Source organism: Duganella paludis (assembly GCF_054461335.1).
The window spans coordinates 5393079-5617905 of record NZ_CM136922.1 but is presented as its reverse complement, the minus strand read 5'-3'; the positions used below and the strand labels follow the sequence as shown (position 1 = coordinate 5617905).

218 protein-coding genes, 8 tRNA genes and 2 pseudogenes (2 of these 228 only partly in view) are annotated in these 224827 nt (G+C 61.3%); 100 read left to right on the top strand and 128 right to left on the bottom strand.

The genetic code is table 11. The annotated features are described in order from the left end of the window. The 5 genes from ACXZ1M_RS24880 to ACXZ1M_RS24860 all read right to left on the bottom strand — a co-directional run. Positions 1–417: the 5' end (the start) of a glycosyltransferase family 39 protein gene (locus tag ACXZ1M_RS24880; RefSeq protein WP_459050273.1), read on the bottom strand. The gene continues 1248 nt to the left of window position 1, outside the view; only the first 417 of its 1665 coding nucleotides appear in the window; its start codon is at positions 415–417; the stop codon falls past the left edge of the window. A gap of 77 nt (positions 418–494) precedes the next feature. Next, positions 495–2102, bottom strand: coding sequence for a glycosyltransferase family 39 protein (locus ACXZ1M_RS24875; protein WP_459050272.1), 1608 nt, complete (start codon positions 2100–2102; stop codon positions 495–497). A gap of 44 nt (positions 2103–2146) precedes the next feature. After that, positions 2147–3451 (bottom strand): ATP-binding protein, encoded by a 1305-nt coding sequence (locus tag ACXZ1M_RS24870; RefSeq protein WP_459050271.1) that lies wholly within the window; start codon positions 3449–3451, stop codon positions 2147–2149. Then, entirely contained in the window at positions 3448–4107 is a 660-nt protein-coding gene (locus ACXZ1M_RS24865; protein ID WP_459050270.1) for a response regulator transcription factor, read from the bottom strand. Before ACXZ1M_RS24865 ends, ACXZ1M_RS24870 begins: the two co-directional genes overlap by 4 nt. Before the next feature lie 96 nt (positions 4108–4203). Continuing rightward, positions 4204–4863, bottom strand: a complete 660-nt coding sequence (locus tag ACXZ1M_RS24860) for a response regulator (protein WP_459050269.1) — start codon at positions 4861–4863, stop codon at positions 4204–4206. A gap of 153 nt (positions 4864–5016) precedes the next feature. Between ACXZ1M_RS24860 and ACXZ1M_RS24855 the strand changes: the two genes are divergently transcribed. Continuing rightward, entirely contained in the window at positions 5017–5493 is a 477-nt protein-coding gene (locus ACXZ1M_RS24855; RefSeq protein ID WP_459050268.1) for a pyridoxamine 5'-phosphate oxidase family protein, read from the top strand. 21 nt (positions 5494–5514) lie between these two features. On the opposite strand, the gene ACXZ1M_RS24850 is transcribed toward ACXZ1M_RS24855, so the two are convergent. The 17 genes from ACXZ1M_RS24850 to cysS all read right to left on the bottom strand — a co-directional run bounded on the left by ACXZ1M_RS24850 (position 5515) and on the right by cysS (position 23426). Continuing rightward, positions 5515–6837, bottom strand: a complete 1323-nt coding sequence (locus ACXZ1M_RS24850; RefSeq protein ID WP_459050267.1) for an NRAMP family divalent metal transporter — start codon at positions 6835–6837, stop codon at positions 5515–5517. A gap of 107 nt (positions 6838–6944) precedes the next feature. Beyond that, the gene (locus tag ACXZ1M_RS24845) at positions 6945–8102 is read right to left on the bottom strand and encodes a Gfo/Idh/MocA family protein (RefSeq protein WP_459050266.1); all 1158 of its coding nucleotides are present in this window, start codon (positions 8100–8102) and stop codon (positions 6945–6947) included. A 1-nt stretch (position 8103) separates the two neighbouring features. After that, the gene (locus tag ACXZ1M_RS24840; protein WP_459050265.1) at positions 8104–9159 is read right to left on the bottom strand and encodes a sugar phosphate isomerase/epimerase family protein; all 1056 of its coding nucleotides are present in this window, start codon (positions 9157–9159) and stop codon (positions 8104–8106) included. Positions 9160–9172: 13 nt separating this feature from the next. Then, entirely contained in the window at positions 9173–10123 is a 951-nt protein-coding gene (locus ACXZ1M_RS24835) for a substrate-binding domain-containing protein (protein ID WP_459050264.1), read from the bottom strand. Positions 10124–10148: 25 nt separating this feature from the next. Continuing rightward, on the bottom strand, positions 10149–11150 hold the full coding sequence (locus tag ACXZ1M_RS24830) for an ABC transporter permease (protein ID WP_459050263.1): 1002 nt from the start codon (positions 11148–11150) through the stop codon (positions 10149–10151). Then, positions 11128–12618, bottom strand: a complete 1491-nt coding sequence (locus ACXZ1M_RS24825; protein ID WP_459050262.1) for a sugar ABC transporter ATP-binding protein — start codon at positions 12616–12618, stop codon at positions 11128–11130. The genes ACXZ1M_RS24830 and ACXZ1M_RS24825 overlap by 23 nt, the downstream gene beginning before the upstream one ends. A gap of 8 nt (positions 12619–12626) precedes the next feature. Further along, complete coding sequence (locus ACXZ1M_RS24820) at positions 12627–13475, bottom strand: sugar phosphate isomerase/epimerase family protein (RefSeq protein WP_459050261.1); 849 nt, start codon at positions 13473–13475, stop codon at positions 12627–12629. A gap of 9 nt (positions 13476–13484) precedes the next feature. Continuing rightward, positions 13485–15215: a GMC oxidoreductase gene (locus tag ACXZ1M_RS24815; RefSeq protein ID WP_459050260.1), complete on the bottom strand. Its 1731-nt coding sequence runs from the start codon at positions 15213–15215 to the stop codon at positions 13485–13487. Position 15216: 1 nt separating this feature from the next. Next, on the bottom strand, positions 15217–15792 hold the full coding sequence (locus tag ACXZ1M_RS24810; protein ID WP_459050259.1) for a gluconate 2-dehydrogenase subunit 3 family protein: 576 nt from the start codon (positions 15790–15792) through the stop codon (positions 15217–15219). Positions 15793–15813: 21 nt separating this feature from the next. Beyond that, entirely contained in the window at positions 15814–16671 is an 858-nt protein-coding gene (locus ACXZ1M_RS24805) for a PAS domain-containing protein (RefSeq protein ID WP_459050258.1), read from the bottom strand. A gap of 210 nt (positions 16672–16881) precedes the next feature. Next, positions 16882–16974 (bottom strand) — tRNA-Ser (locus ACXZ1M_RS24800). 179 nt (positions 16975–17153) lie between these two features. Then, a tRNA-Ser gene (locus tag ACXZ1M_RS24795) sits at positions 17154–17246 on the bottom strand. A 112-nt stretch (positions 17247–17358) separates the two neighbouring features. Beyond that, the gene (locus tag ACXZ1M_RS24790) at positions 17359–18606 is read right to left on the bottom strand and encodes an aspartate kinase (RefSeq protein ID WP_459050257.1); all 1248 of its coding nucleotides are present in this window, start codon (positions 18604–18606) and stop codon (positions 17359–17361) included. A 143-nt stretch (positions 18607–18749) separates the two neighbouring features. Further along, complete coding sequence (gene tilS, locus ACXZ1M_RS24785; RefSeq protein WP_459050256.1) at positions 18750–20165, bottom strand: tRNA lysidine(34) synthetase TilS; 1416 nt, start codon at positions 20163–20165, stop codon at positions 18750–18752. A 151-nt stretch (positions 20166–20316) separates the two neighbouring features. Further along, positions 20317–21291, bottom strand: a complete 975-nt coding sequence (locus ACXZ1M_RS24780) for an acetyl-CoA carboxylase carboxyltransferase subunit alpha (protein ID WP_459050255.1) — start codon at positions 21289–21291, stop codon at positions 20317–20319. 84 nt (positions 21292–21375) lie between these two features. Next, positions 21376–22035: a DNA-3-methyladenine glycosylase family protein gene (locus ACXZ1M_RS24775; RefSeq protein WP_459050254.1), complete on the bottom strand. Its 660-nt coding sequence runs from the start codon at positions 22033–22035 to the stop codon at positions 21376–21378. 2 nt (positions 22036–22037) lie between these two features. Then, positions 22038–23426 carry a cysteine--tRNA ligase gene (gene cysS, locus ACXZ1M_RS24770; protein ID WP_459050253.1) on the bottom strand — a complete coding sequence of 463 codons (1389 nt, stop codon included), beginning with the start codon at positions 23424–23426 and terminating at the stop codon, positions 22038–22040. 222 nt (positions 23427–23648) lie between these two features. On the opposite strand from cysS, the gene ACXZ1M_RS24765 reads away from it, so the two are divergent. The 4 genes from ACXZ1M_RS24765 to ACXZ1M_RS24750 are packed head-to-tail and all read left to right on the top strand — an operon-like array spanning position 23649 to position 26330. After that, complete coding sequence (locus ACXZ1M_RS24765; protein ID WP_459050252.1) at positions 23649–24254, top strand: peptidylprolyl isomerase; 606 nt, start codon at positions 23649–23651, stop codon at positions 24252–24254. Between the two features lie 43 nt (positions 24255–24297). Continuing rightward, positions 24298–24789 (top strand): peptidylprolyl isomerase, encoded by a 492-nt coding sequence (locus ACXZ1M_RS24760; RefSeq protein ID WP_459050251.1) that lies wholly within the window; start codon positions 24298–24300, stop codon positions 24787–24789. Positions 24790–24792: 3 nt separating this feature from the next. Then, positions 24793–25545, top strand: a complete 753-nt coding sequence (locus ACXZ1M_RS24755; protein WP_459050250.1) for a UDP-2,3-diacylglucosamine diphosphatase — start codon at positions 24793–24795, stop codon at positions 25543–25545. Then, the gene (locus tag ACXZ1M_RS24750) at positions 25542–26330 is read left to right on the top strand and encodes a substrate-binding periplasmic protein (RefSeq protein ID WP_459050249.1); all 789 of its coding nucleotides are present in this window, start codon (positions 25542–25544) and stop codon (positions 26328–26330) included. The genes ACXZ1M_RS24755 and ACXZ1M_RS24750 overlap by 4 nt, the downstream gene beginning before the upstream one ends. A gap of 16 nt (positions 26331–26346) precedes the next feature. Here the strand turns inward: ACXZ1M_RS24750 and ACXZ1M_RS24745 are convergent, their stop codons facing one another. From ACXZ1M_RS24745 to ACXZ1M_RS24735, 3 genes are all read right to left on the bottom strand, one after another. Then, on the bottom strand, positions 26347–27096 hold the full coding sequence (locus tag ACXZ1M_RS24745; RefSeq protein WP_459050248.1) for a tetratricopeptide repeat protein: 750 nt from the start codon (positions 27094–27096) through the stop codon (positions 26347–26349). Between the two features lie 53 nt (positions 27097–27149). Then, positions 27150–27659 carry a DUF6622 family protein gene (locus ACXZ1M_RS24740; RefSeq protein WP_459050247.1) on the bottom strand — a complete coding sequence of 170 codons (510 nt, stop codon included), beginning with the start codon at positions 27657–27659 and terminating at the stop codon, positions 27150–27152. A gap of 129 nt (positions 27660–27788) precedes the next feature. Next, positions 27789–28358 carry a DUF1439 domain-containing protein gene (locus ACXZ1M_RS24735; RefSeq protein ID WP_459050246.1) on the bottom strand — a complete coding sequence of 190 codons (570 nt, stop codon included), beginning with the start codon at positions 28356–28358 and terminating at the stop codon, positions 27789–27791. Between the two features lie 36 nt (positions 28359–28394). On the opposite strand from ACXZ1M_RS24735, the gene ACXZ1M_RS24730 reads away from it, so the two are divergent. After that, positions 28395–29108, top strand: a complete 714-nt coding sequence (locus ACXZ1M_RS24730; RefSeq protein WP_459050245.1) for a DUF72 domain-containing protein — start codon at positions 28395–28397, stop codon at positions 29106–29108. On the opposite strand, the gene ACXZ1M_RS24725 is transcribed toward ACXZ1M_RS24730, so the two are convergent. The 6 genes from ACXZ1M_RS24725 to ACXZ1M_RS24700 are packed head-to-tail and all read right to left on the bottom strand — an operon-like array spanning position 29105 to position 35023. Beyond that, positions 29105–30985 carry a hybrid sensor histidine kinase/response regulator gene (locus tag ACXZ1M_RS24725; protein ID WP_459050244.1) on the bottom strand — a complete coding sequence of 627 codons (1881 nt, stop codon included), beginning with the start codon at positions 30983–30985 and terminating at the stop codon, positions 29105–29107. The two genes, ACXZ1M_RS24730 and ACXZ1M_RS24725, sit on opposite strands and share 4 nt — an antisense overlap. Positions 30986–30999: 14 nt before the next feature. Beyond that, positions 31000–32328 (bottom strand): ATP-binding protein, encoded by a 1329-nt coding sequence (locus tag ACXZ1M_RS24720; protein ID WP_459050243.1) that lies wholly within the window; start codon positions 32326–32328, stop codon positions 31000–31002. Beyond that, on the bottom strand, positions 32325–33353 hold the full coding sequence (locus ACXZ1M_RS24715) for an ATP-binding SpoIIE family protein phosphatase (RefSeq protein WP_459050242.1): 1029 nt from the start codon (positions 33351–33353) through the stop codon (positions 32325–32327). Before ACXZ1M_RS24715 ends, ACXZ1M_RS24720 begins: the two co-directional genes overlap by 4 nt. Then, a complete protein-coding gene (locus ACXZ1M_RS24710; protein WP_459050241.1) occupies positions 33341–33808 on the bottom strand; it encodes an anti-sigma regulatory factor in 468 nt (155 codons plus the stop codon). The genes ACXZ1M_RS24715 and ACXZ1M_RS24710 overlap by 13 nt, the downstream gene beginning before the upstream one ends. Beyond that, positions 33808–34164 (bottom strand): STAS domain-containing protein, encoded by a 357-nt coding sequence (locus ACXZ1M_RS24705; protein ID WP_459050240.1) that lies wholly within the window; start codon positions 34162–34164, stop codon positions 33808–33810. Before ACXZ1M_RS24705 ends, ACXZ1M_RS24710 begins: the two co-directional genes overlap by 1 nt. 7 nt (positions 34165–34171) lie before the next feature. Further along, positions 34172–35023, bottom strand: a complete 852-nt coding sequence (locus tag ACXZ1M_RS24700) for an STAS domain-containing protein (protein WP_459050239.1) — start codon at positions 35021–35023, stop codon at positions 34172–34174. 180 nt (positions 35024–35203) lie between these two features. On the opposite strand from ACXZ1M_RS24700, the gene ACXZ1M_RS24695 reads away from it, so the two are divergent. From ACXZ1M_RS24695 to ACXZ1M_RS24685, 3 genes are read left to right on the top strand one after another with little or no spacing between them, the layout of a single operon-like run. Then, positions 35204–35560, top strand: a complete 357-nt coding sequence (locus tag ACXZ1M_RS24695; protein ID WP_176647201.1) for a GntR family transcriptional regulator — start codon at positions 35204–35206, stop codon at positions 35558–35560. Beyond that, on the top strand, positions 35557–36414 hold the full coding sequence (locus ACXZ1M_RS24690) for an ABC transporter ATP-binding protein (RefSeq protein ID WP_459050238.1): 858 nt from the start codon (positions 35557–35559) through the stop codon (positions 36412–36414). The genes ACXZ1M_RS24695 and ACXZ1M_RS24690 overlap by 4 nt, the downstream gene beginning before the upstream one ends. After that, positions 36411–37358, top strand: coding sequence for a hypothetical protein (locus tag ACXZ1M_RS24685; RefSeq protein ID WP_459050237.1), 948 nt, complete (start codon positions 36411–36413; stop codon positions 37356–37358). The genes ACXZ1M_RS24690 and ACXZ1M_RS24685 overlap by 4 nt, the downstream gene beginning before the upstream one ends. Before the next feature lie 95 nt (positions 37359–37453). Here ACXZ1M_RS24685 and ACXZ1M_RS24680 read toward each other — a convergent pair whose 3' ends face one another. The 4 genes from ACXZ1M_RS24680 to rnr form a co-directional block, all read right to left on the bottom strand. Further along, positions 37454–38122 carry a YceH family protein gene (locus ACXZ1M_RS24680; protein WP_459050236.1) on the bottom strand — a complete coding sequence of 223 codons (669 nt, stop codon included), beginning with the start codon at positions 38120–38122 and terminating at the stop codon, positions 37454–37456. A 12-nt stretch (positions 38123–38134) separates the two neighbouring features. Next, positions 38135–38872 carry a serine O-acetyltransferase gene (gene cysE, locus ACXZ1M_RS24675; RefSeq protein WP_459050235.1) on the bottom strand — a complete coding sequence of 246 codons (738 nt, stop codon included), beginning with the start codon at positions 38870–38872 and terminating at the stop codon, positions 38135–38137. 130 nt (positions 38873–39002) lie between these two features. Further along, entirely contained in the window at positions 39003–39749 is a 747-nt protein-coding gene (gene rlmB, locus ACXZ1M_RS24670) for a 23S rRNA (guanosine(2251)-2'-O)-methyltransferase RlmB (RefSeq protein ID WP_459050234.1), read from the bottom strand. Next, positions 39750–42209 carry a ribonuclease R gene (gene rnr, locus ACXZ1M_RS24665; protein ID WP_459050233.1) on the bottom strand — a complete coding sequence of 820 codons (2460 nt, stop codon included), beginning with the start codon at positions 42207–42209 and terminating at the stop codon, positions 39750–39752. A gap of 317 nt (positions 42210–42526) precedes the next feature. Here rnr and ACXZ1M_RS24660 point away from each other — a divergent pair. Beyond that, positions 42527–42611, top strand: a tRNA-Leu gene (locus ACXZ1M_RS24660). A gap of 38 nt (positions 42612–42649) precedes the next feature. Here the strand turns inward: ACXZ1M_RS24660 and ACXZ1M_RS24655 are convergent. Then, positions 42650–44239: an ATP-binding protein gene (locus ACXZ1M_RS24655; RefSeq protein WP_459050232.1), complete on the bottom strand. Its 1590-nt coding sequence runs from the start codon at positions 44237–44239 to the stop codon at positions 42650–42652. Between the two features lie 155 nt (positions 44240–44394). On the opposite strand from ACXZ1M_RS24655, the gene ACXZ1M_RS24650 reads away from it, so the two are divergent. The 4 genes from ACXZ1M_RS24650 (at position 44395) to ACXZ1M_RS24635 (ending at position 45388) form a co-directional block, all read left to right on the top strand. Continuing rightward, positions 44395–44479: transfer RNA gene (locus tag ACXZ1M_RS24650), tRNA-Leu, on the top strand. A gap of 192 nt (positions 44480–44671) precedes the next feature. Continuing rightward, a tRNA-Leu gene (locus ACXZ1M_RS24645) sits at positions 44672–44756 on the top strand. Between the two features lie 28 nt (positions 44757–44784). Further along, a tRNA-Leu gene (locus ACXZ1M_RS24640) sits at positions 44785–44869 on the top strand. Positions 44870–44935: 66 nt separating this feature from the next. Continuing rightward, positions 44936–45388, top strand: coding sequence for a GNAT family N-acetyltransferase (locus ACXZ1M_RS24635; RefSeq protein ID WP_459050231.1), 453 nt, complete (start codon positions 44936–44938; stop codon positions 45386–45388). Positions 45389–45472: 84 nt separating this feature from the next. On the opposite strand, the gene secF is transcribed toward ACXZ1M_RS24635, so the two are convergent. Then, entirely contained in the window at positions 45473–46495 is a 1023-nt protein-coding gene (gene secF, locus ACXZ1M_RS24630; RefSeq protein WP_459050230.1) for a protein translocase subunit SecF, read from the bottom strand. A 25-nt stretch (positions 46496–46520) separates the two neighbouring features. Continuing rightward, positions 46521–48389 carry a protein translocase subunit SecD gene (gene secD / locus ACXZ1M_RS24625; protein WP_459050229.1) on the bottom strand — a complete coding sequence of 623 codons (1869 nt, stop codon included), beginning with the start codon at positions 48387–48389 and terminating at the stop codon, positions 46521–46523. 187 nt (positions 48390–48576) lie between these two features. Here secD and ACXZ1M_RS24620 point away from each other — a divergent pair, with 187 nt between their 5' ends. Further along, positions 48577–50181, top strand: coding sequence for an alkaline phosphatase D family protein (locus ACXZ1M_RS24620; RefSeq protein WP_459050228.1), 1605 nt, complete (start codon positions 48577–48579; stop codon positions 50179–50181). Here the strand turns inward: ACXZ1M_RS24620 and ACXZ1M_RS24615 are convergent. Next, positions 50176–51024, bottom strand: coding sequence for an NAD(P)H-binding protein (locus tag ACXZ1M_RS24615; protein ID WP_459050227.1), 849 nt, complete (start codon positions 51022–51024; stop codon positions 50176–50178). The two genes, ACXZ1M_RS24620 and ACXZ1M_RS24615, sit on opposite strands and share 6 nt — an antisense overlap. Before the next feature lie 94 nt (positions 51025–51118). Between ACXZ1M_RS24615 and ACXZ1M_RS24610 the strand changes: the two genes are divergently transcribed. The 7 genes from ACXZ1M_RS24610 (at position 51119) to ACXZ1M_RS24580 (ending at position 59917) form a co-directional block, all read left to right on the top strand. Beyond that, complete coding sequence (locus ACXZ1M_RS24610; protein WP_459050226.1) at positions 51119–51529, top strand: winged helix-turn-helix transcriptional regulator; 411 nt, start codon at positions 51119–51121, stop codon at positions 51527–51529. 73 nt (positions 51530–51602) lie between these two features. Then, entirely contained in the window at positions 51603–53816 is a 2214-nt protein-coding gene (locus ACXZ1M_RS24605) for an ATP-binding protein (protein ID WP_459050225.1), read from the top strand. A gap of 84 nt (positions 53817–53900) precedes the next feature. Then, positions 53901–55058, top strand: a complete 1158-nt coding sequence (locus ACXZ1M_RS24600; RefSeq protein WP_459050224.1) for a GGDEF domain-containing protein — start codon at positions 53901–53903, stop codon at positions 55056–55058. Between the two features lie 3 nt (positions 55059–55061). Then, the gene (locus tag ACXZ1M_RS24595) at positions 55062–55271 is read left to right on the top strand and encodes a hypothetical protein (RefSeq protein WP_459050223.1); all 210 of its coding nucleotides are present in this window, start codon (positions 55062–55064) and stop codon (positions 55269–55271) included. A gap of 72 nt (positions 55272–55343) precedes the next feature. Further along, entirely contained in the window at positions 55344–55877 is a 534-nt protein-coding gene (locus ACXZ1M_RS24590) for a phasin family protein (protein ID WP_459050222.1), read from the top strand. 90 nt (positions 55878–55967) lie between these two features. Next, positions 55968–57608 carry a VRR-NUC domain-containing protein gene (locus ACXZ1M_RS24585; RefSeq protein WP_459050221.1) on the top strand — a complete coding sequence of 547 codons (1641 nt, stop codon included), beginning with the start codon at positions 55968–55970 and terminating at the stop codon, positions 57606–57608. Then, the gene (locus ACXZ1M_RS24580; protein WP_459050220.1) at positions 57605–59917 is read left to right on the top strand and encodes an ATP-dependent DNA helicase; all 2313 of its coding nucleotides are present in this window, start codon (positions 57605–57607) and stop codon (positions 59915–59917) included. Before ACXZ1M_RS24585 ends, ACXZ1M_RS24580 begins: the two co-directional genes overlap by 4 nt. 24 nt (positions 59918–59941) lie before the next feature. Here the strand turns inward: ACXZ1M_RS24580 and ACXZ1M_RS24575 are convergent, their stop codons facing one another. The 9 genes from ACXZ1M_RS24575 to trhA all read right to left on the bottom strand — a co-directional run bounded on the left by ACXZ1M_RS24575 (position 59942) and on the right by trhA (position 66858). Beyond that, positions 59942–61195, bottom strand: coding sequence for an FAD-dependent monooxygenase (locus ACXZ1M_RS24575; protein ID WP_459050219.1), 1254 nt, complete (start codon positions 61193–61195; stop codon positions 59942–59944). A 16-nt stretch (positions 61196–61211) separates the two neighbouring features. Continuing rightward, positions 61212–62033, bottom strand: a complete 822-nt coding sequence (locus ACXZ1M_RS24570) for an AraC family transcriptional regulator (RefSeq protein WP_459050218.1) — start codon at positions 62031–62033, stop codon at positions 61212–61214. Continuing rightward, positions 62033–62764, bottom strand: a complete 732-nt coding sequence (locus ACXZ1M_RS24565) for a LytR/AlgR family response regulator transcription factor (protein WP_459050217.1) — start codon at positions 62762–62764, stop codon at positions 62033–62035. Before ACXZ1M_RS24565 ends, ACXZ1M_RS24570 begins: the two co-directional genes overlap by 1 nt. A 1-nt stretch (position 62765) precedes the next feature. Beyond that, positions 62766–63845 (bottom strand): sensor histidine kinase, encoded by a 1080-nt coding sequence (locus tag ACXZ1M_RS24560; RefSeq protein WP_459050216.1) that lies wholly within the window; start codon positions 63843–63845, stop codon positions 62766–62768. After that, positions 63845–64561 carry a LiaI-LiaF-like domain-containing protein gene (locus ACXZ1M_RS24555; RefSeq protein ID WP_459050215.1) on the bottom strand — a complete coding sequence of 239 codons (717 nt, stop codon included), beginning with the start codon at positions 64559–64561 and terminating at the stop codon, positions 63845–63847. Before ACXZ1M_RS24555 ends, ACXZ1M_RS24560 begins: the two co-directional genes overlap by 1 nt. Continuing rightward, a complete protein-coding gene (locus ACXZ1M_RS24550; RefSeq protein WP_459050214.1) occupies positions 64558–64935 on the bottom strand; it encodes a LiaF transmembrane domain-containing protein in 378 nt (125 codons plus the stop codon). Before ACXZ1M_RS24550 ends, ACXZ1M_RS24555 begins: the two co-directional genes overlap by 4 nt. Positions 64936–65092: 157 nt before the next feature. Continuing rightward, positions 65093–65251 (bottom strand): hypothetical protein, encoded by a 159-nt coding sequence (locus ACXZ1M_RS24545; protein ID WP_459050213.1) that lies wholly within the window; start codon positions 65249–65251, stop codon positions 65093–65095. 94 nt (positions 65252–65345) lie between these two features. After that, a complete protein-coding gene (locus tag ACXZ1M_RS24540; RefSeq protein ID WP_459050212.1) occupies positions 65346–66227 on the bottom strand; it encodes a LysR substrate-binding domain-containing protein in 882 nt (293 codons plus the stop codon). A gap of 13 nt (positions 66228–66240) precedes the next feature. Further along, the gene (trhA, locus tag ACXZ1M_RS24535) at positions 66241–66858 is read right to left on the bottom strand and encodes a PAQR family membrane homeostasis protein TrhA (RefSeq protein WP_459050211.1); all 618 of its coding nucleotides are present in this window, start codon (positions 66856–66858) and stop codon (positions 66241–66243) included. 240 nt (positions 66859–67098) lie between these two features. On the opposite strand from trhA, the gene ACXZ1M_RS24530 reads away from it, so the two are divergent. The 5 genes from ACXZ1M_RS24530 to ACXZ1M_RS24510 all read left to right on the top strand — a co-directional run bounded on the left by ACXZ1M_RS24530 (position 67099) and on the right by ACXZ1M_RS24510 (position 73406). Then, positions 67099–67479 (top strand): BlaI/MecI/CopY family transcriptional regulator, encoded by a 381-nt coding sequence (locus ACXZ1M_RS24530; RefSeq protein ID WP_459050210.1) that lies wholly within the window; start codon positions 67099–67101, stop codon positions 67477–67479. Then, positions 67458–69077 carry a M56 family metallopeptidase gene (locus tag ACXZ1M_RS24525; protein ID WP_459050209.1) on the top strand — a complete coding sequence of 540 codons (1620 nt, stop codon included), beginning with the start codon at positions 67458–67460 and terminating at the stop codon, positions 69075–69077. Before ACXZ1M_RS24530 ends, ACXZ1M_RS24525 begins: the two co-directional genes overlap by 22 nt. 3 nt (positions 69078–69080) lie before the next feature. Next, on the top strand, positions 69081–71213 hold the full coding sequence (locus tag ACXZ1M_RS24520; protein WP_459050208.1) for a TonB-dependent receptor plug domain-containing protein: 2133 nt from the start codon (positions 69081–69083) through the stop codon (positions 71211–71213). Positions 71214–71232: 19 nt separating this feature from the next. After that, a complete protein-coding gene (locus ACXZ1M_RS24515; RefSeq protein WP_459050207.1) occupies positions 71233–72339 on the top strand; it encodes a patatin-like phospholipase family protein in 1107 nt (368 codons plus the stop codon). Between the two features lie 122 nt (positions 72340–72461). Next, positions 72462–73406, top strand: a complete 945-nt coding sequence (locus ACXZ1M_RS24510) for a collagen-binding domain-containing protein (protein WP_459050206.1) — start codon at positions 72462–72464, stop codon at positions 73404–73406. A 48-nt stretch (positions 73407–73454) separates the two neighbouring features. Here ACXZ1M_RS24510 and ACXZ1M_RS24505 read toward each other — a convergent pair whose 3' ends face one another. Then, a complete protein-coding gene (locus ACXZ1M_RS24505) occupies positions 73455–73784 on the bottom strand; it encodes a hypothetical protein (protein WP_373991631.1) in 330 nt (109 codons plus the stop codon). Between the two features lie 118 nt (positions 73785–73902). Between ACXZ1M_RS24505 and ACXZ1M_RS24500 the strand changes: the two genes are divergently transcribed. Continuing rightward, positions 73903–74979: a type II asparaginase gene (locus ACXZ1M_RS24500; RefSeq protein WP_459050205.1), complete on the top strand. Its 1077-nt coding sequence runs from the start codon at positions 73903–73905 to the stop codon at positions 74977–74979. Positions 74980–74990: 11 nt separating this feature from the next. Here ACXZ1M_RS24500 and ACXZ1M_RS24495 read toward each other — a convergent pair whose 3' ends face one another. Further along, entirely contained in the window at positions 74991–75614 is a 624-nt protein-coding gene (locus ACXZ1M_RS24495; protein ID WP_459050204.1) for a flavin reductase family protein, read from the bottom strand. A gap of 87 nt (positions 75615–75701) precedes the next feature. Between ACXZ1M_RS24495 and ACXZ1M_RS24490 the strand changes: the two genes are divergently transcribed. After that, on the top strand, positions 75702–76151 hold the full coding sequence (locus tag ACXZ1M_RS24490) for a GNAT family N-acetyltransferase (RefSeq protein WP_459050203.1): 450 nt from the start codon (positions 75702–75704) through the stop codon (positions 76149–76151). A gap of 12 nt (positions 76152–76163) precedes the next feature. Here ACXZ1M_RS24490 and ACXZ1M_RS24485 read toward each other — a convergent pair whose 3' ends face one another. Continuing rightward, positions 76164–77006 (bottom strand): type 1 glutamine amidotransferase domain-containing protein, encoded by an 843-nt coding sequence (locus ACXZ1M_RS24485; RefSeq protein WP_459050202.1) that lies wholly within the window; start codon positions 77004–77006, stop codon positions 76164–76166. Between the two features lie 97 nt (positions 77007–77103). Between ACXZ1M_RS24485 and ACXZ1M_RS24480 the strand changes: the two genes are divergently transcribed. Further along, a complete protein-coding gene (locus tag ACXZ1M_RS24480; RefSeq protein WP_459050201.1) occupies positions 77104–78003 on the top strand; it encodes a LysR family transcriptional regulator in 900 nt (299 codons plus the stop codon). A 101-nt stretch (positions 78004–78104) separates the two neighbouring features. Here the strand turns inward: ACXZ1M_RS24480 and ACXZ1M_RS24475 are convergent, their stop codons facing one another. The 3 genes from ACXZ1M_RS24475 to ACXZ1M_RS24465 are packed head-to-tail and all read right to left on the bottom strand — an operon-like array spanning position 78105 to position 81173. Then, a complete protein-coding gene (locus ACXZ1M_RS24475) occupies positions 78105–78518 on the bottom strand; it encodes a DUF6691 family protein (protein WP_459054072.1) in 414 nt (137 codons plus the stop codon). After that, positions 78518–78943 (bottom strand): YeeE/YedE family protein, encoded by a 426-nt coding sequence (locus tag ACXZ1M_RS24470; protein WP_459050200.1) that lies wholly within the window; start codon positions 78941–78943, stop codon positions 78518–78520. Before ACXZ1M_RS24470 ends, ACXZ1M_RS24475 begins: the two co-directional genes overlap by 1 nt. Positions 78944–78983: 40 nt before the next feature. Continuing rightward, entirely contained in the window at positions 78984–81173 is a 2190-nt protein-coding gene (locus ACXZ1M_RS24465; protein ID WP_459050199.1) for a putative bifunctional diguanylate cyclase/phosphodiesterase, read from the bottom strand. A gap of 110 nt (positions 81174–81283) precedes the next feature. Here ACXZ1M_RS24465 and ACXZ1M_RS24460 point away from each other — a divergent pair, with 110 nt between their 5' ends. Beyond that, the gene (locus ACXZ1M_RS24460) at positions 81284–81607 is read left to right on the top strand and encodes a hypothetical protein (RefSeq protein WP_459050198.1); all 324 of its coding nucleotides are present in this window, start codon (positions 81284–81286) and stop codon (positions 81605–81607) included. Positions 81608–81929: 322 nt separating this feature from the next. Here ACXZ1M_RS24460 and ACXZ1M_RS24455 read toward each other — a convergent pair whose 3' ends face one another. The 3 genes from ACXZ1M_RS24455 to ACXZ1M_RS24445 all read right to left on the bottom strand — a co-directional run bounded on the left by ACXZ1M_RS24455 (position 81930) and on the right by ACXZ1M_RS24445 (position 82703). After that, entirely contained in the window at positions 81930–82175 is a 246-nt protein-coding gene (locus ACXZ1M_RS24455; protein WP_459050197.1) for a hypothetical protein, read from the bottom strand. A 5-nt stretch (positions 82176–82180) separates the two neighbouring features. Further along, positions 82181–82420, bottom strand: a complete 240-nt coding sequence (locus ACXZ1M_RS24450) for a hypothetical protein (RefSeq protein WP_459050196.1) — start codon at positions 82418–82420, stop codon at positions 82181–82183. 76 nt (positions 82421–82496) lie between these two features. Then, complete coding sequence (locus tag ACXZ1M_RS24445; RefSeq protein WP_459050195.1) at positions 82497–82703, bottom strand: hypothetical protein; 207 nt, start codon at positions 82701–82703, stop codon at positions 82497–82499. A gap of 663 nt (positions 82704–83366) precedes the next feature. Here ACXZ1M_RS24445 and ACXZ1M_RS24440 point away from each other — a divergent pair. After that, positions 83367–83937: pseudogene (locus tag ACXZ1M_RS24440) on the top strand (recombinase family protein). A 6-nt stretch (positions 83938–83943) separates the two neighbouring features. Here the strand turns inward: ACXZ1M_RS24440 and ACXZ1M_RS24435 are convergent. Then, on the bottom strand, positions 83944–84450 hold the full coding sequence (locus ACXZ1M_RS24435) for a hypothetical protein (protein WP_459050194.1): 507 nt from the start codon (positions 84448–84450) through the stop codon (positions 83944–83946). A gap of 282 nt (positions 84451–84732) precedes the next feature. Between ACXZ1M_RS24435 and ACXZ1M_RS24430 the strand changes: the two genes are divergently transcribed. Further along, positions 84733–85812 carry a site-specific integrase gene (locus tag ACXZ1M_RS24430; protein WP_459050193.1) on the top strand — a complete coding sequence of 360 codons (1080 nt, stop codon included), beginning with the start codon at positions 84733–84735 and terminating at the stop codon, positions 85810–85812. Between the two features lie 4 nt (positions 85813–85816). On the opposite strand, the gene ACXZ1M_RS24425 is transcribed toward ACXZ1M_RS24430, so the two are convergent. From ACXZ1M_RS24425 to ACXZ1M_RS24405, 5 genes are all read right to left on the bottom strand, one after another. Next, on the bottom strand, positions 85817–86740 hold the full coding sequence (locus ACXZ1M_RS24425; protein ID WP_459050192.1) for a hypothetical protein: 924 nt from the start codon (positions 86738–86740) through the stop codon (positions 85817–85819). Then, complete coding sequence (locus ACXZ1M_RS24420; protein WP_459050191.1) at positions 86737–87381, bottom strand: GIY-YIG nuclease family protein; 645 nt, start codon at positions 87379–87381, stop codon at positions 86737–86739. Before ACXZ1M_RS24420 ends, ACXZ1M_RS24425 begins: the two co-directional genes overlap by 4 nt. 24 nt (positions 87382–87405) lie before the next feature. Beyond that, positions 87406–87990 (bottom strand): hypothetical protein, encoded by a 585-nt coding sequence (locus tag ACXZ1M_RS24415; RefSeq protein WP_459050190.1) that lies wholly within the window; start codon positions 87988–87990, stop codon positions 87406–87408. 159 nt (positions 87991–88149) lie between these two features. Continuing rightward, positions 88150–88482, bottom strand: coding sequence for a hypothetical protein (locus tag ACXZ1M_RS24410; RefSeq protein ID WP_459050189.1), 333 nt, complete (start codon positions 88480–88482; stop codon positions 88150–88152). Further along, entirely contained in the window at positions 88476–89177 is a 702-nt protein-coding gene (locus tag ACXZ1M_RS24405; RefSeq protein WP_459050188.1) for a PEP-CTERM sorting domain-containing protein, read from the bottom strand. Before ACXZ1M_RS24405 ends, ACXZ1M_RS24410 begins: the two co-directional genes overlap by 7 nt. Positions 89178–89371: 194 nt before the next feature. Here ACXZ1M_RS24405 and ACXZ1M_RS24400 point away from each other — a divergent pair, with 194 nt between their 5' ends. The 15 genes from ACXZ1M_RS24400 (at position 89372) to ACXZ1M_RS24330 (ending at position 100031) form a co-directional block, all read left to right on the top strand. Further along, positions 89372–89686, top strand: coding sequence for a DUF4124 domain-containing protein (locus ACXZ1M_RS24400; protein WP_459050187.1), 315 nt, complete (start codon positions 89372–89374; stop codon positions 89684–89686). Between the two features lie 94 nt (positions 89687–89780). Further along, a complete protein-coding gene (locus ACXZ1M_RS24395; protein ID WP_459050186.1) occupies positions 89781–90497 on the top strand; it encodes a hypothetical protein in 717 nt (238 codons plus the stop codon). A 410-nt stretch (positions 90498–90907) separates the two neighbouring features. After that, complete coding sequence (locus tag ACXZ1M_RS24390; protein ID WP_459050185.1) at positions 90908–92461, top strand: hypothetical protein; 1554 nt, start codon at positions 90908–90910, stop codon at positions 92459–92461. 110 nt (positions 92462–92571) lie between these two features. Next, entirely contained in the window at positions 92572–92886 is a 315-nt protein-coding gene (locus tag ACXZ1M_RS24385) for a hypothetical protein (RefSeq protein ID WP_459050184.1), read from the top strand. A gap of 63 nt (positions 92887–92949) precedes the next feature. After that, positions 92950–93117, top strand: coding sequence for a hypothetical protein (locus tag ACXZ1M_RS24380; RefSeq protein ID WP_459050183.1), 168 nt, complete (start codon positions 92950–92952; stop codon positions 93115–93117). Continuing rightward, the gene (locus ACXZ1M_RS24375) at positions 93114–93449 is read left to right on the top strand and encodes a DUF4124 domain-containing protein (RefSeq protein ID WP_459050182.1); all 336 of its coding nucleotides are present in this window, start codon (positions 93114–93116) and stop codon (positions 93447–93449) included. Before ACXZ1M_RS24380 ends, ACXZ1M_RS24375 begins: the two co-directional genes overlap by 4 nt. 15 nt (positions 93450–93464) lie before the next feature. Then, entirely contained in the window at positions 93465–93947 is a 483-nt protein-coding gene (locus tag ACXZ1M_RS24370; RefSeq protein WP_459050181.1) for a hypothetical protein, read from the top strand. A 467-nt stretch (positions 93948–94414) separates the two neighbouring features. Then, positions 94415–95128: a hypothetical protein gene (locus ACXZ1M_RS24365; protein WP_459050180.1), complete on the top strand. Its 714-nt coding sequence runs from the start codon at positions 94415–94417 to the stop codon at positions 95126–95128. Continuing rightward, positions 95125–95499 carry a hypothetical protein gene (locus ACXZ1M_RS24360; protein WP_459050179.1) on the top strand — a complete coding sequence of 125 codons (375 nt, stop codon included), beginning with the start codon at positions 95125–95127 and terminating at the stop codon, positions 95497–95499. Before ACXZ1M_RS24365 ends, ACXZ1M_RS24360 begins: the two co-directional genes overlap by 4 nt. Next, positions 95496–96104, top strand: a complete 609-nt coding sequence (locus ACXZ1M_RS24355) for a hypothetical protein (protein WP_459050178.1) — start codon at positions 95496–95498, stop codon at positions 96102–96104. The genes ACXZ1M_RS24360 and ACXZ1M_RS24355 overlap by 4 nt, the downstream gene beginning before the upstream one ends. Further along, the gene (locus ACXZ1M_RS24350) at positions 96101–96550 is read left to right on the top strand and encodes a hypothetical protein (RefSeq protein ID WP_459050177.1); all 450 of its coding nucleotides are present in this window, start codon (positions 96101–96103) and stop codon (positions 96548–96550) included. The genes ACXZ1M_RS24355 and ACXZ1M_RS24350 overlap by 4 nt, the downstream gene beginning before the upstream one ends. A 118-nt stretch (positions 96551–96668) precedes the next feature. Continuing rightward, a complete protein-coding gene (locus ACXZ1M_RS24345) occupies positions 96669–97055 on the top strand; it encodes a hypothetical protein (protein ID WP_459050176.1) in 387 nt (128 codons plus the stop codon). A 30-nt stretch (positions 97056–97085) separates the two neighbouring features. Beyond that, entirely contained in the window at positions 97086–97232 is a 147-nt protein-coding gene (locus tag ACXZ1M_RS24340; protein WP_459050175.1) for a hypothetical protein, read from the top strand. Positions 97233–97261: 29 nt separating this feature from the next. Further along, positions 97262–97603, top strand: coding sequence for a hypothetical protein (locus ACXZ1M_RS24335; RefSeq protein WP_459050174.1), 342 nt, complete (start codon positions 97262–97264; stop codon positions 97601–97603). A gap of 178 nt (positions 97604–97781) precedes the next feature. Further along, a complete protein-coding gene (locus tag ACXZ1M_RS24330) occupies positions 97782–100031 on the top strand; it encodes a DotA/TraY family protein (protein WP_459050173.1) in 2250 nt (749 codons plus the stop codon). A gap of 58 nt (positions 100032–100089) precedes the next feature. Here ACXZ1M_RS24330 and ACXZ1M_RS24325 read toward each other — a convergent pair whose 3' ends face one another. The 4 genes from ACXZ1M_RS24325 to ACXZ1M_RS24310 form a co-directional block, all read right to left on the bottom strand. Beyond that, positions 100090–100419, bottom strand: a complete 330-nt coding sequence (locus ACXZ1M_RS24325; protein ID WP_459050172.1) for a hypothetical protein — start codon at positions 100417–100419, stop codon at positions 100090–100092. Positions 100420–100509: 90 nt separating this feature from the next. Further along, a complete protein-coding gene (locus tag ACXZ1M_RS24320; RefSeq protein ID WP_459050171.1) occupies positions 100510–101532 on the bottom strand; it encodes a hypothetical protein in 1023 nt (340 codons plus the stop codon). Positions 101533–101713: 181 nt separating this feature from the next. Then, positions 101714–102082: a hypothetical protein gene (locus ACXZ1M_RS24315; RefSeq protein ID WP_459050170.1), complete on the bottom strand. Its 369-nt coding sequence runs from the start codon at positions 102080–102082 to the stop codon at positions 101714–101716. Positions 102083–102162: 80 nt separating this feature from the next. Beyond that, entirely contained in the window at positions 102163–102609 is a 447-nt protein-coding gene (locus ACXZ1M_RS24310; RefSeq protein ID WP_459050169.1) for a pilin, read from the bottom strand. 977 nt (positions 102610–103586) lie between these two features. On the opposite strand from ACXZ1M_RS24310, the gene ACXZ1M_RS24305 reads away from it, so the two are divergent. The 7 genes from ACXZ1M_RS24305 to ACXZ1M_RS24275 all read left to right on the top strand — a co-directional run bounded on the left by ACXZ1M_RS24305 (position 103587) and on the right by ACXZ1M_RS24275 (position 110497). Beyond that, on the top strand, positions 103587–104099 hold the full coding sequence (locus ACXZ1M_RS24305; protein WP_459050168.1) for a hypothetical protein: 513 nt from the start codon (positions 103587–103589) through the stop codon (positions 104097–104099). Continuing rightward, on the top strand, positions 104096–104332 hold the full coding sequence (locus tag ACXZ1M_RS24300; protein ID WP_459050167.1) for a hypothetical protein: 237 nt from the start codon (positions 104096–104098) through the stop codon (positions 104330–104332). The genes ACXZ1M_RS24305 and ACXZ1M_RS24300 overlap by 4 nt, the downstream gene beginning before the upstream one ends. Positions 104333–104632: 300 nt before the next feature. Next, positions 104633–104851: a hypothetical protein gene (locus tag ACXZ1M_RS24295; RefSeq protein ID WP_459050166.1), complete on the top strand. Its 219-nt coding sequence runs from the start codon at positions 104633–104635 to the stop codon at positions 104849–104851. Further along, complete coding sequence (locus ACXZ1M_RS24290; protein ID WP_459050165.1) at positions 104848–105330, top strand: hypothetical protein; 483 nt, start codon at positions 104848–104850, stop codon at positions 105328–105330. The genes ACXZ1M_RS24295 and ACXZ1M_RS24290 overlap by 4 nt, the downstream gene beginning before the upstream one ends. Before the next feature lie 167 nt (positions 105331–105497). After that, positions 105498–108296 carry a MobF family relaxase gene (gene mobF / locus ACXZ1M_RS24285; RefSeq protein ID WP_459050164.1) on the top strand — a complete coding sequence of 933 codons (2799 nt, stop codon included), beginning with the start codon at positions 105498–105500 and terminating at the stop codon, positions 108294–108296. A 105-nt stretch (positions 108297–108401) separates the two neighbouring features. Beyond that, the gene (locus tag ACXZ1M_RS24280; RefSeq protein ID WP_459050163.1) at positions 108402–109760 is read left to right on the top strand and encodes a hypothetical protein; all 1359 of its coding nucleotides are present in this window, start codon (positions 108402–108404) and stop codon (positions 109758–109760) included. Then, positions 109757–110497 carry a toll/interleukin-1 receptor domain-containing protein gene (locus ACXZ1M_RS24275; protein ID WP_459050162.1) on the top strand — a complete coding sequence of 247 codons (741 nt, stop codon included), beginning with the start codon at positions 109757–109759 and terminating at the stop codon, positions 110495–110497. Before ACXZ1M_RS24280 ends, ACXZ1M_RS24275 begins: the two co-directional genes overlap by 4 nt. Here ACXZ1M_RS24275 and ACXZ1M_RS24270 read toward each other — a convergent pair. From ACXZ1M_RS24270 to ACXZ1M_RS24235, 8 genes are all read right to left on the bottom strand, one after another. Continuing rightward, positions 110494–110943, bottom strand: a complete 450-nt coding sequence (locus tag ACXZ1M_RS24270; RefSeq protein ID WP_459050161.1) for a hypothetical protein — start codon at positions 110941–110943, stop codon at positions 110494–110496. The two genes, ACXZ1M_RS24275 and ACXZ1M_RS24270, sit on opposite strands and share 4 nt — an antisense overlap. A gap of 65 nt (positions 110944–111008) precedes the next feature. Further along, positions 111009–111446, bottom strand: coding sequence for a hypothetical protein (locus ACXZ1M_RS24265; RefSeq protein WP_459050160.1), 438 nt, complete (start codon positions 111444–111446; stop codon positions 111009–111011). Positions 111447–111466: 20 nt separating this feature from the next. After that, positions 111467–111543: transfer RNA gene (locus ACXZ1M_RS24260), tRNA-Arg, on the bottom strand. 301 nt (positions 111544–111844) lie between these two features. Then, a tRNA-Pro gene (locus ACXZ1M_RS24255) sits at positions 111845–111921 on the bottom strand. A 73-nt stretch (positions 111922–111994) separates the two neighbouring features. Continuing rightward, positions 111995–113344, bottom strand: a complete 1350-nt coding sequence (gene glmM / locus ACXZ1M_RS24250; RefSeq protein WP_459050159.1) for a phosphoglucosamine mutase — start codon at positions 113342–113344, stop codon at positions 111995–111997. A gap of 25 nt (positions 113345–113369) precedes the next feature. Further along, a complete protein-coding gene (gene folP, locus ACXZ1M_RS24245) occupies positions 113370–114209 on the bottom strand; it encodes a dihydropteroate synthase (protein ID WP_459050158.1) in 840 nt (279 codons plus the stop codon). A 74-nt stretch (positions 114210–114283) separates the two neighbouring features. Continuing rightward, positions 114284–116167 carry an ATP-dependent zinc metalloprotease FtsH gene (gene ftsH / locus ACXZ1M_RS24240; protein WP_459050157.1) on the bottom strand — a complete coding sequence of 628 codons (1884 nt, stop codon included), beginning with the start codon at positions 116165–116167 and terminating at the stop codon, positions 114284–114286. A 196-nt stretch (positions 116168–116363) separates the two neighbouring features. Further along, positions 116364–117056, bottom strand: coding sequence for an RlmE family RNA methyltransferase (locus ACXZ1M_RS24235; protein ID WP_459050156.1), 693 nt, complete (start codon positions 117054–117056; stop codon positions 116364–116366). 43 nt (positions 117057–117099) lie between these two features. Between ACXZ1M_RS24235 and ACXZ1M_RS24230 the strand changes: the two genes are divergently transcribed. Beyond that, positions 117100–117570 (top strand): YhbY family RNA-binding protein, encoded by a 471-nt coding sequence (locus tag ACXZ1M_RS24230; RefSeq protein WP_459050155.1) that lies wholly within the window; start codon positions 117100–117102, stop codon positions 117568–117570. Between the two features lie 79 nt (positions 117571–117649). Here the strand turns inward: ACXZ1M_RS24230 and ACXZ1M_RS24225 are convergent, their stop codons facing one another. From ACXZ1M_RS24225 to ACXZ1M_RS24185, 9 genes are all read right to left on the bottom strand, one after another. After that, a complete protein-coding gene (locus tag ACXZ1M_RS24225) occupies positions 117650–118129 on the bottom strand; it encodes a DUF4149 domain-containing protein (RefSeq protein WP_459050154.1) in 480 nt (159 codons plus the stop codon). Then, positions 118129–118605, bottom strand: a complete 477-nt coding sequence (gene greA, locus ACXZ1M_RS24220) for a transcription elongation factor GreA (protein WP_459050153.1) — start codon at positions 118603–118605, stop codon at positions 118129–118131. Before greA ends, ACXZ1M_RS24225 begins: the two co-directional genes overlap by 1 nt. Positions 118606–118705: 100 nt before the next feature. Continuing rightward, positions 118706–121924, bottom strand: a complete 3219-nt coding sequence (gene carB / locus ACXZ1M_RS24215) for a carbamoyl-phosphate synthase large subunit (protein ID WP_459050152.1) — start codon at positions 121922–121924, stop codon at positions 118706–118708. Next, positions 121925–123088: a glutamine-hydrolyzing carbamoyl-phosphate synthase small subunit gene (gene carA, locus ACXZ1M_RS24210; protein WP_459050151.1), complete on the bottom strand. Its 1164-nt coding sequence runs from the start codon at positions 123086–123088 to the stop codon at positions 121925–121927. It abuts the gene before it with no gap. A 211-nt stretch (positions 123089–123299) separates the two neighbouring features. Beyond that, positions 123300–123710: a GlcG/HbpS family heme-binding protein gene (locus ACXZ1M_RS24205; protein ID WP_459050150.1), complete on the bottom strand. Its 411-nt coding sequence runs from the start codon at positions 123708–123710 to the stop codon at positions 123300–123302. Positions 123711–123720: 10 nt separating this feature from the next. After that, positions 123721–124638: a patatin-like phospholipase family protein gene (locus tag ACXZ1M_RS24200; RefSeq protein ID WP_459050149.1), complete on the bottom strand. Its 918-nt coding sequence runs from the start codon at positions 124636–124638 to the stop codon at positions 123721–123723. A 59-nt stretch (positions 124639–124697) separates the two neighbouring features. Next, positions 124698–126059: a Gfo/Idh/MocA family protein gene (locus ACXZ1M_RS24195; protein WP_459050148.1), complete on the bottom strand. Its 1362-nt coding sequence runs from the start codon at positions 126057–126059 to the stop codon at positions 124698–124700. A 39-nt stretch (positions 126060–126098) separates the two neighbouring features. Continuing rightward, positions 126099–129053, bottom strand: a complete 2955-nt coding sequence (locus ACXZ1M_RS24190) for a TonB-dependent receptor plug domain-containing protein (protein WP_459050147.1) — start codon at positions 129051–129053, stop codon at positions 126099–126101. Positions 129054–129156: 103 nt separating this feature from the next. Continuing rightward, positions 129157–132471, bottom strand: a complete 3315-nt coding sequence (locus ACXZ1M_RS24185; RefSeq protein WP_459050146.1) for a TIM-barrel domain-containing protein — start codon at positions 132469–132471, stop codon at positions 129157–129159. A 273-nt stretch (positions 132472–132744) separates the two neighbouring features. Here ACXZ1M_RS24185 and ACXZ1M_RS24180 point away from each other — a divergent pair, with 273 nt between their 5' ends. The 6 genes from ACXZ1M_RS24180 to ACXZ1M_RS24155 are packed head-to-tail and all read left to right on the top strand — an operon-like array spanning position 132745 to position 139913. Further along, the gene (locus ACXZ1M_RS24180) at positions 132745–133881 is read left to right on the top strand and encodes an SIS domain-containing protein (protein ID WP_459050145.1); all 1137 of its coding nucleotides are present in this window, start codon (positions 132745–132747) and stop codon (positions 133879–133881) included. Next, positions 133868–134818, top strand: coding sequence for an ROK family protein (locus tag ACXZ1M_RS24175; RefSeq protein WP_459050144.1), 951 nt, complete (start codon positions 133868–133870; stop codon positions 134816–134818). Before ACXZ1M_RS24180 ends, ACXZ1M_RS24175 begins: the two co-directional genes overlap by 14 nt. After that, on the top strand, positions 134815–136158 hold the full coding sequence (locus ACXZ1M_RS24170; RefSeq protein WP_459050143.1) for a D-tagatose-bisphosphate aldolase, class II, non-catalytic subunit: 1344 nt from the start codon (positions 134815–134817) through the stop codon (positions 136156–136158). Before ACXZ1M_RS24175 ends, ACXZ1M_RS24170 begins: the two co-directional genes overlap by 4 nt. Positions 136159–136190: 32 nt before the next feature. Beyond that, complete coding sequence (locus ACXZ1M_RS24165) at positions 136191–136958, top strand: DeoR family transcriptional regulator (RefSeq protein ID WP_459050142.1); 768 nt, start codon at positions 136191–136193, stop codon at positions 136956–136958. A gap of 4 nt (positions 136959–136962) precedes the next feature. Further along, complete coding sequence (locus ACXZ1M_RS24160; protein ID WP_459050141.1) at positions 136963–138069, top strand: N-acetylglucosamine-6-phosphate deacetylase; 1107 nt, start codon at positions 136963–136965, stop codon at positions 138067–138069. A 53-nt stretch (positions 138070–138122) separates the two neighbouring features. Next, on the top strand, positions 138123–139913 hold the full coding sequence (locus ACXZ1M_RS24155) for an MFS transporter (protein ID WP_459050140.1): 1791 nt from the start codon (positions 138123–138125) through the stop codon (positions 139911–139913). Here the strand turns inward: ACXZ1M_RS24155 and ACXZ1M_RS24150 are convergent, their stop codons facing one another. Then, positions 139914–140702: an alpha/beta hydrolase gene (locus tag ACXZ1M_RS24150; protein ID WP_459050139.1), complete on the bottom strand. Its 789-nt coding sequence runs from the start codon at positions 140700–140702 to the stop codon at positions 139914–139916. 78 nt (positions 140703–140780) lie between these two features. Here ACXZ1M_RS24150 and ACXZ1M_RS24145 point away from each other — a divergent pair, with 78 nt between their 5' ends. Together ACXZ1M_RS24145 and ACXZ1M_RS24140 are read left to right on the top strand one after the other, a co-directional pair. Beyond that, on the top strand, positions 140781–142091 hold the full coding sequence (locus tag ACXZ1M_RS24145) for a M24 family metallopeptidase (protein WP_459050138.1): 1311 nt from the start codon (positions 140781–140783) through the stop codon (positions 142089–142091). A gap of 134 nt (positions 142092–142225) precedes the next feature. Continuing rightward, on the top strand, positions 142226–142714 hold the full coding sequence (locus tag ACXZ1M_RS24140) for a phasin family protein (protein WP_459050137.1): 489 nt from the start codon (positions 142226–142228) through the stop codon (positions 142712–142714). 106 nt (positions 142715–142820) lie between these two features. On the opposite strand, the gene ACXZ1M_RS24135 is transcribed toward ACXZ1M_RS24140, so the two are convergent. Further along, positions 142821–143483, bottom strand: a complete 663-nt coding sequence (locus ACXZ1M_RS24135; RefSeq protein WP_459050136.1) for a glutathione S-transferase family protein — start codon at positions 143481–143483, stop codon at positions 142821–142823. A 152-nt stretch (positions 143484–143635) separates the two neighbouring features. Here ACXZ1M_RS24135 and ACXZ1M_RS24130 point away from each other — a divergent pair, with 152 nt between their 5' ends. The 3 genes from ACXZ1M_RS24130 to ACXZ1M_RS24120 are packed head-to-tail and all read left to right on the top strand — an operon-like array spanning position 143636 to position 147192. Then, a complete protein-coding gene (locus ACXZ1M_RS24130) occupies positions 143636–144421 on the top strand; it encodes a MipA/OmpV family protein (protein ID WP_459050135.1) in 786 nt (261 codons plus the stop codon). Positions 144422–144464: 43 nt separating this feature from the next. Further along, positions 144465–145334 carry a CPBP family intramembrane glutamic endopeptidase gene (locus tag ACXZ1M_RS24125; protein WP_459050134.1) on the top strand — a complete coding sequence of 290 codons (870 nt, stop codon included), beginning with the start codon at positions 144465–144467 and terminating at the stop codon, positions 145332–145334. Then, positions 145327–147192: an AI-2E family transporter gene (locus ACXZ1M_RS24120; protein ID WP_459050133.1), complete on the top strand. Its 1866-nt coding sequence runs from the start codon at positions 145327–145329 to the stop codon at positions 147190–147192. The genes ACXZ1M_RS24125 and ACXZ1M_RS24120 overlap by 8 nt, the downstream gene beginning before the upstream one ends. A gap of 3 nt (positions 147193–147195) precedes the next feature. Here ACXZ1M_RS24120 and ACXZ1M_RS24115 read toward each other — a convergent pair. Next, positions 147196–147774 (bottom strand): annotated as a pseudogene (locus ACXZ1M_RS24115) (DUF1349 domain-containing protein). 115 nt (positions 147775–147889) lie between these two features. On the opposite strand from ACXZ1M_RS24115, the gene ACXZ1M_RS24110 reads away from it, so the two are divergent. Further along, complete coding sequence (locus ACXZ1M_RS24110; RefSeq protein ID WP_459050132.1) at positions 147890–148192, top strand: hypothetical protein; 303 nt, start codon at positions 147890–147892, stop codon at positions 148190–148192. A 10-nt stretch (positions 148193–148202) separates the two neighbouring features. Next, on the top strand, positions 148203–148607 hold the full coding sequence (locus ACXZ1M_RS24105; RefSeq protein WP_459050131.1) for a DUF3597 domain-containing protein: 405 nt from the start codon (positions 148203–148205) through the stop codon (positions 148605–148607). Here the strand turns inward: ACXZ1M_RS24105 and phoR are convergent. The 7 genes from phoR to pstS form a co-directional block, all read right to left on the bottom strand. Next, positions 148604–149917 carry a phosphate regulon sensor histidine kinase PhoR gene (phoR, locus tag ACXZ1M_RS24100; RefSeq protein WP_459050130.1) on the bottom strand — a complete coding sequence of 438 codons (1314 nt, stop codon included), beginning with the start codon at positions 149915–149917 and terminating at the stop codon, positions 148604–148606. The genes ACXZ1M_RS24105 and phoR overlap by 4 nt on opposite strands. Before the next feature lie 7 nt (positions 149918–149924). Then, positions 149925–150617, bottom strand: coding sequence for a response regulator (locus tag ACXZ1M_RS24095; RefSeq protein ID WP_373991579.1), 693 nt, complete (start codon positions 150615–150617; stop codon positions 149925–149927). A gap of 10 nt (positions 150618–150627) precedes the next feature. Further along, on the bottom strand, positions 150628–151338 hold the full coding sequence (gene phoU / locus ACXZ1M_RS24090; protein WP_459050129.1) for a phosphate signaling complex protein PhoU: 711 nt from the start codon (positions 151336–151338) through the stop codon (positions 150628–150630). A 37-nt stretch (positions 151339–151375) separates the two neighbouring features. Beyond that, positions 151376–152140: a phosphate ABC transporter ATP-binding protein PstB gene (gene pstB, locus ACXZ1M_RS24085; protein WP_459050128.1), complete on the bottom strand. Its 765-nt coding sequence runs from the start codon at positions 152138–152140 to the stop codon at positions 151376–151378. 57 nt (positions 152141–152197) lie between these two features. Continuing rightward, complete coding sequence (gene pstA / locus ACXZ1M_RS24080) at positions 152198–153070, bottom strand: phosphate ABC transporter permease PstA (RefSeq protein WP_459050127.1); 873 nt, start codon at positions 153068–153070, stop codon at positions 152198–152200. Next, positions 153070–154062 carry a phosphate ABC transporter permease subunit PstC gene (gene pstC / locus ACXZ1M_RS24075; RefSeq protein ID WP_459054071.1) on the bottom strand — a complete coding sequence of 331 codons (993 nt, stop codon included), beginning with the start codon at positions 154060–154062 and terminating at the stop codon, positions 153070–153072. Before pstC ends, pstA begins: the two co-directional genes overlap by 1 nt. Positions 154063–154218: 156 nt before the next feature. Next, the gene (pstS, locus tag ACXZ1M_RS24070) at positions 154219–155265 is read right to left on the bottom strand and encodes a phosphate ABC transporter substrate-binding protein PstS (protein WP_459050126.1); all 1047 of its coding nucleotides are present in this window, start codon (positions 155263–155265) and stop codon (positions 154219–154221) included. 258 nt (positions 155266–155523) lie between these two features. On the opposite strand from pstS, the gene ppk1 reads away from it, so the two are divergent. Beyond that, positions 155524–157620 carry a polyphosphate kinase 1 gene (gene ppk1 / locus ACXZ1M_RS24065; protein ID WP_459050125.1) on the top strand — a complete coding sequence of 699 codons (2097 nt, stop codon included), beginning with the start codon at positions 155524–155526 and terminating at the stop codon, positions 157618–157620. 2 nt (positions 157621–157622) lie between these two features. Then, positions 157623–158090, top strand: a complete 468-nt coding sequence (gene sixA / locus ACXZ1M_RS24060; protein ID WP_459050124.1) for a phosphohistidine phosphatase SixA — start codon at positions 157623–157625, stop codon at positions 158088–158090. A gap of 267 nt (positions 158091–158357) precedes the next feature. Here the strand turns inward: sixA and ACXZ1M_RS24055 are convergent, their stop codons facing one another. The 3 genes from ACXZ1M_RS24055 to ACXZ1M_RS24045 form a co-directional block, all read right to left on the bottom strand. Then, positions 158358–159455, bottom strand: coding sequence for a polyamine ABC transporter substrate-binding protein (locus tag ACXZ1M_RS24055; RefSeq protein WP_459050123.1), 1098 nt, complete (start codon positions 159453–159455; stop codon positions 158358–158360). Between the two features lie 91 nt (positions 159456–159546). Further along, the gene (gene fliD, locus ACXZ1M_RS24050) at positions 159547–160941 is read right to left on the bottom strand and encodes a flagellar filament capping protein FliD (protein ID WP_459050122.1); all 1395 of its coding nucleotides are present in this window, start codon (positions 160939–160941) and stop codon (positions 159547–159549) included. An 80-nt stretch (positions 160942–161021) separates the two neighbouring features. Continuing rightward, positions 161022–162416 (bottom strand): CoA transferase, encoded by a 1395-nt coding sequence (locus ACXZ1M_RS24045; RefSeq protein WP_459050121.1) that lies wholly within the window; start codon positions 162414–162416, stop codon positions 161022–161024. 102 nt (positions 162417–162518) lie between these two features. Here ACXZ1M_RS24045 and ACXZ1M_RS24040 point away from each other — a divergent pair, with 102 nt between their 5' ends. Further along, positions 162519–163733: a citrate synthase gene (locus tag ACXZ1M_RS24040; protein ID WP_459050120.1), complete on the top strand. Its 1215-nt coding sequence runs from the start codon at positions 162519–162521 to the stop codon at positions 163731–163733. Here the strand turns inward: ACXZ1M_RS24040 and ACXZ1M_RS24035 are convergent. The 3 genes from ACXZ1M_RS24035 to alr form a co-directional block, all read right to left on the bottom strand. After that, positions 163714–164034 (bottom strand): PilZ domain-containing protein, encoded by a 321-nt coding sequence (locus tag ACXZ1M_RS24035; RefSeq protein WP_459050119.1) that lies wholly within the window; start codon positions 164032–164034, stop codon positions 163714–163716. The genes ACXZ1M_RS24040 and ACXZ1M_RS24035 overlap by 20 nt on opposite strands. Before the next feature lie 63 nt (positions 164035–164097). Continuing rightward, positions 164098–165474: a DNA repair protein RadA gene (gene radA, locus ACXZ1M_RS24030; protein WP_459050118.1), complete on the bottom strand. Its 1377-nt coding sequence runs from the start codon at positions 165472–165474 to the stop codon at positions 164098–164100. Positions 165475–165478: 4 nt separating this feature from the next. Further along, the gene (alr, locus tag ACXZ1M_RS24025) at positions 165479–166573 is read right to left on the bottom strand and encodes an alanine racemase (RefSeq protein ID WP_459050117.1); all 1095 of its coding nucleotides are present in this window, start codon (positions 166571–166573) and stop codon (positions 165479–165481) included. Positions 166574–166703: 130 nt separating this feature from the next. Here alr and lplT point away from each other — a divergent pair, with 130 nt between their 5' ends. Beyond that, the gene (gene lplT / locus ACXZ1M_RS24020) at positions 166704–167966 is read left to right on the top strand and encodes a lysophospholipid transporter LplT (RefSeq protein WP_459050116.1); all 1263 of its coding nucleotides are present in this window, start codon (positions 166704–166706) and stop codon (positions 167964–167966) included. A gap of 94 nt (positions 167967–168060) precedes the next feature. Here the strand turns inward: lplT and ACXZ1M_RS24015 are convergent, their stop codons facing one another. From ACXZ1M_RS24015 to tsaB, 4 genes are read right to left on the bottom strand one after another with little or no spacing between them, the layout of a single operon-like run. Next, a complete protein-coding gene (locus ACXZ1M_RS24015; RefSeq protein ID WP_459054070.1) occupies positions 168061–169011 on the bottom strand; it encodes a DUF1853 family protein in 951 nt (316 codons plus the stop codon). A 55-nt stretch (positions 169012–169066) separates the two neighbouring features. After that, entirely contained in the window at positions 169067–170248 is a 1182-nt protein-coding gene (locus ACXZ1M_RS24010) for a uracil-DNA glycosylase (protein WP_459050115.1), read from the bottom strand. Further along, positions 170245–170715 (bottom strand): ribosomal protein S18-alanine N-acetyltransferase, encoded by a 471-nt coding sequence (gene rimI / locus ACXZ1M_RS24005; protein ID WP_459054069.1) that lies wholly within the window; start codon positions 170713–170715, stop codon positions 170245–170247. Before rimI ends, ACXZ1M_RS24010 begins: the two co-directional genes overlap by 4 nt. Continuing rightward, positions 170715–171407, bottom strand: coding sequence for a tRNA (adenosine(37)-N6)-threonylcarbamoyltransferase complex dimerization subunit type 1 TsaB (gene tsaB, locus ACXZ1M_RS24000; protein WP_459050114.1), 693 nt, complete (start codon positions 171405–171407; stop codon positions 170715–170717). The genes rimI and tsaB overlap by 1 nt, the downstream gene beginning before the upstream one ends. Before the next feature lie 95 nt (positions 171408–171502). Between tsaB and ACXZ1M_RS23995 the strand changes: the two genes are divergently transcribed. After that, the gene (locus ACXZ1M_RS23995; RefSeq protein WP_459050113.1) at positions 171503–171928 is read left to right on the top strand and encodes a thioredoxin family protein; all 426 of its coding nucleotides are present in this window, start codon (positions 171503–171505) and stop codon (positions 171926–171928) included. Here the strand turns inward: ACXZ1M_RS23995 and ACXZ1M_RS23990 are convergent. Genes ACXZ1M_RS23990 through ACXZ1M_RS23980 form a run of 3 tightly spaced genes read right to left on the bottom strand, consistent with a single transcriptional unit; the run spans position 171925 to position 178229 of the window. Then, a complete protein-coding gene (locus ACXZ1M_RS23990) occupies positions 171925–172767 on the bottom strand; it encodes a hypothetical protein (protein ID WP_459050112.1) in 843 nt (280 codons plus the stop codon). The genes ACXZ1M_RS23995 and ACXZ1M_RS23990 overlap by 4 nt on opposite strands. A 43-nt stretch (positions 172768–172810) precedes the next feature. Next, positions 172811–175084, bottom strand: a complete 2274-nt coding sequence (locus tag ACXZ1M_RS23985) for a xanthine dehydrogenase family protein molybdopterin-binding subunit (RefSeq protein WP_459050111.1) — start codon at positions 175082–175084, stop codon at positions 172811–172813. Positions 175085–175109: 25 nt separating this feature from the next. Beyond that, entirely contained in the window at positions 175110–178229 is a 3120-nt protein-coding gene (locus tag ACXZ1M_RS23980) for a bifunctional diguanylate cyclase/phosphodiesterase (RefSeq protein ID WP_459050110.1), read from the bottom strand. A 157-nt stretch (positions 178230–178386) separates the two neighbouring features. Between ACXZ1M_RS23980 and ACXZ1M_RS23975 the strand changes: the two genes are divergently transcribed. Further along, entirely contained in the window at positions 178387–178896 is a 510-nt protein-coding gene (locus ACXZ1M_RS23975) for a DUF1993 domain-containing protein (RefSeq protein ID WP_459050109.1), read from the top strand. Between the two features lie 105 nt (positions 178897–179001). On the opposite strand, the gene ACXZ1M_RS23970 is transcribed toward ACXZ1M_RS23975, so the two are convergent. After that, entirely contained in the window at positions 179002–179190 is a 189-nt protein-coding gene (locus ACXZ1M_RS23970; protein ID WP_353402639.1) for a DUF1289 domain-containing protein, read from the bottom strand. Then, positions 179187–179744 carry a DUF1415 domain-containing protein gene (locus ACXZ1M_RS23965; protein WP_459050108.1) on the bottom strand — a complete coding sequence of 186 codons (558 nt, stop codon included), beginning with the start codon at positions 179742–179744 and terminating at the stop codon, positions 179187–179189. Before ACXZ1M_RS23965 ends, ACXZ1M_RS23970 begins: the two co-directional genes overlap by 4 nt. A 228-nt stretch (positions 179745–179972) precedes the next feature. On the opposite strand from ACXZ1M_RS23965, the gene ACXZ1M_RS23960 reads away from it, so the two are divergent. From ACXZ1M_RS23960 to ACXZ1M_RS23925, 8 genes are all read left to right on the top strand, one after another. Further along, on the top strand, positions 179973–181361 hold the full coding sequence (locus tag ACXZ1M_RS23960; protein ID WP_459050107.1) for a transglycosylase SLT domain-containing protein: 1389 nt from the start codon (positions 179973–179975) through the stop codon (positions 181359–181361). Positions 181362–181507: 146 nt separating this feature from the next. Continuing rightward, positions 181508–182299: an enoyl-ACP reductase FabI gene (gene fabI, locus ACXZ1M_RS23955; RefSeq protein ID WP_459050106.1), complete on the top strand. Its 792-nt coding sequence runs from the start codon at positions 181508–181510 to the stop codon at positions 182297–182299. Between the two features lie 73 nt (positions 182300–182372). Beyond that, positions 182373–182942 carry a cyclic nucleotide-binding domain-containing protein gene (locus tag ACXZ1M_RS23950; RefSeq protein WP_459050105.1) on the top strand — a complete coding sequence of 190 codons (570 nt, stop codon included), beginning with the start codon at positions 182373–182375 and terminating at the stop codon, positions 182940–182942. Positions 182943–182958: 16 nt separating this feature from the next. Then, on the top strand, positions 182959–184212 hold the full coding sequence (locus ACXZ1M_RS23945) for an NHLP bacteriocin system secretion protein (protein WP_459050104.1): 1254 nt from the start codon (positions 182959–182961) through the stop codon (positions 184210–184212). A gap of 1 nt (position 184213) precedes the next feature. Continuing rightward, positions 184214–186358: a cysteine peptidase family C39 domain-containing protein gene (locus tag ACXZ1M_RS23940; RefSeq protein WP_459050103.1), complete on the top strand. Its 2145-nt coding sequence runs from the start codon at positions 184214–184216 to the stop codon at positions 186356–186358. After that, positions 186355–189417 carry an NHLP bacteriocin export ABC transporter permease/ATPase subunit gene (locus ACXZ1M_RS23935; RefSeq protein ID WP_459050102.1) on the top strand — a complete coding sequence of 1021 codons (3063 nt, stop codon included), beginning with the start codon at positions 186355–186357 and terminating at the stop codon, positions 189415–189417. Before ACXZ1M_RS23940 ends, ACXZ1M_RS23935 begins: the two co-directional genes overlap by 4 nt. Positions 189418–189438: 21 nt before the next feature. Then, complete coding sequence (locus ACXZ1M_RS23930) at positions 189439–189966, top strand: cyclic nucleotide-binding domain-containing protein (RefSeq protein ID WP_373991548.1); 528 nt, start codon at positions 189439–189441, stop codon at positions 189964–189966. Between the two features lies 1 nt (position 189967). Next, on the top strand, positions 189968–191602 hold the full coding sequence (locus ACXZ1M_RS23925; RefSeq protein ID WP_459050101.1) for a TolC family protein: 1635 nt from the start codon (positions 189968–189970) through the stop codon (positions 191600–191602). Between the two features lie 33 nt (positions 191603–191635). On the opposite strand, the gene ACXZ1M_RS23920 is transcribed toward ACXZ1M_RS23925, so the two are convergent. Further along, the gene (locus ACXZ1M_RS23920) at positions 191636–192910 is read right to left on the bottom strand and encodes an NHLP bacteriocin system secretion protein (RefSeq protein ID WP_459050100.1); all 1275 of its coding nucleotides are present in this window, start codon (positions 192908–192910) and stop codon (positions 191636–191638) included. Between the two features lie 303 nt (positions 192911–193213). Between ACXZ1M_RS23920 and ACXZ1M_RS23915 the strand changes: the two genes are divergently transcribed. Further along, positions 193214–194644 carry a DEAD/DEAH box helicase gene (locus ACXZ1M_RS23915; protein ID WP_459050099.1) on the top strand — a complete coding sequence of 477 codons (1431 nt, stop codon included), beginning with the start codon at positions 193214–193216 and terminating at the stop codon, positions 194642–194644. A 150-nt stretch (positions 194645–194794) separates the two neighbouring features. Here the strand turns inward: ACXZ1M_RS23915 and ACXZ1M_RS23910 are convergent, their stop codons facing one another. The 3 genes from ACXZ1M_RS23910 to ACXZ1M_RS23900 all read right to left on the bottom strand — a co-directional run bounded on the left by ACXZ1M_RS23910 (position 194795) and on the right by ACXZ1M_RS23900 (position 198302). Then, the gene (locus ACXZ1M_RS23910; protein WP_459050098.1) at positions 194795–195736 is read right to left on the bottom strand and encodes a helix-turn-helix transcriptional regulator; all 942 of its coding nucleotides are present in this window, start codon (positions 195734–195736) and stop codon (positions 194795–194797) included. A 142-nt stretch (positions 195737–195878) separates the two neighbouring features. Beyond that, the gene (locus tag ACXZ1M_RS23905; RefSeq protein WP_459050097.1) at positions 195879–196922 is read right to left on the bottom strand and encodes a S41 family peptidase; all 1044 of its coding nucleotides are present in this window, start codon (positions 196920–196922) and stop codon (positions 195879–195881) included. A 57-nt stretch (positions 196923–196979) separates the two neighbouring features. Then, positions 196980–198302 carry a sensor histidine kinase gene (locus tag ACXZ1M_RS23900; protein ID WP_459050096.1) on the bottom strand — a complete coding sequence of 441 codons (1323 nt, stop codon included), beginning with the start codon at positions 198300–198302 and terminating at the stop codon, positions 196980–196982. 311 nt (positions 198303–198613) lie between these two features. On the opposite strand from ACXZ1M_RS23900, the gene ACXZ1M_RS23895 reads away from it, so the two are divergent. The 5 genes from ACXZ1M_RS23895 to udk all read left to right on the top strand — a co-directional run bounded on the left by ACXZ1M_RS23895 (position 198614) and on the right by udk (position 202422). Next, positions 198614–199387: a hypothetical protein gene (locus ACXZ1M_RS23895; protein ID WP_459050095.1), complete on the top strand. Its 774-nt coding sequence runs from the start codon at positions 198614–198616 to the stop codon at positions 199385–199387. Positions 199388–199541: 154 nt separating this feature from the next. Beyond that, positions 199542–199877, top strand: coding sequence for a hypothetical protein (locus ACXZ1M_RS23890; protein WP_116991045.1), 336 nt, complete (start codon positions 199542–199544; stop codon positions 199875–199877). A gap of 87 nt (positions 199878–199964) precedes the next feature. After that, entirely contained in the window at positions 199965–200540 is a 576-nt protein-coding gene (locus ACXZ1M_RS23885) for a hypothetical protein (RefSeq protein WP_459050094.1), read from the top strand. Positions 200541–200771: 231 nt separating this feature from the next. Next, positions 200772–201605 (top strand): hypothetical protein, encoded by an 834-nt coding sequence (locus ACXZ1M_RS23880; RefSeq protein WP_459050093.1) that lies wholly within the window; start codon positions 200772–200774, stop codon positions 201603–201605. Between the two features lie 175 nt (positions 201606–201780). Next, positions 201781–202422 carry a uridine kinase gene (udk, locus tag ACXZ1M_RS23875; protein ID WP_459050092.1) on the top strand — a complete coding sequence of 214 codons (642 nt, stop codon included), beginning with the start codon at positions 201781–201783 and terminating at the stop codon, positions 202420–202422. 27 nt (positions 202423–202449) lie between these two features. Here the strand turns inward: udk and ACXZ1M_RS23870 are convergent, their stop codons facing one another. Both ACXZ1M_RS23870 and ACXZ1M_RS23865 read right to left on the bottom strand, forming a co-directional pair. After that, positions 202450–202704 carry a DUF2442 domain-containing protein gene (locus ACXZ1M_RS23870; RefSeq protein WP_459050091.1) on the bottom strand — a complete coding sequence of 85 codons (255 nt, stop codon included), beginning with the start codon at positions 202702–202704 and terminating at the stop codon, positions 202450–202452. A 4-nt stretch (positions 202705–202708) separates the two neighbouring features. Continuing rightward, positions 202709–202969: a DUF4160 domain-containing protein gene (locus tag ACXZ1M_RS23865; protein WP_459050090.1), complete on the bottom strand. Its 261-nt coding sequence runs from the start codon at positions 202967–202969 to the stop codon at positions 202709–202711. 193 nt (positions 202970–203162) lie between these two features. On the opposite strand from ACXZ1M_RS23865, the gene ACXZ1M_RS23860 reads away from it, so the two are divergent. The 3 genes from ACXZ1M_RS23860 to ACXZ1M_RS23850 are packed head-to-tail and all read left to right on the top strand — an operon-like array spanning position 203163 to position 205364. Beyond that, a complete protein-coding gene (locus ACXZ1M_RS23860) occupies positions 203163–203720 on the top strand; it encodes an RNA polymerase sigma factor (RefSeq protein ID WP_459050089.1) in 558 nt (185 codons plus the stop codon). Between the two features lie 15 nt (positions 203721–203735). Beyond that, on the top strand, positions 203736–204113 hold the full coding sequence (locus ACXZ1M_RS23855) for a hypothetical protein (protein ID WP_459050088.1): 378 nt from the start codon (positions 203736–203738) through the stop codon (positions 204111–204113). Positions 204114–204116: 3 nt separating this feature from the next. Beyond that, positions 204117–205364: an MFS transporter gene (locus ACXZ1M_RS23850; RefSeq protein WP_459050087.1), complete on the top strand. Its 1248-nt coding sequence runs from the start codon at positions 204117–204119 to the stop codon at positions 205362–205364. On the opposite strand, the gene ACXZ1M_RS23845 is transcribed toward ACXZ1M_RS23850, so the two are convergent. Then, the gene (locus tag ACXZ1M_RS23845; RefSeq protein ID WP_459050086.1) at positions 205357–206100 is read right to left on the bottom strand and encodes a substrate-binding periplasmic protein; all 744 of its coding nucleotides are present in this window, start codon (positions 206098–206100) and stop codon (positions 205357–205359) included. The two genes, ACXZ1M_RS23850 and ACXZ1M_RS23845, sit on opposite strands and share 8 nt — an antisense overlap. 122 nt (positions 206101–206222) lie before the next feature. Here ACXZ1M_RS23845 and ACXZ1M_RS23840 point away from each other — a divergent pair, with 122 nt between their 5' ends. Next, the gene (locus ACXZ1M_RS23840; protein WP_459050085.1) at positions 206223–206411 is read left to right on the top strand and encodes a hypothetical protein; all 189 of its coding nucleotides are present in this window, start codon (positions 206223–206225) and stop codon (positions 206409–206411) included. A gap of 53 nt (positions 206412–206464) precedes the next feature. Here ACXZ1M_RS23840 and ACXZ1M_RS23835 read toward each other — a convergent pair whose 3' ends face one another. Next, entirely contained in the window at positions 206465–206713 is a 249-nt protein-coding gene (locus ACXZ1M_RS23835; RefSeq protein WP_459050084.1) for a DUF3297 family protein, read from the bottom strand. Between the two features lie 12 nt (positions 206714–206725). Continuing rightward, positions 206726–207931: a cation:proton antiporter gene (locus tag ACXZ1M_RS23830; RefSeq protein ID WP_459050083.1), complete on the bottom strand. Its 1206-nt coding sequence runs from the start codon at positions 207929–207931 to the stop codon at positions 206726–206728. Positions 207932–208095: 164 nt separating this feature from the next. On the opposite strand from ACXZ1M_RS23830, the gene ACXZ1M_RS23825 reads away from it, so the two are divergent. From ACXZ1M_RS23825 to ACXZ1M_RS23805, 5 genes are all read left to right on the top strand, one after another. Then, positions 208096–208554: a MarR family winged helix-turn-helix transcriptional regulator gene (locus ACXZ1M_RS23825; protein WP_459050082.1), complete on the top strand. Its 459-nt coding sequence runs from the start codon at positions 208096–208098 to the stop codon at positions 208552–208554. Next, entirely contained in the window at positions 208551–209891 is a 1341-nt protein-coding gene (locus ACXZ1M_RS23820) for an MFS transporter (RefSeq protein WP_459050081.1), read from the top strand. The genes ACXZ1M_RS23825 and ACXZ1M_RS23820 overlap by 4 nt, the downstream gene beginning before the upstream one ends. Positions 209892–209907: 16 nt before the next feature. After that, entirely contained in the window at positions 209908–210870 is a 963-nt protein-coding gene (locus ACXZ1M_RS23815; protein ID WP_459050080.1) for a LysR substrate-binding domain-containing protein, read from the top strand. A 130-nt stretch (positions 210871–211000) separates the two neighbouring features. After that, complete coding sequence (locus tag ACXZ1M_RS23810; RefSeq protein WP_459050079.1) at positions 211001–212296, top strand: Glu/Leu/Phe/Val family dehydrogenase; 1296 nt, start codon at positions 211001–211003, stop codon at positions 212294–212296. Positions 212297–212373: 77 nt separating this feature from the next. Then, entirely contained in the window at positions 212374–213606 is a 1233-nt protein-coding gene (locus ACXZ1M_RS23805) for a malic enzyme-like NAD(P)-binding protein (RefSeq protein WP_459050078.1), read from the top strand. Positions 213607–213717: 111 nt separating this feature from the next. On the opposite strand, the gene ACXZ1M_RS23800 is transcribed toward ACXZ1M_RS23805, so the two are convergent. From ACXZ1M_RS23800 to senA, 10 genes are all read right to left on the bottom strand, one after another. Beyond that, entirely contained in the window at positions 213718–214854 is a 1137-nt protein-coding gene (locus ACXZ1M_RS23800) for a hypothetical protein (RefSeq protein ID WP_459050077.1), read from the bottom strand. Positions 214855–214930: 76 nt separating this feature from the next. After that, the gene (locus ACXZ1M_RS23795) at positions 214931–215263 is read right to left on the bottom strand and encodes a low molecular weight protein tyrosine phosphatase family protein (protein ID WP_459050076.1); all 333 of its coding nucleotides are present in this window, start codon (positions 215261–215263) and stop codon (positions 214931–214933) included. A 1-nt stretch (position 215264) separates the two neighbouring features. Beyond that, entirely contained in the window at positions 215265–215597 is a 333-nt protein-coding gene (locus tag ACXZ1M_RS23790; protein ID WP_459050075.1) for a YnfA family protein, read from the bottom strand. A 474-nt stretch (positions 215598–216071) separates the two neighbouring features. After that, positions 216072–216410 (bottom strand): hypothetical protein, encoded by a 339-nt coding sequence (locus ACXZ1M_RS23785; RefSeq protein WP_459050074.1) that lies wholly within the window; start codon positions 216408–216410, stop codon positions 216072–216074. Then, complete coding sequence (locus ACXZ1M_RS23780) at positions 216407–216613, bottom strand: DUF6434 domain-containing protein (protein ID WP_459050073.1); 207 nt, start codon at positions 216611–216613, stop codon at positions 216407–216409. The genes ACXZ1M_RS23785 and ACXZ1M_RS23780 overlap by 4 nt, the downstream gene beginning before the upstream one ends. Positions 216614–216615: 2 nt before the next feature. After that, entirely contained in the window at positions 216616–217182 is a 567-nt protein-coding gene (locus ACXZ1M_RS23775; protein ID WP_459050072.1) for a cysteine hydrolase family protein, read from the bottom strand. Next, complete coding sequence (locus ACXZ1M_RS23770) at positions 217179–218441, bottom strand: glycosyltransferase (protein ID WP_459050071.1); 1263 nt, start codon at positions 218439–218441, stop codon at positions 217179–217181. Before ACXZ1M_RS23770 ends, ACXZ1M_RS23775 begins: the two co-directional genes overlap by 4 nt. Further along, the gene (locus ACXZ1M_RS23765) at positions 218438–220258 is read right to left on the bottom strand and encodes a DUF885 domain-containing protein (protein WP_459050070.1); all 1821 of its coding nucleotides are present in this window, start codon (positions 220256–220258) and stop codon (positions 218438–218440) included. Before ACXZ1M_RS23765 ends, ACXZ1M_RS23770 begins: the two co-directional genes overlap by 4 nt. Positions 220259–220337: 79 nt before the next feature. Then, a complete protein-coding gene (locus ACXZ1M_RS23760) occupies positions 220338–221618 on the bottom strand; it encodes a Xaa-Pro dipeptidase (protein WP_459050069.1) in 1281 nt (426 codons plus the stop codon). Between the two features lie 63 nt (positions 221619–221681). Then, positions 221682–222884 (bottom strand): selenoneine synthase SenA, encoded by a 1203-nt coding sequence (senA, locus tag ACXZ1M_RS23755; RefSeq protein ID WP_459050068.1) that lies wholly within the window; start codon positions 222882–222884, stop codon positions 221682–221684. Positions 222885–222918: 34 nt separating this feature from the next. On the opposite strand from senA, the gene senB reads away from it, so the two are divergent. Both senB and selD read left to right on the top strand, forming a co-directional pair. Continuing rightward, positions 222919–223893, top strand: a complete 975-nt coding sequence (gene senB, locus ACXZ1M_RS23750; RefSeq protein ID WP_459050067.1) for a selenoneine biosynthesis selenosugar synthase SenB — start codon at positions 222919–222921, stop codon at positions 223891–223893. A 15-nt stretch (positions 223894–223908) separates the two neighbouring features. Beyond that, positions 223909–224827: the 5' portion of a selenide, water dikinase SelD gene (gene selD, locus ACXZ1M_RS23745; RefSeq protein WP_459050066.1), read on the top strand. Its footprint extends 128 nt past the window's final position; the window shows 919 of its 1047 coding nt (coding positions 1–919); it begins with the start codon at positions 223909–223911; its stop codon lies beyond the right edge, outside the window.

Sequence of the window (224827 nt, the reverse complement as noted above, 5' to 3'; positions counted from 1 at the left end):
CATATCCAGCGAATTGAATTGCGAGGTCGCGCCCCAGTACAGGGTCGAAGCGAGCACCAGCGCAGCGTAATAGCCGGCGCGGCCGCCGAATACCCGGTGTCCGGTGTAGCCGACCAGGAACACCGTCAACACGCCGCACAAGCCGTTCCACAGGCGCGCCTGCCATTCACCGATGCCGAACAGCGCGAACGCAATGGCGCTCATCCAGGTGTGCAGCGGCGGCTTCTCGAAATACTTGATGCCGTTCAGCCGGGTGGTGATCCAATCCCCGCTGAGCAGCATCTCGCGCGCCATTTCGGCATAGCGCCCCTCATCGGGCTGAATCAGGGTGCGCACATCGAGCACCAGTAGGGACAACACAGCGAAGCCGGCGGCCAGCAGATACAACGCAAACCTGGAACGCAAAAAATCGGGCATGGGCAACCTGGATCGAGACTAAAGAGGGAGGTATTTTAGCGTTATTCTAAGATTAACAAAATGTTAGATTTTGCCCTTCACGGCGCGGACACGATCACCACCCGGTCATTGCGCACCCGCTCGCGCATCGGCAAGCCGTGGTCCAGCAGTTGCTGATAGACGTTGAGGCGCACGATCGCGAACTGCGGCTCACCGCGCGCCACGCCCGCGTTCCAGCGCCGGTAGAATTCCTCCAGCTCGGGAATGCCGCGCTCCGGCTGCTGCCGCAGTCCAAATGCCAGTTCATCGGTGTAGTCGACCACCACCACCTGATGCTGCAAGTAGAACACCAGCGATTGCTCGTAGGCGCCAACCGAATATACCGGGGTTGCCGCCGTCAGTTCCGGCCGGATCGCCAGCGCCAGATCCATGCCGGATTGACGCCGGCCGAATGGTTCATACGCCGCCATGCTCAATTGCAGCAGCAGCCAGGCGCCAACGGCCACCACCACCACCATCGCCGTACGCCGGCCGCGCCACTCGGCGTAACACCCTGCCGCCCCGCCGGCGCCGGCGGCGATGAAGCCCGCCAACAGACAATAGCGTTGCTTGCCCAACAGCGCTACCATTTCCGGCGACAGGCCGGCCATGCCGGCCAGCGTAAACCAGGCCAGGCCGGCCAGGCCCAGCACCATCAGCAGCAGCGGCGGCGCCAAAGCCAGCCGCCGCGACGCCTGGTCCAGCGTGCGGCCGGCCAGCATCGCCAGCGCGGGAAATATCGGCAGCACATACCCTGGCAGCTTGGAATTCGAATAGCTGAAAAAGAACAGGATCAGCACCACCCAGATCAGCAGCATGCGGGTCGCCTGGAAACCGCCGGGCAACCGCTGCCGCGCACGCAGCAGCGCGGCCGGCAACAGCGGCAGCCACGGCATGGTCGCCGGCACCAGCAGCGCCAGGAAGTAGTACCATGGCCCGCCACGGTTGTGCGTCTTCAGGAAAAACCGGTCCCAGTGCTCGTGGATAAAGAAGAAGTGCGGCTGCTCGGGATTCTTCAGCGCGATCAACACGAACCACGGCAAGGCCAGCGCCAGAAACAGCGCGCCGCCGGCCCATGGATGCAACCGTTTCCAGATGCCCCGGTCTGCCGCCAGCAGGGTGTAGACGATCAGCACGCCGCCCGGCAGCACCAGCCCGATCAAGCCCTTGGCCAGCAGCGACAACGCCATCCCGCCCCAGCACACCAGCATCCATTGACGCCGCGCAGTGCTGCCGGTGCCGTCCTGCTGCGCGATCAACAGCGCGCACAGCGAGATCGTCATGGTGGCGGCAACGCCGATATCGAGGGTATTGAACTGCGACGCGCCAGCCCAGAGCAGCATCGACGCCAGGATCGAGGCACCATACAGCCCGGCGCGGCCGCCGAAAATTCGCGCGCCGGTATAGCCGACCAGCAGCACGCCCAGCATGCCGCAGACCGCATTCCACAAGCGCGCCTGCCATTCGCCGATGCCGAACAGGGCAAACGACAGCGCGCTCATCCAGTTGTGCAGCGGCGGCTTCTCAAAATACTTCAGGCCGTTCAGGCGGGTGGTGATCCAATCGCCGCTCAGCAGCATCTCGCGCGCCATATCGGCGTACCGCCCCTCATCCGGCGAGACCAGCGTGCGGATGCCCAGCACCAGCAGTGAAGCGAAAATAAACACGCCGATCCATAGTTGGCGTGCGGCTTTAAAACGTTGGGAGTCAGTCATAATGAAGAAGGAAACGTCACGGTTACCACCAGCCCGGAGTCGCCATTGGCGCGCAGTGCCAGCGTGGCCTGATGCGCATCGGCGACGCTTTTGACAATCGACAAGCCGAGGCCGCAGCCCCACACCTCATTGCCATCGGGCCGGTAAAAGCGGTCGAACAGGCGGTCGCGGCTCGCCGCCGGCACGCCAGGGCCATTGTCGGCCACTTCCAGATACGGCTGGCCTTGCGTCAGTCCGACCGACACCTGCACCTGCCCGCCGACCTGCGTGTAGCGCAAGGCATTGTCGACCAGGTTGCCGAGCATGACGGCCAGCCCTTCCGAGTGGGCGTGCAGGCACACCGTCTCGGCGCCGGCGGTCAAGCCGAGCGCGATCTGCCGGCTCTCCGCATACACCGCATGATCGGCCACCACCCTGCGCGCCATTTTCAGCAGATCGCAGTGCACATGGGCCGGCACCACCACCACCTGCTCCTGGCGCGCCAGCGTCATCAGTTGTTGCACCAGGTGCGAGGCCCGATCCAGCCTTTCGTGGAGCTTGCGGAATGCGCTTTTCCGGGCGGCGTCGTCGGGCGCGCGCTCGGCCAGTTGCAGCTGCAGCTTCAATGCGGTCAGCGGCGAGCGCAACTCGTGCGCAGCGTCCGCCACGAAATTGCGCTGGGCCGCGATCGCCTGCTCCACCTTGGCCAGCAAGGCGTTCAGCGCCAGCACGATGGGCTGCAACTCCGGCGGCAGGCCGCCCGCTTCCAGCGGTTGCAGCGCGGTGGGCGTGCGCCCCCGCACAGCCTGGGTCAATCGTTCCAGCGGCTGCATGGCGCGCCCGACCACCACCCAGATCAGGATCGCCATGGCCGGCAACAGCAATAGCAGCGGCGGCACGATGCGCAGCGCCATGTGCGCCGCCGCGCGCTGGCGGATCTTGATCGGTTGCGACACCTGGACGTGATAGTTCGACACCAGATCGGTGTACACCCGCCAGCGGTCGCCGTGAAATTTCACCACGGCATAGCCGGTCGGCTGCGTCAGCGGCAACACCGGCGCCGACGCCGTGATATGCACCGGCCGCCCGGCGCTATCCCAGGCCTGCACGTCGAAGCGCTCGTCGGGGTCGATCTCGTGCGGCAAGCGCCACGCCACCGGCGATTGCAGCGGCAGCGACCATGCCAGCTGGCGTAGCCGCTGATCGGACTGCTCATCGGCCTCGTGATCGGCCAGCGCATACAGCAGCATGGCCGCCGCCAGCACGCAGCCCAGCGCGCCGCAGATCAGTCCGAGCAACAAGTGGGTGCGTATAGTCCTCATGCGGCGGCCAGCTTGTAGCCCACGCCGCGCACATTCTGGATGAAGTCGTTGCCGAGTTTTTTACGCAGGTGGTGAATATAGACGTCGATCGCATTGCTTTCGATTTCCTCGCCCCAGCCGTAGACCTTGTCCTCCAGCTGCGCCTTGGAGATGACCCGGCCCGGCACGTCCAGCAAGGCCCGCAGCACGGCAAATTCGCGCGCCGGCAAATGCAGCGGCTCGCCATTCAGGCTGGCGACGTGGCACGCCATATCAACCTGCAAGCCACGATGGCGCACCAACGCCTGGGTCGGCGCCTTGCCCCGGCGCAGCAGTGCACGCACGCGCGCCAGCAACTCGTCCACCTCAAACGGCTTGACCAGGTAGTCATCGGCGCCGCTGTCGAGGCCCTCGACCCGCGAGGAGGTGGCGTCGCGCGCGGTGACGATCAGCACCGGCGCGGCGCCGCCCAGCACGCGGTAGCGCTCCAGCACCTGGATGCCCGGCTTGCTCGGCAAACCGAGGTCCAGCAGCACCAGGTCGTAGATATCCTGCCGCAGGGCCAGCAGCGCGTTGTCGCCGTCGCGCACCCAGTCGACGGCGTAGTTTTCACGGCGTAGCACTTCCTCCATGCTCTCGCCGATCATCGGATCATCCTCTATTAAAAGCAGCCGCATTACTGCACCCCGGTTGATTATTTCCAACCGAGTGTACGGGGCGCTTCATTAACGGCGTATTAATGCAACGGCGTCGAACGCTTTAAAAACAGGTTTTCAGAGCGCCGAGACTTTATAACCGACGCCCCGCACGTTGCGAATGAAGTCGGCGCCGAATTTTTTGCGCAGGCGGTGCACATAGACATCCACCGTATTGCTTTCGACTTCAGCATTCCAGCCGTACAGCTTGTCCTCCAGCTGGCTCTTGGACACCACGCTGCCCGGATTGTCGAGCAAAACGCGCAACACGGCGAATTCACGTGCCGACAGCTTGACCGGTTCGCCGTCGAACTGCGCCTCATGGCTGGCCAGGTCCAGCGTCAGGCCGCCATGGACCACCACCGAACGGGTACGGGCCACCCGGCGCCGCAGCAAGGCGCGGATGCGCGCCAGCAGCTCGTCCAGGTCGAACGGCTTGACCAGGTAGTCGTCCGCCCCGCCGTCCAATCCTTCGACGCGCGCTGGCGTGCCGTCGCGGGCGGTGATGATCAGGACCGGCAAATCTTGTCCGCGCGCGCGCAGGGAGCGCAGGACGTCCATGCCTTGCTTGCGTGGCAAGCCCAGGTCCAGCAACAGCAAGTCATAGCTGATCGTGGTCAACGCCAGCTCGGCCGCCTGGCCGTCCCGCACCCAGTCGACCGCGTAGCTCTCGCCATGCAAGCCATCTTCGATACTTTCACCGATCATAGGATCGTCTTCCACCAGCAGGAGGCGCACCGCTCTTCCCCAATTAGCCACAATACCGCTATCTTACCGTGGCGCTGCCGGTTCAGACAGCATCAAAACGCCCTGCCTGATCGAACCAACGGCGCCGGCCCGCCTCTAAGATCTGAAGGGCGCCGCCGCGCGCCGCCATGCCAAGGAACCATCATGCAGACACTGGACCGTCCCCAACATCAATTCATCCTCGACATCCTGAGCGCCACGCACGACATGACGCTGGCCACGGTGCGGCCGGACGGCTATCCGCAAGCGACCGTGGTCAGCTTCGTCCACGACGGCCTGACGCTGTACGCCGGCATCGGCCTCGATAGCCAGAAGGCGCACAATATCCGCAGCAACGAGAAAGTGTCGGCGACCATCACGCCGCCCTATGCCGACTGGAAGCACATCCGCGGCCTGTCGCTGGCGGGCAAGGCCGCCATGGTGGCCGATGAAGAGGAAAACGCCCACATCGCCGACCTGATGCTGTTCCGCTTTCCGCAGTTGCGCCAGCTGATGCAGGCCGGTCACAGCATGTGGCCGGGCTCGGTATTCGTGCGCGTCACGCCGACGGTGGTCTCGCTGCTGGACTACGAGCGCGGCTTCGGCCACACCGAGCTGTATCGGGCGGTGCCGGGGACGTGAGCGCGGCGCCGGCCATTGAGGTCACGTACCCGAAGTCGCCAGCATGGCAGCCACGCCAACCGCCATCACTGCGGTGCATGCCCATCCGAGGCAACGCAATCGCGTTGAAATCACCAGCGTTCCCATGACGGCGGGTTTGGCGGCGAGCAGCATCAGCACCACCATCACCGGCACCGCCACCACGCCGTTGATCACCGCGCTCCAGAACAAGGCACGCATCGGGTCGATATGGGTGAAGCAAAACAGCGTGCCGATCGCGGTCGCGGCGATGATGATCCAATAGAATTTGCGCGCGCCGGCGTAGGACAGCTCCAGGCTGTTTTTCCAGCGCATGGTGCCGGCGATGGCGTAGGCCGCCGAGCCGGCCAGCACCGGCACCGCCAGCAGCCCCGTACCGATGATGCCAGCCGCGAACAAGGCGAACGCGAAGTCGCCGGCAATCGGCCGCAACGCCGAGGCCGCCTGCGCAGACGAGGTGATTTCCTTGATGCCGTGTGCGCCCAGTGTCGCGGCGGTGGTCAACATGATGAACAACGCGACCAGGTTGGAGAACCCCATGCCGACGACGGTGTCGACCTTCATGCGGGTAAGGTTGGCGGCGGTCTGCTCGGCGTCGCCATGTTTCAGCGCGTGCGCTTCGGGATCGGCGTGTAAATCCTCGACCTCCTGCGACGCCTGCCAGAAAAACAGATACGGGCTGATGGTCGTGCCGAAGATCGCCACCACGGTCGTGATGTAGGCGGTATCCCAGCTCAGCTTGGGCAAGGCCATGGATTGCAAGACCGTCAGCCAGGGCAGGTTCACCATCAAGGCCGTGGCGACATACGCCAGCAATGCCAGCGTCAGCCATTTCAACACTTTCACGTAACGCCGGTAGGGTATGGTCACCTGCAATACCACGGACAGCAGGCCGGCGCCTGCGGCATACCAGTGCGCCGATCCGCCGACCAGCAGTTGCACGGCGTCGCCCATGGCCGCCACGTCGGCGGCGATGTTGATCACGTTGGCGATCAGCAGCAGCGAGACGACCAGGTAGAGCAGCGGCGCCGGAAAATGCCGTCGGATATTGGTCGCCAGACCGTGGCCGCTGACGCGGCCGATGCGGGCGCTGATCAGCTGTATGCCCACCATCAAGGGAAAGGTCAGGATCATGGTCCAGGTCATGCCGAAACCGAACTGTGCGCCAGCCTGGGAATACGTGGCGATGCCGCTGGGGTCGTCATCGGCGGCGCCGGTCACCAACCCGGGTCCCAACTTGGCGAGCCAACTGGTGTTTGCGGGCGCGGTCGCACTAGGTTGATCTTCCGCTGGCGGCGGCGCGGTTGGCGCTGAAATGTCCGGCATGTCTTCTCCTTGGAAGCTGATGGTTGCCAAGTGACAATGCACCGCGCGGACCAACCTGTCTGTTATCGCGCACACCATCGCGGCCCGTTTCGGTCAAGGGCGCTACTCTACTCCGACAGCCGGACCCAACAGCAGCCTTGCCGGTTGCTTTCCATGGCCGCCGCCATGAACTTCAGGCCGGCGACGCCGTCGCTGACATCCGGCATGCCCAGCGTCAGTTCGGGCACGGCCTGCCCGGCGTCGATGGCGTGGATCTGCCCGGCGGCGTCGCGGTACAGTTGGGCGAACGCTTCCAGATACCCTTCCGGATGGCCTGACGGCACGCGGGTCGCCGCTTCCGCCGCCGCGCTGCGCACACGTCCGCGCGTCAGGCGCTGGGCGCAGCCGCCCTGCGGCGTTACCCACAGTTCATTCGGGTTTTCTTGTTCGAAGCTCAGGCTGGCCTTGGTGCCGTAGACGCGCAGGCGCAGGCCGTTCTCGCAGCCGGTTGCCATCTGGCTGCTCCACAGCAGGCCGCGCGCGCCATTGGCGTAGCGCAGCATGACCTGCACGTGATCGTCCAGTACCCGGTCCGGCGTGAAGGCATGCAGTTCGGCCAGGATCTCGTTCGGCAGCATGCCGCTGACGTAGCCCGCCAGATGGTAAGCGTGGCTGCCGATATCGCCGAGACAGCCGTTGGGGCCGGCGCGCAGCGGATCGTTGTGCCAGTTGTTGCGCTGGAAGTCCGGACTCTGGTTGGCCGGCTCCGCCAGCCAGTCCTGCGGATACTCCACCTGCACCAGCCTCACTTCGCCGATCTCGCCCGCCGCCACCATGGCGCGCGCGTGGCGGACCATCGGATAGCCGGTGTACACGTGGGTCAGCGCGAATACCTTGTTCTGCTTGCGCGCCAGCGCCGCAAGCGCTTCCCCTTCGGCCAGCGAGATCGCCAGCGGCTTGTCGCAGATGACGTGGATGCCGGCCTCCAGAAACGCCGTCGCCATCGGCGCGTGCAGATAGTTCGGCGTGACGATGGCGACCGCGTCTATGCCGTCCGCCCTGGCGGCTTCAGCGCGCGCCATGTCCTCATAGCCGGCATAGCTGCGCGCCGGGTCCAGCCGCAGCCCGGCGGCGCTGGCGGCCGCCCGCTCGGCGTTGCTGGACAGGTTGGCCGCCACCAGTGCGTAACAGTCGTCCAGCCGTCCGGCGATGCGGTGCACCGCGCCGATAAAGGCGCCGTCGCCGCCACCTACCATGCCCAATCGAAGTCGTCGTGCTACCGCCATCTTAGTTCTCCAGCCCCATCAGCACGCGGACCTGGTGCAGGTCGGCGCCGCTGCCGGCAAAATCGTCAAATGCCCGCTCGCCCACGCGGATGATGTGCCGGCGGATGAAGTCCGCGCCTTCGCGCGCGCCGTCCTCGGGATGCTTGAGTGCGCATTCCCATTCCAGCACCGCCCAGCCAGGAAAGTCGTACTGCGCCATCTTGGAGAAGATGGCCTTGAAGTCGATCTGCCCGTCGCCTAGCGAACGGAAGCGGCCGGCCCGCTGCTGCCAGCCCTGGTAGCCGCCATACACGCCTTGCCGCCCATCCGGACGGAACTCGGCGTCCTTGACGTGGAAGGCCTTGATGCGTTTGTGATAAATGTCGATGAAGGCCAGGTAGTCCAGCTGTTGCAGCACGAAGTGGCTGGGGTCATACAAGATATTGGCGCGCGGGTGCCCGCCCACCGCGTCGAGAAAGCGGTCGAAGGTCACGCCGTCGTGCAGGTCTTCGCCGGGATGCAGTTCGTAGCAGAGATCCACGCCGGCATCCTCGAAAGCGTTGAGGATCGGCAGCCAGCGACGTCCCAGTTCGGCAAACGCTTCTTCGACCAGTCCGGCCGGACGCTGCGGCCACGGATAGATATACGGCCAGGCCAGCGCGCCGGAAAAGCTGACGTGGGCCGTCAACCCCAGCCGCCGGGAAGCGCGCGCGGCGCGCATCAGTTGATCGCTGGCCCAGGCCTGGCGCGCCGCAGGATTGCCACGCACGTGCGGCGCGGCAAAGCCGTCGAACAAGGCGTCATAGGCCGGATGCACGGCCACCAATTGGCCCTGCAAGTGCGTCGACAGCTCGGAAACCTGCAGGCCATGCGAGGCCAGCATGCCGCTGATATCGTCACAGTAGGCTTGGCTGTCGGCCGCCTGCTCCAGGTCGAACAGGCGCGGATCACATGGCAGCTGGATGGCTTTGTAGCCGAGTTCGGAGGCCCAGCCGGCCAGGTTTTCCAGATTATCGAATGGGACATCGTCGCCCATGAACTGCGCCAGGAAAATCGCCGGCCCCTTGATGGTTTTCATGCTCGGCTCCTGCTCAGTACGGCGAATCGGCGAAGTAGAACTGCTTGGCGTTGTCACGCGTAATCAGTACCGACGGAATGATGGTCTTGGCCGGCAAGGCTTCGCCTTTCAGGCGGGCGGTGGCGGTCATCTTGATGGCGTCGTAGATGAACTTGGGCGAATACGAGACGTCGGCCTGCACCAGTTTGTCGCCGTCGATGATCTTCTTCACGGCCGTTTTGGCACCGGCGCCGCCGAACACTTCCTTGATATCGGTGCGCTTGGCCTGTTCGATGGCTTTCACTACGCCGATCGCCATGTCGTCGTCGGCCGCCCACACCGCATCGATCTGCTTGAAGCGGGTCAGATAGTCCTGCATGACCTTGAAGGCGTCGTCGCGGTTCCAGTTGCCGTACTTGGTGTCCAGCACCTTGATGCCGGGATAGTCGCGCAGCTCGGCATTGAAGGCTTCCACCCGCTCGTTGTCCAGCGTGCTCGGCATGCCGCGCAGCACCACGATATTGCCTTTGCCGCCCAGCTTCTTGCCCAGGTACTCCGCCGGCAACTTGCCGAAGGCGGTGTTGTCGCCGGCCACGTAGGCGTTCTGCGCCGCCGGATTGGTCAACCCGCGATCCACCACAGTGACATAGACGCCCTTGTTTTTTACCTGCATCACCGGCTGCGTCAGCGACGCCGATTCCAGCGGGAAGATCACCAGCGCATTGATCTTGTTCACCACCAGCATGTCCTGCAGCTGGTTAGCCTGCTCCGGCGTGCTGGCCGCGGTCTTGATGATGATCTTCAACGTTGGATTGGCTGCTTCCAGCTCCTTCTTGGCCTGGTTGGCCCACCAGACGATGCCGCCGGTGAAGCCGTGGGTCGCGGTCGGGATCGCCACGCCCAGCGTGACTTTTTCGGCCGACACGGCGGCGCCGGCGGCCAGCGCCAACAGGCAGGCGCCGGCGATGCGTTTCATTGAGATCATATGGATTCCTTTTGACTTGAAAAAATTAGCGGCGGCCGCGCTGCATATAGGCCACGGCGATAATCACCACGCCCTGCACGGCGGCGTTGAGGTGGACGCTGATAATGCTGGTCAGGTTGACGATGTTGCCGATCACCGACAGCAGAATGGCGCCGATGACTGTGCCGACAATGCGTCCCGAACCGCCCTTGAGCGAAGTGCCGCCCACCACCACGGCGGCGATCGCTTCCAGCTCCCACAGGATGCCGGTGGTCGGCGTGGCCGAGCCCAGGCGCGGCACATACAGGATGGTGGCGATCGCCACGCAGATGCCCAGCAGCAGATACGTCAGCAGCTTGACCTTGTCGACCCGGATCGCGGCGTAGCGCGCCACCTGCTCGCTCGAACCGATGGCCTGCACGTGCTGGCCGAAGGCGGTACGGTTCAGGATCACGACGCCGCCCGCCGCCACCAGCAGGAACACCCACACCGGCACCGGCACGCCAAGCAGGCTCTGGTAGTAGACCGGGCTGTAGGCATCGGCCACGGTGCTGTCCAGCGTCAGCGCGCCGCCGTCGGACAGCCAGGTCAGCGTGGCGCGGAAGATGCCCAGCGTGCCCAGCGTGGCGATAAAGGGTTCGATCCGGCCGCGCGTGACCAGCACGCCGTGGGCGCTGCCCAGCACGCCGCCGAGCAGCAGCGCCAGCGCGATCCCCAGCAACACGGTGGCCAGCGGACTCAGCGGCTGCGCCGCCCCGGCCAGCGCATTCATCAGCATGATCATGGCGCCGGCGATCAGCGCGGCCATCGAACCGACCGACAGGTCGATACCGCCGGAAACGATCACAAACGTCATGCCGACCGCGATGATGCCGATGAAGGCGGTGCGGGTCAGCACGTTCATCATGTTGTCGAGCGTGGCGAAGTCCGGATTCAGCAGGCCGCCGGCGATGCACAGCAGGATCAGCGCCGCGACCGGGCCGTAGCCACGCAAGCGCTGCAACGACGGCAAGGCCATCGGTAGTTTAGTGGTGGGTGTCGGTTGCATGGGAGATCAATTCTTCTTCGGTAAGATGGTCGTGGTCCAGCATGGCTTGCAGCTTGCCGCCATGCAGGATGGCGACGCGGTGGCACAGGCCGATCAGTTCGATCAGTTCGGACGAGATGACGATCACCGCCCTGCCCTCGGCCGCCAGGCGGTGGATCAGCTGGTAAATATCGCGCTTGGCGCCGACGTCGACGCCGCGCGTCGGCTCGTCCAGCACCACCACGCGCGGATCGCTGTGCAAGTACTTGGCCAGCGCCAGTTTCTGCTGATTGCCGCCGGACAGCTCGCCGGCCTTGCAGTGGATGTCGCGCAGGCGGATGCCGAAATCGGCGACCGCCCGCTCCAGCGCGGCGCGGCCGCGCTTCAGATCCAGCCACGGCCTGGCGTCGCGCTCCAGCGTCATCATGGTGAGGTTTTCGCGCAGGCCCAGGTGCACGTGCAGGCCCTTGCCCTTGCGGTCCTCGCTCAGGTAGGTCAGGCCGTGCAGCATGGCCTGGCGCGGGTTGCGGATGTCGACCGGCTGGCCGCCGATTTCGATCCGCGCAGACGTGCGCGGACGCAGGCCGAGCAAGGCCTCGAAGGCTTCGGTACGGCCGGCGCCGACCAGTCCGCCGAAGCCGAGGATCTCGCCGGCGCGCACCTCGAAGCCGAGGTCGCGCACCCAGCCGGGCACGTTCAGGTTGGCGACCTTGAGCAGCACTGGCGCGTCGGCCGGCGGCAACTGCTTGGCCGCGAACATATCCGACACGTCACGCCCCACCATCAGGTTTGCCATCTGGTGGCGGTCAATGTCGGCGGTCACGGCGCGGCTGACGAAACGGCCGTCGCGCATCACCACCACTTCATCGGTATTGGCTTCCATCTCGTCCAGCTTGTGCGAGATGTAGACGATGGTCACGCCTTCCGACTTCAGCCGTGCCATCAGCGCGAACAGCTTGCGCGTTTCGCCGGAGGACAGGCTGGCGGTCGGCTCGTCCATGATGAGCAGGCGCGCCTTGCGGCTGAGCGCCTTGGCGATTTCCACCAACTGCTTTTCGGCGACGATCAGGTCGGCCACCTTGGCGTCGGGACTGATGTCCAGTCCCACCTGCTCCAGGCAGGCAGCGGCGCCGGCACGCATGGCCTTGACGTCCAGCAGCCAGCCAGCGCGTGGCTCATGGCCGAGGAAAATGTTCTGCGCCACCGTCAGATGTTCGGCCAGATTGAATTCCTGGTGGATCAGCGCGATGCCCAGCGCCTCGGCCTGGCGCGCGTCGGCAAAGCGCTGGTCGACGCCATCGATCAGCAACTGGCCGCTGGTAGGCGCCTCGTAGCCGGCCAGGATCTTCATCAGGGTCGACTTGCCGGCGCCGTTCTCGCCCAGCAGGCCGTAGACACGGCCCGGTTCCAGCGCGAAGTCGACCCCGTGCAGCACGCGCACCGGGCCGAACTCCTTGACGATGTGTTGAAAACGTACGGACAAACTCATGGAAGCCCTTACTGCGCCGGCATCTTGGCCAATACGCCTTGCAGGCCGCGCAGCGATGCCGCCACGGTTTCCAACTGGCCCATGCCGTTCGGATACTCTTCCTGCTCGATGATGATCCACTCGGTGCCGCCGACGCTGCGCACCGCCTTGGTCAGGCCGCTCCAGTCGGTGCGGTCCTGGCCAATGATCGGCGTGCCGGTGGCGCCCTTGAAGAACTTGGCCTTGTAGTGCGTGGTCACGGTACGGCCCGGATATTTTTTCACGTAGTCGACCGGATCCTTGCCGGCATAGGTGGTCCAGCCCACGTCCTGTTGCAGGATGAAGTCCTTGGGCGTGTTTTTGGCCAGCAGATCCCAGTTGGTCTGGTCCTTATCACCCAACATTTCCTGCTCGTGATTGTGATAGCCGAGCTTCATGCCCTGCCCGCCCAGCTTGACCGACAACGTGCTCAGCTCCTTGGCCAGCTCGGCCGAGCCTTCCTTGCTGGCGGCGCGCTGGTCCATCGAAATGATCAGGCGGTTGCAGCCCACAGCCTTGTAGAAATCGGTGGTGGCCTTGAAGTTGGCGGCGTTGAGTTTGTCCACGTGCATGTGGGCGCCAGCGCATTGCAGGCCGGTCTTTTTCAGGAATGCGCTCAGCCCGGCCGGATCGGCCTGGTACTTGCCGAACTCGCCTGCAAACTCCACACCCTGGAAGCCCAGCTTGGACAGCTTGTCCAGCGTGCCCTCGAAGTCCTGCTTGATCTCGTCCTTGACCGACCACAGCTGCACGGCCAGGCGTGGACTGGTGGCGGCATGGGCAGCGGCTGCGCACAGCATCAGGCACAGCGTCAGGGCATTGCGTTTGATTGCGTTCATCTTTATTCCTTAGAGTTTGCCAAGCTTGATTTGATCGACTGCGTAGGCGCAGGCGCGGGCCGTGATGGCCATGAAAGTCAGGGACGGGTTTTGCCAGGCGCCGGAACACATGCTGGCGCCGTCGGTCACGAACAGATTGGGCACGTCGTGCGACTGGTTATAGCCGTTCAACATCGACGTCTTGGCGTCGCGTCCCATGCGCGCCGTGCCCATCTCGTGGATGGACAGGCCCGGCGCCCATTCGTCCACACCCTTGTTGGATTTCTGGACATCCTTGACGCCCAGCGACTCCAGGATGTTGGCGGCGGTATCGGCCATGTCCTCGCGCATCTTGATGTCGTTGGCCGAGTAGGTGCAGTCGATGTGCAACTGCGGCATGCCCCATTTGTCTTTCTTGGTCGGATGCAGGCTGACCATGTTTTCAAAGCGAGGCAACATCTCGCCCTGGCCGAACAGGCTGAAGTGCCAGTCGCCGGGCTTGCGCAGCATGGCCTTGTAGTCCTTGCCGAAACCGGGCTTGTAGCCACGTTGCCACCCTTCACGCGCGGCACCGCCCGACAGCGCATAGCCGCGCAGAAAATCGGGATGCTGGTCCTGCACATTGCGGAAGCGCGGAATATAGGGCGCGGTCGGACGGCGGCCGGCGTAGTAGTCGTTTTCGTAGCCCTCGATGCGGCCGGATGCGCCGGCGCCGAACAGATGGTCCATCAGGTAGTGGCCCAGCACGCCGGAGGAATTGCCGAGGCCGGTCGGGAAGGCGTCGGATGTCGAGTTCAGCAAGACCTGCGTGCTGCCCAGCGTCGAGGCGCACAGGAACACCACCTTGGCGTGGAACTCGCGCACCTCCATGGTTTCAGCATCGATCACGCGCACGCCGGTGGCGCGGTTGGTCTTGGCGTCGTACAGCACGCTATGGACGATGGCGTTGGTGGCGATGCTCAGGCGGCCAGTGGCGGCGGCAGCCGGCAGGGTCGAACTCTGGGTCGAGAAATACGCGCCGAAGGAGCAGCCGCGTGCGCACATGCTGCGCGCCTGGCAGCTGCCGCGTCCCATTTCCAGCTGCTTGTCGGTCGGCTGGGTCAGGTGCGCGCAGCGGCCCATGATCATGCGGGCCGGCGCGAAGGCGGCGTCAAACTTCTTCTTCAGCGCGGCCTCGACTGTATTGAATTCGAAGGCCGGCAGGAATTCGCTGTCCGGCAGCACCGACATGTTTTCGCGCGCGCCGCTGATGCCGACATGACGTTCGACATGGCTATACCACGGTGCCAGGTCGGCATAGCGGATCGGCCAGTCGGTGCCGTGGCCATCCTTGGCGTTGGCGCCGAAGTCGAGGTCGCTCCAGCGGTAGGACTGGCGCGCCCACATCAGCGACTTGCCGCCCAGCTGGTTGCCGCGTATCCAGCTGAACGGACGGCCTTCCGGCGTACTGTACGGCATGTTGCGGTCGTTGTTGAAGAAGTGCTTGGTGTGGTCGTCGAAGGCGTAGCATTTGCGCTGTTCGAAGAACTGCTCCTGCGCCAGTTTTTCCTCGACCTGGCCACGGTTCGGCAGCTTCCACTCGTCGACGCCTTCGCCGATATAGTCGCTGCGGTGCTCGACCGGACGGCCGCGCTCGACCATCAGCGTGCGCAGGCCGCGCTCGCACAGTTCCTTGGCGGCCCAGCCGCCGGTGATGCCCGAGCCGACCACGATGGCGTCGAATGTTTCGGCGCTTTGCTTGATGTAGAAAGATGGGCCCATGTCAGATGGCCCAGGTGCGAGTGGTCTTGCGGACCGGGACATTGCCCTTGAAACCGCCGGGCACCGGCAGATAGGCCAGCTCGCGGGTCGAACCGGCTTCCGAGGTGTAGTAGGCAAACAGCGTGTATGACTTCAATCGGCGGAAGAAATGCTGGTCCGGCACGGTGAACGGCGCCTTGCCGTCGTCCAGCGCGTGCAGCAGCGCCACCCGGCGCGTGGACGGCAGTGCGCCGAAACGCTTACCGGTTTCGGCCTGCGCAACCGCGTCGATGCGCGCCAGCCCGGCGACGAATCCCTGCTGCTCGGCAAGCGAGGCGCACGCTTGCAGCATGTGGTCGATGGTGCGGTGCGCGCCGACCGCCAATGCGCCCGGCGTGTCGGTCGCAGGAATGATGTGCTCGGCCAGCATGCCGGTCAGCGCCAGCGCGTCGGCCGACAGCAAGCCAGTTGCGGCCGGCGTCTTGCCGCCCGCCGCCAGCGCCGCCAGGGCGTCGCCGGACCATGCCAGGCCACACAGGCCGGCTAGTTTGATGAGAGCGGATCTGCGTCCGTCGATCTCTCGTTCAGTGTGCAACATGTCTCCTCCAGGATTGCTAGTTCAACTGCTCCTTCGGACCGTCCCTGCCCGCCCGCTGGCAAGCAAAGACAGCTGATACTGTTTGGGCGTGATGCCAACCACGCTGCGGAAAATCTTGGTGAAATAACTCTGCCCGCCGAAGCCGGTCTCGACCGCCACGCGTGCGATGCTGTGCGATTGCGGCAGCAGGCGGCAGGCTTCGTGGATCTTCATGCGCAGGATGTATTGCTTGGGCGTCAGCGAGAAATGCTGCTTGAACTTGCGTTCGAAGGTCGACAGCGACATGCACGACAGGCTGGCCAGGTGCTCGATGCCGATGTCCTCGGTCAGGTGCGCTTGCAGGTATTCGATACAGCTCTTGAACACGTGGAATGGCGCGATGGTTTCCTGCGAGCGCTGGGCGTCGCGGCTGAAGCCCTCCACGCCGACGATCTCGCCATAGCGGTCGCGCAGCGGCGCCTTGGTGGTGAACAGCCAGCTCAGCGCGCCGTTGTTGCCATCGAGGACTTCCAGCTTGTTTTTGACGGGCGCGCCGCTTTCCATCACCTGCAAATCATCGGCGCGAATGCGGTCGGCGATATCGTGGCGAAAGAAATCATGGTCGGACTTGCCGATGATGTCCTTGACGCTGGAAAGGGAATGTTGTTCCTGCAGCAGCCGGTTGCCCCAGACGAACTGGCCGGCGCGGTTCTTGGCGAAATAGTAGGTGTCCTGCAAATCATCGAACAGGACGCTTGGCGTGGAGATGCCATTGCGGGTGAAAAACTCGGCGCACTCGGAAGCGGAAACCAGCTGCTCCGCGCCGTTTGGGGCGCGGTTTTTTTGGTGGTTTTCCACTTTGGGATCGGCGGTCGCAACCACCATTCCCATCCTGATCATCCTCGTGCTCATCGCTATCCGCCATTCGCTAGTATGGAAAGGATGGTAGCATCGACAACACTGCCGAAGTATTAAAAAATCGGAAAAATTTATAACAAAATCGGCAAGCGGACCAAGTGCTTTGCGGCGAACGTATTAAAACAAAAAACCGCTGCCCCGAGCGGGAACAGCGGTTTTTGTTATGCCCATCCATCATACTGGACAGTGTTCTGGCGGAGACGGTGGGATTCGAACCCACGATACAGGTATAAGCCGTATGCATCCTTAGCAGGGATGTGCCTTCGGCCACTCGGCCACGTCTCCATGTCTACTCTGCAATGTTGCTGTGGAGTTGACGAGCGTTATAGTATAGATTGAGATTCGTTTGGTCAAGGGAGCCGATTCGAAGAGGCCTTGCGCTGCAAGCGCGAGGCCTTCGAATCCCACCGTTCCGTCCAGACAAACAAAAAAGCCTCCCGCAGGGGAGGCTTTTTTGTTTGTTCTGGCGGAGACGGTGGGATTCGAACCCACGATACAGGTATAAGCCGTATGCATCCTTAGCAGGGATGTGCCTTCGGCCACTCGGCCACGTCTCCTAGTCGATCACTCAACTATGTCTTTTCCAGCAAACTGCGCTGCAGCAGACGACCGTCATAGTATAGACCACGACCATTTTGGTCAAGGCAACTTGACGGTTTTTTGAAAAATTTATGCCTTTTCCAATTCGAACGCTTTGTGCAGCGCGCGCACGGCCAGTTCCATGTATTTTTCGTCGATCAGCACCGAGATCTTGATCTCCGAGGTCGAGATCATCATGATGTTGATGCCCTCTTCCGACAGGGTGCGGAACATCTGCGAGGCCACGCCCACGTGCGAACGCATGCCCACGCCCACCACCGAGATCTTCGACACTTTGGCGTCGCCGGTCACGCTGGCCGCGCCCAGGTCTTCCTTGGTGCCGTTCAGCACGTCCACGGCGCGCTGGTAGTCGTTGCGCGAGACGGTGAAGGTGAAGTCGGTTTTGCCGTCGACCGACTGGTTCTGGATGATCATGTCGACTTCGATGTTGGCATCGGCCACCGGGCCCAGGATGTGGTAGGCCACGCCCGGACGGTCTGGCACGCCCAGCACGGTGATTTTGGCTTCATCGCGGTTGAACGCGATACCGGAGATGACTGCTTGTTCCATGTGTGTGTCTTCCTCAAACGAAATCAGGGTGCCGGAGTTGGCTTCTTCTTCGATGTCCAGCATCGGGTCGGTCAGCGACGACAGTACGCGGGTCGGCACGCGGTAGTTGCCGGCGAATTCCACCGAACGCGTCTGCAGCACTTTCGAGCCCAGCGACGCCAGTTCCAGCATTTCTTCAAACGTGATCGCCTTCAGGCGGCGCGCTTCCGATACCACGCGCGGATCGGTCGTATACACGCCGTCAACGTCGGTGAAGATCAGGCATTCGTCGGCCTTCATCGCGGCGGCGATCGCCACGGCCGAGGTGTCCGAACCGCCACGGCCCAGGGTGGTGATGTTGCCGATATCGTCCACACCCTGGAAACCGGTGATGATAACGATCTTGCCGTCGTCCAGGTCGCGGTTGACCTTGTCGTTGTCGATCGACTGGATACGGGCTTTGGTGTAAGCGGAATCGGTTTTAATCGCGACTTGCCAGCCGGCGTAGGAGACAGCCTTCTTGCCAATTGCTTGCAGCGCCATCGACAGCAGGCCGACCGACACTTGCTCGCCGGTCGAGGCGATCATGTCCAGCTCGCGCGGATCCGGCTGCGCTTGCACTTCCTTGGCGAGGCCGATCAGGCGGTTGGTTTCGCCCGACATTGCCGATGGCACGACGACGATGCGGTGCCCGGCGTCATGCCATTTGGCGACGCGCCGCGCGACGTTCTTGATACGATCCGTCGAACCCATCGACGTACCGCCATATTTGTGCACGATTAAAGCCATAACAGAGAGTTTTCCGCTCAAATAAAGGTAAATGGAACCCTAAACTCTACCTGCCGTAGTGCAAAATAACAAGTCATAAAACTCATAATCTCATACTCAATAGGCATATCTACATACAAAATTCGGCAGATAGGGGGCAATGTCTATACAGCTTGCCAACGCAGGCGCAAGCGTCCGGCGCCCTCGTCCACATGATGGCAGTCCATGCCGATGCCGGCGGCGAACAGCAATTCCTTGCCGCTTTTGACCACCGGCAGGCGGCCACGCTCCCAGGCCGGGATGTTCAGCGACTGGTAGTGGTATTTCACCGGCCGCGTCGGACGGTTGGCCGCCAGCTTGAGTTTTTCGCCGCCGCGGCGGAATTCGATCAGCAGTTTCTGGCTGCGCAGCCAGTCGGCGTCAAAGCCCTCTTCCGCCGGCTCGATATACAGCACGCCGCCGTAGGCCGGGAAGGCCAGCTCGGCTTCGCCGTTCCAGCGGAATTCCGTGCCCGGCTTGTCGTCGAACTGGTCTTCGCGCGTGCCTTCCAGATCGTCCAGCTTGGGCGTCAGGTGCAGGCGGTCGCGGTAGCGGCGCACGTGGCAGTCCGGGTGCGTCACCAGCAGTTGGGCGTCGTGCTTGGCTTCCAGCAGCTGGGTCAGCATTTCGGCCAGCCAGGCGGTACTTGGCATGTTGTAGCCGCGCGTGGCGAACCAATGGCGCAGCAGGTTGTAGCTGCGGTCCTGGCTCAGGCTGCGCAGCTTGGCGATGTCGATGTGCTCGCCGTCCAGCGCGGCGGCCAGGTCCTGCTCGGCCAGTTCGGTCAGCAGGCGGGTGGCCGATTGCGCGTGCTGGGCGCTGCGGGCGAAGCGTTCCTGGAAGCCTGGGAAATGCTGCTCCAGCGCCGGCATCACGGTGTGGCGCAGCGCGTTGCGGGCGTAGCGCGGGTCGTCGTTGGATTCGTCGTGGATGTGGCTGATGCCGTGCTGCTGCACGTACGCTTCCAGCTGCTTGCGCGAGGCCGGCAGCAGCGGGCGGACCATGACCAGCGTGGCGTTGTTGAGCAGGCTGGGCGCGGCGTTGGCGGCGTCCATGCCGGACAGGCCGGCGGGGCCGGAGCCGCGCAGCAGTTGCAGCAGCACGGTTTCGGCCTGGTCGTCCTGGTGGTGGGCGGTGAGTAGCAGCGGCACGCCGTGTTCAGCGCACAGTGCGCCCAGCGCGGCGTAGCGGGCTTTGCGGGCGGCGGCTTCGGTGCCGGTTTTGTTTTGGTCTTGCAGCTGGATGCGGCGCGCTTCGAAGGTCACGCCCAGGGAGGCGCAGGCTTGCTCGCAGTGGGCCAGCCAGGCGTCAGCGTTCGGACTGAGGCCGTGGTGCACGTGGAAAGCGTATAAGACCACGCCGTTGGCCTGGGCGTAGGCGTGGGCCAGGTGCAGCAGGGCCGACGAGTCCAGGCCGCCGCTGAGGGCGACGGCGATGCGCGCGGCGCTCGCGCCCTCGCCTGCGCCTGCGCCGGCTTGCGCGCGGGCGGCGGTGACCGCTTGTTCAAAGGTGGACGTGAGGGTGGGCTTTTGCTGCTTCAATCGTGACTCCAAATGCAAACCGGGAGCAGCGCGTGCGCGGCCCCCGGTTGATGTGTATGGGCTCCCGCGTGCGCGACGGTCCGCCGATGCGGAGCGACGGCCTAAGCCGTCCTCCCGCATCGGCGGACCGCCGCGCACGCGGGGATCCAATTTACTCTTGCGGCGTGGTTTCCTTGAACTTACCGTAGCTCATCAGCTTTTCGTGACGGGCTTCCAGCAGGTCCTTGGTTTTCATGCCGTGGAACTGGCGCAGCGAGTCGGCCAGCGCGCGTTTCAGCAGCGTTGCCATCTGCTTCGGATCGCGGTGCGCGCCGCCCAGCGGTTCGCTGACGATCTTGTCGATCAGGCCGATGGCCTTCAGGCGGTGCGCGGTCAGGCCCAGCGCTTCGGCCGCATCGGCCGCGCGTTCCGAGGTCTTCCACAGGATCGAGGCGCAGCCTTCCGGCGAGATCACCGAGTAGGTCGCGTATTGCAGCATGATGACCTGGTCGGCCACGGCGATCGCCAGCGCGCCGCCGGAGCCGCCTTCGCCGATGATGGTGGCGATCAGCGGCACTTTCAGTTCCGCCATCACATACAGGTTGTGGCCGATCGCTTCCGACTGGCCGCGCTCTTCCGCGTCGATGCCCGGGAAGGCGCCCGGCGTGTCGACGAAGGTGAACACTGGAATGCCGAATTTCTCAGCCAGCTTCATCAGGCGCATGGCCTTACGGTAGCCTTCCGGCTTCGGCATGCCGAAGTTGCGCAGCGCGCGTTCTTTGGTGTCGCGGCCCTTCTGGTGGCCGATGACCATGCAGGACTGGCCGTTGAAGCGCGCCAGGCCGCCCACCACCGACAGATCGTCCGCATAGGTGCGGTCGCCGTGCAGTTCGTGGAAGTCGGTGAAGATTTCGTTGACGTAGTCCATGGTGTATGGACGTTGCGGGTGACGCGCGATCTGCGAGACCTGCCATGGCGTCAGCTTGGCGTAGATGTCTTTGGTCAGCTGCTGGCTTTTCTTCGCCAGGCGGTCGATCTCCTCAGAGATGTCGACAGCGGAATCATCTTGGACGAAGCGTAGTTCTTCGATTTTGCCGTCGAGTTCAGCAATAGGTTGCTCAAAATTGAGGAAAGTCGTTTTGGTCATTGTACCTCCGTGTTTATTCTCAGCTGTGGCTCAGGTGCCGGCTCGTGACGGGCACAAAAAGGCCTCGCACAGCGATTAGAGTATCTATTCTACAGCAACCGGATCGAGATTACGCCATAAATACCAGGTCGCTACCGTGCGGTAAGGTTCCCAGTTGGCCGAAACCTCGCGCGCATCGCTGCGCGACACCGGCTCGCCCGAGAAGTAATTCTGGCTGATGCCCTGGATCAGACCGGGGTCGTCCAGCGGCAGCACGTTCGGGCGCAGCAGGTTGAAGATCAGGAACATTTCAGCCGTCCAGCGGCCAATGCCGCGAATCTGCACCAGCTCGGCGATCACGGCTTCGTCGTCCATCTGGTCCCATTGGGCCGTGTGGACGCGCTTGTTCTTGAAGTGGTCGGCCAGGTCGAGGATGTACTCGGTCTTGCGCTTGGACAGGCCGCAGGCCGACAGCTCCTCGGCGCCGGCCTTGATGATCTGGCTCGGCGTGCATTTCGGGCTGATGACCAGCAGCTTTTTCCAGGCGGCGTCGGCCACCTTGGACGTGACCTGCTGGCCGACGATGGAACGCGCCAGGGTGGTGAACGGGTCGTGGTGGCCGACCAGGTGCAGGTCGCCGAACTGCGGAATCAGCTTGTTCATGATGCGGTCACGCTTCATGAGCTCGATCTTGGCCTGTTCCCAGTACGGCGGCACGGCCGATACCGGGCTGCCTGCGCCCTCGTTGTCCTTGGCGGTGACCATAGTTATGCGCGGCGCCAGTTGGTGGTGCCGTCAGGCTTGTCTTCGAGGATCACGCCGGCCGCCAGCAGTTCCGCGCGGATCTTGTCCGATTCGGCGAAGTTGCGGGCTTTCTTGGCTTCCGCGCGGCGCGCGATGGCGTCCGCGATGCCGGCATCGTCGCCGCCCTCGCCGCCCACCGCCGCCTGCAGGAATTGCTGCGGCGTGCGTTCCAGCAGGCCGATCACGGCCGCCAGCGCTTTCAGCTGACGCGCCATTGCCGGCGATTTCGACTTGTTCAGCTCGGTCACCAGGTCGAACAGCGCGGCCACGGCCAGCGGCGTGTTGAAGTCGTCGTCCATCGCCTCGGCGAAGCGGGCCGCATGCGGCTCTTGCCAGTCGAGCGGCTGGCCGTCGCCTTCCACGCCGTCCAGCGCGGTGTACAGGCGGGTCAGTGCGCCACGGGCGTCGTCCAGGTGGGCGTCCGAATAGTTCAGCGGGCTGCGGTAGTGGGCGCGCAGGATGAAGAAGCGCACCACTTCGGCGTCGTACTTCTTCAGCACGTCGCGGATGGTGAAGAAGTTGCCCAGCGATTTGGACATCTTCTCGTTATCCACGCGCACGAAGCCGTTGTGCACCCAGTAGTTCACCATCTGGTGGCCAAACGCGCCTTCCGACTGCGCGATTTCGTTCTCGTGGTGCGGGAACTGCAAGTCCGCGCCGCCGCCGTGGATGTCGAAGTGTTCGCCGAGCAGCGCCGAGCACATGGCCGAGCACTCGATGTGCCAGCCCGGACGGCCCTTGCCCCACTTGGAATCCCACTTCACTTCTTCCGGCTCCGATTCTTTCGACGCCTTCCACAGCACGAAGTCCAGCGGGTCGCGCTTGCCGGTGTTGACGTCCACGCGCTCGCCGGCGCGCAGGTCGTCCAGCGACTTGCCCGACAGGCGGCCGTATTGCGGGAAATTGCGCACCGCGTAGTTGACGTCGCCGTCCTCGCCCTGATACGCCAGTTCCTTGGCTTCCAGCTGCTCGATCAGCGCCAGCATCTGCGGCACGTATTCGGTGGCGCGCGGCACCAGCGTCGGCGGCAGGATGCCCAGCGCCGTGGTGTCTTCGTCCATATACTTGGTGAAGCGGCCGGTCAGCTGCGAGATGGTCTCACCGTTTTCCACGGCGCGCTTGATGATCTTGTCGTCGATGTCGGTGATGTTGCGGGCATAGGTGACCTCGTAGCCGGAGGCCAGCAGCCAGCGGTACATGACGTCGAACGCCATCATCATGCGGGCGTGGCCGATGTGGCAGTAATCGTAAATGGTCATGCCGCACACATACATGCGGACTTTGCCCGGTTCGATCGGTACGAATGCCTGCTTGTCACGCGCCAGCGTGTTGTAAATCTTTAAATTGCTCATCGGACTCTTGCGTTTTGCTGGGTCCACAGACAATACGATGGCCTGGCGCGTCATGTGAACCTGCACGCACCCGTCGTCATCGTGAGCCTGGGGGAACCTTGGGAATGTTCTTGTTTCTACCTTCTAAGGGGTAGAATGGAATAAGTATAGCATTGATAAAAACAGCATAGGCCCCATCCTTAACGGGATTTTGCCTGTCTAACATTTACCAGAGGAAGCTCGATGTATCAAAAACTGATGACCGCCCTCGCCGGCCTGACCCTGTCCGCCGCCGCGCTGGCGGCGCCAACCGCCGCCGCACCGTCGGCCACCCCGCAGGTGGAACTGAAGACCACCATGGGCGACATCGTCCTGGAGTTGGACCGCGAAAAAGCGCCGAAATCGGTCGACAATTTCCTGGCCTACGTGAAATCGGGCTTTTACAAGAACACCATTTTCCACCGCGTGATCGACGGCTTCATGATCCAGGGTGGCGGCTACGATGAAAAACTCAAGGGCAAGCCGGTCAACAAGCCGGTGCCGATCGAGTCCAACAACGGCCTGAGCAATGTGAAGTATTCGCTGGCCATGGCGCGCATGGGCGATCCGAACTCGGCCACTTCGCAGTGGTTCATCAACGTCGAAGACAATGCCCCGCTCAATTACCCGGGCCCGGACGGCTCCGGCGGCTACACCGTGTTCGGCAAAGTCATCAAGGGTTTCGAGACCGTGGACAAGATCAAGGGCGTGCTGGTGGACGACAAAGGCATCTTCCAGAATATCCCGGTCATCCCCGTCACCGTCAAATCCGCGACGATTTTGAAGACACCGATCCAGCCAAAACAGTAAAATAGCGGCCTTGCTCCACTTTTTAACCATTCAGGATAACAAAATGACCAAAGTAATCATCAAGACCAACCTCGGCTCCATGACCGCAGAACTGGATGCAGAAAAAGCACCGAAATCGGTTGCCAACTTCCTGGCCTACATGGAAGCCGGCCACTACAACAACACCATTTTCCACCGCGTCATCGACGGTTTCATGATCCAGGGCGGCGGTTTCGAGCCAGGCATGAAGCAAAAGCCAGCCGACACCACCGTGGAAAACGAAGCCAAGAACGGCCTGAAAAACGAGCCATACACCCTGGCCATGGCCCGCACCTCGGCGCCGCACTCGGCATCGGCCCAGTTCTTCGTCAACGTGAAGAACAACTCCTTCCTGGACTACCCAGGCCAGGACGGCTGGGGCTACGCCGTGTTCGGCAAAGTGGTTGAAGGCACCGAAGTTGTGGATGCCATCAAGAAAGTCAAAACCACCCGCAGCGGCATGTTCGCCGACGTGCCGGCGGAAGACGTCATCATCGAAAGCGTCGTTCTGGCGTAATCTATGAGCGAAGTCTGCGCGCTGTTCATTTCTGACCTGCATCTGCAGCCGGCGTATCCTGCCACCAGCAAGGCGTTCTTCGACTTCCTGGAGCAGCATGCGCGGCACGCGCAGCAACTGTATCTGCTTGGCGACCTGTTCGAGTATTGGGCCGGCGACGACGACATCGCCGATCCCTTCCACCAACAGGTCGTGGCGGCGCTGCGCGCCGTCAGCGAAGCCGGGGTGGTGATCTACTGGATCGCCGGCAACCGCGACTTCCTGGTCGGCGCCCGCTTTGCCGAAATCACCAACGCCATCTTGCTGCCCGAAACCTGGGTGGCCGAGATCGGCGGACGCAAGGTCGTCGTGCTGCACGGCGACGCCCAATGCACGCAAGACACCAAGTACATGGAATTCCGCGCCATGGTGCGCCAACCGGCCTGGCAGGCGCAATTCACCGCCATGCCGCTGGCCCAGCGCAAGGCCATCATCGCCGGCCTGCGCGCCGACAGCCGCAAGGAACAAAGCGGCAAATCCTACGAGATCATGGACGTCACGCCCCAGGCGATCGCCGACGTGTTCGCCGAGACCGGCGCCGAAGTGATGATCCACGGCCACACGCACCGCCCTGCCCTGCACAAAATCGACGACAAACTCCGCTACGTGCTGCCGGACTGGGAGCTGGAGGCCACGCCGCCGCGCGGCGGCTGGATCGCCATCGACGATGATGGCGCGATCACGCGCCACGACCTCCACGGCGCGGTCATCACGTGACCCCGCGCACGCTGCTTGCCGGGCTGTGCGCTGGCGCCGCCCTGCTCGGTGGCGACGCAGCCATCGGCGCGCAGCCGCAAACACCGCCGCAACTGACCGTCGCCTGGCGCGACAAGCCGCCCTACCACTACATGGAAAACAGCATCCCCAAGGGCTTCCTGCTGGCGCCGGCGCGCACCGTGTTCGACAGCGCCGGCCTGAGTGTGCGCTTCGTCAACGAGCCGCAAAAACGCATCTGGGCCAATTTCCAGCACGGCGCCGACAATTACTGCTCCATCAGCTGGTATCGCCTGCCCGAGCGCGAAGCGGTGGCGCAATACAGCCAGCCCTTCCATGAAGACCTGCCGCACACCATCCTGATCGCCGCCGACATGGTCGAGCGCGTCAAGACGCACACCTCGCTGGCATCGCTGCTGGCCGATCCCGAACTGACGCTGGGCGTGATTGAAGGCGTGTCCTACGGCCCGGTGCTTGATCCCATGATCCGCGCCAGCAAGAATAAAATCATGAGCCGCACGGTGGAAACCACGCAAATGATGCGCATGCTGGGCGTGGGCCGCGCATCATATATGTTTGTCGACCGCGAGGACTGGGACTATTTCCGGCAGCAGAACCAGCCGGGACAGTCCATCGTGCGCCACGACCTGGCTGACATGCCGCCCGGCGTGCGGCGCCACATCGTCTGCAGCCGCGACGTGCCGCAAGAGACCATGAACAAGATCAACCAGGCCATCGCCGCCACCGGCGGCATGCGCAATCCGGGCTACAGCAAGCCGGCCAAATAACTCAGCGCAGCGAAATTCAGCGCAGTGAAGCCATCGCCGTGTTCAGGCGGCGCACCAGTTGCTGGTTCAGGTCGCGCGTGTGGCGCGCCCAGCGTTCCATGGTGCGCTGCAGTTCCGCGTGCAATTGACGGGCTCGGTCGGCATCGCCGACGCCGGCCGCCCAGATCGCAAACTCCGCCTGTACCGTAAAGCTGTTGTAGCGGCCCAGCGCGTGCTCGAACTCCGCGCGCGCCTCGTCCTGACGTCCGGCCGCCGCCAGCGCCTGCGCTAGCAGCAGCGACACTTGCTCGGCGCGGAACTTGTCGTCGCTGGCGCGGATGGTTTGCAGGTGGGCCACCGCTGCAGCTGCACGTCCGCAAGCGAGGGTGGCTTGCGCCGCGCCGAAGCGGATATCGAGGTCGCCGGAGAACGGGCCTTGCAGGCAGGCCTCGTAGGTGGCGGCCGCCTCCTCCGCGTCGCCGGCCGCAAGCAAGGCGGTGGCCAGGCGCATCTGGTTCTGGGCAGTGGGTGTGAAATCGTAGGCGTCGCGCGCTTCGCGCAGTTCGCGGCCCGGATCAAGGGTCTTGGCGGCCACGCTGACGGCCTTGCGGGCGCCATGCTGAATCTTTGAATTCGGCAGATAGATGGCAAAGAAGTAGACGATGCTGCCCAAGCCGGGGAACAGGAACAGAATAACCACCCAGTACAACTGCTGACCGCTGCGGATGGCGTGGATGGCGAAGAAAATCGCCACCAGTACGTGCAATCCGATCCCAAAAATTTCCATGACCTGCCTCTACAATCAAAATGAACCCAGATTGTAGAAGCTATGGCCGCGCATCACAAGGCGGCCACGGCCGCTGGCTGACGCAGGTACGCTGCGGCGTTGCGGGCCAAGCGGCCGATGAACACGCCGTTGAACAGGCCGTACAAGGCTGTCACACCCAACGAGAAGCCGGCGCCGTGCACGACTTCGGGATGCATGGCCGACAACACGCCGACGAAGTATTTGGTCACGAAGATGGCCATCATCAGCATCAGCGGCGCCCAGCTGCCGCGCTGGAAGATCGTGCCGTTGGCGCGGTTGACCACGATTTCGCTTTTGCTCAAGGCCAGAATCAGCGCCACGGCGACCGCCGCACCAGCGGCCCAGGCGGCCCACACGGCTTCGCCCAGCGCGCCATGGGTGTTGATGCTGGTCAGCGCCAGCACCAGCATCACGGCCGGAATCACCGCCATTTTTTGCAGCGAGACTTCGCGGTCCTGGCTGGCGAGGTAGCCGCGATACACCAGGAAGGCCAGCAAGGCCCAGACGTAGATAGGGGTGTGCGAGAGGATTTGACCGATCATGATGAGCTCCTTGAGGTGGCGTTATTAAGTTGCGATGTAGCCACTATGCCCGCCAAAGAGTCAGTCCGGATCGCCATGCGACGAAACGCGCCGGAGCGGCGCGAAATGCCGCCAAACGGCGCGAAAAGTTTATTGCGCCGGCTGCAGTTTCGCCACCAGCCCACCCGGACGGGTATCGATGCCGGTCAGCACGAACTGCACGCCGGCGTAACGCAGCTCCTCCGGGCGGAAGGTATGCACCGGCAAATCGCGGATCACCTTGTCGCTGAGCAGGTTGGCCACGCTGGCAAGCTGGTTCTGCTTGCCTTCGTCGATGTTGTCGAGAATGAAGCGGTCGACATGGGCGTCGGCGATGTAGACCGCGTTGTTCACGCTATCGATCCGCAGCCGGCCGGACACCAGCATGCTGCCGTGCCAGGACTGGCGCGCCAGCAGAGGTGTGACGGCCAGGTCGACCGCCAGCGACACACGGTCGCTTTCCGGCAGGATGGCAAGGCGCGGGTGGCTCAGCTCCACTTCGAACACGCCCAAGGCGCGTTGGTGCAGTGGGAACTTGCGGTCCAGGCTGGTCTGCAGCCGCTCCTGGGGCAACTCCACCTGGCGCGGCCCGATCAGCCCGGCGCAAGCGCTCAGCAGGCCGGCGATCAGCGCGGCAAACATCAGCGGCGCGGCGGATTTCAAGTAACGTTTAAGATTCATCGGAACATCCTTCAAACTAACGGAACACCGCATTATATGACTGCGACAAAAATAGGCTGCGCCGGTTGGACCATCAGCCGCGAGGCGGCGCAGCACTTCACCGGAGACGGCAGCCATCTGGAGCGCTACGCCGCCGTGTTCAAGGCGGTGGAAATCAATTCCTCGTTCTACCGTCCGCACCAACCCGAGACCTACGCGCGCTGGGCCGACAGCGTGCCGGACGACTTCCGTTTCGCGGTCAAGCTGCCGCGCAGCATCACGCACGACCAGCGCCTGCACGATGCCGAAAGCGCGCTGGACCAGTTCGCCGCTCAGGTCGGCGCGTTGGGGGAAAAGCTCGGCTGCGTGCTGATTCAGCTGCCGCCCAGCCTGAAGCTAGACCCGGATGTGGCGGAACGCGTGTTCCGCCAACTGCGCGAGCGCCACACTTGCATGCTGGCCTGCGAAGCGCGCAACGGCAGTTGGTTTGGCGAGGAAGCCACCGCCCTGCTTCAAGCCTGCGACGTCACGCGCGTGATCGCCGATCCGCCGGCCGGCGTGCCGGGGCCGTATGTGGCCACCACCGGCAGCGCCTACGTGCGCCTGCACGGCAGCCCGCGCATGTACTACTCGTCCTACGAAGAAACGTATCTGCGCGACGTGGCGGAATGGCTGGCGCCGCGCGGCGGCTGGTGCGTCTTCGACAACACAGCCTCCGGCGCGGCCATCATGAACGCGCTGACGCTGCGCCGCCTGCTCAATCAAGCCTAAGGACGCAGCGCGCGCTCCAGGTCGTCGAACTTAGCCGGTTTGACCAGGTGGAAATCGAAGCCGGCCTCGCGGCTGCGTTCACGGTCCTGGTCCGAGCCGTAGCCGGTGTGGGCGATCAGGCGGGTGGTGGCGAAGGCCGGCTCAGCGCGCAGCATGCGCGCCAGCGCGTAGCCGTCCGTGCCCGGCAGGCCCAAGTCCAGCACGATGGTGGCCGGCAACTGCGCGCGCGCCAGCTGCAAGGCATCCTCCGCGTTGTTGGCGGTGTACACCTCGTGGCCCATCAGCGACAGCAGTTCCGCCATCACGCTCACGGAATCGATATTGTCATCCACCAGCAGCAGGCGCTGGTGGGCCAGCGGCGGCGGCTCCTCCGCCACCGGCGGCACTACCGACGTTGGCTGCTGCAGCGGGAATTCAACCACGAAGGTGCTGCCCTTGCCGATGCCCTCGCTGGTCACTTCCACCGTGCCGCCGTGCATTTCCACCAGCCGCGACACCAGCGACAGGCCGATGCCCAGGCCGTCGTGCACGCGATCGCGGGTGGAAGCGCCCTGTGCGAACATGTCGAAGATGCGCGCCAGGTTGTACGAGGTGATGCCGATGCCGTCGTCGCTGACGGCGATGCGGATGCGGTTGGGTTGCGGCACCGTGACGGTGACGCCGATGCGGCCGCCGGGATCGGTGAACTTGGCGGCGTTGTGCAGCAGGTTGCCGATGATCTGCGACAGCCGCACCGGATCGCCGTGCAGCCACACCGGCGCCGGCGGCAAGTCCAGCACCAGCGTGTGGTGACGCGCTTCGATCAGCGCCTTGACCGTTTCCACGGCCGGCTCGACCACCGCGTGCAGTTCGATGTCCTGGCGGCGCAGCGTCAGCTTGCCCTGCGAAATGCGGGCCACGTCCAGCAGGTCGTCCACCAGGTGGGTCAGATGACCAACCTGGCGCAGGATCACGTCGCGCGCGCGCTGGTGCACCTCGGTCTGGGTCGGCGACACGCTGTTCATCAACGTGACGGCGCTGCGGATCGGGCTCAGCGGATTGCGCAGCTCGTGCGCCAGGGTCGCCAGGAAATCGTTCTTGTGCTCGTCCGCCGTGCGCAGCAGGCCCTCCATGCTCTTGCGCTCGCTGATATCGCTGGTGATGCGGGCGATGCGGTACGGCTGCTGCTGGTCGTCGCGCACCAGGAAGGCGCGGTCGCGCACCCAGCGCACGTCGTCGTCCTGACCGAGGCGGAATTCCTGGTCGTAGTGGCCACTGTGGAGGAATTCGCGCCAGTCGGCCTGCACCAGGACACGGTCCTCGGGGTGTACCGCGACCAGCCAGTCGTCCGGGCTTTGCTGCAGTTGCGCCAGCGGGCGGGCGAACAGCCGTTCGTACGCCGGGCTGGCGTACAGCAGCCGCTGGTCGGCGATGCCGAACATCCAGAACACGTCCTCGATGTTTTCGGCCAGTTGGCGGAAGCGCTCGTCGCTGTTGCGCAGTTCGGCCTGGGTGCGCTGCAGGCGCAGCAGCGCGTTGACGTTGGCGATCAGCTCGTCGGCTTCGATCGGCGCCGCCAGGTAGTTGTCGGCGCCGCCGTCGAGGCCGCGAATCTTGTCGTCGCGGCCGATCAGCGCGGCCGAGGTCTGCAGCACCAGCACGGTGGCGGTGGAGACGTCGCTCTTGATGCGGCGGCACACCTCGATACCGCTGATGTCGGGCAGCTTGACGTCCAGCAGCACCAGGGCTGGCCGGCGCTGTCGCGCCATCTCCAGGGCGTCGGTGCCGTTTTCCGCTTCGATCACCTGAAAGCCGGCGCTCTGCAGGATGCGGGTCTTGACGTAACGCGCACCGTCGTTATCGTCCACATTCAGGATCAGGATAGAGCTATTGTCCATGACGGTGTCCTTGTTCATGAGGAGACAGCTGGAAGCCGCAGGTAGAACGTCGACCCCTGCCCCTCGGCGCTGCTGACTTCAACCGTGCCGCCCAACAGCGTGGCCAGCTTGCGGCACAGCGGCAGGCCCAGCCCCGTGCCTTTGGCGCGGCGCTGCAACGGGTGTTCGATCTGGCTGAACTCCTCGAAAATCAATTGTTGATTGTCGGGACTGATGCCGATCCCGCTATCGGTGACGGTGAGGGTCACGGTGCCCTCGGACTCGTCCAGCAGCTCGACCACCACCTGTCCGTGCTCGGTGAACTTGAGCGCGTTGGAGATAAAGTTGCGCAACACCTGCGTGACCTTGCCTTCGTCCGAGACCAGCTCGGTCGCGCGCGGCTCGACAAACACCAGCTCCACCGTGGAGTGGCGCGTCAGCGGCCGCAGCATGCCTTTCAAGGCGCTGAACATTTCGCCGATATTGATCGGCGCCCGGTTCACCTCGACCTTGCCCGCTTCGATCTTGGCCAGGTCCAGCAGATCGTTGACCAGCTCCGACAAATCGCCGGCGGCGCTGGAAATGAACTGCACCTGGCGTTCCTGCTCCTCGGTCAGCGGGCCGTCCATACGGTCGAGCAGCAGCGTGGTCAGCGCGCGGATCGAACTGAGCGGCGTGCGCAGTTCGTGGCTGGTGTTGGACAGGAAGCGTGACTTCATTTCGTCGGCCTTGCGCAGGCGCTCGGCCTTTTCCTCGATTTCGGCGTACAGCGCCACCACGCCGCGGTTGGTGTCCTCCAGCTCACGCGTCAGCTCCAGCAGGTCGTCCTGGCGTTCGCGCAGCTCGGCCAGGGCCTGCGCCAGCTCGCGGTTCTGGCGCTCGATTTCGGAATACGTGCTCTGCACCGGCATGGCGGCCAGCTTGGCGCCGATCTGCGCCAGCTCGCGCGACTCCGGGTTCAGCTGCGCCGGCAGCGTCTTGTTCATCACCACGTTGAGCGACACCTCGGTGGCGCGAACGATGTGGCACTCGTCCATCAGGCGCTGCGCCGTCAGCAGCGCCACGTCCAGTTGCGGCGTGCCCTCGGCCACGTCGCCGGCGAGCGGGCGGCGGGCGGCGCCGTCGGCGCTGATGGTCACGCACAGCTGCTGCGGTTTTTCCAGCAAATTGACGGCGAAGGTGGCCCGCCCGCCGGTCAGCCGGCCGTAGGCGCAGCGCGCCACTTCCGACACGGCGGTGGCGATGCGCACTTGGTCCTGCACGCCGAAATTGAGCATGCCGGCGATCTGGCGCGCGCGCTGACGCACCGCCACCACATCGGGCGCGCTGTCGATGCCGACCTGGAGCAGGCGGGTCAAGCTCATTCCTCGCTCCCCGGCATGAGCGCCACCAGCACGCTGGCGTCGTCGCGGCCACGGCTGTGGTCGCGCAGCAGCACGGCCGCAATGATGGCCGGCGCGCGCGCCGCCAGGCCCGGATACTGGTTCAGGTCCCACTGGGTGGTGATGCCGTCACTGGCCAACAACACCAGGGCGCCGGCCGGACAAGGAAACTGCAGTTCCTGGATGGTGCGCATATTGTGGCCGACGATGCCGTTGTGCGACATCAACTGGCGCCGCACGCCATCGGTGTAAATACTGGCGCTGATATTGCCGACCCCGGCAAAACTGAGCTGCTGCGCCGCCGGATCGAGGCTGGCGACCGCCAGCGCCGCGCCGCGCGTCGGCCGCAGGGCCTCGTGGCAGCTGGCGGCCAGCGTCTGCGGCGCCTGGTGGGGCACATCGGACAGCGTCCGCAGCGCGGCGGCGGCGGCCTTGGCGGCCTCGGGTCCGTGGCCCAGGCCATCGACCATCATCAGCGTGGTGCGGTGGCCCGGATGCGCCACCGCCCAGGCGTCGCCGCTTTCGGTTTCGCCGGCCAGCGGCAGGCACACGCCGCCGTAATCGCGCACCTGGGCGCGGGTCGGCGCGTTGCGCCACAGCCGGGCAAACAACACCGTGCCCTTGCCGGGCGGCGCGTACAGGTCGAACTGGTCGGCCAGGCGGTGCATGGCGCCCAGCCCGGTGCCGGCGGTGCCGGCGCTGGAGACGCCGTCGATCATGGCCTGCTGCAGGTTGGCGATGCCGGGACCATCGTCGATGGCCAGCATTTCAATGCAGCGCTCGCCCGCGTGCCTGGCGATCGACAGCAGCAGCCGTCCCTCGCCCGCATGCTTGAGGATATTCGTGGCCGCTTCGGAGATGATGATGGCCAACTGGCCGCTGCGCGTCTCGCTCATCTCGAGCTCGGTCGCCAGCAGTTGCCCGCTGCGCCGCGCCGCGCCCACATCGCTGGCGTGGCTGATGCTGATCCATGCGGCCGGGTCCAGCGAACTACTTAAATTTTCCATTTGATGATCGCTACCGCAGTCCCCTCGCCGGGGCGAGAATCGATGTTAAATTCGTCGACCAGGCGCTTGGTGCCGCCCAGTCCCAATCCAAGGCCGCCGCCGCTGGTGTAGCCGTCGCGCAGCGCCAGATCGATGTCCTCGATGCCGGGTCCCATATCGGCGAACACCAGGCGCAGGCCGTGGCTCAGGCCGTCGCGCAAGCGCTCCAGCACCACCACGCCGCCGCCGCCGTACTTGATGGTGTTGCGCGCCAGCTCGCTGGCGGCCGTCACCAGCTTGGTCTGGTCGACCAGGCTCAGCTTCATGTCGAGAGCTTGTTCGCGCACCGACTTGCGCACCGCCACCACGTGTTCATCGGTCTCCAGCGGCAACACCTGGTGCAGCTGGGCCTTGTTCTCATAACTGGTCAGCAACGGCGAACGATAGCGGCTGACGTCCAAGGTCGCAGGGCTCATCACTCGTAGTTCTTCCCTAGCAGCTTCATGCCTTTCTCGACATTCAGCGCGGTTTTCACGCCGGGCAGGGTCAAGCCCAGCTCCACCAGCGTGATGGCCACGGCCGGCTGCATGCCGACCAGCACCGTCTGGGCGTCGAGCACGCGCGCCATGGCGGCGGTGTTGCTGATCATGCGGCCGATGAACGAGTCCACCAGATCCAGCGCGGAAATGTCGATCAGCACGCCCTTGGCGCGGTCGCGCACGATGCGCTCGGTCAAATCGTCCTGCAAGGTCATGGCCAGGCGGTCGTGCATGTCCACCTGGATGGTCACCAGCAGCAGGTCGCCGATGCGCAGAATAGGTATGCGTTCCATCGTTCGATTAACCCTTGCGGCTGATGGTGGCGCCCACGCGATCCAGCGCCACCACGAAGGCATCGGCCAGGGTGGCTTTGGTGACCACGTCTTCCAGGTTCACGCCGAGGTGGACGATGGTCTGGGCGATCTGCGGGCGGATGCCGCTGATGATGCAGTCGGCGCCCATCAGGCGGGCGGCGGCGATGGTCTTCATCAAGTGCTGGGCCACCAGGGTGTCGACGGTCGGCACGCCGGTGATGTCGATGATGGCGATGGCGGCGCCGGTCTCCACCACTTTCTCCAGCAGGCTTTCCATCACCACCTGGCTGCGCGCGCTGTCCAGGGTGCCGATCAACGGCAGCGCCAGGATGTCGTGCCACAGTTTCACGACCGGGGTCGACAGCTCCATCAACTCATGCTGTTGGCGCACGATGATCTGGTCGCGGCTCTTCTGGAACACCTCCACGGTGTACAGGCCCAGCTGGTCGAGCACGGTGCTGACCGCCCACGAGGCTTCCGCCAGCAGCGTCGGGTCCTGCTCCAGCTCGCCGCGCAGCATGCCGAACAGCGACTGCTTGAGGGCGAACACGAAGGTCGCCGTTTCATTCGGCGTCGAACCCTGCTTGGCGCGCTGGCTGGAAATTTCGTTGAGCAGGTTGCGGACTTCATCCCAGTTGCGGTGGTTGATGTCTTCGGTGCCGCCGGTGGCGATCGCGGCTGGCAGCAGCGCCAGGAACTGGCGGGTATGGCGTTGCACCGATGCTTCATCGCTGCGGAAAGTCTTGCTGGCCAGCTCCGCCGTCCAGGCGGACAACAGGCTCGCTTCGTGCTGGGTGATCAATGCGCTCAGGCGTTGTGCGACGATGTTATTACTCATTAAAGCCCCTAGAGTTTGGATGTTGGACGCGAATCTTGTGACAATCGGTTGACTATAGCATTCCGTCAATAGTTTGGGATTCAATTGTGCGCATCTAGCAAAATTACTTGATCTTTTGATTTGTAGTGTTATAGTTCACTACAACACCACTTCATCAACACACGTAAGGGGTAAATATGTATGTGGAATGACAACGCGCCGATCTATCGGCAGCTCAAGGACAAGGTCGTGGGAATGATGCTCGACGGCCTGCTCAAGCCGGGCGACGCCCTGCCCTCGGTGCGGCAGATCGCCGCCGATTATCAACTCAACCCGATCACGGTGTCGCGCGCCTACCAGGAACTGGTGGACGAGACCCTGGTCGAAAAACGGAGGGGACTAGGTATGTATGTGACAGATGGCGCCCGCGACAAATTGCTGGCCACCGAACGCGAACGCTTCCTGCGCGAAGACTGGCCGGCCCTGCTCGAACGCATCCGCCGCCTCGGCCTGGACCTCGAAACGCTGCTCAAGGCGGCGCCGGGAGGTGCGGCATGAGCGCCATCATCACCGCCGCCAACCTCACTAAGCGCTACGGCAAGCAAGCCGCGCTGGACGGCACCAGTTTTCAAGTCGAAGCAGGCCGCATCGTCGGCCTGATCGGCCCCAACGGCTCCGGCAAGACCACCACCCTCAAGGCCATCCTCGGCCTGACGCAGTTCGAGGGCGAGTTGTCGGTGCTGGGCATGGACCCGCGCACCGAGCGCGAAGCGCTGATGAACGATGTGTGCTTCATCGCCGACGTCGCGATTTTGCCGCGCTGGCTCAAGGTCAAGGACGCAATCGACTTCGTCGAAGGCGTGCACCCGCGTTTCGACCGCAGCAAGGCCGAGAAATACATCGCCAACACCAAGCTGACGCCGGACATGAAGGTCAAAGCCATGTCCAAGGGCATGGTGGTGCAGCTGCACCTGGCGCTGGTGATGGCGATCGACGCCAAGTTGCTGGTGCTGGACGAGCCGACCCTGGGCCTGGACATCCTGTACCGCAAGCAGTTCTACCAGAACCTGCTGGAAGACTACTTCGACGAGAACAAGACCATCCTTATCACCACGCACCAAATCGAAGAGGTCGAGCACATCCTCACCGACCTGATGTTCATCGAAAACGGCAAGATCTCGCTGGCCGCGACCATGGACGAAGTGGGCGAGCGCTTCACGGAAGTGATGGTCGAGCCGCAATTCGTCGCCGCCGCCAACGCCCTGCAGCCGCTGAGCCAGCGCACCGTGTTCGGCAAGGCCGTGATGTTGTTTGACGGCGTGGGCCGTCACCAGTTGTCGAACTTCGGCGAACTGCGCACGCCCAGCGTCGCGGACCTGTTTGTCGCCACCATGAAAGGGAGCTACGCATGAAAACCATGAAATGGCTGATCAAGCGCGAGATGTGGGAAAACAAAGGCATGCTGGTGTGGACGCCGGTGGTGATCGCGGTGGCGGTGGCGCTGCTGGCGATCAGCGGCCTGTTCTTCGGCAAGGTCCAGGGCATGGAAATGGAAGGCCAGACCATCGGCAGCATCACCATCGAAGGCGCGGTGCGCACGCGCATCGCCGACACGCTGGCGCAGGCCTACATCGGCGCCGGCATGCCGGTGCTCATGGTGCTCAGCCTGCTGGTATTCTTCTACTGCCTGGGCGCGCTGCACGACGAGCGCCGCGACCGCAGCCTGCTGTTCTGGAAATCGCTGCCGGTATCGGACTTCACCACGGTGATGTCCAAGCTGCTGCTGGCGGTGGTGGTGGCGCCGCTGATCACGATGGGCATCGCCATCGTGCTGGGGCTGGTGATCTTGCTGGCCACCTGCGTCATGCTGCTCACGCACGGCACCAACCTGTTCGGCGCGGTGTTCTCGTCGCCGGACCTGTACCTGACGCCGCTGCGCCTGGTGGGCCTGCTGCCGGTGTACATCCTGTGGGCCTTGCCGACGGTGGGCTGGCTGCTGATGGTATCGAGCATGGCGCGCTCCAAGGTATTCCTGTGGGCGGTCGGCACGCCGATCATCTTCTCGATGCTGATGCTGTGGGCCGAGAAGGCGCTGCAGTTCGGCATCGACACGGGCTGGTTCTTCAGCCACATCACCAACCGCATTTTGCTGGGCGTGGTGCCGGGCTCGTGGCTGGCGTTCAGCAAAGACACCATCGCCATCGCGCATGAAGAGCACAAGATAGCTTTACCGGACGCGATCTTCAACGCCTCATGGTCGACGCTGGGTGGGATGAGCGTGTGGATCGGCGCGGCAGCCGGCGTAGCGATGATCGCCACCGCCATCTACATGCGCCGCCGCCGCGAAGAGGTCTAAAAAAACCGGGGTCAGTTCCGACATTCGGACACGAGCACAGCCGTAGCGGCCGCTACGGCTGTGCTCGTGTCCGAATGTCGGAACTGACCCCGAATTTACTCGAACTGCTTGCGGAATTCGGCGAACTGCGCGGTGAGGTCTTCCACTTGCTGCCGCAGTTGCTGGACTTCCTGCTCCAGCGCGCCGAGGCGCGTGCCCTGCCCCGCGCCGCTGACCGTTCCGCCCAGGCTGGCCGCCGTTTCTTCGCGCGCCAGCGCTTCTTCCCCGCCCAGCAACTGGCCGTAACGCGGCTCTTTGGTGCCCGGCGCCAGCGCCAGGCGCGACACCAGCGGCGGGTATTTGTCGATCAGGAATTGCAGCGCCAGCTCGACGTCGCCCACCGATTTGAATTCGTGCAGGCGGCCGCTGCGGGTGCGGATTTCGCCGGCCGTTTGCAGGCCGCGCAACATCAGGATCGTCAGCACCGCCAGCTTGTCCTGCTCCAGCGACCATTTGATGCGCATCCGGTGTTCGTACTTGGTCACCCGCGCGCCCGCCTGCGTGATGCCGTTGACGTACTTGCGCTGCATCAGCCGCTGCAAGACCTCGGCCACCGTGTCTTCCGACAGCGCCATCACCGGATCGCGGCTCGACAGCTGGTTGCAGCCGTTGACCAGCGCATTCAGCGACAGCGGATAGTTATCCGGCGTCAGCGCTTCCTTTTCGGCCAGCACGGCCAACACGCGAATTTCAAACGGGTCCAGTACTTCTGCGCCTTCTTCCATGTCTTGCTTTCCTTATTCGACGAGCTTGTTCAATTGGGCGGAATTCAATTTATCACAGTCCGGTACGCTCTGACACTCCAGCCCCGCCGCCTTCATGGTGGCGACCAGCTGTTCGATGCGCAGTTCCTGCTTGACGGCGTTTTCGATCAGCCCGCGTAGCGCTTTCGACAACGGGTCGTCGCCGTTGGGCGTGACGCCGTAAGCGGCGAACGGATTGCTGGCCGCGCTCATGGCGTCCTTCTGCACGATGTGGGCCGGATTGCCGACCGCCGTCGCGCCCGGCGGCACGGGTTTCAGCAGCACGGCGTTGGAGCCGACCTTGGCATACTCGCCCACCGTGAAGCCGCCTAACACCTTGGCGCCGGCGCCGACGATCACGCCGCGCCCCAGCGTCGGATGGCGCTTGGCGCCGGTGTGCAGCGAGGTGCCGCCCAGCGTAACGCCTTGGTAGATGGTGCAGTCGTCCCCGACCTCGGCGGTCTCGCCAATGACCACGCCGAAGCCGTGATCGATGAAGACGCGGCGGCCGATGGTGGCGCCCGGATGGATTTCAATGCCGGTGACGATGCGCGCCAGGTAGGAGATGAAGCGGCCCAGCCATTTCATCCGGCGCGTCCAGCACCAGTGCGCCCAGCGGTGCATGACGATGGCTTGCAGGCCGGGATAGCAGGTCAATACCTCCCAGGCGTTGCGGGCGGCGGGGTCGCGTTCGATGATGCTGTTGATGTCTTGGCGTAGACGATGAAACATGGCGTATCCAGATCGACAACCGGTACGTTAATGTTAGCGTATCCGGCAGGGAATTGCTGAACAGCGGCAGACTTCTGAGGGAGGAGAACCAGCGGCCCCCGAAGCAGGCCGCCGGGTGATGCGTATCGCTTTAAGCTTCCTTGGCGATACGCTGGCGGCGGGCTTCGTACAGACAAACGCCCGATGCAACCGATACGTTCAAACTCTCGACCGAGCCGAACATCGGAATGCTGACCAGCATGTCGCAGGTCTCGCGCGTCAGGCGGCGCATGCCCTCGCCTTCCGAACCCATGACCAGTGCGGTCGGGCCGGTGAAGTCGGCTTCGTACAAACCTTTTTCGCCGTCGTCGGAGGTGCCGATCAGCCAGATGTCGCGGTCCTTCAGGTCACGCAGGGTGCGCGCCAGATTGGTCACGGTGATGTAAGGCACGGTCTCGGCGGCGCCGGAAGCGACCTTGGCGGCCGTGGCGTTCAAGCCCACCGCGCGGTCCTTGGGCACGATCACCGCGTGTGCGCCGACACCGTCGGCCACGCGCAGGCAGGCGCCCAGGTTGTGCGGGTCGGTGATGCCGTCCAACACCAGTAGCAGCGGCGGACCGTCGATGGCGTCCAGCAGCTCGTCCAGGTTGCGCGCCAGCGCCAGCTGCGAGGCAAACGCGATCACGCCCTGGTGACGGCGAGTGCCGACGATCTTGTCCAGACGCGCCGAATCCACCGGCATCACGCGCACGCCGGCCGCCTTGGCGTTAGCCACCAGGTCTTTCATGCGGCGGTCGTCACGCGTGGCGTCGACAAAAATTTCTTCCACCGATGCGGCCTCGTGACGCAGGCGCGAGGTCACCGCGTGGAAACCGAAAATCATTTTATTCTTACTCATTTATCGCTTCTTCTTACTTTTTGAGGCAGGGTTGGCTGCCCGGGGTGCTGCCGCAGTGGGTGCTGCGGCCTTGGTCTTGCGGGAGGCCGCTTTCGGCTTGGCTGCTGCGGGTTGCGCAGCGGCGCCGTTGCGGGCCGGCTTGCCTGGCTTGGCCGACGGGGTGCTCGGGCCAGGCTTGATGTTGGTCTTGCGGTCCTTCGACGGTGCATCCGGACGCGGTGCCACCGCGTCGACGCCGGCCAGGCGCAGGTCGATCTTGCGCGACTCCAGGTCCACCCGCACCACTTGCACGGAAACGCGGTCGGTCAGCTGGAACTTCTTGCCGCTGCGCTCGCCCTTCAGTTCGTGACGAGCGTCGTCGTACTGGAAGTAATCCTGGCCCAGGTCGGTGATGTGCACCATGCCTTCAACGAACAGCTGGTCCAGCTGCACGAAGATGCCGAAGGTGGTCACGCCGGTGATGATGCCGGTGTATTCCTCGCCCAGCTTGTCCTGCATGAAGTAGCACTTGAGCCAGTTCTCGACGTCGCGCGAGGCTTCGTCGGCGCGGCGCTCGTTGGCCGAGCAGTGCACGCCCAGGGCGTCCCACACGGTCAGGTCGCCGGCGGCCTTCGGCTGCTTGCCTTCGGCCTTGTCCTTGGCCTGCTGCTTGCGGGTGGCGTTCGAGACGTTGGTGTTCAGCACGCTGGTGCTGGCGAGCTTCGGCTCGTACTTCTTGCCCAGCAGGATGGCCTTGATGGCGCGGTGCGTCAGCAAGTCCGGATAGCGGCGGATCGGGCTGGTGAAGTGGGCATAGGCCTCATACGCCAGGCCGAAGTGGCCGATATTGTCCGGTGAGTACACCGCCTGCTGCATCGAACGCAGCAGCATGGTTTGCAGCAGCGAGGCGTCCGGACGCTCCTTGATCTGGCGCATCAGCGCGGCGTAGTCGGCCGCAGCCGGCTTGTCGCCACCGTTCAGGCTCAGGTTCACCTGCTTGAGGAAGGTGCGTACCTGCTTGAGCTTTTCAGCGGTCGGCGTAGCGTGGATGCGGTAGGTGCCCGGATGCTTGTGGCGGATCAGCAGGTCGGCCGCGCAGACGTTGGCGGTCAGCATGCACTCTTCGATCAGGCGGTGCGCATCGTTGCGGGTGCGCGGGATGATCTTTTCGATCTTGCCGCTCGGGTTGCAGACGATATAGGTTTCGGTGGTCTCGAAATCGATGGCGCCGCGTTCGGCGCGCGCTTTCAGCAGCGCTTGGAACACGTCGTACAGATTGGTCAGGTGCGGCACCAGGCCCGGGCGGCGTGCCGCTTCCGGTCCCTTGGTGTTGCCCAGGATGTCGGCCACTTCGGTGTAGGTCAGGCGCGCGGCCGAGTGGATCACGGCTGGATAGAACTGGTAGGCCTTGATCTCGCCCTTGGCGGTGACCACGGCGTCGCATACCAGCGTCAAACGGTCGACCGCCGGGTTCAGCGAGCACAGGCCATTGGACAGTTTTTCCGGCAGCATGGGAATCACGCGGCGCGGGAAGTAGACCGAGGTACTGCGTTCGAGCGCGTCGGCGTCGAGCGCGTCGTTCGGTTTGACGTAGCTGCTGACGTCGGCAATCGCGACGATCAGGCGGAAGCCGTTGGCGCGGCCGATCTTGACCGGTTCGCAGTAGACCGCATCGTCGAAGTCGCGCGCGTCTTCGCCGTCGATGGTCACCAGCGGCACGTCGCGCAGGTCGACGCGGTCGCCCCAGTCGCTTTCGCGCACGTGGTCCGGCAGCTTGTTGGCCTGGCGCAGCGCGGCGTCCGAGAAGATGTGCGGCACGCCGAACTTGCGCACGGCGATTTCGATTTCCATGCCGGGATCGTCCAGCGAGCCCAGCACTTCAGAAATCTTGCCGACCGGCTGCTTGAAGCGCATCGGCTGCTCGGTCAGCTCGACGCTGACCACCTGGCCCGACTTGGCCTTGCCGACGGCGCCTTCGATCAGCACGTCCTGCGCAATGCGCTGGTCTTCCGGCGCCACGATCCAGGCGCCGTTGTCGTTCTTCAGCAGGCGGCCGATGATGTGGGTGTTGGCGCGCTGGGTCACCTCGACGATGGTGCCTTCCGGGCGGCCGCGACGATCGACGCCGACCACCTTGGCCAGCACGCGGTCGCCGTGCAGCACTTTCTGCATTTCCTTTTCAGGCAGGAACAGGTCTTCTCCCGGCTCATCCGGGATGACGAAGCCGAAACCGTCGCGGTGGCTGCTGACGCGGCCGGCTATGAAGCCGGTCTGCGTCGCCAGCGAATAGTGGCCGCTGTCGTCCACGATGATCTGGCCGTCGCGCTGCATGGCGTTCAGGCGGCGCGACAGGATAGCCTGTGCATCGGTGCCGACCTTCAGCGTTTTCGACAGGGCGCGCAGGTCCAATGAGCCTTGGGCGCTGCGGAAGATGCCGAGAATTTCCTCCCGGCTGGGAATGGTGTGTGTAGATTGGTTCAAAAGTTTCTTATTTTTTGCAATGTTATTGACAGTAATCAGAGAAATCCGGCCTGGCAAAACGTCAGGTGCATATATATGGCTTGACGACAGGCGTAGTGTACTTGGAAACGTCTTGAATGACTAATTCAGCGGTTTCTGTTGAAAAATGTTGGGCGGGCATTTGACATCGCCCTGAATTCCTCTATAATCTTGGTCTCTCGCAGCGAAAGCCGCGAGAACTGCTAGACAGGGTGGATGTGCAGTAAGGAATGTAAAAGTTCATCTGGCGCAAAACTCTCCCCGTCGATATAATAGCAGAGTTGTTGAGAAGCATCAGTGCCCACGTGGCGGAATTGGTAGACGCGCATGGTTCAGGTCCATGTGCCGCAAGGTGTGGGGGTTCGAGTCCCTCCGTGGGCACCACAGAATTCCGCAAAAAAGCCTCCTTCGGGAGGCTTTTTTCATTCTGTCCATTCCAATTTGAGATGCGCGCCGATTTCGCGCAGCAGGTCATGCTCATTGACCGGCTTGGACAGGAAAGCATCCGCCCCCATCTCCAGCGCACGCTCCGCCTCCTCCGGCGTTGAGCTGGCCGAAATAATCAGCACCGGCGCCTCGGCCGTGCGCGCATCGGCACGCAGGCGGCGCATGGTTTCCACGCCGTCCATGCCGGGCATCACCATATCCAGCAACACCATGTCCGGCCGCACGGTCTGCGCTTGCATCAGCGCCAGCATGCCGCTTTCGGCCTCCACCGTATGAAAACCGAGCGAACCGAGTAAATCGCGCAGCAGCGCACGGTTGGTCGCCACATCATCCACCACCAGGATAGTCTTGCGCGGGCCGGCATAACCGCTGGCGATATGATCGCCGCCCACCTTGACGCCGGGCGCCGCCACCACTGTCAGCGGCACATCGAACCAGAAACGGCTGCCCCTGCCCGACGTGCTTTCCACTTGCAGCACACCGCCCATCAACTGCACCAGCTGGCGACTGATCGCCAGGCCCAGGCCGGTGCCGCCGGCACGGCGCGAAGTATCGCCGACCTGTTCGAACGGCCGGAAGATGGCTTCGTGCTGGTCGGCGGCGATGCCGATGCCATCGTCGATGACTTCAAAGCGCAGCAGCGCCGCATTGACCGCCTGTCCGGGCAGCGCCGGCAAAGGCGACACGCGCAGGATCACTGTGCCGCGATCGGTGAATTTCACCGCATTGCCCAACAGGTTGAGCAGCACTTGCCGCAAGCGCGTTTCATCAACGCTGACCGCCTGCGGCAAATCCTGCGCCATCGCCAGTTCGAAATGCAGGTGCTTTTGCTCGGCGCGCACGCGCATGATGTCGGCCACCACCATCAGCAGTTCGGCCAGGCGCGCCGGCTTGGGATGGAACTCCATCTTGCCGGCATCCACGCGCGACAGGTCGAGCACGTCGTTGATCAGCGCCAGCAGATGCTGGCCGCCCTGCTGGATGGTGCTGATGCCGGTTTGCTGCGGCGCCGTCAGGCTTTTGTCGCGTTTGAGGATCTGGGTGTAGCCGAGCACCGCGTTGAGCGGCGTGCGCAATTCGTGGCTCATCGAAGCCAGGAAGTCGCTCTTGGCGCGGTTGGCCACTTCGGCCCGCTCCATGGCGGCGCGCAGCTCGTCGTTGGTGCGCTGCAGCTCGGCGTTGACGGCGGCCAGTTGCGCCGGACTCGGAATGCGCAGCGCGATCGGGATCAGGCGCAGCATGGCGACGGCCGTGACCACCGAGGCCACGGCGGTGATCGCCTTCAGGCTCACCGACAGCACATAGTCGGGATACCACACCACCCAGATATCGGCCACGTGAGTGGCGCCGCAGGCCAGGATGAAGACGCCGAAGGCGATGAACATCCAGTCGAACGGCATGTCGCGGCGCTTGCGGATGAAGTAGATCAGGCTGACAGGAATGGACAGGTAAGCCAACGCGATCAAGGCGTCGGAAATCACACTGGTCCAGAGGATGGAGGGTATCCATAGAAAACAATGGCCGTGGGGCATAAAGGCCTGGCTGTCGAACCAGCTGTTGATCATTTCCGTTCCCTTCTCCAGCATTGTTGAAATGACAGTATTAAGCTTACGAAACTCCATAACAAGATGCAAGCACAAAAATACTTGCGGAAAACAACTGACTCCCTTAAGATACTGGCCTCTGGCGCAGGCAACTGCAACAGAGCAGCAGTAAAAATGCCCACGTGGCGGAATTGGTAGACGCGCATGGTTCAGGTCCATGTGCCGCAAGGTGTGGGGGTTCGAGTCCCTCCGTGGGCACCAAGAATTCCGTTGTTAAAAGCCTCCTTCGGGAGGCTTTTTTCATTTCCGCGCGGGCTACGACGGTGTTTTGAAATAATTTCAGAAAAGCAGCAAATTGCCGCAAATTGCTATTGACGAGTGCCGGTCCGCCCCGTAAGATGCGTGCCTTCTGATGCAGAACACGCAGCAGAAAGTAGCGAAGACAGTATCAGCGCCCACGTGGCGGAATTGGTAGACGCGCATGGTTCAGGTCCATGTGCCGCAAGGTGTGGGGGTTCGAGTCCCTCCGTGGGCACCAAGCGCTGATGACTGTTGATGTTACAAATGCCCACGTGGCGGAATTGGTAGACGCGCATGGTTCAGGTCCATGTGCCGCAAGGTGTGGGGGTTCGAGTCCCTCCGTGGGCACCAAAAATTCCGCAAAAAAGCCTCCCTCAGCGTAAAGCGCCGAGGGAGGCTTTTTTCATTAGGATCGATATGACATCAGCTCGCCCCGCCACTTTTCGTCAAGCCGCTCTTCACGACATACCCGCGATGTCCGCGATTCGGCTTGCGGTGCGTGAGAATGCGCTGTCCAACCCAGATCGCATCACCCGGCAAATGTACGAGGACTATCTCGAAGTGCTTGGCCGTGGCTGGGTGGCAGAGATAGATGGCGAGGTCGCCGGGTTTTCATATGCGGACAAAACAAACGCATCGATCTGGGCACTGTTCATCTCACCCGACCATGAAGGCAAAGGGCTGGCAAAACAATTGCTCAACATGGCAACCGGCTGGCTGTTTGAGCAAGGCCACAGCAGCATCCGATTGAGTACAGGGGTAGACACCCGCGCAGACCATTTTTACATGCTGCAGGGATGGACCAGAGAGCGGGTTGAAGGAAAAGAGGCTTTCTACTTGTTGACCGCCACGCTCGAACCAGTCGCGTGAGCATTCACGTATTTTCCAGCTTGGCGACATGCTATCCTTTGCAGCATCAGTCCAGCTCTAGCAACCAGCGACTAGTACAATAGCTCAAACGACGGCGCCGTCGGTTTCGTCTTTTTCCTTGATCGGCTTGATCAGGTCTTCGCGCTTCACGCCCAGCCACATGGCGACTGCGGCGGCCACGAACACCGAGGAGTAGATACCGAAGCAAATACCGATGGTCAGCGCCATGGCGAAGTAGTGCAGCGTTGGACCGCCCAGGAACAGCATCGACAGCACCATCATCTGCGTACAGCCGTGGGTGATGATGGTACGCGAGATGGTCGAGGTGATCGCGTTGTCGATCACTTCGTGCACCGAAGCCTTGCGCTGCTTGCGGAAGTTTTCGCGGATACGGTCGAAGATAACCACCGATTCATTCACCGAATAACCCAGCACCGCCAGCACGCCGGCCAGCACCGTCAGCGAGAACTCCCACTGGAAGAACGCGAAGAAGCCCAGGATGATAATCACGTCGTGCAGGTTGGCGATAATCGCCGCCACTGCGAACTTCCACTCGAAGCGAACCGCCAGGTAGATCATCACGCCGATGATCACCATCACCAGCGCGTTCAGGCCGTTCTGCGTCAGCTCGTCGCCCACCTGCGGACCGACGAACTCCACCTTCTGCATGGCCACCAGCTCGGCGCCGGCAGGGTTGGCGCAGGATTGCTTGACCACGTGCTCGCCCTTGGCGGTCACGGTGTCGATCTGCCTCATGGCGCCGGTTTCGGCCTTGCACAGCGCTTCGAACACTTGCGCCGAGGCGGCGTTGGGCGTGATGCCCTTCACCACCGGCAGGCGCAGCATGACGTCGTGCGCGGTGCCGAAGCCGGCCGCTTCAGGATGCTCGTAACCGATGCTTTGCAGCGTCGAGCGGATCCGTTCCAGGTTGGCCGGCTGCTGGTACTTCAGCTCCATCACGGTGCCGCCGGTGAACTCCACCGAGAAATGCAGGCCCTTGTGGAACAGGAAGAACACGGCTGCGACGAAGGTCAACGCCGAAACGACGTTGAACACCAGCGCATGGCGCATGAACGGTATGTCTTTTTTGATGCGGAAAAATTCCATGTTTCGTGCCCCGAGTTATATCCGACTATTTCTGACCTGGTACCCAGACGGTACCGATGGCGATCGATTGCAGCTTTTTCTTGCGGCCGTACCAGAGGTTGACCACGCCACGCGACACAAACACGGCGGAGAACATCGAGGTCAGGATACCCAGCGTGTGCACCACGGCGAAGCCGCGAATCGGGCCGGAACCGAACACCCACAGCGCCACGCCCACGATCAGGGTGGTCACGTTGGAGTCGATGATGGTGGCCCATGCACGATCGAAGCCGGCGGCGATGGCCTGCTGCGGCGACGCGCCCGCACGCAGTTCCTCGCGCACGCGCTCGTTGATCAGCACGTTGGAGTCAATCGCCATACCCAGCGCCAGCGCGATAGCGGCCATGCCCGGCAGGGTCAGGGTCACTTGCATCAGCGACAGGATCGCCAGCAGGAACAACAGGTTGCAGGCCAGCGCCAGCACGCTAAAGAAGCCGAACATCATGTAGTATGCAATCATGAAGATCGCAATCGCGGCAAAGCCGTACAGCGTCGAGTGCATGCCCTTGTTGATGTTCTCGGCGCCCAGTGCAGGACCGATGGTGCGTTCTTCGATCACTTCCATTGGTGCGGCCAGCGCGCCGGAGCGCAGCAGCAGTGCCAGCTCTGCGGCACTGTCGGACGTGCCCATGCCGGTGATATTGAATCCGCTGCCATTGAGTTCCTGCTGAATCATAGGGATGGATAGAACTTCTGGCTTGCCGACTTTTTCATACAATACTATTGCCATCCGCTTGCCGACTTTGCCGGTGGTGGCTTCACTGATGCGGCGGCGGCCTTCGTTATTTAGTTCCACATTCACGGCGGGACGCTGGTTCTGGTCGAAGGCAGCGACGGCGCTAGTGATGTAGTCACCAGTCAGTACCACGTCCTTGTACACGACCACTGGCGCATCCTTGCCGGCAGTGAGCAGTTCGTCGCTGAACGGAATCGATGCGGACAATTCGCTGCCGGGCGTGATCGCATCATCGACCATGCGTATTTCCAAACTGGCTGTACGGCCAATTACCGAACGTGCGCGCGCCACGTCTTGCATTCCTGGCAGTTGAACCACAATACGGTCGATGCCTTGCTGCTGAATCACTGGCTCCGCGACACCCAGCTGGTTCACGCGCTTGGCTAGCGTGTTGATGTTTTGCTGCACGCCATCGGCGACGATTTGCTTCAGTGCTTCCGGCTTTAAACGAATAGTGATTTTCAGGTCGTTGCCTTTGCCGGCCTCGGTAAATGCCAATCCACTGAGTTGTCCAGCCAATACCTCTTTCGCTCGCTGCCGGCTAGCGTCGTCACGAAATTTGATGTCGATCGTATCGCCTTCGCGCGCAATGCCGGCGTGGCGCACGTCCTTGTCGCGCAAGATGGTGCGAGTGGACGCTTGTATCCCCTGTATGCGCTTGTTGAGCACGGCCTTGGTGTCGACTTGCATGAGAAAGTGAACGCCCCCCCGCAAGTCGAGGCCCAAATACATCGGCACTGCGTGTAACGCTTGCAACCACTTGGGCGTATCAGCCCGCAGGTTCAGGGCAACTATATAGGTCGGATCACTCAGGTCGGAATTCAGGCCTTGGTCTAGCGCAGATTTTGCGCGGAACTGGATATCTGGGCTAGCGAAGCTGGCGCTGACGAAGGGGGAGGCGCCGGTGTTGTCATAGCTAAGCTCTTTGTAATCGATACCCCCTTTCGCTAGTACGTCGGCGACTCGGGTGCGAATCTCAGGTGTAATCTTGACGTTGGATTTTCCGTTGGTCACCTGTACTGCGGGCACTTCGCCAAAGTAATTCGGCGCGGCGTATAGCGCACCTAGCAAAATGGCGACGGCAATCAGGATGTACTTCCAGATTGGGTATCGGTTCATGTCTCTCTCTCTGATTTGTCGAGTACGCATGAGTTGAGGTTGTTATTTCGACAAACAAGAGAGGATCAAGAGAATATTTTTGACTCTGATAAATTACGTAGCGCGGCCCTCCCGCTCCGTTGACGATTTCATCGTGATGTCATATTAAAAAACTAAGCTTGTCCGTTCTTAAATGATCGGAGCAAGCATGACTTCATCGATTTCGCGTCGCAGTTTCCTGGCCCAAGGTGGGGCTTTCGTGGGTAGCTCGGCACTGGGAGGCTCCCTGCTGCTTGGAGGTTGCGGCAGCAACAGCCCTACGGCGATCGGTGTCAGTGAGAACGAACGGCCCAAGATGCCGTCGGGGATACAGTTTGGCGACATCACTGATAATCGGGCGATCATCTGGAGCCGGAGCGACCGCAACGCGCAGATGATAGTCGAATACGATACCAGCGACCGTTTCAACAATGCCAGCCGCATCGTTGGCCCCACTGCCAGCGACGCCACCGATTTCACGACCCGTGTCGACCTGAGCGGCTTGCCTCCCGGCCAAACGGTCTTCGTGCGCGTGCGCTATGTGGATCCCAGCAATTCAAAAATCGAAAGCGAAACCATCTTGGGTCAATTCAGGACCACGCCGACTGCCGATGCTACCCGGCCAGTGCGTTTTCACTGGAGCGGCGACCAGTGCGGCCAGGGCTGGGGCATCAACACCGATTTTGGCGGCATGAAAATTTATGAAGCGATGCGTTTGCGCGATCCGGACTTTTTCGTCCACAACGGCGACACGATTTATGCCGACGGCCCGATCCTGGCCCAGGTAACGGCGGAAAACGGCCAGGTCTGGCGCAATCTGGTCACGGAAGAAGTCAGCAAGGTCGCGGAAACGCTGAAGGAGTACCGTGGCCGCCATGCCTACAATATGATGGACGCGAACTTCCGCAAGTTCGCCGCTCAAGTGCCGCAGGTCTGGCAATGGGACGATCACGAAGTGACGAATAACTATAGCGCTTCCAAGGATTTATCGGCCGATGCGCGTTACACCGAAAAAAACATTGCGACCCTCACTACCCGTGGCCGTCGCGCCTTCCTTGAATACGCGCCGATGCGCTATTACAAGCAAAGCGAGCCGCAGCGCCTGTATCGCACCATCTCCCACGGCCCGCTGCTGGACTTGTTCGTGGTGGACATGCGCAGCTACCGTGGCCCGAACAGCACCAATCTGCAAACGGCGGAAGACGCCACGTCTGCATTCCTGGGTAGTGCGCAGGTGGAATGGCTGATCGCCGGGCTGAAAGCCTCGACCGCAACCTGGAAAGTCATCTCCGCCGACATGCCCATCGGCCTCAACGTCGGCGACGGCAAGAACGCGCAGGGTGAAGCCTTATGGGAGGCCCTCGCCAACGGGAACGACGGCCTTCCACTCGGCCGCGAACTCGAAATGGCCCGCCTACTCAGCAGTATTAAGGCAGTTCCCAACGTGGTCTGGATCACCACCGACGTCCACTACTGCGCCGCCCACTACTACGATCCCGCCCAAGCCAAGTTCACGAACTTTTCCCCATTCTGGGAATTCGTCGCCGGCCCGATGAACGCCGGCACCTTTGGCCCGGGCGTGCTCGACAAAACCTTCGGCCCGACCGCTGTCTTCTCGAAAAGTCCGCTGATCCAGAACTCATCGCCATTCGCCGGTTACCAGTTCTTTGGTGAAGTCAATATCGACCCACGGACGAAGGCGATGAAGGTCGAGCTTTTCAACCTCGACGGCGTCTCGCAGTTTGCGCAGACGCTGCCGGCGGTGGGTTTATAGCGCGGCTTTGACGGCTGCGGCCAAGGAGATGGTCGGATGCCCGATCAGCTTGCTCAGGGTGCGGCTGTCGTCGAACAGTGCGCCTTGGGCGGCTTGAGCGTCGGAGTCGGCGATCAGGTCGGCCAGCGGGGCTGGCAGGCCGAGGCCGATCAGCATCTCGTGGTAGTCCGCTTGCGGCAGGTTGTGGAACGGGATGTCCTTGCCGGTCTGGCGCGACACTTCAGCAGCCAGTTCCGCCAGCGTAAAGCCGGTGTCGCCCGCCAGTTCATACACCTGCTCCACCGGGCCAGTGCTGGCCAACACCGCTGCCGCCGCTTCGGCATAGTCCGCACGCGCCGCCGCCGAGATGCGGCCCTCGCCCGCCGATCCTGCCAGTGCACCATGCGCCACCGCGCCGCCCAGCCCGCCGGTGTGGTTTTCCACGTACCAGCCATTGCGCAACAAACTAAAAGGCAGGCCCGAGGCAAGTACCGCTGCTTCGGTCTCGCGATGCTCCCCTGCCAGACCCAACGTCGAACGATCGGCGTGCAGCACGCTGGTATAGGCCAGCAGACCAACCTTGGCGCGCGCAGCCGCCTCGATCACATTGCGGTGCTGCGCGACACGGTTGCCCAGCGCGTTCGACGAAATCAGCAGCACCTTGGTGGCGCCAACGAAGGCCGCGTCCAGCGAGGCCGGATCGCTGTAATCGGCGCGGCGCACCTGCACGCCTTGGGCGGCGAGGTCGTCCGCCTTGGCTGGGTCGCGCACGGCGGCGACGATCTGCGCAGCAGGCGTGGTTTTCAACAGGCTGGCAATCACCAGGCGGCCCAGTTGGCCGGTAGCAGCGGTAACGATGATCATGAACTTCTCCTTTAAAAGTGGATGAGTCCATCATATAGGCTATACTTACGAATTGTAAGTACGCACATTTTAGTAAGTACCCATGGAGCCCATCATGAGCAATCGTTCGCTGCGCAATACCATCCAGGAAATGAACCAGGGCCCGCGCCAGGCGCAGGTGATGGCGGCGGACTGTCCTTCGCGCGCCGTGCTCGGCCACATCACCAGCCGCTGGGGCGTGCTGGTAATGGTGATGCTGCTCGAACGCACCCACCGCTTCAGCGAGCTGCGCCGGGCGGTCGGCGGCGTCAGCGAAAAGATGCTGGCGCAAACGCTGGACGCCCTCGCCCACGACGGCCTGGTGCTGCGCGTGGCGCACCAGGTGGTGCCGCCGCACGTGGAATACAGCCTGACGCCGCTGGGGCGCGAGGCGGCCGAGCGGCTGGAGGTGCTGGTGGACTGGATCGAAACCAAATTCCCGCTCATCCTGGAAGCCCAGCAGGACTACGCACGCAAGGCGGCATAACATTGTCCACACATGCCAAACTTGTAATACACTAGGTCTACGCCGCCCTGCGGAACCGCACCACTGAGACACGATGCCGCCGTTCTCTGCCGACCAGCCGCAAACCATCCTGATAGTCGCCAGCACGGCGTATGACGCCGCCGCGCTGCGTCGGATGCTGCGCCGTCACCATTTCGAGGTGCGTGTCGTCAACCGTGGCGACGAAGCGCTGGCCGCCGCCCGCAACGGCAAGCTCGCCCTGGTGTTGCTGGACGTGGCGCTGGCCGGCAGCGCCAGCCTGGAACTTTGCCCAAGACTGCAACAAGCAAGCCAGCAGCCACTGCCCGTTTTCCTGCTGTCGAGCCATCCCGGCGAGGAAGAACGCATCCGTGCCCACGAGGCCGGCGCTGCCGCTTACCTGCCGATGAGCCTGCCCATCGACGAGATGGCCGAGAAAATCCTGCTCTACCTGCAAGCGATCTCGCCAGCGCCGGTGCTGGCCGGCATGCCGACCATGGCCACGCTGGAAGTCAACTACCACACCATGCTGGCCGGCTCGCCGGACGCAATCCTGCTGCTGCAGCGCGGCAGCAACCGTATCCTCGACGTCAACCGCCGCACCCGGCAACTGTTCGGCATGACCGAGACCGAACTGCTGCAAACCGATTTGCTGTCGCTGTGCCCGCCCCTGCAACCGGACGGCCAGCCGAGCACGCACGTCTTCGCCACCGACCTGGAGCAGGTGATGTCCGGTGCGGTGCAGGTGTTCGAGCTGGAGATGCTGCACAGTTCCGGCCGTCCCCTCACCTGCGAGCTGCGCATGGTGCCGCTGACCACGCAGGAACACCGCCTGATGCATGTGCGCATCGTCGATGTCACGCCGCGCAAGCTGGCGGCCGAACTGCGCGACGGCAAGAACGCGCTGCTGGAAATGATCGCGCGCGGCGCGCCGCTGCTGGAAACGCTGGACCGCCTGGTGCGCCTGATCGAGGCCCAGATCGACGACGGCCACTGCACCGTCATGCTGCTCAATCCGGATGGTGCGACCGTGCAAAGCGCGGCCGGACCCAGCATGCCGGCCGAATACATGAGCGCGCTCAACGGCCTGCCGATCGGGCCGGCGGCCGGCTCCTGCGGCACCGCCATGTACCGCAAGGAAACGGTGATCGTCAGCGACATCCTCAACGATCCGCTGTGGACGCCCTACCGCAATACCGCCGCCCACTTCGGCTTGCGGGCCTGCTGGTCGACGCCCATCCTGCTCGACAAGGACACCGTGCTGGGCTCGTTTGCCATGTACTACAACGAGGAGCGCGCGCCCGACGAGGAAGACCGCCGCCTGATCCACACCGCCACCCACCTGGCCGGCATCGCCATCGCCCGTGCGCGGCGCGAGGAAGAGCTCGAGCGCCACCGCGACCACCTGGAAGAACTGGTCTCGGCACGTACCGCCGAGCTGCAACAGGCCAAGCAGGAAGCCGAACTGGCCAACGAAGAACTGAGCACCGTGCTCGACAACCTGAGCATGACGCAGCAGGAACTGGTGCGGCGCGACAAGCTGGCCGCCCTGGGCGCGCTGGTGGCCGGCGTGGCGCACGAGCTCAACACGCCGATCGGCAACAGCCTGACCATGGCCGGCAGCATGAGCGAGCGCACCGCCGCGCTGCGCGAGGAGCTGAAAACCGGGCTGCGGCGCTCGGCGCTGGAAAGCTATCTGGAGCAGGCAGCAGCGGCCGACGAAGTGGTGCTGCGCAACCTGAACCGCGCCGCCGCGCTGGTGGCCGGCTTCAAGCACATCGCGCTCGACAGCGACGACAGCCAGCGCAGCCGCTTCGTACTGGGCGACGTGGTGGCGGCTTTGCTGCAAGCGGTCCAGGGCGAGGTCGCCAGGCAGGGGCTGGAGCTGATCGAGGATGTCGACCACTGGCTGGAAATGGACAGCTATCCGGGGGCGTTGACGCGGGCGCTGCGCCACCTGATCGACAACAGCCTGGTGCACGGCTTCAGCGAGCGCGGCGGCCGCAGCGGCGACGCCCACGGCAACATCACCCTGTCCGCGCACGAGAGCGCCAACGGCGAGATCGCCCTCACCCTGAGCGACACCGGCGTCGGCATCGCGCCGGAAAACCTGCCGCGCATCTACGATCCCTTCTTCACCACGCGGCTGGGCGCCGGCGGCTCCGGGCTCGGTTTGTATATAACACACAACATCGTCACCGGCGTGTTGGGCGGCCGCATCGACGCCGCCAGCACGCCCGGCGGAGGCGCCAGCTTCATGTTGCGTCTGCCGAAAGTCGCGCCACGGTGATTTTTTCCGCTCCGCAACTGTTGCAGACGTATAATTGCCGTAGCAGACCGGCAAGCAGCCGGCGCACAGCGGAGAGTAGCGGCCATGCAACCCCATCCGGTTCCGTCCAGGACAATCAAAGTCGCGGCATTGCGCTGCGAGTTCTGCGACAGCACCACTGAAACCGCCTTCCTGCGGCATCAACTGGCGATGACGCAGGGACAATTGCGCGTCACGTTTCTATTTTGCGCCCTGTTCTACCTGTGCTTCGCGCTGAGCGACCTGCTGTGGGTCGGCTACCAGATGAAAACCTGGCTGCTGGTCGGCGCGCGGCTCGCGGTGGCGGGCACGGTGCTGGCCTGCCTGGCGCTGCTCAAGCGGCGGCCGGACTCGATTCCGGCAACGCGGCTGGCCGCCAACATCGTCGAGGTGACGGGCGCGGCCGGCTTCCTGCTGATCGCCGCCTTGCGGCCGAACGAATTCTCGCTGCACGCGATCTCGATGTCCATAGTCGTCATCGTGCTGTACATCTACATTCCCAACCGCCTGGTCTACGCGGCCACCATCGCGGCGCTGGCCACCGCCCTGTTCATGGCCCTGGCATGGTGGCTGAGTGGTTTGCCGAGCATCGAACTGGCCACGATCGCGGCGCTGCTGGCGCTGACCAACCTGTTCGGCTACGTGGCGGCGCGGCGTTACCAGATCCTTTGGCGCGAAGAATACAGCGCGCAGATGGTGCTCAAGAACCTGTCGGTGCGCGATCCGCTGACCGGCTGCTACAACCGCCGCCACCTACATGAACAGCTGCTGGAAACGGAAATCTCGCGGGCCCAGCGCTATCGGCTCAGCCTGACGGTCATCATGTGCGACCTCGACCACTTCAAGGCCGTCAACGACACCTACGGCCACTACGGCGGCGACGCCGTGCTGCAACGCTTCGCCGCGCTGCTGCAATCGATGACGCGCGACAGCATCGACAGCGTGGTGCGCTACGGCGGCGAGGAATTCCTGCTGATCCTGCCGGAAACTGACCTGGGCGGCGGCACATTGCTGGCCGAACGCTTGCGCCAGGGGCTCGCCGCCGCGCCGGTCGAGCACGACGGCCGGCGCATCGCGATCACGGCCAGTTTCGGCGTCGCCAGTGTGGATTTCGCCACCTCCACGCACGACGCGCACGTCAACATGATCGCGGCCGCCGACAATTTGCTGTACGCTGCGAAAAACAGCGGCCGCAATCGCGTCTGCGCGCAACAACTGGTGTGAACCATGCAAGCCTTTAATTCGAGAATTATCGCGGTGCTGATGCTGGCCCTGCACTGCGGCGCACTGAATGCCGAACCGGCGCCATGGTGGAAATGGCGCAGCAAGATCGACGGTGCCTTGTTCTGCTCGCAGACACCGCTGGGACCGGGCTGGGAAAAGGCCTACGGGCCGTTTCGCGATGCCCGTTGCGTAAAGTTAATTGTTACTAGATAATCAAATCACAAAAACACGGTAAAACCGGAATCGCTGCAAGCTGCATCCCACATTCACTATGGAGGAGACTGTATGTTTACGAATCCCGAACAATTTGCCAACATCACCAAATCGTTATTCGAGTTTCAGCTGGAGACCTTCAACATGCTCACCAGCAAGACGGTGCAGGGTGTAGAGCAAGTCATCGCCCTCAATATCTCCACCGCCAAATCCAATATTGAAGACGGCCTGGCCGCCGGCAAGGAAATCAGCAAGGCGCAAGATCCCAAAGCGGCGATGAAGCTGGCCGCCGAGCAGATCCAGCCGGGCGTGGCCGGCGCGGCGGCTTACCAGCAGCAGCTGGGCGACATCATCGCCGACATCCGCGAAGAATTCACGCGCGCCGCCGACGCCCACGTGGTGGAAGCGAAAAACAACCTGAGCGCGCTGATCCACGACGTCACCAAGAACGTGCGTCCGGGCTCGGAAAACGCGGTGCAGATCGTCAAAACCGCGATCGACAACGCCTTTGCTGGCTACGAGCAGGTCACCAAGGCCACCAAGCAGGCGGTGGAAGCGGTGGAAGCGGAAATCGCCAAAGCCAACGCCCTGGTCACCAAAAAATAAACTTCGGCTTTTTTACTTTGCAAGCGGAGGGGGACGCGGTACACTGTACATAAATACAGTTAATCGCCGTCCGCCCTTCTTCTTGCCGCAATGATCAAAGTTCTGGAAAATCCGTTCTACTATCTGGAGAATTTTCACCAGGTATTGGCATGGATCGGCGAACGCTACGACGATCTGCTAACCGCCGAAGAACGCCATTTCCTCGCCACCTTCCCCACCCTGCCGCAATCGTCACGCGCGCTGTTCGTGCGCATGGTCATGCGCAAGGGAACGGTATTCCGCGCCAGCAAGCTGGTCTACGCGGAAATCGGCAGCACGCACGAGGCGGCCCGTCCGCTGGCCGAACTGGGCCTGATCGAGGACGATCCGCAATTGGGCCTGGAGGCGCTGTTCGAGCTGCTGCAAAAGCCCGAGATCGTCAAAGTCTTCCAGCTGGCGCCGCACGTCCGCCATCTGCGCAAGGCCGACCAGCTGGAAGCGCTGCGCGAGCAGTACGACGCCGAGCACCGCTTCTCCGGCTGGTACACCAATTCCGGCGACCACGTCTACCGCAATCTGATGCAGGAGCTGTGCGACCGCCTGCGGCTTATCTTCTTCGGCAACTACCATCAGGACTGGACCGAGTTCGTGCTGTCCGACCTCGGCATCTACCAGTACGAAAAAGTACCGTTCTCGCCGGCCGCGCGCGGCTTCCGCTGCCGCCGCGACATCGACGACTTCCTCGCCCTGCACCAGTGCCACGAACGCTTTGCCGACGGCGAAGCGCCGGCCGACGTGATCCGCGACCTGCCGCCCTGCGCGCCCGACAACGAATGGCTGCGCAGCCGCCGCAACAAACTGATGTTCGCCATCGCGCAGCACGTGGAGAAGCTGGCCGACTGGCCGCTGGCCCACGCCATCTACGCCGATTGCGATTATCCCGGCGCCCGCGCGCGCGCCATCCGCGTGCTGGAAAAAAACGAGCAGCCGCGCGAAGCCTTCGATCTGCTGCAAACGGCCATGCAGGCGCCGGAAAGCGAAGCCGAACGCCAGCAATTGCTGCGCATGGCGCCGCGCCTGGCGCGCAAGCTTGGTCACGCCAAGCCGCCGCCGGTGTCGCTGGCGCAAGCGCAGCGCATCGACCTGAGCCTGCCACCGCCGGAGGAAGCCGCCTATGTGGAGTTCGTGGTGCGCGACCACCTGAGCCGCGAGGACGCGCCGGTCTACTATGTCGAGAACTCGCTGATGAATTCCCTGTTCGGCCTGCTGTGCTGGGATGCCGTGTTCTCGCCGATACCGGGCGCGTTCTTCCATCCCTACCATCGCGGCCCGGCCGACCTGCACAGCGCCGACTTCCAACGCCGCCGCGCGCTGCAGTTCGGCGAGGCGCTGGCTCAGCTCGACGGCGACCACTACCGCGCCACCATCCGCGCCAACTACGCCGCCAAGCAAGGCATCCAGTCGCCCTTCATGTACTGGGAAGCCATCGATGAAGACCTGCTCGACCTGGCGCTGGACTGCATTCCGCCACTGCACCTGAAGCGCGCTTTCGAGCGCATCCTGCAGGACATCAAATCCAACCGCAGCGGCTTCCCCGACCTGATCCAGTTCTGGCCCGCCGAGCGCCGCTACAACATGATCGAAGTAAAAGGCCCCGGCGACCGCTTGCAGGACAACCAGCTGCGCTGGATCGAATACTGCGCGCGCCACCAGATGCCGATTTCGGTCTGCTACCTGCAGTGGGCGGCATGACGCAGGCCCGCTATACCGTGGCGGTGCGCGCGCTGTGCGAGTTCACCGCCAAGACCGGCGACCTCGATCTGCGCTTCACGCCCTCGCCCACCGCGCAGGAAGGCATCGCCGGCCACGGCGTGGTGACCTCGCGCCGCGACGACGACTACCAGACCGAGATTTCGCTGTCCGGCGATTTCGGCCCGCTGCACGTGCGCGGCCGCGCCGACGGCTACGACATCCGCGCCAACCGCCTGGAAGAAATCAAAACCTATCGCGGCGACTTGAAGAAGATGCCGGACAACCAGCGCGCGCTGCACTGGGCGCAGGTCAAGGTCTACGGTCACCTGTTATGCCAGGATCAGGGCCTGGAAAAAATTCGCCTGGCGCTGGTGTACTTCGACATCGGCAGCCAGAAGGAAACCGTGCTGCACGAGGATCACACGGCGGCCGGCCTGCAAGACTACTTCGCGCAGCAGTGCGGCCTGTTTCTGCAATGGGCGCAGCAGGAGATGGCGCATCGCGCAGAACGTGACCTGCAGCTGAAGGCCATGCGCTTCCCCTACGGGGACTTCCGTCCCGGCCAGCGCCAGCTGGCCGAAGCCATGTACCGCGCCAGCAATCGCCAGGTATGCCTGCTGGCGCAAGCGCCCACCGGCATCGGCAAAACGGTCGGCAGCCTGTTCCCGATGCTGAAGGCCAGCGCCGAACATGGCGTCGACAAGATCTTCTTCCTCGCCGCGAAAACCTCGGGCCGCCAGATGGCGCTGGACGCGGTGGACCTGATCCGCGAAGGCGCACCGCTGCTGCCGCTGCGCACCCTGGAGCTGGCGGCCAAGAGCACCGCCTGCGTCAACCCGGACAAAGCCTGCCACGGCGAATCCTGCCCGCTGGCCAAGGGCTTCTACGACCGCCTGCCAGCCGCGCGTGTATCGGCGTTGGCCATCATGGCGCCGTCCGGAGGCGCCGGCCACGCCAGTGCCCCGCCGGCGCTGGACCGCGACACCTTGCGCGCCATCGCCCTCGCCCACAACGTCTGCCCGTATTACCTGAGCAGCGAATTGGCGCGCTGGTGCGACATCGTCATCGGCGACTACAACTACTACTTCGACAGCAGCGCCATGCTGCACAGCCTCACGCAGCTCAACGACTGGAAGGTCAACGTGCTGGTGGACGAGGCGCACAACATGGTCTCCCGCGCGCGCAAGATGTATTCGGCCGACATGGAGCACGACAGCCTGCGCCTGCTGCGCAAGATCGTTCCCGAGGAATTGAAAAAGCCGCTGGACCGCGTGCACAAGCAGTGGAACCAGCTGGAGAAAGACCAGACGGCCGAGTACCAGTCCTACTCCGAGCTGCCGGAAAAATTCATGGGCGCCTTGCAGACCGCATCCACCGCCATCTCCGATTACATGGCCGACCATCCCGGCTACGTGGAGCCGGACCTGCAAAGCTTCTACTTCAACGCGCTGATGTTCGCGCGGCTGGCGGAAAGCTTTGGCGACCACGCGCTGTTCGACATCGAAAAATCTCCAGGTGCGCGCGCCAGCAACAGCAACTCGGTACTCTGCATCCGCAACATCGTGCCGGCCCCGTACCTGAAGCCGCGCTTTGAAAGCACGCACACCACGGCCCTGTTCTCGGCCACGCTCAGTCCATGGAACTACTTCGGCGACATGCTCGGCATGCCGGAGTCCACGGCATGGGTGGATGTGGAATCACCGTTCGTGGCGGAGCAGTTGTCGGTGCAGGTGGCGAAGCACATCTCCACGCGCTACCAGCATCGCCAGCAATCGCTGCGCCCCATCGCCGATTTGATGGGCAAGCAGTATGCGAACCAGCGCGGCAACTACCTGGCCTTCTTCAGCAGCTTCGATTACATGGAGAAGGCCGCCACGCAGTTCAGCGAACTGCATCCGGACGTGCCGGTGTGGCGCCAGTCGCGCCGCATGGACGAAGCGGAGCGGGCGCAGTTCCTGGAACGCTTTACGCTCGACAGCGAAGGCATCGGCTTCGCCGTGCTGGGCGGCTCCTTCGGCGAAGGCGTGGACTTGCCGGGCGCACGCTTGATCGGCGCGTTTGTCGCCACGCTGGGCCTACCGCAAATCAATCCGGTCAACGAGCAGATACGCGCGCGGATGGAAACCATCTTCGGCGCCGGCTATGACTACACCTACACCTATCCCGGCATGCAGAAAGTGGTGCAGGCCGCCGGCCGCGTGATCCGCACGCAGTCCGACCGTGGCACGGTGTATCTGATCGACGACCGTTTCAGCCGGCCGGAAATTCAGGAGTTGATGCCCAGTTGGTGGCGCATCGAGACGGCCTGAATCAGGCCCTAACTCACTCGGCACTCAGCACGCATTGTGCACGCCCCATATGCGGCCCGCAGCGTACGTCGCACCATCCCGCGTGTTAAGCAGATCACGGAAGATGGCGTTCAGCGCGCGGCCTTCCGGCGTCGGCCGCATGATGGCGACTTGCGCGCGCGACCAGTCCAACACGCGCGCGCCGATGGGATGGCGCTCGGCGTGGTAGCTGTCCAGCAGTCCTGGCGGCGCCGTGCCGTGGATGGTGGCGGCGAGTTTCGCGCCGAGGTTCACGGCGTCGCCGATTCCAAGATTGAGGCCCTGGCCGCCCAGCGGTGAGTGGATGTGGGCGGCGTCGCCGGCCAGCAGCACGCGACCGTTGCGGTAGTTGGTCGCCTGCCGCGCGCGGTCGGTCCAGGTGGTGGCGATGTGCAGCGCGTTGATGGTGACGTCGGTATCGGAGATGCGGCGAAATACCGCTTGCAGATGTTCGAGCGTGATCGGCAGGCCTGTCTGGTGAAAGGCGCCGCCGTCGAAGTCCTGCAGGTTCAGGTAGCCCGGCTGCGACTGGAAGTACATGCCGCGCTCCGTCACCATGCGGCCGGCGCCGAGCTTCTCGGGATCGGCGATATCGACCTTGGCCGAGTAGCCGGTAAATTCCGGCTCGGTACCGGCGAATTCGAAACCGCCCTCCTTGCGCACAACGCTGCGCGCGCCATCGCAGCCGACCAGCCATTCAGCGGCAAACGACAGCTCACCCGCCTGCACGGTGACGCCGGAGCCGCCCCCGCCATCGCCACTTACGCTCCGGCCGTCCGCGCCATCAACATGCGGGCTGTCGACGTTCTGCTGAACGCCGGTGATCGCAATCCCACGCCGGATCTCCACGCCCAGCGCAAGCGCGCGGCGCGTCAGCACGCTCTCCAGCTCCGCCATCTCCGACAACATGCTGAGCGCCGGCGCATCGGGCGCCAGCTGCTGCAAGCGCGCCATGTCAATCTTGTCGATGTCGAGCGGGATGCCTGCAAAGTGGCCGGCCTGCTTGCTCGGCGCGGTGGTGAATGGATTCTTGAGCCGCTTGGGCACTTCCATCTCGTCCAGCAGGCCGCGCCGGTGCAGCGCGGCGATCGATGGCGCATTCAACCCGCGTATGCCGAACGGCAGCTGCTTCAATGGCGAGTGTGGATCGGCGGCCTTTTCCAGGATGAGGACCGAGCATTCGGCCAGGGCCAGTTCGCAGGCCAGCAGCAGCCCCACGGGACCGGCGCCTGCAATGATGACGTGATAAGGTGTTTTCATGCCCGCAGTGTAGGGCTCAGTCCTCGCGCGGCGCTTGTACAAACGCGACAAAATCATCGCCCACGGCCTGCCGGCCCTGCTGCGCCTTGCGCGCGAAGGCGGCCGGCGTGGCGCCGCTGTAGCGCTTGAATTCACGGCTCAGGTGCGATTGATCGGTGTAGCCCAACTCGCACGCCAGGTCCGCCAGATTGACGCCCGACGCGTTCCACAACCGATTGCGTACCTGTTCGAAGCGCATCAGGCCCGAGACATCCTTCACCGTGTGGCCGGATGACTGCTTGAACTTGCGCTCCAGCGTGCGCAACGTGGCATGGGCTGCCGCCGCCACTTCGCTCACCGGCATGGCGCCGCCGGCGTTACGCAGCGCGGCGCCGGCCTTGGACAAGGTGCCGTCCACCGCAAGCCGAACCTGCGCCGGCGCATGCAAGAAATAGCGCTGAACCTCGGCCACCGCCGCCGCGATATCGCCGGCAGCAACATGCCCTGCCAGCACCGGCTGAAGCGCCGCGATCGAATGCTCGAAGGCCTGCACGCCCTGCTTCCCCGGCGGCATTCCAAGCAGATCGAATACGGTCCAAGGATAGCAGCGCACGCCGATGATCTCCAGCCTTCCCGCCGCCTCGAACACCACCGGCTGGTTCAGCAATCCCATCATGAACGGCGACGACAGCACAACACCATCGCGCGCCACGCTGCCGAAACAAAAAATGATCTCGGCATAACCGTCGGGCAGCACCTCGAAGCTGGACGGCTGCGCGCCGAAGTCCCAGCGGTTATGCCAGAAGCACTTGATGGCGTCGCGCAGCCCTTCCGGCGCGTCAAACTCTTCGTGGAACATTACTGCACCACGGCGCGTATCTTCTGGTAGCCGCTGCGGCTGATCGGCACGCGGCTTCCGTCCTTCAGGATGGCGACGTGGCTATCCTTGGTGGCCTGCTCGATGCGGTCCACGAACGCGATGTTGACGATATAGGAGCGATGAATGCGCAGGAACTGCTCCGCATCCAATTGCTCCTCCAGCTCCGCCATGCGCTGGTTCTTCAGGTAGGACTTGCCCTCCGAGCGGATCTGCACATAGTCGTCCTGCGCTTCCACATGCTCGATCTTGTCGGCATTGATGACGTGGACCTTGGCGCCGTCGCGTATCAGCACGCGGCCCAGCGGCTTGTGACGGCCGGTCGCCTCGCGCACCATCCTCTCCACCGCCTCGCCGCCGGCGCCCAGGTTGGCGCGCGCATGCGCCAGCGCCTGATCGAAGCGCTGCTGGCTGAAAGGTTTCAACAGATAATCGAGCGCGTGGAATTCGAACGCCTTGATCGCATACTGGTCGAAGGCCGTGGCGAAGATGTAGCGCGTCTTCGCCCCCGCCAGTTCCGCCACCTCGAAGCCATCCAGCTTGGGCATCTGGATGTCGAGGAACACCAGGTCCGGCGACAGCTCGATGATCGCCTTCACCGCCTCGAAGCCATTGCCGCATTCGGCCACGATCTCCACGTCCGCATGTTCGGACAAATACTCGCGCACCACACCGCGCGCCAGCATTTCATCGTCCACGATGATGATACGCATGCTAATCCCCTTGTTCGCTCGTTTGCGCGGGCATCGTGATGTCCACGCCAAAGCTGTTGTCCTGCCGGCCCCACTGGATGCCGGCTTCGTGTTTATAGGCGCCCGACAAGCGCTGGCGCACATTGCTCAAGCCTATGCCATGGCCTTCGCTGCGGATCGACGCCATGTCCGCATCCACCGGATTGGCCACGCCGATATGCAGTATCGACCCCGCCCGCCGCGCCGTGATGCGCACCATGCCACCTTCCGGCATATTGCAGATGCCATGCTTGACCGCGTTTTCCACCAACGGCTGAATGATCATCGGCGGCACCAGGCATTGCGCCGCACCCTCGCCGATATCCTCCTCCACCTGCAGACGCTCGCCGAAGCGTACCTGCTCGATCGCCAGGAAGTGCCGTATCAGAACCATCTCCTCGCCCAGCGTCACCTTCTTATGCGCCTCCATGCCCAGGCTCTGACGGAAGAAGCTCGCTAGCTCCAGCGTCATGCGGCGCGCCGCCTTGGGGTCCTGCGAAGTCAGCGCGCTGATGGAATTGAGGCTGTTGAACAGGAAGTGCGGATCGATCTGCGTGCGCAGCATGCGCAGTTCCGCTTCCTGCGCCATCAACAGCGATTCCAGCTCGCGCTGCTCGGCGTTCTTGGCGCGCACAAATTCGATCACCAGGTAATGCAGCGCCGCCGCAAAGCCGTACAGCAGCACGCCCAGCACCACGATCAGCACCGACAGCTGCGGCGTGATCTCGATGCCGCTCCATCCCGCGCCCAGCAACTGGCACAAGGCATTCCACAGGTTGCCGATGATGAGCCACAAAAAACCCAGCACCAGCGCCGTCACCGTCAAACCCAGCGCCGTCTGCGCCGCGCTGCGCACACCCAGCGGGTAGGCGCGGCACAGGTAATACGCAGAATAACCCGCCGCAAAGGCGTACCACAGGTTCATGGGAATCGCGAACAGCATGGCGTTGGCCACCGGCGTATCGCTGGCGAGCGAAATCACCCCGCCCAAAGCGCAACCGAGGAACAGCCATACCAGCAGGTAGATGACTGTTCCTCGCCGTGTTGCAGAAATCTCCCGCATCAGTTGCGCACTTCCATGCCGCCCATGATGACGTAGCCGCGCACGATCAGGCGTTTGCCGGAACCGGGACCGGTAGGCGGCACGGTTTTTTCGTCGAACGCACCCATGATCGGCGTGCCATCGAACACCACGGTCCAGTCGATCGGCACCTTGAGGGTGATGCCGCCGCACATGACGAACACGTTCAGCACGGCGTCGCCGACGATCGAGGACTGGCGCAGGTCGAGGTCGCAGCCGCCCATGATGGCGGTGATTTCGCCGCCACGGAAATCCTGCGTGGTGATGCGGTGCTTGAAGCCGCCCATGATGGCCGTGTAGTTGACGGCCGACTCGGGATCGGATTTGGCCAGCGGATCGAGCACCTGCTGCTCCAGCACCTTGCGGTTGGTGGTCGACTTGACCACCACCGCCACACCGGCAGCGATCATCAGCAGCGGCCACAGTGTGCGCCAGCCGATATCGATGAAGCCCATTTCCTTGAGCATGATCAGGGAGCCGGCCGCGATCATCACGCCGCCGATCACAATGCCTGACTGGGTGCGGGTCTGCATCACCTTCAGGATGCCGGCGCCGATCAGCACCGTCGGGATCAGGTGGATGCGCAGGTCCAGGTCCATCCAGCCCAGGTTATCGAGCAAAAACAGCATGCCCAGGCCGATGACGAACAGCCCGATGATCATCTGCGTGGCGGGATTGCGTTCGCGGCGGGTTTTCATGCTTGCTCCTTGGTCGATGCGAAGATATTGTCCAGCAAGGGGCGCAGCAGCAGGCCGACACCTGCGGCCACCACCAGCGCCGGCCAGGTCTCACCGAAGCCCCAGCCCCAGATGCGGTTGAAGGAAACGTACCACCAGCCGGCGAAAAAGATCTCCCACATGCCGTTGAGCAGATAGCGCGGCGTGGTCGGCGGGATCAGTTTGACGATGCCGCTGATGACCAGCAGCCAAGGCCAGTAGCGCCAGATCTGTATCCAGTTGATGTCCAGCTCCAGCATGTCCAGGCGCTCGAGCAGTACGGCCGAGCCGATCGCGATCAGCGCGATGCCCCAGACCAGTTGCTGGCGCCAGCGATATGCAGTGTCTACGTTCATGATGGTTCCCCCTGTTCGGTATGGATATAACAATACCGGGGAACGGAGGAAGGGGAAACCGCTATTCGGCGAATGGCGGAAAAGTGCCGGTGAACGGCGAAAAAAAACTCACAGCGTCATTGGCGTGAGTTTTTCTCAGGGACGGTTTCAGTTGCTTTCAGTTGCGGCCGTTGCCGAGCTTTTGTTCAAAGCCCATCAGGCCCCAGCCGAGCTGGCGGCGGATTTCTTCGGGGGTTGGCGGCGGCTTCACTTCGTGCGTGCGACGCTCAAGATAAGCGCGGACCAGGTGCTTTGAAGGGTGCGTAGTGTTCGTCATGATGACCTCCGGTGGGCGGAAACATCGTTATTCGGTAAGTACAGTGTAGGCCTGCCCCCCGAACGATTCTGTACGGCTCCGCACACTGGACAGATCAGAGTTTTTGCTGCAAAAACTCCAGAAAGCAGCTGATCCGCTGGGCCAGCTGGGTATTGCGGTAATAGACCGCGTGGATCTGCTGGCGATAGCCGGTGTAGTCCGCTTCCAGCACCTTGACCAGGCGGCCCGCCTCGATGTCGGCACGGGTCATGAAGTCGGCCAGGCAGACGATGCCCTGGCCGGCCAGCGCCAGCTGGCGCAGGGTCTCGCCGCTGGAGGCGGAAATCGACGGCGTGACCGGCAGGCTGTTGCCGGCCGCATGGCGCAGCGGCCACTGGTTGCCCAGCTCGTACTGGACGAAGCCCAGCACCGAGTGCTGCGCCAGGTCCTCCGGCTTGGTCGGCGTGCCATGGCGTGCCAGATAGTCCGGGCTGGCCAGCACGTACAGCGGGCTGGAGGTGAGCGCGCGCGCGTGCAGGGTCGAGTCGTTCAGCGTGCCGATGCGGATGGCGATGTCGGTGCGGTGCTCGATCAGGTCGGCGATCTGGTCGTTGCTGCTCAATTCCAGGCGGATGTCCGGATACATGGCGCGGAATTCGGCCACATGCGGCACCACGCAATGGAGCATGAAGGGCGAGGCGGCGTCCACGCACAAGCGGCCGGCCGGTTTCTGGCGGCGGATGCGGATGGTTTCCTCGGCTTCCTCCATGGCGCCCAGGATGGCGCGCGCTTTTTCGAGGAACAGCTGGCCTTCCTCGGTCAGCTCCATGCGGCGCGTGGTACGCGTCAGCAGCGAGGTGGAGAGCTTGTCCTCCAGCCGCGACAGCGCGCGGCTGACGCCGGACGTGGTCTGCCCCAGGTGCACCGACGCGGCGCTCAGGGTGCCGCTATCGATCACGGTAATGAAGGTCTTTAAATCGTCCGAATTGATATCCACGGGTGTTCTATCCTTACGCCACGTACAGCAGCACCGCGCCGAAATGGCATGCGCTGCCGCCCAGTACAAACAAATGCCAGACGCCGTGACCGTAACGCCATTTGTGGTCGGTGACGAAGAAGGCGATGCCCAGTGTATAAACCAGGCCGCCGACCGCCAGCCACATAAAGCCGTTCCAGCCCAACGCGTCGATCAGCGGGCTGGCGCCGATCACGCCGACCCAACCCATCGCCACGTAAATCAGCAATGACAACACGCGCGCGCCCTTGGCGAACATGAGTTCCTGCACGATGCCGATCAGCGCCAGTCCCCACACCACGCCGAACAGGCTCCAGCCCCACGGTCCGCGCAGGCTGACCAGCGTGAACGGGGTGTAGCTGCCGGCGATCAGCAGGTAGATGGCGCAATAGTCCATCTTGCGCAGCACGTCCTTGGCCCGGCCGCGCACGCTGTGATACAGGGTGGAGGTCAGGTACAGGGCCAGCAGCGTGACGGCATAGATGCTGAAGCTGACGATTTTCCAGACATCGCCGGTGCGCGAGGCCTGGATGATCAGCAGCGTGCCGCCGATCGCGGCCAGCGCAGCGCCTACCGTGTGGGTGATGCTGTTGAAGCGCTCTCCGTGATACATATTGCTTCCAATGCTTAGACGGCTGCGGCTGGGATAGCTGCGGCCACAGGCATTGTATAGCGCCTCGCTTGCTCACGCCGCTGGTTTCATGCAATCGTGTCATCTTGCTAATTAGCAGAAAGTTCATCCTAGCATATCTGCAATTTATCTGAAGCAATGTTACAAAATGACATATATTCGCTTGACGGGATTGCGACAGGTGTCGCACAATGATCCCATTAGTCGCATAGAGGATCAATTATGTCGGGTGTTATTCCTTCGGTCACCGAGCTGACCTTGCTGAAAGTGCTGTGGAAGCAGCAGCCGCTGAGTGCGCGCGAGATCCACGATGCCGCCGCCGACGAGCTGGCGTGGTCGTTTTCGTCGACCCGCAAGACGCTGGACCGGATGCTGGAGAAGCAGATGGTGGCCGTGCAGGTGCTGCACGGCGTGAACGTGTATAGCGCGCGGCTGGAAAAGGTTGGCACGCTGGCGGCCTTCGCCCATGACTTCGGCCGGCGCGTGATGGAGATCGACGCGCCGCTGCCGGTCACCATGTTCACCGGCAGCAAGCTGGTCGATCAGCAGGAGCTGGCGCAGCTGGAGCAGATGCTGCAGGATTGGCCGACGGACGAAGCGTGATGGCTGCCGTGACGCTGTTTTGCTTTCAATGGCTGCTTGCCAGCGCCAGCTCCTTGGTGGCCGGCCTGCTGGCGTGGCTGGTGCTCGACGCCGCAGCGCGCCGCTGGCCGGCGCTGCGCACACGGCGCGCGGTGTGGCTGGCGGCGCAAGCCGTCATCGCCGCCGCCGCACTGCTGCCTTTCCTGCCGCACAGCGCGCAGATCGGCGCCACGCCATCGATCACGCTGACCGCCGACGATGCGGCCTCGCTAACCGCGCTGGCCCCGGAGGCCGCGCTGCCCGCATCCACGCCAGCGACCGTGCTCGCCATGCCTGACACCGAACCGCCGCTGCCGGCGTCCGCGACCGTCGCGCCTCAAACCGGCACGCCGACAACGCTCATGCGCGCCCTCCCGTTCCTGGCGGCGCTTTGGCTATTCATCTACGCCGCCGGCCTGGCGCGATCCATCGTCAAACTGCTGCAAGCGCGTCGCGTGTGGCGCTCCCTACTGGACAGCGCCCGCCGCCTGTCGGCGCAAGAACTACACGCACACGGCGCCTTCACCACCAGCCAGCTGCAAGAAATCACCCGACACAAGCTGACCGTGCTGCGCACCGACGCCGCCATCTCGCCGATGCTGATCGGCGTCCGCCGTCCGCGCCTGCTGCTGCCCTCCCATCTGGACGCCCTCACCCGCGAGCAGCAGCAAATGATCGTCGCCCACGAACTCCATCACTGGCGCGCACGCGATCCGCTGTGCCTCGCCATCGCCGCATGCCTCCAGCTGATCTTCTGGTTCAATCCCGCACTGCGCTGGATGTCGACACAAATGGCATGGGCGCTGGAACTGAACTGCGACCAGCACGTGCTGGCCGGCCGCCCGCAACAGCAACGCAAGCAGTACGCCGCCGCCCTGCTCCAGCAATGGACCACGGCCGCACCGGCCGGCGCTGTGGCCTTCGGCGGCACCACCATCGCCGCCCGCCTGCGCTACATGCAGCTGGACAGCCTGCCCACGCTGAACGCCACCATCGCATGGATGATCGCAGCAGCACTGGCAGCCGTCCTCGCACTGACCGCGATGCTGCAGCCAGCGCTGGCATTCACCGCCCCCTCCCCGATGAATCCCGATGCGGCGCCACCCGCCGCCGCAGTGGCCGCGCCACCAGAACACTGGCGCGCGCCGCTGGACAAGGTCCGCGTGACCAGCTTCTTCGGCGTGATCCGCAGCGTGCTGCCGACGCCGCATAAGGGCATCGACTTCGCCGCAGTCAAAGGCACGCCGGTCCACGCCACCGCCGCCGGCACGGTCATCGCAGCCGGACCGATCGCCGAAAACGGCGGCCGCTACGGCAACACCGTCATCATCGACCACGGCGGCGAACAATCGCTGTACGCTCACCTTGACAGCATCGCCGTCGTCCCCGGTCAGCGCCTGACGGCCGGCCAACGCATCGGCACTGTCGGCGCAAGCGGCTTCGCCACCGGCCCGCACCTGCACCTTGAGATGCGCCGCGACGGCAAGATCGTCGACCCGGCCTCCAGGTTCGCCAACCTCGACACCAACGCCACCGCGCACGCGCTCAACGTCCGCCGCCAGCAAACACCTAAGGGATAAGCCATGTCAGCACCACGCATCACCGGCAGCCTGCTGCTGGCGGTCTCCGCTTGCGCCTGCGCGTCCGAAACGCCGCAAGCGTATCAAGAGCAGCAGGTCCAAGTCACCGCCGTCCGCGCCGACCAGCGCCAGCGCGAGACAACCGCCAGCATCGTCATCAACCACGCCGACATCATCCGCCAGGGCGACCAGAGCCTGGCCGATGTACTCAAGCGCCTGCCCGGCGTCAGCATCTCCGGCACGCCCGGCCAGGGCGGTGCCATCCAGATGCGAGGCCTGGGCAACGGCTACACCCAGATCCTGCTGAACGGCGACCCGGTCGCCGCCGGATTCTCTCTGGACAGCATCGCGCCGGAAACCATCGAACGCATCGAAATCCTGCGCAGCGCCACGGCGGAACTGAGCAACCAGGCCGTCGCCGGCGCCATCAACATCATCCTGAAAAAGGCCATCACGCGCGGCCAGCGCTCGGTCAGCGCCAGCCTCGCGCGGCAAGGCAACGCCAGCACGCCGGCGCTGAGTGCCCAGCTGTCGGACCAAAACGACGGTTACTCCTACAGCCTGGCCGCCACGCTCACTCGCAAGCACAACGAAAAACCGTTCACCGACTGGCAGGAACAGCGCGACACCAACGGCACGCTCACCCTGCTGCGCCGCACGCCGCAAACCGAATCCGGCCGCACCGACGCCCTCACCCTGACGCCACGCCTGAACTGGAAGCTGGCCGACGGCGACACCCTGAGCTGGCAAAGCTTCGCCTACCTGCGCCGCATGGACAACAACGCCCGCGCCGACGAAACAGCGCTGATCGGCGCGCACAGCGAATACCCGCACAACGACGCCGACTTCGTCGCCAACTTCGTCATGTTGCGCAGCGATCTGAATTGGACGCACCTGCTGGCCGGCGGCGCCAAACTGGAAATGAAACTCGGCGCCAGCACCAACCGCCGCACGGGGGTGTTCGATTTCCACGGCCGGGACGCGGACGGCAAGCCGCTGAGCCGCCACCACGTTGATTCGGGGCCGGTGGAGAACACCATCACCAGCACCGGCACGTATCGCCACCCGGTGGGCGAACAGCACGCCATCGCGCTGGGCTGGGACGCCAGCCACGCGGTGCGCAGCGAAGACCGCAACGAGATCCTGTTCGACGCCGCCGGCAAGCAAACGGGCGCCAACAACGCCGACTACCGCGCCAACGTCAACCGCCTGGCGCTGTTCGCGCAGGACGAATGGCAGGTGACGAAACAGTATTCGCTCTACCTCGGCCTGCGCCACGAACGCCTGGACACCGCCAGCCGCGCCATCGCCGCCAACGCGCCGGATGCCCTCGACGCCAGCTCCTCGGTATGGAGCCCGTCGCTGCAATCGCGCTGGCAGCTGGCCAACAAGGACGTGCTGCGGCTGGCGCTCAGCCGCACCTACAAGGCGCCGCCGCTGGTCAAGCTGGTGCCGCGCCGCTACACCAGCGACAATAACAACAACCCCACCAATCCCGATGAACAGGGCAATCCAAACCTGCGGCCGGAACTCGCATGGGGCCTGGACGCGGCCTACGAACAGTATCTCGGCGACGGCGCGCTGCTCAGCGCCAGCACCTATATGCGACGCATCCGCGACGTCACGCAAAGCCGCTTGTTCCAGCAGGACGGCGCATGGGTGGAGGCGCCGTTCAACGACGGCAATGCGCGCACCCATGGCGTGGAGCTGGAAGCCAAGCTGCGGCTGACCAAGGCGCTGGACGTGCGCGCCAACCTGTCGCGCAACTGGTCGCGCGTCGACAACGTGCCCGGCCCGGACAACCGTCTCGAAGGACAGACCCCGGCCACCGCCAACCTGAGCGCCGACTACCGCTGGACGCAATGGACCATCGGCGGCGGCATCAACTACCAGGCGGCGGGGCCGTCGCGCCAGTCCGCCCTGGTGCTGACCAGCGCCAGCCCGAAACGCGAACTCGATCTCTACGCGCTGTGGAAGATGAACGCCAAAACCCAGCTGCGCTTCTCCGCCAACAACCTGCTGCGCCAGCAGGCCAGCGAAACCTACGTCTACACCGGCGCCGACGGCGTCACGCAGCGCATCCGCCTGACGCCCACCCGGGCCACCCTGCGCCTCATGCTGGAGCACCAACTGTAATGTGATATGGTGGCGGGCTATGACGCAAGAATCGACTCCCCCATATAAACGCTGCATGGTGATGGGAGGCGGCGGCTTCCGCTTCGGCATCTACATCGGCATGTACGCCGCGCTGCGGCAAGCCGGCAAGGCGCCGGATGTGCTGCTGGCCAGCTGCGGCGGCGCCATCGCCGCCGCCATCATCCACAACCTGCCCGATCCCGACGCCCAGCGCGACTGGCTCTCGTCCGAACAGATGTACAACTTCTGGTGCGGGCTGCGCTCGACCGAAAACGCCGTGCTGCTCGGCACCCTGCTGCGCGCGGCCAAGCGCAAGCTGGGCAAGCACAACGCGCCGGTGATACCGGACCTGTTCAGCGACTACCTGTTCGAGATTCCGCCGCAACTGCCCTTCCCGCCCGCCAGCGGCACGCCGCAAGTGGACGTCGCCATCATCGGCGGCAAGCTGCTGTTCGACCGCTCGGACGTCGGCCAGCCGCGCGGCCAGCGCAAGCTGTACGCGGAGACGGTGTTCTGCGGCGCGCGCGCGGCGGCCGCGCTGCAGGGCATGGACTCGCCGCTGAACGCGCCGCGCTGGGGCGACCACGCGGTGGCGCGCGAGCTGCTGACCGACAGCGGCGTGGACGTCACCGAAGCGGCCCGCATCTCCATCGCCGACATGATCTACTTCCGCTGCGCCCACCATCGCGGCGACGAGTACATCGGCGGCGTGCTCGACCTGTTCCCGGTCGAAATCGCGCGCCGGCTGGGCACGGAAGTGGTGATGGAGTTCAAGGAAGCGTTCGACCAGGTGTTCTCGATTCCGGCCTGGCGCGCGGTGCTGGGCGTGGACGGCAACGCGCGCCTGCGCTACGCCAACACCCACCTGGCCGACATGCGCATCGATTCGTCGGATGTGTCGGTGGTGCTGGAAAAGCAGCAGATGCAGCAAAAGCTGGACTGGCTGCGCAACCGCATCGAGCTGCGCATGCCGCCGCATTACGAAACCTTCGTCCAGCACATGAACGACCAGTGGCAGTACGGCTACGAGCGTGCCCAGGAAGCGCTGGCGCGGCCGCTGCGCCAGCAGCCGCCGATCCGCCGCGCCAACCGCCACAGCAAGCCGCTGAGCAGCATCGAGCCTTGAAAACTATTCACGTAATGAAACTAGTCATGCAATAAAAATATTTTACATTCTAAATTGATAATTTTCGTTGCTTTTCAGTTAGAATTGCGCTTGGCACTTTTTTCACTCACCGACTGACGACCATGCGCATACTGAAAACCCTAGCAATCGGCACCCTGGCGGCCTTCGCCGCCGTTTCAGCTCAGGCCGCTCCCCTGACTGCCAGCCAGATCCTTTCGCAGTTCAACGGCGTATTCACCAACGATTTCTCGTCCGCCAGCGACGTTGAAGGCCGCCTGGTCGCCAACAACATCAGCCGCGGCGCCACCTTCAACAAGGACCCGAACGGCGTGGCCTCGAACTTTGCGGCCGTGAACGCGATCACCATCGGCGTGAATGGCGGCGGCAATGTGCTGCACGGCGGCAGCGTCAACTATGTCACCAGCAACCTCGGTTCGTTCGGCGTGACCAACGGCGGCACCGTCAGCAAAGGCGCGCCCGTGTTCGCCATGTCGGACTTTTCCACGCCGCTGAACGCGCTGGAAGCGCAACTGGCCGGCATGGCCAGCGCCAACGGCAACCTGTACGTGCCCGATCAGAACGGCTTCACCTTCCAGCTGACCGGCGGCGCCAGCGCCACCTCGGTATTCAATATCACCACCAGCCAACTGGCCTATGCCGCCAATATCGCCTTCACCGGCACGGCGGACACGGTCATCATCAACGTCCGCTATGACGGCGCGGGCGGCGTCAACGATCCGAAAGTGCTGAACATCAACGGCAACTTCAACGACAACTCCCACCTGGGTTCGCGCATCATCTGGAATTTTGTCGACACCACGCAAATCAATATGCGCGGCTGGTATGGCACCATCCTGGCGGGCACCTCGGACATCAGCGCCGGCTCGGCCCTGAATGGCTTTGTCTACGCCGAAAGCTATCTGAGCAGCGGCAACGGCGAACTGCACGACCGCGCCTTCCTCGGTACCCTGCCGACCGCGCCGGTGCCGGAACCAAGCACCTGGGCCATGATGGGCGTGGGCCTGGCCGGCCTGGCGCTGGTGCGCCGCCGTCAGAAGCAGGCCTAAATCCCGGCCATGTAACGCAAAACGGAGCCAGCTGGCTCCGTTTTTACTTCAGCGGCACAGTTGCTGCCATTGCGCCTCGAATTCGGCCGGCGCCACATCCTGCGCCAGCAAGGTCAAATCGCGCGCCACCGAAATATAGCGCTGGTAGCCGATGTAACTGCCAAACGCATCCTTGGCGTTGACCTCGCCGCACGGCGCCCCGCCCTTGCCGATGAACTGGTTGCGGAACTGCGCCTGCGTCGGCTCCAGCACTTTCTCGCGCACGTATTTCTCACCCAGCGTGGTGAGCGTCAGCGCTTCTTCGCGCTGCTTTTGCTCGGCACTTTTACCGCAAGCGGCCAAGGCCAGCAACGCCGCCATCGTGATCGCCAGTCTCATATCTCTTCTCTTTTGTATTATTTCCAACAATCGCTGGTTAACGCGTCAACACCCCGCGTTGTTGACACGCGATGGTTTTGTTAATATCCCAAGCTTTACCGCCTGTTCAGGAGACTTCATGCCCTACCAAAATACCGCCCGCTGGCGCCACGCCCTGCTGGCCTGTGCAATCTTGCTCAGTTCCTATGCCGGGGCAGCAGAAAAACTGGCCCAGGTCACCATCCTGGCCACCGGCGGCACCATCGCCGGCAGCGGCGCCACCAGCACCACCACGGTCGGCTACACCGCCGCCACCGTGGGCGTGGAGCGCCTGATCGCGGCCGTCCCGGAACTGGCCAAGGTCGCCAACGTCAAGGGCGAACAGGTATTCCAGATCGCCAGCGAGAACATGAGCAACGACCACTGGCTCAAGCTGGCCAAGCGCGTCAACACCCTGCTGGCGCAGCCCGACGTGGACGGCATCGTCATCACCCACGGTACCGACACGCTGGAAGAAACCGCCTACTTCCTCGACCTCACCGTCAAGAGCAAGAAGCCGGTGGTGCTGGTGGGCGCCATGCGTCCGGGCACCGCACTGTCGGCCGACGGCCCGATCAACCTGTACAACGCCGTGCTGCTGGCCGCCAGCCAGGAAGCGGTCGGCAAAGGCGTGCTGGTGGCGATGAACGACCAGATCCACGCCGCGCGCGACGTCACCAAGACCAACACCTCCACCCCGGACAGCTTCAAGACCCCGGAACTGGGCATGCTGGGCTACATCCAGGGCAACAAGCCCTACTTCTATCACGTGTCGGCGCGCAAGAACACGGTGGACACCGAGTTCGACATCAGCAAGCTGGACGCGCTGCCGCAGGTCGACATCGTCTACGGCTACGCCAATGTTAATCCAGTGGCGCTGAACGCGCTGGTGGCCGCTGGCGCCAAAGGCATCATCCACGCCGGCGTGGGCGACGGCAGCCTGGCGGCATCGGTCAAGACCGGCCTGGTGGCGGCCCGCAAGCAGGGCGTGCTGATCGTGCGTTCCAGCCGCGTGGGCCAGGGCATCGTCGCGCGCAACGGCGAAGCCAACGATGATGAACTCGATTTCGTGGCGTCCGACACGCTCAATCCACAGAAAGCCCGCATCCTGCTGATGCTGGCGCTGACCAAGAGCGCCGACACCAAGCAGATCCAGCGCATGTTCTACACCTATTGATAGGATAGCGCTCAGGGATAGCTGGGCCGCCGCATGCGGAACAAGCTATCCGGCGTGATTTCAAAGTAATCGGCCGGGCCGCCGCCACGCAAAATGGGCTGCGCACCGGCCGTGTCGTAAATGCCGTCGCGCAGCAGGCCACGCGCGATGTGCACGCCCACCACCTCCCCCAGGATCAGCCAGGTATCGGTTTCCACGCCGGACGCGCCTTGCAGGCGAAGGATCTGGCTGCACTTGCACTCGAACGCGACCGGGCTTTCCGCCACGCGCGACACCGCCACCACGGTTGACGCGGCGGGCGTGAGGCCCGCCAACTGGAATTCATCGACCTCGGGCGGCGCCGGGGCGCAGCTGGCGTTCATGGCTTCGGCCAGCGGGCGGGTCGCCAGGTTCCAGACGAATTCTCCGGTTTCCTCGATATTGCGCAGCGTGTCCTTGCGGCCGATGCTGGCAAAGCCGATGATGGGCGGCGTGTAGTTGAAGGCGTTGAAGAAGCTGTACGGCGCCAGGTTCAGCGTGCCGCCGCCCGATCGGCTGGAAATCCAGCCGATCGGGCGCGGGCCGACGATGGCGTTGAAAGGGTCGTGCGGCAGGCCGTGGCCTTGCGCCGGTTCATAGAAATATTGATCATCCATGCTCCGATTGTCGCATAGGAAGGAAAAACCTTGCGCAGCTGGCCACGGCAACGCAATATAGGTGGATCGCTTACTTGAGACGCGCACATGGATCTAGACCTGCAATTCCGCTTGCTGAAAGCGCCACCCGCCGCCAAAGTCCTGCTGGCGTTCCGCAAAGACGCCGACGCCGGCAACGTGATGCCGCGCGCCACGGCCTCCGATCCGCGCGGCAAGGTGCAATGGGTGGCGGTGGAACTGAAGAACAAGCAGATCGGCATCGCCCGCCTGGAACTGGCGCCGCCGGAATTCTGCTTCGTCTCGGAGCTGATGATCCTGAGTCCGCATCGCGGCCAAGGCATCGGTCGCTGGATGCTGAAGCGCATCGAGCAATATGCGCTGAGCCTGAAAATTCGCCGCCTGCTGCTGGTGGCGGCGGAAGGCACGGACAGTTTCTACAAATCGCAGGCCTTCATCTCCGACCCGCTGCTGCCGCGCATGCTGCGCAAGGACATCAATCCCTTCCAGCCGAAGATCTTCGCGCCGTCGCTGCGCTGACTTAGCGCTAAGTCAGCGCTTCAGCCGCGCCAGCAGTGCATCGGCCACACCGTTGGCCGATGCCGGATTCTGGCCGGTAATCAGCTCCCGATCCTCCACCACTTTCGGCTGCCAGTTGGCGGTGCTGCTGTAGACGGCGCCAGCGCGCTGCAACGCGGTCTGCGGCGTGAACTTCATGGCGCCGCCGTTGAGCGCGGCCTTGGCCGCTTCTTCCTCGTCATTGCTAATGACCGTCATTTGGTAGCCTGCGTAGATCCAGGCCGGAGCCTTGCCGGCTGACGACTTGCCTTCCAGCGGCTTGGTGAACGCCTGCGGCTGAGCCAGCGCCGACAGCAGCGCGATCGGGCCGTGACAGACCAGCGCGGTAGGCTTGCCCTGCTGGTGAAAAGCCGTCAACAGACGCCCCAGCGGCGCGCTGTGCAGCAAGTCCTGCATCGGCGCGTGGCCACCTGGGATGTAGACGGCATCGTAGCGGTCGTAGCCGCCCTGCTCCACGCGCGCCAGACTGATCACCGGCGAACTGGTCACCGAGGTAATCTGCAACTTGTCGAGCAGCGCCACATGCTCCTGCATGCTGGCCTCGGTGCCGAAGTACATCTTGTCGAGCGAGCTGCGGTCCACAGAGGGCGCCTTGCCCAGCGGCGTGGCGAAGGTCACGGTGTGGCCGGCATCCAGCAGCTTTTTCACCGGTTGCATCAATTCGTTGGCGTAAAAACCGGTGTCGAACGTGCGGTTGTCGCGCAGGGCCAACTGCGATTCGTCCGAAAGCACCACCAGGACGTTGGCGGCATTGGCGCCGAGGGCGGCGACGCCGAGCACGGCGCCGGCAATGGTTTTACGGAAAGTGTTGGTCATGACTTTGCTCCCTTGTTTTCAATGCCCCCAGTGTATTGATGCCTGGATTATGCTTAAATACCTGAAAACTCAAATCATTTGTTCTTGAAAGACATGAATGGCACGGCAATTCGATCACATGGCGGACGTGGAAGCTTTTATCACCATCGTCGACCAGGGCACCATCAGCGCGGCGGCGGTGGCGCTGGGCACCACGCCTTCGGTGCTGAGCCGGGCCGTGGCGCGGCTGGAAGCACGGTTGGGCGTGCAATTGATGCGCCGGACCACGCGCCGGCTCAGCGTCACCGACGCCGGCAATCTGTATCTGGAACAGGCGCGCAGCGCGTTCGGGCTGATCGCGGACGCCGAACGGGCCATCCAGGGCCAGGGCGGCGCACTATCCGGCAAGGTGCGGATCAGCGTGCCCACCACCTACGGCCACTACCGCCTGCCGGCGCTGCTACGGCCGTTCATGGACCGGCATCCACAGGTGAGCATCGAACTCAGCATCAGCAATCGCAATGTCGACCTGGTGGCGGAAGGCTACGACATGGCGATCCGCCTGGGCGAGCTGGCCGACAGCGGACTGGCTGCCAAGCGGTTGGCGGATGAGGCGGTATGTCTGGTGGCGTCCCCGGACTACCTGCGCCGCGCGGGAACGCCGGTGGAACTGGCGCAGTTGGCCGGGCACGCCTGCCTGCCCTTCATCATGCCCAGCAGCGGACGGCAAGCGCCGTGGTTGCTGCGGGAGAATGGCAAGGATATCGACTGGCTGGCGCCGGCGCGCATGCAGGTGACGGACGATGTGCTGGGTGTGGTGTCGCTGGCGCAACAGGGGCTGGGCATTTGCCAGACATATTTCTTCGTCGCGGAAGAGCGGCTGCGCAACGGCCAGCTGGTGGAGGTTCTGCCCTCGCTGCGTGGCCGCAGCCGGCCGTTTTCGCTGATTTATCCACCGCACCGGCGCATGTCCGCCGCCAGCCGGGCGCTGATCGACAGCCTGCCATCAGGTTGTTAACAAATTCTGTGGATAAGGCTGTTAACAATGCGCAAGGCAATCAGCCAAGCCTTTGTTTTACAAGGATAAAGCCGCACTGCGCGTTTTTTCCGCAGCCTGAGTTATCCACCGCGCCAGCGTTCGATCACCTCGTACAGCACCATGCCGCCGAGCATGGCGACGACGAACAGCGCCGCTTTCGGCAAGCCCATGCCGAGGCCCACCAACGCCGGCCCAGGGCAGAATCCGGCGATACCCCAGCCTATGCCGAATAATGCCGAACCGATTATCAGGCGGGGGTCTATTTTAGTTGTGGCAGGTAATTTCATTTCTGTGCCAAGCAACGTCGTTGTTCGCGCTTTAGCCCAAAGAAATCCAAAGAACGCGATGCCGATCGCGCCGCACATCACGAATATCAGGGACGGATCCCATTCTCCAGCCAGATCGAGAAACGCCAGTACCTTGGCTGGATTCGACATGCCGGAAATAATCAGCCCCAAGCCAAAAATCAGGCCCACTAAAAAAGGAATGAACATCATAAGTGGCGTACCAAAAATACCGTGATAAAACCGGTCAGCATAAAAATCAATGTCGCAACCACCGAGCGCATGGACAGGCGCGATATTCCGCATACTCCATGGCCGCTGGTACAGCCGGAACCGACACGCGTTCCCAAGCCGACAATCAGGCCAGCCAGAATCAACATGCCGGAGTCCGCAGCGATCCGCACTTCCGGTACATCAAAGAATATGGCATAGATAATCGGTGCGACGACAATGCCGCCAATAAACGAGATACGCCAGGCGATATCGGCACGACGAGGCTTTATCAGTCCGCCGACTATTCCGCTAATTCCGGCGATGCGGCCATTCAGCAGCACAAATAATGCGGCGGCAAGCCCGATCAACAGACCGCCGGCCAGGCTGGCCCCAGGGGTGAAGCTGTTCCAATCTATCGTCATCAGTCTCTCCTCAATGGCGCAGTATGCCAGAAATCGGCTTCTACACGCCAATTTCTGGCATGGCTAGCGGCAGGAACTGCTGGAATCGGGCGGCCGGCATAGGCCTCCCGAAGAGATACCCTTGATAGCGGTGGCATCCCATTTCCGCCAGCAGCGCTCGCTGTTCCGAGGTCTCAACGCCTTCGGCGATCACGTCTAGTTGCAAACTGTGCGCCATCGCGATAATGGTCGAAACTATAGCCTGATCGTTATTATCGGTAACCAATTCGCGCACGAACGATTGATCGATCTTTAATTGGCTCAAGGGCAAACGCTTTAAATACTGCAGCGAAGAATAGCCCGTACCAAAATCATCCAGCGAAAACCGTATCCCCAAATCCTTTAGTTTCTGCATCTTGGAAATGGTTTCTTCGATATTTTGCAGAAGTATCCCTTCGGTCAACTCCAATTTCAGACGACAAGGATCGATTTTATACTGAAGAATATGCTGCATAACCTGCTCACAAAAATCCTCCTGATGCAATTGCGCCGCGCTGATGTTAATCGCCAATATCAGATGAGCTGTGGCTGGATGTGATTGCCATCGCTGCAGTTGCGCGCAAGCGGTTTCCAACAGCCATACGCCGATGGGCAATATCAATCCAGATTCTTCCGCCAATGGAATAAAACTAGCCGGCGAAATAAAACTGCCATCCGTTTGCATCCAACGGATTAAGGCTTCCGCGCCTGTGGGCCGTCCTTCCTGATCGACCTGCACTTGATAATAAAGTTCAAACTTGCGCTGCGCGACTGCCTTGCGCAGCGCCTCCTCCAAGCGCACGTGGGCGTTGATGCTGTCTTGCATCTGCTGATCGAAAAAGCGCATGGCATTCCGCCCGGCCTGCTTAGCCTGGTACATGGCGATATCGGCCTGCATCAGCACTTCGTCGGGATGGGCTGGATGTCCACGATGGAATAGCGTGGCGCCCAGGCTCGGGGTGCTATGGTAGGGATGGCTGCCCAGCAGATAGGGGCGATTCAACTCCGCCAGGATCTTGGCGCCCAGCGCCTCGGTCTGGGCGCAGGCTTCGAGCGGATCGGTACTCATGCGCTCAAGCAAGACGACGAACTCATCGCCGCCGATGCGGGCCACCGTATCGCCCTGCCGCATGCAGGTTTGCAGGCGAGCGCCGACTTGCTGAAGTAGCAAATCGCCCACGTTGTGGCCAAGCGTATCATTCAGCGTCTTAAAGTTGTCGAGATCGATGAAGACCAACGCGCCGTAGCAATCGTGCAACTTGCTCGCCGCCAGCACCTGGCGCAGCCGCTCCAGCAGCATGCGGCGGTTCGGCAGACGCGTCAGCGGATCGTAGAAAGCCAGGTTGCGGATCTCGTCGCTGGCCGCCTTGCTCAGGGTAATGTCGGTCAAAGCCGCGACATAATTGCATATCTCGCCCAGTTCATCGCGGACGGCGGCAATGCTGAGGTGTTCCGGATAAACCTCGCCATTCTTGCGGCGGTTCCAGATTTCCCCCTCCCAGCTATCTTTTTCCCTGATGGTCTGCCACATCGCCCTGTAAAAAGCCGGATCATGACGGCCGGAACTCAGCAGCGACGGCTTATGTCCCACCGCCTCGTCCGCCGCGTAGCCCGTAATGTGAGTGAACGCCCGGTTGACCTTGAGAATTACCCCCTGACTATCGGTCACCATCATGCCCTCGGACGATTCGAACGCCTTGGCGGCGATGCGCAGGCGGGCATCGGCCTCGTGGCGCTCGGTGATGTCCACATGCACAACAACCGCGCCCTGCCAGCCGTGCGCCAACGGCGACACCGTCATGCTGAACCAGCGCTTCCTGTCGGGCGCATGACAGGGATATTCCAACTGAAAATGCGAACGGCGGCCCGCCAGCACCTCGCCTATGCCCTCTTCCGCAGCGGCTGCGCCTTCCGCGCCCATTTCGCTGGCCTGGCGACAAACGTTCAGATAGTTAATGCCAATGCCGCTGGCGTAGTCCAAACCGCCTCTGGCGTGCTCGATACCGCACTTGCGCCAAGCGCCGTTGACGGCCACGATCATCCCGTCCGCCGCCAGCACGGCGATCTGTTCCGGCAGTGCATCGAGCACCGCGCAGGAAAAACTGCGGCAATTGTCCGACTGGGCCGCCATCAGCGCCATTGCAGAAAACTGCGGCTCATTACCAAATTCACAACCGCGCGTCGCCGCATCGACCCGCACCAGCTTAGTCATAGAAACATTCCAACAAAAATATTTCCGTAAGAATACTGATATAAATCAAAAGAAAATTTGATATAAATCAATCTTCAGAAAATTACTGTTTATTTCGATAGAGTGCAGGCATGTCAAAAACTCCCAAATTCCCCGGCCCCCTGACCGCGCGCGGCGCCGTTCTCGCGGTGCTGTTATCGGATGCCGACCAGACGGGCGCCGAGCCGCTGCAAGGCCGAACCTCGCTCGCCGCCATCGTCAAGACGTTGAAGCGCAAATACCATTGGCCCATTGAATCCACCAGCTTCCCCTCGAACGCCGGCGACGGCCGCGCCACTTGGGCGACGGTGTACAGCCTGCCGCCGGCAGCGCTGGCCAAAGCCTTGGACAATGGTGGGCGCGAGTGGCTGGAGCGCCGCGCAGGTGCCAAGCCGAATTTTGAACTACCTGATTGATGTGAAAGCGCTCGACAGCCTTGAAAGCCTCGAGTGTTTTGGAGCGCGCCGCGTTTACGCGTGCGAAAAGGTCAACCGCGAGAAGTCCGTACTTTTCAATTTTGGCGCATTGAGCGAGCTCGTGAGCCATTTGATGTTCTTCGGCCGCAGCAACTGCGTATGAGCGGCCACACGAATAAGCTGCACCGCATCCTTGAAAAGGTGGTCGCTGCCGAACGCGCAAGCAGCAGTCCGAGCGGAGCATCGGCATCGCACTGACGCAGTATTCGAGCTTTCTAGTGCGGTAAGGGAGGGCCACTGCCCTTCCTCTTTTTCTATCGCGTTATATGGGCGGTGCTCGCCAGAGGTGCATCGCGTGCGTATAAACATCTGCGTCGGTGTCTTCGAGCACCACGGCAATCTCCGCTAGGCGCCTGAGATTTGGTTCTGCGAGCACTCTAAGGATTACCTGCTGCGGAACTTTAAAGTATTTCATATAAGCCCAAGCGGTAGCTGCACCTTTACTAGAATCAAGCGCAATACCATGATTGACGGCATGCGCCATCGTTGCATCGGTTCGGGTGTACATGACGGTCAGCTAAAAATCTGCTTCAGGCCAATTCTGATGTCCTCGGTCGCCAGGGCAATTCCCCAGTTGCGGGCGGCCTCTTCGGTTTGGCGGCCTTCTGTTTCGGGGGCACACCAATGTGAGACGATCTCCTGCTCCTTCTTAATTTGATACTCGGGATACCATAGGGCACCACGCAACATTGCAGCGACCGCGATATCAAATCCCTCATACGTCGAGGTGTGCACACCCACCGTGCTATCCATGTGGACTCCGTTTATGGTTGTAGGGCGAAAAGGGCCACGGCAGGTGGCATGTGACCGCGAGCGGTCTGGTGGGGTGTCAGCTTTTGAAGCGTTCTACAGCTTTAAAAGCCGCGAGTGTTTTGGAACGCGCCGCGTTTACGCGTGCGAAAAGGTCAGCTGCGAGAAGTCCGTACTTTTCAATTTTGGCGCATTGAGCGAGCTCGTGAGCCATTTGATGTTCTTCCGCTGCAGCAACTGCGTAGGCGCGAAAAGCTTCGATGCCTTCGGGATTGTAGGTCTGCATATTTACCTCATGTTCTGCACATCGCCTGGCATAAACCAAAGTGGCTACCGCATCAGCATGGGTGTACCCCCAGTATATGGAGGTGATTAATATTTTTGCAAGGTGACTTACATCTTTGATTGAAGCTGGGGCGCCTTGGCGATGACGTGCGGCCTCTGTATCGGTCAACCGCAAGTTTAAATCTCGAGGTTTAACCAGAGCTACGTACAGTCCCGGGGTCGCTTATCCGCCGGCGACTTTCGGAAACCAGAACACGCAAAATAGTTGGCAGCGGAATGCCGTGCTCTTCGAGGTACGCCCACGCCGAGGCAGAGCCGTCCACTTCATCCACCACCAACCCGTTCGCGATTACTTGCGACATCTCAATATTTGTCCTTGTACGCATATGTTCCTCTCTAACAGTGGGCACCACGAATACAAAGCACGAGTAACCAGCAACAACACGTGAGGCTGATGTAACACCAATATACCAGTGCCGCATCGTAAATTGCATTTTGATATTGATGAGTAGCTTCTGCGCCACTTTGGAGCTGTTAAAAACGAACGATTTCTAAAATCCATGAAAGGGAAGCATTAGTCATGTTGGAAATATATGCCTTGCAATTTCTAACAGGCAGAGATATTCCAACAGTGTTTTCTAACAGTCTTAACCGGAGAGACACCATGGCAACCTTCGCATACGGCCGCGTCAGCACCACCGAACAAAGCGTAGACAACCAGCGAATCGAAATCGAAGCCGCCGGCCACCAGGTGGATTTCTGGTTTGCCGACACCATCAGCGGCAAGACGAGCGCTACCCAGCGCCCGCAGTTCGCCGCCCTGCTCGGTCAAATCCGGAATGGTGAAACGCTGGTGGTGGCCAAGCTGGACCGCCTGGGGCGTGCGTGATGCGCAGGACGTCGGCGCCACGGTCAAGCTGCTGGCCAGCCGCAATATTGCCGTCATCGTGCTGCAGCTGGGAAAACTGGACCTGACTTCGCCGGCCGGCAAAATGATGCTGACCATGTTGGCTGCCGTGGCGGAGATGGAGCGGGATTTGCTGGTGGAGCGCACGCAAGCCGGCTTGGCTCGCGCGAAAAGCGAAGGCAAGACGCTGGGCCGCCCGTCCAAGACGACCGCCGAGCAGCGCGCCGACATCGTAGCGAAGTACACCGCTGGTGAGAGCGTCAGCGCTCTGGCACGGATGTACGACGTTTCACAAGCTAGCATTCTTGGGGTCGTTAAGCCAGTGTAACCAGATTCACGGTTCCCAGTCAGCCACGCTGTCGACGACATAAATACCATTTTTCACTAATTTGGAGCGAAATGTATCGAAGTGGTCGGCGCCGCATATAAACAATAGCGGCCACATATTCAGATGCAAAATCTTATCCAGCCAGAAATCTTCACGCGCGTCCCCCATTTGCTTAAATTGCGCATCTATTTCTAACCTCAGCCTTTGGTCAAAGGGCAATGTGGGCTCAATTGGTGGTAGGGGTGGCAGGAGCTCTCTGAGAGATGCCCGCTCAGCAATACTAGCGTCGCAGTATACAGACTGAATACCCAGGGCTTTACATACGCGTGCACCTATCGTCTCTGTTACGCCGTATTTTGCCAAGCCATCGTGCTCGATTTCCTCCGCGATTACTTGAACGCCATGCGCCGCGCATAGAGAACGCAACAAACGTTCTAGTGCATCTGGAGGCAGGGTTTCCTGTGTCCCACATTGCAATGGGTGGCTAGTACCCAACAGAACAACTGTACGCATAATTTGTCCCCCGCCTACACGGCAATTCAGCTAAAAAACCTACACCGTGCCTACATACGAAATGGAGAGAGAAAATCGCCCATCGGAAAATCGTCTAAGTCTTTAATTTTATTGGCCTGCCCAACTGGATTCGAACCAGTGACCCTCAGCTTAGAAGGCTAGTGACCGAACCTAAAGCAGCCCTTATAAAATAAGGCTTCCTTCCTCCACGTCATGCTATTATCCCACCACTATCCCACCAGACATTGACAGGTGGAAATTTTACTATTGTGGAGTTGTCTAATGGGCATGATAAAAACCCGTCAAACGAAGTCAGGGCCACGCTATGACGCTCGCATACACCGCACCGGCCACGGCGGTGTGGAGCTTACAAAGACCTTCAAAACGAACGCAGAAGCCCGCCAGTGGATGCACGACACCGAATCGAAGATAGACCGCAGCGAGAGCGTGAGTCGGCGTGCTGAAACGGTTCTGTTTAGCCAAGCGGCGGCCGAGTTCCTACACGGCTGCAAGAGCGTGAAAACGAATGACGAAATGCTCGTTGCCCGCGTCAACGAATACTTCAACAAATACACCATCGCTCACATGAATCATGAAGCTATTCAATCGTTTATCGACTGGATGCTCATCACCCCGGTTCCGACGCAAGAACGAACTAAAATCCACCCCTACTATAACGGCGACAAGGAAAAATTCTACTCGCCTTCGACCGTTCGCAAGCACTATTTCATCATCAAAAAAGTTATGGAATGGCACTCGGTTAAGGCCAATTATTCGCTTAATCCAATGCTGTTCAAAAATCACACCGTCCCGGCATCATGGGAGGGGAAGCGTGAGCGAAGGTTACAAGCGGGGGAAGAAATTCAATTGCGGGAGGCCGTGAAAGGTGGCTATGCTCACTTCAAAGAATGGCCTCTCCTGCTGGACTTCGCACTTGCAACCGCTGCACGAGCACAAGAGATTATTAAAGCGGATTGGACTCACTTCGACATCGCAAAACGAACTTGGAACATTCCAAAAGAGAACGTGAAGACCAAGACGTTTCGGCAAGTTCCGCTTAGCAAATCGGCCCTTGAAGCACTGGCCGGGATGAAGCCACTGAGAAGCAAAGACGACACACGAGTGTTCCACATGTGGAGCAACACGAACACGCTCTCAAAGGCATTTAGACGCCTTGCAGTTCGTTCTCAAATGTCAGATTTCAAGTTCCACGATCTAAGGCATGAAGCTATCAGCCGCTTGTTTGAAAAGAATAAGTTGTCTGATGCAGAAATCATGAAAATCACTGGACACACGAACATCCAAACGCTTCTAGGCTACATGCACTTGCGACCCAACGACCTTGCAGACAAGCTAGATTAAGCGGCTATCTTCCCCGGCTACGACTCAAACGCCTTGCTTTGAGTCGGTCGGCAACCGGCCTTCCTCGCTCTTCTGAAATGTAGTGGTCAATCTTAGTGGCAATGAGATAAGCGTGTGAGAGCAGAAAGCCACATGCTGAGTTCAAAATGTCAACGTGGAAAATTCCGATATCCATTGGCACTCTCGCCAAACAAATTCTAGAGCGATCAGTTTTGTATCTGAAAAAATTATCTATGATGGCGACGTCACGGTCGAGTGGCTTCCCGTTTCTCCAAAGCCCAGCACTCGACAGAACTTTTTGCTTGAACTCCTGCAAGTCTCTTACATATCCGCGAGTATGAACGATATGATGTCGTAGCTGTGCAATGAGACCGGTGTGAAATCTAAGATTCAACTCTATCGCGTTGTTCGCTTCAATCTCTGAAAAATTCTTGATCCGCTTCCGTATAATTTCAAGGCAGATATCTACATTCTTGATTCTGGTCTTCGACTTCACCAAATCGAGACAATCATCAAAAGTAAGAGTCGGCAAAGCGTCAGGAACTTTGCTACCATAATGCTCAGCGGGCCAAAATGATTGCGTCGCACTTCCTACACTTGCATAAATTCTTTGCAAAAAAATCTCAAATTCTTCGTAAGCTTCGGCCAGTAGCCATTGATATTGCCGATTCGCATGCTTGAAATAGTTATCTCGAGCCTTCGAAAGAGTTAGCCTCTCTCTGCCGTAGAATTTCCAATCTCTACGATACGGCTCAAAGAAAGCCATGTTATGGCCTCCTATCTCGACATTTTCATCACCATCTTGCTCTGAGATTCGCTCATTAACTTGACTAACTTGATACTCAATCACGCTATGCACGTCTTTTTGTTGCAACGAAATCTCTTTCATACTTTCGTAGAAAAGCTCAAGAACTCTTAGTGGTGTCATGCCTTCACCGTCGTTTTAGTTTGAGAAAGCTTCCCTTGAATTTTCTGATGAAGCTCTACAACGGACTCGACGTATTCAAGCACATCTTCACTGAAAAATTCGCGTGACGTGCTGAGGCGATATGGGGCTAACAGCTTGTGAAGAGCTTGCTCAAGCTCCATATAGTTCGGCACCTCGTAAGCTTTTATCACTTCGAACTTGAACGGCGAACCTGTTGTGTAAAGCTGATTGATCCGGGTTTGTAGTTCTTGCGTCGTGAAGCCTATCTTGATGATCCGCTTGCCGTTCGCAGTATAAACGCCGGTAGAGAGCACGTAGACAATGCCAGTCTCTTTGAGTAAGTCTTCCGGCACATCCTCATCAACAGTCTCACTCGCCTCTTCAGCGGTCGGCAAACTGATCCTATAAGGCTTTGTAGATTGATCTATGAGGAACTTGTCAGACTTCTTCACATACGTATAAACATCAGCAAGTAAAGCATGATCGAGACTATTGAAAGTCCCCTTCTCAACTGCACGTTTGTGTGAGTCTGTTGCGTAAAATTCTGGAAACTCAATCTTGATCGAGTCCCGGACTTCCTGCGGAGTCATCGGCCTTCCGGCCTTGCTGATGGTCTCAAAAATAGCTTCGGATTTCTTCATAATTGCTAATTATTTACATTGAACCTAGAGCCGATTCCTTGCTATACGAATCGGAGGATTTTCAGACGGCGGCAACAATTCATGCTGTTCGACGATGGCTAAATCCTGCGGGTAGCACTCGATGAAGTGATCAAAAGTCTCTTTCAGGATAATCCAAATCTTCTCGATGAGCAGCCATATAGAATTATTGTTGCCCTCGATGGAAGCATTGAAATTTCCATAATGCTTCGTTCGATTAGTGTGAGAAAGCTGTGAAGCTTCTAGAAGAATGCACACCGCACGATCTAGATCGGTGTCGTCTTCATATCCTCCGGCTGTCCGACCATTAACAGCAAACATTTTGACATCGATGTAAAATTTTCTAAAACTCGGCGTCAAAGGGTTCTTCGATCTCGCTATCGGATCAGAAACTTTTATGATCAAATGGACAGACTTCCAATCGCATTGATACTCTCTGATAACGTAGTTTTTTGTGAGTTGAACACCTTTGTAAATGCTCTCTGTTACGTCATAGGCGTCCTTTGCAAAGTTCTCATGCCCTAGCGTATCCAACACAAAAATTCGCTTCTTCGCCGCCTTATATTCCGTGCTTCCGCTTTCGTCGCTCAAGCTCTTTTCTGCCTCACTCGCCATCCTCAACACCCTTCACGCACGCACCGAGCCACCCCGGCTTGATATGCGAACAATTATCTATCAGGTAACTCGTTCCTACAAGCAAAAAGCCCCCGCATATAGCGAGGGCCAGGACTACGGGGGAGCAGCATCACACTACCGAGCGAACATGAACTCTTTCATTCTTGAGAGCGTCCAGTAGCTGATAGCGAAATGCATGACAAACATTGAAATGAGCACGAAAGCAGTGTCGCCGCGACCTTTGAGCACTGCGATAAACATCGCAAGCACATACAGCACGAATGCTAAGAGCAGAATGCCAAAATCTTTCCCACGATTTGCGGACTTGCTCAGGACTTGAACGAGGAGGTATAGAACCATTACGGTTGCGATCAAAGCCCCTAGAACGGGAATGGCCATCAACCCCGCCAGCAGAAAGATGGAAATCTTCTTGTCCCGAGCTTTTTGAATTTCCGGATCAACTAGCATTTCGACTCCGCACCCTTGCGACGACGAGCCACGGCACCCACTGCCAGCAGGCCGACGCCGAGCATTGTGTAAGTCTCAGGTTCAGGGACAGCAGCAGCAATGCCGGTGATCGAGCCATCGACCCGCGTGAAGTCCGTGTAGTAGCCCGCAGGCGATCCGCCGTTACCGACTGCAAAATCGATCGTTTGGCCTTGTTGCAAGAAGACGGAAAGACCAGACACCGACGTAGGGGCGGAGCCTGAGTTCTGGACACCGCTGAACAGCGAAGAACCGCCCCCGAGGATGTGCACATCGGCAGAGGTTTGACCAAAGCCATCCTCTGCCGTAAAGGCACCGGCTACCGTGTAAGTCCCCGTGAACTGAGCAACGAAACGGATCACGGCATAGCTACCCAGCTGGTCCGGGTTCACGCTCACAGCGTTACGGGCGAGACTGCCATATTCGCTATTGCCCGTCACGCCGACGCCCCATTGAGCGAGAGGATCGGACGAGTGAAAATCGAAGCCGTTGAAATGGTAGACCGTAGCGAACTCTGTGAACGCCCCGCCCAATGTCCCGGTAGAGCCGTAAGAAAACGCAGACGAGCCGAAATCGGTGAAGAGGTCATAGCTGGCCGTCACCGGGCCTGCAGCAGCTTGGTTTGAAAAGAGTGCAGCAGTCAGAGCAATAGCCGCGTAGGTAGTGCCGAAACGCATGGGGAATCTCCAAATTGAAAGTGATGATATCAAAATAACCACGATAATTTTAGCGCGCTTATTCCCAAAAAGAACGTCTTATTTTGTCACTTTTACATCTCAAGAAAATAACAATTTGGGCGCCGATACCCCCCTTTACATTGAGGCTCCCCCTTGAGAGGCTATAAGCAGTCCAGCACACAAGGAAGCATCAAATGAAAAAGCGAATATTGATAATCGGTTTGTTGAGTTGCACTCTCATCGCCTCAGCAAGTGCTCAAAAAGCCTTGTGGCGGCATGTCGATAAGTCGGGGCATGTCACCTACACAGACCAGCCAATGAAAGGCAGCAAAGGCGAAGAAGTCGATGTGATTGCCTATCCGCCAGCAATCCCGATGCCTGTAAATTTTCCCAGCAATTCCGATCCAAACAGAAAAGCGTTCGGACCGGCCAATGTTAAGGATGATAAACCGAAGGCCGCTCATAGCCTTCCTCCCCTCCCCGCGACACCACCAAAAACGAAACCCTAGAAACCGCTCACCGGCTTCTTAGCAGCACGGCTTTACTTCTCGTTTTCTTCTTGAGATTCTTTAAGAGTCAAACAACAAAACCAAGGAGACACACATGCAATCACTACTCTACTTCGACATCACAGAAAACGACGAAAGAGCAAAGGACCGCTTACTCATCTCGTTCCCACCGAGAGAGGCAATACTTAAAGACTTCAAAAAGAAATTTCGCGGAGAATTTAAATGGGTTGCCGAGGCCAAAGCGTGGAGTCTCCCGCCTCAATCGAAAAATCGATTAGAACAGTGGGCAAGTGTTACACAAGAACTTGCACCATTCGCCCGCGAAGAAAGCAACATCGAAATCACAAAAATCGACATCGCTGCAACGGAGAAAGCTGTAAAAGAGGAGAAGGCGAAGTATGAAGCACTTTTCAAACAGACCGAAAGTCTGACTCTTTTAAAAAATATTCTTGAAGATACAAAGCAAGTCTTGCGTGAGCATGTCGCTGAAATCTCAGCACTAGAAGCCTCCAAGGCTTTCACAAAACAGCAAATAGAGGTCAGCAAATCAGAGATATCGGCAACCTGCTTGCGACTCGATGTAGACCTTCCAGCACTCTATAAAGCGTATGAAGCGATGAAGCCTCTAGAAGCGTCAAGCAGCCGTGCGGACGTCGATGAGTGGAGAAAATACCATCGATCATTCATCGAGGCTCGCAATGCATTTTCAGACGCGGGCCTCGACTTTCACGCAGCGACTTTTGGGGCAGAGTCGAAAGAGAAGATTGCGAACATGCCCGAGTTAGCTTGGTTCACCATCACCAAGCTTTAAGCATCAGTAGGAATTAGTAGCACCCAAGGAGTGAGCGAAGAAATTTGCTTACTCCTTTTTTTGTTTTGTCAGAACCCATTTTCTGACACTTTTCTGACACTAATTTTACGAGGCTTCTCCTATGAGAACACGCGAAAAACCCCGATTTTGTCAGACTGTCAGACTGTCAGAGCTCACATGGAACGCGGTCAGAATAACATTTTTTCAGAAGACATTTTCTGACACCTTTCTGACACCTATTTTCTGAGCTTTCTCCTATGAGAAGACGACAAAACTTTCGATTTTGTCAGACTGTCAGACTGTCAGAAATACTTTAAGCATTTGTCAGAAGAAACAGACGGGCGGCTCTGACAAATTTCTACACACGAGATAGATTAAAGGCATCTCAACAGTAGAAAAAAGGAGGCCGCATGTCGCAGAACAAAAACCACACCCAACCTCAACCACACGTCGTAGAACGGCAAATGGTTGATAGTTATATCAAATCAATTGCACTCAATGATACCGCTCAACAAGTCGCAGACATCATGCTCTTAGTTGATAACCCTTTCGTAGACGTCAAGACAAACGACGCTATCAGCTTGATCTTTCACCGCTTCTACAAGCATACAAACTCCCACCCTGCACTTCCCATTTTTACATTCCTCGCCATGATTTCGGCGTGGTGTGTTGAGAATCGTGCGACTTGCCAAATTCCTCTAACGAAGAAGCCAACCGAGCTTGACACTTGGGTTCTCCTCTTAGCAGACACCGGAGCGACAAAATCTCTATCAGCTTCGATCATTTCCGATGCAATGCCCAAAAACCCCGAAACGGGACGCCCGCTAGTTGAGTCAAACTTTGTGCAACCCGCCTCTAATGCTTCGTTCGTGCAACAGCTTGCAGACCTACCGAATCATAGAGGTTACTGGAAGCAAGACGAATCGAGCCAATTCATAAAGCAAATCGATCAAAACACCGGAGCACTAGCAGGTATCAACGGAACGATGTTGATGACGAAGGATCACGGAACTATCGGATATGGAACTAAAGCAAATAACCTGTCCATCGAGGGGCCAGTGCTTACAGTCCTCATGATTAACACCATTAACTCTATGATTTCCGCCATGTCAGAAGAGTCCATGCAAAACGGCATGTTCCGACGCTTCACTACCGCATGGGCTGGCAAAGATACTTTCGACACGGCGAGAGAATTTGGAGATATCGCATTGTATGACATCAAAGAAATGGCCGACTCGATACTTGAGGACGAGCTTGCCGCAATATTTGGACAAGACATTTCTGACAAAAATTATACATTCTCACCAGCTTGCGAACGCCTCTATAAATCGACCTTTAAAACGTTCTGGGAGAGGCAATATCAACGCTTCCTCTCCGAGCACGAAGTTTATTACAGAACCTACATGATGGAAGCGTGGCGATACGCTGTATTTCATCATGTCTTGCACAAAAAGCCGGGAACGGTAGTAGACGAGTATAGCCTCCAGTGGGGTCTAAAGGTCTCAATGTTTCTTCTCAACAGTCTTCAACACTACATCGATAGAAAATCAAACCGGGCTGAGGTTCCTGCTGTCAAAGAGAAGATCGAAAAGTTTATGGATTTCATCCGGGAGAACGAGCACAAAGACCATTTCGGTATGCGTGCAGTCTGCCGAAAATTCACGATGAGCAAAGCTGAGGTTTTCAGCATGCTTTCAACGATCAAAATCCACAGCCCAAAATTCAAGACCTCTCTCTTTGAAGACCTGAAAAAGAGCGGCTATAAGTCCACGCAGCCACCACAGAAACAACACCAAGGGATTGAGACGCCAAAGCCTCAAGTTCGCACAGCCCAACACTTTACCGGCCAACACATTGAGATTTCTAACGATGACTTCTTCTCAAACACCGGCCCACTCTGCATTGATGACTTGATCACCGGCCACCGTGACGAACGCGGAAACTCCACCTATACCGGCCTCTAGACCATTCGTCGCGATGTTGAAAATAAACCGTCGAGGAATTTGACAAACCTCGACGGTTTTGAGAAGTTAAATATATCAACAACGCAGAAACCACCACAAAGGAAAACATCATGACCGCAAATATCTACTTCAAAGAACTAAACGAAACCGGCTTAGTAGTTCGCACAGCTACACAGCAAAATGGATGGGCAAGAATCTACTTAGGCGATATCTACGAGTCTTTCAGAAGCAACAAATGCAACTCTACGAAACTGTTCGAAAAAGCACAAACAGCACGATTGAATACTCACATTGACATCGCAATGCACAACCTTCTGTTACGCAAACAAGAAGCATTTGCAGCACGAGCAAGCACAGAACAAGAGGAATTAGCAAACCTAATTGCACAGCCTAAACTCTCTTCACGAGTAACAGCATCACTTTAATTCGATCATAAGAGCCGCTTCGGTGGCTCTCTCTAATCAATAAAAATCATAAGGAGAAAAATCATGAAACTCAACCAAACTCAAACTCAAAAACTCTTGAAATTCGCCGCTCTTCTGATGGCATTCGGCTTCCTGAGTTCGTCATTCATTTCCATCAGCGAAGCAAACCAAGCCTTCAAGACGAGTCAGCAAGTGAAGGCGAAAAGCTTCTCACAAGGAGTAACGCGATGAGCAACGTTAAAAATGAAGACGACTCAATTAATGCCAGAGACTTTACTCATGGATTCGGATGGGCCTTGTTTTTCTCAGCCCTTGCATTTTTCTTCCTAGGGCAAGCTCATATTGATTCGATTCATATGAAAGACCGTGAGCTAGCAAATCAAGAAGACCACTATGAGCAGCTACTAGAAGCGACTCGCAACGCTAAGTCGCCACCGACACCACCCGCTAACACAACGTTCTGGAAATACACGGACGAGTCCGGGCAAGTCTTCTACACAAATAAAAAGACAGGCGATCAAGCAGCGGAGCAAGTCTTGATCCTGCATCCCGCAAAAAACTAAGGAGACACCCACGCCATGCGAGCAAAACAAAACCAAAATCGCTCAGACGAAGCTAGCAAGGATCAGGTAGACGTCACCCTCATTCGCCATCTTCAGGCGAACAGGGAGGCCGCTAAGGCGTTTAAAACGGCTATGCAGTCGAAGACACGCACCGTAGCGGTAGCCCTTAGCTTCCTCTCTAATAATGAGACCCAAGCGGAGCATAACCCCATCATCGAGCGGGCATTATGCACAATCGAAGTCGATGAAACCTCATCGAGCGAAGCTGAGCAGATCGCAGAAAAATCCTCGGCACTCTACGCACTCATTCAAGAAGTAGATAGAAAAGCACCCGCACTCATTGCCAAAAAAGAGCCTATCACGGGCCGGACGTTAGGCCGCTATATCTGGTCTCTGAGAAGCGATAACGAGCTAGCAAAAATGGTTGCAGAGGTTTGGTGCAACATGAATGACGTGCCATTCAAAAAGCGAAAAACGCCCATCAAAAAGCCTTCTTAGTAGAGCTTACCTTTCATCGCAAACCCTCATTAAAACCGCAGAGGAAATTGACAAACCTCTGCGGTTTTGAGACGTTGGTTATATCAACAATCAACGGCGAGGAAGACCATGAATCGAACCTACGAGCTAATCACAAAAGCCGGATATCACATCACAGCACATAACGACTGTGCAAGGAACTATCTCTTCTTTTGCACGTGCGATCCGTGGGAATGCGATGGCATCAAAACTCATAAGAAAAATAATTCAATGGCGGAGGTAGCTATTTTTCGCAAGAAGTCCGCTTTCAGATCGGCAGAGCATAACTACTTAACCAACTGCACGGAGAGGTCACGAACAAACGAACTTATGCTCAAAGCCATCGACAAGATTCCGTTACTAAAAGCACGAATTATAGCCATTGAAATTTCTGAGTCGATTTCCAAAATCGCCACACAACCATCCACCACAACACAGAGAGGAAGACTATGAAAAATCCAAGTAGAACACGCCCTTCAACAGCACTTTTATTCGATCAAGTTAAATCGCTACTCAATGTAAAAAGTGATCGGGCATTAGCGGAAAGACTAGAGCAAAGCACTACTTCAATTTGCCGCATGCGTAGCGAACAGAGGCCATTAAATCCACAAACCATCATCAGCATTCACGAAGAAACATTGCTACCCATTTACGCAATAAATCTGCTAGCTGGTATCTCCTCCTCCCCCTTCCAACCTCCCGCCGAAATCTTCGAACTACTTCGATCCTCTCAATACCATCAAGCAATTGTCGAAGCTAGATTTTGTTTTTGCATTTCAATGAGAACACCCAGCGTCAGCAAAGATTCGTCTAAGCCCGATTACGTCATCCAGCTACAAGAATGCACCGGCTACCAATCAGAGCCTGGAGGAGTCTACGGCGTCGAAGAAGATGCGATGGATAAATTTGAGGCGGATTATTCGTTTCTTTTCCCTGATTTAGAATTCTCAGAATGCTCATTTTCCAAAATTTTACTTCGTTGCTTTCTTGATTCACCAGACACCAACAAGTTAAACATGATTGATTCGATCATAGCCGAGATGATCGAAGAATGCCCCAATTTCTACGCTATCAAAGCCGAGCATGAAGCCGACATGATAGCCGGAATGATCGCACAACAGCCCGCACAACCATCCACCACGCCACAGAGAGGAAGACTATGAACGAGAACTACAAAATCATCATCGATGCCGGTTGCAAGTTCAGCGTTAGCGAGTGGGAGATCGAGGATTCGCCCACCCCTCCATGCTGGCGTGACGTCTTTATGCTCATCGTTACGGATATTCCTGCCTTCGACGGTTCGCAAGTATATCGCCTTCCAACTCCCTTCCAGAGCCGTGAAATCGACGTGCTAAAAGACGATCATCAGTTGCTTAAAGCTATGAAAAAAGGTTCAGAGCTTGACCAAATTTTCGCGGACCTTATACAGAAATTCCCCGCCCTCACATCCGTCAAAGAGAGCTTAGAGTTAGCCGCAAGCCTACCACAACAACCTATTCAACCAACCACCGCAACACAGAGAGGAAGACTATGAAAAAAACGATGAAACGAGACAGCGAAAGACTCAGTATAAAGGAGATCGAATATTTGTTTCCTAAAATCTGGTATAGCAGCAAGAAACGGCGGTTCCCGAGAACGAATTCAACGTGGAAAATGCTGGAGGATTTTAGAAATTCATATGAGATTGTTCCCGTTGTCGGTAGCTCTGATCCGGCAATTTATGCGTTTTTTAGTGACGCTGATGACGGGGATGCTCATCCGATTGATATGATATTTCATCCGCTGGGATATGGGGACAATGTTGTCGGCGGTAGTCTTCAACTACGGTTAAAGAGCATGCCTCAACCATCCCTCCTCTCTAAATATGGACTTCTCGACGGCAAAGCAAGCTACTCAAAATCTTTTGGCGAGGACATGGATCAAGACGACATCCAATTTCATTGGGACATGCGATTAGCGAGGCGAGGCAGTTATCTTGATAAAGCTCTGAAATTCTTTCTAAAAACACTGATTGAAGAAGGCCATCCACCAACGCTTAAGGCTGTCGCAGAACATGAAAGGAGAAAGCTAGCGAACGCAACAAAGCTCCCGTTTAGGGCCACAGGAGTTACAGCTACTACGAAGAGAGGGAGACTATGAACAAGAACTATGAAATCATCAAAGCGGCAGGATACAGAGCCAAGAAAGAATATCATTGGGTAATATTTTGCCGGTGTAAAACTCATCGTTGCACAGAGAATTATGGCGGTTGTTCCGGTCTGCACAAATACAGATTCGCACACACCAAGTCTATTGAAGCACTCGCTGAGAACTCTAAACCCGGCTCCAAACTTGACAAAATTATGGAAGAAGCCATTGACGAAACTGATGATATTTTTTCATTGAAGTTACATCAGCAGGCAAAGCTAGCAGCACAAAAAGAAGCAATGGAGATTTTCGAGTCGCTCACCCCGGACGTTTTACTAGTAAAAATTGCAGAACTTGACGAAGCAATTTTGACGCTCCAAGAAGCCTTAGATATCTCCGCAGCACTCCCCGCACCACCCCTCCAGCAAGCCCCCCGCAAGTCTTCCAAACGCCTCTAAGTAGTCCGCAGCATCCCGCTTTCCTTCCGTCCGAATGACTCTTTAAAACCGCAGATGTTATTGCGTTTCCTCTGCGGTTTTGAGACGTTAGAAGTATGACTAACAAAGGAGGTAGAGCATGTTTATATCCAATGATAACTATAGGGCAATCAAGTCAGCTGGCTTTGATTTCTGTTTATTTCTTGTTGGCCGTGGCACCGGACTGTTTATCGCTACAGATAGCGATAGATCGCCCTCCGAAATCTATTCTATTAAAGACAAAGATTTTCTAGACTACATCAACATCATCAGATTTGAAAATCCGTCAGATTGGAACACTTATCGGCATTACTGCATCGATAGTTTTATGAGGTTTTCAAAATTAGGCAGTGAATTGGACGAAATTATGCTCGCTATGATAGATGATTTCTCCGAGATAGCTGCAACAAAAGAAGGTCTTCGACTACGTAGATCGCTTACCCCACCATCCGCATACGCACCCCGCAAGACCTCCAAACGCCTCTAACACAACCCACAACATAGCCCGAGGAACCACATGAAACATCGCTTTAAAACGCTTGAAGAATACATTCAGATCATCGATGAAAAACTGATGGCCCTTCCTGATAGAGCTTACCTTGCTCTTGTTGTCGCCGTCCTCATCGCTGTCCTTCTCTGTCTCTACAGAGGATTTATCTACTAACACCATCAACCACAAAAGGAGACTTAATCATGGCAATGCCAAACCTTATTTTCATGAGAACGGAAGCTCTCGGCTACACGCTGCTACTTACTGACAACGGTGACGACATCCTCGTTCGTCTCGCTAGGATCATCGGGTCTAAGCAAGACGGAAGCAGCCCGAAATTCAAGATTTCTTCCTACTCGGGCGAAACAAACTTCCATCCCCCCGGCTCCAAGCTTCGCTACATCCACAAGCCGGAAATGCTCAGATTTGCCACCGAGGGAGGCTCTTTTGACTTCGCAATGCGTCTTGCAGTCAAGAGCACGCCGGATGCACCGCAAGCACTTAAAGACTTCATCAAAGAACGGGAGGCCAACCGAAAAGCATAAACCTGCAGTCCACACAATCTAACTCAAATCTCACCAAAAATAACAACAGGAGATTTTCATGATATTCAGAAAGTCAGCATCACCCCTTCTTCTCCTCGCTCTACTCTTCCTTGTCACACCCCAACTTGCACACGCTGCTGGACCCGAGTTTTTCACACCGATATCCACGGATGTTTCCATGATGTGGTTGCGTGGAATTTTTGGAGAACTCTTCGGTGGAACCGAATCAACCCCCATCTCTGAAATTGTCAAACTTCTCAATGGGGCCGCTCTAATCATTGCTGGGTGTTTGGCTTGCTACACCATGATTTTCGGCACCGTCAGCACTGCACACGACGGAGAGGTATTAGGTAGACGATGGTCTAGCGTTTGGGTTCCCATTCGCACCGCATGGGGCATGGCGTTAATCATCCCGGTTAAAGGCGGTTACTGCACCGCTCAGTTCATCATCGCGTGGGCAATCACGCAGGGTATCGGGCTGGCAGATACCGCGTGGCAAAAATACACCGAAGTCTATGTAGCCAAGTCGAACATGGCACCTTCTGTGACACTTCCAAACGTCCAGAATCTGGCGGCGTCAATACTTGAATCAGAGCTGTGTATGGAAGCGTATAACAAGGTTGTGAGCTATTCCGCAGGCCCAATCTCATACATGTCAGCTAGCAGCCTTCCAAGCGGCGGCAGGCAATACGGAGGCGGAGGAATAAACGCGGATTCATGCGGCTCAGTCAGCTACAACACTGTGGCCTACTCAGACGCTCCAACCGGGGAGGACTCTATCCTTGGCGGCGAACCCATCCCAACGTCAGGCCTAACCAGCATTCAGCAGGCTCATATTCAAGCGACTCAGAAGATGGAGAGCACGCTAGCACCACTTGCGAAGCAGATCATTGAGTATCGTGACAAAGGCGGAGCACTCCCGAGCATGGCCCCCATGTTCAGTGCTATCGAGCAGTATCAGAACGATATCGCATCAGCCGCTAAAAGCTCCGTTGCATCAAATGACACTCGTGCTGCTATCGTCAAAGCCGCGAACAAAGATGGATGGGTATCTGCCGGAAGCTGGTTCATGAAAGCGGCACAGCTGCAGGATGCGACACGCGACGCAATCGCAGGTGTGCCGCAAACTCGCCCCATGCGAATCAAAGACTTTCAAGCGTTCGCAACGGATTTGCAAGCTTACATGACCTCATCGCAGAACGTGCTTGCACAAGCGGCCAACAGCGTTTCTGAGAAGGATATGGACGCGATTACAGGTGCTGGAAACACAAGCAATCCGTGGATGAAAGCATTCGCAAGCTTTACGAATAAAAAGGCGACAAGCGTCATGAAGGGCGCAATGCTCGACGACAACCGTGACCCGATGATGGCAATCAAGGACTATGGTGACTGGATCATGGTTGCAAGCGAAACGACGTTTGCGACAACCGTGATTATCAAAGCCGGAGTAGCCGGGGCTAAAGCGGTATCTGATTCATGGCTTGGCAACGTCGCGGGACTTGCAACCTTTGGGATGTCATCGGCGGCGGTAGGTGCACTGCAAGCCGGGATTGAAATGTTCGTGACACTCGCAACGTTCATTTCTTCGGCCATGTTCATGTTCGGTGCGTCTATTGCTGTAGTGCTTCCGAAGATGCCCGCATTGATGTTTTTCGGATGTGCCGTTAGCTTCATTCTGCTATGTGCCGAAGCCATCTTTGCGGCTCCCATTTGGGCAGCTTATCACTTACTTCCAAATGGTGATGGAGCTACCGGCAAGGCCTCACAAGGCTACATGTTGATTTTGGGCTTGCTAACACGTCCCGTCTTGATGGTAGCTGGCTTCGTCTTTGCAATGATGGGATTGGTAGTGATCATGCCAACTTTCAACAACATTTTTCTCAAAGCGTTTTGGGTCTCAAATGTTGGCTCTCTCGTTGGCGTAGGAACCTTACTAGTGTCCATTGGACTGTATGCAGGTGGTGTGACCACGATCGTCTACTTACTCTTCAAAGCGATCTACGTCTTTCCTAACAACACTCTTCGTTGGATCGGTGGCGGCGTAGAACAAATGGGCGAAATGGCGGAGAAAATGCATGGCGATAGCAAACTGACGGCTGTAGCCGCTGCTGCAACTGTGGTGAACAACGCTGCCAACATGAGCCGCCAAGGATCGGGAGCGAGTGGAGCCGGTTCTAAGGGCTTAGGCGACGGCAAAGCACCGACCATGAACGCGAAGTCATCTAAGGCACCAGCAGCCCCGCAGAAGGGCCAGGACACCCCCAGCAGAGCGAAGCAGTCAAGCGGGGATCAAACCCAAAGCAGCAATGCCGGCGTTAGTGAGCAGCCGGCGACGGAGGCACAGAGCGAACCCGCATCAAGCCCGAGTGAAGCCGAGCAGGCGGGACCGCCAAGGCCCGACAATCTACGCGACTCAAGCGAGGATTGAGCGAGACTCAAAAAAGACAAAGGCCGCGAAAGCGGCCTTTTTTTGGGACTGTTGAAGCTTATTTCTTAGGTGGTGGTGCAGGAGCGGGAGCGGGTGCAGGGGCGGGTGCAGCGGCGACCGGCTTAGCAACAGGAAACTTGATATGAGCTTTGCAGAAGTCAGAGACGGATACGGAAGAACCGCTGTAGCCACCGCTATCTTTCAAAATCGCCGTGATCTTTGCGACAGTTGCACCGTCATCGGCCATCTTTTGAATCAGCGTTTTGAACGGCAAGAGCAAATCAGCTTTTTTCTCACTCTTGTATGATTTCTTCTCGAATGCTTCTTCCAATGCCGCTTTGATTTTATCGGGATCAAACGGAGTAGTAGTGCGTTTGCCTTTTGCCATTTTTTAAGCCTCCTAAAAAGTTAAATGAGATACGACAGAACAAATCTTAGCGCACATTTTTAAGCTATGAAAGAAATTTCGGTTGGAAATTTACTTCATCGTATCGATGACTTTTCGAAAGTCATGAAGGTCTTCCTGCACCAATTTTTCAAGCCCAACGGCGAACTTTTTTTCCTCTGCGTCTGCTATGAAATCAACCCACTTTCGCCACAGCATTGACTGAACATCTAGGCAAAATCCCGCGAGGTATTGACCGGACTTAGTGTTGTTGGCAAAGACGTGCTTAGGCACCCATTCTCGACTGCCAGCAGCCTTAATTGGCGACACGTGACCACTCTCCAACTCCAAGAATGGAACTGATAAGCCCGACTCATGATCTACACTATTATCTTTCACATGCTCAGATGTCCAAACCTCACTCGCCTCGCTCTCCCGCCAGTTTTTATACACGACTTGATGTATCGCAGTGCCGCATGCCGTCACATGTAGATCAAGCGGCGGAAGGGTTATCGTCTCTTTTCCTTTAGTGATTTTCACGAAGGAGTCCCCACTGAACCGCTGATCGTGCTCAATCGGGTATGGAAATCCTAAACGCTCAGACAGTAAGAACTCATACGATACGTTTAGCAAGGTTGTGTCGTTAATCGTGAGACCGAAACAGCTAGGCATGTAGTTAAACGCTAGGGTATTTGAGCCAAAGAATGTAAGCCGCTGACCATGCCGAGCTTTGGTGATGACGAGAGTCCTATCCTTCAAGCTCACACGTTTTGCAATATGAAACTTAGGTTCGACTTCCAAAAAGTTCTTATCGAGCATTTGCATTCCGAGCCATAAACCCACCCGCACCTTATCAAACCAGTCAAGGAGAGTGTTCCATTCTTCCGGCTTGATCGGCCCAGACCGCAAAATTTTTTCAACCACAACTTTTGCTTTGTCTTCCAGTGCGGCCCAATCGTTATTGCATGTATCACACGCCGGAAAATGAAAGGCATCGAATGCGAACGCACGAGCATTCTTCCCACGGTCACCGATGGAGCTAAAACCAGCGATTCGCTTGGGGTCTCCAGTTAGCCGCATTAACCACTGCGGGATTACGTGCTCCTTTGTTTTCACAGCGGGGGACTCCCCGCAGAATACACAGGTTTTAACAGGGTTAGTCATACTCAGTGCATGCCTTCTAGATGTCGCGAAGATGCAAAGATAACATCTTGCCGCTTCCCAACAAAGAAAAATCTTAGACCGGCACCAAAAGAGAAAGGCCGCGTGAGCGGCCCTTGTTTTTGCGTCGATTCGCTTACTTCTTCACACCCGCCGCAAGCACTGTTTGAGCTACCGGAGCGGCCACGGCTGGAGCAGGTGCCGACTTCGGAGCGACCACCGCAGCAGGCACTGCTTGCACAGGCTTAACGGTGTTCTGTGCAATGAACTTGCGGATCATGTCGAGAGCAAAGGTATGTCCCGAACCAGATTCATCGATCACCTTTTTTATGTTCTCAGTTGACACGCCCTTAGCATGCAATGCCAAGATGCCCTTCCTAAATTTTTCAAGCTGTTCAATCTTGCTAACCTTCACAAACGCGTTAGACAACAATGCGTCTTCTAAGGCCCGCTGAGCCTTTTCATCATCCAGAATCAGCACTTCTTTTTTGTCATTCTTAGCCATGGTTAAATCTCCTTTTTTGTTATTGTTGAGTGGCCTTTACTACGAGTTAAATCAGATACTTCTCAAGTCATCCTTACTTCTTATCGTGCACAGTAGATCGTCATGAGGACTGGTGTAGTCGCGGGATCGCTAGTGTTCTTTAGTTCACAATATGTGACATTGTTGGTCGCACATGACACCAACCCTTTTTGCATCGAGTTTTGGACAACATATTGCGATGAATCTAGGGGACTATCTAAAAACTTACTGACCTGTGTTGTATCACATGGATTCTGATAGTCGAACGTAATGGCTTCCGAGTTGCCTAGCTTTTTTGCACCATAATTTACAGATGAGGCAGTAGAGATAGCACCAGCGATACTCTGCATTGCTGCCTGCCTTGCTTCAGTTGTGAGGTCTACGAATTTAGGCAACGCCACTGCGGAAAGAATCCCTAAAATCATGACGACGACCACAAGCTCAATCAAGGTAAAGCCCGAAGATTTGTTACGTGCGATTGCTAAGCGTTTGATGTTTTTGTTGTTCATAGCATGTCTCCTTTGTGTTTGTTATCGAACACTAAAAGCATCGCACTCAGAAACGGACACAACAAGTCCGCCCATCGGATTAACGCTAGGACGGCACGCGGACTAGAGCAATGGTCGATCACGGATAGAAGTGCGGACGGCTTGAGGATGGAGCAGAGATTTACGTTGTTGTGAAACGCGGATGGCTCACGGATTCGGACGCGGATCAAGCACGGATTTACACACCACTCCCCCGCCCCATAAGGGGAGCAAGTCGCCCTTTGTCGTCACTGGGTAGCACTCAAAAATCCAGCACTACCCAATTACTCAGAGCGTTCCACTTTGCACGGAAGTAAACGGGCTTTTGCGGCATATCCTTACCTCTTCGGGATTGCGGTATTCCACGTCCCATTGACTCCCCCGCTCCGTTCGTTCAAGCAGCGTCAACAGCAGCAGAAAACGGCAACAGCAAGAGCACTTCGAAACCGAAACACTTATGTGTTCGATTTCTCAGCAAAGAGCACTTCGCTCATTCCCGCGTTGGGAATAGGCTCAGCTAGATGCACTTCGCCTACAAACACTCGCGTGTTCGTGGACTCAGCAAAGTCAAAGTCAAAATCAAAAAAGGGACACCGAACTCATCTGAGATGGACACAGCTAACCCCAAAAGCACGCCGAAAGCCGCGCAGACACACGCTCCGCTGTGGCTACACATTTCGAACACCCTGCCCCCTCGCAAACACACTTCGACGCCGCATTCTTGCTCGGGTTGAGGCATGGGCACATTAGAAAGCAAACACCTGTGTTCGCCGTGCGTGCTCTATGTGTCCGCCATTTATCAGATTTGTGCTCACCGAAATTGACACCTTACTAGCGGATTTGAGAGAACTAAGTAAGGCGAAGAACAAGTCGAGACAAAAAATCACGATGAACACAAAATTCAAAGCCCAATCACGTTACTCAAAAATGACTAGCACGTTACTTAGGAGCTTAGAAAAATGAACAGACGCTATGACCATCTACATGTATCGCTACAAGATGCCTATTCAACGATTCATCCAATCACGCAGGAAATGACGCGTCTTGTAGATCAAGCGATTGAGGCTTACAAGCAGGTTACAAACGACGAACATCTAATCATGCTACGGAAGAATCCGGGGGTGAATCCGGAGCGCAAAAAGCAACCGGCACCAAGCCTTACACGCCTCTCATTGGAGCTAGACCTATCACGCAACAGCGAATATTCACGGCTTATTGATGGCCTCACCACGCAACAGCAAAACATGATCGCGGCAACGCTGGCGACGGCAGAACCGAGCAGTATTTACGGAGAGGACCAACAACAAGTGACATTCGATATCACGCCGGGGAGCGAGTTCAACAAGCATCTAGATCAACTGAATTCCAGCGACCGAGTTGCGGTCTCACAGGTCTTCTCAATCGGAATGAACAGCTACTTTCATAAGAGCTTCGTGAAGCTTGAGCTAGAAGTCAACGGAGGCAACCAATGACCCAATCCCATCAAGACTCCAGTGATGAACTGACAATGAAAGACGAGGGGGCCATGGGCGAGAGCACAACCAAAAATGACGATAGCTCTCATCCTTCCCTTTTACAAACACAAGACAAGATGACGAAGGATTGGGAGAAGCTAAAGACACTGTGGCAACAGGCCGAACAGCTTCTCAAAGATTTCGATCAACAAGCCACTGAGACGGTAATCAAAGACCAAAAAACAAAATAGGAGGTATCAAAATCATGGCCGTAAAAACACCAACAGTTCACACGCGCGTGAGCATTAGTCTGCACAAAGACCTAGAAGCCTTGGCAAAGAAGAAGGGACAGTCACTAGCGTCAATCCAACGAGAAGCCTTGCTGGAATATGTGGAGAGCGAAAAGGTAATACGCAAGTTGGACTCCATGGAAAAAATCATCAAAAGCATGGAGTCAAATCTGATGGAACTAAACTTAAAACTTGACTAGACGCGGACACAAAACGATATCGATAGGCCGCTGGCTAGGCCGATAACCTAAGGAGACCAATATGACCGACCACCCCGAAATGACCGCACAACAGACCGCAGAGAGGTATGTGGCTAAAGCTCTAAAGAACTTTGAGATCATGCTTTGCGGAGAGCGTCTTGACGACAAAACAAAGATGATAATTGCAAGCCATTACCAAAACATAGACGAATTAAGGTATGAGGAATTTGTTCGCCGACACGGAAAGAGGATTGATCCCAACCGGGACTTTCTGCCGTGAAAAATATGCGTGACCTAAGTCAAGCGATCAATAACCTGCAAGCCTACCTGCTTGAGCTAGCACAGAAAATTAAAGGAGACTTAGATAACCACTTGCTGAGTTTCGCTTTGGCGATCCTGCTTGCATCCGTGACTTTCTTCATCGTGCTTTCACTGTTCTCCGGCGGAGGACTGGGCGTCTATCTCATTACGTCCCTGTCTATTCCATGCGTCGCGTTTGGGGCGTGGCACATGAGCAAATACCGTCGAGGCCTTGACCTTGATCCGAATACCAGTAAACCCTCCACCCCATCCCCAAAAAAATCTCCGCCCCAACAAGGCCAAAGGAAAAAAATGAACTCTCCGAAACAGGAGCTTACGCCCCTCCCCCCGAGCTATCCGACATCAAGCAACGTCTCGCACAAAGACGAGCCAGCACACAGCAAGCGGGCCAAACCCCACTGGACATTGCTCCGCCGACGACCGAAACAGATGATGTGATAGACCGGCACCCGCAGGCCATCACGGAGCAATCAGTGAACGAAGAACCTTCGCCATCAACACCTGTTGAGGAAGCAGCAGTCGATAACCTTACCCCACTTCAACGGGCAAGAGCACGCATTGCAGAGAAAAAGAAATCACGTCCTCAAAACTAAGGAACTTTTAACATGATGAGCAAAATTGAGGTCATCATGAAAGGTGACCACTTCGAATATTTGAAGGCCACTGAATACTTTGTTGAAGGCGAACACACTCAGGGTGTATCGCATTGGACAGGCGACGGAGCCGCCGCCCTTGGCCTTGCTGGCAAGCCGGTAGAGGCGGAGGCCTTCGAAAATATTTTGGGCGGAAAAAGCCCAACCGGCAAAGCACTCACCAAGAATGCTAACAGTCCAAACCGCGAGAAATTGGCCGTCGAATGTGTGAACAGTGCACCCAAGTCTGTAAGCATGCTCATGGCATTCGCAACACCCGAGATGCGAGAGAACATCGTCAGGCTTAGCGAGCAAGCTCACGCCGAATCAATGAAGTATTTGGGTAAGCATGTTGTGATCAGGACAGGCCACAACGGCGAGGAGCTAGAAACCGCGAAAGGAATATGTGTTGCGAATTTCACGCATCGAGCGGGCCGTGATCTAACGATGCAGCTTCACCACCATGGAATTTTTGCACTGATGGCTCAGCGTGAAGACGGAACGTGGGCAAGCTTAGACAGTAGAGAGGTTATGGACCAGCATCGAGCGGCTGGGGCGGTCTATCGCTCAGTGTTAGCGAGGGGACTGGCTGAGCTTGGATTCAAAATAATCGCAGACGACACAAATGATTTCTCGTTCAGGATCGAAGGCTTCAGTAGAGAGGCCGAAGAGGAATTCTCAAAAGGTAGCAAACGAATTGCCGACTACATCAAAGAACACAATCTAAACCCGAACGATCCAAAGCACGTAGAGCTTGCCGCAAAAAAATCCCGTTCCGTAAAAGACGAGCCGCCATTTGCCGAGCTTCTAAAAACGTGGAGGGACGAAGCAAAAGTTTTTGGCATCAACGAAAAGACCGTGCAGAGCTTGAGACACGAAACAGACCGCGACACACCGCCCGAAATCAACTCAGAGCAAATTTTGGACAGCATAACGAACACTCGATCCGTGTTTGAACGAAAAGATGTTCTGATGGCCGTAGCTAATGAGGCTTGTCGAAATGGCGGCATGTCGTTGGCCGATGTAGAGAAAGCCACAGACCGAATCATAAATGGCGACGCTCATAATCTTGGACCGCAAGTGAAAAAGAGTGACCGCCTTTCTGCAGAAATCAGGGACCAGAACAACGTCATTAGTGTCGGTGCGGCTGAGCACTCGACCACCTTTAATCCCCGCCCTCGCACTTCTATTCTCTACAGCTCCATTAAGGTAATGAGGCAGGAAATTGGACTTGCCGACGACTTCGCCATGGCGACCAGCGACACACGTCACAACCGAACCACCGATCAGGTTCAAGCAGCGATCAAAGCTTATGAAGCAATGCTTTCTAAGGACAGCCACACACCTGTGAAGATGAAAGCTGAGCAGATTGCGTGCATGTATCATTGTGCAAACGGTGGCCGACAATTGGGAATCAATGGCCTCAGTGGAACAGGTAAAAGCTTCTGCATGGCTGGGGTTCGTCTAATGGAAGAAACAGCAGGGCAACGAGTAATCGGAACAGCGTTGGCCGGACAAGCCGCAGCAAGCCTAAAAGAAGGAGCGGGAATCAACGAAGGCGGAACGCTCGCAAGCGTGTTAATCCAAATCCAGAACGGGAAGATCAGGCCTGACTTCAAGACTACGTTCATATTGGATGAAGCTGCAATGACAGGCGTTGAACAATTCAGAGCCCTGCAGCTAGCCGCACCGGACTCAAAAATTATCGTCCTAGGGGACAAGCTCCAATACCAGAATATTGAACGGGGGGCATGGTTCGGAGGTCTGCAAGATTTGGGAATAAAATTCGCAGAACTCAAGGACATCGTGCGTCAGAAGCTCCCTTGGCATAAGGAAGCTGTTTTAAATCTAAAAGACGGACGCGGAGCAATGGCTCTACAGGCCTTCGCAGACAATGACCTCCTAGTAGTTTCTGACAGCACGGAGGCCACTTTAAAGCGTATGGCACTCGACTACGTCGACGACACCACCCCAGATTCTGAGAAGCCTGCAATGTGTTCGCGGCATCGTGACACACGAGCGGTCAACGACGAGATTAGAAGACTGATGATCGAACGGGGCCAACTGTCTGAGGATGCAACGTGGGTGGAATTTTCCAATAAGGATGACACCGCGAGATTTTCACGTGAACTCAGGATAGGCGACCGTCTACGCATCATGAAGGGAAACACCGCATTACAAATCTTCAACGGGAATAACGGAGAGCTACAAAAGTTGAAAAGGCTTAGGGACGGAGATACGGAGCTAACCCTGAAACTTGATTCGGGAAAGACCACAACGTTTAGACTCAGCGAATTCGACAAGCTTGACTATGGCTATTGCGGGACCGGCCATGCGAGTCAAGGGCTTAGTAAGCACCACGCTTACACGTATCTCGATCCGTCCATGGTGGACAAGCAGGCGGCTTATGTGCTCGCCTCCCGCAGCAAGCAAGAGACCAAGCTTTACATGTCTACCGCCGACACTGACGGCTTGGCTGACGCATTATCGAAGATGGGGCGGGCTATGAGCCGCGACGGGTCATCAGATTGGGTGCTTGACTATCTCACACCCGAACAGCGTAGAGAATTCACCGCAAAGTATATGGATCAGCAGCCAGCAGCAGCCCAGACACAGCAGCCGACCGCAGCAAAGACCGAACCCGTTAAGATAGAGCCAGAGGCCACACAGCGGCCCATAGAAGCCGCGAAGGAGGAGCAACCGGCACCGATCCCGATAGCAGCCCTGGAGGCCGCTACGACGCTCCCAGCGGGCCGCCGTAGGAAGATGTGATCGTAGAGGGCGTCACTTCAAAAAATCGAAGTGACGCCCTCTCTTGCCAAGTTTATAATCAATGCGACTTCAACCGTCCCTTATACCATCACAAGGATGTCTCGCATGAATAAGCAAAAGAAGAAGGAACCATATGATGCTATGGAGGAGTTGCGTCCACAGTGTCTCAACCCGGAACTTGAGCCGCTGGCTCATGAATTGTATGACCTTTCCCTAAAAGGTTCTGAGCCGGTGTGGGATGAGTTGAGTGAGGAAGCTTTCAAAGCTAGCCCCGAACTTCGTGAAAAATTCCTCACGGCCTCCCACTCTGGCATGAATGACGCACAGAAGAAAATTATTGAGTTCGTTGGCTCTGAAGAGCCGCTATCAAAATCTCATGAGGTATTGTTCCACGGGATTGCCGACGCTATGGCGTGGCAGTTGATTGGTCATCAGCTTTGCCACGCACGTCGCTTCTATAAGGAACAACCTCCCATAAACTTGAAGGAATCAAATTTCGAGTCTGTAGTGTTTTGTGCTGAGGACATGGCTAGAAAAAACCCCGGCAGTATCTCCGTTATTTCTGACCTAACAAGCTTCGTGCAAGTTGGAGATTTGTTGACGATGGATTCGCGAGGTGGAATAACAATTATCGAAGTTAAGGAGGGTAAAAAGAATCACGAGATCATGGAATTTCTGAATTTCTTCGCAGAGACACAATGCCCTCGAGCCTTTGAACATTTCGCAAAAGAGCACGGAAAATCTGGAGTAAAGCAACTCCAACGGATGATGCGCCAGATGCAGCGTATGGATCACGTTACGGAAGTGATGGAAACAGGAAAATCGCTTGATCCTGACACAGATCAACACATCAGCATCCCGGATGAGTTCATCTACATCGGCAAATGGGATGACGAACTAAATGAAGTTTTGGAAGGCTCTGATGCAAAAAGCTGGGCCATAAAGGACATAGATGACTGTCTATTCATTGGTGCATACTCGAAAGAGGCAATGAAGGGTTTTGGGCATTTTGCGTTCACCGCTTGGTTTGAGAGCTTTGAGGGCGGGGTCGGCTCGCCACGCTTTAGACTGATAGATTCTATGAGTGGACCTTTGGCACTTCCTGTGTTCAATCTGAACATCACAGAGCAACATAAATTTGACCTTTTGTTCGGTCGTAAACACGTCTGTCTTGGATTAAACATACCGGCATTTCTCGAAAAACTTAAAGCTGAAGGCATTCAAGTTCGCGAGGCGACGAACAAGGAAGTTAGTCAGATGGAGCAAAGAGGAGCGCATCCTTATAAATGGAATGGCAAAGCGATTTACCTTGGCAATGGAAAGGAAGAAATGCTTCTCATGGACGGAATTTTCATGAGGATTTTTTTCCACGGACAGCGGCCCATTGACACAGTGAAAGCAGTATTGGGCAACCTGCCTTCTGAGCAGAGCGAAACGAAGCCACCTAAAGGAGCTAACGAATGACCAAGCCATTTCACGTTTTTATTTCGTATGCTTTTGAAGATGAAGCAATCGCCACAGAAATTTCTAACGCCCTGACGTTCAGAGGGCTTCGTGTGTGGTTTGCTCCGCTATCGCTAAAGTTTGGTGACAAACTTCTTGACTCCATCAATGCGGGCTTAGTCGCATCCGAGTATGGTCTCATCATCCTCTCACCGACCTACATCGCCAAATCATGGACAAGCTACGAACTGGACGTCTTGCATAGACAGCACATCGAGCAGGACAAGAAGCTGTTCCCGTTATGGCACGAAATAGACAAGCCAGCACTGGATAAGTGGAACATTGGAATTTCGGGACTGTTCGCGATGAAAAGCACAGCGGGAGCGAGTGAGATTTCACGGAGCATTGCAGAGGTGGTCTACAGGGGGAGTCCGACCGTGGGCATCGCCCCAATTTGGGAAAATCCTCAGTGGAGATTTTTACAGGGCAAAGGGGAACTCTTGCGGAATTCTGAGGACGGCGGAGCTTTCCATTTATTCGAAGCGGCTGAGTTTCCCGATGAAGCCTTTCCCCTCTATGTGTATGACCAACTTTACACGAAAAAAGAAATTATCCTCGCTGTCACGAAAGCACTTTTCCATGGCAACCCGGACGTCATTGATATTGGGGATGTCCGCCGAGAGAAGATGAAAAAACTATGCAAACAGCATGGCTATGATCTTGACGACCCGAACTTTGATGCGGCCCTTCATGGCTAACGGCTATCAGTGGCTTCAAGATCAATTAGCGTTTTTCCGTCGCTCTCAAAGAGGCATCTTGCGATAGACGTGCTTTCAGCACCGAAGCCATTCTTTGCCGAAAATTTTACGAGAACTTCCACCCGGCCATTAGGAAGTTTGCGGAACCTCGGCGGATATGAGAACGAGTGAAAATCAACGGAGCTTTTGTTAGTAGCACGGGCAATGATCGCATCCCAACATGAATGCCTTGCGACCTCTTCAGTGTCATCCTTCACGACTGCCGGAGCACTGGCCGGAGCCGCTTGCGTGAGCTTCGCAGGTTCTGGCGAATCGGTGAAGCTATTGAAAACCGCACGGATAACGAGATAGACAACGATGACGATTGCGATTTTCAACCACCATGCGGATGCACTCCAACCAGATTTCAAACCACGCATGACCCGGACGATTTCCGCGTTAGCCATCGCATTCCCCTATGTTGTCAATTTCAACATCATATCGGGAGTAAGCAACTGTGTCAGCAAGGAAATTAGAGGCCGTCTCGCACCGGATCACGATCATCAGTCGATGCCGCTTCCATACTCAACTCAGTGATTTGACGCTCTATGCTGTCATCAAGCTCAGCTAAGAAGGCACGTTGAATCCGCACACCTTTCAGATGCTTTTCAAGCGATTCAATGCGACGTTTAGGAGGAGGCACCGGAGGGGCTGAGGAATCTTTGCCAGCTTTCCGAGCCTTGATCGTGCTTTCATCAACACCACCGGCCAGCCACTCGGCCACAGCGTAAATACTGACACCGGGACGCCCGCCAGTCTCAATGACTGGAAGGTTCAAGCTGCCGCGTGATTTGAGAGAATAGACGGCTTCGACAGAACGTCCGAGCACTGCCGCGATGTCTTCAGCGTAGAAAACAGACTTCTGGCCGAACTGATTGCGGAGGTCTTTCAAGATGACTTCAGCATCCATCAACAACCCTTTTGAGATGGTGGCCTGCCCAGCTGGACTCGAACCAGCTACCCCGGACTTAGAAGGTCCGTGCTCTATCCAGATGAGCTATGGGCAGGTAACAAGGTGGCGATTTTACCACGCCGCAGACCTCCCCAAAAGGCCATTTTTATCCCACCAATATCCCACCAAATAGTGCAAAACGGCACCAAAAAGCGACAGAGAATGACAGGTCAAAAATCGAAGTAGCCCTTATAGATACTGGGGAATCGTTATTTTAAGCCATTCTGAAAAGTAATGTTCAAGACCTTAGAAGGCTGATGCTCTATCCAACTGAGCTATGGGCAGATGAGGATTCACGAATGTGAAGCGGAAATGAAAAAACGGGCTGTCCGAAGACAGCCCGTTTTTGAAGTTCTTGGTCGGAGTACAAGGATTCGAACCTTGGACCCCCTGGTCCCAAACCAGGTGCGCTACCGGGCTGCGCTACACTCCGAAGACCAGTATTCTAGTCGTTGTCGCTCGCGGCGTCAATCAAAGCACGTGATTTAATCTTCAGTGCTGAAACTTTACGCAGCCAGCTTGCTCTCCATCTTGTCGGCGATGCGGCGGGCCATCGATTGGGCGTCGTCGGCGCTGCGCGCTTCCACCATCACCCGGATCAACGGCTCGGTGCCCGAGGCGCGGATCAGCACGCGACCGCTGTCGCCCAGCTCGCGCTCGACCTGTTCCTTTTCGGCCACCATGGCGGCGTTCTTGGTCCAGTCGAAGCCCGGCGCCACGCGCACGTTGATCAGGGTCTGCGGGAAGATCGTCAGCTCGCTGCCGTACTGCTCCAGCGACTTGCCGGAACGCTTGAGCGCCGACAGCACCTGCAGCGCCGAGATGATGCCGTCGCCGGTGGTGTGCTTGTCCAGCGCCAGCAGGTGGCCCGAACCTTCGCCGCCGAGGATCCAGCCCTTTTCCTGCATCACTTCCAGCACGTAGCGGTCGCCCACCTTGGCGCGGGCGAAGCCGATGCCCTTCTCTTTCAACGCCACTTCCACCGCCATATTGGTCATCAGCGTGCCGACCGCGCCGGCCACCGGGCCCGTGGCCAGGCGGTCCATCACCATCAGGTACAGCAGCTCGTCGCCGTTGTACAGGCGGCCGTTGGCGTCGCACATGATGAGGCGGTCGGCGTCGCCGTCGAGCGCGACGCCGAGGTCGGCGCCGTGCGCCTGCACGGCGGCAGCCATGGCTTTCGGCGCAGTGGCGCCATGTTCCAGGTTGATGTTGAAGCCGTCCGGCTTGTTGCCGATGGCGACCACTTCCGCGCCCAGCTCGTGGAACACGTGCGGCGCGATGTTATAGGCGGCGCCGTGGGCGCAGTCGACCACCAGCTTCAGGCCGCGCAGGTCCAGCTCGTTCGGGAAGGTGCTCTTGCAGAATTCGATGTAACGGCCCTGGGCGTCGTCCAGGCGCTTGGCGCGGCCCAGCTTTTCCGAGGGCACGCAGTCCATCGGCTGGTCCAGCCCGGCTTCGATGTCGAGTTCGACGGCGTCCGGCAGCTTGGTGCCCTGGGCCGAGAAGAATTTGATGCCGTTGTCCTGGAACGGGTTGTGCGAGGCCGAGATCACCACCCCGGCCGACAGGCGCAGGGCGCGCGTCAGGTAGGCGATCGCCGGGGTCGGCATCGGGCCGGCCAGCATGACGTCCACGCCGGCGGCCGAGAAGCCCGCCTCCAGCGCCGCTTCCAGCATGTAGCCGGAGATGCGGGTGTCCTTGCCGATCAGGACGGTCGGGCGGCCCGATCCGCTGCGCTTGGTGGCCAGGACCTTGCCTGCGGCGTAGCCGAGGCGCATGACGAAGTCGGGTGTAATCGGCGCTTCGCCGACCAGACCGCGGATGCCGTCGGTACCAAAATATTTACGTGCCATTGTGTATGCTCTTTATCGTTGGTTTTTATTGTGCTGCGTGCCACACTTTGAGGGCATCGACAGTCTCCGCTACATCGTGCACGCGCACGATCAGCGCTCCCTGCGCCACCGCCGCCAGGGCGCCGCCCACGCTGCCCGCCATGCGCTGCTCGACCGGCTTGCCCGTGATCGCGCCCACCATCGACTTGCGCGACAGGCCCGCCAGCAGCGGCAGGTTCAGCTCGTCAATCAAGCGTCCGGTGGCCTTCAACAAGGCGTAATTATGCTCCACAGTCTTGCCAAAGCCAAAGCCAGGATCGATGCAAAGTCGACGCGGATCAATACCGGCGTCCAGCAAGGCCTGCGCGCGCTCGCGCAGGAAGGCGATCACCTCGCCCACCACGTCGGTGTAGGAAGGCGCCAGCTGCATGTGTTGCGGGTCGCTTTGCATGTGCATGATGCACAGGGCGCAGTCGCCATCACGCACGGCGTCGATGGCGCCGGGCGCGCGGAAACCGTTGACATCGTTGATCATGTCGACGCCGGCGATGATGGCTTCGCGCATCACCTGCGGCTTGTAGGTGTCGACCGAGATGGCCGGCCCCATGTCGCGCACCGCGTACACCACCGGCATCACGCGCTGCAGCTCATCGTCCAGCGACACCGGCGGCGAGCCGGGACGGGTCGATTCACCGCCGATGTCGATGATGTCGACACCGTCGAGGATCATCTGCTCGGCATGGGACAGCGCGAACTCGAGCGACTGGTACTGGCCGCCGTCGGAGAAGGAATCGGGGGTGACGTTGAGGATGCCCATCACGCGGGCGCGCACGCCCTCGCCGCGCCACGGGTAGTTGTATCGGCCGAACTGTAAGGTAGATTGCATCTGGAACAGGAATAAAACAGGAACAAAAAAGGGCGAGGATCGCTCCTCACCCTTGATCTGGCGCCGCGCCGGAGTTACGCCGGGGCGGTCACGCTTGGCGATACACCGCCGCTGCCGTCGCTCGGCGGGTGCTTGCGCAGCGTTACGCCGGCTTTCGGCGGACGCGGCTCCAGGCCGGCCATGATGTCGTTGATCTGGTCCGCATCGATGGTTTCCCATTCCAGCAGCGCCTTGGTCATGACTTCCACCTTGTCGCGGTTATCTTCCAGCAGCTTGCGCGCCGTGGCGTATTGCGTGTCGAGGATGTTGCGGATTTCCGCATCCACCTTCTGCTGGGTCGCTTCCGAGATGGTCTTGTTGCTGCCGCCCATGAAGCCGTCGTTCTGCGAGTCTTCGTACACCATCACGCCCAAGGCATCGGACATGCCGAACTTGGTGACCATCGAGCGGGCCAGCTTGGTAGCGCGCGAGAAGTCGTTCGAGGCGCCGGTCGACATCTGGCCGACGAAGATCTCTTCCGCGATACGGCCGCCGAACAGGATGGAAATTTCTTCCAGCATCTTGTCCTTGTAGCCCGAGATATTGTCGTGCTCAGGCAGCTGCCAGGTCAGGCCCAGGGCCCAGCCGCGCGGCATGATGGTCACTTTGTGCACCGGATCAGCCTTCGGCAGCAGCTTGGCGACCACCGCGTGGCCCGATTCGTGGTAGGCGGTATTGCGACGCTCGTCCTCGCGGATCACCATCGATTTACGCTCCGGACCCATGTAGATCTTGTCCTTGGCGTCCTCGAAGTCCTGCATGTCGACCAGGCGCTTGGCGCGGCGGGCGGCGAACAGGGCTGCTTCGTTGACCAGGTTGGCCAGGTCGGCGCCCGAGAAGCCAGGGGTGCCACGGGCCAGGATGTCGGCCTTGACGTCGGTGCCGATCGGCACTTTACGCATGTGCACGTTCAGGATCTGCTCGCGGCCACGGATGTCCGGCAGGCCGACGGTCACTTGACGGTCGAAACGGCCCGGACGCAGCAGCGCTTTATCGAGCACGTCGGCACGGTTGGTGGCGGCAATTACAATCACGCCGGACTGGGCTTCGAAGCCGTCCATTTCCACCAGCAGCTGATTCAGCGTCTGTTCGCGTTCGTCGTTACCGCCGCCCATGCCAGCGCCGCGATGACGGCCGACAGCGTCGATCTCGTCGATGAAGATGATGCACGGCGAATGCTTCTTGGCGTTCTCGAACATGTCACGCACGCGGCTGGCGCCGACGCCGACGAACATTTCAACGAAGTCCGAACCGGAAATCGAGAAGAACGGCACTTTGGCTTCGCCGGCGATGGCGCGGGCCAGCAGGGTTTTACCGGTGCCAGGAGGACCGACCATCAGCACGCCGCGTGGAATGCGGCCGCCCAGTTTCTGGAATTTGCTTGGATCTTTGAGGAAGTCGACGATCTCGCCCACTTCTTCCTTAGCTTCATCGCAACCGGCCACGTCGGACAGGGTCACGGTGTTGTTGGTTTCATCCATCATGCGCGCCTTCGACTTGCCGAAGGAGAACGCCCCGCCCTTGCCGCCGCCTTGCATCTGACGCATGAAGAAGATCCACACGCCGATCAGCAGCAGCATCGGGAACCACGACACGAACACCTGCGACAGGAACGATGGTTCCTCTGGCGGTTTGACGTCGAAGCGGATGCCGTTGTCGCGCAGGTCGCCGATCAGGCCGCGATCGAGCAGCGTGGCGGTGGTGCGGACCTTGGTGTCGTCGCTGCGGGTGGCGGTGATGTTGCCGCCTTCGATGACGACGTCCTTGATGCGTTTGGCTTTCACGTCATCCAGCAGGTCGGAATAGGCGATGGATTTGGCCCCACCAGCTACACCATGGCTATCAAACTGCTTGTACAGCATAAGCAGGAGCAGTACCACCACTACCCAAATTGCTGATTTGGAAAACATGTTATTCACGAAAACTCCTTGGATGCAACCGCATCGATAAACCTGGCCGAAACACGATTTTACTCGTAATAAGCAGGTGTTGCCAGAAACCTGCCGTGCGCCAGCTTAAGACCGCCTGAAAAGCCTATTATTTGGCAAAAAACAGCCCGCGATCAAGATAAAAACGACTTTATACGAGAGGGATATGCGGCTGTATCGACAAATATCAAGGGTGCCAGCCCTCGGCATCCACAGGTTGCGCGGAACTCATGCCGTCGGTCGGGTTTTTCAGGCCACGGCCGAGCAGGAAAATCTCGGACGACTTATCGCGGCTGGCCTTGGGCTTTTTCTGCACCACGGTCTTGAATTCGGCGCGGAATTTCAGGACGATGTCGTTAAAACCCATGTCCTTGAAACATTTCACCAGCAAGGCGCCGTTCGGCTTCAGGTGCGCCTGCGAGAATTCGATGGCCAGGTCGATCAGATGCTCCATGCGGGCGGCGTCGGAATCGTGGATGCCGGACAGATTGGGCGCCATGTCCGATAACACCACATCAACCTTTTGCCCCTGCAACACCTGCTCCAGCTGCGCTAGCACCTCGGCCTCGCGGAAATCGCCCTGGATGAAGTGGAAGTCGGCGATCGGCTCCATCGGCAGCATATCGAGGCCGATCAGGGTGCCGTTGATGCCGCCGCCCTCCTTGCCGGAGAGCTTGCGCCGCACGTACTGCCCCCAGCTGCCCGGAGTGCAACCGAGGTCGACAATGACCTGGCCCGGCTTGATGAGTTTTTCCTCCTCATCGATCTCTTTCAGCTTGAAAGCCGCACGGGCGCGATAGCCCTCTTTCTGGGCCAATTTCACGTAAGGGTCGTTAATATGGTCGTGCAACCAGTTTTTGTTTAATTTCTTCTTCTTCATTCGCGTAGAATACTGCCTTTAAGGGAACTACCAAAAATATATTATGCTAAAACTTACCCCCGCAGAGCGCAGCGCGCTGCGCACCGAAGCCCATGGTCTGAAACCTGTCGTTCTGATCGGCGGCGATGGTCTGACTGCCAACGTTATTAAAGAAATCTCGTTGGGTCTGGACTCCCACGGCCTGATCAAGGTACGTGTGTTTGGCGATGACCGCGAAGCCCGTATCGCCATGTACGAAACCATCTGCGAACAGCTCAAAGCGGCACCGGTGCAGCACATCGGCAAACTGCTGGTGCTCTACCGTCCGAAAGTGGAAGCGGAAAAAGCCCGCTCGACCAGCGGCAAGGGCATGCGTGAAGTCACCATCGTCAAAGCCAGCGCCAGTGGCACCAAACGTCCGACGGTCACCAAGGTACTGCTCAAGGGGAATGAACGCGTGACACAAGGCGGCAACATCAAGCGCGCCAAGCCACTGCAGAAGTCTGCCAAGAAGAGCGCACTAGGCTCGAAGTAATCGTCGTTCCCGCGTAAGCGGGAACCCATGCTGAGTATGGATTCCCGCCTACGCGGGAATGACGCGTCATCTACTATTTTTACTGCTTCACCACCAGCCAGGCGGCCAGCAGGCTTTGCACCAGGTAGATGGCGCTGGAAATGCCGTGCAGGATGCCGAATTCATTGCGCGCGGCGCCTTCCATCACGCCGCCCGGCCCTGCAGCAGCGCGCAGCGACGCCATCATCGGCTGCAGGCCGAAGTGCGACACCAGCGTACAGCCCAGCATCACCAGCACAATAATCAGCAAGTTACGACGCGCCTTGGCCGCCATATTGGCCGCCGGTCCTGCAAAGATGCCGCCGGTACTGGTCTGGGTCGCCCACAGCAGCACCAGCATCACCAGCGCACAGGCGATCGACAGCCAGGCTTGATTGTTGAACAGGCTGGAGGCGATGGTGCCGGCCAGCACGCGGTCACTCAGCGTGGCGAACAGGGTCGGCGCGGCCAGGTAGCCCACCGCCCACAAACTGCCGGCCCACAGCGTGGCAACCAGCAAACGTGTACGTGCGAGCAGCATCAGACGTAACGCACTTCCAGGATTTCGTATTCGCGCGGACCCGATGGGGCCTGCACTTCCACCACGTCGCCGGCCGACTTGCCGATCAGCGCGCGGGCGATCGGCGAGGTCACCGATACTTTGCTCAGTTTCAGATCGGCTTCATCCAGGCCGACGATCTGGTAGGTCACTTTCGCGCCCGATTCCAGGTCTTCCAGGTCCACCGTCGAGGCGAACACCACGCGGCCTTCGGCGTCCAGGGTGGTCGGGTCGATGATCTGCGCAGCACTCAGCTTGCCTTCCAGTTCCGCGATGCGGCCTTCCACGAACGCCTGGCGCTCCTTGGCGGCATCGTACTCGGCGTTTTCCGACAGGTCGCCATGCGAGCGTGCTTCGGCAATCGCGTCGATCACGATACGGCGTTCTTTGGTCTTCAACTGGTGCAGCTCGTCTTTCAGGAGCTCTGCGCCGAACTTGGTAAGTGGAACTGAAGTCATGTTGTTTATATACTCTGTTTTTACAATGGAAAACCACAGAGGCCGCGCCAACCTTCAGCGCGAGCTCTGTGGTCCGGGTACTACTAAAACCTATTAAGCCTTAGTGTAAGGTTTTATGCAGCCCTTGTAAATCGTACACACGCAATTCGTCCAGATGACGAATACCTTCGACCGCCGCTTCGGCGCCGGCGATGGTGGTGTACGTGGTCACGCGCGAAGCCAGCGACGAGGTGCGGATGGCGCGCGAGTCGATGATGGCGTTGCGTTTCTCTTCCACCGTGTTGATGACCAGGACGATTTCATGGTTCTTGATCATGTCGACGATATGCGGACGGCCTTCCACCACTTTGTTGACCGCGGTGACCGGAATACCGGCCGCCGTGATCACCGCTGCGGTGCCTTTGGTCGCTGCCAGGGTGAAGCCCATGTCGACCAGGTCGCGCGCCACTTTCACGGCGCGCGGCTTGTCCGAGGATTTCACCGACAGGAATACCTTGCCCGATTTCGGCAGCTTGACGCCGGCGCCCAGCTGCGACTTGACGAAGGCTTCGCCGAAGGTTTTACCGACGCCCATCACTTCACCGGTCGATTTCATTTCCGGGCCGAGGATGGTGTCCACGCCTGGGAATTTCACGAACGGGAACACGGCTTCCTTGACGCTGAAGTACGGCGGCACCACTTCCTTGGTCACGCCCTGCTGCGCCAGGGTCTGGCCGACCATGCAACGCGCGGCGATCTTGGCCAGCTGCAGGCCGGTCGCTTTCGACACGTAAGGCACGGTGCGCGATGCGCGCGGGTTCACTTCCAGCACGTAGACGACGTCCTTGCCATCCTGCTTCTGGATCGCGAACTGCACGTTCATCAGGCCGACCACGTTCAGGCCCTTGGCCATCAGCGACGTCTGGCGCTTCAGTTCATCGATGGTCTCTTGCGACAGCGAGTACGGCGGCAGCGAGCAGGCCGAGTCGCCCGAGTGGACGCCGGCTTGTTCGATGTGTTCCATCACGCCGCCGATGAAGGTGGTTTCGCCGTCCGAGATGCAGTCGACGTCGCACTCGATGGCGTCGTTCAGGAAGCGGTCCAGCAGCACCGGCGAATCGTTCGACACCTTGACCGCTTCGCGCATGTAGCGCTCCAGGTCACGCTGTTCGTGGACGATTTCCATCGCGCGGCCGCCCAGCACGTAGGAAGGACGCACCACCAGCGGGTAGCCGATTTCCTGCGCCAGCGCCAAAGCGTCGGCTTCGGTGCGCGCGGTGCGGTTAGGCGGCTGACGCAGACCCAGGTCTTGCAGCAGCTTCTGGAAACGCTCGCGGTCTTCGGCGGCGTCGATCATGTCCGGCGAGGTGCCGACGATAGGCACGCCGTTGGCTTCCAGGTCCAGCGCCAGTTTCAATGGCGTCTGGCCGCCGTACTGCACGATCACGCCGACCGGTTTTTCCAGCTCGACGATTTCCAGCACGTCTTCCAGCGTCAGCGATTCGAAGTACAGGCGATCCGAGGTATCGTAGTCGGTCGACACGGTCTCCGGATTGCAGTTGACCATGATGGTCTCGTAGCCGTCTTCGCGCATCGCCAGCGCCGCGTGTACGCAGCAGTAGTCGAATTCGATACCCTGGCCGATACGGTTAGGGCCACCGCCCAGCACCATGATCTTTTTCTTGTCGGTCGGGTTGGACTCGCACTCTTCATCGTAGGTCGAGTACATGTACGCGGTGTTGGTCGCGAATTCCGCGGCGCAGGTGTCGACGCGCTTGTACACCGGACGGATACCCAGGCCGTGACGGTACTTGCGTACTTCGGCCGGCGTGGTTTGCAGCAGGAAGGCCAGACGACGGTCCGAGAAGCCCTTCTGTTTCAGCTTGTACAGCGTGGTCTTGTCCAGCGCTTCCAGCTTCTGCGTGTCCATCCACAGTTCCAGGTCGACGATCTCTTTAATCTGGATCAGGAACCATGGGTCGATCTTGGTCAGCTGGTGCACTTCTTCCATGGTGAAGCCTTGCGCGAAGGCGTCGCCCACGTACCAGATGCGCTCAGGACCTGGCTCGCCCAGTTCCTCTTCGATCTTCTCGCGGTCCTTGGTTTTCTCGTTCAGGCCATCCACGCCCACTTCCAGGCCGCGCAGGGCTTTCTGGAACGATTCCTGGAAGGTGCGGCCGATGGCCATCACTTCACCGACGGATTTCATCTGGGTGGTCAGGTGGTGGTCGGCGGTCGGGAACTTCTCGAAGGTGAAGCGCGGGATCTTGGTCACGACGTAGTCGATCGAAGGCTCGAACGAGGCCGGGGTTGCGCCGCCGGTGATCTCGTTGCGCAGTTCGTCCAGGGTGAAGCCCACGGCCAGCTTCGCAGCGACCTTGGCGATCGGGAAGCCGGTGGCTTTCGAGGCCAGCGCCGACGAACGCGATACGCGCGGGTTCATCTCGATGACGATCATGCGGCCGTCTTTCGGATTGATCGAGAACTGCACGTTGGAGCCGCCGGTGTCGACGCCGATTTCACGCAGCACCGCCAGCGAGGCGTTGCGCATGATCTGGTATTCCTTGTCGGTCAGCGTTTGCGCAGGAGCGACGGTGATCGAGTCGCCGGTGTGCACGCCCATCGGGTCCAGATTTTCGATCGAGCAGATGATGATGCAGTTGTCCGCCTTGTCGCGTACCACTTCCATCTCGTACTCTTTCCAGCCCAGCAGCGATTCTTCAATCAGCAGCTCGTTGGTTGGCGAAGCTTCCAGGCCGCGTTTGCAGATCGCTTCGAATTCCTCTTCGTTGTAGGCGATACCGCCGCCGCTGCCGCCCATGGTGAACGATGGACGAATGATGGTCGGGAAGCCGACTTCCTTCTGCACGGCCCACGATTCTTCCAGCGAGTGCGCCACGCCCGAGCGTGCCGAACCCAGGCCGATCTTGGTCATCGCGTCCTTGAACTTGGAGCGGTCTTCGGCCTTGTCGATGGCTTCCGGAGTGGCGCCGATCAGTTCAACCTTGTACTTGTCCAGGATGCCGTGACGATGCAGGTCCAGCGCGCAGTTCAGCGCGGTCTGGCCGCCCATGGTCGGCAGGATGGCGTCCGGCTTTTCGGTGGCGATGATCTTCTCTACGACTTGCCAGGTGATCGGCTCGATGTAGGTGACGTCGGCCATTTCCGGGTCGGTCATGATGGTCGCAGGGTTGCTGTTGACCAGAATGACTTTGTAGCCCTCTTCGCGCAGGGCCTTACAGGCCTGGGCGCCGGAGTAGTCGAATTCGCAGGCCTGGCCGATGATGATCGGGCCAGCGCCAATAATCAGAATACTTTTAATGTCTGTACGTTTTGGCATTTATTTTTTCTCCGTAGCTTCCATCAGGCCGATGAAGCGGTCAAACAGGTAAGCGACGTCAGTCGGGCCAGGCGATGCTTCAGGGTGACCCTGGAAGCAGAACGCCGGCGTGTCGGTGCGGGCGAAGCCCTGCAGCGAACCGTCGAACAGCGACACGTGGGTAACGCGGCAGTTGGCCGGCAGCGTGTTCGGGTCCACCGCAAAACCGTGGTTCTGCGAGGTGATCATGACCTTCTTGCTGTCCAGGTCCTGCACCGGGTGGTTGGCGCCGTGGTGGCCGAATTTCATCTTCAGCGTGGTGGCGCCGGAGGCCAGACCCATGATCTGGTGACCGAGGCAAATGCCGAACAACGGAATCTTCTTGTCCATGAAGACCTTGGCGGCAGCGATCGCGTAATCGCAAGGCTGCGGGTCGCCAGGACCGTTCGACAGGAACACGCCGTCCGGATTCAGGGCCAGCACTTCTTCAGCGCTGGTCTGCGCCGGCACCACGGTGACTTTGCAGCCGCGCGCGGTCAGCATGCGCAGGATGTTGCGCTTGACGCCGAAGTCATAGGCCACGACGTGGAATTTAGGGTCCGCGAGTTTGCCGTAGCCTTCGCCGAGCGTCCACTCGGTTTCGGTGAACTCGTAGCTTGCTTTAACAGTCACCACCTTGGCCAGGTCCATGCCGGACAGACCCGGGAAGGAGCGTGCCAGTTCCAGCGCCTGCTCGACCGACGGTTCCTTGCCTTGCGTGCCGGTGAGGATAGCGCCGCCCTGCGCGCCTTTTTCGCGCAGGATGCGGGTCAGCTTGCGGGTGTCGATACCGGCGATGGCGACGATGTTCTCGGCCTTCAGGTAATCGCCCAGCGACTGGGTGGAGCGGAAATTGGAAGCGATCAGCGGCAGGTCACGGATGATTAGACCGGCTGCATGAACTTTGGAGGCTTCGACGTCTTCGGCGTTGATGCCGTAGTTGCCGATGTGGGGATACGTCAGCGTGACGATCTGGCGGCTGTAGGAAGGATCGGTGAGGATTTCCTGATAGCCGGTCATGGAAGTGTTGAAGACCACTTCACCGGTTGTATGGCCGGCGGCGCCGATCGAAAAACCTTTGAAAATGGTTCCGTCAGCGAGGGCCAGTATGGCTGGAACGGCGGGGCCAGAAAAAAATGGCGGCAAGGGCAACTCCTGATAAAGTTACCGTAGCTGCGCCACGTCAGACGACCGTCAAGCGACCCAGGCGATTATGTCGCCACGGGGGAGTCGGTCAGATTGATGATGGATGAGTGGTAATCGCTACGGTAGAGATGTGATTTGGCTAAACCTTTGAATTATAACCAAATCTGCCCTGCTTGGCAAGGCCGCCGACGTTGCATCGGCGGCCCTTTTTTTAGTTCAGCGCAGCGATGCCGGCTTTTGCGATTTGTGCATCTTCGTTCGATTTCACGCCCGAGACGCCGACGGCGCCGATGACGTGGCCGTCCACGATGATCGGTACGCCGCCCTCCAGCATGCCGTCCGCCACTGGCGCCGGCGCGGTCAGGAACGAGGTGCGGCCGTTGTTGATCATGTCTTCATACAGCTTCGATTCGCGGCGGCCCAGCGCCGAGACGCGCGCCTTGGCCGGCGCGATGTGCGACGACAGCGAGTTGGCGCCGTCCTGGCGCTGCAACCACAGCAGATGACCGCCGTCGTCGACGATGGCAATGACCACCGGCCAGTTGTTGGCGGCGGCTTCCGCTTCGGCGGCGGCGGCGATTTTCTTGACGTCGGCGAGCGACAGGTATGGTTTGCTCTGCATGGTGCTTCCTTTACGGTTTGCGTTTAGCTTCAAGTTTCTGTTTGATCTGCGCCATCACCTGCGCGGCGGCCTGCTCGCCCGCCAGCACGGCCTGGTTGCGGCCATTGAAGTCGTTGCCGGCCATTTTACCCAGCGGCGGCGTAATCACCACGTCCGCATCGCGCAATTCGTATTCGTTGATGCGCTGGCCCATGATGCTGAAGGTCTGCATGATCACGTCCAGCGAGCTGACGGTGGCCTGCACGTCGGCCTGGGTGGAGATGTTCACGGCGATGACGAAGTCCGCGCCCATGTCCCGCGCAAAGCGCACCGGCACCGGCGCCACCAGGCCGCCATCCACATACGTGTGGCCGTTGATGGTCACCGGCTGGAACACGCCCGGCACCGCCGACGAGGCCCGCACCGCCATGCCGGTATTCCCGCGCTGGAACAGGATAGGCTTGCCGTCCTTGAGGTCCGCCGCCACGGCGCCGAACGGAATCTTCAGCTTTTCCATCGGCTGGTTGGCGACGGCTTTATTCACATAGGTTTGCAGCGCCTCGCCTTTCAGCACGCCGGTGCTCTTGCGGAACAGCGGCACGGCCCAGTCGGAAATCTGCGCTTCATCCATCTCCATGGCCAGCTTTTGCAGCTGGAAGCCGGTATTCCCTGCCGCGTACAGCGCGCCGACCACGCTGCCGGCGCTGGTGCCGACCACGATGTCCGGATAAATGCCCTGCGCCTCCAGCGCCTTGATCACGCCGATGTGCGCAAAGCCGCGCGCAGCTCCACCGCCCAGGGCCAGGCCGATCTTGATTTTCTTGGGAGGCAGCGGCTCCGGCACGGCCACAGGCGGCTGTGGCACAGGCGTTTCCACCACGGGAGCGGTTTTGCAGCCGACGATGGCGGCTGCGGCAAGAAGCGTTAAGACAAGACGGCGTGAAAGCATTGGGCGATGTATAAGCTGATTTAAGCGACCAGATTGTACACCGCCCTGCCTTTTACTATTTAATAGCGGTCGTCGAAAGCGAAGATCGGCTTGCGCGTCTTCCACTGGCCGTTGGTGAAGTCAGGGAAGTCCAGCGTCTGGAAGTTCTGCGCAATCGACTGCTCCGACAGCGGCGTGATGGCGCTCCAGCTCACCGCATCGTAGATATCGATCGGCATCGGCGCCTGCGCCTTCAGCGCTTCGATGAACGAATGGATCACGAAGAAGTCCATGCCGCCATGGCCCGCCCCCTCCGCCGTCTTGGCATACTTCTTCCACAGCGGATGCTCGTACTTGTCCTGCCAGGCCTGGAAGTCGTCCCACTGGTGCGGCTTGCTCTTGCCTTCGATATGGATGGAATGGTTCAAATCCATCCACAAGCCATCTGTGCCCTGCACGCGGAAGCCCAGCGAGTAAGGACGCGGCAGCGAGGTATCGTGCTGCAGGATGATGGTCTCGCCGTTCTCGCAGGCCAGCGTGGTGGTCACCACGTCGCCCAGCTTGAAGTTGGTCTTGGCATTCGGATGACCAGCGCCGCTCTGCTTGACCACGTAATCGTGCAGGCCGCGCGCCTTGGTGGCAAAGGCGTTGATGCGCGTGAAGCGGTTACCGCGATTGATATTGGTGTACATCGCACACGGCCCGATGCCGTGGCTCGGATACAGCTCGCCATTGCGCTGCACCGAATGCTCGGTGCGCCAACGCGCCTCCGACCAGCCCTTGGCACCATACTCCACTCCACCGCCATACGGCTTGGCCGGATCGCCGCTGTTGAACTTCACCGCGCGCAGGTCGTGCTGATAGCCGCCCTGCAGGTGCACCAGTTCACCGAACACGCCGGCGCGCACCATCTGCAGCACCGCCATCACATCGCGGCGGAAGCACACATTCTCCAGCAGCATGTACGGCGTCTGCGTCTTCAGCTGGGTGTTCAGCACATCCCAGTGATCCTGCAAGGTCACGCCGGCCACCACCTCGCAGCCCACCGGCACCTTGGCCTGCATGGCCGCGATGGCCATCGGCGCATGCCATTCCCACGGCGTGGCGATGATCACACCATCCAGCGTGCCCGCATCCAGCATGCGCTTGTAGGCCTGCGGATCGCGGTCCTCGCCGAAGGTCTTCGGTTTCGGCTTATTGAACTTCTCCACCTGCTTGAGCGCCTTGCCCAGCATGATGGGTTCGATATCGCACAGCGCCACCACATCCACGTCATCGCGGCGCAGCAACTCCTGTAGCAGCACCTGGCCACGCATGCCGGTGCCGATCATGCCGATGCGCACCCGCTGGCGCGTGGCGGCGTAGGCCTTCGGCAGCATCAAGCCGCCTGCCAGCGCCGCACCAGTAGCAAGGAAGTCGCGTCGATTAAATTGCTTGTCCATCAGTTCTGTACCTCAGAGGTTGTGTTTCATTGTAGCGGATCAGAAGAATTTGTAGCTGGCCGAGAAAGCGTACTGGCGACCGAACAGATTCTGGCTATGGTTGTAACCTTCCCAGCCATTAGGATCGTAGTAAGGGCGCTTGTTCAGCACATTCTTGATGTTCAGGCCCAGGTCCAGGTTCTTCATCGGTTTCCAGTTGAAGCCCAGGTTGACCGTGGTGTACGAAGGCGCACCGCCGCACAGGTCTTTCGGCATCTCCACGCCGGCCGCCATGCAGGTGCCCGGTGCGTTGTCGGTGTCCCACTCGCCGTAGGCCCACTTGGTCTTGCCGGTGTAGTTCACGAACAGGCTGGTGACGAAATTGCGGTAGGCCCAGTCGGCATTGAAGGTGGCGCGGATGCGCGGCGAATCGTAGTAGCCCACGTTGTTGCCGGTAAAGCCGCTGCCGTCTTCGCTGTTATAGGTTTCACGCTTGCGGATGGTGGCCGAGATGCCGGTGTTCAGGCGGCCCATGTCGCCCAGCGAAAAGCGGGTGCGCGCATCGATGTCGAAACCGTCGAGCAGCGTGCGGCCACGATTCGAGTAGGAGTTAATCAGGCCGCCGATGTTACCGACCGAATAGGTCGGCACGCCGCCGGCGCAGGCCGCAGCGTTGGCCGCGTTGTTGCACATGGCCGCCACCGCCGCCATATTGCCCCGGTCCGCGTCGCTGATCGGATTACGGATGGCGGCGCTGGTGCCGGACAAGCCAGGACCGTATTTATCCACCAGCTCCGTGAACAACTCATTGAAGTCCTGGCGCACGATCTCGTTGCGGCGATAGACGAACCAGTAGTCGAGCGAAATGCTGACGTCCTTCATCGGCTGCATCACCAGGCCGAAGGTGGAGATCTTGGCTTTTTCCGGACGCAGTTGCGGGTTCGGCGGCGTCAGGCCGCCGACGGTAGTTGAACAGTTGGAGTTCAACAGGTTCTTGCCCAATTCCGCTTCGGCCGGCGTGACGGACTTCATCAGCAGGCGTGCCATGGCATTGGTCTCGTCGCAGCGCACGGTGTCGCGGATGCCGCCGACCTGCGCGAACACGCCGCCGCTGCCCGATTCGGCCAGGTTGGGTGCGCGGAAGCCTTCGGAGTACGTGCCGCGCACCATCAGCTCCGGCCGCGCGCGCCATTGCACGCCGACCTTAGGCGCCAGGTTGGCGTCGAAGTGCGGATATTTGTCGAGACGCGCGGCGGCGTTCAGCTCCAGCGTTTCGGTCAGCGGCACCACCACCTCGCCGAACACGGCGCCGATGTTGCGCTGGCCGTCGAACCACGAACCACCCTGTTGGGTAATCAGGCCGTTCGCCGCGTCCGGATTGCCGGGCGTGTAGAAGCTCTCGCGCATCACGCTGGCGCCGAAGGCGGCGCGCACTTCACGCTCACCGAGCTTGAACAGCGTGCCTTCCACCTTGCCGTCCCAGGTAATCAGCTTGGTCCACGACTGGATGTCGAAGGTTGGATAGGCCTGGCGCAGCAGCGCGGCGTTCGATTCGCTGATCTCGCCGAACTTGTAGGCTGGATTGTCGGAGATATAGGTGCGGCCGGTCACCGGGTCGGTGGTGAACGGGCCGAAGGCCTTGGCGAAACCTGCGGTGTTGATGTTGATGGTCTGGAACAGCGTCGAATGGCTGCCCGCCACGCTCAACGCCGTTTCGAAGTCCCAGCCGCCGCCGATGCTGCCGCGCAGGCCCGCCAGGGCGCGATAGCTGTCATCCTTGTTGGTCTGGCCGAAGTGGCCGGGGGCGTCCTGCATGATGTAGTTCAGGCCCGCCGCGCCGCCCATCTTGGCCACCATGTCGGCATCGAGCTTGCCTTTCAGGTAGCTGTTGTTCGGGCCGAGGTAAGGAATGGCGAAGGTATTCAGGTTGGTGCCGGTATTGCGGGCGAACCAGTTGTTGGTGGTGCCGCTGTTGAAGGTGCGCGGGCCGTTCTCGCCACGCAGCTTGATCTGGGTCAGCGCGGTTTCGGCAAAGCCTTCCAGGTCGTCGCCCAGCTTCACGCGGCCGGCCAGGAAGGCGGTGACGCGGTCCGAAGTCGGGCCGGTGTCGAGCGCATACGGCAGCGAGTTCCACACGCAGCGCGTGCCCGATGCTTCGGTGATCGAGGTGCTGCAGCCCTTGACCGCGCGCTGGGTGCGGGCATTGTTGTTGTTCTTGTCGAACACGAAGAAGGTGCCCTGATTAACCACGCCCGGCTCGCTGCCGGTGCCGACGCGGAAGCCCGGCACGAACGATGGATTGTTGTCGTAGAAGGCGGCCGGACGTTTCAGGTAGGTGTCGGCGGAAGAGATGCGGTCGCGCTGGTAGACGTTGACCGAGCCGTAGACGTTGTAGCCGTCGCTGTTCAAGTCACCATGACCGTAGATCAAGCTGCCCTGGCGTTCGCCGTAGGATTTCACGTCACGCGAGAAGTCGGCGTTGCCGCGCGCTTCCAGGCCCTGGAAGCTCTTCTTGGTGATGACGTTGATCACGCCGGCCACTGCGTCCGAACCATACACCGCCGAGGCGCCGTCGGTCAGGATTTCCATGCGTTCGATGGCGGCGGCGGGAATCGCATCGATGTTGACGAACATGGTCTGGAAGCCGGCCGGGGCGCCGTAGAACGACAGGCGGCGGCCGTTCAGCAGCACCAGCGTGCCCTGCGCGCCGAGGCCGCGCAGATTGGCCTGCGAGGCGCCGTCCGAGCCGGTGAACATGGAGCGAAAATCCTGCTGCGCCGGACGCGCCGCAGGCAGGTTGTCCAGCACCTGCAGCAGCGTGCGCGCGCCCATGTTCTCGATCTGCTTGGCGTCGATCACCTGCACCGGCGACGCGGTTTCGGCGTTGATGCGCTTGAGGCTCGAACCGGTCACCTCGACGCGCACGATCTTGTCTTCCGCTTCCTCGGCGGCTTTGGCCGCGATAGCGCCCGAAGCCAGACCCGCCGCCATCATCGCGGTTACCAATTTTTTCATCTGCATGGTTCTCTCCCTTTTATACATGGTTTGTTATCGTGAGGCTGCAACAGTCCCTCCCCAGTCCGGAGAGGGGCTCTTTCGTGTGAAAACTTTGTCTGGCTTAGCGCGGGCTGACGGTACTGCCCTCCGTGCCCAGCAGGACTGCATTGGCCCAGTTGCCGCATACCTGATCCGGCTTGGCGCCGCGCGCGCCCAGGGTGCGCAGGCTGATCTGGCTTAGTCCACGCACATCGATCTCGGGCTTGACCACCGCGGGTGCGGTAATCAGGCCGCTGTCGTACAGCAGGCGCTCGCCGCTCCAGACCTGGAACTGCAGGCCGCCGGCAGTGCGGCAGCTGTCGTCCACACCGAGATCGGCGCGCAGCAGGTTCCAGTTGCCGGCCAGTTGCAGGTCGACGCGGCTGTTTGCACCCACGCCCAAGCCCTTGCGGAACCAAAGGCCGTTCATGCGCATCTCCTTGCCGCGTGCCGGCTTGTCGCGGGCGATGTTTTTCGACAGCGCGAGGTCGGACAGGAATTGCTGTTGTTCCGGGCCTTCTTTCTGCTGGTAGGCCATCACGCGGAATTCGGATAGCGTGATCGGCGCGACTTCGCTGGCGGCTGCGGCGTTGAAGGCGCGCGCTGCGGGAGCGCCGGCGGCGGTGACCATCGGGTCGGTCGTCGCCGCTGCCTCGCCTTCAGGATTCTGGGTGCTCAGCACGCGGAAGCGCAGCAGGCGGCCAACAGCGGGCGGGAAGCTGATCGATTGCACGCCCTGCTCCAGTTTCAGCTGGCCGCGCTTGATCGGCTTGCCCCAGTCGCCGTTGTTGTCGCCCATGTAGATTTCGTAGTCGCGGATCTGGCCGTTCTTCCAGTGCTGGTCGTTGCGCGGCGCGAGTTCGATGCCGTCGATCAGGCGGCGTTCGGTGAAGCCGATCACCCATTCATGCGGACCGCCCTGCACCGCCGGACTACGCGTGGTGCGGAACCAGGTGGCGGGATTGTTGTCGAAGGCGTTTTCCAGCGGGTAGCCGCTTTCCTCGGATGGGCGGTTCATCACCATCATGGCGTCGGCCGGAATGGCGCGACCCAACGCTGGCGCGGCCGGGAAGGCGTCGTCGGCGACAGCGATGGCGGTCGGCGCGGCGGCGGGAGCGGTTTGCACGCTGAAGCGCAGTGGCTGGCGGATGTCCCGGCTCGCCGTCTTGACGTGCAGCGTGCCCAGACGCTCGGCAGCGTCGAAATACCAGCCCTCGGCAGCCGCATCGAACGCGGCGCGGTCGGCCAGCGGCGGCAGCACGGCGGCATTGGCGGCGGCGCCGACGCTCACGGCGGCTGGGCGCTGACGCGTCAGCATGCGCAGTGCATAGGCACGGCGTGCCGGCTGGCCGTCGTAGCTGCCCACCACCGGATCAACGTCCACCTGCACGCCACCGGCCGCCGCATTCATTCGAATCACCTGCTGGCTGAACGCACCCTCTTGATAGCGCCGCGTATTGCCGTCATCCTCATACAGCGTGAACTCGGAAGCGCCTTGCGGATACAAATCCAGCGTCAGCACATCCTTCGGCTTCTCGCCGTCGTACAGCATCTCCGGATACATCGGCAAGATCGCACCGGCGCGCACAAACACCGGCAGCTTGTCCAGCGTCACCGCCAGATCGATATCGCGCCCGCCCTTGCCCGCCGTGGCCTGCCGGCCATCCCAATAATCGAACCACTGCCCTTGCGGCAAGTGAATCCCGCGCCGCCAGCCCTGGCTGACCGCCTGGCTGCGATACACCGGCGCCACCAGCAGATCGCGGCCCAACAAATACTGATACTTGTATGCCTCGGTATAAGCCGCCGGATCATCGGCGTTATCCCACATCAGCCCACGCACCAGCGGCGCACCGCTTTGCTCGGCCTCGCGCATCAATGTGTACATATATGGCGTAAGACGCATCTTCAACTTCAGATAACGGCGATTGATGCTCACATAAGGCTCCGCAAACCACCACGGATGCTTGCGCTCCGCCGCCGCCCAGCCGGACATCCCCATCAGTACCGGCGTAAAACTCTTCCACTGCAAATCGCGGGTATAAGTCTCCGGACTACCGCCAAAGATCGCATCAACGTCGCCGGTGGCATACGCCTGGCCGGACAAGCCGGAGCCGATCAAGGTCGGCACATGCCAACGGATATAGTCCCAGCTGGCACTCTGGTCGCCGGTCCAGGTGACGGCGTAGCGCTGCGTACCCGCCCATCCCATCACGGTCCAGATGAACGGACGTCCGTCGGAGTTATTCAGGATGCCGTCATACGCCGACTTGTTCGCATCAAGCGAGAACTGATAACCCTTGCCGGTCCACGCCACGTCCAGCTTCTGCGCGCGGGTGCCGGCGGTGCCGACTTCCCACGCCATTTTCTCGACACCGTTCTCGGTCCACAGGCCGGTGCGGAAGCCATACTTGGCCAGGCCCTGCACCGTTTCAGGCAGCGACGTATAGCTGCAACCGTAACCGTCGTTCGGCAGAATCCAGCCGCCCGGCATATCGTGCTCGCGATACTTGCGCGCCACCGACTCCACCACATCCGGCGTCTTGCCGGTCGGACCATCGCTCCAGCCTTTCGGCACGGTGCCGGGCTTCTTGACGTTGTCGCCATCGTTGTAGCAATCGGCATCGCCGTACTCCAGCGCCCAGCGCGGCAGCATGCGCGCGCGGCCGGTCCACTCGGTGTAGCGCGCCAGCACATCGCGCACGTCCTTGCCGACGAAGTAGTAAGCATCGAAACGCGCCTCGTCATGCTCCAGCGAGATCTGATCGTTCTGGCGCAGGTCATAACTACCGTCGGACCAAGTATTGCGCAACATGCCCCAGCCGCGTGAACTCATAAGGAACGGCGCCGGACTCGGACGGTCGCCCTCTTCCCAGCCACCGGAGTAGGATACCTGCAGCTGTTTGCCCTTGAATTCATAGCGGCCGTTCTGCTGGCCGCCGCCGAAGAAGCGTTCGCCCTTGTCGCTCGACAGGGTCTGCACGCTTTGCTTGTCGCCCAGCTCCAGCGGCTGCACCTCGCGCCACAGCGGCTGCGCGTCACCGGCGCGGAACAGGCTGAAACGCAGCGGCTTGCGGTCGATGCGCAGGCTCAGGGCCGGCGTGCGGATCAGGATATGGTCGGCCTGCTCGCTGATGCTGTGCTCCACCGTGGCCGCCGGCGTGGCCACCACGATGGGCGCGGCCTTGTCGCCAGCGCCGGTCAGGCCGGACTTGGCGCCGGCCCAGATATGCAGCACATCGGCGCGCGGAAGACTAAGCTGTATCTGGGCGCCGGTATCGGTCACCAGCTTCCACTGCTGGTCCGCAGCCGGGGTAATGGAGCGTAGGTTGCCGATCGGGGCGGCCAGCAAAGGCGCGCTGGCAAGCAAGGCGGCGATCGTAAAGACTTGTTTCATGTGGGCGTATTTTCGAAAGAAACTTCGTTGCGATGCATTTACTCTAGAAATAAAAGTAAGTGCGGTCAACAAAAAGAAAGAAAATAATTGAAAAATACGCGCAAAACCTTTCGATTCCATGATTGACCGAACAACAAACTTTCGATTACGTGGCAAAAGTGGTACATCAAGCCGCATCGCACTTACGAACAATCTTTCTTTTTACTTTCGTATTTGACTTTTCGAAAATTAAACTTTACTCTTTGCCTGACATTCAACATAAAAGATCTTTCGATGACTACCTTATTCCAGCGTAAGACCACCGACTGGCGCGATATCGGCGGCCTCGATACCGCAGAAGAAATCGCCCACCAACCCGCCCTGTGGCGCGCGCTGGCGGCGCAGCTGAGTGCCGAGCAAAACCGCATCGCCGACTTCCTCGGCGACAAACTGCGCGACCCGCAGCTGCGCGTGATCCTCACCGGCGCCGGCAGCTCGGCCTACGTCGGCGAAATCATCGCCGACGAAATCAACGCCGCGTGGCCCTGCCAGGTGCGCGCCATTTCGACCACCAGCCTGCTGACCCACCCTGCCCTGTATCTGGAAAACGGCAGTCCGACCTTGCTGGTGTCGTTCGCCCGCAGCGGCAACAGCCCTGAAAGCACGGCCGCCGTGCAGCTGGTGCGCGACCTGGTGCCGCACGCGCGCTTCCTCAACATCACCTGCAATCCCGAAGGCGCGCTCGCCACGCAAAGCGCGGACGACGAAGCGACGCTCAACCTGCTGATGCCGGCCGCCAGCTGCGACCGGGGCTTCGCCATGACCAGCAGCTTCACCTGCATGCTGCTGGCGGCGCTGGCCGTGCTGGACCCGGACTTCGAACCGGCACGCTTGAACACCCTGGCCGACATCGGCGAACAGGCGTCGGCGCAATGGGCCGCGCCGGTGGCCGAACTGGCAGCGCTGCGCGTCTCGCGCGTGATCTACCTGGGCAGCGGCCCGCTGGAAGGGCTGGCCAAGGAAGCCGCGCTGAAGATCATGGAACTGACCGCCGGCAGCGTGATGACGATGGCGAACAGCGCCCTCGGTTTCCGCCACGGCCCGAAGGCCGCCGTCACGCGCGACACGCTGGTACTGCTGTTCCGCAGCTCCGATCCGCTTTCGCGCCGTTACGAACACGATCTGCTGGAAGAACTGCGCCGCGACCAGGTGGCCGCGCGTGTGCTGACCATCGGCGCCGGTGGCGACTTCGGCATCGACACGCCATCGTGGCCGGACGCCTGGCTGGCGCCTCTGTGGCTGCTGATGGCGCAGCAGTACGCGCTGCACCAGTCTGCACAATTGCAGCTGCGTCCCGATAACCCTTTCACGGGCGGCATCGTGAACCGCGTGGTTCAAGGCGTCACCATTTATCGCCATGACGAATTCTAAGCAGCGCGGCTACCACGGCATCGACATCGGCGGCACCAAGATCGAACTGGTGGCCTACGCCGAAGACGGCGCGCAGCTGCGCGAGGTCCACCGCGAGCGCATCGCCACGCCGGGCACCGACTTCGCCGGCTTCATCGCCGCCATGCAGGGCCTGATCCTCCGCGCCGACGAGGCACTGGGCCTGCGCGCACCGGTCGGCATCGGCCTGCCGGGCGTGATCGACAGCGTCACCGGCCGCCAGGTCAGCTCCAACGTGCCGGCGCTGAACGGCCGCCTGGTGGTGCAATCGCTGGAAGAAGCCCTGCAACGCCCGCTCGCCGTCGGCAACGACTGTCAGTGCTTCGCACTGTCCGAAGCGCAGGGCGGCGCGGCCGACGGCTTGGCCACCATGTTCGGCGCCATCATCGGCACCGGCGCCGGCGGCGGCTACTGCGTCAACGGCCGCCTGATGCGCGGCTCGAACGGCGTGGCCGGCGAATGGGGCCACTGGCCGCTGGCCGCCTCGCTGCTGGCGTCGCACGGCCTGCCGCTGATCGACTGTCCCTGCGGCCGGCACGGCTGCCTGGAACGCTACGTCTCCGGCCCCGGCATGCAGCAGATGTACCGCCATTTCGGCGGCGGCGACGAAACGCCGCTGGCCATCGTGGCGCGCGCACAAGGCGGCAACGCCATCGCGCAGCGCACGCTGGACGTGCACCTGGACCTGCTGGCGCACGCGCTGGCCACCCTGGTGATCACGCTCGACCCGCACGCCATCGTGCTGGGTGGCGGCCTGTCGCAGCTGGCGCACCTGTACGAAAAACTGCCGGCGGCGATGAACCGCCACCTGTTCTCCGGCGTGCGCACGCCGCCCGTGCTGCCGCCAACCTTCGGCGATGCCGGCGGCGCGCGCGGCGCAGCCCTCCTCGCCCGTCAACAACTAAGCGACCGATCATGAAGACCACCGATTCCCTGTCCCCCGTCCAGCAGATCATCGCCGCGCACCGCCGTGGCGAAGCCACCGGCTTGTACAGCGTCTGCTGCAGCCACCCCAGCGTGCTGCGCGCCGCCATGCGCGTCGCCACCACCTACGACACCGTGCTGCTGGTCGAGGCCACATCGAACCAGGTCGACCAGTTCGGCGGCTACACCGGCATGACGCCGCCGCAGTTCGTCGACAGCGTGCAGGCGCTGGCGCGCGAACAAGGCTTTCCGCTGGAGCGGCTGGTGCTGGGCGGAGATCACCTCGGCCCCAACACCTGGCAGGGACTGGACGCGGCCACCGCCATGGCGCACGCGGAAACCCTGATCGCCGCCTACGCGGCGGCCGGCTTCCACAAGATCCACCTCGATTGCAGCATGCGCTGCGCCGACGATCCGCACATCCTCAGCGACGAAACCATCGCCGCGCGCTCGGCACGCCTGTGCATCGTCGCCGAAGCGGCGGCGCAGCAGGCCGGCCTGCCGGCGCCGGTGTACGTGATCGGCACCGAAGTGCCGATTCCGGGCGGCGAAGCCAATCTGGCGCAAGCCGGCGCCCCCACCTCGCCGGAAGCCGCACGCCGCACGCTGGACGTGCACCGCAAGGCCTTCATGGAGCACAACCTGCACGGCGCCTGGCGCCGCGTGATCGCCATGGTGGTGCAGCCGGGCGTGGACTTCGACCACACCCACATCCAGCACTACGATGCGGCGCAGGCGGCCACGCTGTCCGAATTCGTGGCCTGCCAGCCCGGCATCGTGTTCGAGGCCCACTCCACCGACTACCAGCGCGAAACAGCGCTGCACCAGATGGTGCGCGACCACTTCGCCATCCTCAAGGTCGGCCCGGCCGCCACCTTCGCCCTGCGCGAAGGCTTTGTGGCGCTGTGCCAGATCGAGCAGGAGCTGGTCCCCGCCGGCCAGGCCTCGCGCCTGATGCAGGTGCTGGACGAAACCATGCTGGCGCAGCCCAGGCACTGGGCCAAACACTATCCCGGCACCAGCGCCGAGCAGCGCCTGCTGCGCCGCTACGGCCTGAGCGACCGTTGCCGCTACTACTGGGGCGAAGCGCCGGTGGTCGCTGCGGTGGAAAAGCTGGTGGCCAACCTGGATGCGCTGGAGATTCCGCTGTCGCTGCTGAGCCAACACCTGCCGGAACAGTATCTGGAAGTGCTGCAAGGCCAGCTGGCCGCCAGGGCCAACGCCCTGCTCGAACACAAGATCGGCCGCCTGCTCGCGCAATACGCGCGCGCCTGCAACCACAACGCCGCCGAAGTTGGCACGGAACCGGCTGGCAGCGCCGCCGCGATCTGTTAAGCTGCCATTTTTGACAGACTATCAGCACAGCCATGCGACATACCAGTCAACGCCGCGCCACCATTTTGCAGGCGCTCACCCAACAAGGCACGGTTCAGGTCAACGAACTGGTGGACCAGCTGGGCGTTTCAGCGGTGACCATCCGCAGCGACCTCAGTGCGCTGGAATCCCAGGGCCTGGCCACGCGCAGCCACGGCGGCGCCACGCTGGCGCGCACGCCGCCGACCGAACACACCGTGCCGCAGAAGGACGCCATCAACCACGAGCAGAAGGCGCGCATCGGCGCCTACGCCGCGCGCATGGTGCAGCCGGGCGATAACATCATCATCGATTCCGGCACCACCACCATCTCGCTGGCGCGTCACCTGCGCGAAGCGCAGAACATCACCGTCATGACCAACGGCCTGAATATCGCCTGGGAGCTGGCGGACGCGCCGGGCGTGGACCTGATCATGACCGGCGGCCTGCTGCGCAAGCAGTCGCTGTCGATCCAGGGCACGCAGGCCGAAGCCTGCCTGCAGGCCTACAGCTTCGACAAGCTGTTCCTCGGCGTCGACGGTTTCGACCTGCAGTTCGGCGTTACCACCCACCACGAGGCGGAAGCGAGCCTGAATCACAAGATGGTGGAGCGGGCCAAGAAGATCATCGTGCTGACCGACGCTTCCAAATTCGGCCGGGTGAGCCTGCACCGCATCGTGCAGCTGGACCGGGTGCACACCGTGGTCACCGATGCCGGCATCAGCCCCGAGTACCGCGACGGCCTGCTGGAAGCCGGCATCGAGCTTTTGATTGCGGAGTGACGCCGTGCTGACTGGACGCATACTTACCCCGGCCGGCTGGATCAACGGCCGCATCACCTTCGATCAACAGACCGGACGCATCCTCGATATCCGCGAAGACCAGGGCGCGGACCACACCCTGACCATCCTGCCCGGCTTTGTCGACCTGCACGTGCACGGCGCGGCCGGCGTCGACATCATGCAGGGCGGCGACGCCGGCGTGACGGTGGCGCGCGCGCACGCCAGGCACGGCACCACCGCCATGCTGGGCACCACCATGACCGCCACCGACAACTCCATCCGGCGCGCGCTGCGCGGCCTGGCGCCCGGCATCGCGCAACGTCCGGCCGGCGCGGCGCGCATGCTGGGCGTGCACCTGGAAGGACCGTTCCTCAGCATTCACCGCCTGGGCGCGCAGCCTGCGGACGCGATCGCGGTGGGCAGCATGGACCTGGTCAACAGCTATCACGAACTGGCGCCGATCCGCGTGATGACGCTGGCGACGGAAGTCAACGGCCACCTGGCGCTGATCCCGGAGCTGAACGCGTTCGGCATCCGCGTGCAGGTCGGCCACAGCAACGGCAGCTATGAAGACGGCGTGGCCGCGCTGGAAGCCGGTGCGGCCGGCTTCACGCATCTGTTCAACGGCATGACGGGCCTCAATCACTACAAGCCCGGCATCGTCGGCGCCGCGCTGGCGCATGCGGAGTACGCGGAGATCATCCCCGACCTGCAGCACGTGCAGCCCGGCGCGATCCGTGCCGCGCTGCGCGCCATCCCCCGCCTGTACGGCGTCACCGACGCCACCTCGGCCACCGGCATGCCGGACGGTGAATATGGCCTCGGCAGCCAGCGCGTCTACAAATGCCTGGGCTGCGTGCGTCTGGCGACCGGCTCGCTGGCCGGCAGCGTGCTGACCATGGACCAGGCGCTGCGCAATTTCGTCGGCCTGGGCCTGGAGTTGGCCGATGCCTCGAACCGTTTATCGCTCTACCCCGCCGACTACCTGGGCGAGACCGAGCGCGGTCGCCTGGCGCCCGGCGCCTGGGCGGACATTGTGGTGCTCAACGCAGAATTACAACCGGTGGCCGTCTTCGTAGAAGGTGAAGCCATCGACCTAACCACCAACTAGCCGGAGACTCGATGCAAGCACGCGCCATGGGATACTTATTGTTCATTGCAGGGATGGGTGGACTGCTTTACGGAATCGACGTGGGCATCATCGCCGGCGCGCTGCCTTATCTGGAATCCACCGCCTCGGTGGCGTGGCGCTTGAGTGCACAGCAATTGAGTTTCATCGTGGCGGCGGTGCTATTGGGCTCCGTGTTGTCTTCGTTGTTCGCCGGCGCGCTGGCCGACTGGATCGGCCGCCGCTGGGCGATGGTGTTGTCCGGCGTGCTGTTCACGCTCAGTATTCCATTGATCGCGCTGGCCGACGGCTACACGCCGCTGCTGCTGGGCCGCCTGCTGCAAGGCGTGAGCGGCGGCTTGATCGGCGTGATCGTGCCGCTGTACCTGGCCGAGTGCCTGCATGCGCGTCATCGCGGACGCGGCGCGGCCTTGTTCCAACTGTTGTTGACCATCGGTCTGGTGGCGGCGGCGGTGATTGGTTTGATGCAGGCGCACTCGGTGGAAAGCGCCACCGTGGCGGCGCAGCACCTGGCCGAAGGCGAACGCGCGGCGGCGGTGTTTGCGGCCAAGGATCACGCATGGCGCAGTATCTTCTGGTGGTGTTTGACGCCGGGCGTGGTGTTCAGCGCCGGCGCGCTGCTGCTGGCCGAGTCGCCGCGCTGGCTGGCACGCCGTGGCCGCATCGAAGAAGCCCGCACCGCCCTGCTGCAAACCCGTCCCGCCGCCGAAGCCGAGGACGAGCTGCGCGAGATCCTGAAAGCACTGCCTGCTGCAGCCTCCGCGTCCGGCCACGGTTCGGCCGTCTCGCCTGCCGCCGCAGCGGCCACCGCCACCGCATCGCCGGCCGCCGCGCCGCGCGCCGACGATCCGCTGCTCAGCCGCCGCTACATGCTGCCCTTCCTGCTGGCCTGCCTGATCCTGGCGCTGAACCAGGCCACCGGCATCAACTCCGTGCTGGCCTACGTGGTCAACATCCTGAACCAGGCCGGCCTGCCCGGCGCCACCGCCAACGCCGGCGACGTCGCGCTTAAAGTGCTGAACGCCCTGATGACCATCGTCGCCGTGGTGCTGGTCGACCGCAAGGGCCGCAAATTCCTGCTGATGCTGGGCACCGGCTGCATCGTCACCGCCCTGCTGGCGGCCGGCCTGCTGTTCCGCAGCGCGGAAGGCGAACAGCGCGACGTGCGCCCGCAACTGCAAGCCCACATCCAGGCCGACAGCCTGGCCATGCGCCTGGACGCCGGCACCCTGAAATCCTTCGGCGCCGACAGCAGCGCACCACAGCAGCTAACCGTCGCCTACTCCTACGGCCCGTTCACCAACGTGCAAACGCGCCGCAGCGACGATGCCGCCCTGCCGCTGCTGAAGATGAGCCGCGAAGACACCGTGCAATCGGACAGCGTGATCGGCGTCTTCTTCCGCAAGCTGCACCTGAATCCCTTCGCCGACCCGGCCGCAGGCGCCAACGCGCCGCTGCGCATCGAGCGCGCCGACATCGCCGCCGTGCCATCCACCACGCACGGCTGGCAGGTGGCAATGGCGATGGCGCTGTTCGTGGCCGGCTTCGCCGTCGGTCCCGGCGTCTGCGTCTGGCTGGCGCTGTCGGAACTGATGCCGACCCGCATCCGCTCCAACGGCATGAGCATCGCGCTGCTGGTCAATCAATTCGTCTCGACCATGATCGCCGCCACCTTCCTGCCCACCGTGGGCCAGTACGGCTACGCCACCATGTTCTTCTGGTGGGCCGGCGCCACGCTGCTGTACTTCCTCACCGCCGCCTTCCTGCTGCCCGAAACCAAGGGCAAGACGCTGGAAGAAATCGAAGCGCGCTTCGCCGGCAAATAATCAGGCCGGCGCCAGGCACTGCTCCAACGTCAGTTCCAGCAGTGGGAAGTGGCCGGTTTCGACCTTGAAGAAACCGGCCTGCGGGAACACTTGGCCCCACAGCTCACGGTCCTTGTCGGCATCGATCATCGGATCGTAGGCGCCGAACAGCACCGATACCGGACCGTTGTACGGACTGCGCGCCGGCGTATGGTCCTGCGCCGAAAAGTCGTCCGACGTCGCCACCGAGGTCGGGCCGTCGAAGGCGCCCGGCTGCTGGATCAACTCCGCGAACGAACGCGCCGCGTCCGGACCGGCGCTCGGGCCGAAGTACAACTCCGTCACATCGGGCAGCAGCGACAGCGCGCCGAACACGTCCCAGAAGCGCGGACGGCCCGGATCGTCCTCATACATCGCCAGCGCGGTGGCCAGCTTGCCGGCATGCGCGTGGTCGGTGTGCACGCGGAAGGCGCGACGCGCCAGGCGCAGCGCGGCGTCCTCCGGATTGTAGGTCGGCGCCAGCAGCACGATATCCTTGATCAGCTCCGGCGCATAACGCGCCAAGTGCACCGCCAGATGCGCGCCGAAGGAGCTGGCCATCACCGTCACCGGCTCGCCGTGCTGGGCCGCCACGCAGCGCAACTCGGCCAGCGCCGCCTCCAGCAGATCCTGATACGGGCGCGTGGCGCACGGTTTGGCCAGCGGCTGATGCCACCAATGAACGTGGGCGGCGTCCGGGAAACGGGCGCGCTCGAACACCGGGCCGAGCGCCGGGCCGCCGTGCAGATAAAAAACCGATGGTGCTGCCATGTTCTCTCCTTAGCTGTGCAACGTGCATTATAAATATTGTTGATTGACATTGCCAAAATCGGGGATCAATATCTGTCGATGAAAAAATTTCTCCTCGCCCTCTCCCTGATCCTGGCGGCAAGCGCCCCAGCCCATTCCCAAGTGCTGTCGGTGCGCGACCAGGCCACCGTGGTCAACCAGTTGCTGGTCGAGCGTTTCGACACCCTGCTGCCCGGCATGATGGAACAAACCGGCATCGACATGTGGGTGGTGGTCTCGCGCGAATACAACGAAGACCCGGTGCTGAAGACCATGCTGCCGGCCGAATGGCTGAACGCGCGCCGCCGCACGGTGCTGGTGTTCCACCGCGACGCCAAGACCGGCAAGGTGGAACGCCTGGCCGTGGCGCGCTACAACGTCGGCAAGAGCATCACCGCCGCCTGGGACATGAAGAAATTCCCCAACCAGTGGGACGCGCTGGTGGACATCATCCAGCAGCGCAATCCGGCCAAGATCGCGCTCAACACCTCCACCCATTTCGCCCATGCCGACGGCATCGACCACACCGAGTACACCGAACTGCTGGGCGCCCTGCCGGCCGACCTGAAACGCCGCGTGGTGTCGGCCGAGCCACTGGCCGTGCGCTGGTTGGAGACCCGCACCGCGCGCGAAATGCAGCTCTACCCGCAACTGGTGAACGCCACCCACAAAATCATCGAAGAAGGTTTTTCCGAGCGCGTCATCACGCCCGGCATCACCACCACGGACGACGTGGTGTGGTGGTTCCGCCAGAAGATCCGCGATCTCGGCTACGACACCTGGTTCCACCCGTCGGTGGAAATCCAGCGCGCCGGCAAAGGCCTGGCCGATGCCGAGGTCATCCTGGCGGGCGACCTGCTGCACGTGGACATCGGCATCACCTATCTGCGCCTGAACACCGACATCCAGGAACACGCCTACGTGTTGAAGCCGGGCGAAACCGCCGCCCCGGCCGAACTGGTCAAGGCGCTGGCCAGCGCCAACCGCCTGCAGGACATCCTGACCTCCAACTTCAAGCAAGGCCGCAGCGGCAACCAGGTGCTGGCCGAGTCGCTCAAGCAAGCCAAGGCCGAAGGCATCAACCCGACCATCTACACCCATCCGATCGGCTACCACGGCCACGCGGCCGGGCCGGCCATCGGCATGTGGGACATGCAGGGCGGCGTGCCGGGCAACGGCGACGACCAGTTGCGCCTCAACACCGCCTACTCGATCGAACTGAACGCGGCGACCGCCATTCCGGGCTGGAAAGAGCCGGTGCGCATCATGCTGGAAGAGGATGCCTTCTTCGATGAAAGTGGCGTGCGCTACATCAACGGCCGGCAGAAATCGCTGTTCCTCCTGCCACGGCCGGCGCCATCCGTTGAGTAGGAAAAACAAATAGTTCCAGCAAGCTCTGGAGTGCCATAAAGCGTTCACATGCGCGATGATAGGGGGGCGGACGACAGGCCAAATCGTCCGCCCTCTTTTCGTTTTTGGCCTCTCATTTCAACAGGAGCACGCTAATGAACTCGTTTGTGGAAACGCTGTCCCCGGCAGCCCGAAACCATGCGGAAGCCCGCATAGACTACTACGCCGACCTGACCCAGTCAGTGCTGCGCTCGCTGCGCCAACTGGCCGAGGTCAATGTTCAGTTCAGCCGCGACGTGCTGGAAGAGTCGACCACCGCGATGCGCAATTCCCTGATGACGCCGCCGGAAGAACGCCGCGCCGACGCTTCGCAGCAGCAAGCCGGCGCGCTGCTGCAAAAGTTGCAGGCCTACCAGCAGCAACTGGCGCAAGTGGCCACCGACTTCCAGGCGGAGATCAGCCAGATCGCGCAGGAACGGGTGCCGCAGGCGACGCGCACCGCCACCGAGCTGGCCGATGCGGGCCGCAAGGTCGCCGGCAAGCAGATCGATGAAGCGAGCCGCTTTGCCCACATCGCCGCCCAGAACCAGTCCTTCCCCCAGGCGGCCTCGGTACAAAACGCGCCTGAAGGCAACCAGAATTAACCCCCGTCATTCCCGCGCAGGCGGGAATCCATAGGACGCGTGCCTGGCGGCGCGGCATGGGTTCCCGCTTGCGCGGGAACGACGGGTTTAAGCGGGAACGACGGTTTTAAAGAAAGCGTTCCGGAATATCGGCGGCAAAGGGATACATCGAGAAATACGGCCTGGACTCATCCAATACCTGCTTGACCGAGGGACGGCTGACCAGGCGCTCGAAGTAGCTCTGCAGGTGGTGGTATTCCTCCGGAAACGGCAACAGCGTGGCGGCGTAGAACAAGGCGGGCGCCGCCGCGCAATCGGCCAGGCTGAAGGCCTCGCCGCAAATCCAGCTGCGCGTGCTCATGCGCTTCTCGATCATCTTGTACGCCGTCTTGAGCTTGGTGCGCTCCTTGGTCTGATCGCAGCTCAGCCCGGTCAGGTGGGCGTTGACGATGGTTTGCATCGGCTCCTGCACGTAGTTATCGAAGAAGCGGTCCCACAGGCGCACATCAAGCGCATCGTCCCAGTCGGCCGGAATCATCGGCTGCGCGCCCGGATAGTAGCGGTCCAGGTACTCGATGATGATGGACGTTTCGGGCACGTCGCGCACCTTGACGTGATCGCGCAGCACCGGGAATTTGCACAGCGGCCAGATGGCCTGCAACTCCGCGCGGTCGGCTTCCTCGCCGAGATTGATGATGCGCTTCTCGAAATCGACACCACTCTCATACAGCGCAATCAGCACCTTGTGGCAGAACGAGGCCAGGGGATGGTAGTACAAAGTCAGCGACATAGCGGCTCCAAAGTGCGTCAGGCGATACCAAAGAATTCAGTACATGATACTTCAGCAACGGCGATAGCGGCACATCTTGAATGCTGGGAAACTCTCGCGGTCTTAAGCCGGGCAATGATGCGCCGGCGGACCACTGAACGGAACCCACAATCATGCGCCACGCCCTCGCCCTCACCCTGCTTTCCCTCTGCGCTTTCAGCGGCAAAAGTTTCGCTGCCGACGACGCCAAGCCCGCCGCCGGCGACAGCCTCATGGCCGGCGTCGGCCTCGCCTACATCCCCGAATACGCCGGCGCCGACAAGAGCCGCGTGCTGCCGCTGCCCTTCCTGGAAAAGACCTATGCCAACGGCGTGTTCCTCAGCACGCAGCGCGGCATCGGCTACGAAACGGCCGTGGGCGACTTCAAGTTCAGCGCCGCGCTGGGCTACGACGGCGGCCGCGAAGACCACAAGAAAAACCTGTTTTCCGGCTCGGACGCGCTCAAAGGCATGGGGGAAATCGAAGGCGCGGCGCAGGCCGTGCTGAGCGTGGGCTACCAGCTGGGCACGGTCGGCCTGGGTCTGACCACCAAGCAGAACCTGAGCCACCGCGAATACGGAGCGACCTACACCTTCAGCGCCGGTGCGCCGCTGTACAGCGACGCCGGCGACCAGATCGGCTGGGGCGTCTCGGCCGTCTATGGCGACAAAAAGCACAACCAGACCTACTTCGGCGTCACCTCGGCGCAAAGCGCTGCCTCGGGCTACAAGAGCTACACGGCCAAGGCCGGCTTTGAAAACGTCACTGCGGGCCTGAACTGGAACCACGTCATCGACAGCAGCTGGTCGGTGCGCAGCCTGGTCGGCGTCAGCCGCCTGACCTCTGACGCCGCCGACAGCCCGCTCACCAAGCGCAAGACCACGCCGATGCTCATGACCGCGCTGATCTACAAATTCTAAGCTGCCTTGGGGTATCATTGCCGAAAGCCTATCGTTTGAATCAATGACACCTCAACTCCCCGCCTTCCTCCTCCTTGCCATCGCCATCGCTGCCGTGTGGACGCCGCCGGGCCGGCGCTACATGCCGCCCTGGCTGCTGTTTTTCGTGATGGCGCTGGCGTGGGGACTGGTGGGCGGCGTGCTCGCTCCGCCGGCGATCGGCGCCTTGCTGGTGCTGACCGCCGCAGCCTACGGCACCGCCACCGCGCCGCGCGCCTGGATGCGGCTGGCCTGTGGTCTGCTGACCGGCGTGCTGGCCCTGGCGCTGGCCATGCACAAGCTGCCCGGCTTCCACAATCCGCTGCTGCTGGACCGGGTGGTGCTGTCAGATGGCGCCGCGCCGTTCACCCAATACGCCAATTTCGACAAGGGCGCGGTCGGCCTGATCCTGCTGGCCCTGCTCTGCCGGCGGGTCGAGACCTGGGCCGAACTGGGCGCGGTGGTGAAGCGTACCGTGCCAGTACTGCTGATCACCGTGGCGGCGACGCTGGGGTTTGCAATCGCCGCCGGCGTGGTCGGCGTCGACCTCAAGCTGCCGCAGCAGACCCTGATGTTCATCGCCGTCAACCTGCTGTTCACCGTGGTGGCGGAGGAAGCCTTCTTCCGCGGCTTGCTGCAGGCGCGGCTGGCGGCGGCGCTGGCCGGTGTGCGCTGGGGGCCGTGGCTGGCGGTGGCGTTGTCGGCGCTGCTGTTCGGCGCGGCGCACTTGGGCGGCGGGCTGCGGTATGGCATACTCGCCACGATTGCCGGTGTCGGCTACGCCATCGCCTACCAGCGTACCCAGCGCATCGAGGCCGCCATCGTGGTCCACATCGCGCTGAACGCGGTCCATTTCATTGCTTTCACTTATCCTGCCAGGTTGCCCGGTGTCTGACTCGCTTACTTCCCGCACTTTACCGGGCGCCGTTACCGGCCTGGTCGGCACCGCCACGGTACTCGCCCTGCTCTACTTCGGGCGCGACGTGCTGATCCCGATCACGCTGGCGTTCTTCTTCAGCTTCCTGATCGCGCCCTTCGTGCGCGCGCTGCGGCGGCTCGGCCTGGGTCAGGCTGTCTCGGTCTGCACTGGCGTGCTGGTGGTGACGGTGACGCTGGTGGCCATCGGCGCCGTGATCGTGCAGCAGGTCGGCGCCATGGGCGCCAGCCTGCCGAAGTACCAGGACACCATCGCCAGTAAAGTCGAGGCGCTGGACGCGCTCACGCGCGGCACGCTGGGCAGCATCGGCGGGCCGGCGGGCGAGCTGATCGAACACTTCACGGCCGACGCGCCGGGCGAAGCGCAGCCGGTGCGGCTGGGCGACGGCAGCGTCAAGACGCCGGTGCTGGTGGAAATCCACGAGCCGGCGCTGAAGCCGTTCCAGTTGCTGAGCAAAATCGTCGCCTCCGTATGGCCGCCGCTGGAAGTGGCCGGCATCGTCTTCGTCGTGCTGATTTTCGTGCTGCTCGAACACGAATCGCTGCGCGACCGCTTCATCCGCCTGGCCGGCGGCGGCGACCTGCGCGCCACCACCATCGCCGTCAACGACGCCGGCGAGCGGCTGTCGCGTTTCTTCATCTCGCAATTCCTGGTCAACCTCGCCACCGGCCTGGCCGTGTGGCTGGGCCTGAGCCTGATGGGCCTGGGCCAGGCGCTGCTGTGGGGCACGATGACGGCCGTGCTGCGCTTCATTCCCTACGTCGGCGTGTGGATGGCGGCGTTCTGCGCCACCCTGCTGGCGGCGGCGGTCGACCCCGGCTGGTCGCTGGCGCTGATGACGCTGGGCCTGTTCCTGGCGGTGGAAATCATCGTCGCCCAGACCATCGAACCGAAATTGTACGGGCACACGACCGGGCTGTCGCCGCTGTCGGTGGTGGTGTCGGCCATCTTCTGGAGCTGGATCTGGGGACCGGTGGGTTTGGTGCTGTCGACGCCGCTGACCTTGTGCCTGGTGGTGGCGGGCCGCTACATCCGCGCGCTCAAGGTACTCGAAATCATGTTCGGCGAACTGCCGGCGCTGACCATGCCGCAAAACTTCTACCAGCGCGCGCTGTCGGGCGACGCGCACGAAATGATCACCGGCGCCAAGCGCTACATGCAGCACAAATCGCTGGCCGAATATTGCGACGGCGTGCTGCTGCCGGCGCTGCACCTGGCCAATTTCGACCTGAAAGACCGCGCCATCACGCCGGATGAAGAGGAAAAAGTCACCAGCTCCATCATCGCCGTGATCGAAGCGTTGAGCGGCAATCCGAAGTGGTGGAAAAAGCGCAAGCGCAGCAGCGTGCTGGCGGGCGGCGGCATCGGCCGGCAACTGCGGGCGCAGCGCATCTCCGACACCGGCGAATGGCAAGGCTCGTTCGACGTGCCGAAAGGCAGCGTGGTGCTGAGCATCGGGATCGGCACGCAGTATGCGGAACTGGCGACGGAAATCCTGGTGCGTATCCTGCGCGAGCAAAAAATCGACGCCCGCAGCCGCAACCTCGACGAACTGGACGAGGAACCGCCGCCGGGCGCTTCGCCGGAGCTGGTGGCGATCGTGGTGCTGGTCAGCGTCGACCCGCTCAACGATTGCGAGCAGATGACGGCGATGCTGGCCGGCGTGCGCGAACGGCTGCCGCACGCCAAGCAATTCGCCCTGCTGCTACCGAGCCCGTTCGACAATCCCGACCTCAAAACCTGCGTCTTCCCCACCGCAGACCACATCTCCCGCTCCTACGAAGACGCCGTCCACAGCTGCCAGCAAGCGATGTAGGAGCTAGGTCAGGTCGTGCAGGTCCTTGCCGAGGGCGGGTTCGAGCAGGAAATCCTCGAATCGCACCGCCAGGCCGCCGCGTTCCGGCGTGCAGCACATGACGCCGACCGCGCACGCGGCCGATGCGGGGAAATATGCAAGGCGCAGCAACGGCCAGGTCTTGCCATCAGTTGAATACTGCAGGCGCAGCGCGTCGCCCTTGCGCGTCAGCCGCATCCAGAACTGGTCGGCGCTGGCCGGGAAGATGCCGGGCGCCCAGTCGGAATGCTTGAGCGTGAGCACGCTGCCGATCGCCGGCGCGCCATCGTTGATTTCTACGCCGGCTTTTAGCCAATGGTCCTGGTCCGCCAGTAGCATGATTCCCGCCTGGTCCTACAGCGCGCTGAACGCCGCCTTGATCTTGACCTGGAAAGTGAAATCGCCGTCCACGTCGACGCCGTAAAAATGGCCGGAAAACCGCTTGAAGCCATACCAGGTGTCGTTCCAGAAATCTGTGTTCTGGTCCGTCGTCACCGACAAGGCGGCGCCCTCGCGGTTCCATTGTTGCGGTTCATTTACCCAGCGAAAATCACGGTCGATCATTGCGTGCGCCCTTATTGTCGGACTCGACATTGTACCTACCTGCCAGCGTTAGGGCGCGTACAGACAGTCCGTAACGCGAACATTAACTTGCTAGAATACCCAAACAGGAGCAAATATGTTCGCCACGACCGACCACACCATCAGCCAGCTGTTCTTGCTCAGCAATCCGGAGCAACGAGCTGACATCGTCAACCGCCTCTTGAACAACGTCAGCCACGAGATGGCCGCGTCGCTGGCCGCCAGCATCGGCGACTTCGGCGAGGAAACCCATCCACATGTGACGCCTGAGCAGACTGGGCAAATCACGCCCGCGCAAGTGGAGGAAATCGCCGCCACCGCCGAGCAACATGCACCCGGCGTGGTGAATCGCGTGACGGACTTTTTCAACGGCGAGCTGGCACGCGCCTCAACCAAGTAAAGGAATCACCATGGGTATGCTCAGCAACATCTTCCACAAGATCTTTCCCCCATCGCATCCGGCGGTAGCGCAAGCGCCGCAGGGCACCACCGTGCCGCCGGCGCCTAGACCGGCCCCCACCGCACCGGCCGTCGAACCTGCCGCCGTGCAGCTGACCGAAGTGGATGTCGAAGGCATCCTCAACGACAAGGCCAAACAGGCCGGCCAGCCATTGAACTGGCGCACCTCGATCGTGGATCTGTTGAAGTTGCTGGATCTGGATAGCAGTCTGCAGTCGCGCAAGGAGCTGGCGCAGGAGCTGCACTACTCCGGCGACATGGAGAATTCCGCCAGCATGAACGTCTGGCTGCATCGCCAGGTGATGACCAAGCTGGCGCAGAACGGCGGCAAAGTGCCCGCCGAGCTGAAGGATTAACCGGCCAGCAGCTCCGGCTGCTGCTGCACCACCGCTGTCTTCGGCATGCAGACGATGAAGGTGCTGCCCTTGCCCGCTTCCGATTTGATCTGCAGCGTACTGCCGTGGCGCAGCAGCACGTGCTTGACGATCGCCAGTCCCAGTCCGGTGCCCTGCGTTTCGCGCGAGCGGCTCTTGTCGACGCGGTAGAAGCGCTCGGTCAGCCGCGAGATGTGCTCGGGGCTGATGCCGATGCCGGTGTCTTCCACCATGAACTTGACGCCGGTGTCGAATTCTTTCCACACCAGGTGGATCTTGCCGCCCGCCGGCGTGTAGCGCACCGCGTTCGAGGCCAGGTTGCCGAAGGCGCTGTGCAGCTCTTCATACGAACCCAGCAAATCCGGACCCGATACGTCCATGGTGATCTCATGCTTGCCGGCCGACAGCGCGCGCGCTTCGCGCAGCAGCTGGTCCATCAGCTGGTTGACCACGATCGGCTCCGGCCGCATCGGATAATCGACCGACTCCAGGCGCGACAAGGTCAGCATGTCTTCGATCAGGTGCTGCATGCGGTGGCCCTGCTCCGTCATCAGCTTCAGGTGCGAGGAGCGCGTGGCCGCGTCCAGCCCCTCTTGCGCGGCGATCTCCAGGAAGCCGACGATCACCGTCAGCGGCGTGCGCAGTTCGTGCGAGGCGTTGGCGATAAAGTCGCGCCGCATTTCCTCGATGCGCTCGGTTTCGGTGGCGTCGTGCGTCACCAGGATCTGGCGGCGGTTTTCAAATGGAATAATGTGCACGATCAGCTTGCGCTCACGGAAGCTGATCGTCAGCGGCTGCTCGTAGCGGCCGAGGATGATGTAATCCATGAAATCCGGATTGCGCACCAGGTTGGTCACGCGCATGCCCTTGTCACGCTCGTTGCTCAGGCCCAGGTGCTGCTCGGCGGCCGGATTGCACCACTCCATGAACAGCACGTCGTCCATGATGGCCACGCCGTCCGGCAACAGGTGCATGGCCTGGCGGAAGCGCGCCAGCCATTCGGTCAGCTCGGTCTGGTTTTTTTCGTCCTCGCGCCGCATGCGGTACAGGCGCGAGAAGATGTTGGTCCACTCGCCCCAGCCGTCGGGCAGCTTGGCGCTTTGCGGGTCGTCCATCCAGTTGCTGAGCTGGTAGAGGTAGGACAGCTGGGTGAACACCAGCGCCATCATGGCCAGCAAGGCCAGGATCAGACCGTTGACCCAGCCGAAGATCCAGCCTCCGAGCGCGCACGCCGCCAGGATAATGGCGGTGCGCAGCGCGGCAGGCACCCAGAACACCAGTTTAGGATTCATGTGAAACTCAGGTTTTTTCCGACAGCATGTAGCCTACACTACGCACGGTTTTGATCAAGTGCTCGGCCTCTTTCAAGGCCTTGCGCAGACGCAGCACATGCACATCGACGGTACGCTCTTCGATCACCACGTGATCGCCCCACACCTTGTCCAGCAGCTGGCTGCGCGAAAACACGCGTTCCGGATGCGCCAGCAGGAATTTCAGCAGCTTGTATTCGGCATGGCCGATGTCGATCTTCTGGTCGTCCATCGACACCGTGCAGCTCACCGGATCGAGCATGATGTTGGCCGCGCGCATGGTCGATTGCGCGTGCTCCGGGCTCTTGCGTCGCAGCAGGGCCTTGGCGCGCGCCAGCAGCTCGCGCGGCGAGAACGGCTTGGTGACATAGTCGTCGGCGCCGCTGTTGAGGCCGGCCAGCTTGTCCTCTTCCATGCTCTTCGCGGTCAGCATGATGACCGGGATTTCGTTGAACTGACGATCCGAGCGGATGCGCGACAGCAGGCGCAGGCCGGTCGAGTCGGGCAGCATCCAGTCGAGCAGGATCAGCTGCGGGGTCTTGGTCTGAATGAAGTCCCAGGCCTCGCCCGCGCTTTGCACGGCGCAGCAGTTCCAGCCTGCTTCACGCAGCGAGAACGTCACCAGCTCGACGATCGCCGGTTCGTCTTCAACTATCAGTACGGTGGTTTTATCAGATGCCATTTAATTCTATTTATTCAGCTTGCTCAGGCTGTTCTTCCAGCGCGTGCGGTTTGGTGTGACGGATGTCGCGGCCTTCGACCACGTAGATCACGTATTCCGCGATGTTCTTGGCGTGGTCGCCGATGCGTTCGATGGCCTTGGCCACCCACAGCGTGTCCAGCGCGGCCGAAATCGTGCGCGGGTCTTCCATCATGAAGGTGATCAGGTTGCGCATGATCGAACGGAACTCGTGGTCGATCACGGCGTCCTGGGCGATCAGTTGCAGTGCCTGCTTGCCGTCGTTGCGGGCGAACGCGTCCAGCGCATCGTGCAGCAGGTCGCTGGTGTTGTTGGCGATGCCGCGCACCATTTCATAGTGGTTCACGGTCACGGCGCCGCGCGCGTGCAGTTGCTTGGCGGTGCGGGCGATCTTGGTGGCTTCGTCGCCGATGCGCTCCAGGTCGGTGATCACCTTGATGGTGGCCATGATGGTGCGCAGGTCGTTGGCGGCCGGCTGGCGGCGCACGATCAGGTGGCTGCAGGCGTCGTCCAGCGACACTTCCAGCTGGTTGACCGTGTCGTCCTCGCGCATCACGCGGTCGGCGCGCTCGGAGTTGCCGATACGGAAACAGGTCATGGCGTCGAGGAACTGGGTCTCGACGATGCCGCCCATCAGCAGCACTTTGCTGCGGATGGCTTCCAGTTCGTTGTCGTACTGCTTGGATGAATGCTCACCGATCATGCTGCTCTCCAATTCCAATTTGATATTATAAGGTGGATCAGCCGAAACGGCCGGTGATGTAGTCCTGGGTTTCCTTGCGGGCCGGATTCATGAAAATCTGGTCGGTCTCGCCGAATTCCACCAGTTCGCCCAGGTACATATAGGCGGTGTAGTCCGAGCAACGCGCGGCTTGCTGCATGTTGTGGGTGACGATGGCGATGGTGTAGTCCTGTTTCAGCTCGCTGATCAGCTCTTCCACCTTGGAAGTCGAGATCGGGTCCAGCGCCGAGGTCGGCTCGTCCAGCAGCAGAACATCAGGCTTTACCGCCACGCCGCGCGCGATGCACAGGCGCTGTTGCTGACCGCCCGACAGCGACAGGCCGCTCTTGGTCAGCTTGTCCTTGACCTCGCCCCACAGCGCGGCCTTCTTCAGCGCCCATTCCACGCGCTCGTCCATTTCGCCCTTCGACAGGTCTTCATACAGGCGCACGCCGAAAGCGATGTTGTCGTAGATCGACATCGGGAACGGGGTTGGCTTCTGGAACACCATGCCGACCTTGGCGCGCAGCATGTTCAAATCCTGGCCGTCGTCGAGGATGTTGCGGCCACGGTACATGATCGAACCTTCGGCGCGCTGGCCTGGGTACAGGTCGTACATGCGGTTCAGCGTGCGCAGCAAAGTCGACTTGCCGCAGCCCGACGGGCCGATGAAGGCTGTCACCTGCTTCTCATGGATGTTCAGGTTGACGTTGTGCAGGCTCTGGGTCTTACCGTAGAAGAAGTTCAGGCCGGAAATCTCGATGGTGGTGCGTTTGCCGTTCATGGCGATAACATTCTCTTGGCTCAGTTGCGTATTCATGTGATGGATTCGCTTTATAAATTAGTTCGGGGCTTTTTGGGCAAACACGGTGCGGGCGATCACGTTCAGTGCCAGCACGCTGAAGGTCACGAGCAGCGCGCCGCCCCATGCCAGGTCGCGCCAGTTGTCGTAAGGGCTCATGGCGAAGCCGTAGATCACCACCGGCAGGTTGGCCATCGGCGCGTTCATGTCGGCGCTGAAGAACTGGTTGTTCAGAGCGGTGAACAGCAAGGGCGCGGTTTCACCGGAAACGCGGGCCACGGCCAGCAGCACGCCGGTGATGACGCCGGCCTTGACGGCGCGCAGGCGCACCATCATGGCGACTTTCCAGCGCGGTGCGCCGAGGGCGAACGCCGCTTCCAGCAGGCTGTTCGGCACCAGGCGCAGCATGTTGTCGGTGGTGCGCACCACCACCGGGACGGCGATCAGCGCCAGCGCGATGGAGCCTGCGTAGCCCGAGTAGTGCTTGGTGGTGGCCACGTACATGGCCCACACGAACATGCCGATCACGATCGACGGCGCCGACAGCATGATGTCGGTGACGAAGCGGGTCACCGCCGCCACCTTGTTTTCTTCGCCGTATTCGGCCAGGTAGATGCCGGCCAGGATGCCGATCGGGGTCGAGATCAGGGTCGACAGGCCGACGATCACGAAGCTGCCGAAGATGGCGTTCAGCAGACCGCCGCCTTCGCTGCCCGGGGCCGGGGTGGTTTGCGTGAACATGTCGATGCTCAGCGCGCCGAAGCCCTTGATGATCAGGGTGAACAGAATCCAGGCCAGCACCAGCAGGCCGACCGACATCGCACCCACCGACAGGGCGATGCCGATGCGGTGCGTCAGCAGACGCTTGCGGTACACCGGATTCATCGCGGCTTTTTCCAGAGTTGCGCTCATTATTTGACGCCTTCCTTGCGAGACATGCCGGCCAGCATCAGCTTGGCGGCGGACAGAACGATAAAGGTGATCACGAACAGAATCAGGGCCAGTGCGAACAGCGACGAGGTGTGCAGCACGGTGTCCGATTCGGCGAATTCGTTGGCCAGGGTGGAGGCGATCGAGTTACCGGCCGCGAACAGCGACCACGACAGCTTGTTGGCGTTGCCGATCACGAAGGTGACGGCCATGGTTTCGCCGAGCGCGCGGCCCAGGCCCAGCATGACGCCGCCGACCACGCCGGTCTTGGTGTAAGGCAGCACGATCTTGCGCACCACTTCCCAGCGGGTGCAGCCCAGGCCGTAGGCCGATTCCTTCAGCACGGCCGGCACGATCTCGAACACGTCGCGCATCACCGAGGAGATGAACGGAATGATCATCACGGCCAGGATCAGGGCGGCGGTGATGATGCCGATGCCCATGGTCGGGCCGCTGAAGAACTGGCCGATCAGCGGCAGCTGGCCCAGCGTGGCTTTCAGGAACGGCTGCACGTGGTCGCCGAACAGCGGCGCGAACACGAACAAGCCCCACATGCCGTAGATGATGGACGGGATGCCGGCCAGCAGCTCGACCGCCGTGCCCAGCGGACGGCGCAGGCCGGCCGGGCAGATCTCGGTCAGGAACAGCGCGATGCCGAACGACACCGGGAAGGCGATCAACAACGCGATGCCGGAGGTGACCAGGGTGCCGACGATGGCGATCATGGCGCCGTATTTGTCGTTGACCGGGTCCCACTCGACGGTGGTGATGAAGGCCGGGCCGAATTCCTTGAAGGCAGGCCAGGCGCCGACCATCAGCGAGAAGATAATCCCCATCAGCACCGCCAGCACCGACAGTGCGAAGATCATGGTGGTCTTGTGGAAGATGAAATCCTGGATGCGCTGGTTGCGCATGGTGCGCAGCATGGCCTGCGTTGCCGCTTGTTCTGCGGCGGTCGCTTGCGCGGTGTTCATGGGCATGGCTGGCTCTTGCTTGGATAGTGGCGTGGAAGTGATATCTGCGCTCATATTTTTTCTCGGTGGATGTAAGCTAGCCTGCGGTGTCCGGGTGGACGCCGCAGGCTAACCCCCTCGCCGCCGTGCTGCCGGGCGGCGAAGGGAAAGTCCGGATTAGTAGATGGCCTTGCCCGAAGCGTCTTTCAGGTTGGCTTTCCAGGAATCCTGGACCAGCTTGATGACCGATGCCGGCAGTGGTACGTAGTCCAGTTCGGTAGCAGCGGCGCCACCGTTTTTGAAGGCCCAGTCGAAGAACTTCACGACTTCTTTACCTTTGTTGGCGTCAGCCTGTGCTTTGTGCATCAGGATGAACGACACGCCGGTGATCGGCCACGAGTTTTTGCCAGCCTGGTCGGTCAGCACCACGCCGAAGCCTGGGGTCTTGGTCCACTCGGCGTTGGCGGCGGCAGCTTTGAAGAACTCGTCGTCCGGCTGCATGAAGTTGCCGTCCTTGTTTTTCAGCTGGGTGTGCGACATTTTGTTCTTTTTAGCGTAAGCCCACTCGACGTAGCCGATCGAACCTTTGATACGCTGCACGTTGGCGGCGACGCCTTCATTGCCTTTACCGCCGACACCAACCACCCACTTCACAGCGGTCGAAGCGCCGATCTTGGTCTTGAATTCTGGGCTGGTTTTCGACAGGAAGTCGGTGAACAGGAACGAGGTGCCCGAACCGTCGGCGCGGTGCACCACGGTGATGTCGTCGGTTGGCAGTTTCACGCCTGGGTTCAGCGCGGCGATGGCGGCGTCGTTCCACTTGGTGACTTTGCCCAGGTAGATGTCGGCGACCACAGGGCCGGTCAGTTTCAGCTGGCCTGGGGTGATGCCGTCCAGGTTAACCACGGTCACAACGCCGCCCATGATGGCCGGGAATTGCATCAGGCCTTCAGCGTCCAGGTCGGCGGCTGCCAGTGGCATGTCCGATGCGCCGAAGTCGACGGTCTTGGCTTTGATCTGCTTGATGCCTGCGCCCGAACCGACGGACTGATAGTTCAGGCCGTTGCCGGTAGCGGCTTTGTACGACTCGGCCCACTTGGCGTAGATCGGGTACGGGAAGGTTGCGCCGGCGCCGGTCATATCGGCGGCGTGAGCGGCCGACGAGAAGGCCATTACAGCCGCTGCGCCAACCACCAGGGAGGAGATCAATTGTTTCAGTCGCATTTCAAGTCCTTTGTTATGACAGGTTAGGATGCTGCGCAGTCTAGCGGGCGAATATGACAACTTTATGACATGGCAAAAATATTTCAAAAATGGCCCTGAAGGGCGCATTTTCCCTCTATGGCGTCATCCCCTTGTCATAATCGGACGGCATTTATGACAGGCTTTGTCACAAAGCTGTCATATTTGATCTTTACACTGTTGCAATCATTCTTCTACAAACACGTTAGAATGAGATACCTGCAAAGTGATAAAAAAGACATGAAGCCTGACTTGCATGCTGAAGTAAACAAGAACTCGGCCTTCCTCGACCGGGAGCTGTCGCAACTGATGTTCAACCGCCGCGTATTGGCGCAGGCGGAAGACAAAAGCATTCCTTTATTAGAACGGCTGCGCTACCTGTGCATCGCCAGCAGCAACCTCGATGAATTCTTTGAAGTGCGCGTGGCCAGCCTGCTGGCGGCCGGCGCGGCCGACGGTTCGCTGGCCACCCACCCTGCCCTGGTCGCCACGCTCTCGCGCATCAGCAACGAGTGCCACCTGCTGGTGGCGCACCAGTATGAAATCCTCAACAACGAAATCCTGCCGGAGATGGCCGCCAACGGCATCCACCTGGTGCGCCACAACGAGCGCAACGAGGCGCAGCGCGCCTGGGTCAAGGAATACTTCGACACCGAGGTGCGGCCGCTGCTGACGCCGATCGGCCTCGATCCGGCCCATCCCTTCCCGCAGGTGGTCAACAAGAGCCTGAACTTCATCGTCCAGCTGGGCGGCAAGGATGCCTTCGGGCGCGGCACCGGCATCGCCATCGTCAAGGCGCCGCGCGTGCTGCCGCGCGTGATCCGCCTGCCCGACCACTTGTCGAAGAGCGGCGGCATTTCCTTCTGCCTGCTGTCGTCGGTGATCCACGCGCACATCTCGGACCTGTTCGCCGGCCGCGAAGTGATCGGCTATTCGCAGTTCCGCGTCACCCGCGACAGCGACCTGTGGGTGGACGAGGACGAAGTGAAGAACCTGCGCCAGGCTCTCAAGGGCGAGCTGGCCGGGCGCCAGTTCGGCGCCTCGGTGCGGCTGGAGGTGGCCAAGAACTGCCCGCTGGAGCTGTCGCAGTTCCTGCTCGACCAGTTCGGCCTGCATCAAAGCCGGCTCTACGCGGTCAACGGTCCGGTCAACCTGGTGCGCCTGAACGAGATCATGGACCACGTCGACAATCCGGCGCTGCGTTTCACGCCCTTCTTCCCGGGCTTCGCGCAAAAGCCCGGCAACAGCGACATCTTCGCGGCCCTGCGTGAAAACGATATCTTGCTGCACCACCCCTACCAGTCGTTCCAGACCGTGATCGACTTTATCCGCAGCGCCGCGCACGATCCGTCGGTGGTGGCGATCAAGCAGACCATCTACCGCACCGGCATGAATTCGGACTTGATGGAATCGCTGATCCTGGCGGCCCGCGGCGGCAAGGAAGTGACCGTCATCGTGGAGCTGAAGGCGCGCTTCGACGAAGAAGCCAACATCAACTGGGCCGACAAGCTGGAACAGGCCGGCGCCCAGGTGGTGTACGGCGTGGTCGGCCTGAAGACGCACGCCAAGGTGGCGCTGGTGATCCGCCGCGAGGAAGGCAAGCTGAGCTACTACGCCCACCTCGGCACCGGCAACTACCACCCGACCACCACCAAGTTCTACACCGACTTCGGCCTGCTGACCTGCCACCCCGGCATCGCCCAGGAGGTCAACGAGGTGTTCATCCACCTGACCAGCCTGACCAAGCCGCACCGGCTCACGCACCTGTGGCTGGCGCCGTTCGCGCTGCACAACGAAATCATCAAGGCCATCCGCAACGAAGCGAAGATCGCGCGCGCCGGACGTGCGGGACGGATTATTGTTAAAATCAACGCGCTGGTGGACGAATCGGTGATCCGCGCGCTGTATGCGGCGTCCAAGGACGGCGTCAAGATCGACCTGATCGTGCGCGGCGCCTGCATGCTCAAGCCCGGCGTGCCAGGGCTGTCGGAAAACATCAAGGTGCGCTCGGTGATCGGCCGCTTCCTCGAACACAGCCGCATCTACTACTTCCGCAACGACCTGGCGCACGACACCTATCTGGCCAGCGCCGACTGGATGAGCCGCAACCTGTTCCGCCGCATCGAAGTGGCCTTCCCGATCCTGGATAAGGCGCTCAAGCGGCGGGTGATGACCGAAGGCCTGAGCCCGTACTTGAAGGACAACAGCAACGCCTGGGAACTGGAATCGGACGGCCACTACCAGCGGCGCCGGCCGCGCGGCAAGCAGGTCAGCTTCAGCGCACAGCAGCACCTGATGGAGACTTTGGGCACACCCAACGCACACCTGGGAGAATAAGCATGGATCTGATTTTATGGCGACATGCCGAGGCCGAAGAAGCGGCACCCGGCATGACCGATCTGGAACGTGCGCTGACGGTCAAGGGCCAGAAGCAGGCGCGGCGCATGGGTCAATGGCTCAACTCGCAGCTGCCGGACAGCTGCAAAATCCTCTCCAGCCCCGCCGTGCGCACCTTGCAGACGGTGGAGGCGCTGGGCCGCAAGTTCAAGATCCACACCGACCTGGCGCCAGGCGCCGATCCGGCCGACGTGCTGAAGGCCGTCAACTGGCCAGGCAACAAGGATTCGGTGCTGGTGGTGGGACATCAGCCGACGCTGGGGCAAGTGGCCTCGCTGCTGATGACGGGCGACGATCTGGAGTGGGATATCCGCAAGGCCAGCGCGTGGTGGTTTGCGCAACGGGATCCTGGCGATCCCATGAGCGTGTACCTGAAAGCCGTGATGGCGGCGGACCTGGTGGTTAAATAGCTTGTAAAGTGGTGGGCGTCTGCTACAGTTTAATTGTATCAACTATTGAGGGGAGACCATCATGATGTTCACCTTGCTCACTATGGGGATTTTTGGAGGAATGATCGCCCTGGTTGTTTACGAACTGATGCAGGAAATGCGCGGCAGTAAACAGAAACTCATCGACCGCTATCACGAATAGCACACAGCTTCACTGAAGCCTACGGCGCCAGCGGCGTGTCCCACCAGGACAACGCCTCTCGCGCCGTTCATCGTTTACGGCTGCGCTTACACGCCGGTCTTGAACTTGGTGTAGATGCGGGTGATGTTGCGGCGGATGTCGGCCGGCAGCGCCTCGGGCGCGGTCATGCGCTTCTTGTCTTCGTCCGACAGGAACACGGTCTTGTTGGTAGCGATATCCTTGCGCACGAACTTGACGCTGGCCGCATTCGGGTTGGCGTAGAACACCTTGTTGGTCAGGCTCGCATGCACTTCCGGACGCATGATGTAGTTCATCCACAGGTGGGCGTTGTTCGGGTGCGGCGCATCGGCCGGAATGGCCATGGTGTCGAACATCAGCGGCGCCGAGGTCTTCGGCACCAGCGCCTCGATCACAACGCCCTTCTTGGCGTCGATCGCGCGTTGGCGGGCGATGTTGATGTCGCCCGACCAGCCCAGCGCCACGCACACCGCGCCGTTGGCCAGGTCGTTGATGTAGCCCGACGAGCTGAACAGCGTCACGTAAGGACGGATGGACTGCAGCACCTTGGCCGCTTCCGCGTAGTCGGCGGCGCTCTTCGAGTAGGCCGGCTTGTCGGCGTAGATCAGCGCGGCCGGCAGCACTTCCGACGGCGAATCGAGGAAGGACACGCCGCACGATTTCAGCTTGGCCGCGTACTTCGGATTGAACACCAGGTCCCAGGCATTGTCCGGCATCGGCAGGTCGCCCAGCGCAGCCTTGACCTTGGTGACGTTGATGCCGACCGTGGTATAGCCCCACATCCAGTCGACCAGGTATTCATTGCCCGGATCGATCTTGGCCAGTTTGGCCTGGATTTCCGGGTCGAGGTTCTTCAGGTTGGGCAGCTTGGACTTGTCGAGTTTGCGCAGTAGCTTGCCATCCATTTGCAGGCGCGCCCAGGCCACGCCCGGCACCACGATGTCGTAGCCCGACTTGCCGGCCACCAGTTTGGAGTTCAGGATTTCGTTGTTATCGAAAAGGTCATAGCGGACCTTGATGCCGGTCTCTTTCTCAAAATTCTTCACCGTATCGTCGGCGATGTAGTCCGACCAGTTATAAATATTAAGAACTTTTTCCTCTTGCGCCTGCGCCGCACCAGCCATCAAGCCAGCGGCCAGCACCGCAGCAACGAACTTCCCTGCCATAACACCTCCGAAATGGGATACACACACAAGCCGTGATGATCGGGCATAGCCCGTCCGGATGCAAGGAGTTCTGTAGAATTAGCGCCCCAAATCAGCCCAGCATGTCGAACAGGGTGCCGGTGCCCTTGCCGCCGAGGCCGTTGAGGGCGCTGCCGGCGCCGGTCTGGGCCTGGGCGCTGTAGAGCGCGGCCAAGGCGTTGGCCTGGGCCGTCAGCGCCTTGGTCATGCTGGCTTTCTTGGTGTTGAGGCTGGTGATTTCATTGTTGGTGAGCGCGGCTTCCCTGGTCAGCAGGCTGTTGGTCGAAGTCAGCGACGACGCCTTGGACGACAGCAGGTCGGCAATGCCGCGCTTGTCGTCGGTGGTGAACAGCTTGGCGATGGCGGACGAATCAGCGCTCAGCGCCGCTTGCAGCTTTTTATCGTCCAGCACCACGTTGCCGTCCTTGTCCATGCTGACGCCGGCCTCGGCCAGCTTGGTCACGGACACCGTGCCGCCGCCGGTTTTCAGCAGCATGCTCATCTGGCTGATGGCCTGGTTCAGCGCCGTGTCGGACTTCAGCTCGCCCTTCTGCAGCTTCTGCAGCTTGGCGTTGAGGTCGTTGTAGGCGGCGGCGAAGGCTTTCAGGTTGTCGCCGATCTGGCTGGAACCGGCGGCGACGGTCACATCGCTCTTGCCGGCCGCAACCAGGTTCAGCGTGGCGCCGCCGATGGCAGTGTCCTTGATGACGTTGCTGGTGCTTTTGATTTCCTTGCCGTCCACCGTGAGGATGGCGTCCATGGCGGCGCTGGTCTGCTTGAGTTTTTGCGTGCCGTTCGGATCGAAGGCCAGCAGGTTCTTCAGCGTGGCGTCGCCGCTGACGCTGATACGCATGCTGTTGGCGGCGCCCGGCTGGCCGGCGATGGACAGCGAGTATTGGCCGTCGTCGCCCTTCACGAACGTCACATCCACGCCGGCCGCCTTGAAGGCTGCAGCGATGCCGGTCGGCGTGTTGTTGCTACCGTCGATGGTCACGCTCTTGCTGGCGGCCGTTCCGCTGGTGACAAAGCCCTTGTCGCCGCCGGTGGCGCCGAAGTCGATCTTGATGGTGGTGGCGGCGCCGGAGCCCACTTTGCCGTCAGCGCCGGTGGTGAATTCCTCGCTGGTCAGGAACTGGCCCTTGGCCAGTTGCTTGACGTCGATGGCATAGGTGCCGGCCTTGGCGGCGCCGGTGGAGGTCGCGGTCAACACGGTCTTCACGGAACTGGCCGCGCTGGTGCTCAGGCCACTACCGGTGAGGCCGGCGGCGATCTGCTGGAAGTTGGCCAGCGCGCTTTGCAGCTGACCGAGCGCGGACAGCTTGGTCTGGTCTTTGGTGATGGACGCGTTGAGCTTGGCGGCGGCGCTGGTCTGCGATGCCATGGTCTGCTGAACGCGGTTGTACACGTCCGTCGATACCTGCGAGCTGGTAGAGCTGTTGCCGGTAGAGCCTATACTGGAAGTAACCATGATCCAATTCCTTTTGGTGATTACTGAGTATATAACATTCCCACTTGCGGCAAAACCGGAAACAAAGCCGGATTCGTCCTTCAATCCGTGGAGATTGCCCCTGCCGGCCGCCAACTGGCGATGGCCGCGCCAAGGCTGGACGCGGGCCGCGCCCAGGTCATCGGTGCGCCGCCGATGGCGGCTGGTGGACGAAGACGGCGTGCCTGGCCCCATTCGGTTTGCTCCAGCGATGAGGCGAAATCCTCTTCGGTGGCGGGCGCCAACGGCGTGCTGCTGCCGCCCGGTGCCGGCAAGGAGTCTGTCAGCAATGTGGCGGTGCGGGCGAGCGAGAGCCGGGCCGTCAGAGTCTGGCCTTCCGTCAGGCGGGCGATCAGGGCGCGCACCAAGGCGGCGGCGATCAGGTAGCCGGTGGCGTGGTCGAGCGCTTGCACCGGCAGGGGAAACGGCTTGTCGGCGCCTTGCATAGTCATGCCGTGCTGCGCGATGCCGCAGCTCATTTGCACCAGGCTGTCGAAGCCGCGACGGCCGGATTGCGGGCCAGTCCAGCCGTAGGCGTCCAGTGCGACGTCGATCAGCGCGGGGTTGAGCTGGCGGCGGAATGCGTCGCCGTAGCCGAGTCGCTCCAGCGCGGCCGGGCGGTAGCCGTGCACCAGTAAATCCGCTTCGGCCAGCAGGCGGTCGAAGATGGCGCGGTCGGCCGGCTGTGTCAGGTCGAGCCGGGCGCAGCGTTTGCCGAGCGTGACTTCGGGGATGACGCCGGGTTCGTTCCAGCCGGGCGGATCGATGCGCAGGACGTCGGCGCCGTAGCCGGCGAGGAAGCGCGTGGCGATCGGGCCGGCCAGCACGCGCGTGAGGTCCAGGACTTTCAGTCCGGCCAGCGGGCGGTTCGCAGTCCACCGCCACGGCGACGCACCGACGCTGGCGTCGGTTGCGAAGGCGATCAGCGGTTCGGCGGCGACGGCGCGGCCTTGCGGGTGCGCTTGCCATTCGGCCATGGAACGCATCAGCGCAGCGCAGCCGCCCTGCGCGATCACCGCTTCTTCCAATGCCAATCCAGGCCATGCGGCCACTGCGCGCGCCACCGTTGCGCGGTCTTCGGCGCAGCCCAGGGCGGCCAGCGCGGCCTTGCGGTGATGCGGCGCGTTGGTGTGAAGCCGTATCCAGCCATCGGAGGTCGGGTAGTCGCCGGCGATGGCGTCCCACAGCGGTGGCACTTCCCAGCCCAGCGGCTGGATCGAGCGGCTGAACCACATGGAAGCCAGCCGCCGGTCCACCGTCACTGTCGATGGCGCGGCGCCCTGCGCCACCGTCAACTGCTGCACCGCCAACGCTGCCGCGCCGATGGAGGCGACGGCCAGGTCGGTGACGGCGAAATGGGATGGCAGCTCGCCTTCGCCCACAATGCGCACCGCGTCCAGCGCCGATGCGGGCAGGTTTAGCGCCGGCCAGACGGCGTTCAGCAGAGGATGAGACATGTCGGCTCCCGATAAGTTATGCTTGGTCGCAGCTTAGGACTGCCTGCCAGCGGGCGTCAATCTTGACTTGAAGTGTCAACATAGGAAGTGGAAATGGTGTGGATGACCGCCGCAGAAGCGCTCGATGTGCTCAACGTCCGCCCGCAGACGCTGTACGCCAATGTCAGCCGGGGGAAGATCCGCGCCAAAGCCGATGGCGACGATCCGCGCCGCAGCCTGTATCACGGTGATGATGTGTTGCGCATGGCGCGCCGGGCCAACGGGCGGCGCAAGGTGGAAATCGTCTCCAGCGAGGCGATGCAGTATGGCGAGCCGGTGCTGGCGTCGTCGATCTCCACCGCGTCCAACGGCAAGCTGCTCTACCGGGGCCACGACGCCGCCAGGCTGGCCGACAGCGCCAGTCTTGAAGAGATCGCCGCCCTGCTGTGGGAGTGCGACGCCGCCCAGGCAGCCGCTGTATGGCCCAGCAGCGAGGCGCCACGCCAGCCAGGCGACACGGTGCGATCAGCGGCGGACGACGCGCCGGCCAGCGACGTGGCGCCGGGCAGCGCCTTGGCCGCCGGGCTGCTCGCGCTCGCGCGGCGCAGCGCCGTCGACCTGCCATCGCTGGGCCGCGCACCGGACGACTTGCGCGCGGAAGCCGCCCGCATCCTTGACTCACTGGTGGACACAATGACCGGCAGCCGCTACGCAGAGGCCGCCCACATCAGCGCCCGCCTCGCCCGCGCCTGGCGTGCCGAGGCGCATGAAGACCTGATCCGCCGCGCCCTGGTCCTGATGGCCGACAACGAACTGAACGCCTCCACCTTCGCCGCCCGCGTCGCCATCTCCACCGGCGCTTCGCTGGCGGCTGGCGTGCTGGCCGGCTTCACCACGCTCACCGGCCCGCTGCACGGCGGCGCGGCGGCCGAATTCGCCCAGTTGATCGCCCAAGCCAATGCCACCAGCGCCGACGACGCCGTGCACCACTGGCTGGCCACTGCCCGTCCCCTGCCCGCCTTCGGCCACCCGCTCTACCGCGACGGCGATCCACGCGCCCTGGCCCTGCTCAAAACGCTACCAAAAATTCAACCATATGAAGCACTGGCCGTCGCGGCTGAACGCCAGGCCGGCGAACTGCCCAATATCGACTACGCCCTCGCCCTGCTGACCGCGCACTGCGGCCTGCCGCAAGAGGCACCGTTTGTATTATTTGCCGTGGGTCGCTGCGTCGGCTGGCTGGCACACGCCCTGGAGCAGGTGCAAGCCAACCGCCTGATTCGCCCGCGAGCCCGCTACACCGGGCCCGCCGAAATCATTAACGCAGGTATTTATTGATGGTGGCCATAGTAGCCAGATCGGGATTCAGGAACTGGAATCCGATCTTGAAATGGTCGCCGCTGAAAATGCAGTAGTTCACACGCGACTGGCAACTGACGATCTGCGCCTTGCCCTCAACGAACAGCTCGAACGACACCATGCCGATGTCGCCTGCCGCCAGTTTGTGGTCAAACGTGATCGACACTCCGCTCGCGTTGAGATCCAGCGTCCGCCCCTGCTTCGGCGACATGCCATCCATCACCACGACTGCTTTGGAACGCAAAATCTTGCGCGCCCCTGACCTTTGATCGACTAACACTTTCTTATCCTCTTAGTTACGCAATTTGCACTATTACCGATTACAACACGTAACAATACAACGTTATTGGATTTCGCGCAGCTTATTGAACGCATCATCGATTCGATCAACACTGATGATGGTCATTCCCTCGATCGGCTGCTTGGGCGCGTTCGAACTCGGAATCATGGCGATCGAGAAGCCCAGCTTGGCCGCCTCCCGCAAACGCTCCTGCCCGCGCGGCGCCGGCCGGATTTCGCCGGCCAGGCCCACCTCGCCAAACACCACGAAGCCGCGCGGCAAGGGCTTGTTGCGCATTGATGAATTTATGGCAAGTAGCACGGCCAGGTCGGCCGCCGGCTCGGTGATCTTCACCCCGCCCACGGCGTTGATGAACACGTCCTGATCGAATGCCGCAATGCCGGCGTGACGATGCAGCACCGCCAGCAGCATCGCCAGGCGATTCTGCTCCAGGCCGACCGACAGGCGGCGCGCGTTGGGCTGGTGGCTGGCGTCGACCAGCGCCTGGATTTCCACCAACAGCGGCCGCGTGCCCTCCTGCGTCACCATCACGCAGGAACCGGGCACCTGATTGTCATGCTGCGACAGGAACAGGGCCGAGGGATTGGACACGCCCTTCAAGCCCTTCTCGGTCATGGCAAACACGCCCAGCTCGTTGACCGCGCCGAAACGGTTCTTGATCGCTCGCACCAGCCGGAAGCTGGAATGGTTGTCGCCCTCGAAATACAGCACGGTATCGACGATGTGCTCCAGCACGCGCGGACCGGCCAGCGCGCCTTCCTTGGTCACGTGGCCTACCAGGATGATGGTCACGCCGGTCTGCTTGGCGGCGCGGGTCAGCTGTGCCGCGCACTCGCGCACCTGCGCCACCGAACCGGGCGCCGAACTCAGGGCGTCCGAATACACGGTCTGGATCGAATCGATCACCGCCACTTCCGGCTTGAGATCGGCCAGCGTGGCCAGGATCTTCTCCAGCTGGATCTCCGCCTGCAATTTCAAATCTCGGGCATCGATGGCCAGGCGCTTGGCGCGCAAGGCGATCTGCGCGCCCGATTCCTCGCCGGACACATACAGCACCTTCTTCATGTGCGAGATATTGGCCAGCGCCTGCAACAGCAAGGTCGATTTGCCGATGCCGGGATCGCCGCCGATCAGCACCACGCCGCCGCCCACCAGGCCGCCGCCCAGCACGCGGTCGAATTCCTCGATGCCGGTGCCGAAGCGCGGCACGTCGATCGCATCGATATCATTGAGCGACAGCACCGGCGCGGTCTGCGCCAGCGCCATGTGCGCCGGCTGCGAGTAGCGGTTGTTGCCGCCGCTCTCGATCACCGTCTCGACCATCGTGTTCCACTGCTGGCACGACGCGCACTGGCCGGTCCACTTGGTGGCCATGCCGCCGCATTCGGTGCAGGTATAGTTGGTTTTTGCCTTTGCCATCCGCTCAGCCCTCGACCACGGGCACGCGCTGCGTCAACGCACACATCAGCTCGTAGCCGATGGTACCGGCCGACTCGGCCACCTCATCGATCGGCAATCCCTGCCCCCACAGCACCACCGGGCTGCCGATGCGCGCCTGCGGCAAGTCCGTCAGGTCCACCGTCAGCATGTCCATCGACACGCGCCCGACCAGGCGGGTGCGCACGCCATCAACCAGCACCGGCGTGCCCAGCGGCGCCACGCGCGGATAGCCGTCGGCATAGCCGCAGGCAACCACGCCGATGCGCATCGGGCCATCGGCCTTGAAGCGGCTGCCGTAGCCCACCACATCGCCGGCGGCGATGTCCTGCACGCCGATCAACTCGCTGCTCAGGGTCATGGTCGGCTGCAGGCCGAATTCCTCGGCCGTGGCGCCGCCCGGCGTGCCGCCGTACAGCATGATGCCGGGACGCACCCAGTCGTTCTGCAAATGCGCGTGGTGCAGCAGCACGCCGGCCGAGTTCGACAGGCTGCGCTGGCCCGGCAAGCCGGCCGCGCCCAGCTCGAAGCGGCGGATCTGCTCGGTGATCGGCAGCAGCGGATGGTCGACGTCGTCGGCATTGGCGAAGTGCGTCATCAGCGTGATGCTGCCGACGCAGGAAATCGCGCTCAGGCGCGCATGGGCCGCCGCGTAGGCGTCCGGCATGAAGCCGAGCCGGTTCATGCCGGTGTTCATTTTCAGGTGCAGATCGAAACGGATGCCGCGTGCCGTCAGCTGCTCGGCCTCGGCCTCCAGCCATGCCAGCTGTTCCTTGCAGTGGACGGCGGCCTGCAGATCGTAGCCGGCCATGGTGTGCAAATCGGCCGGACCGAAGAAACCCTCCAATAAAAGAATCGGCTTCTTCCAGCCCAGTTCGCGCAGCTTGACGGCGTTGTCGACTTCGATCAGAGCCAGGCCATCGGAATCGGCGAAACCGCGCATCGCGCGTTCCAGTCCGTGGCCATAGCCGTTCGCCTTGAGTACGCCCCAGGCCTTGGCGCCCGGCGATTTGGCCTTGGCCACGGCCAAGTTATGCTTCATGGAGTCAATGTGAATTGTTGCGAGGATAGGCCTTGGCATACGTCATTTCAGCGGAATAAACGAAGCCGTCATTTTACCGCGAGCGCGCCCAGGCGCACTGCTCAATTCTTGGGGATACGATCAAAGCATGGTATAAAGCAAGCCAGATAAGTTTTCAGGCTATCCCAGAATGAATCGTGGTTTCTATACCATCATGGCAGCGCAGTTCTTTTCGTCGTTGGCGGATAACGCGCTGCTGTTTGTTGCGATTGACTTACTGATAAATATGCAATCGCCAGGATGGGTCACCCCACTCCTGAAGCTGTCGTTTACGCTCTTTTATGTGCTGTTGGCGGCATTCGTCGGCGCTTTCGCTGATTCGATGCCCAAAGGCAAGGTTATGTTCATCTCCAACCTGATCAAGGTTGGTGGCTGCCTGCTGATATTCGCCCACGTCCATCCCCTGATGGCCTACGCCATCGTCGGTTTCGGCGCTGCGGTGTACTCGCCGGCCAAGTACGGCATCCTGACTGAATTACTGCCCGCCGAAAAACTCGTGGCCGCCAATGGCTGGGTTGAAGGCTTGACCGTGCTGTCGATTATTTTCGGCACGGTGATGGGCGGCGCGCTGGTAGGCGGCCGCGTCTCGGGCTTCCTGCTCGGCTTCGACATGCCGCTCGTCGATACCGGCATCGAAACGCCGACCCAGGCCGCGCTGTGCGTGGTGGTGGGTATCTATATGCTGGCGGCGCTGTTCAATACCCGCATTCCGGACACCGGCTGCGTCTACGGCCACCAGGAGCGCAATCCGATCCGCCTGATCAGCGACTTCGCCAACTGCTTCGGCATGCTGTGGAAAGACAAGCTGGGCCAGATTTCCCTGGGCGTGACTACCCTGTTCTGGGGCGCGGCGCAGACGCTGCAATTCATCGTACTGGAATGGGCCAACCGGACCCTGAAGCTGTCGTATGAGCAGTCCACCAGCCTGGTGGGCGTAGTGGCGATCGGCGTGGCGGTCGGTGCGGTGATCTCGGCGCGCAGCATCACGCTGCGCAAGTCGCTGACGGTGATCCCGGTCGGTATCGCCATGGGCGTGATCGTGATGTTCATGCCGCTGGTGCAGTCGCTGTCGCTGGCCTATCCGCTGCTGATTCTGGTCGGCCTGCTGGGCGGCTTCTTCCTGGTGCCGATGAATGCGCTGCTGCAGCATCGCGGCCACGTGCTGATGAGCGCGGGTCACTCGATCGCGGTGCAGAACTTCAATGAGAACCTGTCGATCCTGACCATGCTGGCGATGTACTCGCTGATGCTGCGCGCGCACTTGAACCTGAACATCATTATCGTGCTGTTCGGCCTGTTCCTGGCGGGCACCATGCTGTACATACTGCGCCGCCACATGGCGAACCAGCGCGAGTTCGATTCGGTTAGCCTGATCGGCGAGGCCAAGCACTAAAACCCCGCCCGTCATTCCCGCGAAAGCGGGAATCCATACGGCGTCTACGGCACCAACTTTCTATGGGTTCCCGCTTTCGCGGGAACGACGGGATTCAGGCCGGCAGCACGCCCTCGTGGCGGCGCTGCGCGGCCTGTTCGCGCCAGCTGTCGGGCACCACGAAGCCCCGGCGCTCCTCCACCAGATACTCCCCCACCCTTTGCAGCGCCGCCACCATGACGGGCGCGGCGGCATCGTGCAATGCGGCCAACAGTTCGGCCTTGTCGATGCCGGCATTGGTCTTGAGCGGCGCCAGCCATTGCAGGCGCGGCATGATGGCGTAATGCTGCTCCGGCAGGCCGGCGGCCTGCGCCTGCGTCATCCAGAAGCCATGGCAGTGCGGCTGCGAGATGCCGGGCATGGGCGGCACGCCGTCCGGATAAAACAGCCAGCCTTTGACCAGCGCCTGCGCGCGCGCCACCGGTTGCGGCAGCAAGGCGCGGGCGGCCGGATGGTCGGCCAGCGACAGCTGCTTCTCGAAAATCTTGCGCATCTTGGCGCCCAGCGTATCGGCCAGGTTGGGGCCGACCAGGCCGTTAAAGTCGGCGCTGGTGGCGTTGGCGTCGAGCAGGTAGAACTTGGTGGCGAATTCGATGTGCACCAGATCGGCGCCTTCGCGCAGCAGGAAATCGAATTCGCCGATGGTGTCGGTGCGGTCGGCGCGCACTTGCAGGCCGTGGGCGTGCAGCTGGCCTTGTTCGGCGAAGTAGAAGGCCATCAGCTTTTCGGCGTACAGGCCGAGGCGCGAATAGTGTTTGTCGCCGAGCGCGGCCGCCAGCGGGGACGGATCGCGTTCGAGCGCGGCCACCCAGTCGGCGGTGGCCTGCGGCATCGGGCCCAGCGAGGCGATGCGGCCTTGCCAGTGCGGTGAGGCGGGATCGAGCAGGTCGGGCGCATCCAGCAGCCAGGCCAGCGCGCGCACGTGCGGGTTGCTAAGGTGCGGCCAGCGGCTTTCAAACAGGGCTTGATAGCTGCCGCCGGCAACGGGCGGCGCAGGTTCGGGCATGCCGCGCGCGGCGGTCGTGCCCGGCGGCAGCGGGGCTGGCGCGCCGGGCGGCTGGTCAGGCATGGCTGGCTTTCGCCAGGCAGAGGTCGGCCCAGGCCTTGGCTTTGTCTTCCGGTTTGCGCAGCAGGTCTTCCGGGTGGTAGCTGGCCACCACCGGCAGCTGAGCGGCGCCGTAGCGCATGACCTTGCCGCGCGCGGCCGGGCCCATCATCAGGCCCTTGGCGGCCATCTGGCCGAAGGTCATGGCCATGGCGGCGCCGGTCAGCACCAGTTCGCGCTCCAGGTAAGGGCGGCAGGCGACCACTTCCTCGGCGGTCGGTGCACGGTCGGCGCCGTCGGGCGTCGATGGGCGGCACTTGACCACGTTGGTGACGTAGACGTCGGTATCCGGCTGGAGATCAATGGCTTTCAGCATGTTGTGCAGCAGTTGGCCGGCTTCACCGGAGACTGCCTGGGCGTCTCGTTCATCGAGGCGCGATGGTGCGCCGCTGAAGGCGATCCAGCGCGCTTGCTCGGGGCCACGACCGTTGACGGCGTTGCGGCGCGTGGCGCACAGGTCGCAGCGGGTGCAGGTGGAAACGGCGGTCTTCAGGGCCGGCCAGTCCATGACGGCGATGGCTTCGTCGCTGACGGGTGCGGCGCGGGCTGGCGCGGGCGCGTCGTCGAACCAGGAGGTCGATTCGCCGTCGGAAGCGGCAGCATCGTCCGCTGCGGACTGGCGCGGCGCGGCGGATGCGCGCGCGGCAGCCGGCGCCGGCGGCGCCGAAGGACGCGATGCCGGACGCGCAGGCGCGGCGGACGGCGGCGGCGTTGGCGCGTTGTCGAACCAGGCCATGGCGTCGTCATCCGACGCGGCGGCCGGCGCGGGTGCCGGAGCCGGCGGGCGCGGTGCGGCTGTCGCTGCGCCGGAGACGCCCGCTGGGGCCGCCGGTGCGGCTGGCGCCATGGCTGCCGGTGCGGTGGATGCGCTCGCTTGGCCGGCTGGCGACGCTGCTGCTGGCGGTGCGGTGCTTGCGCTCGCCGGCCCGGTCGGGCGCGGCGTGGCGGCTGGTGCGACTGGTGGCGCGTCGGCGGCCGGCCAGCCATCGGCCAGCGCCTGCACGGCCGAAACGAAGGTATCCGGCGCTTCGGCGTCCGCCGTCGCGCCCTCCTCGCCGGCCACGTCCGCCACGCCATTGCGCAACTTCCATTGCACGCCTATGCCCATCTCCTGCAGGAACACGGTACTCCGGTTCATAAGCCAAACCGCATCACAATAGCGTCCTCGCGTTGCCCATTCGCCGCCGGGTAATACCCCTTGCGCCGGCCGATCTGTTTAAATCCATAGCGCTCATAAATCTTCAGCGCCCGCGTATTCGACGGCCGAACCTCCAGCAACACCGACTCCATGCCCAAGCCGCGCGAACACGCCACCGCCTGGTTCAACAGGAAACGTCCCAAACCCTGTCCCTGCTTTTCAGGCGACACCGCCACATTCAGCAAATGCGACTCATCCACCACCGCCATCAGCAAAAAATAGCCGAGCAAATCGCCATCGCGATCGCGCAGCACCCAGGCTTCGTAGTTGCTGTTGAGCGAATCGACAAAGTTGGCCATGGACCAGGGATGCGGATACACGCTCTCCTCCAGCGCCAGCACCTCGTCCAGGTCGGTCTTCTGCATCGGCTCGTAATTGAGCCGCGCCAAATCCCACACCGGCGCGATCATGCCCCGGCTTCCTTGGCGGCGGTCATCTCGCGGCGCTCGGCCTGCGTGTAGGCGACCTTGTTGCGCAGATACAGCGGCTGCGCCTCGGCGGCGGTCACGGTCTGCCCGGCGGCAAAAGCGATGGCCGCCAACTGCGCCACCTGCTCCGCATGCGGCATCACCTCGGCAAAGCCGCCGGCCGGGAAGGCCTCGGCATACGCCGACAAGCCATTACCGCACGCCACCGGCGAACCTTGCGGACGCACGTCGGCCGGCGCCGACAGCACCGCCGGCAGCACCGCCACCGGCGCACCGTTCTCGAACCGGTACTGCGCCCAATAGACTTCGCCCATGCGCGCATCGAGCACCACCAGCACCTCGTCGGCGCCGTGCTGCTGATGGCAAGCCAGCGCCATCGCATCCAAGGTCAGCACCGGCACGGCCGGCAGCTTGCCGCCGAACGCCAGGCCCTGGGCCACGCCGCAAGCGGTGCGCACGCCGGTGAACGAACCGGGGCCGGAACCGAAGGCGACGGCGTCGCAATCCTGCAGGCTGATGCCGGCCTCGGCCAGCAACTCCTGAATCATCGGCAACACGGCCTGGGAATGGGTACGGACGCCGCTCGACAGGCGGCTAATGACGGCATCGCCCCGCAGCAGGGCGCAGGAGGCGGTCTCGGACGAGGTTTCAATGGCAAGAATAATAGGCATCCCGTATTTTAACCCGCCGGGCCGGCAGGCGCGACCCCGCGCGGGGAGGTAAAATACGCCTTTTAGCGCCCAGTGCGCTGTTTGCAGAACCGACTATGGCCAGCCTGACCCTGAATTCCGAGAACCGTGAAGAGATCGCCGCCGCCGTGGCAGGCGACCGCTGGATCGTCGCCTGCCTGTGTGCCGCCTGGTGCGGCACCTGCGCCACCTACCGCGCCACCTTCGACGAAGTGGCGGCACGGCACCCGGACAAATTCTTCGTCTGGATCGACATCGAAGACCACGCCGACGTGGTCGGCGACCTGGACGTGGAAAACTTCCCGACCCTGCTGATCCAGCATCACGAACTGGTGGCCTTCTTCGGCACCATGCTGCCGGATGCGGCCATCGCCCACCGCCTGGTGCAATCGACGTCCGCCCAAAGCGACCAGGAGCTGCAACAACTCATCACCAACAGCGAAGAGCGCGCCCAGTGGCAGCGCGACTGCAACCTGCGCACCATGCTGCAGGCTGTGCTCTAACTCTGGTCGGCAGGCGGAATCCCGCCGAAGATATCGCGCGTCAGGTCCACCTCGTTATCCGCCTGCACCGATACGGCGGCATCGCCGATATGCATGTCGACGCTGCTGCGCTGCCCAACCGCCAGCGACAATGGCCCCGCCCCGCCGGCGCCAACCCGCTGCATGGACGGCGCCGCCGCGTAGGTGTCGTCGCCGCCGCTATGATTTTCCACGTGCACCATGCGCATTTTGACCGCAGCTACCTGGCCATCCTGCGTCGCCAGCGTGCCCTTGAAGTCGATGCCGATCAGCTTGAGCAAATCGGCCAGATAGGCCGGAAAGCCGAAGTCGGGCAGCTTGAAGGTGGACGAACCCTGTGGTCCGGCGTGCTCGGGTTGGTCCGCGCTGCCATCATCGGCGGTTTGCACGGTCAACTCGTTGTGCACGTCGATATCAAAATCGAATTTCCGGCCATCGGCGGTGGTGACCGTGCCACGGGCAAGGAAGTGCTGTTTGCTGTCGAGATAGCTGGCATAGGTGCGCACGCCATCGGCGCCGAGCTGCTCGGCCCCGGCGCGGGTTTCCTCGCCGTCAACCGCATGGACGTCAAAGCTGATGGTCGCATTGGCGGCGTCGTCGCCCAGCACCTTGGCGGCAAACGACTTCAGCAGATAACTGCCGAAATCCTCCATCGCACGTTGAAATGTCGCCGAGCTTTCCTGCGCGGCGGCAGCGCTGAGATGTTCGTCGCGCATGTCCGGCTTCCCGGCCGTGCCGAAAAATGGCGCCTGTACGGCGCCGGCCGCCTTGGGCAGCGTGCGCGGCGGTTGCAGATTCGGTGGGTTCTTGATTGAAATCATGGCGCATCTCCCGGTGGTCACCAGGAATTTACGCCTATTGGTTTCACAGTGTCAACGGTAAGCTGCGCAAACGTTTGCCGGTCAGCTTGAAAACGGCGTTGGCGACGGCCGGAGCGATCGGCGGCGTGGCAGGTTCGCCCATGCCTTCGGGATGCGCCGCACTAGGCAGAATGATGGTTTCCACTTCCGGCGCCTGGTTCAGCCGCAGCACCGGGTAGTCGTGGAAGTTGCTCTGCTCGACCTTGCCATCCTTGATGGTGACCGCGCCATACAGCGCCGCCGATAATCCGAACACCACGCCCGATTCGGCCTGCTGCGCAATCGTATTCGGATTGACGGCCAGCCCGCAATCGACGGCGCACACCACGCGGTGCACGCGGATCTCGGTGCCTTGCACCGACACCTCCGCCACCTGCGCCACGATGGTGCCGAACGATTGGTGCAGCGCCACGCCGTGCGCCCTGCCCTCCGGCGCCGCACCGGCCTTGGCCACCGCCGCGTTCAACACCGCCAGGTGACGCGGATGCTGCGCCAGCAGTTCGCGCCGGAACGCCACGCTGTCCTTGCCCGCCGCATGCGCCAGCTCGTCGATGAAGCTCTCTTTGAAGAAGGCGTTGTGCGAGTGGCCCACCGAACGCCAGTAGCCCAGCGGCACCGAGCTGTCCACGATCACGTGGCGGATGCGCTGGTTGGCGAAGTGGTACTGCATGTCGAATTCGCCTTCGGCCGTGGTCTTGTCAGGGCCGCCCGGCGGCAGGCCGAGGTTGCGCTTGAAGAATTGGTGCGAAATCGCGCCGCTGGCCGATTTGTTGTCGTAGCCGAGCACCGTGCCGGCCGCATCCAGCGTGGCGCTGAAGCGCGCCAGCGAGGCCGGGCGGTAGACGTCGTGCGTGGTGTCGTCTTCGCGCGACCAGATTAGCTGCACCGGGTAGCCGTCCGCCTGCTTGGCGATGGCCACCACCTGCGCCACCATGTCCACGTCCAGCCGCCGGCCGAAGCCGCCGCCCAGCATAGTCACCGTCAGCACCACATCGTCGGCCGACACGCCGCCCACCTTGGCCGCCACGTCCACCGCGAAGCCCGGCGATTGCGTCGGCGCCCACAGGTGCACCTTGCCGTCCTTGACCTGCGCGGTGCAGTTGACCGGCTCCATGGCCGCATGCGCCAGATACGGCGCGCGGTATTCGGCCTTCACGGTCTTGGCCACGCCTGCGGCCTTGCCTTCCACCGCGTCCATGTCGCCCGCCTTGTAGTAGGCGAAGCCGTCTTCCGCATCCAGCTTGGCCGCGAACTCGGCGTAGATTGCGGCGCTCGACAGGCCGGCCAGCGGGCCGTCGTTCCATTTGATGACCAGCGCCAGCGCGGCCTGTTTGGCCTGCCAGTAGCTCTTGGCGATGACTGCAACGCCGGCGCCGGCGCCGGTTTTCTCCGGTAGCGCGCCCGCATAGTCCACCACCTTGATCACGCCCGGCATCTTCAACGCGGCCGCACTGTCGACACTGCCCACCGTGCCGCCGATCACCGGCGACATGCGCACCGCCGCGTACAACATGCCCGCCGGCCGCACGTCGATGCCGAAGATGGCCGTGCCATTGACCTTGGACGGCGTATCGCGGCGCGGCTGCGGACGGCCTATCAGCTTGAATTCCTGCGGCGATTTCAGACGCACCTCGCCCGGCTTGGCCTGCACCGCCTTGGCGGCCAGCGCGCCATATGCCAGACGGCGGCCGTCGGCGTGGATCACGTGACCGTCCTCGGTGCGGCAGTCTTCCGCGCGTGCTTTCCATTCGGCGGCGGCAGCGGCCACCAGCATGGCGCGCGCGGTGGCGCCGGCTTCGCGCATCGGCTCCCAAGCGTCTTTCACGCTCGACGAACCGCCGGTGATGATCAGCCCCAGCTCGCGCGCGACCTTGCCCACCACCCAGCTGACCGTGCTTTTCAGGCGGCCCGTATCATCGGGATGGAACGGCAGCCCGTCCTGCAGCATGGCGATGTTGCCGAAGATTTTATCGATGGGCGCCTGCACCACGCGCACTTGCGACAGCGGCACGTCCATTTCCTCCGCCACCAGCATCGGCAAGGCCGTGTACACGCCCTGCCCCATTTCGCTGCGCGGCATGGCGACGCTGACGCTGCCGTCCGGGTGGATGCCCACCCAGCCGTTCAACGCCACGCCGTCGCCGCCCAGCGGCAGCGGGTGCGATCCGTTCAGGCGCTGGCGCGGCGGAGCCACGCCCCAGCCAACCACCAACGCGCCGCTGACCGCCAGGCCGCCCAGGATGAAGCGGCGGCGCGATGTATTTTTCGCTCCCTGCATGAACTGTCTCCACTGAGGATAGTTATTATTTTTTCCAGCGTTCCAGCATATCACCCGCCGACACCGGGCGGCTGTAGAAATAGCCCTGCGCCAGGTTGCAGCCATGACGCAGCAGGAAGGCCGCCTGCTCTTCGGTCTCCACGCCTTCCGCGATCACCGACAGGTTCATGCTCTTGCCCAGCTGGATGATCGCAATCGCGATCGCTTCGTCGTTGACGTCGGTCGAGATATCCTTGATGAAGGAACGGTCGATCTTCAGCGTCTCCACCGGCAGCTGCTTCAGGTAGGCCAGCGAGGAATAGCCGGTGCCGAAATCGTCGATCGCCAGCGCCACGCCGATCGAGTGCAGGTCGTTGATGAAGACCAGCGCGTCGCCGGTGTTCATGATCACCGACTCCGTCACTTCCAGTTGCAGGCGCTGCGGCGCCAGGCCGGTGTCGTGCAGGATGTCGGCCACCATGTTGACGATGGAGCCGCGCTCGAACTGCTTGGCCGACAGGTTGACCGCGATCTTCGGCACGTGCAGCCCGGCCTCTTCCCAGCGCACCATCTGGCGGCAGGCTTCGTGCAGCACCCATTTGCCCAGCTGGTTGATGAAGCCCGTGTCCTCGGCCAGCGGGATGAAGCGGATCGGCGGCACCAGGCCCAGTTCCGGATGGTTCCAGCGCACCAGCGCCTCCACCCCGATCAGGCGGCCGGTGTCGATTTCCACCTGCGGCTGGTAGTTGAGGAAGATTTCGTCCTTCTCGATCGAGCGGCGCAGGAAGGTTTCCAGGCGCAGGCGCTCGACGCCCTCGCCCGTCATCGACGGCGCGTAGAAGCTGTAGCCGTTGCGGCCGCGCGCCTTGGCCTGGTACATGGCCACGTCGGCGTTCCGGATCAGCATATTCAGGTCGGAGGCATCGTCCGGGAACAGCGAGATGCCCACGCTGCAGGTGACGAACAGCTCGTGCCCGGCCACCATGAACGGCTCTTCGAACATCTGCACCAGTTTTTCCGCGACCTGGCTGGCGCCGAATTGGTTCTCGATATCCTCCAGCAGCACGATGAATTCGTCGCCGCCCAGACGGGCCAGCGTGTCGCCTTCGCGCAGGCGGTCCTGCAGCGCCTTGGCCACTTGTTTGAGCAGCTCGTCGCCGATGTGGTGGCCCAGCGTGTCGTTGACGTTCTTGAAGCGATCCAGGTCGATGAACAGCAGCGCCAGTTGCTCGCCGTCGCGCGAGGCGCGCAGCAAGGCGTGCTGCAGGCGGTCGTGGAACAGCAGGCGGTTCGGCAGCGCGGTCAATGGATCGTGGTGGGCCAGGTGGTCCAGCTTTTCCTGCGACTCCTTGGCCTTAGTGATGTCGCTGAACACGCCCACGTAGTGGGTGGTGGCGCCGCTGGTGTCGCGCACCGCGCTCACCGTCAGGAATTCCAGATACAGTTCGCCGTTCTTGCGCAGGTTCCACAGCTCGCCGCGCCAGAAGCCCTGCTCCAGCTGCTCCTGCCACATGTCGTCGTAGAAGCCGGGGTCCTGGCGGCCGGAGCGCGTCAGCGTGCGGTCCTTGCCGATGGCTTCCTCTTCGCTGTAGCCGGTGATCAGGGTGAAGGCCGGGTTGACGGCGACGATGGTGCCTTGCGCGTCCAGCACCACCACGCCGTCGGCGATGTGCTCGATCACGGTGGCCGACAGGCGCAGTTTCTCTTCCGCTTCCTTACGTTCGGTGATGTCGGCAAACACCCAGATGCTGCCCTCGTTGGCGCGGCTGCGGTCCAGCGCATAGCCGCTGACCAGGCACCAGAACACGCTGCCGTCCTTGCGGCGGTACTGGCGCTCTTCGTTGAAGTAGTCGCCGTGCGACAGCGACGGGTATTGGCGAGCGCCCGACGATTCGAAGTCGAAGGTGTTCAGGAACAGCATCGAGGTCGAGGCGCCCGTCATGTCGCCCGGCTCATAGCCGAACAGTTCCTCGCAGCGGCGGTTGACCGAGACGATGGAACGGTGGCGCACGAACATCACGCCGAACATCACGTTGCCCAGGATCGCGCTCTGCTCGGACAGCAGCGCCTCGATGCGCATTTCATTGTGCTTGCGCTGGCTGATGTCGGAGATGATGCCGTCCACCCACGGTGCATCGCGCCCGCCGTCCGGCGGCTGCGGCTGGCCGTTCTCCTGCACCCAGCGTTCGGCGCCGGAGGCGTCCAGGATGCGGTATTCGATTTCGTAGGACTGGCCGTCCTGGATGGCCTGGCCGATCACGCGGCGCTGCTTCTTGCGGTCTTCCGGCGCGATCAAGTTGGTCCACGAGTGCGTGGTGCTGCGCATGAACTGCGCGGCCGAGTAGCCGGAGATGTCCTCGATGGTGTCGGAGACGAAGTCGATCGGGCCGTCCGGACGGAAACGGAACACCGCGCCCGGCACCTGCGTCACGATGGTGCGGAAACGCTCCTCGCGCTGGCCGATGTCTTCGAACAGGCGCTTGATCGCCACCCGCATCTGCTCCAGCTGCTGCGCCAGGCGACCCAGCTCATCGCTGCCGGTGACGTCCAGGCGAGTTTCGAAGTCGCCGTGCGACAGGCGGTCGGAGAAGCGCATCAGCTTGCGCAGCGGCTTGATCAGGCGCGCGTTCAGGAACAGCACGATCAGCAGCAGCGACACCATGAGCTGCGCCGCCAGCACGAACACGTAGGACAGCTGCTTCCCGCGCAGCTCCTGCTGGTTGCGGGCATCGTCCATCTCGACCATGATGCGGCCGATGCGCTCGCCGCGCACCAGGATCTCGCGCTCGGCGCGGTAGACGGTGCCGCTGGCCACGCGCGGCGACTGCACGTGCATGAACTGGGTGTCGGCCTGGCCGACCACCTGCACCTGCAGCACCGAACGGTCACGCATCACCGATTCGACCAGCGAATGGGCCGACTCGGCATTCATATTCCACAGCGATTCCTGCATGCCCAAGGCCAGGATGTCGGCATTGCGTTGCAGGGACTCATTCAGGGCGACGCGCGCCGACTGCTGCTCGTGCACGCCGATCAGCAGATAGCTGCCGATGATGGCCGGAATGACGAGTCCGCCAAACACCACCAGCAACAGCGCGCCATAGATGGATAGGCCATAGAGCGCGCTCAGGCGGGCGCGCACGCGTCTGTAAAGGGTACTAGTCATGCAGCGGCGCAGCGTAGTGATTAATTGGCATCATTGATTCGGAGTTGTTACTTGATGGGAATTATGCCCGTAAACATAAGGTAAAAGTGCCAGTACAAGCAAAAATCCTGCCGACGAGCTATGATCGCGGCTCTTTTCCCACACATAGGAATTCGCCATGACCACCTTCTCCATGTACTCCGCCTCCATTCCTGTGTTCAAGCAGATCCTGAACAGCCTGAACGTGATCCTGGACAAGGCCGAAGCGCACGCCGCCGACAAAAAGATCGACCCGGCCGCGCTGCTGCAATACCGTCTGTTCCCGGACATGCTGCCGTTCACCCGCCAGATCCAGATCGCCTGCGATTTCGCCAAAGGCGCGGCCGCACGCCTGGGCGGCCAGGAAGTGCCGTCGTATGAAGACAAGGAAGTATCGTTCGCCGACCTGAAGGCGCGCATCGCCAAGACCCTGGCCTACATCGACAGCGTGCCGCAGGCCGACATCGAAGGCAGCGAAGCGCGGGCCATCACCACCGGCAGCGGCGAGAAGACCAAGCACTTCGTGGGCCAGACCTATCTGTTCCACTACGCGCTGCCGCACTTCTACTTCCACGCCACCACCGCCTACGACATCCTGCGCCACAACGGCCTGGAAATCGGCAAGAAAGACTTTATCGGCAGCTATTGATTCCGTCGCGCAAGCAACGTCGTTCCCGCGCACGCGGGAACCCATGCTGAGCCCGCGTTCCATGGATTCCCGCTTTCGCGGGAACGACGTCATTTTATTCCGACGTCAGGTATTCCGGCGCGGGTAGCCCTGCGCCAGGATGCGCTGCCAGACCAGTTCCTTCTGTTCGGCAGACATCGACACCCAATGCGCCACCTCGACCACCGAGCGGCCGCAACCGCGGCAGATCTCATCAAAGGTGGTCGAGCACACCGCCACGCACGGCGTGTCCGGGCGGACCGGCAAATCGCTCATGGCTTCTCCATGACTTTGTCCCAGCCGGCATGGCCGAGCTGTTCCAGCTTCTCGATATTCTTCTCGAAAATCTCCGCCGCCTCGGGTATCGCCTCGACCGCGCGGTCGATGCTGTCCTCGCGCAGGATGTGCAGAGTCGGATACGGCGAGCGGTTGGTGTAGTTGCCGATGTCGTTTTCGTCGGTGTCGGCGAACTGGTATTTCGGATGGAAACTGGCCACCTGCAGGAAACCGTCCAGGCCCAGGTCCTCCAGCGCGGCGTCGGCCACGTCCAGGAATTCGTTGTAGTCGAAGAAATCGGTCAACACGTTGGGATGGATCAGCAGCGTGGTATCGACCTTCTCGGCGTCGGCGTCGGCCAGGTACTGCAGCTCTTCCATCAGCTTTTCCAGCAGCTCTTCCGGCGTTTCCGCCTCGCTGACCACGTAGCGCACCTGTTTTTTGACGTGCACGGCCTTGGCGAACGGGCACAGGTTCAGGCCGATGACGGCCTTCTCCATCCAATGGACGGTGTCGGCGATGACCACGTCGCGGTCGATGGCGGGACTACTCATATTGCACTTCCTCAATCACTACACAAAAACAGGATTGTACGCACTCTTGCGGCGAGCGACTACTTCCGGCATTTTGCCGCGATCTCGCGCTTATCTATCGGGAATTGTTGCATATAAGAATTTGTCACGGAGGCGACATATTTCTTGACTCACTCCGGCGACCTTCGTACACTCCACGTTTAATTCATAGTCCAACGCGATGATTCTTATCGCCAACCATGGAAAACTATGCAAGCACGAATTACAAAATCCGCAGCATTGGCGGCACTGTTAGCGCTACTAGCGCCGGTGCTGGCCCAGGCGCACGACGACGCGCCGGGCCTGCCGGCGACCACCGCCGCCCTCTCTCCCCTGCCGAAGCCCCCCATTCCCGACGTAACCTCCCTGAAAGTTGCCAAACCGGCCAAAGCGGCCGATGACGAGGCATTCCGCGAGAAAGACGTCTGGGGCCGCATCCGCAGCGGCTACGCGATTCCCGATGTGAGCAACGACCTGGTCACCAAGCACGCGACCTGGTACGCCACCCGTCCCGACTACATCGCCCGCACCACCGCGCGCGCCTCGTTGTACCTGTTCCACGTGGTCTCGGAACTGGAAAAGCGCGGCATGCCGACCGAACTGGCGCTGCTGCCCTTTATTGAATCGGCCTTCAACCCGAACGCCCTGTCGAGCGCCAATGCGGCCGGCATGTGGCAATTCGTGCCCGGCACCGGACGCGACTTCAACCTGAAACAGGATTCCTTCAAGGATGAACGCCGTGGCGTGCTGGCCTCGACCGACGCCGCCCTGACCTATCTGCAACGCCTGTACGATATGTTCGGCGACTGGCAACTGGCCCTGGCCGCCTACAACTGGGGCGAAGGCTCGGTGCAGCGCGCCATCAAGAAAAACCAGGCCGCCGGCAAGCCGACCGATTTCGAAAGCCTGGCCGACAACATGCCGGCCGAAACGCGCAACTACGTGCCCAAGCTGCAGGCGGTCAAGAATATCGTCGCCAATCCGGCCCAGTTCGGCCTGAGCCTGCCGGCCATCGACAATTCGCCGTACTTCACGGCGGTCGACAAGACCAGCGACATCGACCTGACCGTGGCGGCCCACCTGGCCGAGCTGTCGGTGGACGAGTTCAAGGCCCTGAACCCGCAGTTCAAGCGCCCGGTCATCATCGGCGACGAGCAGACCAAAATTCTGCTACCGAAGGAAAACGCCGAGAAATTCCACCTGAACCTGTCGCAGTGGACCAAGGAACTGTCGACCTGGACCACGCACCGCATCACCAGCGCGCGTGAAAGCATCGGCTCGCTGGCGGCGCGCTTCAAGACCTCGCCCGAGGTGATCCGCCAGGCCAACAACATTCCGCAGAAATCCGTGCTCAAGGCCGGCTCCACCATTCTGGTGCCGAAGCTGTCCGCCTCGGTCAGCCGCGATATTCCGTCCGAAGTGGTCAACAACGCCACCATGGAATACGAGGCCGAGCGCGCCACCAGCACCAAGCCAAATTCGCGCTACAAGCAGGCCAAGGCCGGCAAATCGGAGAAATCCGGTCCGGTAGCCCTGGTCAAGGCGCGCGTGCCGCGTGACGCCGCCAAATCCAAGTCCCAGCGCAAGACCAATCATTGACAAAGGTTGCAGTCGAGGCCTACACGTCCTACAATCTTGGTCTTGCGTGTCGAGCAAGTCTCGTCCACTAACAAAAAAACAACCCACTGACGTCGCCCGCCAGCTCATCGAGCCGGCTGGGCGGCGCAGCTGCAATCGGAGTCCCTATGGCGTTCTTGCAAGGCAAAAAAATCCTCATCACTGGTTTGCTGTCGAACCGTTCCATCGCTTACGGCATCGCCCAAGCCTGCAAACGTGAAGGCGCCGAGCTGGCCTTCACCTATGTCGGTGAGCGCTTTAAAGACCGCATCACGGAATTCGCCGCCGAATTCGACAGCAAGCTGGTGTTCGACTGCGACGTCGGCAGCGACGAGCAGATCGACGCGCTGTTCGCCGATCTGGGCCAGAGCTGGTCGCAGCTGGACGGCCTGGTGCACGCGATCGGCTTTGCGCCGCGCGAAGCCATCGCCGGCGAGTTCCTGGACGGCCTGACCCGCGAGAACTTCCGCGTGGCCCACGACATCTCGGCCTACAGCTTCCCGGCACTGGCCAAGGCCGCCCTGCCGATGCTGAAAGAAGGCTCGTCGGTGCTGACCCTGTCCTACCTGGGCGCGGTGCGTGCGATTCCTTACTACAACACCATGGGCCTGGCGAAAGCTTCGCTGGAAGCCTCGGTACGCTACCTGGCGGAAAACCTGGGCAAGCGCGGCATCCGTTCGAACGGCATTTCGGCCGGCCCGATCAAGACCCTGGCCGCCTCCGGCATCAAGGACTTCGGCAAGCTGCTGGGCTTTGCCGCCTCGCACGCGCCGTTGCGCCGCAACGTCACCATCGAGGAAGTGGGCAACACTGCCGCCTTCCTGCTGTCGGACCTGGCGTCGGGCATCACCGGCGAAATCACCTACGTCGACGGCGGTTTCTCGCACGTGATGGGCCTGAACGCGGAAGATTACCAATAATCTTGCTCTTTCTAGTTGAAAAAAGTTTATACTTTGTAAAAGTAAAAACAACATTTTTCTACTAGGGCAGCACGTGAACAGAACCTCCACCGTCGATCAATTGATCGCGCCGGATCCGGCGCGCATGCGCAAAGTACTCTTCATCCTCAGCGAGCTGCTGGATGAAGACGTCGAATGGCTGGCCAACTCCGGCGACCGGCTACGCTATCCGGTCGGCGCCGAGCTGATCGCCTGCGGCAGCATGGTCGACAGCGTCTACTTCGTCCTCGACGGCACCTTCTCGGTTCACGCCTGCAATGGCGACCTGCTCACGGAACTCAACTGCGGCGAAGTGATCGGCGAAATGTCGCTGGTCGATCCAGCCGCCACCACCGCCTCGGTGCTGGCCAACGAAGGCGCTTCGGTGCTGCGCGTGTCGCACGCCCGCCTGCGCGACAAGCTCGACGCCGACGCCCCCTTTGCCGCCCGCTTTTACCGCGCCCTGGCCGCCTTCATGTCGGCCCGCATCCGCCACACCACCGGCCTGTTCGGCCAAGGCCAGCAAGCGGCTTCGGCACCCGCCGCCATCAGCGAAGCGCAGCTGGAACGCGCGCATCTTGCCAGCATGCGCTTCGAACGCATGTTGAAGCGCCTGGCCGGCTGATCCCCAGCCCTGTAGAGTGAACCGCAATCCGTCCCTGGAGCGATTGATCTCGCCGGACCGTGCGGACGTGCTGCCATCGGTCAGCCATCCCCCCAAGCGGCAATTTGTCGCCGGCGCCGCCATTTTGGTGTTGCTCAGTTGCGCCTGGCTGGTGCTGGGCGTGATCGACACCCGCATCAGCGGCCGCTGCTTGCTGCTGGCGCCGCAAGGCATCGACAATGTGGTCAGCGCCGTCGACGGCCGCGCCAGCGATTTGTCGCTGCGCCCCGGCGACAGCGTGGTCGCCGGCCAGTTGCTGGGCACCGTCCTCCGTCCTGAATTCGAAACCCGCCTGCGCAAGGCCGAGGCGCGGCTGGCCGACCTGAGCGCGCGCAGCGCCGCCGCCGCCCCGATGATCGCGCGCAGCCGGCAGCTCGGGCGCGGCAACGCCGGCAGCGAGCAAGCCACCGTGACCGAACGCCTGGCCACGCTGGAACAGCGTTTGCAACTGGCCGGCCAGCGCCTGCAGGGGCAACAAAAACTGTTCGAGCAAGGCATGTCCACCCGCCAGGCCCTGCTCAACGCCCAGGACCAGGTCGACAAGCTGCAAGTCGAACAGGCGGCCCTGCACAGCCGCTCCAGGCAACTCGATTTCCAGCAGCAGGAAGACCAGCGCATGCTGAACTCGGAATCGCGCCAGCAATCGCTGCAGGTGGCGGAAGCGGAACGCGAAGTCAAGCTGCTGCAAAGCCAGCGCGAAATCCTGATGCAGATCCGCGCCCCGCACGCCGGCACCGTAATCGAGGTCAAGACGCGCAACGGCCAGGCCTTGCAGCCGGGCGCGCCCATCGTCGCCATCGAACGCACCGGCGCCAGCGGCGACGGCATGCCGCCGCTGGCCGCGCTGATCTTCGTGCGCGCCGCCGACGGCAAGCTGCTGCAAAGCGGCATGAGCGCCGAGATCACGCCGACCAACGTCAAGCGCCAGGAGTTCGGCTTCATCCGCGCCAGCATCGCCGACGTCTCGGCCTTCCCGGCCAGCCGCGAGGCGATCAACCAGCGCCTGAACAATCCGGACGTGGTACGCGAACTGGCCGGCGACGGCGTCGCCACCCAAGTCCAGGCCACGCTGGTGCGGCGCGGCGACGGCAACTACGCCTGGTCCGGCGCCGCGCGCCAGCCGCCGGAAGTGCGCTCGGGCTCGATGTGCAACGCCGAGATCGTGGTGCGCGAGCAGCGCCCGATCGCGCTGGCCTGGCCGCTGCTGAAAAAAATGCTGGGGGTGCACTGAGATGGTGGCGCGCACGCCGACCGTGATGCAGATGGAGTCGCTGGAATGCGGCGCCGCCGCGCTGGCCATCATCCTCGGCTACCACGGCCGCCACGAACCGCTGGAACAACTGCGCGTGCGCTGCGGCGTCGGCCGCGACGGCGCCAAGGTCAGCAACCTGCTGCGCGCGGCGCGCAGCTTCGGCATGCAGGCCACGGCCTGGAGCACCGAGGCCACCGAGCTGCCCAAGCTGGAGGCGCCGTTCATGGTGTTCTGGAACTTCAACCACTTCGTGGTGGTGGAAGGCTTTGCCGACGGCATGGTGCACCTGAACGATCCGGCCACCGGCCACCGCCAGGTGCAGGCCGAGGACTTCGCCGCCGCTTTCACCGGCGTGGTGCTGACCTTCGAGCCGGGTCCGGAATTCAAGAAAGGCGGCGGCAGCGGCGGCCTGCTCAAGGGCATGCTGGCGCGCATGGCCAGCGACCGCCCGGCCCTGCTGTTCGCCGCGCTGGCCGGCCTGCTGATGGTGGTGCCGGGCATGGTGATCCCGGTGTTCACCCGCCTGTTCGTCGACCGCATCCTGATCGACGGCCAGATGGGCTGGTTCCTGCCCATCCTGCTTGGCCTGCTGCTGGCCACGTTGCTGGAGGCGGCTCTGGCGTGGCTGCAGGGCGCCCACCTGCTGCGGCTGCAGTACAAGCTGGCGCTGGCGGCGACCGGACGCTATTTCTGGCACATCCTGCACCTGCCGGTGCTGTACTTTTCCCAGCGCGCGCCGGGCGAAGTGGCTTCGCGCCTGGGCTTGAACGAATCGGTGGCCAAGGTGGTGTCGGGCGACCTGGCGCGGGCGCTGATCAACGGCGGCCTGGCCTTCTTCTTCGTGGCGGTGATGCTGACCTACGACGTGCTGCTGACCAGTATCAGCGTGTTGATCGTCGGCGCCAGCATCGGCGTGTTCCACTTCGCGGCCAAGCGCACGCAGGCGCTGTCGATCCGCTACGCCATCGCCAGCGGCCGCCTGCAGGGCAACGCTTCGAACGGCATCGCCATGCTGGAGACGCTGCAGGCCAGCGCCGACGACAGCCACTTCTACACCAAGCACATGGCGCAGCAGGCGCTGGTGGTGAACGCCAACCAGCGCATGGAAACCAGCAGCGCCGAGTACGGCCAGGTGCCGGCCTTCCTGATGATGTTCAACGCCACGCTGATTCTGGTGATCGGAGGCTTCCGTGTGATGGATGGCTATCTGACCATCGGCATGCTGATCGCCTATCAGGGCCTGGTCTACAATTTTTCGCGGCCGATGCTCGGGCTGTTCAACGTGCTGGAAAAAGTCCAGCGCCTGCGCGGCGATTTGCAGCGGCTGGATGATGTGCTCAACTGCAGCGTCGATCCGCTGACCGCCGTGCCCGAGCCGACGCAGCCGGACCTGTCGCAGAAACTGTCCGGTGCGTTCGAGCTGCGCGGCCTGCGCTTTGCCTACAGCCCGCAGGACAAGCCCTTGTTCGGGTATCTGGATTTCATCGGCGTGCCGGGCGAGCGGATCGGCGTGATCGGCGCATCCGGCGCCGGCAAGTCGACACTGGCGCGGCTGATCGCCGGCATGTACACGCCGGACGGCGGCGAGATCCGCTTCGACGGCCAGCCGCGCGCGGCGCACGCGCGGGCGCTGCTGGCCAGCTCCATCGCCCACGTGGACCAGGATATCCAGTTCATCGAAGGGACGATCCGCGAGAACCTGACCTTGTGGGACCGCAGCCTGAGCGAAGCGCAGGTGGTGGCCGCCGCCAAGGATGCGCTGATTCACGATTTCATCATGGGTCTGCCGAATGGCTACGATACCAAGATGGAGGAGAACGGCCGCAATCTGTCGGGCGGCCAGCGCCAGCGGCTGGAGATAGCGCGTGCGCTGGCCGGCAATCCGCGCCTGCTGCTGCTCGATGAAGCCACCAGCGCGATCGAGGCGTCGGCGGAGGCGCGGATTCTCGACCACTGCCGCCGGCGTGGCTGCACCACCGTCATCATCACCCACCGCCGCTTCTCGCTGCGCGCGTGCGACCGCGTGCTGGTGCTCGACGGCGGCGCCATCACCGAGCAGGGCCTGTTCGACACGCTGTACGCCCAGCCCGACAGCACCTGCCGCCGCGTGCTGGAGGACGCATGAGCGCCGACCGTGAGCCTATGCCATCGCCGCCTCCGGCCGGCGCGACGCCAACGCCGTTGCCGCAAGCCGGGGCCGATGCGACGACGCTGCCGTTGCGGCAAGCCGATGCTGACGCGCCAACGCTGCCGATGCCGGAATCCGGTGCCGGGGCTGGCGCCGCTGCGCCGGCCCTGCCGCGTCAAGCCATGCCGCTATCGGTCCCGCTGCTGCTCAGCGCCGGTAGCATCGGCCTGATGCTGCACAGTCCACGCCACGCAGGCGGCGCCCTGCTGGCGGTGGCCGAGGTCGCAGCGCCGGCGGTGCTGCCCGCGCTGCCTGCGTTGCCGTCGCTGACCGCCTTGGGCGTGCACGCGGACGGCGCCACGCCGCTGGCCTTCCCCTCGATCAACGCCATCGTCGCGCCCCTCGACGCGCCCGCGCCCGGCATCGGCGACGGCGCTGCCGATGCCGACGCGCGCGCCGCCGCCGAACCACCTCTGGAAGCCTGGCTCAACGGCGCCGCCGCCGTCGCCGCCTGCTGGCCGCTACCGTCCGCCGGCCAAACCGTGCACGACACCATCACACGCGGCCGCTACACCGCAACAACCAGCATGCGCATCGCCAGCGCCTCCCTGGTCCTGATCCAGGTCCGCTCCGGCCAACTGCGCATCGAAGGCCTGGACGACGCCACACTGCAAGCCGGCGACATGCTGGCCGCCCCACGCGAACTCGCCTTCATGGTGGCCAAAGACGTCGAACTGGACGTCCTCCGCTTCGGCGACGCCGACACCGCCACCCGCATGAGCTGCCTTCAAAAACTCTGGCAGCTCTCGCTCCTGATGGCATGGCAGCAGCGCTGCAGCGACGCCGCCAGTGAACAACAACGCCTGGCCGATACCACCACCCGCGCCGACGACGACCTGGCCACCGGCATCGGCGCCCTGGCCGGCCTGGTCACCGGCGACGCCGACTGGATCGCGCCCAAGGAAGCAGAAGCGCCGCCACTGCTGCGCGTAGCACAAGCCATCGGCGCCCACATCGGCATCGACTTCAAGAAGGACATCAAAACCACCACCGGCAAGACCGACGCCGACATCGCCGCAGCCCTGGCCGAAGCCAACTGCGTGCGCACCCGCCAGGTCCTGCTGGGCGCCAACTGGTGGCAACAGGACAGCGGCGCCCTGCTCGCCTTCGACGCCGACAGCGGCGCGCCGCTGGCCCTGCTGCCGCAACGCTGGAAGCGCGGCTACGTCGCCGTCGACGCCGACGGCAGGCGCACCGCCATCGACAGCACCAGCGCGGCCAACATCAAACCCTTCGCCCACCTCTACTACCGCCCGCTGCCGGCCAAGGCGCTGACGGAAATCGACCTGCTGCGCTTCGGCCTGCACGGCTACGGCAAGGAGATGCTGGCGGTGGTGGCGCTGGCCGGCGTGATCGGCGCGCTGGGCCTGGTGGTGCCGCTGGCCAGTGCGCGCGTGATGGACGTCATCATCCCATCGGCCCGTTCGCAGCTGCTGTTCCAGATGGGCGTGGGCCTGTGCTTCGTCACCATGACGGTGTCGCTGTTCTCGCTGGTGCGCTCGCTGATGGTGCTGCGCATCCAGGACAAGATGGACATGGCGATCCAGGCCGCCGTGTGGGACCGCCTGCTGCGCATGCCCGCCAGCTTCCACCGCAAATATTCCGTCGCCAACCTGGAGTCGCGCGTGCGCGCCTGCCAGAAGGTGATCCGTATCCTGTCGGCGCGCACCGTCGCCAACCTGTTCGCCGGCGCCTTCTCGGCGCTGAACTTCCTGGTGCTGTTCTGGTTCAGCGCCACGCTATCGCTGCTGGCGCTGGGACTGATCGTGGTGGCGGCCGGCGCCGTCACCTGGTTCCGCCGCAAGTCGGTGCGCATCGCCATCGCCGCGCCGGATTCGCCGCGCAACCTCAACGCGCTGGTGCTGCAGATGATCCAGGGCGTGGGCAAGCTGCGCGTGGCCGGCGCCGAGCGCCGCGCCTTTGCGCTGTGGGCGCGCGAACATGCGCTGGGCGAAGTGCCCAACGTCGGCCAGGACAAATTGATCGTGGCCGAATCGGTGTTCTTCCGCGCGCTCGACCATCTGGCCGCGCTGCTGCTGTTCGCCGCCGCCGGCTCGATGATGAGCAGCGCCGGCACGCGGCTGTCGGCCGGCGAATTCGTCGGCTTCTTCGCGGCCTTCGGCGGCGTGTTCCACGGCGTGGTGGCGCTGTGCGAAACGCTGATCAGCACCGTGGCCGTGAACGGCGCCTACTTCAAGGCCAAGCCGATACTCGATACCCTGCCCGAAGCGGAGCAAGGCAAGACCGCGCCGGGCGAACTGACCGGCATGCTGGAAGTGAACAAGGTCAGCTTCAGCTACGCCCAAGGCCCGCAGGTGCTGAAGGACGTTTCGCTGACCGCGCGGCCCGGCGACCTCATCGCCATCGTCGGTGCCTCCGGTTCCGGCAAGTCGACCTTGCTGCGGCTGTTGCTGGGCTTTGAAAAACCGGCCAGCGGCTCCATCCTGTACGACGACAAGGATCTGGCCGACCTGCACCTGCGCCAGCTGCGCCGCCAGTTCGGCGTGGTGCTGCAGGACACGCGCCTGCTGGCGGGCGACATCATCAGCAACATCGCCGGCGACTCCGGCGCCACGCTCGACGAAGTGTGGGCCGCCGCCGAAGCGGCCTCGGTGGCCGACGACATCCGCCATCTGCCGATGGGCATGTACACCATGATCGGCGACGGCGTCAGCACGCTGTCCGCCGGCCAGCGCCAGCGCCTGTTGATCGCGCGGGCGCTGGTGCGCAAACCGCCGGTGCTGTTCATGGACGAAGCCACCAGCCTGCTGGACGGGCCGTCGCAAGCGCGCGTGATGCGCAATCTGGCGCGTTTGCGCGTGACGCGCGTCGTCATCGCTCACCGGCTGACGGCCTTGACCGAGGCCGACCAGATCATTGTGCTGCAGGACGGCCAGGTGGCCGAGCGCGGCAACTACCGCGACCTGACGGCGAAGGACGGCCTGTTCCGCGCCATGGTGCGCGACCAGTTGATGGACCAGCACGGCGAATCATGATTTCAACACCAGGAACCCCGCATGCGTAAAGTATTGTTCATCCTCAGCGAGCTGCAGGACCAGGACGTCGAGTGGCTGGCCCAGACCGGCGAGCAGGTGCGCTATCCGGCCGGCGCCGAGCTGATCGCCTTCGACAGCAAGGTCGACAACGTCTACTTCGTGCTCGACGGCGCATTCTCGGTGCTGACCGGCGACGGCAAGCTGATTACGGAACTCGGCAGCGGCGAGATCATCGGCGAAATGTCGCTGGTCGATCCGGCGCGCACCACGGCCTCGGTGCTGGCCCAGCCGGGCGCCTCGGCGTTGCGCCTGTCGCACGCGGTGCTGCGCGCCAAGCTGGAGGCCGACCACGCGTTTGCGGCGCGCTTCTACCGCGCGCTGTCGATGTTTTTGTCGGACCGCGTGCGCCAGACCACGCGCCGCTTCGGCTATGGCGCCGCGACCGATCCGTCCAAGCCGCAGTTGGAGGAAATCAACGAAGAACTGGTCGACAAGCTGCACTTGGCCGGCGCCCGCTTCGACCGCCTGCTGAAACGGCTGGCCAGCTAACGTGAACGCCTTCCGCCGCTCCATCCCGCAGGCCGTCTCGCCGGCCGCCGCGCCGTCGCTGCCGTCGGGCGCCGCGCTGCCGCAAACCGCGCTGCCCGGCGAAGCGCTGCTTCGCCAAGCACTGCTATCGATGGCGCTGTTCACTGCCGCGCTGCTGCACACTGACGCCACGGCCCAGGAACTGCCGCCAACGCTCGACCTGCGCGCCGCCATCCGCCTGGTGCTCGAACGCAGTCCCGAAATCGAACTGCAGCGCTACACGGAAAGCGCCGCGCAAGGCATCGCGCTATCCAGCCGCGCCCCGTTCGACCTGGTCACCAGCACCACGCTAGGTGGCACGCGCGACCGCCGCCCGCTGCGCGCCGACGAACGCGCCAGAGCGCTGGCCGCCGGCGCGGACCAACTGGTCGACGCCAACGCCGTGACGCTGGGCGCTACCCGCCAGCTCGACTCCGGCGTTCAACTGAGCGGCGCCTACGCCCTGACCCGCGCCGCCGACAACGTGCAAGAAGCGCAAAACATCCCGCGCCAGACCAGCGACCGCCTGACCTTCACCGTGCGCGTGCCGCTGCGTAAAAATACAGGCCGCGACCAACTGGCCGCGCGCAACGCCACCGAACTGGAAGCCGTCGCCGCCCGGCGCGACACCGAGCAAGTGATAGCGCGCGCCGTGCTGGGCGTGGTGCAAGCCTATTGGGACTGGGCCGCCCGCGTGGCCGCCGCCGACGTCGCACGCGGCGCCGAGGCCCGCATGCAGCAGCTGCGACGCGAAACGGAAAAACTGGTGGCCGAAGATGAACTGCCGCCGGCGGAACTGAACCTGCTGACCGCCGCCATGACCGAACGCGAAACAGCCAGCATCGGCGCCCAGCAGCGCGCCCGCGACGGCCGCTATGCACTGGGCCGGCTATACGGCATGGGCGCGCTGGAAACCGACCAGCTGCCATCGCCGATCGAACCGCTACCCGAGCGCGCGGCCGCGCCAGGACTCGAAGCATTGGGACCGCAAGCCTTGGAACGCCGCGCCGACCTGGCCGCCCTGCGTCTGCGCGAACAGGCGATGGCCGAGCGGCTGGCGGCGGCGCGCAGCAACAACCAGCCAGTGGTCGATCTCGACTTATCGGCCTACTATGCCGGCCTGCGCGAAGGTGCGCGGCCGGTGTCGGCCGCCTTCGATCCGACCTCGCACCGCGCAGGTCCGGGTGTGGCGGCCAAGTTGTCGGTGCAACTGCCGTTGGAGAATTCCGCCAACAACGGCGCGCTGCGCACGGCCGCCGCCAACGCCGACAGCGCGCGTGTGCGCCGCTCGACGCAGGAGCAGACGGTGCAGGGGAATGTGGCGGCGGCCTACCTGGGCTACAACAGCTATGTGGCGCAGCTGCGCGCATCCGAACAGACCATCGAACGCTATCGTGCGGCGCTCAGGGATACGCTCACCAAGCGCCAGCTGGGCAGCGCGACGCTGATCGATGTGCTGAATGTGGAGGACCGCCTGAACAACGCCATCCTGGCGCGGCTGCAGTACCAGCAAGGCTACGCGCTGGCGCGCGCGCAAATCCTGTACGAAAGCGGCGCACTACTCCGCACCGCGCCCGACGGCACGCTCTCGGTAGCGCTGGACGAGCTCCTCCCCTAACCCGTCGTTCCCGCGAAAGCGGGAACGACGGGGTCAAGTTCCGTGGCCGCTGACGGTGCTGCGGAAAATCGGCAACACCAAGCTAATCGGCTTCTCGTGGTGCACCAGAATCTCGCCCTGGCACAGCGTTCCGCTGCTCAGCGGCAGCTCGCGCCCGGCCGCCGCCGACCACAGATAGGGATTGCGCGCCTCAGGCGCCGGCGCCGGATCACGTGTCAGCGCAATGCGCACCGCATAAGTCGCCGTGCCGCGCGCCAGTTCGCGCATCAGCTCCGGATTGGTGATGGTATTGGTCAGCCCCTGCGGCGTAGCCGGGTACGCCGACGTCGACTTCACGCTGGCGCGCAACACGCCATGCTCATAACGCCGCGCATGGCCGGGAATGATTTCCACCGCATCCTGCGCCGAGATCTTCTTGCCATCGGCCGCCGACACATACATCACCGCCTCCAGCGCAGCGGCGCCGGAGTCCACGCGTTCGATGCTGAGCACCGCCGTATCACGCCGCACGGCGCTGTCGATCGCAGCCTTGATCTCCACCACCCGCCCCGCCACAGGACTACGCAAATGCGTGACCGAACGCCCCTGCGTCTCCAACCCGGACAACTCGCGGCGCGCATCGGCGATCTGCAGCTCCAGCTTGGCCAGGCTGGCGACGCTGGAGCGCGCATAGTCGGCGCCGCGCTTGTCGAGCTCCTGCAGCTTGCGCTGGCTGTCTTCCAGGCCTGCGCGGGCGTCGGCCAAATCCAACGGCGTCTGCGCCGCAGCGCGCTTGGTGATCAGACCATCCGCACGCAGGCGCTGATCCAATTCCATCTGTTGTTCCAGAATAGCGATGCGCTTGCGGTCGCCGGCGATGCGCAAGGCCAGCGCGCTGCGCTGCTCGGCCAGGGAATCGCTATTCAGACGCGTGCTGCGCCGCGCTTCATTGCGCGCCGCCTCGGCCTGCGCGTCGAGATCGGCCAGATGAATACGTGCCGAGGCGATGCGCTCGGACAGCTCCGGCGTGGCCACCACCGCCACTTCCTGCCCCGCCGTCACCAACGCGCCCGGCTGCACCAGCACGGCCGTGATCTGGCCGGCCATGTCGGCCGTGACGTCGCTCACGCCTTGCGGCTGCATGACGATGCAACTGCCGGCCACCCGCGTCGGAATATCGCCCAGCACGCTCCAGACGATCACCACCAGGGTCACAGCGCCCAGTCCGCCGAGCGCGGCCCAGGCACGCCAACTGACGCGCGCCACATGGTGGTCGAAGCTGCGCAGCGACTCGGGAACGCGGGCGGGGAAATCGTTTTCTTCACTCATTTACCTATTATGCCTTGAACAACATACGCTCGCCTATACAAGATGGCGAAACTAGTGCATAATAGCGGGCTAGCACTGATACGTCAGTCCAGCAAGTATTTTTAGCAGCATCGCAAGCCTCAGCGCATCATTCTGATGCCTAATAAAGCCCTCCCGCCTCTGGTGTCGACCTTTGACACCGTCCCGGCGCAAAGCTTTTGTGCCGAAATTTCTTTCGATTTTGATTGAGTCATTTCGTTTTGGTAGGCGTTGCTATTTCGCGTTCCGTATTTGCGGCAACGCTGGTTTTTACGAAAGAACAGCATGACATTTGAAGCACTTGGTCTCAACACGTCCATTATTAAAGCCCTGACCGACGCCGGCTACACCGCGCCGACCCCAGTTCAGCAGCAGGCAGTTCCTGCAGCGATCGCAGGCAAGGACTTGTTGGTTTCCTCGCAAACCGGTTCCGGCAAGACTGCAGCGTTCATGCTGCCGTCGCTGCACCGTTTGTCCGAGATCGACCCGGCCACCGCCGGCAAGACTCCAAATCAAGAAATGCAAGCCGCCCGCGCCCGTGGCGAGCGTCCACGTTTCAAAGCTGCACAGCCAAAAATGCTGGTGTTGACCCCGACCCGCGAACTGGCCCTGCAAGTGACCACCAATACCGACAAGTACAGCGTCAACCTGCGCCGCATTAAGGCCGTGTCGATCCTGGGCGGTATGCCTTACCCTAAGCAGATGCAACTGCTGGCCAAGAATCCTGAGATCCTGGTCGCCACCCCTGGCCGTCTGATCGACCACATGGAATCGGGCAAGATCGACTTCTCGCAACTGGAAATCCTGGTGCTGGACGAAGCCGACCGCATGCTGGACATGGGTTTCATCGACGACATCGAAAAGATCGTCGAAGCGACCCCGTCGACCCGTCAAACCATGCTGTTCTCGGCAACGCTGGACGGCGTGGTCGGCAACATGGCCCGTCGCATCACCAAGGATCCACAAGTCATCCAGATTCTGAGCGCGGCCAACAAGCATGAAAACATCACCCAGCGCGTGCACTTCGTCGACGACCTGTCGCACAAGAATCGCCTGCTGGACCACCTGCTGCGCGACGAATCGCTGGACCAGGCCGTTGTGTTCACCGCCACCAAGCGTGACGCCGACACCATCGCCGACCGTCTGAACATCGCCGGTTTCTCGGCTGCCGCGCTGCACGGCGACATGCACCAGGGCGCGCGTAACCGCACCCTGGACAGCCTGCGTCGCGGTTCGGTGAAGATCCTGATCGCTACCGACGTTGCCGCCCGCGGTATCGACGTGCCGACCATCACCCACGTGTTCAACTACGACCTGCCGAAGTTCCCGGAAGATTACGTCCACCGCATCGGCCGTACCGGCCGCGCTGGCCGCAATGGTCTGGCGATCTCGCTGGTGAACCATGCTGAAGGCATGAACGTCAAGCGCATCGAGCGTTTCACCAAGCAGCTGATTCCGGTGAACGTGGTCGAAGGTTACGAGCCGAAGAAATCCGGTTCGGCACCACGTTCGACCTCGCGTCCAGGCGGCTGGAAGCCGGGCGACAACCGTGGCGGCGCCAAGCCAGGCCAGCGTTCGTTCAGCAAGCCAGGCAGCAGCAGCGGCGCCCCGCGCCGTGAAGGCTCGGGCACCGGCGAAGGCTACAAGGGCGGCAGCTACAAAGGCAGCAACCCACGCAGCACCGACGGCGCACGCCGCACCTACGGCGACCGCTAATCCGGTCCGCTAGCACATAGCAAAATGGCCCCGAAGCGATTCGGGGCCATTTTTTTTGGGCGCGGTCTAATTCGGTCTAATTTAATCTAGACCGTACTAATCGCGCCCCAAATCGACAACCCCAAGTCTAGAACAATACAGTGCTGCGGCTCACTCATCCCGGGCCGCCAGCAGCCCCGCCAGCAAGGTGACGCTGTTGATATCGAGCTTGTTGAAGACAGATTTGATTTGCGAGCGTATCGTTTCCGTCGACCGTCCAAGGCGCTCGGCGACCTGGATTTGCGTCAGTCCGCTGGCGAGTAGTTTGGCGACCAGGAATTCCCGCGCGGTCAATGCGTCGACTTTTTCTCGGGCGCGCGCCCGGAGGAACAGCAGCCCCTGGTCGTGGGCGCAGCGCAGCACCACGCCATCGAGCGCCAGCGTCTTCTCGCCTTTCGTCAGGCGGCTGAGGATTTCTCCGGACAGCTGATTTTCGCCGCGCAAGCCGGCGCCGCACAGTTGCCGGAAACGCTCGTCGGCGTGATACAGCACGCCGCGTTGGTCGGCGATGCCCACCGACCAGCACGCGCGGGCCGTGTCCCTGGTCAGCTGATCCAGATGCACCAGGCGATTGATGGCCAGCGCCTGCATCATGTGCGGCGCCAGCGCGGCCAGGAAGTCCACCTCCTCCTCGGGAAAGCGCGCCTCCTTCTTGGCCCGGTACAGCGACAGCCACTGCACGAACCTGGTGCGCGGGTTGATGTCGGAGGTGATGGCGAAATTCAGGTGGCCGAAGTCGTGCAGGAACTGGCGCAGCTCCGCCTGCTCTTCGCCGGGAAAATCGTCCACGTTGAAGCCGATGGTCGCCACGTCCTGCTGCGTCACGCGGAGCGCCGCCGTGTCCTGCTGCTTGACCTTTTCATAGGCCTCCAGCATGCGCATCGAGGTGTTGTACAGATGGATGCTATGAATATCGATGCCGGTAGGCAGCATCGTCGCCGTGCCCCACATGGAAGAGTCGAACGGCAATTGCTGCCGCACGACGGACAACATCTCATCCTGAAAAGTGGCTACGCTCTTTTCCTGCGCCAGCCGGTAGATCTGTAACAGCAAATCATTATATTTGTGGAAAAGGGGTGTCTTCATGCAGGAGGGCCGAGAGGTAGGATTAGCCGAAGGCGCCTTCCATAATCCCACAAAAAAACACACCCCGGCGGCAGGTGTGGTTTTCTGGCAACCTTGTCTGCGCAGAGATTTACAAAGCCGCTTCCAGCTCGGCGAGGTTCTTCTCAAGCATGGCCCGCTCGTGCGGATTGTCGATCTTTGGCAGAACCTGTCGCAAGGCCAAGGCATTTGCTTTGGTCATGGCCTTGTCTGCGGCGATGGCCACATCGGGTTTAACGCCGCTTCCTTCCCAATCGCCTTTGGTGATCAGGTTGATCGAGCGTCCTACCGGTATCACGGCCACCAAGTTCGGACCGACACGGAACGGCTGGATCGGATGCGCACCGCCTCCGGTTGTGTCGCCCACGACGGTGATGCGCTTGATCGCCTGGAGGTTGTAGGTAAAATCTTCGGCAGCGGAAAAAGTTTCAGCGCTGGTCAACACATAGACGGGCTTGTCCGGGCCAAAGCGCACGCCTGGAACGGCGGGGTCACTCCAGAACGAATTGGTTTCGTTCTCAGCGCGGAAATAGATGTCCGACAGATGCACCTTCTTATCGCCAAGCAGGTAACTTGCCATGTGCGCCACCATGCGCGGATCGCCGCCACGGTTGTCGCGCAGGTCGATGATCATCGCGTTGCCATTGGCCGCCAGATTCATGGCGGCCGTCGCGGCTGCTTTGCCGACCTCCGCTTCAAAGAAGCCGTTGAGCTTGAGGTACATGATATTGCCGGGTAGGCGCTCTACCTTTTCAAAGGCGAAATTCAAGTATTGCCCGAATTCGGTCATCCGCTGCCGCATCTCGGCAGGGACGCCTTGGGTGAGTGAGGGACGAGGCCGATCAGGTAGCGCATTGGGGATGTGGCGGATGCTCAAGTGTTTGTCCGGGTGCGCAGCCTGGAGATGGGTCGTCAGCAAGTCCGCGAATTCCGCATCCGTCGCCACCTTCTCGTAGTCGCCCTTGAGCAAATGAGCGCGGACGGCGGCGGCCATCTTGTTGCCATCGTCTGCATAAACATATTTGCCGGACAGGCGTTGCGCCAGCAGGTCGACGGCGGCGGCCTTGTCGGCGGCGCTCAACTCGGGCGACTGCTGCGCGCTGGCGTTGGGAAGAGCGATGACGCTGAGGATCATGACTGCTGCGGAAAGGAAGTGTCTCATAGTAGCGTTAGTCTCCATATAAAGAAAAAATCAAAAGGCGTGGTTGCCTGCCAAAGGCACGGTCAACACGGCGCGCACGCCTTGTCCGTCGCCGAGCTCCACGACAATACCGGCCTCGCGCCCGTAAAGCAGCAGCAGCCGCTCTGCGATATTTGCCAGCCCCGTGCCCTGCCCGGCCTGCTCGGTCAAGCCGACGCCGTCGTCGACCACGGACACGCTCAGCAACTTGCCCTCACGCCTTGCGCTGATGGTGATCAGGCCCGGCCGGCTGGCCCGCTCCAAGCCATGTTTGATGGCATTTTCCACCAGCGAGATCAGCATCGCCGGCGGGAACGGCAAGCTGCGCAATTCCTCGTCCACCTCGACTGCGAAGCGCAGGCGTGCCCCCATGCGGATGCGCATCACCTCCAGGTAATTGCTAACTAGATCCATTTCTCGTCCCAGGGTCGAGGACACCGAGCGCATATCCGGCAGCGCGTTCTGCAGGTAGCCGACCAGGTGGTCGAGCATGTCCTGCGCGGCCTGCTGATCGGTGCGGATCAGGTACTTCAGATTGGCCAGCGTATTGAACAGAAAGTGCGGCTCGACCTGGGCCTGCAAGGCCGAGAGACGTGCCTGCAGCGAGGTGCGTTCCAGCTCGCGTTCACGCCGCGCCGCATCCAGTGCGTTGGCATGGCGCGCGAGGTGCTGGCGCAGCTGCACGCACACCGTCTCAGCGGCTTTCAGCGACTCGCCCTGCTGGATCGCGAACCAGGCTAAGCCCGCGCGGCAGTGCAGCTCGATATGGCAGCTAGGCCCCACATCGGACGACACCCTCACCTCGACATGGCGCCCCAGCGCCAGCGGTCGCCAGCGGCCCAGCACGATGCGACCCTTGAACGGATCGTTGAAGAACGCCGGCGGGCCGGAGTAACCGAGCGCCGTGCCGAGCGCGAGTCCCGACAAGGATTCAGTGCACAGGTCAAAGGTGGTGGAGGAATTGAAGGGTGCATCGATGCGGCGCGTCACCGAGGACGCCATCCCCTCGGCACACAGCGCCTTGCCCTCCTCTGCCAGGCGGGCAAGAAAGCTGCGGGCGATCCCACTCGACAGCAGCGCAAACCAGGCCATCACCGCCAGCACGCCGCCGCCGACCAGGAACAGATTCAGCTTGCGTGCCTCGAAGTCGTCCGGCGCAGCCGTGCCAAGCTTCAGCCAAAGCGGCATCAGCGCTATCGCCAGCGACAGGAACAGTAGCGAACCGGTGTTGAAGCGCAGCGCCGATTGCAGCAGGTAGCGGCGCACCAGGCGGCGGTCGTGCTTCACTTCCGGTACGGGCGGAGCGTTGAAGCGCTGGAATGCGGGAGAACTCATTAACTTCCTCGGATTGAACTTGTCCGGCCATTCTAGCGGCTAGGGTGCGCGTGTTTTCACCTATGCGACGAACGCCCACAAATCGGGGAGGAAACCGGCGCCGGCCGGATGAATGACGCCGAGCGAATCGCCCTGACCAAGCCATATAGTCTCGCAACGGAAACCGCGCTAGCGCGCCCAACCGCAATTAATGTCTGAGCTCAATAGCATCCAGGTCCAGCCCGCGCCGCGCGAGTTCTGATGTGACAGTCCGTGACTTTTCCAGCTTGGCAACATGCTATTCTGCCCCTAACAAAAATGATTGCCTCTATATGCATATCGCTCTCCCACTCATCCTGCTGTTGTCAGTATCCAGTTCCGTCATGGCGCAATCCGAAACGGACAAGCCTCCTCCCGAAGCAACTCAGCAAGTGAACGTGGCGGGTAGCAAAGATCCGGACTGGAAACCGTACCGCAAAATGCTAGACGGTATAGATGCATTCGACCGCTACCATTATCTTGCGCCGCAAGCCCAGCTGAAATTTATTCTACGCCCACAACAGCCTCAGCTGACGACATCCGAGCTCAAACTTCGCATCGTCGGGGATAATGTGAGCATCGACGTTCCGATTGCAGCCGACCTAACTTTCTCTGTACCTCGCGACGACGCTGCCGCAAAAGATGATGCCGACCTCCGGCTCAGCACCAAAAAGGGCTTGTTTCGCTGGCGGCCCGACATCCACACTGCAGGCATCCCTCTCGGAACAAGGCGCTTGGGTGATCTACGTCTGGAATGCGAAGTGAGATGGGCTGTCGACAAATTTGACGCGTCGTTGATCAAACTGGCCTATCTAGTCCCTTTAGGCGGAGTTTGTCATACCTCTAGAAGTCGAGTTTTTTATTCGACTAACGCTCCCATTACGGGTGCTACGCTGGTGTCGGGTTCGCGCCGCGAAAGGCTTCCGGTAGAGCGTCTAGATGCAAAAGACCACCTGCGTTATGCTCCACCGCTGCATGATCAAAGCTGGCCGGATGACACGCTGCTGGAATTTGAGTTCGCGATGTCGAATACCGCCACCGCAGCCGATACAGCTAGCTTTCCGTAATCGGCCAAGAGCGGACCTACAATCGCATACATATACGTCCACATCGTCTTTGAACGCTGAAAATTGAACGGTGACGTGTGAGAATTGAAGAGTATGTTTTCTTTGTTCGCGGCGCTGTCATGTGGCGTTGCTCGTAGAACCATTGAAAGTAAAGATGATGCGATTTCAACCGAACCGTGCGACCCTTGTTTCCGTAGCCGCTTCCATTGTCGGTATCGCACTGGTCGCCAATGCCGTATTTTTGGTTCTGGGCGGCCAGCTGGGCCACGCCCTGATGCGCGCGGGCCTAGGCCTATATTGCTGCATCTGGGCCTTCGTCCCCTACGGCGACTTCTTCCGCGTTGCGCGTATGCCGGTCCGTCTCGACGACAGCGCGGAGCGCAATGCCTACGCCAAGTTGTTCCCTCCTCGCCTGCTGCCAGCAATGTGGTTGTCGATGGCTCTGATGTTCGGCGGGTTTGTCTATAACGTGGTTGGCGTTTTTCGCTGAGCGCTGCTTTAACCTCGTTCGCTATCGGCCAAAAGCAGTCACTCGGATTCGTCTTTTTCGCACCATAACTCCTTTTTGGAGAGCAACATGACCACGGGCCTAACAAAAAAGGACGTAGCTCAAAGACAACTTATCACTGCTATTCGATTGCTCTTTTCTCATGGGGACTTAGTTTCAGTAGTTTCGTTGGCTGCGAACGCATGGGAAATAATCGACTATTTTTGTCGTAAAAATGCTGTCCTTAGTATGTCGGAGCAGGCCCGAGCCGACGTACCTCAGGGAAAGAGACTAAAACTCGATTATATCAACTCGCCATATCGAAATTTCTTTAAACATGCTGAAACAGATGCGGAAGTTATACTCCAGCCCCTGGCTCCGGGCTTCGTCGACGGATTGATTTATCTGGCCGTTGAAGATTATCTCCGCTGGGTAAAGAAAGGTCCGATAGAGTTCCAGGTATTTCAGTTATGGTACTTAGCGCTGTATATCGAGAAGGTCGCAGATGATGAGCTAAGTAGGATAGTTGAGGCGATTGACCGAAAATTCCCCAACCTTCGTGGACTTACACGCGATGCCCAGATTGACGTTGGACGAGGAGTTCTAGACGATGCTATGCAAGATAGTGAATTATTGAACCATTCGCAGACCGAGATTTCTCTTTAGAATATAGTGAAGGGAAGACCACTAACCGCCACCCGTAGACCTATCGTTGCATAGTCAGCAGACAGCGTTGAAATAACAAATAGTTATAATTCTGTAAATTTTCTGAATAAGTGCTGAGACTACGCATGTAAAATGACGGCATCATGCTTTCGGAGAATAATCACAGGCAGCAATGGGGTGCGGCCCGCCGAGATTCATCTTTCACCGCAAAACTATTATATTGGTCACTTTATGACTCTGGTAATCGCATCAAAAGAGAACAATAAAATTTATCTTTTCAGTGATACGTTGATTAGCTTTGATAGCAAGCTTGGTCGTTCTCCATATCAAACCATCAAGGTTTTATCCCTTTCTCCAAACGTCGCACTGGCTTTCAGTGGTTCGCATGACATAGCGCTGGAAATTTTCTTTGATTTATATCGAGATACCTCGGCCTCGCCTGATGTGGAAGCATTAGCCAGACATATTCAGCAGCGTTGCTCTGCCGTATCGATAAAATTTGGAGATGAATCGTCACCCGAATTCCTTCTCGTGTGCTTCAATCCTGAACTCACGATTACTAAAATAACCGATCAGCATATAATTGAATGCCCTCAATACGGATGGATCAGCAATGCTCGCGCGGCAGCCAAAGTATCCCGGGTGGCTGATTTAGGACAGGACGCAATCCGCACGGAAATGAGCCGCATGATTATCGATAGTGAATTCCATGATGTGGGTAGCTACTTAGTGGCGATGCAAAGCCAGGACAACGGCTTTAAGTTTTGTCCTTACATGATCTTGACATCACCAAAATATATACCAGTGGAGGGATGGAGTACCATCGACTTTGAAACGGCACAAACCGGCAGCTTCGGTTTTACTACCATTACCCCGCTGGAGCCTGGTCGAAATGGGTTTGGAATATTTCTCTTTCAGGGATTCGTTGGTCTTTTCTTCCATATCGACATTGCTGGGAGAAGAGTAGAAATCTTGAAGGCTTATGCCAGGTCAGCAGAGGACTTTATGCAAATACTTTCAGCAGAGATCGGCTTCCCGTTAGAGCACTGTGGTTCACTCGGGTAGATTTGTTTAATATTAAGTTGATGGCTTAGCATTTAGGCGTTTTCAACAGACGCGAAGGTCTGCAAAGGGGGGAACTAGCCGCCCACCAGTCGTCATCAGGCTGGAGTACCGATTGCCAAAACTTGGCGTGGGGCCGGCCTCTGTCGATCCAGTCGTCGTTCCGGTATCATTCGGCATGAACACGAATTCCTTCCATCCCTTCGTCATTGGCGTCGCCGGCGGCAGCGGCAGCGGCAAATCCACTGTATCCCAGCAGGTGCTCGCGTCGTTTGGCGCGGACATGGTTTCGGTCGTCATGCAGGACGACTACTACTGCGACCAAACCCACCTCACCCCTGAAGTCCGCCGCAAGCAGAATTACGACCATCCACAGGCTTTCGACTGGTCGCTGCTGGTGCAGCACGTCCAGGCCCTGCGCAATGGCGAACCCATAGAGATGCCGGAATACGACTTCACGATCGACAACCGCTCCAACCGGACCATTCAAGTCAAGCCGGCGCCGGTGATCGTCATCGAAGGCCTGTTCGCCCTGTACGACGCCGACCTGCGCAAGATGATGTCACTGAAGATCTTCGTCGACACCGCCTCGGACGTGCGCTTCATCCGCCGCATGCAGCGCGATATCACCGAACGCGGCCGCTCGGTCGAGAGCGTGGTCGGGCAGTACCTGGAAACGGTGCGCCCGATGCACCAGCAGTTCATCGAACCCACCAAGCGCCACGCCGACGTGATTATTCCGCACGGCGCCAATGGCCCGGCGGTCGACGTCATCACCACCAAGGTCGCGAGCGTGATCGGAAAGTTGAAGCAGCCCTGATTTTCGCTTGGACTTGCGTTCGAGTGCTCAGCTTAAAATCCACTCGCCATTTTTTGCGATCTGAGCGTGCATTGCATCCGGCGCCAGATCTAGCTCTCCCGGCCAAGTCACGACTCCATCAACAGCGGATACTTGGCCAAACTCGGCAGGGTTCCGCAAACGCGCGAAGACGCCTCGAAACGCGGATGGCATAAATTTGACGACGCCCTCGACGCCATCTTTAAAACGAACACGGAAGGCATAGGTACCTTCCATGCGCACTTCAGTAACGTCCCAGTCCATAGCCTTACCTCAAAGGTGCGATGGGCTTTGGCGCTTGCATTGTCTCGCACAAGCCCCAGTTATCAAGCAATTCGTCTTGATGGAGTTTAGCCCATTCAGACACCAAACGCAGTTCCCTAACCGGCAAGTTACCATTCATCAGCACCAGCTTTTGAATGTCAAAAGTAGCTTGGCTTCCGGCATATTTGATGTGGAAGTGCGGAGGTAGGTGATCTCTGTAGAACATCTGGATCAGGAGACCATAAAACGCGCTGATGGTAGGCATGATTTTCGAACTCCGGACTTAGGTACGTCCGCGAGTCTATTGCCGCCCCGCCTACACGTTCTGAACAAGATCAACTTCACTCTAAATTTTTCTTAGAACAGCGATACTGGCCGCCAGCGGCTATCATTGAGCGCCCGCGCAAGCTATTTTGCAAAACGGCACAATATTCCCGCCGCAGGATCGTCCTCAGTGTATGACTGCACCAATAACAACAGCCGAAAAAGACCAGGACATCACCGCGACGGTGCTGCGCGAGCGCTCGCGCTTGTGGAATTTCATCCGTCGCCGCGTGGCGGACCAGACCGACGCCGACGACATCCTGCAGGATGTGTTCTACGAGTTCACCCAAGCCTACCGCCTGCCCGATCCCATCGAGCAGGCCAGCGCCTGGTTGTTCCGGGTCGCCCGTAACCGCATCATCGACCGTTTTCGCAAGAAGAAGGAAGTGGCGCTGGAAGACCTGGCCGCCACCGACGACGAGGACGATTGCCGCCTCGACCTGATGCTGCCCTCGCCCGATGCAGGCCCCGAAGCCGCCTACACCCGCGCCATGCTGCTCGAAGAACTGCAGCTCGCCCTGGAAGAATTACCCGCCACCCAGCGCGAAGTCTTTATCGCCCACGAACTGGACGGCGTCAGTTTCAAGGAAATGGCCGAACAAACCGGCGTTTCCATCAACACTTTATTGGCCCGCAAGCGCTATGCCGTGCTGTTTCTGCGCCAGCGCCTGCAAGCCCTGTACGACGAATGAAAGGAGTACGACAAAATGCGTCACCATGATATGAGCTACAAGAAATTCAAACTGATGAAGGGTCTCTTCATCCTCGCCGGCGCCGCCGTGTTCGGCGCCATCGTGATGGCCCTGTGGAATTGGCTGATCCCCGCCATCTTTCCCGGCGCCAATGCCGTGAATTATTGGCAAGCCCTGGGTTTGCTGCTACTGTGCCGGATCCTGTTCGGCGGTTTCCGCGGTCACCACCGCGACTGGCATGAGAAGCGCGAGCACTGGCAGCGCTGGCAAGCCATGACGCCGGAAGAGCGCGCCCAGTTCTTCCAGCAACGCGAAAAGTTCTTCAAACACCGCGCGCCGTTCTGCCGCCCCGAAGCACCTGACGCACCCGAAGCACCTGCAACGAAAGAATAAACAATGACAAAAACGCCCGCGCCGCCATTCAGCGGCTATCAGAAAAAAGTCGTGGCCATGCTGGCCTTCCTGCAGTTCGCCGTCATCCTCGATTTCATGATCATGTCGCCGCTTGGCGCGGTCATCATGCCGGACCTGAAGATCGGCCCGGCCCAGTTCGGCCTGGTGGTGTCGGCCTATGCCTTCAGCGCCGGCCTGTCCGGCCTGCTGACGGCCGGCTTTGCCGACCGCTATGACCGCAAGAAACTGCTGCTGTTCTTCTACACCGGCTTCATCCTCGGCACCGTCTGGTGCGGCCTGGCGCAGACCTTTGAAAGCCTGCTGGCAGCGCGCGTGTTCACCGGCCTGTTCGGCGGCGTGATCGGCTCCGTCGTGCTGGCCATTTCCAGCGACCTGTTCCCGCCGCAAATGCGCGGCCGCGTCATGGGCCTGATCCAGACCGCGTTTGCCGCCAGCCAGGTGCTGGGCATCCCGGCCGGCCTCTACTTGTCCAACCAGTGGAACTGGCATGTGCCGTTCATGGCCATGGCCGCGTTCGGCCTGGTCGGCGGCCTGCTGGTGGCCTGGCAACTGCAACCGGTGGACGCTCACCTGGCCCAGCCGCAGGAGCACAGCCCGTTCATGCACCTGTTCCACACGGTGACGGAGAAGCGTTATCTGCTGGCCTTCTGCGTGACCGCCCTGCTGACCACCGGCGGCTTCATGCTGATGCCGTTCAGCAGCGCCTACATCGTCAACAACATGGGCATCGACCTGCATCACCTGCCCACCGTCTACCTGGTCACCGGTCTATGCACGATCTTCATCGGCCCGATGATCGGCCGCGCGGCGGACGCCTACGGCAAGTTCCGCGTGTTCCTGTTCGGCACCGCGCTGTCGATCGCCATGGTGCTGATCTACACCCACCTCGGCCATATCCCGCTGTGGATGCTGGTGCTGGTCAATTCGGTGATGTTCGTCGGGATCTTCTCGCGCATGATCCCGTTCCAGGCGATCTCCTCCACCGTGCCGAGCATGACGCAGCGCGGTTCGTACAACGCCATCAGCGCCTCGATCCAGCAGCTGGCCGGCGGTGTGGCCTCGGTGGTGTCGGGCCATATCGTGACCCAGGCCGCCGACGGCCGCCTGCAGCACTTCGATACCGTCGGCTATGTGGTGGTGGCGACCTCGCTGGTAGCGTCGGTGCTGCTGTGGCTCCTGCAGCGCAGCCTGCCGGCGACGGCGGCGCCGCGCCCGCAAGCGGCTACTTGAGCGTCAGGCCGTATTTGTCGGCGGTGCGCTGCATGAAGCCCGAGCTTTTCAACTTGTCGAGCTCGGTGCGCAGCGCGTGCACCGTGGCGGCCGGCGTCTCCAGGCTGGCCGCCACGTAGTAGTCGCCCAGGCCTGGCATGGGCATCACGCGCTCTAGCAGCTCGCAATGCACCTCGATGCGCAGGCACAGGTCCTTCAGCATGCGCTCGGATGCCACCATCAGATCCACCCTCCCCGCCACCAGCTTGCGCAGGCTTGCTTCGTCCAGCGCCGCCAGGTCGGCGTTCAAGCCCAGCTGGTGCAGCTGCTCCTCGACCACGTCGCCACGGTTGGCGGCGATGCGGTAACGCCGCAGGTCGTCCACCGTGTGCGCCTTGATATCGTGCCGCGACCTCAGCTTGAACAGGTAGACGCTGCGCGGCGCAATCTGCGCTATCCATTGGAACTGGTCCTCGCGCTCGGGCGTGCGGACGATGCTGTAGATCAGCACATTGGGCTGGGTCCTGGCCATCTGGAAGGCGCGAGCCCACGGGTAAATCTGTACGCTGTAGTCGATCCTGGCATGCGCCAGGGCGGCGGTCAGCAGTTCGGTCGCATAGCCGGTCACCTTGCCGCGTTCAACGTAGCTGTAGGGCATGAACGTTTCCGTCACCAGCGTCAGCGGCGGCACCGGCGCCGCAGCGGCAGTCGCGTCGACGCCCGCAGCCAGCGCGATACACCCCGTCCAGCGTAGCAAAAAGTTCCTGCTAGTTAAGAAATACCAATTTTGTTGCCACATGGCATTATTTTCGACTTATAATAATTACAGTAAGACGTAACCCACCACCAACCTTATCAGATCCAAAAAGGGAGAAGTGCATGAATTCCAGAATTATGGATGCCGCCTGTCTGCGCGCGTTGCGCCGCCGGGGCCATTCGGACAGCAGTATCGCAGCGATGTCGCCGGAGGAAGCGTTTTGTGAATACTGTGCCTACCACGGGATCATGAATCTGCTGCCGTCGACGCTGGAAATGCTGGACAAACTGCGCGGCGACGCCGCCAACTAAACAAAAAGCCACCGCGAAGGTGGCTTTTTTCATCGAGCGTCGAACAGTGGTACTTAGCGGTAGAACGGCTCGACCGTGCCTTTCAGCTTGATCAGCATCGGCATGCCTTTGCGATCCAGCGCCTTGCCGGCCGGAACCTTGATCCAGCCTTCGCTGATGCAGTATTCATCCACATCGCTACGCTCTTTGCCGTTGAAATTAATGCCGATGTCGTGTTCGAACACGGCAGCGACGTGGAATTTGCTGCGCGGATCGATCGACAGACGATCCGGCAGTGGTGGGAGTTGAGTAGTATCGTTCATCCCGTAATTATATCAGCTCGTTTTGAACACCAGTTGCGCCACCCGCTGCAATTTCGGCGCTACCATCGGCACCGTCAGCATGGTGCTGCCGATGGCCATTAGCAGCAGCGCGGTGAAGGTCTCGCTGGTGATGATCTGCTTGTCGAGCAGGATGTTGACGAAGATGATCATGATCAGCGCCTTGGTCTGCAGCAGCCAGCCGATGATGGACGCCTCGCCCGGCCCCCACTTGAGGATCTTGCCGGCGATGTGGATGCCGGCCAGCTTGCCCGTCACCGACGCCACCAGCAGCACGCCCGCCACCAGGAACACGGCCGAGCCGCCCATCGCCCAATTGGTGCGCAGCCCCGTGCTGAGGAAGAATACCGGCATCACCGCCATCAGGATGTTGGCACGCAGGAAGTCCATTTTTTCCTGGTTGAACCATTCGGCATCCATCACCGCGCCGGCCAGGAAGGCGCCGACCATGAAGTGCAGGCCCGCCCAGTCCGCCGCGAACGCGCACACCGCCAGCCAGATGAAGGACACGTACCAGCGGTCGCGCTCCTCGATGCGCACCATCATCATGCGGAACAGCTTGGTCACGACCGTGAACACCAGCAGGAAGCCCAACTGGCGACCGACGCGGTCCCAATCCAGCAGGATCACCGCCAGCACGCCCCAGATGGCGATGTCGTCCAGGCTGGCGTAACGCAAGATGCGCTGGCCGATCGGCTGGCGCAGGATTTCCAGCTTTTCCATCAGCAGGATCAGGATGGGCAGCGCGGTCACGGCGCAGGCCATGCCCACGCCCAGGATGAATTGCCAGTCGTGCGCTTTCGGCCCCATCCAGCCGGCGTAGCCCAGCAGGCCCAGCGCGGCGATACAGCCGAACACCAGCGGCACGCCGAGCGCCAGACCGGCGGTGATGCTGCTCTCGCGCCGATGCTCCCAGGCTTTTTTCAGGTCCAGCTCAACGCCGGCGATCATCACGAAGATCATCACCGCCCACCAGGCGATGCCGTTGAGCGACTGCACCACCTGCGGGTTGAAAACAAACGAATAGTACTCGGGGAAAGCGCGGCCCATGATGCCCGGCCCCAGCAGGATACCGGCGATGATCTGCACCACCACCAACGGCGCGTAGTAATCGGTCCCGCCCAGGCGCCAAATCAGGTACGGCACGCTGAAAATAATCGTCATCGCGATCAAGAAGATCTCGGTGGTCCCCATATGCATTTGTCACCCCTTTTTTGTTATGTAATGCTGTAATTATGGAAACGATACCATATCAACTTGCACCATGTCACTGATGTGGCAAAAAACTAACGCTTAAATTTTCTCTGGATTTTAGTTGCGCACTCAAGTATATTTCAAGCATTAATCAAGCACAGGACAAGCACATGGACACCACACCTACCCCAATCAGCCCCAGCCTCGAATTCACCTTGCGCCTGGCGCGCGCCCAAGCCACGTTGGTGCGCCGGCTCGATCAGGTGCTGGGCGGCTACCACGGCATCAGCTTCAGCGACTTCATGCTGCTGCACCATCTGGCGCGCGCGCCCGGCGGCCGCCTGCGCCGCGTCGACCTGGCCGAGCGCCAGGGGCTGACCGCGTCCGGCGTCACCCGCACCCTGCTGCCGCTGGAAAAAATCGGGCTGGTCGAACGCCAGCAGGATCCGCGCGACGCCCGCGTGGCCTACGCCGCCATCACCGACACCGGCCGTGAAATGCTGACCAACGCCACCACCGTGGCGGACCAGATCAGCAAGGACCTGCTGCGCAGCTGTCCACCGGCGCAGTTCGACGACGTCAGCAACGCGCTGGCGCTCATCGCCGGCATGAACGCGTCCAACTCATGAGCGCCCTGAAACAGGATCCCAACTTCAAATGGCTGATGCGCGGCGGCGTCATCTCCATGTTGGGAGACCAATTGACCATGATCGCCCTGCCCTGGCTGGTGCTCAAGCTGACCGGCGACACACTGGCGCTGGGCCTGGTGATCGCGCTCATGAGCGTGCCGCGCGCGGTGTTCATCCTGATCGGCGGAGCGCTGGTGGACCGCTACTCGCCCAAGCGCGTGCTCATGCTCAGCAAGTACGCCAATGCCGTGCTGCTTGGTTTGCTGACGGTGCTGGTGCTGAACATCGGCAGCGCGCCGACGATTGCGTTGGGTGGATCGTTGTCGCTCACCCTCGTGCTCACGCCGCAGCTGTCGTTGCAGCTGATCTACGCGCTGGCGCTGGCCCTGGGCCTGGCGCAGGCCTTCGGCATACCATCGGGGACCTCGATCCTGCCGCTGGCGATACCGCGCGAACATCTGCAGGCAGCCAATGGCATGCTGATGGGGCTACGACAGCTGTCGATGCTGGCCGGGCCGCTGGTGGCGGCGGGCCTGCTGGCGATCGCCGGCGATGGCGGCGGCGGTAACAACGGCGCGGTCGCCGACGCACGCGGCCTCGCGCTGGCCTTCGGCCTGGATTGCGTGAGCTTCCTGCTGTCGGCGTGGACGCTGGCGAAGGTGCGGCCGCTGACCGCTGCCGCAACACCGGCCGACGCGCAAACGGCGCCAGCGCCGCAATCGGTCCTGCGCTCCGTCGGCGAGGGCCTGCGCATGGTATGGAACGACGCGCCGCTGCGGCTGTGCTTCATCTACTGGGGCACGGTCTCGCTGTTCATCGGTGGCGCCATGCAGGTCGCCATCCCGGTGCTGGCCAGCGATCTGCACGGCGCCACCACCCTCGGCCTGCTGATGGGCGCACACGGCGCCGGCACGCTGCTCGGCATGGGCGTCGCCGCCAAGTTCGGCGCGCGCCTGCGCTTCGCTGAATTCGGCGTCATGATCCTGCTGGTGGACGGCATCGCCGGCGTGCTGCTTGCGCCGCTGGGCCTCGTGCACGCTGCATGGCAGGCCGCCTTGCTGATGCTGGGCCTCGGCCTGCTGGGCGGCTACATGCAGATTAACGTCTTCACCTGGATCCAGCGCCGCGTGCCGCCGCAGATGATGGGCCGCGCCATGAGCATCTTCATGTTCATCTTCATGGGACTGGCGCCGATGTCAGCCGCCGTCGCCGGCTGGCTGCTCAAGTACATCGCACTGTCGCAATTGTTCCTCGGTGGTGGCATCATACTGGCGCTGTTCGCCGCGCTGGCCTACCTGTTCACGCCCATGCGCAACATCAGCGCCAACACCGCGTAATCACCAAGGACACTGCATGGAAACCAAATGGCTGGAAGACTTTATCTCACTCGTGGAGACCAATAACTTCAGTCGCTCGGCGGCGCTGCGTCACGTGACGCAGCCCGCCTTTTCCCGCCGCATCCAATCGCTGGAAAACTGGCTCGGCACGGACCTGATCGACCGCACCTCCTACCCCACGCGCCTGACGCCGGCCGGCATCGTGTTCTACGAACAGGCGCTGGAAATGCTCTCGAAGATCAACGGCGCGCGCGAGATGCTGCGCTCCAAACGCGCCGCCGCCCAAACCAGCATCGACCTCGCGGTGCCGCACACGCTCTCGCTCACCTTCGTGCCGAAGTGGCTAACCAAACTGGAACAAGACTTCGCGCCGATCCGCAGCCGCCTGATGGCGCTCAACGTGCACGACGCCGTGCTGCAGCTGGTGGAAGGCGGCTGCGACCTGCTGCTGTGCTACCACCATCCGCGCCAGCCGGTGCAACTCGACCCCGGCCGCTACGACATGCTGGTGCTGGGCCGCGAATCGCTGCGCGCCTACGCCCGCTGCGACAAAAACAAAGTCCCCGAGTTCACGCTGCCGGGCACCAAGCGCGCGCCGCTGCCCTTCCTCTCCTACACCAACAACGCCTACCTGGGCCGCATGGTGGAGCTGATTTTGAGCGACGCCAAAACCGCCCTGCACCTTGAACCGCACTACGAAACCGACATGGCCGAAGGCTTGAAGATGATGGCCCTGGAGGGACGCGGCATCGCCTTCCTGCCCGAATCGGCGGTCACGCGCGAGCTCAAACAAAAGCAGCTGGCGCGCGCCGACGGCGACAGCGCGGACTGGGAAATCGAAATGGAAATCCGCCTGTACCGCGAGCGGCCGTCGCCGCACCGGCGCGGCAAACCGATCGTCGAACGGCTGTGGGAATTCCTCGAACAGCAGCAAAAACACAGCGGCGGAAAACGCCGCATTCCGGTATCGGAGAGATAACTATGCATTTTTTGCATAGCCGAATGCGCATACAGCATTGGCCGCTCTAAACGCTCCAGGCCTATGATTCGTCCCACTTGAGCACCGCCACAAGCGGCGCTCAGCAAACGAACCAACGGGAGCCTTGAGCATGACCACTGTACAAGCACAACACGCACTGCCTTCATACCTCAACGCCGAAGATCTCGGCCCATGGGGTGTCTACCTGCAGCAAATCGACCGCGTCACCCCGCACCTCGGTAGCCTGTCGCGCTGGGTCGAAACCCTCAAGCGCCCCAAACGCATTCTCACCGTCGACGTGCCGATCGAGCGCGATGACGGCAGCATCGCCCACTACGAAGGCTACCGCGTGCAACACAATATGTCGCGCGGCCCAGGCAAAGGCGGCGTGCGCTTCCACCAGGACGTGACCCTGTCCGAAGTGATGGCCCTGTCGGCGTGGATGACGGTGAAAAACGCCGCCGTCAACGTGCCATACGGCGGCGCAAAAGGCGGCATCCGTGTCGATCCAAAGACTCTGTCGCGTGGTGAACTGCAGCGCCTGACCCGCCGCTACACCAGCGAAATCAGCCTGATTATCGGACCAAACAAAGACATCCCGGCACCGGACGTCAACACCAACGAACAAGTGATGGCGTGGATGATGGACTCCTACGCCATGATCGAAGGTAACCTGTCGACCGGCGTCGTCACCGGCAAGCCGATCTCGCTCGGTGGCTCGCTGGGCCGCCGCGAAGCGACCGGCCGTGGCGTGTTCGTGGTGGGCCGCGAAGCCGCCGCCAAGCGCGGTGTGGCGATCGAAGGCGCCCGCGTTTGCATCCAGGGCTTCGGCAACGTCGGCGGCGTGGCCGCGACCATGTTTGCGGAAGCCGGCGCGAAAGTCATCGCCGTGCAGGACCACACCTGCACCGTCGTGAATCAAGGCGGCCTCGATATCGCCCGTCTGCACCATCACGTGGCCGAAGTGGGCAGCGTCACCGGATTCCCCGGCGCCGAAGCCTTCCTGGACCGCGACGCCTTCTGGGGCATCGAGTCGGACATCCTGATTCCGGCCGCGCTGGAACAGCAGATCACGGCCGCCAACGCGCCGCGCATCCGCACCAAGATCATCCTGGAAGGCGCCAACGGCCCGACCACGCCGGAAGCGGACGACATCCTGACCGACAAGGACGTGCTGATCGTGCCGGACGTGCTGGCCAACGCCGGCGGCGTCACCGTATCGTATTTCGAATGGGTGCAGGACTTCTCCAGCTTCTTCTGGAGCGAAGACGAAATTAATGCTCGCTTAACCCGCATCATGCAAGATGCATTCAATGCTGTATGGAGCGTGGCGCAGGACAAGAAAGTCACGCTGCGCACCGCCACCTTCATCCTCGCCTGCACCCGTGTGCTGCAGGCGCGCGAAGTACGCGGCCTGTATCCATGATCGACTGAATCCCCAGCAGTTTGCGCCTGTACGGTTTACGCCGTGCAGGCGTTTTTCGCATTTGTGAGGAACACACCATGAGCACCATCGAACAAAAAGCACTGGCCTATCACCGCACCGGCAGCGCCGGCAAAATCGCCATCGAAGTCACCAAAAGCGTGAGCACGCAGGAAGACCTGGCACTGGCCTATTCGCCGGGCGTCGCCGCGCCATGCGTCGAAATCAAGCGCGATCCGGCCAAGGCCTACGAATACACGGCCAAGGGCAACCTGGTCGGCGTCATCACCAACGGCAGCGCGGTGCTCGGACTGGGCAACATCGGCGCGCTGGCGGGCAAGCCGGTCATGGAAGGCAAAGTGGTGCTGTTCAAAAAATTCGCCGGCATCGACGCCTTCGACATTGAAATCGACGAAAGCGATCCGGACGAACTGGTGGACATCATCGCCGCGTTGCATCCGACCTTCGGCGGCATCAACCTGGAAGACATCAAGGCGCCGGAATGCTTCTACATCGAACGCAAGCTGCGCGAGCGTTTGTCGATCCCGGTATTCCACGACGACCAGCACGGCACAGCGATCGTAGTCGGCGCCGGCATGCTGAACGCGATTGAAATGACGGGCCGCGACATCGCCTCGGTGAAAATCGTCTGCTCGGGCGCGGGCGCGGCGGCGATGGCCTGCCTGGAACTGCTGGTGGACCTGGGCGCACAGCGCAAGCACATTTATGTCTGCGACAGCAAAGGCGTGCTGACCACCGCGCGTGCGCTGGACGGCGAAAAAGCCGCGTGGGCGCAGGACACCACGGCCACCACCTTGTCCGACGTGATGGAAGGCGCGGAGGTGTTCCTCGGCGTATCGGGACCGGGCGTGCTGTCGCCGCAGGACATCGAGCGCATGAAAGCGCAACCCATCGTCTTCACGCTGGCCAATCCGGAGCCGGAGCTGCGTCCGGAACTGGTGCGCGAAGCGGCGCCGGACGCCATCATCGCGACGGGACGTTCGGACTACCCGAACCAGATCAACAACGCGCTGTGCTTCCCGTACCTGTTCCGCGCGGCACTGGACTCGGGTGCGAGCACCATCAACCAGGAAATGAAGCGCGCCTGCGTGGTGGCCTTGGCGGACATGGCGCGCAGCGACGCGCGCTTCAGCAAGGACTACATCGTCCCGGGGCTGCTGGACCCGAGGCTGCTGAGCGGCGTCACGCCAAAAATCGCCACGGCCGCCTGGCGCAGCGGCGTCGCCCGCAAAGAGCTGGTGGAACTCGAATACGCCGACGACCTGAAAGACCTGGCCGAATCGCTGCTGTAAAAACCGGGATCAGGTGGCGGTCGGAGCGTTAGCGGGCGTCACCGTACGTCCGCCTGAAGCCGGGTGATACGAGCGGTTCATCGCGCATCGCCGCCAGTAAGTGATCCCGCGTTACCCCTTTTTCGAGCAGCTTGAGCCAGTGCACGGCCCATGCGGCGCTATCCGGGTCGCGCTCGTTCCTTGCCAGCGTTCAAGAACGAAGTCGCCCTCGATGCGGCTCAGGCGGGTGAAGTCGATGCGGGCCATGGGCAGCTCGGGGAAATCGACCTTGATGACTTTCATGAGTACTCGCCGGTAATGCCACATGGACGTTTTGAGCGCCCTGTCTGACATGCCGAACACTTCGGCAAACGCCGCGCCGCCATCGCTGCCGCTATTCATCAACTCAAGATACTGCGCCATCTTGTCGCGGTTTTCCGCAGATGAAAGCATGTAGTGCATCAGATTGAACGCCCGGGACTGGAATTCAGATTGCGCCAGATACGCGGCATTACCTTTTTCGGCTATCTTATGGTGGCTGAAAAAGCCCTGCGACACATCCTTGCGCAGTACTTCGTCGTAGGTCAGGAAAGACAGCTGTCCTTCACCGGAATCGAGCCACTTCATCGACTCGGCCGTGGAGCCGGCAGGACGGCCGACCGCCATCTGGTTGTCGGTGAATCGGACTCCTCCGAAATAAAATTTGAAGCCCTGAAGGAACCACTCTGGGCCGCGAATATCGGTGTAGCGGTGCAGAAAATTCTGGCTATATAGGGCGAAAATGGCGGACAGCGTGAAATCCACATCGTCCGTCAGCAGCGAGGCGTTACTCGATTCCCACATCCGCCCCCGACTAAACGTGAAAGCCTGGGTGCCGGATACGCAGCTATCAACCAGGCCAACCGTCTCAACGGGGAGTTCACCGAGCCCGGGATGCCAGCCGATCCGGTCCTGAAAGTAGAGCGTGAGCTTGGGTGCGTCGATTTGCCGGATAAGGAATGGTCTCAGGTACAGGCGCAGCACGTAATCAAGCCGCTCGAGGTTGTTCACCAGTTGGACGACCTGTTCCGGATCGCTGTCGGAATAAACGATCAGGTGCTGGCTCTCGATCCGGAACCACACCGACGGATCGCGCACGCCCTTGATGACGATCTTGGCGGGATTTTGCTTGCTTTCGTCGAGAATCTTGTTTGATTCGCTCACGGATGCGTCCGCAGGCAGGAATGCAATTGCGATGAGTAGGATAAATACGGACCTGGCACCGGTCATACGCATCTCCTTTTGTATAGGGTAGCATCTCGACCCAGCAAAAGATGCACGGATTATCACAGCACGTGCCGGTGGATTACGCCTTCCTGGGTAAAAACTTACCCACCTTCGCCTCAAGCAGCTTGATAAGCTCCGGCTGCATGTACTCGTAATCATCCGGAATATCGAGACAGATCACCCGCTTGCCATTCAAGTAGCGCTGAAACCTGGCCGAGAGCCGGTTCCTGTGTGCCTTCTCCATCACGAAAATAACCGTCGCCCACGCGATCTGCTCAGACGACAGCGGCACCGTCGCATCCCCGCCCAAGCCGGCGGAATCCGTCTCCACATCGGGCCACGACGCAAACACCTGCTCCGCCGTCGGACTACGCAGCCGGTTCTGACTGCAAATAAACAAAGCCCGCTTCATCTCAACGCCCCGGCTGCAAAGCGATGACCGCCATGCCCACCAGCGCCAGCGCCGCTCCAGCCGCATCGAAACGGCTCAATGCCACGCCATCGACAAACCTGAGCCACAACAACGCCACGCAAATATAAGCCCCGCCGTAAGCAGCGTAAGTGCGTCCAGCCGCAGCAGGGTGCAAAGTCAACAGCCAGGCAAACAGCGCCAGCGACGCCGCCGCAGGCACCAGCAACCAAGCCGACTTGCCCTGCTTGAGCACCAGCCAAGGCAAATAGCAGCCAACAATTTCGGCAAGCGCCGTCACGAAAAACAGCGCAGCGATTCTAAAAATATCTGTCATTTGATTTACAACTCGCGACTAAACACACAAGCGCGGGATATATTTCTTACCAAGCGCAATCTTGGCTGTTCCTTGGCTAACATGCTTGAAAAAAGGCCGTCCGGAGCCCTCGGACATAAAGTAAAAATATTCGCCATGCGTATTGCGGGCGAATCGACAAATGCGATGTAAAGTATAGACACCGCTACTATCGTTCAGGCCTTCTGTGCTGTCCCGAATGACCTGCGCAGTGCGACCGTCGAAGCAAAATTCTGGAAGCTCATGGTGTACAAGCAGCGCCCGAAATTCCTCCTCCGCCCTCGCCAAGACGCTTAGATCATCCCCTTGCATCACACGCCGAAAATTGTGCACTGAACTCCAAACAATATATGCAAATATAAGAACAATACCAACGCAAGAAAATATTTTTTCCATGATTACAAAAAGATTATATTCACGACGACGTTAAGAGTCTGCGGAACTGTCGGTGCCGGACTATTTTGCGTCGCCCACCTTCCACTCCTGATCGTCGAACGATAGCCGGGGCAGCCGCAGCTCTGCGGTGCGCGAAATGATCTGGACCGGTTCGCCAAAATTGATTTGCTCGATGTGCTTGGTGACGGTCGCCAAATCGTGCTGCGTGGTTTCATCTTTGAATCGGATCTCGGCTTCAACACTGTAGTGAGTAGTGCTGGTATTGATTTCCTCCACCCGCTCAATGCCACGCAATACTTTCTCAAGCGGGTTCGCTACCGCTTCCACCAATCGTTCGGACACATTGTCGTTGACCTTGTAGTGAACGGCCACAACGAGACATTTAGGCCACATCGTCATATGCGGCCTCGCGTCCATTCGTCGGCCACGTCACCCATGTTCTTGGCCTCGCCATTACGCACCCACGCCATGAATTCACGGTCAAATTTGAAATGTGGCCCACATTCACGCGAAAGAAAGCGCCGAACGTTTTGCGTGTTTCGGTAGCCAGCATCGATTTCCGTTGACCGCAAAATTTCACCACCATGCCAATCAAAATTCATATTCAAACTCTCCGGGAATCCAACCGCAGCAACGTAGCGGTATCGATGATACTCGCATACTCGCCGTCCAGATTACTCAGTGCCATATTGTGCACATCGTCGGCGCTGCGCTGCTGGCCGGCGTAGTCTTTTTTGGCGTAGGCGTAGGTGGCGTCGGATACCACTTGCGTGGAAAAGCCAAGGTTGCCGGCGGTGCGTGCGCTGGCTTCCACGGAGTTGTTGGTGCTGACGCCGACCAGTACCAAACTGCTTATGCCACGCACGCGCAGCCAGCGCTCCAGCCCCGTGTTGATGAAGCAGTCGGGCACGTTTTTCTCGACCACGTGCTCCGTCGGCCCAGGCGTCAGCTGCTCCTGGAATTCGGCGCCGGGCTGCCCCGGCCAGAACAAGGATCCGGGCGTCCTTGAGATGTGGCGGACGAATACCACCATGCCAGCGGCCGCGCGCCACGCTGCCAGCAGGCGGACGATATTTGCCTCGGCCTGCGGATTGTTGCGCTCTCCAGCGGCGGCAGTCGCCATGCCCTTTTGCATGTCGATGATAATCAGGGTCGGCAAGTCCTTGGTCATGGTCTGGCTTTCATACGATCGTTGATGAGACGAATGGCGGTGGTTACGCCGTGCTCCTGCGCCATCGCCTCCGCCACGGCGATCGCACGCGATTGCATCTCGGGCCGCAGCGATTGGATGCGCGCGGCCAGCTGCTTGGCCGTCACGCTGCGCCGGTGCGTCAGCTTTGCGGCGATGCCCAGCCGGAGAAGCTCCTTGCACCAGTGCTCCTGCTCGCTGATGTGCGCCACCACCACCGACGGCTTACCCGCCAGCGTAACCGATTGCGTAGTGCCCGCGCCACCATGATGCACCACCGCCGCACAGCGCGGGAAGATCAGGTGATGCGGCGATGCCGACACGTACAACACCCGCTCATCCGAGCGGAAGCCGCATGCCGCCGCATCATGCGTCTGCACGATGACGCGGCAACCGGCCAGTTTCGCCGCTTCGGTAAAAAGACCCACACTCTCGGACTGGTTGACGATTTCGCGCGGCGTCCAACTGCCGAAGGTCATGTACACCGGCGGCTCGCCCGCCGCAAGGAAGGCTTCCACTTCAGGCGTCAGGCTGCCTTCCAGCTGCATATTGGGCATGTCGAGGAAGCCGCTCACTTGGATCGAGGACGCCCAATCCGACTGCCGCTCGCATAGCTGCGGACTGACCGCCACCAGCGTCAGCCACTTCGACAGCCACACCTCCGTCACGAAATCCTTCACCGGCGCCATGCCCAGCCGCGCGCGCAGACGGTTCGGATACGGGCTCACCACCTTGTGCAAAGCCAGTTTGCTCAGCCACCACAGAAAGCCCTGCCCGAACGGCACGCCCATCGGATGGCTGTAGGCGCTCGGCACCGCAACATGCGACAGCAGCACGCTCGCATACGGCTTGCCCGCGTGCTCCGCCGCCACCTTCAGTGGATACATGAAGTAATGGCCGATCAGCAGGTCCGACTCCGCCGCCAGTTCCTGAGCGGCCGCGAACATCTGCTCCTCCGACGGCACGAAGCATTCGTCCAGCAGCATCTTCATCTGCGTCAGCGGATTGCGCATCTTGATGGCCGCCATGCCGATCCGCTCCGCGTCGGCAGGGTCGTTCACCGGCGAAGCGATCACGCGAGTCTTCACACCGGAGGCCGACCTCACGCTCTCATAGATCGCGCTGTCCACGCAGGTGATCAGCAGCGTGACATCATGGCCGTCCTGCCGCAAACCCTCCGCCAGCGCGATGAACGGCCGGATATCGCCATGACTCCCCCAGGTTTGCAGCCCTATCTTCATGCCTGCTTCCGCTTCGCGATCCAGTCGTTGATCACGCGTTCCAGCACCGACAACGGCAGCGCGCCATGCGACAACACCTCGTTGTGGAACTGCTTCAGGTCGAACTTGGCGCCCAGCTCCTGCTTGGCGTGCTCGCGCAAGGCCAGGATCTTCAGCATGCCCACCTTGTAGGCCAGTGCCTGGCCAGGATTGACGAAGTAACGCTCGATCTCCGCCGTCACATCGCCTTCCGCCATGCCGGTGTTGTCCATCATGTAGGTGATGGCCTGCTCGCGCGTCCAGTGCTTGTAGTGGATGCCAGAATCGACTACCAGGCGCGTGGCGCGCATCATCTCGTCGCGCAGGCGGCCCAGGTTATCCAGCGGCGCTTTCTGGAAGCCCATCTCATACGCCAGCCGCTCCGAATACAGCGCCCAGCCTTCCTGATACGCGGTGAACGGCAGCACGCGGCGGAAGAACGGCACACCCTCCATCTCCTGCGCAATCGTCACCTGGAAGTGGTGGCCCGGTATGCCCTCGTGATAAGCCAGCGTGCGCATGGCGAACTTCGGCGTGTCGCCCGGATTGCGCATGTTCGCGTAGAACACGCCCGGACGCGTGCCGTCGAACGCGCCCTGCATGTAGTACGCGCCCGGCGCGGTCGCTTCCGACGACGGCGGCACCTGCTCCACCTTCACGCCCAGCTTGGGACGAATGTCGAAAGCACTGTCCAGGCCCTTGTTCACTTCATCCAGAATCACCTGATACTGCGCCAGCATGGCCTGCTTGCCTTCCGGCGTATTGGGGTACTGCTGCTCCGGCGAGCGCGCCAGCTGCTGCACGCGCGCGCCGATGGTGCCGTCGTTCAGCCCCTGCGATTTGAGAATCTCATCCATCTCCGCACTCACGCGCGCTACTTCGGCCAAGCCCAGATCATGCACCTGTTGCGGCGTCATGTCGGTGGTGGTGTGCATGCGCACTGCCCAGGCGTAGAAGGCGTCGCCGTTCGGCAGGCTCCAGGCGCCGTTGTTCTCCTTGGCCATGGGCGAGAGCGCCGTGAAGTAGGCGATCAGATTGCGGTAGGCCGGATACACCTGGTCCTTGACGGCGGCGGCGGTTGCAGCCAGCAAACGGGTACGCGTTTCCGCATCCATTTTGTCGGCGGGGATCTTGTCCAGCTTCTCCTTGAAGCTGACGTACAGCGGATGCTGCTCCGGCGCGACGGCGATCATGCCGTTCATCTGCTTCAGCACCTTCTCCACCGTGAAGCGCGGCGGGATGATGCCGCGCGACTCGCGCAGGCGCAGGCCTTCGGTCAGCTGGTTGAATTTGGTCGGGAACAGTTTCAGGCGGGCGATGTAGTTGTCCGCTTCGGCCTTGCTGGTCACCTGGTGCACCTGCACCATGAAGTCCGGCAGCGCGCTTTGCACGCCCTGCATCTGGTTCACGGGGAAGTTGTGCTTGTCGTAGGCTTCGCCGTCGGCCTGGATTTGCAGGAAGTAGGTCAGCGTGTCGTACGACAGACGGCCTTCGCTATCGAGCTTCTCGCGGTCGTACTGCTTGATGGTGGCCAGGCTGTCCTTCGTCAGGTCCAGCAGCTTCTGCTCGTGCGCCGGCGAGGCGTCATCCAGCTTGGCGCTGTAGAAGTCCGCCCAGCCGGGCAGGATGCGCATCGACGACAGCATTTCCGGGCTGTCGATGGCGAACGCCGCAAACACCTTGGTGTAGAACCAGTCCAGCTTCACCGGCTTGAAATAAATCGTGTGGGCGATCAAGGCGGCGATCACCAACACGATGGTGGCCAGCACAATGGCCAGCCATTTGAAAACACGCTTCATGCAGCACCCTCCCTATCATCATAATTATTTTTCAATTATGTGATAAGCAACATGCTGCGTGCAAGCGATTACTGCTGGTTTACTGCTGCTTGATCACCGCGCCGCCCTTCATCACGAACGAGACTTTGGTCAGCTCGGTGGCGTCGTCGGCCGCATTGCCCTTGACGGCAATGATGTCGGCGTACTTGCCCACGCTGATCGAACCGACTCGGTCCTTCCAGCCCAGCAGGTCGGCGGCGTTGATGGTGGCCGCCTGGATGGCCTGCATCGACGTCATGCCGTACTTGGTCATGTAGTAGAACTGTTTGGCGTTGTCGCCGTGCGGATAAACGCCGGAGTCGGTGCCGAAGGCCATTTTGGCGCCGCCAACGAAGGCCTTGCGGAAGTTATCGCGCTGCAGCTGGCCGATCACCTTTTCCTTAGCGATCGATTCCGGCAGCATGCCCGCCTTCTCGCCCTCCTGCAGGATGAAGTCATCGTTGTAGATGTCCATCACCAGATAGGTGCCCTTCTCCTTGGCCAGCTTGATGTTGACGTCGTCGATCAGGCTTGCGTGTTCGATCGAATCCACGCCGGCCAGGATGGCGTCGTGAATCGCGCTGGTGCCGTGCGCGTGCGCCGCCACCTTGCGGCCCAGCTTATGCGCCTCGTTGACGATGGCCTGCATCTCTTCCAGCGTGTACTGCTGCGCGCCCGGCTCGTCGCCTTTGGACAGCACGCCGCCCGAGGCGCAGATCTTGATCACGTCGGCGCCATACTTGGCCATCTCGCGCACCTTGGCGCGCGCTTCCCAAGGGCCGTCGGCCACGCCACGGCCGGTGAAGTTCACGTCCGGAGGCAGCAGGTTCTCGTCGCAGTGACCGCCCTTGATGCCGATGGCGTAACCGGCGGTGCGCATGCGCGGGCCGATGAAATCGCCGTCGTTGATGGCGTCACGCAGGGCCACGTCGCCGAAGCCGCCCGCGCCGACGTTGCGCACGGTGGTGAAACCGGCTTCCAGCGTCTTGCGCGCGGCGCGCACGCCGTACAGCGCGGCGCGGGTGTCGGACACGCCCAGCGAGTTGTAGCCGCTCATATAAGGATCGCCGGTCAGGTGGGTGTGCATGTCGATCAGGCCTGGCAGCACGGTCTGCGCCGACAGGTCGATCACCTGCGCGCCGGCCGGCGCCGGAGTCGAGGCGCTCGGGCCCACGGCGCTAATGCGCTCGCCGGTGATGACGATGGTTTGATCGGCGAGCACCTTGCCGGTGGTGACGTCGACCAGTTTGCCGGCGCGGATGACGGTCACCTGGTCGGCGGCGTTGGCTTGCGCGAGTGCGCCCAGAATGGCGGCGGAAATCAAAAGGTGCTGCAGTTTCATATGTGGGCGCTCTAGGCGTTAAGGAAAACAAAAAGCATAGCAGAGCACCGCGCAAAAGCGAAACTATCCGGGCCAGGCACAGGTGCGGAAACCTGCAAAGATATCGTCGCGTTCCGGTGGGTAGAAATTCCGGAATTTGGCCGAGCCGAAACGCGACGGCGTGGCGAAGGAAGCGCCGCGCAGCGTCTGGTGCGTGTGGAACCAGGGCTCCGAATATTCAAGATAACGGTCCGCCTTGAACTCCGGATAGGGCTCGAACGGCGACGCCGTCCACTCCCACAACTGCCCCCAGCGGAACGCCGGATGGCCGGACAAGGCCGCGTACTCCCACTCCGCCTCTGTAGGCAGGCGGCGTCCGGCCCAGGCGCAGTAGGCCTGGGCTTCATATAGATTCACATGACGCACCGGCTCCGTGCCGGCCAGCGTGGACAGCTTCCCGAAGCGCATGGTGCGCCATTGCGCGCCTTCGCGTTGCCAGTAGCGCGGCGCGGATCGCTCCTGCCGCATCAGCCAGTCGGCGCCGGCCTGGCTCCAGAACTGGCGGTTGTCATAGCCGCCATCGGTGACGAAATCCGCATACTGGGCGTTGCTTACCAGGGTGCTATCCATGCGAAACGGCGCCACATGGAAGCTGTGCGCCTCGCGCTCGTTGTCGAAGACGAAGCCGGCGCCGGCCTTGCTGCCCAGTTGCAGCGTGCCGCCGGGGAAACCGATCTCGGACGGTGCAAACATCGTCAGCCGCTCGCCGTCGGCTGGTGTCGGCGCGGCCAGGCCCAGGGTCTGCAGCGTGTAGAGGAAGGCTTCGCCGTGCATGTCTTCGTGCGCCAGCGCCAGGCGATAGGGATACAACGCCTCGTCGGTGTTGGGGTCGCGCGACAGTTTATCGAGCACGCGGTCCAGCACTTCATGGCAGTAGGTCTTGACGCCGCCGGTGGTGGGCAGGTCCAGCGACCAGCGGCTGCGGTGCGGCACGCGCGCGGAGTCGAACCAGTCGTCGCCCTTGGTCAGCAGGCAGTTGCCATTGGCGTCGGCCGGGTGGCTGGAGCTAGCCTCGCGCAGGATGAACCACTCGGCGAACCAGGCCGTGTGCCCGAGTTCCCACAGCGGCGGGTTGATGATGCGCAGCTGCGGCACGCGGGCGGGCGCGTCCATGCCGGCGGCGGCAAAACAATCGAACAGCGACAGCGTATAATCCCTCGCGTGCTGCAGGGCCTGGGCCAGCTGTTGCGACGTGGCGTTCCTGAATGAAGTAGAGCTGGAGGTCATGCGCCGATTGTAACCACTTTCAAGCAAAACACCAGTGAGCAAAGCACATATCTGGATCGTCAGTCCCGCATCGGCACGGGCCAACAACGGCAACTGGCAAAGCGCCAGCCGCTGGGCGCGATTCCTGCGCACGCGCTACCGCGTGACGATCACCCAGCATTGGCCCGATGCCGACGCCCCGACCGCGCCGCCGGACCTGCTGATCGCCCTGCACGCACGCCGCTCGGCGCCGTCGCTGGACGCGTGGACCCGCAGCCATCCCGACCGCCCTTCCATCCTGCTGCTGACCGGCACCGACCTGTATCGCGACATCGACACCGACGCCAGCGCACAGCGCTCGCTGCATCAGGCCAGCGCGCTGGTGCTGCTGCAAGACGCCGGCCTGCAAGCGCTGCCGGCGCCGTTGCGCGGCAAGGCGCACGTGATCTACCAGTCCGCCGCCACACTGCGCCCGGCGCCCGGCGCGACGCGTCACGCCGACATCGCCATGATCGGCCACCTGCGCCAGGAAAAAGACCCGCTCACCTTCATGCAGGCAGCGGCGCTGGTGACGGCACCATCGGCGCGGCTGATCCACATCGGCGGCGCACTGGAGCCGGAGCTGGCGCAGGCCGCGCAGGCCACCGCCGCGCAGCACCGGCGCTACCAATGGCTAGGCCCCATGGCGCACGCCGCCACGCGCCAGCGCCTCAAGCGCTGCCGCGCCATGGCCCTCACCTCCCACATGGAAGGCGGCGCCAACGTCATCATCGAAGCGGTATGCGCCGGCGTGCCGGTGCTGGCCAGCGACATCAGCGGCAATCGCGGCATGCTGGGCGAGGATTACGCCGGCTACTTCCCGCCCGGCGACGCCGCCGCGCTGGCAAACCTGATCGACCGCGTCATCGCCGACACCGACTTTTATCGACAGCTGCGCGAGCAGTGCGACGCCCGCGCCCCGCTGTTCGCGCCGGCCGTCGAGCAAGCGGCTTTACTGGAGTTGGTGGATAATCTGCTCCATAAGACTTAACCAAGGATGCAAACCATGAGCAACGAACCAATCAAACTGACCTCCTTCTCCCACGGCGGCGGCTGCGGCTGCAAAATCGCGCCCGGCGTGCTGTCCGAGATCCTGAAGAACTCCAGCGGCTTCCCGGTGCCGAAGGAACTGCTGGTCGGCATCGAGACGGCCGACGACGCCGCCGTCTACAAACTCAATGACGAGCAGGCGCTGATCGCCACCACCGACTTCTTCATGCCGATCGTCGACGACCCGTACGACTTCGGCCGCATCGCCGCCACCAACGCCATCTCCGACGTCTACGCCATGGGCGGCACGCCGATCATGGCGCTGGCCCTTGTGGGCATGCCGATCAACAAACTGCCGATCGAAACCATCGGCCAGATCATCAAGGGCGGCGAATCGATCTGCGCCGAAGCGGGCATTCCCATCGCCGGCGGCCACACCATCGATTCGGTGGAGCCGATCTACGGCCTGGTGGTCATGGGCCTGATCCATCCATCCAAGATCAAGCGCAACGCCGACGCCAAGGCGGGCGACGTGCTGGTGCTGGGCAAACCGCTGGGCGTGGGCGTGCTGTCGGCCGCGCTGAAAAAAGGTGCGCTCGATGATGAAGGCTACAAGGCCATGATCGCCAACACCACCAAGCTGAATAAACCGGGCAAGGCGCTGTCCGAACTGGCCGGCGTGCACGCGCTGACCGACGTCACCGGCTTCGGCCTGCTGGGCCACCTGCTGGAACTAGCGCGCGGCGCCAAGCTGGAAGCGCAGCTGGACATGAAACAAATCCCGCTGCTGCCGGGCGTCGAACAACTGGCGCACGACGGCTACTTCACCGGCGCCTCGGGCCGCAACTGGGACGCCTACGGCAAGGACGTGCAGCTGGCCGAAACCATCACGCCGGCCCAGCACTCGCTGCTGACCGACCCGCAAACCTCGGGCG

Coding starts and splice junctions, on each gene's coding strand:
- ACXZ1M_RS24870 (WP_459050271.1), bottom strand. CDS start 3,451: ATGAGGACTATACGCACCCACTTGTTGCTCGGACTGATCTGCGGCGCG.
- ACXZ1M_RS24865 (WP_459050270.1), bottom strand. CDS start 4,107: ATGCGGCTGCTTTTAATAGAGGATGATCCGATGATCGGCGAGAGCATG.
- ACXZ1M_RS24855 (WP_459050268.1), top strand. CDS start 5,017: ATGCAGACACTGGACCGTCCCCAACATCAATTCATCCTCGACATCCTG.
- ACXZ1M_RS24850 (WP_459050267.1), bottom strand. CDS start 6,837: ATGCCGGACATTTCAGCGCCAACCGCGCCGCCGCCAGCGGAAGATCAA.
- ACXZ1M_RS24845 (WP_459050266.1), bottom strand. CDS start 8,102: ATGGCGGTAGCACGACGACTTCGATTGGGCATGGTAGGTGGCGGCGAC.
- ACXZ1M_RS24840 (WP_459050265.1), bottom strand. CDS start 9,159: ATGAAAACCATCAAGGGGCCGGCGATTTTCCTGGCGCAGTTCATGGGC.
- ACXZ1M_RS24835 (WP_459050264.1), bottom strand. CDS start 10,123: ATGATCTCAATGAAACGCATCGCCGGCGCCTGCCTGTTGGCGCTGGCC.
- ACXZ1M_RS24830 (WP_459050263.1), bottom strand. CDS start 11,150: ATGCAACCGACACCCACCACTAAACTACCGATGGCCTTGCCGTCGTTG.
- ACXZ1M_RS24825 (WP_459050262.1), bottom strand. CDS start 12,618: ATGAGTTTGTCCGTACGTTTTCAACACATCGTCAAGGAGTTCGGCCCG.
- ACXZ1M_RS24820 (WP_459050261.1), bottom strand. CDS start 13,475: ATGAACGCAATCAAACGCAATGCCCTGACGCTGTGCCTGATGCTGTGC.
- ACXZ1M_RS24815 (WP_459050260.1), bottom strand. CDS start 15,215: ATGGGCCCATCTTTCTACATCAAGCAAAGCGCCGAAACATTCGACGCC.
- ACXZ1M_RS24810 (WP_459050259.1), bottom strand. CDS start 15,792: ATGTTGCACACTGAACGAGAGATCGACGGACGCAGATCCGCTCTCATC.
- ACXZ1M_RS24805 (WP_459050258.1), bottom strand. CDS start 16,671: ATGATCAGGATGGGAATGGTGGTTGCGACCGCCGATCCCAAAGTGGAA.
- ACXZ1M_RS24790 (WP_459050257.1), bottom strand. CDS start 18,606: ATGGCTTTAATCGTGCACAAATATGGCGGTACGTCGATGGGTTCGACG.
- ACXZ1M_RS24780 (WP_459050255.1), bottom strand. CDS start 21,291: ATGACCAAAACGACTTTCCTCAATTTTGAGCAACCTATTGCTGAACTC.
- ACXZ1M_RS24775 (WP_459050254.1), bottom strand. CDS start 22,035: ATGGTCACCGCCAAGGACAACGAGGGCGCAGGCAGCCCGGTATCGGCC.
- cysS (WP_459050253.1), bottom strand. CDS start 23,426: ATGAGCAATTTAAAGATTTACAACACGCTGGCGCGTGACAAGCAGGCA.
- ACXZ1M_RS24765 (WP_459050252.1), top strand. CDS start 23,649: ATGTATCAAAAACTGATGACCGCCCTCGCCGGCCTGACCCTGTCCGCC.
- ACXZ1M_RS24760 (WP_459050251.1), top strand. CDS start 24,298: ATGACCAAAGTAATCATCAAGACCAACCTCGGCTCCATGACCGCAGAA.
- ACXZ1M_RS24755 (WP_459050250.1), top strand. CDS start 24,793: ATGAGCGAAGTCTGCGCGCTGTTCATTTCTGACCTGCATCTGCAGCCG.
- ACXZ1M_RS24745 (WP_459050248.1), bottom strand. CDS start 27,096: ATGGAAATTTTTGGGATCGGATTGCACGTACTGGTGGCGATTTTCTTC.
- ACXZ1M_RS24740 (WP_459050247.1), bottom strand. CDS start 27,659: ATGATCGGTCAAATCCTCTCGCACACCCCTATCTACGTCTGGGCCTTG.
- ACXZ1M_RS24735 (WP_459050246.1), bottom strand. CDS start 28,358: ATGAATCTTAAACGTTACTTGAAATCCGCCGCGCCGCTGATGTTTGCC.
- ACXZ1M_RS24730 (WP_459050245.1), top strand. CDS start 28,395: ATGACTGCGACAAAAATAGGCTGCGCCGGTTGGACCATCAGCCGCGAG.
- ACXZ1M_RS24725 (WP_459050244.1), bottom strand. CDS start 30,985: ATGGACAATAGCTCTATCCTGATCCTGAATGTGGACGATAACGACGGT.
- ACXZ1M_RS24720 (WP_459050243.1), bottom strand. CDS start 32,328: ATGAGCTTGACCCGCCTGCTCCAGGTCGGCATCGACAGCGCGCCCGAT.
- ACXZ1M_RS24715 (WP_459050242.1), bottom strand. CDS start 33,353: ATGGAAAATTTAAGTAGTTCGCTGGACCCGGCCGCATGGATCAGCATC.
- ACXZ1M_RS24710 (WP_459050241.1), bottom strand. CDS start 33,808: ATGAGCCCTGCGACCTTGGACGTCAGCCGCTATCGTTCGCCGTTGCTG.
- ACXZ1M_RS24705 (WP_459050240.1), bottom strand. CDS start 34,164: ATGGAACGCATACCTATTCTGCGCATCGGCGACCTGCTGCTGGTGACC.
- ACXZ1M_RS24700 (WP_459050239.1), bottom strand. CDS start 35,023: ATGAGTAATAACATCGTCGCACAACGCCTGAGCGCATTGATCACCCAG.
- ACXZ1M_RS24695 (WP_176647201.1), top strand. CDS start 35,204: ATGTGGAATGACAACGCGCCGATCTATCGGCAGCTCAAGGACAAGGTC.
- ACXZ1M_RS24690 (WP_459050238.1), top strand. CDS start 35,557: ATGAGCGCCATCATCACCGCCGCCAACCTCACTAAGCGCTACGGCAAG.
- ACXZ1M_RS24685 (WP_459050237.1), top strand. CDS start 36,411: ATGAAAACCATGAAATGGCTGATCAAGCGCGAGATGTGGGAAAACAAA.
- ACXZ1M_RS24680 (WP_459050236.1), bottom strand. CDS start 38,122: ATGGAAGAAGGCGCAGAAGTACTGGACCCGTTTGAAATTCGCGTGTTG.
- cysE (WP_459050235.1), bottom strand. CDS start 38,872: ATGTTTCATCGTCTACGCCAAGACATCAACAGCATCATCGAACGCGAC.
- rlmB (WP_459050234.1), bottom strand. CDS start 39,749: ATGAGTAAGAATAAAATGATTTTCGGTTTCCACGCGGTGACCTCGCGC.
- ACXZ1M_RS24655 (WP_459050232.1), bottom strand. CDS start 44,239: ATGATCAACAGCTGGTTCGACAGCCAGGCCTTTATGCCCCACGGCCAT.
- ACXZ1M_RS24635 (WP_459050231.1), top strand. CDS start 44,936: ATGACATCAGCTCGCCCCGCCACTTTTCGTCAAGCCGCTCTTCACGAC.
- secF (WP_459050230.1), bottom strand. CDS start 46,495: ATGGAATTTTTCCGCATCAAAAAAGACATACCGTTCATGCGCCATGCG.
- secD (WP_459050229.1), bottom strand. CDS start 48,389: ATGAACCGATACCCAATCTGGAAGTACATCCTGATTGCCGTCGCCATT.
- ACXZ1M_RS24620 (WP_459050228.1), top strand. CDS start 48,577: ATGACTTCATCGATTTCGCGTCGCAGTTTCCTGGCCCAAGGTGGGGCT.
- ACXZ1M_RS24615 (WP_459050227.1), bottom strand. CDS start 51,024: ATGATCATCGTTACCGCTGCTACCGGCCAACTGGGCCGCCTGGTGATT.
- ACXZ1M_RS24610 (WP_459050226.1), top strand. CDS start 51,119: ATGAGCAATCGTTCGCTGCGCAATACCATCCAGGAAATGAACCAGGGC.
- ACXZ1M_RS24605 (WP_459050225.1), top strand. CDS start 51,603: ATGCCGCCGTTCTCTGCCGACCAGCCGCAAACCATCCTGATAGTCGCC.
- ACXZ1M_RS24600 (WP_459050224.1), top strand. CDS start 53,901: ATGCAACCCCATCCGGTTCCGTCCAGGACAATCAAAGTCGCGGCATTG.
- ACXZ1M_RS24595 (WP_459050223.1), top strand. CDS start 55,062: ATGCAAGCCTTTAATTCGAGAATTATCGCGGTGCTGATGCTGGCCCTG.
- ACXZ1M_RS24590 (WP_459050222.1), top strand. CDS start 55,344: ATGTTTACGAATCCCGAACAATTTGCCAACATCACCAAATCGTTATTC.
- ACXZ1M_RS24585 (WP_459050221.1), top strand. CDS start 55,968: ATGATCAAAGTTCTGGAAAATCCGTTCTACTATCTGGAGAATTTTCAC.
- ACXZ1M_RS24580 (WP_459050220.1), top strand. CDS start 57,605: ATGACGCAGGCCCGCTATACCGTGGCGGTGCGCGCGCTGTGCGAGTTC.
- ACXZ1M_RS24575 (WP_459050219.1), bottom strand. CDS start 61,195: ATGAAAACACCTTATCACGTCATCATTGCAGGCGCCGGTCCCGTGGGG.
- ACXZ1M_RS24570 (WP_459050218.1), bottom strand. CDS start 62,033: ATGTTCCACGAAGAGTTTGACGCGCCGGAAGGGCTGCGCGACGCCATC.
- ACXZ1M_RS24565 (WP_459050217.1), bottom strand. CDS start 62,764: ATGCGTATCATCATCGTGGACGATGAAATGCTGGCGCGCGGTGTGGTG.
- ACXZ1M_RS24560 (WP_459050216.1), bottom strand. CDS start 63,845: ATGCGGGAGATTTCTGCAACACGGCGAGGAACAGTCATCTACCTGCTG.
- ACXZ1M_RS24555 (WP_459050215.1), bottom strand. CDS start 64,561: ATGAAAACCCGCCGCGAACGCAATCCCGCCACGCAGATGATCATCGGG.
- ACXZ1M_RS24550 (WP_459050214.1), bottom strand. CDS start 64,935: ATGAACGTAGACACTGCATATCGCTGGCGCCAGCAACTGGTCTGGGGC.
- ACXZ1M_RS24545 (WP_459050213.1), bottom strand. CDS start 65,251: ATGACGAACACTACGCACCCTTCAAAGCACCTGGTCCGCGCTTATCTT.
- trhA (WP_459050211.1), bottom strand. CDS start 66,858: ATGTATCACGGAGAGCGCTTCAACAGCATCACCCACACGGTAGGCGCT.
- ACXZ1M_RS24530 (WP_459050210.1), top strand. CDS start 67,099: ATGTCGGGTGTTATTCCTTCGGTCACCGAGCTGACCTTGCTGAAAGTG.
- ACXZ1M_RS24520 (WP_459050208.1), top strand. CDS start 69,081: ATGTCAGCACCACGCATCACCGGCAGCCTGCTGCTGGCGGTCTCCGCT.
- ACXZ1M_RS24515 (WP_459050207.1), top strand. CDS start 71,233: ATGACGCAAGAATCGACTCCCCCATATAAACGCTGCATGGTGATGGGA.
- ACXZ1M_RS24510 (WP_459050206.1), top strand. CDS start 72,462: ATGCGCATACTGAAAACCCTAGCAATCGGCACCCTGGCGGCCTTCGCC.
- ACXZ1M_RS24505 (WP_373991631.1), bottom strand. CDS start 73,784: ATGAGACTGGCGATCACGATGGCGGCGTTGCTGGCCTTGGCCGCTTGC.
- ACXZ1M_RS24500 (WP_459050205.1), top strand. CDS start 73,903: ATGCCCTACCAAAATACCGCCCGCTGGCGCCACGCCCTGCTGGCCTGT.
- ACXZ1M_RS24495 (WP_459050204.1), bottom strand. CDS start 75,614: ATGGATGATCAATATTTCTATGAACCGGCGCAAGGCCACGGCCTGCCG.
- ACXZ1M_RS24490 (WP_459050203.1), top strand. CDS start 75,702: ATGGATCTAGACCTGCAATTCCGCTTGCTGAAAGCGCCACCCGCCGCC.
- ACXZ1M_RS24485 (WP_459050202.1), bottom strand. CDS start 77,006: ATGACCAACACTTTCCGTAAAACCATTGCCGGCGCCGTGCTCGGCGTC.
- ACXZ1M_RS24480 (WP_459050201.1), top strand. CDS start 77,104: ATGGCACGGCAATTCGATCACATGGCGGACGTGGAAGCTTTTATCACC.
- ACXZ1M_RS24475 (WP_459054072.1), bottom strand. CDS start 78,518: ATGTTCATTCCTTTTTTAGTGGGCCTGATTTTTGGCTTGGGGCTGATT.
- ACXZ1M_RS24470 (WP_459050200.1), bottom strand. CDS start 78,943: ATGACGATAGATTGGAACAGCTTCACCCCTGGGGCCAGCCTGGCCGGC.
- ACXZ1M_RS24465 (WP_459050199.1), bottom strand. CDS start 81,173: ATGACTAAGCTGGTGCGGGTCGATGCGGCGACGCGCGGTTGTGAATTT.
- ACXZ1M_RS24460 (WP_459050198.1), top strand. CDS start 81,284: ATGTCAAAAACTCCCAAATTCCCCGGCCCCCTGACCGCGCGCGGCGCC.
- ACXZ1M_RS24455 (WP_459050197.1), bottom strand. CDS start 82,175: ATGTACACCCGAACCGATGCAACGATGGCGCATGCCGTCAATCATGGT.
- ACXZ1M_RS24450 (WP_459050196.1), bottom strand. CDS start 82,420: ATGGATAGCACGGTGGGTGTGCACACCTCGACGTATGAGGGATTTGAT.
- ACXZ1M_RS24445 (WP_459050195.1), bottom strand. CDS start 82,703: ATGCAGACCTACAATCCCGAAGGCATCGAAGCTTTTCGCGCCTACGCA.
- ACXZ1M_RS24435 (WP_459050194.1), bottom strand. CDS start 84,450: ATGCGTACAGTTGTTCTGTTGGGTACTAGCCACCCATTGCAATGTGGG.
- ACXZ1M_RS24430 (WP_459050193.1), top strand. CDS start 84,733: ATGGGCATGATAAAAACCCGTCAAACGAAGTCAGGGCCACGCTATGAC.
- ACXZ1M_RS24425 (WP_459050192.1), bottom strand. CDS start 86,740: ATGACACCACTAAGAGTTCTTGAGCTTTTCTACGAAAGTATGAAAGAG.
- ACXZ1M_RS24420 (WP_459050191.1), bottom strand. CDS start 87,381: ATGAAGAAATCCGAAGCTATTTTTGAGACCATCAGCAAGGCCGGAAGG.
- ACXZ1M_RS24410 (WP_459050189.1), bottom strand. CDS start 88,482: ATGCTAGTTGATCCGGAAATTCAAAAAGCTCGGGACAAGAAGATTTCC.
- ACXZ1M_RS24405 (WP_459050188.1), bottom strand. CDS start 89,177: ATGCGTTTCGGCACTACCTACGCGGCTATTGCTCTGACTGCTGCACTC.
- ACXZ1M_RS24400 (WP_459050187.1), top strand. CDS start 89,372: ATGAAAAAGCGAATATTGATAATCGGTTTGTTGAGTTGCACTCTCATC.
- ACXZ1M_RS24395 (WP_459050186.1), top strand. CDS start 89,781: ATGCAATCACTACTCTACTTCGACATCACAGAAAACGACGAAAGAGCA.
- ACXZ1M_RS24390 (WP_459050185.1), top strand. CDS start 90,908: ATGTCGCAGAACAAAAACCACACCCAACCTCAACCACACGTCGTAGAA.
- ACXZ1M_RS24385 (WP_459050184.1), top strand. CDS start 92,572: ATGACCGCAAATATCTACTTCAAAGAACTAAACGAAACCGGCTTAGTA.
- ACXZ1M_RS24380 (WP_459050183.1), top strand. CDS start 92,950: ATGAAACTCAACCAAACTCAAACTCAAAAACTCTTGAAATTCGCCGCT.
- ACXZ1M_RS24375 (WP_459050182.1), top strand. CDS start 93,114: ATGAGCAACGTTAAAAATGAAGACGACTCAATTAATGCCAGAGACTTT.
- ACXZ1M_RS24370 (WP_459050181.1), top strand. CDS start 93,465: ATGCGAGCAAAACAAAACCAAAATCGCTCAGACGAAGCTAGCAAGGAT.
- ACXZ1M_RS24365 (WP_459050180.1), top strand. CDS start 94,415: ATGAAAAATCCAAGTAGAACACGCCCTTCAACAGCACTTTTATTCGAT.
- ACXZ1M_RS24360 (WP_459050179.1), top strand. CDS start 95,125: ATGAACGAGAACTACAAAATCATCATCGATGCCGGTTGCAAGTTCAGC.
- ACXZ1M_RS24355 (WP_459050178.1), top strand. CDS start 95,496: ATGAAAAAAACGATGAAACGAGACAGCGAAAGACTCAGTATAAAGGAG.
- ACXZ1M_RS24350 (WP_459050177.1), top strand. CDS start 96,101: ATGAACAAGAACTATGAAATCATCAAAGCGGCAGGATACAGAGCCAAG.
- ACXZ1M_RS24345 (WP_459050176.1), top strand. CDS start 96,669: ATGTTTATATCCAATGATAACTATAGGGCAATCAAGTCAGCTGGCTTT.
- ACXZ1M_RS24340 (WP_459050175.1), top strand. CDS start 97,086: ATGAAACATCGCTTTAAAACGCTTGAAGAATACATTCAGATCATCGAT.
- ACXZ1M_RS24335 (WP_459050174.1), top strand. CDS start 97,262: ATGGCAATGCCAAACCTTATTTTCATGAGAACGGAAGCTCTCGGCTAC.
- ACXZ1M_RS24330 (WP_459050173.1), top strand. CDS start 97,782: ATGATGTGGTTGCGTGGAATTTTTGGAGAACTCTTCGGTGGAACCGAA.
- ACXZ1M_RS24325 (WP_459050172.1), bottom strand. CDS start 100,419: ATGGCAAAAGGCAAACGCACTACTACTCCGTTTGATCCCGATAAAATC.
- ACXZ1M_RS24315 (WP_459050170.1), bottom strand. CDS start 102,082: ATGGCTAAGAATGACAAAAAAGAAGTGCTGATTCTGGATGATGAAAAG.
- ACXZ1M_RS24310 (WP_459050169.1), bottom strand. CDS start 102,609: ATGAACAACAAAAACATCAAACGCTTAGCAATCGCACGTAACAAATCT.
- ACXZ1M_RS24305 (WP_459050168.1), top strand. CDS start 103,587: ATGAACAGACGCTATGACCATCTACATGTATCGCTACAAGATGCCTAT.
- ACXZ1M_RS24300 (WP_459050167.1), top strand. CDS start 104,096: ATGACCCAATCCCATCAAGACTCCAGTGATGAACTGACAATGAAAGAC.
- ACXZ1M_RS24295 (WP_459050166.1), top strand. CDS start 104,633: ATGACCGACCACCCCGAAATGACCGCACAACAGACCGCAGAGAGGTAT.
- mobF (WP_459050164.1), top strand. CDS start 105,498: ATGATGAGCAAAATTGAGGTCATCATGAAAGGTGACCACTTCGAATAT.
- ACXZ1M_RS24280 (WP_459050163.1), top strand. CDS start 108,402: ATGAATAAGCAAAAGAAGAAGGAACCATATGATGCTATGGAGGAGTTG.
- ACXZ1M_RS24275 (WP_459050162.1), top strand. CDS start 109,757: ATGACCAAGCCATTTCACGTTTTTATTTCGTATGCTTTTGAAGATGAA.
- ACXZ1M_RS24270 (WP_459050161.1), bottom strand. CDS start 110,943: ATGGCTAACGCGGAAATCGTCCGGGTCATGCGTGGTTTGAAATCTGGT.
- ACXZ1M_RS24265 (WP_459050160.1), bottom strand. CDS start 111,446: ATGGATGCTGAAGTCATCTTGAAAGACCTCCGCAATCAGTTCGGCCAG.
- glmM (WP_459050159.1), bottom strand. CDS start 113,344: ATGGCACGTAAATATTTTGGTACCGACGGCATCCGCGGTCTGGTCGGC.
- folP (WP_459050158.1), bottom strand. CDS start 114,209: ATGCAATCTACCTTACAGTTCGGCCGATACAACTACCCGTGGCGCGGC.
- ACXZ1M_RS24235 (WP_459050156.1), bottom strand. CDS start 117,056: ATGAAGAAGAAGAAATTAAACAAAAACTGGTTGCACGACCATATTAAC.
- ACXZ1M_RS24230 (WP_459050155.1), top strand. CDS start 117,100: ATGCTAAAACTTACCCCCGCAGAGCGCAGCGCGCTGCGCACCGAAGCC.
- ACXZ1M_RS24225 (WP_459050154.1), bottom strand. CDS start 118,129: ATGCTGCTCGCACGTACACGTTTGCTGGTTGCCACGCTGTGGGCCGGC.
- greA (WP_459050153.1), bottom strand. CDS start 118,605: ATGACTTCAGTTCCACTTACCAAGTTCGGCGCAGAGCTCCTGAAAGAC.
- carB (WP_459050152.1), bottom strand. CDS start 121,924: ATGCCAAAACGTACAGACATTAAAAGTATTCTGATTATTGGCGCTGGC.
- ACXZ1M_RS24205 (WP_459050150.1), bottom strand. CDS start 123,710: ATGCAGAGCAAACCATACCTGTCGCTCGCCGACGTCAAGAAAATCGCC.
- ACXZ1M_RS24200 (WP_459050149.1), bottom strand. CDS start 124,638: ATGCTTTCACGCCGTCTTGTCTTAACGCTTCTTGCCGCAGCCGCCATC.
- ACXZ1M_RS24195 (WP_459050148.1), bottom strand. CDS start 126,059: ATGGACAAGCAATTTAATCGACGCGACTTCCTTGCTACTGGTGCGGCG.
- ACXZ1M_RS24190 (WP_459050147.1), bottom strand. CDS start 129,053: ATGAAAAAATTGGTAACCGCGATGATGGCGGCGGGTCTGGCTTCGGGC.
- ACXZ1M_RS24185 (WP_459050146.1), bottom strand. CDS start 132,471: ATGAAACAAGTCTTTACGATCGCCGCCTTGCTTGCCAGCGCGCCTTTG.
- ACXZ1M_RS24180 (WP_459050145.1), top strand. CDS start 132,745: ATGACTACCTTATTCCAGCGTAAGACCACCGACTGGCGCGATATCGGC.
- ACXZ1M_RS24175 (WP_459050144.1), top strand. CDS start 133,868: ATGACGAATTCTAAGCAGCGCGGCTACCACGGCATCGACATCGGCGGC.
- ACXZ1M_RS24170 (WP_459050143.1), top strand. CDS start 134,815: ATGAAGACCACCGATTCCCTGTCCCCCGTCCAGCAGATCATCGCCGCG.
- ACXZ1M_RS24165 (WP_459050142.1), top strand. CDS start 136,191: ATGCGACATACCAGTCAACGCCGCGCCACCATTTTGCAGGCGCTCACC.
- ACXZ1M_RS24155 (WP_459050140.1), top strand. CDS start 138,123: ATGGGTGGACTGCTTTACGGAATCGACGTGGGCATCATCGCCGGCGCG.
- ACXZ1M_RS24150 (WP_459050139.1), bottom strand. CDS start 140,702: ATGGCAGCACCATCGGTTTTTTATCTGCACGGCGGCCCGGCGCTCGGC.
- ACXZ1M_RS24145 (WP_459050138.1), top strand. CDS start 140,781: ATGAAAAAATTTCTCCTCGCCCTCTCCCTGATCCTGGCGGCAAGCGCC.
- ACXZ1M_RS24140 (WP_459050137.1), top strand. CDS start 142,226: ATGAACTCGTTTGTGGAAACGCTGTCCCCGGCAGCCCGAAACCATGCG.
- ACXZ1M_RS24135 (WP_459050136.1), bottom strand. CDS start 143,483: ATGTCGCTGACTTTGTACTACCATCCCCTGGCCTCGTTCTGCCACAAG.
- ACXZ1M_RS24130 (WP_459050135.1), top strand. CDS start 143,636: ATGCGCCACGCCCTCGCCCTCACCCTGCTTTCCCTCTGCGCTTTCAGC.
- ACXZ1M_RS24125 (WP_459050134.1), top strand. CDS start 144,465: ATGACACCTCAACTCCCCGCCTTCCTCCTCCTTGCCATCGCCATCGCT.
- ACXZ1M_RS24110 (WP_459050132.1), top strand. CDS start 147,890: ATGTTCGCCACGACCGACCACACCATCAGCCAGCTGTTCTTGCTCAGC.
- ACXZ1M_RS24105 (WP_459050131.1), top strand. CDS start 148,203: ATGGGTATGCTCAGCAACATCTTCCACAAGATCTTTCCCCCATCGCAT.
- phoR (WP_459050130.1), bottom strand. CDS start 149,917: ATGAATCCTAAACTGGTGTTCTGGGTGCCTGCCGCGCTGCGCACCGCC.
- ACXZ1M_RS24095 (WP_373991579.1), bottom strand. CDS start 150,617: ATGGCATCTGATAAAACCACCGTACTGATAGTTGAAGACGAACCGGCG.
- phoU (WP_459050129.1), bottom strand. CDS start 151,338: ATGATCGGTGAGCATTCATCCAAGCAGTACGACAACGAACTGGAAGCC.
- pstB (WP_459050128.1), bottom strand. CDS start 152,140: ATGAACGGCAAACGCACCACCATCGAGATTTCCGGCCTGAACTTCTTC.
- pstA (WP_459050127.1), bottom strand. CDS start 153,070: ATGAGCGCAACTCTGGAAAAAGCCGCGATGAATCCGGTGTACCGCAAG.
- pstC (WP_459054071.1), bottom strand. CDS start 154,062: ATGAACACCGCGCAAGCGACCGCCGCAGAACAAGCGGCAACGCAGGCC.
- pstS (WP_459050126.1), bottom strand. CDS start 155,265: ATGCGACTGAAACAATTGATCTCCTCCCTGGTGGTTGGCGCAGCGGCT.
- ppk1 (WP_459050125.1), top strand. CDS start 155,524: ATGAAGCCTGACTTGCATGCTGAAGTAAACAAGAACTCGGCCTTCCTC.
- sixA (WP_459050124.1), top strand. CDS start 157,623: ATGGATCTGATTTTATGGCGACATGCCGAGGCCGAAGAAGCGGCACCC.
- ACXZ1M_RS24055 (WP_459050123.1), bottom strand. CDS start 159,455: ATGGCAGGGAAGTTCGTTGCTGCGGTGCTGGCCGCTGGCTTGATGGCT.
- fliD (WP_459050122.1), bottom strand. CDS start 160,941: ATGGTTACTTCCAGTATAGGCTCTACCGGCAACAGCTCTACCAGCTCG.
- ACXZ1M_RS24045 (WP_459050121.1), bottom strand. CDS start 162,416: ATGTCTCATCCTCTGCTGAACGCCGTCTGGCCGGCGCTAAACCTGCCC.
- ACXZ1M_RS24040 (WP_459050120.1), top strand. CDS start 162,519: ATGACCGCCGCAGAAGCGCTCGATGTGCTCAACGTCCGCCCGCAGACG.
- radA (WP_459050118.1), bottom strand. CDS start 165,474: ATGGCAAAGGCAAAAACCAACTATACCTGCACCGAATGCGGCGGCATG.
- alr (WP_459050117.1), bottom strand. CDS start 166,573: ATGCCAAGGCCTATCCTCGCAACAATTCACATTGACTCCATGAAGCAT.
- lplT (WP_459050116.1), top strand. CDS start 166,704: ATGAATCGTGGTTTCTATACCATCATGGCAGCGCAGTTCTTTTCGTCG.
- ACXZ1M_RS24015 (WP_459054070.1), bottom strand. CDS start 169,011: ATGCCCGAACCTGCGCCGCCCGTTGCCGGCGGCAGCTATCAAGCCCTG.
- ACXZ1M_RS24010 (WP_459050115.1), bottom strand. CDS start 170,248: ATGAACCGGAGTACCGTGTTCCTGCAGGAGATGGGCATAGGCGTGCAA.
- tsaB (WP_459050114.1), bottom strand. CDS start 171,407: ATGCCTATTATTCTTGCCATTGAAACCTCGTCCGAGACCGCCTCCTGC.
- ACXZ1M_RS23995 (WP_459050113.1), top strand. CDS start 171,503: ATGGCCAGCCTGACCCTGAATTCCGAGAACCGTGAAGAGATCGCCGCC.
- ACXZ1M_RS23990 (WP_459050112.1), bottom strand. CDS start 172,767: ATGATTTCAATCAAGAACCCACCGAATCTGCAACCGCCGCGCACGCTG.
- ACXZ1M_RS23985 (WP_459050111.1), bottom strand. CDS start 175,084: ATGCAGGGAGCGAAAAATACATCGCGCCGCCGCTTCATCCTGGGCGGC.
- ACXZ1M_RS23980 (WP_459050110.1), bottom strand. CDS start 178,229: ATGACTAGTACCCTTTACAGACGCGTGCGCGCCCGCCTGAGCGCGCTC.
- ACXZ1M_RS23975 (WP_459050109.1), top strand. CDS start 178,387: ATGACCACCTTCTCCATGTACTCCGCCTCCATTCCTGTGTTCAAGCAG.
- ACXZ1M_RS23970 (WP_353402639.1), bottom strand. CDS start 179,190: ATGAGCGATTTGCCGGTCCGCCCGGACACGCCGTGCGTGGCGGTGTGC.
- ACXZ1M_RS23965 (WP_459050108.1), bottom strand. CDS start 179,744: ATGAGTAGTCCCGCCATCGACCGCGACGTGGTCATCGCCGACACCGTC.
- ACXZ1M_RS23960 (WP_459050107.1), top strand. CDS start 179,973: ATGCAAGCACGAATTACAAAATCCGCAGCATTGGCGGCACTGTTAGCG.
- fabI (WP_459050106.1), top strand. CDS start 181,508: ATGGCGTTCTTGCAAGGCAAAAAAATCCTCATCACTGGTTTGCTGTCG.
- ACXZ1M_RS23940 (WP_459050103.1), top strand. CDS start 184,214: ATGGTGGCGCGCACGCCGACCGTGATGCAGATGGAGTCGCTGGAATGC.
- ACXZ1M_RS23935 (WP_459050102.1), top strand. CDS start 186,355: ATGAGCGCCGACCGTGAGCCTATGCCATCGCCGCCTCCGGCCGGCGCG.
- ACXZ1M_RS23930 (WP_373991548.1), top strand. CDS start 189,439: ATGCGTAAAGTATTGTTCATCCTCAGCGAGCTGCAGGACCAGGACGTC.
- ACXZ1M_RS23920 (WP_459050100.1), bottom strand. CDS start 192,910: ATGAGTGAAGAAAACGATTTCCCCGCCCGCGTTCCCGAGTCGCTGCGC.
- ACXZ1M_RS23915 (WP_459050099.1), top strand. CDS start 193,214: ATGACATTTGAAGCACTTGGTCTCAACACGTCCATTATTAAAGCCCTG.
- ACXZ1M_RS23905 (WP_459050097.1), bottom strand. CDS start 196,922: ATGATCCTCAGCGTCATCGCTCTTCCCAACGCCAGCGCGCAGCAGTCG.
- ACXZ1M_RS23900 (WP_459050096.1), bottom strand. CDS start 198,302: ATGAGTTCTCCCGCATTCCAGCGCTTCAACGCTCCGCCCGTACCGGAA.
- ACXZ1M_RS23895 (WP_459050095.1), top strand. CDS start 198,614: ATGCATATCGCTCTCCCACTCATCCTGCTGTTGTCAGTATCCAGTTCC.
- ACXZ1M_RS23890 (WP_116991045.1), top strand. CDS start 199,542: ATGATGCGATTTCAACCGAACCGTGCGACCCTTGTTTCCGTAGCCGCT.
- ACXZ1M_RS23885 (WP_459050094.1), top strand. CDS start 199,965: ATGACCACGGGCCTAACAAAAAAGGACGTAGCTCAAAGACAACTTATC.
- ACXZ1M_RS23880 (WP_459050093.1), top strand. CDS start 200,772: ATGACTCTGGTAATCGCATCAAAAGAGAACAATAAAATTTATCTTTTC.
- udk (WP_459050092.1), top strand. CDS start 201,781: ATGAACACGAATTCCTTCCATCCCTTCGTCATTGGCGTCGCCGGCGGC.
- ACXZ1M_RS23870 (WP_459050091.1), bottom strand. CDS start 202,704: ATGGACTGGGACGTTACTGAAGTGCGCATGGAAGGTACCTATGCCTTC.
- ACXZ1M_RS23865 (WP_459050090.1), bottom strand. CDS start 202,969: ATGCCTACCATCAGCGCGTTTTATGGTCTCCTGATCCAGATGTTCTAC.
- ACXZ1M_RS23860 (WP_459050089.1), top strand. CDS start 203,163: ATGACTGCACCAATAACAACAGCCGAAAAAGACCAGGACATCACCGCG.
- ACXZ1M_RS23855 (WP_459050088.1), top strand. CDS start 203,736: ATGCGTCACCATGATATGAGCTACAAGAAATTCAAACTGATGAAGGGT.
- ACXZ1M_RS23850 (WP_459050087.1), top strand. CDS start 204,117: ATGACAAAAACGCCCGCGCCGCCATTCAGCGGCTATCAGAAAAAAGTC.
- ACXZ1M_RS23840 (WP_459050085.1), top strand. CDS start 206,223: ATGAATTCCAGAATTATGGATGCCGCCTGTCTGCGCGCGTTGCGCCGC.
- ACXZ1M_RS23835 (WP_459050084.1), bottom strand. CDS start 206,713: ATGAACGATACTACTCAACTCCCACCACTGCCGGATCGTCTGTCGATC.
- ACXZ1M_RS23830 (WP_459050083.1), bottom strand. CDS start 207,931: ATGCATATGGGGACCACCGAGATCTTCTTGATCGCGATGACGATTATT.
- ACXZ1M_RS23825 (WP_459050082.1), top strand. CDS start 208,096: ATGGACACCACACCTACCCCAATCAGCCCCAGCCTCGAATTCACCTTG.
- ACXZ1M_RS23820 (WP_459050081.1), top strand. CDS start 208,551: ATGAGCGCCCTGAAACAGGATCCCAACTTCAAATGGCTGATGCGCGGC.
- ACXZ1M_RS23815 (WP_459050080.1), top strand. CDS start 209,908: ATGGAAACCAAATGGCTGGAAGACTTTATCTCACTCGTGGAGACCAAT.
- ACXZ1M_RS23810 (WP_459050079.1), top strand. CDS start 211,001: ATGACCACTGTACAAGCACAACACGCACTGCCTTCATACCTCAACGCC.
- ACXZ1M_RS23805 (WP_459050078.1), top strand. CDS start 212,374: ATGAGCACCATCGAACAAAAAGCACTGGCCTATCACCGCACCGGCAGC.
- ACXZ1M_RS23800 (WP_459050077.1), bottom strand. CDS start 214,854: ATGACCGGTGCCAGGTCCGTATTTATCCTACTCATCGCAATTGCATTC.
- ACXZ1M_RS23795 (WP_459050076.1), bottom strand. CDS start 215,263: ATGAAGCGGGCTTTGTTTATTTGCAGTCAGAACCGGCTGCGTAGTCCG.
- ACXZ1M_RS23790 (WP_459050075.1), bottom strand. CDS start 215,597: ATGACAGATATTTTTAGAATCGCTGCGCTGTTTTTCGTGACGGCGCTT.
- ACXZ1M_RS23785 (WP_459050074.1), bottom strand. CDS start 216,410: ATGACGATGTGGCCTAAATGTCTCGTTGTGGCCGTTCACTACAAGGTC.
- ACXZ1M_RS23780 (WP_459050073.1), bottom strand. CDS start 216,613: ATGAATTTTGATTGGCATGGTGGTGAAATTTTGCGGTCAACGGAAATC.
- ACXZ1M_RS23775 (WP_459050072.1), bottom strand. CDS start 217,182: ATGACCAAGGACTTGCCGACCCTGATTATCATCGACATGCAAAAGGGC.
- ACXZ1M_RS23770 (WP_459050071.1), bottom strand. CDS start 218,441: ATGAAGATAGGGCTGCAAACCTGGGGGAGTCATGGCGATATCCGGCCG.
- ACXZ1M_RS23765 (WP_459050070.1), bottom strand. CDS start 220,258: ATGAAGCGTGTTTTCAAATGGCTGGCCATTGTGCTGGCCACCATCGTG.
- ACXZ1M_RS23760 (WP_459050069.1), bottom strand. CDS start 221,618: ATGAAACTGCAGCACCTTTTGATTTCCGCCGCCATTCTGGGCGCACTC.
- senA (WP_459050068.1), bottom strand. CDS start 222,884: ATGACCTCCAGCTCTACTTCATTCAGGAACGCCACGTCGCAACAGCTG.